A 221,429-nucleotide genomic window follows, 5' to 3' on the forward strand; every position below is an offset into this window, starting at 1 on the left:
AGCTGAGCGCCTCGCCGGAGAAGAGTTACGCGGTTTGGCCGAGTAACTCGCCAGCTGAGCGCCTTGCCGGAGCAGAGTTACGCGGAAAAGCCGAGTAACTTGCCAGCTGAGCGCCCGCCGGAGCAGAGTTACACGGTTTGGCCGAGTAACTCGCCAACTGAGCGCCTTGCCGGAGCAGAGTTACGCGGTTTGACCGAGTAACTCGCCAACTGAGCGCCCGCCGGAGCAGAGTTACGCGGTTTGACCGAGTAACTCGCCAGCTGAGCGCCTAGCCGGAGCAGAGTTACACGGTTTGGCCGAGTAACTCGCCAGCTGAGCGCCCGCCGGAGCAGAGTTACGCGGTTTGGCAGAGTAACTCGCCAGCTGAGCGCCTTGCCGGAGCAGAGTTACACGGTTTGGCCGAGTAACTCGCCAGCTGAGCGCCTCGCCGGAGCAGAGTTACGCGGTTTGGCCGAGTAACTCGCCAGCTGAGCGCCTTGCTGGAGCAGAGTTACACGGGTTGGCCGAGTAACTCGCCAACTGAGCGCCGCTGGAGCAGAGTTACGCGGCCTCGGCTGTTAACGTCACTATGGGCAGCAAGAGTCTCACCAAGGAGGTGAAGCGTCTAGCCCAACATAACAGCGCGTCCTTTGTCCGAGATGGCAAATTCAAAGCATCTGTGCTCACCCCCACCGATTCGAACCAGCAGACCTTTGGCTACTAAGCTTCTGGCCGCTCTGCTACTGGCTTCCTTACTCATCCGGAGCCAGTCCGACAGTTCAACTAGTTGAAAAGACTTCAGTCGCAAAGCGGCAAAACGCAGTGCCTCGCGCTCAACAACAGGCAGTTCCAATAACCCGGCTCCCGTTCCGCTCAGCTTCATGCTTATCAGCGCTTGAAGATCTCTTCGGCAAGACTCCGGTTGCTGCTCCAGCTCGTCCCGTGAGTACGGATAATAAGCATAGCCTAATGCGGTAACCGATCGTGTGCGAGCCCGTTCGAAGCTGAATCGCTTGCGAGTGATCTGCTCCGCATGGGTGATGTAGTTCTCCTCCTCGAGCACTGTCCCAGACGAACGAAGGAAGGCGTCTCCATAGATCCGTATTCCGGATAAAGCGATCATTTCGTATTCCAGCACAACATCGTCAAGTGACCGGATCACGGGGTAGAGTACCTCCAACATTGTCCTCGTATTGGACAGATCTCTCTCCAGCATCTCCCGCCGCTGCCCGCGAGATTCCGCCAATTGCCGTTGATGAAGCGACTTAAACTCATCCTCGAATTGTTGCATGCGCTCAAACATGTCATCACTCCTCATCCAAAAATAAAAAACACGCCGCAGCCCGTTGACGGAGCATGCGACGTGTTCTTCACGTGCATTTATTAGCATTATCTTATCAAAAATGGGGGAGAATGGCGAGTCCTGAGCAACTCGGCTTAATAGCCGCCTAGCGCGGCTGCGAATAGAGCGGCTATCCGAATTGGTGCAGTTAAGCTCGCCAGATCCAATGGATTGCCAGCGGAACGTGACCCAAGTTCCTCCAGCCCCGGCTTGCACTGAGCAGGTAGGCATGATACAACAAGGGATATCGAAAAGTTCGTTCAGGGGAAAGGAAGAGGCTTGTGTCGAAGGAACGGTCCATCCGCGAGGAGGAAGAGAAGCGGCTAACCGAAGTGCTCGGCATCGTGGAGCGCCGGCTGCTGAAGGAGCTGTCGGTGCTCGGCGAGCGGCGCGGGGATGTCGTCGGCATCCGGCAGGAATTCTGGGACGACGTAAGCTTCAACTTCTCGGACGAGACGGAGCTTGGCGAGACTTGGAGCAGCATCGTGCAGCAAGCGGAGATTCTGGCCGAACGCGAACGGAGCCACAAGGTCGCTTCGACCGCGGCATCGAGATTGGCGCTGCAGCGCGATAACCCATACTTCGCGCGAATTAACTTCAAGGAAGCGGGAGACGGCTTCAAGGAGAGCATCTACATCGGCAGAGGCACGATCGTCGGCGACGACGGTGAGACGTTCTACGTCTACGATTGGCGAGCGCCGGTGTCCAGCTTGTTCTACGATCACGAGCCGGGGCCGGCTTCGTATGAGACGCCGAGCGGAACCATTGAGGGAGAGCTGACGCTGAAGCGGCAGTTCGTCATTCGCCGCGGCGTCTTGAAGCATGTGTTCGACACGGATGAGACGATTGGCGACGAGATTCTTCAAGCGGTGCTATCCGAACGGTCGGATACATCGATGAAAAGCATTGTAGCGACGATTCAGAAGGAACAGAATCGCATCATCCGCGACGAGAAGCACAAGCTTCTCGTCGTGCAGGGAGCCGCGGGCAGCGGCAAGACGTCTGCCGCGCTGCAGAGAATCGCGTATTTGCTCTACCGGTATCGGGATACGCTGACGCCGGATCAGATCGTTCTTTTCTCCCCGAACCCTGTGTTTAAAGGCTATGTCTCGCGGGTGCTGCCGGACCTCGGCGAAGCGAACATGCGTCAGATGACGTTCCAAGAATTGATTGAATCCCGGCTCGGCCGGCGTTACGAGGTCGAGGATTTATTCTCTCAGACAGAGGCGCTCAGCGCTGCTGAAGGAACGCCGGAGGGCGATGCTCGCGAGACGGCGGCCAGGTACAAAGGCTCGAAGCACTTCTTCGAGACGGTGAACCGCTACTTGAAGCGGCTTGAGAAGGAAGGCGTCAAATTCCGTCTGCTGCGGTTCCGCAAAGATACGATCGTGTCCGTGGAGCAGATGGAGGAGCATTTCTACGGCGTGCTCGGGCATGAACACTTCGGCGACCGGCTCGCGAAGCTTCGCCGCTGGCTGAACGTGCAGTTGGACCAGTGGGTAGACAGCCAGTTGAAAGAGCCGTGGGTGCAGGAAGCGGCGGAGCTGACCGACGACGAGGAGTATCAGCGCGCGTATGTCGAGCTGCGACGGCGCGGCGGTTACGGGGAGGAGACGTTCGACGACGAAGCCCAGATCTCCGAGCTGCTGATGAAGCGGGCTGCGGAGAATGCGATCGCTCCGCTGCGCAAAGCGGTGAAGGGCTTCCGCTTCTTAGACCCGCTCGCGACGTACCGCGAGCTGTTCCGCAGCCGCACGCTGTTCACCGCCTGCGCGCCGGACGGCCGTCTGCCGGCCGGCTATGAATGGATGGCGCAGCGCGCGGAAGAGACGATGGATCGCAAGGAGCTCGACCACGAAGATGCGACCCCGCTGCTCTATGTGTTGGAGGCGCTTGAGGGCTTCCGCAAAGTGGATGGCGAAGTGCGCCACTTATTCGTGGATGAAGCGCAGGACTATTCGCCGTTCCAAGCGGCGTTCCTGCGCCGGAGGTTCCCGCGGGCGCGCATGACGGTGCTGGGCGACTTCAACCAAGCCATCTACGCGCAGGCGGAGGAGAGCGGCGGCTTCGGCGGCTGGACGCGGCTCGTTCCGGCACAGGAGACCGAAGTATGGCGGCTGTCGACCAGCTATCGCTCGACCGAGCCGATCGTCAACTTCTCCAAGCGGATCCTGAAGCCGGAGGATGCCGAGGGCATCTCGCCGTTCCATCGCCAAGGAGAGGAGCCGCTGCTGGCGTCATGCGCCGACGGGGCGGAGCTTGCCGATCGCATCGCAGCGGATGCGAAGGCGCTGCTGGAGACTGGCTACGCGACGATTGGCGTCATCGCGAAGACGGCGCGCGAATGCGCCAACGCCAGCGCGCTGGTGAAGGAGAGGCTGGGCGATGACGTGCCGGTGACGCTCGTTACCGGCGGATCGGCGAACCTGCCGCGCGGTGTCTCGATTCTGCCGTCTTATCTGTCCAAAGGGATCGAGTTCGACGCGGTGCTCGTCTGGGACGCTTCGGACGCGCGCTACGGCAGAGAGCAGGATCGCAAGCTGCTGTACACCGTATGTACGCGGGCGCTCCATGTGCTGCATGTGTACTGCTTGGGAGCGCCGTCGCCGTTACTCGCGGCAAGCGGAGGCTCTGTACCCGCAACGGACTCATCGTCCGCACAGGCGTCAAACGAAGCGCCAACGGCTGCAGATGCTGCCCCTGCGGCAGCGGACGCAGCAGTGCCGACCAACTCTGGCGCTTTGCCAAGGGCAGCGAAAGTTCAATCCGCAACGGACGTCCCTTCGTCAGCGGAGGTGAACCGATGAGCGCGGCCGTTATGGAGCAGGCGCGGGATGCGCTAAGGCGTTACTTCGGTTACGATTCGTTCCGCAGCGGGCAGGAGCGCTTGGTGAGCGCCATACTCGACGGACGCGATGCGCTAGGCGTCATGCCTACCGGCGCGGGCAAGTCAATCTGCTACCAGCTCCCCGCCGTGCTGCTGGATGGCGTCAGTCTCGTCGTGTCGCCGCTCATCTCGCTCATGAAGGACCAGGTCGACGCGCTGACGGAGACGGGCATTCCGGCTACTTATATTAATAGCTCCTTGTCCGCTCAGGAGACGAACGAGCGGCTTCGCGGGATGCTGGAGGGCCGCTACAAGCTCGTCTACATCGCGCCGGAGCGGCTGGAATCGGAGCGCTTCGTCTCGATCGTGCGCCAAGTGCCGATCCCGCTCGTCGCGGTGGACGAAGCGCACTGCGTCTCCCAGTGGGGGCACGACTTCCGGCCGAGCTACATGGGCATCGCGCGCCTGCTCGCGCACATCGAGCCGCGCCCGGTCATGGCTGCCTTCACCGCCACGGCGACGGATGTGGTGAAGCAGGACATCGTGGATCGGCTCCGCTTGTCGCGTCCGGAAAGGGTGACGACCGGCTACGCGCGGGATAATCTGGCGCTGTCGGTCGTCCGCAATGCGGACAAGCGCGATTACTTGGAGCGCTACATCCGCGAGCGCCGCGGCCAGGCGGGCATCGTGTATGCCGCGACCCGGCGGGAAGTGGAGAGCGTCCACTCGCACCTGCGGTCGCTGGGCATCGCGGCGGGCATGTACCATGCGGGGCTAAGCGAAGAGGAGCGCGATGCGGCGCAGGACGCTTTTCTCCGGGATGATCTGCAGATTATCGTGGCGACGAATGCGTTCGGCATGGGCATCGATAAGTCCAACGTCCGCTTCGTCGTGCACTACAACATGCCGAAGAACCTCGAAGCCTACTACCAGGAAGCCGGCCGCGCAGGACGTGACGGCGATCCGGGCGAATGCGTGCTGCTGTTCTCGCCCGCGGACACGGTGACGCAGAAGTTCTTCATCGAGCGCAGCGAGGCGGATGAGGAGCGCAAGAAGAACGATTATCGGCTGCTGAACGATATGGTCGAGTACGCGAACACGTCGGACTGCCTGCAGCGAGCTATCGTGCGCTACTTCGGGGAAGCAGACGCGGAGCCGTGCGGACGCTGCGGCAACTGCACCGACGAGCGGGAGCTAGTCGACATGACGGAGGAAGCGCAGATGATCTTCTCCTGCGTCGCGCGGGTTCGCCAGCGGTTCGGCGTCACGATGATCGCGAAGATCCTTCGGGGCTCGAACGACGCGAAGATCCGCCAGTTCGGCTTCGATTCGCTCAGCGTCTACGGCAGGATGAGCGGCCGTCCGGAGAAGGAGATCGCGCAGCTCATCCATGCGTTGATCGCCGACGGCTATCTTCGGCTGACGGACAGCCAGTATCCGGTTGTGCAGCTAGCCGAGCCGGCGAGGGGCGTCATCGAAGGGCGTGAGCAAGTGTTCCGCCGGGTCGAGCCCGCTATTGTCCGAAGACGCGGCAGGGGCAGAAGCGGCGCTGGGGACGCGGGAGACCAAGATGTGTACGATTCCGAGCTGTTCGAGCAGCTTCGACAGCTGCGCAAGAAGATGGCTGACCGCGAAGGCGTGCCGCCATTCGTTATTTTCCATGATGCGACGCTTCGCGAGATGAGCCAGCTTATGCCGAGAACCGAGCAGGAGCTGCGCGGGATCAAAGGCATCGGCGACGCCAAGTTCGCCAAGTACGGGCGCGAATTCTTGGAGCTGCTTCAGACGGCTGTGAAGGAATAATCGGACGATCGATCGTTATCCCGCAATGATATAATCGCGTTATCAATAGCAGAAGGATGTGTGGTCATGAACAAAGTTTGGGCCTCCCGCAAGCAACGAGTGCTCGCGCACCTGAAGGAGAACGGAATCGACACGGCGCTGATTACCGCACCGAGCAATATTTATTATTTAACGGGATTCCTGTCGAATCCGCATGAGAGATTTCTAGCGCTGCTGCTAGACGCGCGCTCGGAGGAAGAGACGCTGTTCGTGCCGGCGTTGGATGCGGAAGCCGCTGCGCAGGCCGGCGTCACGGCGCGGATGGTCCCTCTGTCGGATACCGACGACGCTTATGCGCGGCTGCAGCAGGAAGCTTCGGGCCGGATCGCTTCGATCGGCGTCGAGAAGGGCTACATGACGCTGGACCGGGCGGAGCGGATCGCGGATGCGTTCCCCGGCGTTCGCACAGCCGATCTGACTTCCTTCATCGATTCTCTTAAAGTGAGGAAGACAGAGGAAGAGATTGCGAAGGTGAGGCTTGCGATCGATACGGTCGAGAAGGTAGTGGAGCACGCAGCGAGCCATGCGGTCGTCGGCATGACCGAGCTCGAGCTGACCGCCGAGCTAGAATATCAAATGAAGCGCTTCGGCGCTGACAAGCCCTCCTTCGAATCAATCGTCCTGACCGGACGCCGTTCGGCGCTGCCGCATGGCGTGCCGGAGGCGGTGCCGATCGCGGCAGGCGATTACCTGCTCATCGATATCGGCGTCAAAGTGCAGGGCTATTGCTCCGATATTACCCGGACGTTCTTAATGGGTGAGGGTACAGAGGAGCAGGAGCGTATCTATGAGACGGTGCTGGCCGCCAACCAGGCCGGCATCTCGGCGGCCAAGCTCGGTCATCCGATCGCGGCCGTCGACCGCGCGGCGCGGGAGGTTATCGCTTCGGCCGGCTACGGCGAATACTTCACGCACCGGGTCGGCCATGGCTTCGGCATGGACATTCACGAGTACCCGTCGCTGCACGGGAACAACGAGAACCCGCTGGAGCCGGGCATGCTGTTCACGATCGAGCCCGGCATCTACGTGCCCGAGATCGGCGGCGTGCGGATCGAAGACGACATCTACCTGCGCGAAGACGGAACGGCCGAGGTGCTGACCACGTACCCGAAGTGGCTTATCCGGCTCGGCGAATAAGGAGAAGCGCCTCCAGCCTATTCGGCGGAGGCGCTTTCTCTTAGTGCAGTGACGAGGGGGGGAGTGGTTATGCTATTGGACATTCCTCTACCTCCAAGAGTGCTTCACGACCATCCATAGATTGGCGGGCTTCTCCGCGAGCCGCCTGGTGAAGTACGGATACCACATGACGCCGTACGGCACGTAGCAGCGGACGCGGTACCCCTCGCTCGCCAGCTTCTCCTGATAACCCATACGCAGTCCGTAAAGCATCTGGAATTCGAACGCATCCTTGGCGATTCCATTAGACGCGGCGAAGTCTCTCACCCAATTGATGATTCGGTCATCGTGCGAGCCGATCGCGACATACGCGCTTTGGCTCATAAGCGAGCCTGCAATCTTACGCAGGTTGGCGATTACATCTGCCGATCGCTGATACGCGATGGACGCCGGCTCCTTGTAAGCGCCTTTGACGAGCCGCAGACGTATGTTCTCCTTCGTCAGCTCGGCAGCGTCCTGCTCCGAGCGATACAGATAGGCTTGCAGCACGGTCCCGACATTGGTCAGCCCTTCCGCATGAAGCCGCCGGACAATATCGATCGTGGCCTGCGTATAGGGCGAATCCTCCATGTCGATGCGCACGAAGCCGCGCGTCTTCCTTGCTTCGAGGACTACAGACCGGATATTGCCATAACAGGCTTTGGCATCAAGCACGAGGCCCATCTGGGTCGGCTTGAGGGAGACATTCCCGAGGACGCCGTTCTTCGCGATGCTCCGCACGAGCTCCACGTATTCGTCGCGATAGCTGCTGGCCTCCTCCAGCCGCCGAATGCCTTCGCCGAGATGGTCAAGCGTGACCAGGATGCCTCTCTTGTTCAGATCTGCGGCGACAGCCAGCGCTTCCTCGCGGCTGTCGCCTGCGATGAAGCGGGAAGCCAGCTTGCCGCCATACTTAGCGGCCAGCCGTTCGACCGTACGTCTGCCTGCAATGGACAACAGCATTCTTCTGTACATTCCCGTTCCGATGCCCATGCCGATCCCTCTCTTCCTGTTCTATAGGTATGCGGGAAGGGTTGGCAAGGATAGAATGAGGCCGCATCAGATTTTTCTGGGAGGAATGCAATTCGTCTCCTCTCCCTAAATATGTATTAGGGAGAAGGAGGCGAGGGCTATGAGCCGCAGAAGCTTCGATGCGCGCAAGGCGATCTGGCTCGCCGCCGCGTGCGTTCAAACCTACAAGCAATATGAGCATCCGGACGACGAATTCGTCGTGCCGGCAGGATATACGGTCGACTCCGGCTTTATCGCCCACTCGCTGAATCGGGTCTGGGAGCCTTTCGGCTTCATTCTGGAATCTTCGGAAGAGATTGTCGTGGCGTTCCGCGGCACGAGCTCGGCGTCCGATTGGCTGTCAGACGCGCTGGCGAGCCAAATCGAATATCCTTACGCTAAGAACGCCGGTAAGGCTCACCGCGGCTTCACGGAAATCTATCAGACGGCAAGGGATCAGATTCTGACCTCGCTGCGGGGGATGAGCAGCGGCAAAGCGCTGTACGTGACCGGCCACAGCTTAGGCGGGGCGCTCGCCGTGCTGTGCGCGCTGGATGTCGCGGGCAACACCGGATTTCGTTCGCCGATCCTGTATACGTACGGGGCTCCGCGCGTCGGCAGCCCTGCCTTCGTCACCGCGTTCTCCAGACGCCAGATCGCCGTTCAACGTGTCAGCAATCTGTATGATGCAGTTACTTATCTTCCACCGCCTACGGTTCGAATTCCGCGCACCGACCTGGTGTTCGAGTACCGGCACATCAAGCCCTTCGTCGCGCTTGAGTTCCGCGGCGGCAATGTCTCCTCCAATCATGTCATCGGCAGTTACTTCGCGGAGCTGTCGAAGCGGGATCCGGCCTATGCGAAGAAGCTGTGCGAGGAGAACCCGGGCTTCTGTCCCGCGCAGTGAATTTATTCCAGCGGATCGTGCCGCCGCATGCGGTCTCTGAACTGCTTCGGGGAACAGCCGTTCAAGCGGCGGAACATCTCGTAGAAGTGGCCGAGATTGGAGAATCCGGCCGCTTCCGCTATTTCCGAGATGCTGGCCTCGTCGTTGACGAGCAGCTGCTGTTCGGCTTTCTTGATCCGCCTATAGACGACGAAGTCGGTGAACGACATGCCAATGCTTCTCTTGAACATCTTGATAAAATGAGTGTAGCTCATGTTGACGAGTCCGCTGACCTCGGTTACGGACAGCTTGTCGCTCAGATGAGCTTCGACGTAATCGATAGCCGGCTGAAGCCGCTCGGCCAGCCGATCGTTATGGTTGTACTGAAGCCGCGACCGTACGTCATGGCGCAGCAGCAACAGAAGAATGCTCTTGATTCGTGAAGAGACGGCCAATTCATAGCCGATCTTCGCGTCGTTCATCTCCCGGTAGATCTCGCGGATCAGCGCCGCAGTTTGCAACCGGGCATCTTTGTTCTCCCGATAGATATAGTTAAGGGAGCTGAGCGGACGGAGCACTTCGGAGAAGTGCTGCATGCTGTTCAGCGTGCTGGGATCCCAATAATTGCGCAGGTTGATCTGAAGAACGATATAGCTAACGCTGCTGCTTCTGGTCTGCAGCGTTGTATGCGGTTCGGAGGAACCGAACACGGCGATATCCCCTTTGCGAAGCTGAAGCTGCTCTTCCTTGCAGAAGGCCGTCAGCTCGCCCTTAAGGATCAGCAGAAGCTCTACTTCCTCGTGATAATGCCAGCCGGAATAGCGAGATTGCCGCCAATCCTGTTCCGTTCGCCTTCGCGTCTCTTCAGAAGCGAGATTGTCGGAATCGATCTGCCAGATCCGCATCGCGAGGAACGGATTCTGGTAAATGACATGCTCATACAGAAGCTCCGGATACATGGGGATTAGCCTCCCATTGTGCGAGATGGTTGATCGAATGGTGTAATGTTATTCTACCATATTCAGTTCCTGAATAGATTTGGATGACAGAATACCGTAATAAATAGATTGAATGGGCCATCGAATGGAAGCCCTTTCTTCAATACAATGATGGAGTAGCCTAACCCTGGAAGGGAGATTGATAAGATGAGCGCACCGATTAATGTAACAGTATGGAACGAATATAGGCATGAGGTCACGAAGGAGGCTATCGCGGCTATCTACCCCCGCGGGATCCACGGGGCGATCGCCGAAGGGCTGGATACGACGGGCAAGATCCGTACGGCCACGTTGGTTGAGCCAGAGCATGGGTTAACAGAGGAAGTGCTGAACGACACCGACGTCCTAATCTGGTGGGGACATATGGCTCATGGCGACGTGCAGGACGATATCGTGGAACGGGTGCATCGGCGCGTGCTGCAAGGCATGGGGTTGATCGTGCTGCACTCTGGACACTTCTCGAAAATATTTAAGAAGCTGATGGGCACCTCCTGCGATCTGAAGTGGCGGGAAGCCGACGAGAAGGAGCGCATCTGGATCGTGAATCCGGCGCATCCGATCGCAGCCGGCCTCGGCGAATACTTCGAGCTGCCGCAGGAGGAGATGTACGGCGAGCACTTCGACATTCCGGCGCCGGACGAGCTGGTTATGGTCAGCTGGTTCGAAGGCGGCGAAGTGTTCCGAAGCGGCTGCTGCTATACGCGCGGCTCGGGCAAGATTTTCTACTTCCGTCCCGGACATGAGTCGTATCCGACTTACCATAATCCGAATGTGAAGAAGGTCATCAACAATGCGGTAAGATGGGCTGCGCCCGTGGATCGGGAATATCCGCGATACGGCCACTCCCAACCGCTCGAGACGATCAAGGGGAATGGATGAACATGTTGAGAATAGGAGTAGTCGGCACGGGCGGTATCTTCAAATGGGCGCATCTTCCCGGATGGCTCGCCTGCGAGGAAGTCGAGATCGTCGCGTTCTGCGACGCGTTCCGGGCGTCCGCCGAAGCGGCCGCCAAGGATTTCCCCCATGCTAAGGTTTATGACGATTACCGCGAGTTGATCGCCAATCCGCAGATCGATATCGTCGGCATCAGCACGCCGAATCTGTATCACTCGGAGATCGCTATCGCCGCTCTTCGCGCAGGCAAGCATGTCTTCTGCGAGAAGCCGGACGCGGTTAATCCGGTAGAAGCGCAGCGCATGGCGGACGCCGCGCGCGAATCCGGCAAGCTGCTCATGGCAATGCGCAACAACCGGTTCAGCGAAGAAGCGAAGTTCGCCAAGCGCATCATCGAGCAAGGGCAGATGGGCGAGATGTACATGGGCCGCTGCGGCTGGATTCGCCGACGGGGCATCCCCGGCCGAGGCGGCTGGTTCACGACGAAGGAGCTGTCCGGCGGCGGGCCGCTGATCGACCTTGGCGTGCATATGATTGATCTGGCGATGTGGCTGGCCGGAAATCCGAAGCCGGTGACGGTGTCGGGCTCGACGTACCGCCAATTCGCGGACCGTCCGGATGCTTCGGGCAAGGTGCCGGAGGGCACGTTCGACGTGGAGGACTTGGCGGCCGGCTTCATTCGCTTCGATAACGGCGCTTCGCTGCAGATCGAGTTCAGCTGGGCATCGAACATCGAAGAAGAGAAGAAGTTCCTCGAATGGAGAGGGACGGAAGGCGGCTTCAGTCTGGTGAACGACAAGCTGAAGCTGTTCACGGAGAGCGGCGGCGTGCTGATCGACCAGCAGCCGAAATTCACGGCAGCCCCGGTTCCGCAGCATACGGCCAACATTCGTCACTTCGTCGATTGCGTGCTTGGCCGCGAGCGGCCGATCATCACGCCGGACCAAGGCGTAGATATGATCAAGATCTTGTCCGCCATCTACGAATCGGCGGAGCTGGGAAGAGAAGTAAGACTGTAATTAAGCTGCAACAACAAGAACGGGATCCGGAAGCGGCGGATCCCGTTCTTTGCTTTCCCTCGAGATGACATGAGGATATTCAAGAAACTCATGAGGAAATTGTATTCTTCGGCGACGGACGCGGTGCTAAGATCAGGATGAAGTTGGCAGAAGCCGCTATAGAAAAGGAGAGGGTATACAGATGAGAAAGCTGTTGAAAACGATTCCGCTTCTGCTCGTCGTCCTGTTGCTGGCCGCGTTCGCGTCGGCATGCAGCAAGAACGGCAGCAGCAAGGTCGACGTCGGCATCGTGCTCCCGACGAAGGATGAAGAGAGATGGACGCAGGACGAGCAGCGCTTCAAGGATCTGCTCAAGGACACCGATTATTCGACAGAAGTTCTGTTCAGCCAAGGGTCCACCGCCAAGGAGAAAGAGAACGTCGAGTCGCTCATCTCCAAAGGCATTAAGGTGCTGATCATCTGCCCGCAAGACGGCGCTGCGGCAGGCGCTGCCGTTGAAGCCGCCAAGGATGAAGGCATCACGGTCATCGCTTACGACCGTCTGATCACGGACACCGACGCTGTCGACTACTTCGTTACGTTTGATAGTGTCGCCGTCGGTAGAGAACAGGCGCAATATTTGGTCGATCATGCGAAGGGCAACGGCCAGCCGCTGTACTTGTACGCAGGCTCGGCTACGGACAACAACGCGTTCGACTTCTTTACCGGTTCGTGGTCCGTCCTGCAACCGAAGATTGCAGACGGCACATTCAAGATCGCAAACTCCAGCGAAGCGGAAGCTTTGAAGGATAAAGCCGAATTGACGCGTGAGGAGATGGCCAAGATCATCGGCCAAGTCACGACGAACTGGAATGCTGGCGACGCCAAGAACTTGGCGCAGACGCACTTGACGGCTGCTTCAGCAGACATGAAGGGCGACGTCGTAATCCTGGCGCCGAACGACGACACAGCCCGTTCGATCGCTGACGCGTTCGCCTCGGATAGTGCGATCACTAGCTATGTGATCTCCGGCCAAGACGCCGCGCAAGCGTCGATCCAATATATCATCGACGGCAAGCAATCGATGACGGTGTTCAAGGACGTGCGCATTCTGTCCAAAGACGCCATCGATATGGCGGTAACGGTTCTCGAAGGTAAGACGCCGGAGACGAACGGCGTCAAGAATAACAATACAAAGGACGTTCCGGCGAAGCAAACGCCAATCACCGTCGTAGACAAAGAGAACGTTAAATCTGCAATTATTGACTCCGGCTACTATCAAGCAAGCGAGTTTGAAGGTCTGTAATCGTCAATAGGCCATAGGTCGGTGGGAATAGTGATAGAGTCGTCTATCACTATTCCCTATTCTGCGAGTGTATGGCTAAGGAGAGCAGGAGCATGAGCAAATACATTTTAGAGATGAACGATATCTCCAAGGAATTCACCGGCGTCAAAGCCCTCTCGAATGTCAGCTTCAAGGTGGAGAAGGGCGAGATCCATTGCCTGGTCGGCGAGAACGGCGCTGGCAAATCGACGCTCATGAAAGTGCTGAGCGGCGTCTATCCGCACGGCACGTATTCGGGCGACATCGTCTTCGAAGGCAAGATTCAGCGGTTCGGGAGCATAAGCGACAGCGTCGGCGCGGGCATCGTCATTATTTATCAGGAACTGGCGCTGTTCCCCGACTTGTCCGTCTACGAGAACATCTTTGCGGGTAACGAAGTGAAGCGCGGGGCGATCGTGGATTGGAATGAGACCATCGCGCGCGCCAAAGATATGCTGCGGGTGGTGAAGCTGGACGTCAATCCCGACATGCTGGTGAAGGATTTGGGCGTCGGCAAGCAGCAGCTCGTCGAGATCGCCAAAGCGTTAAGCAAGAACGTGAAGCTGCTTATACTGGACGAACCGACGGCGGCTCTGAACGAGAATGACAGCGAGAACCTGCTGAAGCTTCTGCAGGAGTTGAAGAAGCAGGGGATTACCTGCATTATGATCTCCCATAAGCTGAAGGAGGTCATCGCGATTGCGGATAAGGCGACGGTCTTGCGGGACGGGCACACGATCTGTACACTGGATGCGGCTAAGGGCGAGATTACAGAGAACGCCATTATCAAGAACATGGTCGGTCGAGAGATCGACGATATTTACCCGAAGCGCTCGAACAAGAATTTCGGCAGCAACGTATTGGAGATCCGCAATTGGACGGCATACGATCCTGCGCTTGGACGTGAAGTCGTGAAGGACGCCGGCATTCACGTCAGGCAAGGCGAGATCGTCGGCATCGCTGGACTGATGGGATCGGGAAGAACGGAGCTCGCGCAGAGCATCTTCGGCAACCCGAAGTCGTACCGGATTCAAGGCGAGCTGCTGATGAATGGCGAGAGCAGGAAATTCCGGGAGCCGAAGGACGCGATTGAAGCGGGCATCGCTTATGTGACGGAGGACCGCAAAGGAGACGGCTTATTCCTTATTCAGGACATTAAGCAGAATATTACGGCGGCCAATCTGCAGGCCATCGCTTCCCGCGGCGTCATTAACGACAACGAAGAAGTGAAGATCTCAAGCGAATACAAGGACTCCTTAAATATAAAAGCGCCGTCCGTAGAGCAATTGGTCGGCAATTTGAGCGGAGGCAACCAGCAGAAGGTCAGCTTGGGCAAGTGGCTGTTCGTCGGGCCGAAGCTGCTCATTCTCGACGAACCGACGCGAGGCATCGACGTCGGCGCGAAGTTCGAGATTTATACGATCATGAACAGACTGATTGCCGAAGGCATGAGCATCATTATGATCTCTTCGGAATTAGGCGAAGTGCTCGGCATGAGCGATCGCGTGTACGTAATGGCCGAAGGCCGCATTAAGGGCGAACTGCCCATCGAGGAAGCCGATCAGGAGAAAATCATGAAGCTGGCAACGCAATAGGGGGAAGACATATGAAACCGATCACCGGTAAGCCAACGCCTACCGCTCCATTAACGGAGAAATCCAATTTTGCCGCGGAAGCGAGAACGATGGCGAAGAAGAATATCCGCGAATACGGCATGTACATCGCGCTGTTCGTCATCGTCGTCGTCTTCTCGTTCTTGACGGACGGCCTGTTCATCTCGTCCCGGAACATCAGCAACCTGCTCGATCAGACGGGGTATATCGCGGTGCTGGCCGTCGGCATGACGCTGGTCATCGTCATTCGGCATATCGACTTGTCCGTCGGGTATGCCGCGGGTTTCATGGGAGCCATCGCCGCTATCCTCATGTCCGACGCGGGAATGTCAGTCTATCTGACGATTCCGATCATTCTGGTGATCGGCATCTTCCTGGGCCTGGTCAACGGCTTCTTGATCGCGAAGATCGGCATTCCATCGTTCGTCGCCTCACTGGCGCTGTATCTCGTATTCCGAGGGGCGTTGCTGCAGGTGACGGAGAGGACCGGCACGATTCTCGTGGAGGACGAGCGCTTCAACGCGCTCGGCACCGGATTCATTCCGGATATCGCCACGGTCGGCGGCCTGCACGTGCTGACCTTGATTCTCGGCGCCGTCTTTATTCTCTTCTTCATCTATAGTGACGTCTCCAAACGGCGGAATAAGCTGAAGTATCGCTTCGAAGTCATCTCGAACACGATGTTCACGATCAAGCTCGTCTTCGTCTCCGTAATCATCGCCTACATCACGTGGGTGCTGGCCGGGTACAAAGGGTTCTCCTGGACGATGATCATCATGCTGGCCGTCGTCGCCATCTATCACTTCCTGACGAGCTCCACCGTTATCGGGCGCCACATCTACGCGGTCGGCAGCAATCCTGAAGCGGCGAAGCTGAGCGGCATCAGCGTGAAGAAAATCACGTTCATCGTCTTCGGCTCCATGGGTCTGCTGTCGGCGCTGTCGGGCATTCTCTATACCGCCCGCCTGAATTCGGCTACGACGACCGCGGGCACGCTGTTCGAGCTTGACGCCATCGCCGCGGCGTATGTCGGCGGCGTATCGGCGGCCGGCGGCGTCGGCAAGGTGACGGGCTCGATCATCGGCGCGATCGTCATGATGTCGCTGACGAACGGCATGAACCTGATGGGCGTCGGCATCTCCTATCAGTACATGATCCGCGGCGCAGTGCTGGCAGCGGCCGTTATCTTCGACGTCATGACGCGCAGGAAGAGAGCTTAACATCCGGCGGGACCTCTCCGATCAATCATACGGGAACCTAAAGATAACACCAGGGAACGAAGCGCCTGGTGTTATCTGCATTTGATAAGACATCTCCGCCGTTCGTTAGAAGTTGGAGATCAATCCGTTCTCTCTGGAGACGATCACCGCCTTAAGCCGCGAGGATACGTTCAGCTTGTTCATGATATTGCTGATATGGTAGTGGACGGTTCGAGGACTAATGAACAGCTGCTTGGCGATCTCTGTCGTAGACAATCCGTCAGCTACCAATTGCAGAATCTCGCTCTCGCGGGAGGTCAATCGGTTCTCGTCGAATAGGCGGGCTTTGATCAATGCTTTCTTGGTCTGTTCGTTAGGTAGAACGAGATCTCCGGCCATTAGATCCGATATGCCTTGAATCAGCTGTTCCGGCGTGCATGTCTTCATCAAGAACCCGGTTAGATTCTGGCGGATCAACCGCATGATGCCATGGATCGAGGGCTCGTTCAGAAGCACCAGTATCCGAGGCGGTTGGGAAGCCTGCGCGAGTTGAGCGAGATGTCTGGTCAACCAAGCGGAGGTATAGTGCTGGTCCATAATGACGAGATCCGGATTGCCCTGCATAATTAGTTCTAACGGTTTATCCGCGAATGCAGGGGCTTTGACGACTTCGAAGCAATATTCTCCAAGCCGTAGACCGTGCAGGATCCGATAGATTCCGTCCATGAAGACAGGCAGCGGGTCGATGATCAGTGCTCGAACCTTAATCACTCATGATTCACCCCATTATCCGTCTCGATATCGAGTGGAAATTCAAAGCAATAGGAGGGATTTCTTGTCAGTTAGAGAATGGATAATTATGCGGAAATATCGAAGGAGGAGTGTTGATATCATTATGATAAACGAATAAAAAGTCATATTTGCACTTACTTTTGTCATGGTTAGTCATGTGAAAGGTGAGATCATGAGGACTGGGTACATCCTATTTCGATTATTAGGCTACTCCGCGATCGCACTCATGGTGATGAGCCGGAGAATGGACGTTCACTGGGCGGTATGGGCTTTGAGCGCATTTATAGCCGCCTGGTGTGTCGGAGACCAGGGGAAGAGACACGATTCTCCGTTGCGTACATTGCGTAAAGGAATTTATGCGGAGACGGTTCTGATTGTCGTATTGGCGGGATTGTACCGCCACGAAGAAATTCTCTACTTGTTGTTCTCTCCCATGCTTAGAAGCTGCGTTCATTTGCCATTGCGGGAGAGCTGCGGGCTTATCGTGTCCATGGAAGGCATTCTGTTGGCCTTTGACGAATGGTTCTCCGTACCGATCGAGAATTCGTGGGGGCAGATGGTGATTACGGCTCTCGTTGGCAGTTACGCGCTTTTCTTCAGTGAACTCTATAAGCACAAAGAAAGGCTAAGACGAATGGTGACCGTATCCGATTTTGAGAAAGAAGTATACGCAGCCGAACAGGAACGAATCCGGGTAGCCGGCGAATTGCACGATTTAACCGGCCAATTCTGGATAGCCGTCGTACGCGCGCTGGACGTGGCCTTGCACGTAGAAGAACCGCAAAGACAGGAATTTATATCCAAAGCCCGCAAAGCGGCTCTGGATGGATTGAACCAGATGAGAGAAAGCTTGTCGGTCTGGCATAACGGCCGCAAGACGCCGTCCCAATGGATGAATTTCTTGGAGGATTCCGTATCGCGATTTCGAGACATCATGAATATCGAAGTGGAATTGAAGCTGGCCAAGGTGAATTGGAGCCGATTGGGGATGGCGAGCGAAGTCGCCGAAGCTATTGCCCGTATCAGCATAGAATCGATGACGAATGCGGTTCGTCATGGGAAGTCGACCCGAATCAGCATCCTCTTGGACGTAGGGAATGACGCTTTACTTCTTAAGGTATCGGACAACGGAATAGGAACGATAAGCGATAGTCCTCAGCCTTCTTCGACAGCAGGGATCGGGACGAAGACGATGGAGAACGTCGTTCAACAATTTGGGGGTGAGATCAAGCGTACGAAGAGCCAGATGGGAGGAACGATGATTGAAGCCTTCATCCCGATGCGCTTCAATTCAACTCAACTGGAGTTCTGTTAACGGAAGGAGATGTTATCGTGACTGCGATTGGAATTGCGGAGGATCAGGCATTGATCCGGGAGAGCTTAGCGATCGTTCTCTCTATGCAGCCGGACATTCAAGTAACGTGGCAAGTCGCAAACGGAAAGGAGGCGGTCGATTGCGCGGCTCGGCAGCCGGTGGATGTGATCTTAATGGATCTTCGTCTGCCTGAGATAGACGGCGTGATGGCCACTCGCCAAATTCGGAGCCGGCATCAGGATACGCTCATCCTGATCTTAACGACTTTTCACCATGACGAGTGGCTTATTGATGCGCTAAACGCCGGCGCTTCAGCGTGCTTCTTAAAGGAAGTTCCTCCCGATCTGCTTCTGCAAGCAATCCGGGCGATCGTCAAGGGCAGATGGGATCCGGAGAAGTGGACGCCGCAATGGAGAATGTATGCGCCGGAGATTCAATTTGGTATGAAGATTAACTTGCCGAACAATGGGCTGTCCACGCTAACACCCAGAGAATATGATATGCTTCGGTTAATTTGTAAAGGTTCATCGAATGCTCAGATCGCCGCCGAGCTTTATCTGAGCGAAGGAACGGTGAAGAACTACATATCCTCTCTATATGGCAAGTTAGGCGTTCGCCATCGAGGCGAAGCGATTCAAACGGCTCGCAGCCTCGGTATCCATTAGCGGCTTCTGCGTGTCATGTTCTTGGCCGGATTGACAGAGTTGGAGAAGCTGGTGAACCGGCTTGATCGCGATCTGTTCGGGAAATTCATCATGAGCCGCACAGATCGAAACGGCGTAATTGGAATCGAACAGACGGAACTGGAAGCGGCAGTTGGCGTTCTGTTCCGTGTCCATTACGGAGAAGGAATGGAGAGGCATTGACAGACCGGCGCCAATCGCTTTGACATAGCTTTCTTTCTTAGTCCATACTTCGTAGAATCGGTGACGCCTCTCTGATATGCCAATCGCCGAGTTAAGATATCGCTGTTCGTCTGGCGCGAAGTATTCAAGAGCTATATCCCTGTCCGTGCTGGTGATTCTCTCGATATCGATGCCTACCGGCTGCGTGTCAACCGCGCATAATACCCAGTCTCCAGAATGCGATATATTATAATGGAAATTCGGCAAGCCGATTACGAATGGCTTCTGATGCGGATTGAAGCCGAACGCAATCTGTTCGTTGCCGATTCTAAAGCTGTTGATGGCAACATATCGAACTAACAGCTCGGACAGTAAGGTCTGGGCGACAGCGCGTCTTAGGATCAGCCGCTCGATTCGCCTGCGCCTTGAACATGAGACGTAAGGCAAGGCGAGGCGGACCATCTCATCGCTTGCCGAAGCGATATTTACCGCGAACAGCTGCAGGACACGATCCCTCCTTTGCGGGTTCTAAGTTAGACTGAATCCGCCGTCGACCACGATGACTTGTCCCCTGATCATGGCCGCGCGAGGACTGCACAGGAAGTGTACGACACCTGCGATATCATCTGTAGAGACGAGCCGGCCGGCCGGCGTTCGTTCCAGCGTTGCTTCATACAGCTTCTGCTGAGTTGGATAACGGTCAAGCGCGTGCGTCGCGATCGTTGTCGAGGAGACCGTGTTCACATTAATGTTGTCGCCTGCAAATTCCATCGCCATATAGCGGCCTAACGATTCCAAGGCGGCTTTGGCTGTGCCGATCGCCGCATAATTCGCCAGGTATCGCTGCGATCCCAGCGAAGAAATATGGATGATGGTCGCTCCGCCTGGAGCCTTACGAAGCTGCGGCTTCAATAGCACCGACAGATGCCATATCGATCGAACGCAAACATCATAGGTATAGTCCCAATGCTTCAACTTCAAATTCTCAAGATCCCGGAAGACGCCGGCAGCCGCGTTGTTGATCAACCGGCTGACATGCGGATAATGGGACGAGACGAAATCTGCGAATGTGCCGATATCTTCAGGATCGTTCATATTCACCTGACGGGCTGCGACAGAGGCGCATTTCGGCCTAAGCTGTTCAACGGCTGTCGCGGCGCTGTCCGAGTCTTGCAAGTAGGTAAGGATAAGATGGGCGGAAGGATGGCAGAACTGTTCGGCGATGGCACGTCCGATGCCTCGCGTTCCGCCTGTTATGACTACAATTTCAGCGTTGTCGTTCATCGAATCCTCCTTCTGGAGCGGGAGTGTCGGACTCCGTCTGCAGGGGGGCAGCCAATGCGGAAGCCGATTCCCGAATGGATTGAAGCATGCGAGCCGCAATATCGGCCCGGGTAGCGTCGCGCGGGTCGGTATCGCTCATCTCGAGGACTCTCTGATACCAATGCTGCGCTTCTTTATATTCTGTTCGATCCATGAGCGCCTGGGCCAAGTGCAGACCGCCGCGCCGCCAATTGGGATGCAGCGATACGGCAATCCGATGCGAATGGAGTCCGATAACGGCATTCCCCCCTAGGATAGAGGGCAGTCGCTCGTTCAGCACAGCCCATGCATGCCAGCCGATCGGATTGAACGGGTTCCGCTTCAGCCCGGACTGAATGAGCCTTCTGCCGCGCAAGGCTAAACGGATTTTGCTTAAAGGCTGCTGCTTGTAATCTGCCAATTTAGCATACGCTCGTCCCAAGTCGACTTGTGCATACGGGTTGCCGCGCAGCTCGCGAATGCTCAACCTCTTCACGCACCGAACGAGCAGTTCTTCTGCCCGCGCCGGAGAACTGCGGAAAGCTTCCTCCAGCCACAAGTTCGCTTCTTCCAGAAGCTCGCCGCGATTGGCAGTCGGATGAAGGTCACGAAGAGTCCTCTCCCTTGCTTCGATCTCATCTTCGGTTACCTCGCCCAAATGAGATGACCATTGTCCGCTCAAGTGTGCGGTCTGCCTAAGGATCTCCAGCGAGAATTTCTTCTGTTCGGCCCGATGATCTCCCGGCGGCGTGAGCGCCAGTCCCATATGCAGGAATACATGTCGCCGCATTCTCGGAATCCGCTTCCCGATCGGGAGAACCGCGTTCGATCCCAAGATACCGATCGGCACGACCGGTACTTGATATCGGGAAGCGAGAAGGGAGACGCCCGCGCGCGGAAACCCGATTCTGCCATCCTTCGAACGGGTGCCTTCCGGGTAGACGACCAGAACGCCGCCATGCTCGAGCACTTGGCCGGCCGCATCCACGGCCTCCGTATCGACGCTGCCGCGCTTGATGGGGATGCCGCCCGCCGTGCGATTGAACCATGCGGAGAACGGAGAATCGAACAGCTCTTGCTTCGTCAGGAACTTGGGATACGGAAGCCCTCGGCTAATGATGAGCCAGGACAATAGAAAGTGATCGAAGTAGCTGGTGTGGTTGGCAGCCACGATGAAGGGAGGCTTGGGGAACGGAGTCTCGAACACAGCGGCGATATGCCGGCGAATATACAGCTCTAATGTCCGCAGCAGAATCATAGACTTCCTCCCGCCGACGCTAGCTGCAGATCGGACTTACCGCTCATCTCCGTCCCCCGTTGCGATCTGGCCGCATGAATCTCCTCGATCGAGAGCAGAGGCATGTCCCAGCGTTTAGCGAGCTTGCGGAGATCCGGCAGCCTCGCCATGGTGCCGTCGCTCTTCATAATCTCGACGATGACGGCGGCAGGCCGCAAGCCGCACATCTTGCATAGATCGGTGGAAGCTTCGGTATGGCCGCGGCGGTCCATCACGCCGTTCGGCTTCGCGATAATCGGAAATAAATGGCCGGGCCTGCACATATCCTCTTTGCGGCTGGTCGGATCCAGGAGCACTTCGATCGTTTTGGATCGTTCGTACGCGGAGATGCCTGTCGTGATGCCGTGCTTCGGATGGGCGTCAATGGAGACCGTGAACGCCGTCCGATGACTCTCGCTGTTATCCCTCACCATCAGATCCAGATCGAAGCGCCGCGCCAGCTGCTCGTCAATCGCCACGCAAATTAATCCGCGGCCGTTCTTCGCCATGAAATTGATGATTTCCGGACTGGCGAACTCGGCGGCAATGACAATATCGCCTTCATTCTCCCGTGTGAAGTCGTCGATGATAATGACGGGGCGGCCCTTTTTAAAGTGCTCCATCCCGTTCAGGAGATTAAGGGTGATGTCGGAAGGCATTAGAAGTCGCTCCCTTCTTAGCTTTAAGGTTAGCGATAAGCAACCTTAGGCGGCAGATCGTTCGTGAATTCGTCTTCGTTAAACAGATCATGGGACGCTTGTCCGGCAATTTTGACCGAGATAAAATCGAGCAGCGTGTCGATGACGCGGTTTTGATATTTCGACTGCATATACAGGAAGTTAGGGTAGGCTTGCTCGAATTTCGCAGATGAAGATGTTGAATGCTCCAAGTGGCAATTAAGGGCTTCCGGGTTGTAGGTCATCATCCAGCCGGCTCTGTCCGCGCAGTAGCCGAAGTCTGTATCTTCGGCTCCCCAGCGGGTTCCGTAATGCTCGTCGAAGCCCCCTGCCCGGTCGAAGCCTTCGCGGGAGATGGCCAGGTTGCTGGTGCAAGACTGAAGCCATTTGAAGTAGTGGCCGGGACTGACGGTGAGAGCTGTCCGCGTCCAATTCTCGCCTACGGACAGTCTGGAGGCGGTCCACAGCTTCTCAAGACCTTCCGGTGCGGCAGGTTCTGACGCGAAAGTCTCGGCGACCTCGATGGGAACGGTCCACCGTTCGCCCCGGGAGACGAACCGGCCGTTGGAGGCGGCCGCAATATGGGCTTCGACGTATCGCGGAGAAGGGATCATATCGTCATCGTTGAAAATAAGGATGTCTCCGCGCGAGACGCTTACCGCTCGATTGCGGGCGGCGCCCGCTCCCTGATTGGCCGTGTTCGTGACCTTCAAGCTGTAGGGCAGGCCCCCGCCGGCGAACGCCTCCAACGCTTTAGCCGTCTCGTCTGTCGACCCGTCGTTGCACACCACGACCTCAAACGACCGCACTGTCTGGTAGCGGAAGGCCTCCAGAACCCGGCAGAGCCGGGAGGCTTTGTTGAAGGTAGGAATAATGACGGAGGCATCCATCAGGTAGACATCCCTCCATCGATAGGGATGATGGACCCGTTGAGATAATCAGCCGCGTCCGAAGCGAGAAACATGACCATATCCGCGATATGCTCCGGCTCGCCGAATCGCCTTTGAGGAATTTTCCTTATGTACCCGTCCTTGACCTTATCCGGCATATCCGCCAGCAGTTCGGTATTGATAAAGCCCGGCGCGATCGCGTTAATTCGGATGTTCATCCTGCCCAGTTCATTGGCGAATGAGCGAGTGAAGGCGGTGAGCGCGGCTTTAGAGGCACCGTAGACGCTCCTGCCGGGGGAATTCTCATGAGCGGCAATTGACGAGATGTTGACGATACGCCCGCGGGATTCCTCGACCATGTGCGAAGCGGCTTTCGTTAGCGTTACCCAAGAGGAGAATACGTTCACGCGAAATACCTCTTCCAGCTCTTCCAGCGTTGCGTGCAAGCAAAGATTGTCGCGGCTGATGCCGGCATTATTGACGACAAAATCGACAGGGCCGGATTCCTTCAGAAAGGCATCCAACTGCTCTCCCCACGACTGGGGGTTCGTCAAATCCGCTTGAATTAAGATCGCTTCGGCGCCCTGTTCCCGGATCTGGTCCGCGACTTCGCTTGCTTGTCTCTCCGAATGCCGGTACGTGATGGCGACGCGCCTGCTAACCGAAGCCAGCTTAACGGCGCAAGCAGCCCCGATTCCTCGGGAACCGCCTGTTACGAGCGCGCAATTCGGGCTTCCATAGGCGGGAAAAGACATATCACCGTGAGCCCCCTATGCCTGATTCTCTTGTAAGCTGCGATTGCAATATTCACAAAGCGTCCCGATCGTCCTGAACGCCTCTACATTGCGCTGGGTGATCGAAATACCGAAGATCTTCTGCAGCCGGGAAGCGATCTCCAGCAGATCGATCGAATCGAGCCCAAGTCCTTCATCCGCCAATTCGATATCGTCCGTCAAATCCTCAACCTCCATATCGAGGTTCATCCTGTCTATAATCATCTGCTTCAACGCATCGTCCGAATACTCCAGCTGATTCTTGCTAACAATTGTCATTTCGATTGATCCTCCTTCACCTTATTCTGACGAATAACCCAGATAAACGGGCGGTAATCGTTCCATTTAGGACTATATCACTCCGAATACGCTCCGTGACCTAGTAGAAGTACCAGTCTTAAAACCAGACATTATACTAGGGTCCCAGTCGCTTGGATTATGCTAATGTTGGAATTGGTGGAAGGATAGCGGCGAAACTTGGCTGTTAGTTCGGATAAATGGAGGAGGCAGGTATGAGTACAGCTGTTCACGACCTCATGGACAACGAGACACGCATCAAGCCCGAAGCATTGCCGGAGGATAGACCGGCCGTACTGCAGCTTCGGGGCTTGCGCAAGAAGTTCGGCGGCCATTCGGTTATTAACGGGATCGATCTGGACGTACGCGAAGGAGAATTCTTCGGACTTCTCGGCCCTAATGGAGCAGGTAAGACAACGACTATATCCATCGTATCCGGACTGCTGGAGCCGTCCGAAGGCTCCGTGGATATCTTCGGCGACAAGATGTCCCGCCATAACAGCAAGCTGAAGAAGAAGATTGCGGTCGTCCAACAGGACTTAAGCATCTATCCCCAGCTTACTTGCATGGAGAACCTGCTATTTTTCGGCGGAATGTACGGCCTTGGCGGGCGTAAGCTGAAGGCTAAGGCGATGGAGGCGCTGGAGATCGTCGGGTTATCCGACCGGGCGAATAAGCCGAGAGCAGGCAAGTTGTCCGGCGGACAGAAGCGCCGACTTAACATCGCTGCCGCCCTCATGCACGATCCGAAGCTATTGATCCTCGATGAGCCGACCGTCGGCGTCGACCCGCAATCGCGCAATTATATTTTCGAGACGCTGCAGAAGCTGAACCGGGACGGCATGACCCTTATATATACCAGCCATTACATGGAGGAAGTCGAGCAGCTGTGCGGACGCGTAGGCATCATGGACCATGGGGAGATCATCGAGTGCAATCCCGTCCCGACACTGCTGGATCAACACGGCCAGGCCGTTGTTCGACTGAAGATTCAGGCTGCCGACGCCGCGCGCATCCTCGAAGCAGAACCGGAGCTATCGGATTCAGTCTCTCTGGCTTTGGATACCGAAGCGAACCTGGTCACTTGCGTCGCGCCTAAGCTCGTTCAAGCGTTGAACCGGATCAACCGGCTGATCGGCGACTATCGGATTGAACCGGTCAATTGCGAGGTGCTGCCCCCTTCGCTAGAGACCGTGTTCTTAAAGCTGACGGGCAAAAGCCTGCGTGATTAACGGATGGTATAGAGGAGGATCGAATCATGAGAGCTTTGCGAATATTCTGGAAGGACACGTTAATCATGCTGCGGGACCGCGGGACGATTATCAATCTGTTTGTCTTGCCCTTGATGTTCAGTTCGGTGCTAACTTTGGCATTGGGCGGGGTGTTCGGCGGCGGGAACGACGGCGGTTCTTCCACGATCCATATTCCGATCATTGCTAACGGTGAGAAGAGCCGCATGGTCATGGAGACCATCAAGCAGGTCGAAGGCGTCGACTGGAGCGAATCGACGCTGGCGGAAGCCAAGCAGAAGGTGGAAGACGGCGAGATACTCGGCGCCATCTCCTTGGAAGACAATCCCGAAGGCCAAGTGGAAGCCGTCTATTATGCGAATCCGGCCCAACTGGCGAATTCGCGTCTTGTCTACGGTCAGATTCAGGCTGCATTCTCCGCGATGAACGACGAGCAGAAGAACGCCGCAATGACCGCTACCATTCAATCGCAGCCGGATTTGAATCTAGACGATATCTACAGTCAAGCGGGAGTAGGAGAGGCGATCGGGGTTCAAGAGGAGGTGGTGGGAGGAGGTGCGAACGATGTCGAGCCAAGCTCGGCACAACAGTACTTCCCGGGCTTCACGGTCTCGTTCGTATTCTTTATCGCGGCTACAATCGCCCAATACGTCTTCATGGAGAAGGATATCGGAACGATGAAGAGACTATTGACCAGTCCGACCAAGTCGTACGCCATTATGCTGGGCAAGCTGCTCCCGCATTTCGTCGTCGGATTCATCCAAGTGCTGGTCATCTTCTCGACGGGCTTCTTCCTATTCGGGCTAAGACTGCCGAACTTCGGGTCGATTCTGCTCGTAACCGCTGCGACGGTAACGGCGGCGGTCGGGTTTGGGCTCATGATCACGTCGCTGTCCAAGACGCAGGCGCAGGCGAGCGGCGTCGCCACTCTATTTACGTTCACGCTTGCTACTGTAGGAGGCTGCTACGTTCCGCTGTTTATGATGCCTTCCTTCATGCAGACGCTCGCCAAAGCGACGCCGCAAGGCTGGGCCATGACGGCTTATCAGGATATCTTGCTGAAGGGCTACGGCATCCTTGACGTCTTGCCGTTGATCGGCGTGCTGCTCGGATTTGGATTGGTCTTCTACTTGATTGGACTGATCCGGTTCCAATTCGTATCGGAAGGAGCCCATTAAATGAGCGGGATACTGCACGACAGAGAGCTGGATGTGACCAAGCTGGATGTCACGGCCTATTTGCCCCATCGTTATCCCTTCTTGTTGATTGACCGCGTATTGGAGATCGGGGAAGGCAGGGTGAGAGGGCTGAAGAATATAACGAACTCCGACCCCGTCTTCCTCGGCCACTTTCCGGGCTACGCAATTATGCCTGGCGTTCTGCTGCTCGAGGCGATGGCGCAGATCGGGCGTTTTCTGATCCCGCTAGAGCGGAAGGTCGAGCATCCCCGGCTTGCGAGAATTACGGACGTCCATTTCCTTCGCGAGGTGGTTCCGGGGGATCAGGTCATCCTGGAGGCAGTGCTGGAAGGAGAGTTCGGCAGTTTGATCAAATACCGAACGGAGGCCGCCGTCCAAGGCCAAGCCGTCGCCCGAGCGGAATTCATAGTGAACAACGATTCGTAGATTCGTCAGTGGAAGGAGGCGCCATATGGACAAAGTATGTGTCACGGGAATCGGGATCGTATCTTCCTTAGGCATCGGATATCAAGAAGCGATCGACGGCTTGAGCAAGAAGCCGTCCGACCCGGTTCAACTGGAGCAAGGAGCATGGGGATACCCGGTAACCCGAACGGACTATAAAGCCTACATTCCGAGAGCGATGGTTCGCAAGATGGACCGGATCAGCCAAATGACGACCGCCGCCGTCCGGATGGCCATGGACCACGCCGAATCGGTCGGTCGCCCCTTTGACCAATTGGACGATGTCGGCCTTATTCTCGATACGGGGATGGGTTCCGCCTCATGCGTCAGCGCCATCTTGGAGGAAGCTTTAGGCAGCGATCCGACCATCTCTCCGCTGTTGTTCCCGAACGTGGTAGCGAACGCCGCTTCCGGACAAGCCTGCATCGCTCTCGGCTTGAAGGGATTGAGCTCCACGCTTGGCGGCGCGGGTTCCCTGATGTACGCATTCGACCTGCTGCAGACCGGACGGGCCGAACGGATTATCGTCGGCGGTTCCGATGAATTGAATCCTCTGTACACCAGAGGCTATGTTAAGCATAACGTCATTGACCGGAATATCCCGATAGGCGAAGGGGCTGTAGCCCTAGTTCTCGAGACAGAGCGAGCGGCGGTTGACCGGGGAGGAGCGGCCATCGCTTATGTGGACCATATAAGCGTTGCGACAGACCCAGGGTTCCGAACGACGGGACCGCGGACATTCAGAGGCGGCGGCTTGCATCGAACCGTCTCGGAGGCATTAAGCGCTGAACGAGCATCGTCGATTACCGCGGTCATCGGATGCGCCAACGGTTCCAGCTTGCTAGATAGGAGGGAGCGCAGCGCGGTCGGCATCGGCCTCTTGAACCGGGCGGAGCTGGTGCTGCCGAAGAAGTGGACGGGGGAAGTGTTCGGCTCTGGCTCCATATTGGGCGTTGCGGTTGCTTCGATGAGGCTGCTGCGTTCAAGCGTATACGAGCCGGCGGAGCTGGAAGTGGCGGCAGCCTCGGCCGCGGTTGCATCGGCGTCATTAACGCATCGCGCAGAACCGATGGAGAAGTTGCTGATCAACGCTTATGACGCTACACGCGGACAAGCGATGACGACCGTCATCCATAAACCGTAGAAGGGAGGGATCGGCCGGCCATAATGGTGAAGAAGGATGCCCATGAGAGAGTTGTCGTTACCGGATTGGGTGCGGTAACGCCGATTAGCTCATCGATTGACGAGTTGACGAGAGGATTGCTCCAAGGGACCAAGGGATTCGGCCCAGTCGCTCGATTCGATGCGAGCCAGTATGCCATCGACTGCGCCGCCGAGATTCGAGAGCCGGAAGGAGCGAAGTCGTTGGAGGGCTCGCGGCCTTCCCGCTTAATCCAATACGCGGCGGACGAAGCCATCGAAGACAGCGGATTAAGCGGCAGCCTATTAAGGAAGCGCACGGGAATGGTCCTCGGTACGGGGTTGGGCAGCGACGAGATTAATACCGCCATGTGGCAGGAGAGCACGGGGAGGGAGCAGGATCTCGCCGCAGTGATCGGCTCGATGGCTAGCTGCGGGGGGCGCGCCGTTGTCGATCGTTACCGCCTGACGGGACCTTCGCTCACGGTCGTAACGGCATGCGCGGCGGGAACGAACGCGGCCGGACTCGGCTTCGATCTAATTGTTCGAGGCAGAGCCGACCGAGTCATCGTCGGAGGACTGGACACGTTAACGCAACTAACGTACGGCGGATTCTCGAGCATCGGAGCGTTAGCTGAACAATGCCTGCCGTTCTCAACCGAGCGGAGCGGAACTGTATTGGGAGAGAACGCCGCGGTGCTTGTGCTGGAGCGAATGGATCTCGCCATGCAGCGCAACGCCCGCATTTATGCCGAGGTTCTCGGCTACGGGTTATCCAACGACGCCTATCATATGACGGCTCCGCGATCGGATGGCCAAGGAGCCAAGCTATCGATGCTTCGATGCTTGGCGCACGCCAATCTCGCCCCCGAGCAAGTCGATTATATCAATGCCCATGGAACCGGCACGGTATTGAATGACGAGATGGAGCTGCTGGCCCTGCAGGAGGTGTTCGGCGATCATTTTCCCCGTCTGTACATCAGCTCGACGAAGTCTCAGATCGGGCACGGATTGTCCAGTGCGGGAGGGATTGAGTTGATCGCCTCGGTGCTCGGTCTCTATCATGGCTTTCTGCCGCCTACCGCGCACGACCGGGAGACGATGCGGGCGAATCCCCGCCAATTCGTTCAAGGACAAGCTCTGCTTGCGCAAGCGGAAGTGGCGGTATCGAATTCGTTCGCATTCGGCGGACACTGCGCGTCGATTGCCATTAAGCGGTGGGAACGTGACTAGCCTGGACGCCGGATCGAACCTGACCGTTGCAGCCGATAGAGGGAACGACCGTATCTCCTTGCCTGTCATGCAGCCGGAAGTGTTGGGTTATTCGCACCATGCCTATCTATTCACGATCGGTTCGCCCAATCCGTCTTATGACAACTGGCTGGGCCATCATTACGTGCAATTGTGGTGCCCGGCCGACTTTGCCGAGAATCGGGATACGCACTTCGATTTTTACTGGGACACGCATTATAAAGGCTATTATTGGCTCAAGACGTTGAAGCTGAGCCGGGAAGCGATCGCGAAATTCCCCGGTATCCTCGAGTTTCTGCTGCACCGGTTGCTGCAGGGCTGGTACGTGATCCTTTATGTTGATGAATACTACATCCCTGACCGTCCCTTCACTCTCCGAACGCACTTCTATCATGAGATAATGATATATGGCTTTGACCGCTCCACTCGGACTTTCGATACGGCTGGATTTAACGCTCGAGGCATCTACGGGTATCAGACCGTCAGCTTCGACGAGCTTGTTGTCGCCTATCAAGAGGTGCCGATCGTGCCGGACGCCGAGTTCGCGAACGCTTATCTTATTCAGGCCAAGCCGGATGCCGGTTACCCGGCGGATCTCGACGAGACGATTGAGATGATGAAGGACTATCTATTCTCGCGGAACACGTTCGAGCGGCGCAACGGGCACTTGCTGTCGTTAATGGATAGCGGCGGCGCATCATCGGGCCCCTACGAATACCATTACCGGTCGTTCCAATCGAAGCGCTCGTACGTGTTTGGCCTTCGGGCGTACCAGGAATTAATCCGTTACCTGGCGCTTCTCGAGCACAAGATGACAAGCGCCGACATTCGCCCGTTCCATATTCTGCGCGAGCACAAGCAATGCCAGCTTCGGAGAATTCGTTACTTTGAGGCGCAATACGGTATTGGACGGGAAGAAGGCTGGCCCGAACAGGCCCTCGGCTTGTGGAACCTATCGGATCTGGTCTGCAAATATATGCTGAAATATCAATTGACTAACGATAAACGCATCCTATCCAAGTGCGAACAGAAACTGATCGAGCTGCTGAACGCAGAATCCGCATTGCTTCTGAAGGTGCTAGAACGATTGACCGCAGTCTACCTGGAGGGGAGCCGGAACTCATGAATCTCATGGAGAACGTTCGCCAGTTAATCGTAGAGGCGTCCGAGGGGGCCGTATCGCCGGATCAAGTACTGCGGGCGGGGGACCGCCTCACGGATCTAGGGTTGGATTCGCTGGCAGTGATTAAGCTGATCGTGTTAATCGAAGAGAATTACGGCATTGAACTGGACATTGAAGAAGCAGAGAATCGGCAGCTGCTTCATTCCTTGTCTCGTCTCTGCGAGTACCTTCATATGGAGGCGGGCCTTCCGCAGCCTTAAAGGAGCGATATCGATGCAAGATCAGGAGGTTGTCAAAGAGGACGTTATCAAGCAGGACGTCCTTGCCGACATGACTTATGCTTCTAAGATTCTCTATTTGGAGGGCCATAACGACATTAACAACGGCCAAATCTCCTATCGGTCCGGCGCAGAGGAGATTTGGATCCGCAAAGCCTTCCTCGGATGGGAAGAGACGACGGAAGACGATTATATTCTGATTGACCGGGATGGGAGCAGGCTTCAGCGCGACGGAATCATTCCGGCGGAATGGCCTTTGCATACGGAGATCTACAAGCGGCGTCAGGACGTGCGCTGCATTATCCACTCTCACCCGCCGTATGCCATGGTGTTCGGAGCTACGGACTTAACGCTGCGGCCGATTACGCATGACGCCGTGCCTATTATGAATACGGCTCGGTTTGACTTGACGACCAATACCGTCACTCATCCGAAGATCGGAACGGAAGTAGCCGAAGCGTTGGGAACGTGCAATACGTTGTTGCTGAAGAACCATGGCATCGTGTCTGTCGGCCGGACGGTGCCCGAAGCCGTGTGCTGGGCGCTCGCGCTGGAGAACGCGTGCAAGCTTCAGCTGTTAGCTGAATCGACAGGTGTCCCATATTCCTGGACGAATGATACCGAAGCCAAGCTGAAGAAGAAGATTATCTTCGGAGCCGCGGCTGTGCGCGAATATTGGGCGTATTGGTGTCGGAAAGCCGATCGTCATTTTGGAACGGGGTTGAGGAGCCGTGCTTGAAGCCGTACAGCCCGTGTCCGGGCTTCAATCGGATGATCCCATAGCTGACTTCCTAGAATTGACCCGGAACGTGCAAGGGAGAGAATACGCTGGCTCGAATTACCTTCTTCTCCCCAGGCCGGAACGGACGAAGAGGTATGACGGGGCTTATATCCGGTTCAAGTCGTCCTTGCCTGGGGCCCGCGATTCAAGCGGAGAGGCGAGGTTTAATGCCGATTTGCTGGAGAGGATCTTGCTGACCGCTTACCGGCTGACATCCGTCAAATTTTACGGCTATCAGTCCGAGATGGTCTGGTCCGTTCCTTCCGCGGGCGGATGCTACCCCTTCGAGGTCTATGCCGTCGTCCGGTCGTTGGAAGGGATCGAGCCCGGCGTCTACGCTTACTCCCCATTGCATGCAGCTCTCTATCGCGTGTCGGACCTCGAGCATCGTTTTCTGCTGGAGGAATCGCTGCTGGAAGAGGATCGGGGTTCCGCGTTCCACATCGTCCTATCGGTCGTGCCGTGGCGCAGTTGCTGGAAGTATTCCTATCGCGGCTATCGGTACAGTCTGCTCGATTCGGGACATCTGCTTGCCAACTTCCAATTTGTTCTTCAGTCGCTGAACCTGACCTTCACCTCCTATGCCCATGTTCGTACGCCTTATATCAAGACACTGTTAAGGCTGGACAAGCTGGAGGAGCCGGTCAGTCTGATTAGCGTTCATGACCCGATGGGAGAGGCGACAGTCTCCTCATCTGAGCCCGGATACGACGGCCAAGAAGCCAACTATAGCCGGCCGATCACAACGGACACCGGACACCAGCAGTTCGACTGGACTCCTCTGCTGCGATATCAAGAGGCCGTTCGGCGGACAACGAAGGAGCCGCAGCGGGAATGGCTGGCCTCATGTCCGAGAACGACGTTAGGACAAGACATCGGCCGGTTATCCGAGCTTATCGTGCAGCGCAGATCCTGCTCCGCGTTCCTGCCGGTGCCGCTCCCGGAGGAGGATTGGGGCCGGCTGCTCTCCTTCCTCAGCGATCTGCCATATCCGTATCAGCTATTCGTCATCCTTCACAAGTCTTCGAGTACGGCGCCAGGGCTTTATCAGGTTGACCTAGGTAGGCTGATCCCCATAGGCGAAGGCGATTACCGTGAGCAGTCGGGCCGCATCTGCTTCAATCAAGAATTCGTTTGCGAAGCGTCTGCGGTCTACTTCATGGCATTCGACACGAGCAAGCTGTCGGGCCAACCGGCTTGGTCTCTGCAGAGAACGCTGATCGAGGCGGGATGCTTGGGGCAAGCTATGTATTTGAAGTGCCGGGAGATGGGAATCGGCTATTCCTCGATCGGGGGTTATTACGAAGACGGCGTCCGGCAGCTGTTCGGCCTGCCTCCGGAGATGGAAATCTTCTATGCCGGCGTCCTTGGCAAAGAAGACCCGAATTCCGAATTCAAGATTAAGAAGGACCGCTACGAGCTGAATAAACCTAGTCAGCCGGGCAGAACGAAATTTGAATACGGGAGCCGAACGATGATTGTGGACCGTCTTTATCAAAGCGTGCAGCAGCATGCCGGACGTACGGCCGTCATCTATGGAGAGGACGTGTATACCTACGATCAGCTGTGGCAGCGCATCCGGCAGATGGCCGAGCAGCTAAAGCGACGGATACCGAATGGGTACCCGGTAGGCATCTGCATGAGGAACTCGCCGGACTATTTGTTTGTCTACTACGGTTTATTGATGAACGGACACATTCCCATGCTAATCGATCATACGCTTACTAATGTTGAAATTGCCGGATTGTGCCGGGATTATCATATCGGCACGGTCATTACCCTAGAAGATGGCCGGGTACACATTCAAGAGATGGCTGAGAAGTATCCGGACTATGATGCCGATCAATTCGTGAACGTGGCAACTTGCCGGTTCTCTTCCGGGACGACGGGCAAGCCTAAATGCCTCATGTTCACGCATGATGCGATTTGCAGCGCGGCCGAGAATTGGTCCGATGCCGCCTCCATCTTGAAGTCCGATCTTGTGCTGTGCACGGCGCTGTTCCACAACGGATTAGCTTTTAATACCGCGCTGCTGTCCGTCTTCTTGAAGGGAGCGGCCCTCATCCTACCGCGGCAGATCACGCCCAAGACGCTGTGGCAGGAAGTGCTTCGGCGGCAAGCAACGATTCTAGTGGCATTCCCGGTCGTGTACGACATGCTATCCAAATCGAAATATGTCGATATCGGCCATTCGATCCGCTTGTGTATATCCTCCGCCGCTCCGCTGCACGAGAATGTCAAGCGTGCTTTCCTAGACAAGTCGGGGCTTGCAATTTGCGATTATTACGGCATCGTCGAGGCGGGTCCGGCAACCTTTAATGACGGCCGGCGCGACGCTTCCGTAGGCTATCCGATTCCGGGCGTTCAATTGCGCATCGTCGATGAGAGGGGCAAGGAGTGCGCAGAGGGGACCGTCGGCACGCTTCAGATTAAATCGGCTTCGATGGCGAAAGGTTATTATAAAGTGCCTGGATCGTTCCATGAATTGATTACCCCGGACGGTTATTATCATTCCAGCGATCGGGCCTACATGAGAGACGGGCATCTGTATGTCGTCGGCCGCAAGAACGATTTGATCAACGTGGCCGGCAAGAAAGTGGATCCCGCGGAATTGGAGAACGTATTGCTGCAATATCCGTCTATCCGCGATGCTGCCGTTGCGGGCATGCTGAACGCGAGCAAGACTTCTGAGTACCCGGTTGCCTTCGTTGTTGCCGATGGAGAGCTTGATGAGCCTTCCGTCGTTCAACATTGCCGGGAGAGATTAGCTCCGTTCAAATTGCCGCAGAAGTATATCGTCGTCGATCAGATCCCGCGAAGCGGCGTCGGCAAAATTAAGCGTCAGGAGTTGATCAACAATGCTGCCTTCGAAGAATCCCATGACTGACGGAGCGTTAACGATCGGCATTGTCGGAGGTACCGGCAAGATGGGCAGGGCGATCTTCCATGAGTCCTTAAATCGGGAAGATATGAGCACATCCCTCATACTCGCTCGGCGGGCGGATCTCTTGGAGGCTGATCGGTCGTTCACGGCGGCGGATCAGGAAGCTCGTTCGCCAATTCAATTTCTCACAACAGTTGATAAGCCTTCGTGCCGGGTCATGATTGACTTCTCTCATCCCTCGATGATGGAGAGATATGTTCCGGCCCTGCTTCGTTCTCCAACTCCCTTGGTGATTGGAACGAGCGGAGTTCGTGATCACCCCGGCTTCGCGGGAATCGAACAATTGAGCCGTTATGCTCCGGTATTGGCTGCTACGAATGTTAGCTTGGGAATGAGCATCTTGTTCCATATGGTCAAAGAGATCTCCAAGCTTATGCCAATATCTTATCATGCGGAGGTTCTGGACATTCATCAGAGAACGAAGAGAGAAGCGCCGGGGGACACGGCCAAGAAGCTGGCGCAGACGCTAGCGGAATGTCGCGGGAAGGCGCATCAAGCGGAGTTCCCGATCGTCATGAACGGCGAGAGTCGAGGCGAAGGGGACCTCTCGATCGGGGTTCAAGCTCTGCGCTTAGGTTACGGCGTAGGCGAACATACCGTTTACTTCGCCGGTCCAGGCGAAAGGCTGGAATTAACGCATCGGGTATTCGATCGAAGCATTCTGGCCAAGACCGTCTTATCGGCCGCCGAATGGATCGTCGATCAGGCTCCCGGTTTATATGATATGAATGACTTCTATGGAATAATATAGTTGAAGAATGATCATTCACTAGTTAGGCGATATGGGGGAGAGTATTTGTTCAAACACACGGTCTTGGCGTTGATGCTCGCGGGCTTAATCGTCAGCGGTTGTTCCTGCTCGTTGCTCGAAGAGAATACAGTGGCGCAAACGATGGACTCCGATGCGCATGTCGAGAGCATCAACATTACAAGCGCGGCTTTGGAGAGGAAGATGAAGGCGCGAGTCTTCCTGCCGCCGGGTTATTCGGCGAGCGTCCATTATCCCGTCCTCTATCTGCTGCATGGCAAAGGCGGCAACGAGAAGACGTGGAACAAGGACATGGATGTATCGGATAAAGCGGAGAGCTTGATCGAGGCTCAGCTGATAAGTCCTTTAATTATCGTTATGCCCGATTACGATAACAGCTACGGCACGAATTATTCCGATCAGCCCTATACGAAGAGCGGAAGACAATACGGCCGCTATGAAGATTACTTGACGAAGGAAATGATTCCGTATATCGACGAGCACTATAGCACGATCGCGAGCAGCGGCGGCCGGTTTATCGGCGGCGTCTCAATGGGCGGCTTCACCGCCTTGTTTCTCGCGTTTACCCACCAAGATTTATTTAGCAAAGCGGGAGGACACAGCCCGGCCATGTACCTCGATGGCACCGAACAGCTCAAGTGGCTGTATCGGGACGAAGAGATGCGCCAGCGGACGGATCCGTTGATGCTTGCCGATACGCTTGATTTATCGAAGTTGTCCGTTTATTTAGATTACGGCGATCATGACATGGAGCATGTGATCGATTCCACGAACGCCTTATACGACAAACTGAAGACGGCAGGCGTCGATGTACGCCTTCATACTTCACCGGGCGGTCACGATAAGCACTATTGGAAGGCGAACACGGAAGACTATTTGTTGTTCTATGCCGGTCTGTAGCACCTGAATAGAAGCGCAGACCTATGCGATCAATCCAAATTATAAGCCCTTCTTCTTCACGGAGGAAGGGCCTTATTTGTGTTAGCGGTGACCACTCTCTCGTATCCCAAGATAAATATTCTATAAATTATGGTTTATTTCCAAACTTTGAATGATATACAATAATGTTGTCTGGCAGAATTGAAGTCGTCGATACGGGAAGTGATGGTGCTGTTATGCTGAACACAAGAATAGGGACGGTATCGACGTCGATCCTCGCGCTATTAATCCTATTGGGAGGAATGTGGATGGGAGGACGTTGGATTAATCAAGACAAGCCGCAAGGAACTCCGTTCGTGAATCCGGTCTTCGACCATGATGCGCCGGATCCGTCCGGCGCGCTGAAGGGGGACGACGGCTATTACTATATCGTCACGACCCAAGCGAACTACGAGAACGGCATGGAGAAGCTGCCGATCCTGCGGTCCCAAGATCTCGTGCATTGGGAGCATGCCGGACAGGTGTTCGATACGCTGCCTGACTGGCTGGACAAGGTAGAGATAAATGTCTGGGCGCCGGACTTCGTCCGGCATGACGGGAAGTACTACGTCTACTATGCAGGCCAATCCGCGCCGAATGACGATGGGTACAAGATGGGGATCGGCGTTGCTGTCGCGGACGATCCATTAGGTCCTTATGTCGACAAGGGCGAACCGATCGCGATCGGTCCGTCCTTCGGAACGATCGATCCGTTCATCTTCACGGACGACGACGGCTCCAGCTACATGTACTGGGGATCGGACGCTAGGCCGATCCGGGTGCAGAAGCTGTCGGAAGACGGCCTGTCGCTGGTTGGCGAGAGCGAGGAAGTGCTGCACGTAAGCCCGGTCAAGAAGTACGAGAGGCTGCTCGAAGGACCATGGGTCGTCAAACGCGGCGGCTATTATTATTTGTTCGTCTCCGGAGATAACTGCTGCGGGGCCGGCGCGAATTATGCGGTCATGGTCGCCCGATCCGAGTCGCCGCTCGGGCCATTCGAGAAGTACAGCTCGGTCCCCGGCGGCGGGCCGATCCTGGAAGCGAACGATCGATTCGACGCGCCGGGCCACAATTCGATCGTCACCGATGATGCGGGACAGGATTGGATACTGTATCACGCTTTCGACCGGAACGCTCGATTCAAGGGGCGAATTCTGCTCATGGACAAGATTGATTGGAAGGATGGATGGCCGGTCATCAATGACGGCAAGGGTCCTTCCTTCACGGAACAGAAGAGCGGGCCTGTGATAAGGAAGGAATGAAGCCTTGCAATTGCGAACGCTTGCGCATCGCAAGCCAATTACGCCGTCGCGGGTCTCACCCGTCGACGGACGAAATGCCCCGTCCGCGCGGCCAATCGCCGCGGAACGAGGCATTCCTCTTATCACCCAACAGCCTCACGCTTGCGGAAGAACGTCTTGAGCGCGTTGTAGATCTCGGTCTTCTCCTTGATCACATAGTAGAGGAACTGCTGATGGTCCAGATTCTTGTAGGCCGACATGAGCGTGCTGCTGCGATTGTATTGGTTCACTTCGCCGTAGCCGAAAATATTCGAAACATTCAGAATTTCTTTGATAAGCCTCACGCATCGTTCGTTGTCGCTCGTCAGATTGTCGCCGTCGGAGAAGTGGAACGGATAGATGTTGTAAAGCGAAGGCGGATAACGGCTGTCGATGATCTCCAATGCTTTGATATAGGCCGAAGAGCAGATCGTGCCGCCGCTCTCGCCTCGCGTGAAGAACTCTTCCTCGGTCACTTCTTTGGCTTCTGTATGGTGGGCGATGAAGACGATCTCGACCTTCTCATACTGTCGCCTTAGGAACCGCGTCATCCAGAAGAAGAAGGAGCGCGCGCAATATTTCTCGAAGCTGCCCATGGAACCCGAAGTGTCCATCATGGCGAGGATCACGGCGTTGTTCTGGGGCTTCACGATCTCTTCCCACGTCTTGAAGCGAAGATCGTCCGGCGAGATGCCGGCAATGCCGGGATGGCCTTGGCGCGAGTTGCGCCGCAGGTTCTCTAGAATGGTCCGCTTCTTGTCGATGTTGGACATGATGCCTTTGCGCCTGACGTCGGTGAAGCGGACGTCCGTCACTTCGATCTGTTCTTTCTCTTTGCGCTTCAGATAGGGAAGCTCCATCTCCTCGAACAAGAGATTCTCCAGCTCGGCGATCGAGATCTCGGCCTCGACCACATCGTCGCCCGGTTGATCCCCTGCGCCTTCGCCTTTGCCCGGACCTTCCGCCGGATCGGTGCCGAGAACATCTCCGACTTGGCTGTCGCCGTCTCCCTGTCCGACGTGCTTGCGTTTGTTGTGATTATAGATAAACCGGTACTCCTCCAGGCTGCGAATGGGGATCTTAATAATTTGTTTGCCGTCCGAGAGAATGATGTTCTCTTCCGACAGCAGATCGGGAAGATTCGATTTGATGGCTTCGCGAACCTTCTGCTGATGCCGCGACTGATCCTGATATCCCTTGCGGTGCAAAGACCAGTCTTCGCGTGACAATATGAATGCCGGCTCAGTCATGGCGAGACACCACCTTGTCTGTCATAGATTAATGATGTGTTAATCAATATATTCTTTCTTCGCCAAACGATGTGTGTGAATTTTCCCGATGTGCGTGTCTAACCGAATAATTAGAGCGAGATATTGGGCAATTGTGCCTTTTCGTACATGGTTTCTATCGTCCAAACAGAGTAAGATGGAAGCAGCACTGTTCAAGGATCAAGGAGGATACCTTCATGTTGAAACGTTACACCGCCGCGGGAGCGATCCTGGCGCTGCTCGCCGTCGCGTTCGGAGCCTTCGGCGCCCATACACTCAAAGGCCATCTGTCCGAGGACGATCTGGAAGTGTTCGAGACAGGCGTGCGCTATCAGATGTACCACGGCCTCGGCCTGCTAATCGTCGCGCTGCTGTCGGACCGACTCGGGGAGACCAAACTGATCCGGTGGTCGGCAAGATTGCTGCTGATCGGCGTCATTCTGTTCTCCGGCAGCCTGTATGCTCTATCTCTGACGGGACTTAGCGCCTTCGGACCGATTACGCCGCTGGGCGGCGTTGCTTTCCTCGCTGGCTGGCTCTGTCTGGCACTGTCGATCCGCCGATCAGCCAAATCCTGACGGTGGAAGATAAAGCGTCAATATAGAATGATAAATAGCCCAATGGGAGGAAGGACGTCGACCTGTGAACGGATGGCCTGATGCATCTACCTATACGCTCGAACTGCTGCAATCGATATACGAGAGTCCGGTTACGATTGTTGTCCTTAACAGCGACGGTCAAATTGTGGATATCAATCGCGATCCCTCCGTCTTGTTCGGATCGGCGAGAGAGGACATAATGGGACAGCCCTTCACCGCTTGGCTGGACGAGTCCTCCCGCGAAGATGCCGTCTCAACGTTCGGGCGAACGCTCGCGGGAGAGACGGGGACGCAGCCGATTCGCTTCGTAAGCGGAGACGGCCGATATTCGGACTTTAACGTTCATGCGGCTCCGCTTCGGCACAAGAAGAAGATCGTGGGCGTCGTTATGTGCATGTACGATATCGGCGATCACAAGCGGTCGCTGGACCGCATTCACTACATGGCCTATTACGACGACATGACGGGCTTGCCGAATCGGCGCCATTTGACGAATCGGCTCGAAGAAGCGCTGAAGAATGCGGGACAAAGGGGTAACAGCTTCGCGGTCTGTTATCTGGACGTGGACCGGTTCAAGCTCGTGAATGCTTCCTTCGGGAGAGATTCAGGCGATATGCTGCTGCTGCAAATTGCGGAGCGGCTGACGCGCTTTTTCCCGCAAGGCTGCCTGTCTCGGATGGAAGGCGACGAATTCGCCGGCTTGCTTCCCGATGTGCGGGATGCGGCCCATGTATCGGATCGGCTCTCGGAGCTGATCCGGATGTTCGAGGAGCCGTTCGAGCTGAGCGGCGTTCCGCTGCATATCACCATGAGCGTCGGCGTATCGATCGCGGACGGAATGGAGGAAGACGGCGCGGCGCTGCTGAAGAAGGCTGATGCCGCTTTGAACCGGGCCAAGGAGAACGGACGCAACGATTTCCAGTTGTATACCGCAGACTTTGAATATCAAGCGATCCACAAGCTTACGTTGCACCATGAGCTGCTGGAAGGCTTGCAGAAGCGCGAATTTATCCTTCATTACCAGCCTCAGTACGATCTGGCTTCAGGCCGGATCGTCGGATTTGAGGCGCTCGTCAGATGGCGGCATCCCATACGCGGACTCGTGCCGCCGGGAGAATTCATTCCTGCAGCGGAAGAGAGCGGGATTATCGTGCCGCTGGGGGAATGGGTGCTGCGAGAGGCATGCCGGCAGAATAAGGAATGGCAGGACGCGGGCATGCCTCCGCTTCCGATGTCGGTTAATCTGTCCGTCAGGCAATTCTCCCGGCGGGATTTGATCGAGAAGATTGCGGAAGCGCTCCGGGAGACGAAGCTTGACCCCAAATATTTGAAGCTGGAGATCACGGAGAGCATGACGATGGACGTGCAGCGGGCGCTGTCACTCTTGAAGGAGTTAAAGGAGCTTGGGGTTGACATTAGCATCGACGACTTCGGCACCGGCTACAGTTCCTTTAACTACCTGCGCCATTTTCCGATCGGCAGCCTGAAGATCGACCGCTCGTTCGTCTGGGATATCGCCGACAATCCGAGCAATGCCGCTATCGTGGCATCCATTATAGCCATGGCGCATAATCTTGAGCTGCAAGTTATAGCGGAAGGCGTCGAGACGATTGAACAGGTGCGGCTTCTCAGGGAGCATGGCTGCGACGAGATGCAAGGCTATTACGGCAGCCCGCCTCTGCCCGGCTCCGGCATAGAGGAGCTGCTTGGCCAGGAGGGTGGAGGCACCCTCATTCCTACATAACGATTGGCATGACGAACGCCGCAAGCTCAAGAGAGCCAGCGGCGTTTGGTATATCGACAGATCGTATGAAGATTTATCTCATCCATCCACGAAGTCGTCGACCTCGTTCAGATTGACCGTGTAGACCTTCTTCTCGTCCACATGATACAGCGTCAGAAGCTCGAGGGCCGGATCGAAATTGACGACCCGGCACGGCCAGCTGAGCTTTACGCCTTTCCCTTTGTTGATCGTGATGCGGATAAGTTGATTGGACTGAATATAGCCGCGAATGCGCGAATCCAAGGCATCGGTTAACAGTTGGGACGCTTCGGCAGCTTCGGACAGCTCTTTCTCAATCTGATGGCCGAGCTGTATGCCGGATTGGATCCGATAGTCGGCGAATGAACCTTGGTTCAAGTCATGCAGCAGCTGTTCCATCGCGGCGCCGTTCGTCGGAGCATGCACCAGGATCTCAACTTGGAAGAGGTAGGAACCGTCCGCCAACTTTCTTGTATTCTTCATAATCAAGTGAAGCCTCCGTAATAACTAAGCAGTACCAGATGTATATCGTTAAAGATACTATACCATTTTGTACGCTTATAGAAATAGTACTTTTGGTCATTTACCTATCGATTCGAATGGGACGAATGGGGAGGTTGATCGCATAGATTAAAGTACGGGCAGACCTAATTAAGCAGCCTGCCGTCATCGGTGTTCCCGGAGGTGATAAAGATGATGAGGCTTGTTCCGATCGATATAGAAGGACAAACAGCGTTGGGCGCTGAGGTGTTGCTGCCGGGCACAACGCTGCTTGCGATCACGATTGGCGGCGGATACATTATGTGCGGAGCGCTTGACGTCGCGCTCTTGAACGAAAGGCTCGGGGAGCGCCGGATCATAGCGGGAAGAGCGGTTGGCGTTCGCACCTTCGATCAGCTGCTGGATGCTCCGCTCGAATCCGTGACCGATACGGCCCGCAGCCTTGGCATCGTGCCGGGCATGAGCGGCCGCGATGCGCTTGCCGCGATGGCCGATGCGAGCTCGTGAGCCGCGCCTGATATTTGTTGGTTGGACGCCATCTGGCTAAGCCTCTGATTCGGCGGCTCCATCTTATTGCTCGAACAACTGGCGAAGTCCGGTGTCATAAGGCGCTCTGACGATGCCCTTCTCCGTAATAATGGCCGTAACCAGTTCATGCGGCGTCACATCAAATGCCGGATTATATACTGCGACGCCTTCCGGAGCGGTGCGGCGCCCGAAGCCTTGGGTAACCTCGTCCGGATGGCGTTCTTCGATGGGAATGTCGGCGCCGGTCGGCGTCGACAAATCGATTGTCGACATCGGACAAGCCACGTAGAACGGGATGTTGTGAGCCTTGGCCAGCACGGCCACGCTGTAGGTTCCGATCTTGTTGGCGACATCCCCGTTAGCCGCTACGCGGTCCGTGCCGACGATGACAGCCTGCACCCAGCCCTTGGACATGACGTGTCCCGCCATATTGTCGGTAATGAGCGTAACATCGACCCCCGCCTGGTGCAGCTCGAACGCGGTCAGGCGAGCGCCTTGAAGCACCGGCCGGGTCTCGTCGGCGTATACCTTCAGATGAATGCCGCGCTCAAGCGCAAGGTAGAACGGCGCCAATGCGGTGCCGTACTTGGAGGTGGCCAAGCCCCCGGCGTTGCAATGCGTCAGCACGCCCATGCCATCCTGGAACAGCGTCAGCGCGTTCTCGCCGATGAGGCGGTTCGTCTCTTCGTCTTCTGCCTGAATCCGCTGGGCTTCTTCAAGCAGCGAATCGTAAATAGCGGCTCCGGCAACGCCTGAGCCAGCCAAGCGGCGAGCTGTGGCTTTCATGCGGTCCAGCGCCCAGAATAGATTGACGGCCGTCGGCCGGGAAGTCGCCAAGTATTCCGCATGGCGCACCGCCTCGGCGGCTGCTGCCTCCGAATCGCCTTCGAAGCCTTGTATGCCCAGCACGACGCCATAAGCGGCGGCGATCCCGATCGCGGGAGCTCCGCGAACCTTCAACTCGCGGATGGCTTCCCAGACATCCTGAGGCGTCCGCAGCTTCAAATAGACGATTCGCTCCGGAAGAAGGCGCTGGTCTAACAAATCCAGCGCATTGCCCGCCCAGCGGACGGATTGCAGCACTTGTGAAGCTGCGGATGCAGGTTGCTCGTTCATGTTCCTATTCTCCTTTAACATCAGGTCCGGGATGGTGAGAGCGTCAGTCGCCGGACGCTTGCTTAGCGATGCGGATGACATCCTCGATCGACTCCGCTTGCCGGTTGCGCATGATGAGGCCGGTGCCGATCGCCAGCGCCATGCGCTGCGCGCGTTCGCGCGCGGCGGCATCCGGAATGGTGTCGATGTCGGCGACATGCGCCAAGCCGTAGACCCGGCGCACGGTCTTCGCACCTGCGAAGCCGATCGTATCCTGCAGCAGACGCCGCATATAATCGTCCTGATAGCCGGCTGCGCGCGACACGCGATCGACGCCGTGCTCATTCCACAGTCGGCGGAACTTCTCCTCGAATTGGGTCCAGATGTCGCGGATCGTGTTCAGCAGATAAACTCTGCGGTCGCGCCTAGATGCATCTTCGCCGCTCCAATGCTCCTGCGAAGCGTAATTCAGCAGCAGGTTGGCGATGACCGCGCCGACGTCGAAGCCGATCGGGCCGAAGTAAGCGAACTCGGGGTCGATGACTTTGGTCGATTCCGGCGTGATGAAGATGCTTCCCGTGTGCAGGTCACCATGCAGAAGCGCTTGCGCGCGCGTCAAGAACTTCTCGCGAAGATAGGCGACCTCGAGCAGGAGCGCCTCATTCTGCCAGATGGCTTCCGCCGCATCGCGAATCGGATCTTCGATGCTGTTCGTGTCAGCGTCGAAATAAGGATCCTCGAAGATTAAGTCCTCCGTGATCTTGCACAGATCCGGGTTAATGAACGATTGCACGAGCCGCTTCTTCTCCTGTTGGTTCAATCCCAAGTCGGACGTGAAGAACAGCGTGCGCGCCATGAATTCGGAGATATGCTCGGCGAACAGCGGGTAGACGCCGCCATCGATCAGGCCGCGGCGCATGATCACGTGATCGCTTAAATCCTCCATGACGGTCAGCGCGAGCTCTGTGTCCGTCTTATATACGCGCGGCGTAAGCCCTGGCGCAAGCTCGCCTTGCTTGACGAGCGCTTCGCTCTCGATGCGCGCGCGGTCGAGAGACAGCGGCCAGGATTCGCCTACGACTTTGGCATAAGGCAGCGCTTGCTTGATGATCAAGCTGCGTCCGGTGGCAGGCTGGGTAATATGGAAGACCAGATTGAGATTGCCGTCGCCGATCTCACGGCAGACAAGCTCTTCGCCTGTCGGGAAAACTTCTTGAATGGAGCGCGCGGTCTCGATCGCTTCCGCTTCGGTCAAGGGATGATATTGACTCATATGTAGTCCACCTCGCAAGAGATTGATCATGCTCGTCCGGCCTTCCGCGGGAAGGCTTTGCCTTAAGACAGTATATAGCAATTGAGCCGCTGTTAAAAGCGGAATGTCTGTATAGCGATAGGCGTACTCAGGTTACGTTCGCGGAAACGCGTTGTGTTATAATTGGAATATAGAGAGAACCTAGGGAGCGATGACTTCAGATGGATCGCAAGATAGCGCTCAGGGAGTGGGCCGTTGCCGTGAAGGCGTTGGAAGAAGGCAAGCAGATCGTTGCGCTTCGCAAGGGCGGCATCGCCGAGGAGACGAAGGAATTTCGGCTGGAGAGCCCGAGCTTCTATCTTTTTTCCTCCTATGAGCATCAGCAGCCGGAGCTGGTGAAGCCCGAATTCAGGGACGTCGTGGCTCTAACCCGCAAGGAATGGGAGTCTCGGCCGGATCGGGTGATGATCACGTCTTACGCGGAGGCTGCTGAGGATTTGGAGGTGACGGATGCCGACACGCTCAGCCGGATCGACTCGCTTCATATATGGACCGAGAACTATGCAGAAGAGCGATTGCGCTGGAAGCGGACGAAGCCGCTGCATGTATTGCTGCTCCGCGTGTTTATGCTAGAGGAGCCGATTGTTGTGCCGATGCGGGAGCAATACGGCGGCTGCAAGTCGTGGCTGAGGCTCGAGGAGACGCTGCCGGAACGGGCGAAGAAGCCGGCGCTGGACGATGAAGATTTCCGCTCGATGAGCGAAGCCGTTAAGCGAGCGTTGGCGACAAAGACCATTTCCTGAATTGGCGAAGTTTGCGTTTTTCAGGCTGTTTTCATAAAATGAAGGTTGAGAATCACTGAGAATCACTTTAAAATAATTATAAATAAGGATGCGTCTCCGTCCTCTGGGTGTCTTCATTCAGCGTAACGGCTGCTGCACAATCCTTACTAATTCTGGAGGGATAACACAATGTCCAGCTTGTTCGAAATCCGTGGCCTTAAGGCGGCCATTGAAGGTAAAGAAATATTGAAAGGCTTCGACTTGACGATGGGCGCAGGCGAAGTGCATGCCATTATGGGACCGAACGGAACGGGTAAAAGTACGCTCGCTTCTTCGATCATGGGACATCCGAAATACGAAGTGACGGAAGGTTCGATTCACATCAACGGCGAAGACGTGCTGGAGATGGGTGTAGACGAGCGCGCGCTCGCCGGCTTGTTCCTCGCGATGCAATACCCGAGCGAGATTACCGGCGTCACCAACGCCGACTTCCTTCGCAGCGCCATTAACGCGCGCCGCGGCGAAGGCAATGAGATCTCCCTCATCAAGTTCGTTCGCCTCATGGAGACGAAGATGAAGGAACTCGAGATGGATCCGGAATTCATGCATCGTTACTTGAATGAAGGCTTCTCCGGCGGCGAGAAGAAGCGCAATGAGATTCTGCAGATGATGATGCTGGAGCCGAAGCTGGTCATTCTTGACGAGATCGACTCGGGTCTCGATATCGACGCGCTGAAGATAGTCGCTGCTGGCGTCAATGCGATGCGCTCGAATGATCGCAGCTTCCTGATTATTACCCACTATCAGCGCTTGCTGAACTATATCAAACCGGACTATGTTCACGTCATGATGCAAGGGCGCATCGTGAAGTCCGGCGGACCGGAGCTGGCTGAGCGCCTTGAAGCGGAAGGCTACGATTGGGTCAAAGAAGAGCTGGGCATCGTCGACGAGACGGTTGGCCAGGCTTAATAAGGAGGCTAGCGATCATGAGTACACCGACCACCTCCTTCGGCCGTGAGGCCGCCGCCGCGATCGCGCGCAGCAAGAATGAGCCGGCATGGCTCATCGCGAAGCGCGAAGAAGCGGGCGAATTGGCCGCGGCGCTGGAGCTTCCCAAGCCGGAGAAGACGCCGCTTGCCCGTTGGAACCTGAATGTTCAAGGGGCGCATCGCCCCGGCAAATCTGCCGCATCTCCTGCTGAGCTGCCGATCGCCGTGGCTTCTCAATTGAACGCGCAAGACACCGGAGCGCTTATCGTTCAGCACAACTCCTCCGTCGTGTTCACGAGGCTGCCGGAAGAATTGAAGGCGCAAGGCGTCGTTCTCACCAGCCTCGAAGAAGCGGCGCGCACGCATGAAGACCTGCTGCGCGCGCATCTGATGACGGCTTATGAGCCGGGCGAGCACAAGCTGTCCGCCATGCATGCCGCGCTGTGGAACGGCGGCGTGTTCCTATACGTGCCGCGCAATGTGCAGATTGAAGCGCCTGTGCAAGCGATTCTGTTCGCGGACGATGCCGAAGCGACGTTCGTACCGCACGTGCTCGTCATCGCAGAAGCGAATAGCCGCGTCTCTGTCGTCGAGAACCTGATGACGGATCTGGGCGACAGCAGCGCGACGCTGCTTCATAACGGAGCGGTTGAAGTATTCGCCAAGCCGGGCGCGCATGTTCAATATGCAGCCGTGCACCATATGGACAATTCGGCCATCGATGTCTCTTACCGCCGGGCCCTTCTGGAGAAGGACGCGCGCATCGAGTGGATCGTCGGCGAGATGCACGAAGGCAACACGCTAACCGACACGAAGTCGATTCTGAAGGGCAACGGCTCTTCGTCCGACGCCAAGTTCATCTCCGTGGGGACGGGCTCGCAGCGGATGAGCCTGACGACCGGCGCGGTGCATTTCGGTCTCTCAACCGAGAGCGATATGGTTACCCGCGCGGTCATGACGGAAGCCGCGACCGCCATCATTAACGGGGTGACGAAGATCGAGAAGGGCGCTACGAAGGCGAACGGCCAGCAGACAGAGCGCGTGCTCATGCTGAGCCCGAAAGCCCGCGGCGATGCCAACCCGATTCTGCTGATCGACGAAGACGACGTCAAAGCCGGCCACGCAGCCAGCGTAGGCCAGGTCAATGCGGAGCAGGTATACTACCTAATGTCTCGCGGCATCTCCCGCGCGGAAGCAGAGCGGCTGATCATCTATGGTTTCCTCGATCCGGTCGTATCCGAGATTCCGCTGGAGGAGCTGCGCGAGAAGCTGCAGCGCATTCTAGAAAGGAAGCTGGGGTAAATGGATCCGATCGCGCTCAAAGCCGAGTTCCCGATTCTGAATCAGGAGATCAACGGCCATCCGCTGATCTACCTGGACAATGCCGCAACCTCGCAGAAGCCGCGAAGCGTCATCGAAGCAGTGAAGCGGTATTACGAATGGGATAACGCGAATGTCCACCGCGGCGTTCACACACTTGGATCGCGGGCGACCGATGCCTACGAAGGAGCGCGCGAGAAGGCGGCGCGGTTCCTGAACGCGGCTCAGGCGCGAGAGATTGTCTTCACCCGCGGCACGACGACAGCCTTAAATCTGGTCGCAACCGGTTATGCACGCCATATGCTGAAGCCTGGCGACGAGATCGTCCTCACGCCGGCCGAGCATCATAGCAATCTGATTCCTTGGCAGCAAGCGGCGAAGGCGACCGGCGCGACTTTGAAATATCTTCCGCTGCAGCCGGACGGTACTGTCAGCCTGGCAGACGTGGAGAACACGGTGACGGCGAACACGAAGATCGTCGCCATCGCGTACGTCTCCAACGTGCTCGGCACGGTGCACCCGATTGCGAAGATCGCGGAGATCGCTCACAAGAACGGCGCGATTATCGTGGTAGACGGAGCGCAGAGCACACCTCACTTGTCGGTGGATGTGCGCGCGCTGGACGTTGACTTCTACGCTTTCTCAGGTCACAAGATGTGCGGACCGACAGGGATCGGCGCGCTCTACGGCAAGGCGAAGCTGCTGGAGCACATGGAGCCGATCGAATACGGCGGCGAGATGATCGACTTCGTAGACCTGTACGAGTCTTCATGGAAGGAGATCCCGTGGAAGTTCGAAGGCGGGACGCCGATCATCGCCGGAGCGGTCGGGCTCGGGGCGGCCATTGATTTTCTGACCGGCATTGGTCTGGACGAGATCGATCGGCATGAGAAGAAGCTGGCCGCTTACGCCATGGAACGGTTGTCCGCCATTGAGGGCATCAGCATCTATGGCCCGAAGACGGATCGCACCGGCCTTGTGACGTTTAACCTTGGCGACGTGCACCCGCACGATGTGGCTACGGTACTCGATACCGAAGGCATCGCCATTCGGGCAGGACATCATTGCTGCCAGCCGCTGATGCGCTGGCTGAACGTCAGCGCGACGGCGAGAGCCAGCTTTTATTTATACAATACCGAGCAGGACGTCGACCGTCTCGCCGACGCGCTGGTCAAGACAAAGGAGTTTTTCGGTTATGAGCCAGCTCGATGATCTGTATCGGCGCGTGATTATGGATCATTATAAGAATCCGCGCAATCGCGGGACGCTGGACGAAGGTTCGGTGACCGTCAATCTGAACAACCCGACATGCGGCGATCGGATCAGCCTGCAGATGCAGGTCGAAGACGGGGTCGTGAAGAATGCCAAGTTCACCGGCGAAGGCTGCTCCATCAGCATGTCTTCGGCTTCGATGATGACCGATGCGGTTAAGGGGAGAACGACGGAGCAGGCGCTTGCGCTGGCAGACAAGTTCTCTTCCTTGATGAAGGGCGAAGCGGTTGATTTCGAAGAAGAATACGAAGACATCGACGCGCTGGCTGGCGTGGGTAAGTTCCCTGCTCGTATCAAATGCGCGACGCTCGCCTGGAACGCCTTGCGCAAAGGAATTGAGAGCGGCCAAGGAAACCACGAGGGCATCGAGGAATAATCAAGATTATCCGACCGTTGTCGTTAGCTTATAACACTTACCAAGGAGGTTGATCGTCATGGCTAAACAAATGCCCGAGATGGAAGAGTACAAGTACGGGTTCCGCGACGAGCACAAGGCGATATTCCAATCGGGCAAAGGCCTGACTCCCGAGATCGTCCGTACGATCTCGGAGATGAAGGGCGAGCCGGAATGGATGCTGAATTTCCGCTTGAAGTCGCTTGAGCAATTCAATAAGATGCCGCTGCCGCGTTGGGGCGGGGATCTCGATGAGCTGGACTTCAACGATATCCAGTACTACGTCAAGCCTTCCGAGAAGCAAGGCAAGACGTGGGAAGAAGTGCCGGAAGAGATCAAGGCCACGTTCGACAAGCTGGGCATTCCGGAAGCGGAGCAGAAGTTCCTGGCCGGCGTATCCGCGCAGTACGAGTCGGAGGTCGTCTACCACAACATGCAGGAAGACCTCGAGAAGCAAGGCGTCATCTTCATGGACACCGACTCTGCGCTCAGAGAGCATCCAGAGCTGTTCAAGGAATACTTCGGCACGGTCGTTCCGCCTGCGGACAACAAGTTCGCTGCGCTGAACAGCGCCGTCTGGTCCGGCGGCAGCTTCATCTACGTCCCGAAGGGCGTCAAATGCGAAATTCCGCTGCAAGCGTACTTCCGCATTAACTCCGAGAACATGGGCCAGTTCGAGCGCACGCTCATCATTGCCGATGAAGGCAGCTTCGTGCACTACGTCGAGGGCTGCACGGCGCCGATCTACAGCACGAACTCGCTGCACAGCGCCGTCGTCGAGATTATCGTGAAGAAGGACGCTCGCGTCCGCTACACGACGATCCAGAACTGGGCGCCGAACATCTATAACCTCGTCACGAAGCGCGCCGTCGCGGAAGAGAATGCGACGATGGAGTGGGTCGACGGCAACATCGGCTCCAAGCTGACGATGAAGTATCCGGCGGTTATTCTGAAAGGCCGCGGCGCGAAGGGTATGGTGCTCTCCATCGCCGTCGCCGGCAAAGGCCAGCATCAGGATGCTGGCGCGAAGATGCTTCATCTGGCGCCGGACACCACGTCGACGATCGTGTCGAAGTCGATCTCCAAGCACGGGGGCAAGGTTACCTACCGCGGCCTCGCTTCCTTCGGCCGCAACGCCGAAGGCGCGAAAGCGAACATCAAGTGCGACACGCTTATCCTCGACAATCAGTCGACGAGCGATACGATCCCGTACAACGAGATCATGAACGATAACATTACGCTGGAGCATGAGGCGACCGTCTCCAAGGTGTCAGAGGATCAGCTGTTCTATCTGATGAGCCGCGGAATGTCGGAAGCCGAAGCGACGCAGATGATCGTCATGGGCTTCATCGAGCCGTTCACGAAGGAGCTGCCGATGGAGTACGCGGTCGAGATGAACCGTCTCATCAAGTTCGAGATGGAAGGAAGCATAGGGTAAGCCCTTATTTCAAGGGCTCTCCCAGTTTTGAAAACCTCTCTTGCCCACAACTTGCCCACGGACTAAATGTACTTTGAGTACAGGTCGAGAGCGTCGTCCTCGATCTTCCGTGTAACATGTAGATACGTGTCCGCTGTGATTTTGACACTCGTGTGTCCAAGTCGCTCGGACACGTATTTTATATTTGCGCCGGCTTCGAGCAGGTGAACGGCGTGTGTATGCCTTAGAGCGTGAGGAGATAGGACAGGCAACCCTTCGCGTTTGCATACCTCTTTGAAATATTCACGAACAACATTAGTTCGCAGCCAGCGACCGTCATGCTGGTGAAACATCAGCCCGGTCTTCGACGCCTGGTAATTCTCATAACGGAGAATTACCTCTTTTTGATTTAACTTGTGCTTTTTGAGTACCTTGACTGTATGCTCGTCCAGTTTAATTGTCCGGCCACTCGTCTTTGTCTTAGGAGTGGAAATGTATGGTTGCGAGTTGAGCGGATAGACGAGCGTCTTGTTGATGGTCAGCATATTACCGTCAAGATCGTCCCAGCGGAGAGCCAACGCTTCGCCGATCCGAAGTCCGGTACGAGCGATTAGGGTGAAAAATGCATGATATTGCCGCGAGTGTTGATACTTGGCGTTTTTCTGCGGGACGAGCAACGCTTGCAGGAATTTGTTGAGCTGATCTACGGTGAAACATTTGACAGTCTCAGATTTGTCTACTTGCTTCGGTACTTTGATGCGCTTGATCGGATTTTCGCGGAGGATTTGGAACTCGTGGATGGCATCGTTGATTGCGCTGTTGAATATGCTATGGATTCGACGGACTGTCCCTTCGCTGTAATGTTCACGGAGTTCATTTATCCATTTCTGATATTCCGTGCGGGATAAGTCCTTGAGTCTATATTTGCCCCAGCGCGGGATGATGTTTAGCCGGGCATTACGCTCCTGAAGAGTATACGTGATCGGTTTAACGTTTGGCTTCTTATATACCTCTAACCACGAATCAAAGTATTTCTCGACAGTCTCATCTCCGTTCTCGGCGAAACCGAATTGGTTGATTTTCAGTTCCTCGTCAGCCGCCGCGAGCTGCGCCTCTTTCTTAGTACGAAACCCGCCCTTCGTTTTTTCCTTGTACTTCCCTGATTGCCGGTCGGGATATCTGATTCTGTACTCCCATGAATCGCCACGTTTGCGGAATGATGCCACGACTTACACCTCCACGACAATTTTCTTTAAGCGACCTATGATCTTTGCTTCAGCGGGTGGGCAGAATATCGGCGGGTAGTTTGGGTTTTCGGACTGGAGGATTAATGTTTCACCGTTGCGATAAACTCTCTTAAGATATGCTTCGTCCCCGATCAACACAGCCGCGATTTCTCCGTTCTCCACTTCGCCCTGCTTGCGGATCAGTAACAAGTCCCCTTCGAATATCCGCGCTCCCGTCATGCTGTCCCCTTTCGCTCTCAAATAAAAGTGATCTCCTCCGTGTAGCCACTCCTTCGGCGTAGATTCGTAACCCTCGATTTCCTCATAAGCGATTGATCCATTGCCGCAACTGATCCGGCCGACGACCGGAAGATTGATCATTTCTTTAAATGTGGAATAAGGCACGCCTCTTTCAATCAGCAGCTCGTGCTGTGGCACGTTGAACAAAACTGATATCTTCTGGAGTGCGCCTGCTCGCGGCATTTTGTTACCCTTCTCCCAATCGGATACGATTGAGCTGGATACTCCAAGCGCGTCGGCCACGTCCTTCTGCTCCATTTTCTTTTCGACTCTAAGTCTTTTAAAGTTAGCTGAAAAAATAGCCTTAACATCGGTTTCCGTCATTATGGTTTCCCTCCTAGATGCTATTATATCGTTTTTAGTGGACATGTAAACACATTTGCAAAATTTAAATCCTCAAAAAGCGAATTACTCGTTGACAATCCACTTTTAGCGAATTATCATGGGGATACATCAAACGACAGGGGGTGACACAGTACGATGATCGTTGCAGAACTCCCCATTGATCGCTACGACACACTTCGATCTGTCCGGGTGAAACTTGGGATGTCCCAGCAGGAAGCTGCGGAACAGATCGGCATTGCGGAGGGGACACTCCGTTCGTGGGAAAGGGATTCCTCAAAAATCGGTTTCGACTACATCCAGAAGATTGAACGCGTTTACGGAGTCGAGCATCGGTTTATTTTTTTCGGCAAGGAATCCACTTTTAGCGAATTGATGAGGAAGAAGAATACCGCCTGACGCTTGTCGGGCGGTAGGGAGGAGAATGAGACATGCCGGAAATTATCACAGCCCAGCATATTGCGGATTATCTCCAAATCAGCCGCAAGCGCGTTTATGAACTATTCCAACTCAAACCTGAAAGAGGCGGTATTCCGAATTATGCAATTGGCAAGACGCGTCGGGTGAAGCGCACCGACTTTGAAGCGTGGTTGGAAAAGCAAAAGGCCAGCTGATCTTGATGGACAAGCCTAGCGGAAGGAGGTGACCAAGAACAGTGACCCAATCCACTAACCGCCACACCAAGCGCAACGACATCGCCAGCAAAGCTCTCGCCCATGCCTACAACGAAGTCATGCTCGCGGCCAGCTGCCTGTTGCTCAACGGAGACAGCCGCCACAGCGAGTTGATGGCAATCGCCGATCGGCTCAGCGAGATTGAGGATTCCTTGGAAGGAGGTGAACAGGAACATGTTGACTGACATTATCGCCGCGCCGGTCCAGCAGCCTGCTGGCATGATCGTCGCTCTTGAGGGCGAAGCGGTCACCAAGTACAGCCGGCGATTATTCCGCGAGACGCTGCTTGTGCCATACACTGAGCCGGTGCTGCGCCGCTACGAGCGCAAGCTGCCGCTGAAGCTCGCCGGCGCCGAGCACATGATCGCCGTTCCGACGGACCATGCCTGACCTCGCATGGGGCATCTTGATCGGCGCGCCGTGCTGGATCTTGATCGGCATGGTCATCATGTCGGTGATCCAGACAGCTCGGCAACTGGCCAAGCCCGACGAGGACAGTCGGCAACTGGCCGATCCGGAGCACCGGCACATCGATGAGCGAGTATAGCGGCGAAGGCCGCGAGAGGAGGTGAGAAGCGATATGGGGGAAGCAAGACGCCGTAAGCTGGCCGGCAACACCGCGCCGGACAAGCAGTGGCACGCCGACAAGGCAGCTCGAAAGCACACCAAGAAGGTTATGCGCGAGATGAATGCCGTGGCTAATCTCGACCCGCTGACGACGGCAGCCGGTCTGATGCTGAAATGAAAAACGACCTGATCTCGGGGTAGGAGCCGAGTCAGGCCGCGCACGAAATGACTTATCACCGCAATTGTATCATCGCTAACACATTATGTAAATCTGGAGGGTTTCATTCACATGCCTGTACTCATTCAAATTAACGGCGAAACCGCCGACGAAGCAATCCGCGAATTGTCCACCCTGGCATCCGGCATCACCGGACAAGCCGGTACGACGGCACCCGCAGCGGCCGAAGCGCCGAAACAGCCCCGTACCCGCAAGACCGAATCGGTGAAGGAAACTCCGGCCGCTGCTGCGGAACCGGAAGAAGATCCGAAGAACGCAGAGCCGGAACAGGAAGACGAGTCGACCGGTGGCGCAGAACCGGATGAGGATTCCGGCAGTGACGAGCCGATCCCGACCGACGTCGATCTGCGCGCCGTAGCGTCCGCAGTTGGAGTGAAGGGAGCCGACGCCAAGAAAGCGATCAAGGCGCTGCTGGACAAGTATGGCGTGCCGAACATTACGGCCGTGCCGCAGGACAAGCGGATCGCGTTCAAGGCAGAGCTGGAGGCGATCTAATGACGGCGGTCGCTGTGAAGGGACAAGCCCGCGACCTCGAAGCCGACCTCGCGATCTGCGAGGCGGCGACGCCGGGGCCGTGGAACAAAGAAGGGTCAGAGGTATGGCGAAGAGGAACGGGATATACCGACTCTGAAGATGGGCACAAGTGGATATGCGACGCATTTAAAGCAGAAAATGCCCAGTTAATCGCTGCCGCCCGCGAAGGCTGGCCGTACGCCATCCGCCGTGCGATGGAAGCCGAAGCGGAAGTCGACCGGCTCCGGAACGAGCTGCAGATGGCGTACGAACGGATCTCTTATCTAAGGGGGCTATACGATTGACCCAAGCACACGCTGAGCGTGCTCACGCCCTGCTGGGCGCGTCCAAGGCATCCCAGTGGATCAACTGCCCGCCGAGCGCCCGACTGCAGGAGCACATGCCGGACAAACGGAGCGAGTACGCCGATGAGGGGACGCTGGCGCATGAGCTGGCCGAGATCAAGCTGCGGCGCCGGCTGACGCCTTGCAACTCCAAGGAGCGCAAGCGGCTCGAGGACGCGCTGAAGAAGGTTCAGGCCGACCCGCGGTACGGCCCGGAGATGGAAAACGCGGTCCAGGAATACTGCGATCGGGTGGAGGAACGCTTCATGGCCGCCAAGGCCCGCAGCTCCGACGCCGTCATCATCTTCGAGGACTGGTTGGATTTCTCGGAATGGACAGCCCCTGGGCAGGGCGGGATCGGCGATGTCAGTATCATCTCCGATGGCATTCTCGATGTGATCGACCTTAAATACGGCAAGGGAGTTCCGGTCTCCGCGATCGGCAACCCGCAGATCCGGCTGTATGGCCTCGGCGCTTGGGCCAATTACAACTACCTGTACGACATTCGTGAGCTGCACATGACCATCGACCAGCCTCGGCTCGATAGCGTGACAACGGAAGTTATGTCAGTGGACGAGCTGCTTACCTGGGCAGAGACAGTCGTCCGTCCGGCCGCTGCGCTGGCCTACGAAGGCAAGGGTGAGCACAAGCCAGGAGATCACTGCCGGTGGTGCAAGGTCAAGGCGACCTGCCGCGCCCGCGCTGACGCCAATATGGCGATGCTCGCCTACGAGTTCCGCGACCCTGCGCTGATGACGCTGGATGAGATCGGCCCGATACTCTCGATCGCGGAGCAGCTGGCCGCGTGGGCGAAAGACGTTGCCGATTACGCATTCGAAGCAGCCAAGTCCGGCAAGCGGATCCCGGGCTGGAAGTTGGTAAGAGGAAGAAGCAATCGGACGATCACGGATAAGGACGCGGCGCGCTCAGCACTGGCCGCCGCCGATCTGGAGCAAGACAAATACCTAAAGCCGCAGGATCTACTCGGAATCGGCGATCTGGAGAAGAAGATCGGCAAAAAGGAATTGGCCGCGCTGATTGGCGGGTTAATTGTTAAGCCGGAAGGAAAACCAGTTCTCGTCGTTGAGACAGACCCGAGGCCGGAACTGAACAGCGTTGACGCGGATTTTGCCGGTGAAGACTTCGACCCGGAGTAGTGAAGATAGTCCCTCTCACCAAAGGCAAGTACGCCATCGTGGATGCCGAGGACTTTGAGCGGATTACAAAGTTAAGTTGGTTCTTCGACCGTGGGTACGCTCGACGCCGGTATCAACGAGTCGGAGTGCAACATTGCATGCACATGCACCGAGAGGTTCTGAATGCGCCGGATGGATTTGAGGTCGATCACATCAACGGCAATACGCTTGATAACAGAAAATCAAATCTGAGAATCGTCACGCATCAGCGAAATATGCACAACGTGTCGTCCCACGGAGACTCTTCTTCACAATATCGAGGGGTTTTCTGGAATAAGCAAAAGCTTAAATGGACCGCCCAGATATGCCTAGACGGGAAGCGCAGACATATCGGCCATTTTGTAAACGAATTAGATGCTGCCAGGGCGTACAACCAGGAAGCGATTAGGCTATTCGGGCAATACGCTCGGCTAAACCAACTTTAAAGGAGAACTGATCAATATGGCAATCGACAATCAAGCAACTAAAGTTATCACCGGAACGGTACGTCTCTCTTACTGCCACATCTTCGAGCCGCAAGCTATCGACGGCGGCGATGAGAAGTACAGCACGGCCATCCTGATCCCGAAGTCCGATAAGGAGACGTTGCGTAAGATCAAGGCGGCAGTTGAAGCGGCCAAGGAGCTCGGCAAGAGCAAGTGGGGCGGTAAGATCCCGGCCAACTGCAAGACGCCGCTGCGTGACGGCGACGAGGAGCGTCCGGACGACGAAGCGTACGCTGGCCATTACTTCCTCAACGCAACCAGCAAGAACAAGCCGGGGATCGCGAAGCCGATCGGCAAAGACGCGAACGGCAAGACGAAGTTCGCCGAGATCACCGACACGACGGAAGTCTACTCCGGCTGCTACGCCAAGGTATCGCTGAACTTCTATCCGTTCGATGCGAAGGGTAACCGCGGCGTCGCTGCCGGTCTGAACAACGTGGTCAAGGTGCAGGACGGCGACTTCCTCGGCGGCCGCTCGAGCGTAAACGACGACTTCGCGGGCGAAGACTTCGACGATGTCGTCGGAGACGAAGACGACTGGATGAACTAAGCAGGGCAGAAGGGGATTCGACAGCGGGTCCCCTTTCTCTATCAACAATTTGGAGGATCTACCTATGACAAGACACGATCAAGCCCGCCGGGATGCGCTTGTTAAGACGCTCGTCAAAGCCAAGGAACAGGCGGAGACGGCAGCGCTGTACCTAACCGCTAACGACCGCGATCCGGAGGATATCATGACGACGGCCGTTGTTATCGAGCATATCGACATTGCGCTAGAGCAGCTCGGCGCGCTAGTACCGCAATGACCACTCTCCGAATTGACGTCGAGACGTTCAGCTCGATTGACCTAAAGACGTGCGGCATGCACCGATACATCGAATCACCGGACTTCGAGATCCTGCTGTTCGCCTACGCTTACGACGACGAGCCGGTTCGAGTGATCGACCTCACGGCGTTCGAGGACCTGCCGGAGCGCGTGCTGTACGATCTGACGGACCCGCTGGTCATAAAGACGGCGTTCAACGCGGCGTTCGAACGCGGGACGATCCGGCGACACTTCGGCATCGTATGTGATCCGCACCAGTGGCGCTGCACGGCTGTTCACGCGCTCACGCTGGGCCTGCCCGGCTATCTGGAAGGCGTGGCCGAGGTGTTGAAGCTGGACGCGCAGAAGGACGCACGCGGCAAGGCGCTGATCAAGTATTTCTCCGTTCCCTGCAAGCCGACTAAGGCCAACGGCGGCCGGACGCGGAACTATCCGCACCACGACCCGGAGAAGTGGGAGCAGTACAAGGCCTACAACGTGCAAGACGTCGTCGTAGAGCGGGAGATTGCTCGGGCGTTAGAGCGCTTCCCGGTGCCGGCGCATGAGTGGCGGCTGTGGGCTCTGGACCAGCGAATCAATGACCGCGGCGTCCGGCTCGACCCGGTGCTGGCCGCTCAGGCGATCGCCTGCGACGAGCAGTACGAGGCCCGGCTGGTAGCTGAGGCGCGGGAGATCACCGGGCTGGACAACCCGAACAGTCTGCCGCAGCTTAAAGGCTGGCTCGCGGAGCGCGGGTTGGAGACTCCGGACGGACTCAGTAAAGAGTACATGCCAGCTCTCCTCGATGCGGCGCCGGACGACGATACGCGGCGGGTGCTGGAGATCCGGCGTGAGATGGGCAAGACGAGCGTGGACAAGTTCAACGCCATGCAGCGGTCCATCTGTTCCGATGATCGGGCGCGAGGGCTGCTGCAGTTTTGCGGCGCGAACCGGACATGGCGCTGGGCCGGGCGGCTGATTCAAGTACAGAACCTTCCGCAGAACAAGATCAAAGACTTGGAGCTAGCACGTGAGACGCTACGGAGCGGCGACTTCGACATGCTGGAGATGATGTACGGCGCGCCGCCGTTCGTCCTCTCTCAACTCATCCGGACCGCGTTCGTTCCGTCACCCGGCTGCCGGTTCATCGTCTCGGACTTCTCGGCGATCGAGGCGCGCGTCATCGCGTGGCTGGCTGACGAGCAGTGGGTTCTGGACGTTTTCAATGACCACGGCAATATCTACGAGGCGACAGCGTCCAGCATGTTTGGTGTTCCGCTTGAGACGATCGTGAAGGGACACAAGAATTACGAGCTCCGGGCGCGCGGTAAGGTCGCGGTGCTCGCCTGCGGTTACCAGGGAGGTCCAAACGCGATGGAGGCCATGGACACGAAGAAGGAGATCGACCCGTCGGAGTATCCGCGACTGGTCCAGCAATGGCGCGAGGCTAACCCGAACATTAAGAGACTTTGGTATAGAGCCGAAGATGCTGCCGTTACAGCGGTGCGCGAAAAGACGACCGTCAAGCTGGCGCACGGCGTCCGTTACCGCTATGAGGCGGGCATGTTGTTCGCCGATCTGCCGAGTGGACGCAGCCTCTGCTACGTTAACCCGAGCGTCAAGGTCGAGAAGATTCGTCCGAAGGATCCGGACAAGGAGCCATTCGAGAAGGAGTGCCTCAGCTTCTGGGGCATGGACCAGGTCAAGAAGAAGTGGGAGAAGCAGCGGACGTATGGCGGCCGGCTGGTGGAGAACCTCGTCCAGGCGATCGCGCGGGACTGCCTGGCGGAAAGCATGACGCGCTTGGACAACGCAGGCTTCGACATCGTAATGCACGTCCACGACGAGGTGGTTATCGACCATCCGATAGACTCAACGACAGTCGATATGGTGACGGAGATCATGGGCCGGCCGATCGACTGGGCGCCAGGACTGCCACTCAAAGCGGCGGGGTTCGAGTGCGACTTCTATCAGAAGGATTAGGAGGGTACTTATGGCCAGAAATAAATTAGGCGATTTGCAAAATCACCTGTTCGAGCAACTTGAACGGCTTAATGACGAGAACCTGACGGGAGAACAGCTTGAAACAGAGTTGAAACGAGCTAAGGCGGTCTCGTCGGTCGCTTCGCAGATCATCGCTAACGGGCATCTGGTTCTAAAGGCGGTTCAGCTCAAAGACAATGCTATAAGCGCCGATGTTCAAGTTCCGAAGATGCTAGAGGCAGGTGATGATTAATGGCTGGTCTTGCACCAGAAGTGAAAGATTTCATTCGCGCCAACCATCTAGGAACGCCATTCCCGGAACTGGTCAGACTTGTTCAAGATCGCTTTGGTGAATCATCAGCATACAATCAGATCCGCGCCTTCGTACACAACAACAAATTATGGAATGGGTTGGATACAAGAATTAAGCCAGGGAACGTACCATTCAACAAGGGAAAGCCAAGAACGTGGGCTGGAGGTGAAGAGACGCGCTTCAAAAAAGGGCATCGCCCCAAGAATTACATGCCCGTGGGTTCCGAAAGGATCAACACAGATGGCTATATCGATGTGAAGATCGCTGACCCGAATAAATGGACACAGGTACATTTGCTAATTTGGGAAGCAGTCAACGGACCGATCCCGAAAGGGCATGTCGTAATCTTCGCGGATGCAAACAAATTTAACGTGCATCCAGATAACCTCGTTCTTGTATCGCGCAGCCAACTCGCACGACTTAATCAGAATCATCTTATTAAAGGTTCAGCGGAGTTGACGAAAGTTGGTATCGTAATCGCAGACCTTAAGCAAAAAATCAGCGATAGAAGGGTAAAGGGTAAAAAAGGGCCTATGCCGGAGTGAACATTCTATCAAATTATCGGAGGGCTAATAGATGAGCAAATGCGTGATCTGCGGTTGCACTCAAGGTGATCAAGACGTTTGGCCGGATCTGGTCAAGTTCAATGCCGATATGTGTACCGCGTGCTATAGCGAAATCATTCGAAATGCCATTAAGGAGAAAGGCGGTGCAGGAAAAGATGACCAAATCTGAAATCCTCAGCAAGTTCGGCAAGCTGTTCGCAGCTGCCGGCGGAACGGCCGGCATTCTGCAAGGCATCCACTACGCGGCAGACGGCTCCGCCGTTGTGACAAATCGCCATTATCTTCTTCGCATACAAGGCGCCCACAGCTTCAGCCATCCTATTACGTTACACGCAAAGACAGGGCAGCCGCTCGAAGGCACTTATCCAGATACAAGCAAGATCTTCCCAACGAGCTGCGCGAGCGAGATTCGAATCCCGCGTAAATCCCTAGCTGACGCCTTACTCGCTGCCCAATGCGTTGAGGCCGTTGCGACTAGACTTAACAAACGTGTTCCATTAGCTCGGCTAGTAGTCGACGGAGGATCAGCGTATCTAGATATCGAGTGCGAGCTTCCTTTCCCTATCGGTGTATCAACCAGGATCTCGAAAGAGGCGCCTAATAGCGATTCCCGGCGGTCGCTCAACGCCGGATACATGGCGACGGCGCTGGCGGTGTTCACCGCGGCTGAGACTGACGTAACGATCAAGATGAATAAGCCAATCGAGCCGATCGTCATCTCAAATGACAGCGGTATCGATGTGCTGATCCTTCCTTACCGGGTTCCGGAACAGGGAGAAAGCGCATGAGGGTGCAGCGGTTAACGGACAAGCAGATCCTGCAATTCGTCTGCCGGAATGTGGGCTTCAGCGTAACCTGGCGATGGAGAGATGATGGACTCCGCGCGCAGTGCGAGCGGCTGGCCCGCTGGGGATGGATCAAACGGGTTTATTCTCGCGGACGGGACGATTACGAGATTACGGATAAAGGTAGAGAGCAACTGGCGGCTCTGAGGTTAGACGGCAGTAAATCGGGGTGACGACATGGATCACGAGCTTGATATATCGTTCGGCAAGCACCGCGCCGACACGAACTGGAAACCTGAATACCTGACATGGGACGAGTTCGCCGAGCGGCTGCGGAAGGTCCGGCGGACGGCGGAGACGATGGCGCAGTACGACGCCATGTCTGTCCCGAATAAGGGGAAGGCCAAGGACGGCCCGGCATTCGTCGGCGGGCTCGTCCGCGGCGGCCGGCGGAAGAAGGAGAACGTCGACACGCGCAGCCTGATCACGCTCGACGCCGACTTCGCGGACAACGACTTCCTCTTCACCGTCGAGCTCGTCCTCGGCGGCACGGCGTACGCTGTCTACTCGACACACAGCCATAGACCGGCGCGGCCGAAGTACCGGCTTATCGTCCCCGCGGATCGCGCCATGAGCCCGGACGAGTATGCGGCAACAGCGCGGAAGCTCGCCGAGCAGATCGGTCTGCACTACTTCGACCGAACCACGTTCGACGTCCATCGGCTGATGTATCTGCCGAGCTGCTCGAAGGACGCGGAGCCGGTGCTGGAGATCGCCGAGGGCGCACCGCTGTCCGTCGACGATGTGCTGGAGGTGTACGAGGACTGGCGGGACGTATCCGCCTGGCCGCGGCATCCGGAGGAAGCGAAGGTCATCGCGGCCGCCGGCAAGCGCGCGCAGGATCCGCGGGAGAAGCAGGGCACGATTGGCTTGTTCTGCCGGGCGTTCACGATCGAGGAGGGAATCGATACGTTCCTCTCCGGCATCTACGTCACCGGCACAATGCCGAACCGCTACACATACGTCGCTGGCTCGTCGGCCAACGGGCTCGAGATTTACCCGGATCAGGAGCTCGCGTTCTCGCACCAGGACAGCGACCCGGTCGCCGACGGCCGAACGTACAACCTGTTCGACCTCGTGCGGGTTCACAAGTTCGGCCATCTGGACGACAACGTCAAGGAGCACACGCCGGATGCCAAGAAGCCGAGTCACATGGCGATGGAGCACTTCGCCGCGGCGCGGCCGGAGGTCAAGCGTCTCGCGCTGGCGGAGCGGCAGGCGGACTTTGCAGAGATGGCGGATGAGTTCGACGACGATACGGTGGAGGAAGAGGCGGACGACGACGGCTGGGAGGAGAAGCTGGACCTCCATCATAAGACTGGACTCCCGCTGCCGACGGCGAGCAATGTCGAGATCATCCTGACGCACGGGTCGTGGCGCGGTGTACTGGCCTATGACGCGTTCGGGAATACGGAAGTCGTCCGCAGGGCGCTGCCATGGCGAGAGCCGGAGCGCCCGGGACGGTTATATGAGCCGTGGCTGGCCGCCGATGACAAACGTTTGCAGCACTGGTTCAGCAAGGTCCATTCGATCAATTCGGCAAAGACGATCCAGAACGCATTCACAGAGGTCGTCCATGCCAACACGTTTCATCCTATTAAGGCGTACGTCGAGAGCACATCGTGGGATGGCGTGCCGCGCGCGGAGCGGTTGTTCCCGGTCTACCTCGGCGCTGCCGACACCCATTACGTCCGGCAGGTGACGCGGAAGATGCTGCTCGCGGCCGTGACACGGCTGTATCGCCCGGGGTGCAAGTTCGACCAGATGCTGGTTCTGGTGGGACCGCAGGGCGCCGGTAAGAGCTCGCTTCTCGCGAAGCTGGGCCGCGAGTGGTTCAGTGATTCGCTACGGACGTTCGAGAACAAGGAAGCTGGCGAGCATCTGCAGAGCGGCTGGATCTTCGAGATCGGCGAGCTGTCGGCCATGAAGCGAACGGAAGTCGAAGAGGTCAAGGCGTTCTTGTCCAAGACAGAGGACCGTTATCGGGTGGCCTATGATCGGCAGGTGTCGGAGTTCCCGCGGAAATGCGTGTTCTTCGGAACGACCAATACGCGGGACTTCCTTCGAGACGCTACCGGCAATCGGCGGTTTTGGCCGGTGGAAGTGGTGCCGGAGCGCGCGGAGAGGTCGCACTGGGACGATCTCGGCGATGATGAGGTCCGGCAGATCTGGGCGGAGGTATTGCAGTGGTTCAAGGCGGGGGAATCCTTGGAGCTGGACAGCGAGTCCCGCATGGAGGCGGAGCGGCAGCAAGCGGCACATATGGAGAGCGATCCGCGGGAGGGGCTTATTCAAGAGTGGCTGGAGTCCGAGGAGCTAGACGAGATGGATAGGCCGACCGGACAAGCCCGCCAACGCGTGTGTGCGGCTCAGATATGGGTGGAGTGTCTCGGCCGGAAGAAGGGTGAAATGAAGGCGTGGGAAGCAAAGGAGATTTGCGATATGGTCCGCCGCATTCCTGGTTGGAAAGAGCGAAAAGGCCGTGTTCGATTTTCCGGTTACGGCTTGCAAACCGCGTTCGAACGGGCCGAATGATGTATCAGTAAGCCGTATCAGCGCACTGATCTTTACTGATACACTGATACACCTTCTGTATCAGCAATATCAGAGAGATAACAGTAAAAACAGAATTACTGATACGGCTTCGTCCCAATAAAATCAAGGCTTCCGCCGTTTTGTATCAGTTGTAACAGTAAATTCCCCTATTTTAGTAAAAAGGTAAATTAACTATATATAGCGACCACGGATATATAGTTAAACGCGAAAATACGCAGTACGCGCGAATGAGTGTTACTGCTGATCGGAGGTCAACATGCGAGAGTCAGCACTGGAACGAAAGGCGCGGCTGGCGGTGGAGAGCATCGGCGGAGAAATGCCGAAGTGGGTGTCGCCGGGGAACCGCGGCGTACCTGATCGAATCGTCATTCTACCTCGTGGGCGGACTGTGTTCGTCGAGATGAAGGCACCAGGCGAGCCTCTTGAGCCGCTGCAAAGGAAGTGGCGAAAAACACTTCTAGGACTGGGGCACCGTCACTACAAAATCGACTCGGTAGAGGATATTGAAAGGTTCATTGCAGAGGTGAGCGACGGATGAAATATAATCCGCACCGATACCAGGAGTATGCAACGGCTCGCATCCTGGACACGCCTTTCATCGCCTTGCTTCTCGAAATGGGTCTTGGCAAAACAGTCTCCACGCTGACGGCGATCGATCTGCTGCTGAACGACTACTACGAGGCCGGCCGCGTGTTGGTTATAGCCCCATTGCGGGTCGCAGACGACACCTGGGCACGTGAGACAGCCAAGTGGGATCATCTCCGGCATTTGCGGATCGCGAAGGTTCTGGGGAGCGCGGAGCAGCGGCGCCGGGCGCTTCGGTCAGATGCCGACATCTGGGTGATCAACCGTGAGAATGTCGAGTGGCTAGTTGGCGAGTACGGCAGCAAGTGGCCTTTCGATACGGTTGTCATCGATGAGTCCAGTAGCTTCAAAAATCCGCAGGCGAAACGGTTCAAGGCTCTCCGGCGCGTCCGGCCGTTTATCAAGCGCTTGGTAGAGCTGACCGGCACGCCGGCGCCGAACAGCCTGATGGACCTCTGGCCGCAGATTTACCTGTTGGACCAGGGTGAGCGGCTGGGCAAGACGATCACCGGATTCCGCGATCGCTACTTCACGCCAGGCGCCAGAAGCGGCCACGTCGTCTATGACTGGAAGCAGAAGCAGGAGGCGGAGCAGCGGATCTACGAGGCGATCGGCGATGTCGTTGTCTCGATGAAGGCGGCGGACTGGCTGCAGCTTCCGGAGCGAATCGACCGAACGGTGCCGGTCAAGATGTCGGAGTCGGCAGCGGTGCTGTACAAGAAGCTGGAGCGAGACCTATTGCTGGAATACGTTGACGCCGACGTTGTCGCCCAGACGGCCGCGGTGCTATCGAACAAGCTGTTGCAGATGGCATCCGGCGCCGTGTACGACGAGGAGAGAGGCGTTAAGGAGATCCACGATGCCAAGTTGGACGCGCTGGAGGACATCATCGAGGCGGCGCAGGGCAAGCCCGTCATGGTGTTCTACAACTTCCAGCATAGCCTGAGCCGGATCAAGGCGCGGTTCCCGCAAGCCCAGACGTTGCGGAAAGGACGCGACGGAAACGAGGATATTCGCGCCTGGAACAACGACGAGATCCCGCTGTTGCTGCTGCATCCGAAGAGTGCCGGTCACGGCCTGAACCTTCAGGAGTCGAGCTGCCAGACGGTCGTCTGGTACGACCAGATCTGGAGCCTGGAGGAGGATCAGCAGGCGAACGCCCGTGTCCACCGGCAAGGGCAGACCCGGCGAATAGTCGTCATGCGGCTGGTGGCCGAAGGGACGATGGACGAAGAGGCTGTCGCCGCGCTGGAACGCAAGGCCGCCGGGCAGGAAGAGCTGATGCAGGCGGTCAAAGCTAGGATCGAGAGGGTGAGAGGGTCATGAGCTGGCCAGCTAGCAAGTACAGTCACATAACACCGGACAAGCTGCGAGAGTTGCGGAGCAGCGGCAAGACGATCGATGAGATCGCCCAGCATTTCAACGCACCGCAAGGCACGATCGGCTGGATGCTGCGAAAGTATGGTATCGTCGAAGGCCTCGGGAAGGGCAAGTACAAACGAAAGCCGAAGGCTATGCACTCGACGCCGACCGGCCGGGAGCCGGGAACCGAGCCGATGCGTGTCGAGATCACGCCGGAGCAGGAGGCGACGATTCGGGCGCTATACCGTAAGGTGCCGCGGCGGGAGATAGCGAAGCAGCTGGGCATCGGCAAAGTGTTGTTGAATCAGATGATCTTACAACTGGGGGTGGGCAAGTGATCGAAGCCTACAAGGACTTATTGCTTGAGATTGACATACTGACAGCCTTGCATGCGGATCTCGTTCGACAGCTTGAGCAACAGCACCGCGTTGTGTGGACCGGCATGGCACCGTCCGCGCCGATGCCTGTGCATGTGCCGCTGGACAAGTCCATGAGCCAGTACAACAACCTGATCGAGCGGCTGACTGCGATCGAGGGAGAGCTGAAGATCAAGCGAGACCTGCGCGCGGAGATCGATAACAAGCTGGAGCAGATGGATGGCCTGAATCATACGATCGCCTATAAGCGATTCGTAGAGGGGAAGAGCCTGAAGGAGATCGCGGTCGAGACAGGGTACGCGTACAGCACGATTCGGAAGAAGAGCATGGCAGGAACAAAGTCGGAACACACGTATTGACTTAAGCATGTTATGCTTGGATCGTGCAGCAATGGGCAACTGGCAATCCACTACGTGGGTTTGGCGGTTGCCCATTTTGCTAGCCAGCCCATTCGGGCATTAAAGGGATCGGGGTTAGCCCGGTCGAGATGTCATGCGGAACTAGGGTCGTTCCGTGCATGACGCAAATAAGCCATCGTCCTAAGCGGCTGGACGGTGGCTTTTTCATTCGCTTATTCTCATTTTTCGGCCGCGTCGCGAGGTGGCGGGAACAGAGCCGTCATCTTCCTCCTGTCGCGCATGGGCGATGCGACGCGGTCCCATACAAATCATGATGCGGTGGCGGAATAGGTAGACGCTTATAACACTAAGGCAGACGGCGGTGGTTAATCCACCGTGGTGCGGATGCTGCCATGCAGGGTGCAAGTCCTTGCCCACATCGCCATTAAATGCAAAACACCGCCGGATGCTTTCCGAGCGGTGCCTCTTTATTTTAACGCACATGGAAGTGATTGGCAATGGGGTTCTACAAGACACGCAAGTGGATCAACAAGCGAGAGAAGGTTCTGAGGCGTGACGAATACATGTGCCGAGAGTGCAGGCGATACGGCAAGACGTCAGCGGCCACGACCGTTCACCACATCAACCAACTGCGAGATCATCCGGAGTTGGCGCTGGCGGAGTGGAACCTGATTAGCCTATGCGGACGATGCCACGACAAGATGCACGACCGCACGACGGACGCACTGACCGCGTTGGGGCAGGCGTGGGTCGAGAGGATGCGGCCGACGCTCGAAATACTTTAGTGCAGTGAAGTGCGACAGCACCCCCCACCCTTCGCTTTAGTCAAATAAAGCGTTAGGGACCGGCGAGTGGCCCCCTTTCCAATAGCGCGAATCTCCAAAAACTTTTTTTCGGGAGGTGATGAGGCATGGCGAAGGCGCCATCGAAGGAGACAATCAAGCGAGCGACGATCGCGGATATGAAGGCGATCGGCACCCACAAACCGCAGTACAATCGGCTTATCGACATATACGCGGAACTGGTTCACCAGTATTCGAGACTGACCATTGAGTTTGAAGAGAGTGGCTATCAATACGAGGTAGCGACCGATCAAGGCGGTGCAAAAAAGAGCCCGATTCTTGCATCTCTGGAGACGCTGCGGAAGGACATTTTGGCATACTCCGACCGGCTATGCCTCAATCCGAAGTCACTGGAGACGGTGACGATCGAAGCCGGGAAGAAGTCGAAGCTGGCTGACGCTTTGTCTAGGCTTGAATGACGACGAATCACAAAAGCATGGACGCGGTGCTCGAGTATGCCCGCAGCATCGCCGAGGGGCGCAAGATCGCAAGTCGGGAGCTTGTCCAGGCGTGCCAGAGGTTTCTTACCGACCTGGACAACCCCAAGTATGACTTTGACCCGAAAGACGCCGAGTTCGTCATCGGGATCATCGAGAAGACATTCGTTCACGACCAAGGCGAGATGCTCGACGGGACACCGTTGCGCGGAACGCCTTTTTTGTTGGAGCCGTGGCAGAAGTTCATCGTCTACAACCTTCTCGGTTTTTACCTGAAGGGGACGAATCTGCGGAGATACAAAGAGGCGTTCATCTACATCCCACGGAAAAACGGGAAGACGCGATTCGTCGCCGCGATCTCGTGGGCGCTGTCGTTGTTGAATCGCCGGTCCGGCTCGAAGATATACATCGTTGGCGCCGCGCTCGAGCAATCGCTGCAGAGCTTCCGGTTCATCCTGTTTAACCTCGATCAGCTCGGCGAGAAAGAGAACTTCCGCGTACTGGACAACAACCAGGAGCACAGCATCAGTGGCGACCTCGGGGACGGCTCGATCTACATCAAGGCGCTCGCGGCAAACCCGGATTCGCAGGACTCGCTGAACTGTAACATCGGCATCGCGGATGAGATCCACGCCTACAAGACGCCGAAGCAATACAACATCATCAAAGAGGCAATGAAGGCGTACAGCAACAAACTCATGATCGGCATCACGACCGCCGGCGACAATATGACGTCGTTTTGTTACCAGCGGCTCCAATATTGCAAGAAGATTCTCGACGGAACAGTAACGGACGAGGCGTACTTCGTGTTCATCTGCAAAGCCGACGAGGACGAGAATGGCGAAGTCGAATACACTGATCCGGTTCAGCACGAGAAAGCCAACCCGAACTACGGCGTGACGATCCGGCCGGAGGACATCCTGAACGACGCGCTTCAGGCGCAGAATGATCCCCAGCAGCGGAAAGACTTCTTCGCCAAGTCACTCAACGTCTACACGGCGGCGATGCGAGCGTACTTCAACCTCGACGAGTTCAAGCGGTCGGACAAGAAGTACAAGTGGACGCTCGCGGATCTCGCGAAGCTGCCGATCGACTGGTACGGTGGCGCAGACTTGTCGAAGCTGCACGACCTGACGGCGGCAGCGCTCTATGGTCACTATGAAGGCGTGGACATCGCGATCACGCATGCGTGGTTTCCGATCGTCGCCGCGACGGCCAAGGCCGAGGAAGACAACATCCCGCTATTTGGCTGGAAAGATGACGGCTGGCTAGATATGTGTAATACGCCGATCGTCAATCATGCCGACATCGTGAACTGGTTCAAGAAGATGAAGGCGCTCGGATTTAAGATAAAGCAAGTTGGATTCGACCGGAAGTTCGGCCGCGAATTCTTCCTCGGCATGAAGAAGGCTGGCTTCAAGATCGTGGATCAGCCGCAGTATTTCTACAAGAAGTCGGAGGGCTTCCGGCGTATCGAAGCTAAGGCGAAGGAAGGGAAGTTCTACTACCTCCACAGCCAAGCGTTCGAGTACTGCGTCCAGAACGTCCGGGCGATCGAGAAGACGGACGACATGATCCAATATGAGAAGGTCACGCCGGAGCAGCGCATCGACTTGTTCGACGCATCCGTATTCGGTGCCGTTCGCATGCTCGAAAACATGGAAACAACATCCGCTGCCGAGCAGTGGCTTAAGGGAGGTTGATCTGATTGAGCAGAAAGCAGAAGCGCCGTTCCGCTAACCAGACGCGGGCCGATCCACAACAATCGATGATCGGCCTGTTCATGGCCGGCGAAGACACATCTATTCTCGTCTCTGGATACACGCGCTTGTCGGACAACCCCGAGGTGCGCATGGCGGTCCATAAGATCGCCGAGCTCATCTCGTCCATGACCATCCACCTGATGCAGAACACCGACGACGGGGACGTTCGCGTGAAGAATGAACTGGCGCGGAAGCTCGATGTCAACCCGTACAGCCTTATGACGCGAAAGGCTTGGGTGTACAACCTCGTCTATACGCTGCTGCTCGACGGTAGCGGGAACAGCGTCGTATATCCGCGGCTCCGCGACGGACTCATCGATGAGCTCATTCCGCTTAAGCCGTCGAGCGTTAGCTTCATGGACACGCCAGACGCCTATAACGTTCTGTATCAGGGGCAGACATATCGTCACGACGAGGTGCTACACTTCATCATTAACCCGGACCCCGAAAGACCGTGGGTCGGGCGCGGATTCCGAGTAGTGCTGAAGGACATCGTCGATAACCTCAAGCAGGCCACCGCGACGAAGAAGAGCTTCATGTCGGACAAGTGGAAACCAAGCGTGATCGTCTCGGTTGATGCGATGACGGACGAACTCGCTAGCCCAGAAGGGCGAGACAAGGTGCTGAACAAGTACATCACCGAGACAAGCGGCGGCAAGCCGTGGATCGTCCCGGCTGATCTCATCAAGGTCGATCAAGTCAAGCCGCTAACGCTCAAAGACTTGGCGATTAACGATGCTGTACAACTCGATAAGCGAACGGTGGCGGGCATCTTCGGTGTGCCAGCCTTTTTTGTTGGTGTCGGTGACTTCAAGAAGGACGAGTACAACGCCTTCATCAACTCGACGCTGCTGCCGATCGCCAAGAGCATCGAGCAGGAGATGACTCGGAAGCTCTTGTACGCGCCGGACTTGTACATCAAGTTCAACCCTCGCTCGCTCTATGCCTACGACATCAAAGAGCTCGCCGAAGTCGGGATGAACATGTACATTCGCGGGCTAATGCCAGGTAACGAGGTTCGGGACTTGACCGGATTCTCTCCGCTTAAGGGGCTGTCCGAACTGGTCATTCTCGAGAACTTCATCCCGGTAGGCATGATCGGCGAGCAGAAGAAACTCAATGGGGGAGGTGATGGAAGTGGGTAGAGAGACGAGGCAGACGCGCAGCCTCAAAACCGAGCTCAAGACGAGAGGCGAAGGCGACGGAAGCGACCTGATTATCGAGGGCTATTTTGTCGTATTCGGACGCGAGACGGAGCTGTGGAAGGGCGCTTACGAAGAAATCGCTCCAGGTGCGTGCGATGCCACGCTGACGAACGATATCAGGGCGCTAATCAATCACGAGACGCGTCTGGTGATCGGCCGGAATAAATCCGGCACACTCTCTCTTCGCGCCGACAATTACGGCCTTTGGGGCAGCGTCAAGATCAACCCGAACGATACGGATGCCATGAACCTGTATGAGCGCGTGAAGCGCGGGGACGTGGATCAGTGCTCGTTCGGGTTTAATGTTGTCCGCGAAGAAACCGACTGGCGCGACGACGGAACAGTCAAGTGGACCGTAATGGAGCTCGATCTGCATGAGGTTTCCGTCGTGACGTTCCCGGCCTACGAGGACACCGGCGTACAGGCGCGTCAAGCGGAAGTTGCCCAGCACCGCGCGCGGCAGATGGAGCAACGTAAACAAAATCTGAAAGCGAGGTTGAAAAAGTAATGGCTCTGAGACAACTCATGCTGAGTAAGAAGATTGAGCAGCGCAAGGCAGCCCTTGCCGAACTGCTCGAGCAGGAAAACGGGCTGAATACCAGATCCGCAGAACTGGAAGCGGCGATCGACGAGGCGAAGGACGACGAGGAAATCGCCGCAGTTGAGGAAGCGGTCAGTAAACTTGATGCCGATAAGACCGAGCTCGCCGAGAAGAAAGGAACCCTCGAGGGCGAGATCGCGGCGCTCGAAGGCGAGCTCGAGCAGTTGAATAGCGCGGCTCCGAGCAATCAATCGCGTTCTACCAAAAATCACGATAACGAAAGAGAGGCTAACGCTATGAACAGACTGCAAGTCCGCGAGCTGCTGAAGAGCGGCGAGTACTACAAGCGCAGCGAGGTTACCGAGTTCTACGAGCAGTTCAAGAACCTTCGCTCGGTGGCCGGTGGCGAGCTGACCATCCCGGAGATCGTCGTCAACCGCATCATGGACATCATGGGCGACTTCACGACGCTATACCCGCTCGTCGACAAGATCCAAGTCAAGGGCACGACCCGCATCCTCGTTGACTCGGACACGACGGCCGCGACGTGGATCGAACAATCCGGTGCGATTCCGCAGGGCGATGTCGGCACGATCACGAACGTCGACTTCGACGGCTTCAAGGTCGGCAAGGTCACGTTCGTCGACAACTATCTGCTGCAGGACAGCATTATCAACCTTGACGCATACGTGACCAAGAAGATCGCTCGCGCCATCGCAAAGGCACTCGACAAGGCGATCGTTAGCGGTACGGGTGCGGCCAACAAGCAGCCGGCCGGCGTCGTTCCGGCGATCCCGGCGGGTAACCAGGTCAACATCGAAGCGGATGCGGATCTGCTGAAGAATCTGGTCAAGCAAATTGGCCTGATCGACACGGGCGAGGACAGTGTTGGTGAGATCGTCGCGGTCATGAAGCGGCAGACGTACTACAACCGTCTAGTTGAGTACAGCATCCAAGTCGATTCCAACGGTAACGTCGTTGGTAAGCTTCCGAACCTGAAGAACCCGGATCTGCTCGGCCTGCGCGTCGTGTTCAACAACAACCTGCCGGCCGACCAAGTGCTCTTCGGAGACTTCCAGCAGTACACGCTGGTCGAGCGCGAGAGCATCACGATCGACAGCTCCACGCACGTCAAGTTTAGCGAGGACCAAACGGCATTCCGCGGCAAGGGTCGGTTCGACGGCAAGCCGGTTAAGCCGGCTGCGTTCGCGCTCGTAACGATCACGCCGGAAGTATAATCTATCGCGCTAAAAGCCGGGGTTAATCCCGGCTAAGCGCATGAGGAGGGTCAATATGGCTGTTGTTTTGAAAGACTTCAAGTGCAAGGTGACGAAGAAGCTGTTCCGTTCCGGTGACGCCTATGAAGGAGATCGTGCCGAGGAGTTGGCAGCGCTCGGCTACGTTGCCGAAGGCGGTGGCAATTCTGATCTCGTCGATACGTGGCCCAAGCATATTGGCGGCGGCGAATACGAGCTATCTAACGGCGAGAAGGTCAAAGGCAAGAAGGCCGCGCTCGCGGCTCAAGCAGAGATCGACGAAGCTGACGACGAGTAAAGGAGCTGAAGTCTCGTGGACACAACGACCATCGTTAGCCTTGTGAAAGCGAGCCTCGGCTTTACGTCGTCCGTCCGGGACACCTACCTGACCACTATCGCTGAGGGGGTCGTCCGGGAGTTGCAGGAAGAGAAGGGGTTAGCGCTTGACGGCACTAACCCTTATCACCTCCAGTTTGTCGTCGACTATGCGGCGTGGCGGTACAAAAGCCGGGATGAGCCAGGCGGCATGCCGCGGCATCTGCAATATCGCCTGCATAACCTCATGGTCCACTCGGGAGGTGCGGCGACATGAGCAAGCAGAAGCGATTGTGGAACGAGGCTGTGCAGCTCATTAAGGTCACGACCGGCGAAGACGCGGGCGGATACCCGATTGATCCGGTAGAGTCGAGTCGCGAGGTGCTCGCCAACGAGCTCAGCGTCAAACGCTCCGAGTTCTACGCGGCCAACCAGAGCGGCATGCGCGCCGATGTGGTGTTCGAGATCCACGCGATTGAGTACGAGGACGAGAAGCTGCTGGAGCATGCGGGTAAACGATACGAGGTAATCCGGACGTACAGTTCGGAGCCGGAGTATATCGAGCTCACCTGTTCCGACATCTCTCAAAGGGCGTGACGCTATGGCGGGGTTCGAGCTGCAAGGCGTGGACGAGTGGCTAGATGCGCTGCGGCGGAAGCTCGGCGAGGCATCTGCTCGCGTCGAGAACCGAGGCTTGCGTGCAGCAGGCGAGATTATGGCCGGGGCGATGCGCGACAAAGCGCCAGTTAGCGAGAAGGCAAGCGGCACTCACATCCGTGACGACATCAAGGTATCCGGCGTTCGCCGCAAGGACGGTGTCAAGTACGTGCTTGTGGGGCCGAGTAAGAAGACCAGCTGGCGTGCTCACTTCCCCGAATTCGGGACGCAGAAGATGACCGCGCGGTCGTTTATCTACCCGGCATTTCATGAGAAGAAAGACGCGGCGCTGGCGGCACTCGCCGACGAATTCCGAGAGGGGTTAGAAAACGGATGATCGACATGAAGCCGGAAGTCTTGGCCGCGCTGCGCGGAGACTCGACACTCGCCGCATTGATCGGCAAAGACGCGAACGGGAACGTGAAGGTGTATCCGGAGGTCGCCCCTGACGGAACGGCGGAGCCATACATCACCTTCTTCGAGGTGACCAACTTCGAAGCGACGAACGCCGACGACGAAGAGGTTGAGAGCGAGATCCATATGCAAGTTGACATCTGGACGAAGGGTAACACCGGACCGGCGGCGCTAGCCGCTGCCGAAGCGATGAAGGGTCTTGGCTTCATCCGGACAGCGGCGGTCGATCAGTACGAGAGCGACACCAAGACGTATCACAAGATTTTGAGATTTCAAACCACTACGGAGGTGCAATGACTGTGGCAGATGCTGCGAAGAAGATTCTCAAGGGCCTGAAGAAGATTCAGATTTTCCCGATCACCGCAAACACGGCGACGGCTTACACGGCTAGCGCAGGGATGCTCGTTCCCGGCGCTCAATCCCTCACGCTCGATCCGGATGTGTCGGAGTGGACCGTCAACGCGGATGACGAGGTGTATGACGCTGGTGCAGACTGGAACGGAATGAAACTGACATTCCAGGTTGCCGAACTTTCGCTGGAATTGAAAAGTCATCTCGAAGGTGGTACGTGGGACGAGACGGCCAAGGAATATGATTACTCGTCTAATACCGTCGCTCCAGAGATCGGCCTTTCCTTCGCCGCGCGGACTTCCGACGGGGAATACCGAATGGTGAAGCTGTGGGTCTTGAAGGTAACAAAGATCAAAGGCGAGTACAAGACCAAAGGCGGTAGTGGAGACAGTTCTTCTCCGGTGTCCGTCGAGGCCACGGTCATGAGCCGGACGATCGACGGCAAGGTTAAGCGCGAGAAGGATTCGGTCGGCGGCGATCTGGCGTGGCTTAACGACTTGAACGATACGCCGGAAGTGTAATCCAATCGATTACAGAAAGAGCTTAGCTTAAGTGCTAGGCTCTTTCTCTATTTCAGGGAGGGAACAAAGTGGCAAACGAAGTCAGCGTGAAGAAGATTCCGATCACCCTTGACCGGGAGCGGAACCTCATCGTCGACCTGAATACCTTCTGCTCGCTCGAGGATATTTACGGCAGCCACAAAGCCGCCATCGATGCGCTCAAGTCCGGCTCGTTCAAGGCAATCCGCACGTTCCTGTGGCTTACACTCGTGCACGAAGATGAGACGCTCACCGAGCACAAGGTCGGCCAGTTGCTGGGCGCTGCTAATATGAGCGCGATCGCGGACGTGATCCTCGAATCGATTCCCGGGGCTGATGTGCCGGGAAAGTCTTAGAAGCCATCGCCGTTAGCCTCCGGGACGTCAAAAATAGCGAGACGTCCGGATCGGTCAACGGTCAATCCGCAGGTTGGGATTGGACGTGGCTTTATTATATGGGAACAAACCTTCTCGGCATGAGCGAGAGGGATTTTTGGCGTTGCCAGCCTCGCCGGCTATTTGCGCTGTGGGACATCCACAAACGGGTGAACGGTTTGGACAAGCAAGACGGGCATGCAGCAGCAGAGGAAGTATTTATCGATCAACTCGGGTGGTGAGGAATCGTGCCAAGTGAAATCGAAGTAGGCAACTTAGTCGCGAAGATCGGCATAGAAGACAGTGGCGTCACGAAGAAGATGTCAGACCTAAGCCGAGTGGCGAAAGTCGTCCAATCCGACTTTGAGAAGACGTCAGCAGAAATCGGCGACTACGGGAAGAGTACGGACGGCCTGCGCGCCAAGGCCGATCTCCTCACCAAACAACTTATCATCCAACAGCAGCGTGTAGCTGTACTGCGGGATGAGTTTGAGAAGTCAGCCCGCGAGAAGGGCGAAGATGCGAAGCAGACACAGAACTACGAAGTCCGCCTGAACAAGGCGACCGCAGAACTAGCGAAGCTGCAGAGCGAATTGAAGGAAACGAACACTGACCTTGAAAAACAGACCGCGACGTGGAACAAGGTAGGATCCGCGCTCGATGGATTTGCGAATAAAATGGAGTCCGCTGGCCGGAAGATGTCCAACGCTGGCATGGGTTTGACGGTAGCCTTTACCGCGCCGATCGCGGCGACCGGAGTGCTCGCGTCCAAGGCAGCGATTGACTTTGAATCTGCCTTCGCTGGTGTGAGAAAGACGGTCAACGCGACTGACGCAGAACTTGATAAGATGTCTCAGGGCATCCGTGACATGTCGAAGGATATCCCGGTAGCAGCGACAGAGATAGCCGGCGTCGCTGAAGCAGCTGGACAGCTCGGTATTAAGACGGATGCCATCATGGGCTTTACGCGTACAATGGTCGATCTAGGCGTGGCGACAAACCTCTCCGGCGAACAAGCCGCGACGACGCTTGCACGTCTCGCCAACATCACGCAGATGTCGCAGAGCGACTTTGATAGACTCGGCAGCACGATTGTTGCACTCGGAAATAGTCTGGCTACGACTGAAGCTGAAATCTCGGACATGGCCCTCCGACTAGCCGGTGCCGGTAATCAAATCGGGTTGACCGAGGCACAAATCCTTTCTATTGCCGGCACACTTTCTTCAGTCGGCATCGAGGCTGAAGCGGGCGGCACGGCGTTTAGCACGATCATGATCAACATGGCTCAAGCGGCCGCGACAGGTGGCGAGCAACTCGAGAACTTCGCCGCCGTCGCCGGGATGACGTCGAGCCAGTTTAAGCAGGCATTCCAGCAAGACGCGGCCGGTGCACTCGTTACTTTTATCGAAGGGCTTGGCAAACTGTCTGCAGCCGGCGAGAACACGTTCGCCGCGCTTGAAGAACTCGGCATGTCCGACATCCGCGTGCGGGACGCGCTGCTCCGCGCCTCCGGCGCCGGCGATCTCTTCCGCCAGAGTTTGGAGCTCGGCACGAAGGCGTGGCAGGACAACAACGCGCTGACGAAAGAAGCTGAGCAGCGTTACGCCACGACGGCGAGCCAGTTGCAGATCGCGAAGAACAAAATGAACGACACGGCCATCACTGCCGGCGACGCGCTTGCCCCCGCAATCATCGCTGCGCTCGATGCGGCGGAGCCTCTTATTGACGCGGTCGGTCGCATGGCGGAAGGATTCGCGGCACTTGATGCAGGTCAGCAGAAGACGATCATCACCATCGCGGCAGTTACCGCAACGGCTGGGCCGCTGCTAATCGTCGCTGGCAAACTGGTAACCGCTATTGGATCGATAACAGTGGCAGTTAAGGGCTTGGGGACGGCACTCGTATTCTTGACGACAAACCCGATAGGCCTCGCGCTCACGGCTATCGCAGGCGTAACCGCACTAGTCACGACCAGTATGGTTAACGCGAAGCGGGCGACGGAGGAGCTGCGACAGGCGCAGGAAGATTATCAGAGGGTTCAGCAAAATGGCATCGATAGGTCGGAACTCGAGACTTATGAGGAAAAAATCCAGAAGCTCACTGATCTGAAGGAGAAGTACCTTGAACTGACCGAGGCTGCGAAAGAATCTGACTCGGCCCAGATGGGCAACAACGTTCTCGCCCTTGACACTGCTGCTGACGATCTCGGGATTAAGCTGAAGGATCTCGGAAAGGATGCTCGTTCATTCGGGCTCGAGTTGGAATTTGTCGATGAGCAAGGGAAAATATCAGCCGTAACGCTAGACGAATTGAACGAAGTCCTGGATACCTACACGAAGGCTGTTAAGAAGGCGAGCCAAGAGACGGCAACAGAGATCAGCGAGAAAGCCCGTCAGATCGCCACGCAGAACCAAGAAATTGCAACGGTTGAAAACTTGCTAAAGACATACAACTCGGCGAAGCAGGGATCGGACGAATGGAAGCAAGCCACATCTGAGCTCTCGCGTATGTTCCCGCAGTTTACGAGCGCGGTGGGCGTTAACGCCGAAGCGATCGAAGGCTTGATGATTGTCAAGCAGCAGGAGGTCGCCGCGTCGTGGGCGGCGCTGCAGGTCAAGGCGAACGAGATCGTTATGGAGAAGAAGCGCGAGCTGGCTGTCCGCGAAGCAGCGATCGCCGCCGTTGAAGCCGGCGCGAATTGGCTGTTTGGGATGGAAACGGCCACATTGGCGACAGCGAAGGCCCGCCAAGAGGTCGAGAAGCTGAAAGGCGAGATATCATCGCTTGAAGCCTTGGCGTCAACGGACCCGTCGAAACTCGCCGCCCCAGTGATCCCTACTGCACCGGTGGTCCCCACTGGGGGCGGAACGAAGACACCTGCGGCATATCAAAACACAGCCCTCGACGATGCCTACCGGCTGCTGGAGCACAAAAAGAAGCTCAACCAACTGACGTTAGAGGACGAGCTGAGGACGCTCGAGCAGATCAAAGCGAAGAACGTCAAGACGGCAGATGAGCGGATGGAGATCGAAGAGCGGATGTACGATGTCCGCACACAGATCGCGGAGAGGAGCAAAGACCGGGAGGCGGAACTGCTCGATCAAGCCATGCAGAAATATCGGGCGTCCGTTGAAGACCGTATTGCTAGAGAGGACTTATCAGCGGAGCAGCAGTTTGCCATCCAAAAGCAGATGTACGACAACATTGTCCGCGACAACGAGGCGTATCTGAAGCGCGTCCTCGCGGATGACAAGTACACAGCCGAGGAGAAGGCGGACATCCAGAGGCAGATCACCGATGTGATCCGGCAGAACATCAACGAGCGGCTCCAGCTTGAGAAGGACTACTACGCCGAGCTGGAGCAGCAGGAAATAGACTCGATCAACAAGCTGTCCGATGGCATCCAGTCAGCGTTGAAAGAGCGGTATGCGGCGGAGCAGGAAGCCGCCGAGGATGCCATCCAGAAGCAGATCGACGCGAATGAGAAGTGGCGAGACAACACGATCGACAGCGTGAAGTCCGTTTATGACTACCGCGTCAAAGCGGCCGAGGATGCTGCGAACGCCGAGATCGCCGCGCTCGAGGGGACCTACAACGCGCAGATCAAGGCGGTGCAGGATGAGCTGGCCGCGCTTGAAGAAGCGGAGCAGCTGAAGTCCCGCGCCGAGCTCGACGCCGCGGATAACCAAAAGGCCGATCGGCTGCGCGCACAGATCGAATACGAACATGACGAGTTTAACAAGGCTCAGCTGCAGAAGGAGCTGAACAAGCTACTCGCAGATCAAGAAGCGCGTCATCAGGATGAGCAGCTAGCCGACAAGAAGGATGCGCTCAAGACTGAGGAACAGACGCTCAGGGATCAGCTCAGAGAGCAGACAGATGCCCTCAAGGAGCAGCTAGCCGAGAAGAAGGAGATGCTTGAGACGGAGCGAGAAGAGGAAATCGCCCGAATCAACAACATCGCAGAAGCGCAGGCTGCCGCGCTGAACCAGCAGCTAGAGGCGGTCAAAGCACATTATGCCGCGCTGCTAACCGAGCGAAGCCTCCAAGCGGAGGCCGAGAAGCTGATTATCGATAACCAGCAGCAAGAGATCCTAAAGCTCCTTGAGGACTACGGCGAGGACTACGAGATCACCGGCCAGTCGCTTGGCGAGAAAATGTATCAAGGCTTCAAGCAGAAGGTCGACCAGATCAGCTCGTTGATCGATACGATTAATGCCCGGATCGATGCCGCACGGAACGCGGCCATCTCAGCGCTCAATTCGGTACAGGCTTCGACAAGCGCGTCGCCGGCAACGAAGTCTGCGGGCTCCGGTGGTACGCAGGTGTCGGTGGTCAATAACTTTAACACGCCAGTCACATCGCCATCCGACGTGTCCAAGGCGACGCAGAAGACAGCGCAGCGATTGGTAACTGGATAAGGAGGCGGGGTCATGCAGCGACTAACCTATATCAATCCAAACGGCGAGAGCGTTGTCCTGGGCAATTCCCGCCCCTACATCCTCGCGCACATCGACGGGACAGGTGGCGTGCAGGCCGACATACGCTCGACCCAGTCGCCGTATCAGGACGGCTCGTCGGTCGTCGCGGTGCAGATGCCTAACCGCTTGGTCACGCTCACCGGAACGGTCATGGCCGGCAGCCGTGAAGAGATGTACGAGCTGCGCCGTCGGCTGTCTCGTGTGCTGAATCCCAAACTAGGCGCGGGCCGGCTCGTATACGAGAACGACTACCGCTCCTATGCAGCTGATGCCATACCAGACGAGGCGCCGGTGTTCACCAATCGATTCTCCAACCATCACGGGTTCACCGCCTCCTTCACATGCCCGGATCCGTTCTGGCGCGACGTTGAGGAAGCGACGAAGGACCTCAAGTCATTAACTGGCGGCCTGACGTTTCCGCTTAAGCTCGGTACGCGCTTCGCTCTGATCGGCTACCGCGGCGTGTTTGAAAATGAGGGTGACGTCGAGACGCCGATACGCATCCGCTACACGGGGCCTGCGGTGAATCCGGTGGTAGAGAATGAGACGACGGGCGAGTACATCAAGATCAACACAACGCTGGCCGCGACTGACGTGCTCGAAATCACAACGGCTTTCGGTCGGAAGCGGGTCGAGGTTGTGGCCGCCGACGGCAGCCGTACGAACGTATTCCACTGGATCGACCTTGGCAGCACCTTCTTCGGGCTCCAACCTGGCGAGAACATCCTCAAATATAGTAGTGACAACGCCGAGGACGACATCTCGACAGTCACCGTGTACTGGAATAACCGCTATGGAGGTGCGTGATGGCGAAACCATTCCTTCGCATCCTCGACACCGACTTTAACCTGCATGGCGAAATCGACGACTATGAGAGCCTCCAGTTCACGCGACGGTTCTTCCGGCCCGGCGAATTCGAGATCCACATTGCGCTGAGCAAGCAGCACACCGGAGAGCTGATGAAGGACCGGGTCATTTACATTAACAACGAGCCTAACAAGGCGGGTTACATCCAGTACCGCGGGATCGAAGAGGAGAATGGAATCGAGACGCTCGTTGTCAAAGGGCCGACTCTCGGCGGCGTGCTCGATCGACGGATTACTGTGACGGATTCCTACGATCGCGTGTCTGGAGCCGCGGAGACGGTGCTGAAGCATTACGTCAATCGACACATTGTTGACGGCCTGTATCCCGGTCGGGCGATCCCGTTTGTTGCGTCCGCGCCAGATCTACTCCGCGGGAAGTCGACGCCATGGCAGTCCCGCTACGAGAACCTCCTGGATGTCGCGCAGCAGATCGCGGAATGGTGCGATATTGGCTGGGGCGTGAACCTCGACTTCGCTGCGCGGAAGTGGGTGTTTGATGTCATTGAAGGCCGGAACGTCAGCGCGAGTCAATCAGCGCTGCCGCCGGTCATCTTCGCGCATGAGTTTGACAACGTAGAGAGCGAGTCGTTTATTGACTCGGACGCCAATTACAAAAATGTCGGTTATGCCGGCGGACCGGGGGAAGACGAGGACCGGCTTATCCAGGTCGTCGGAGAGGCGACCGGCTTCGACCGCCGCGAGGTGTTCCTCGACGCCTCCCAAGCCGAGGACGCCGCCGAACTGGTGACGCTCGGCCAACAGCAACTCGCGCAGCAGAAGCAGATTCTCACGTTCGACGGCAAGGTGCTTGATACGCAGACATTCCGGTACGGCGTCGATTGGGATCTGGGCGACATCGTGACGCTGCGCAATAAGCGATGGGGCGTGACAATGGACCCGCGGGTGACGGAGGTCAAGGAGATTTACGAGAAGACGTCTTCCCTCGAAGTGAAATTCGGGACAGACATTCCGGACATCACGCGCGAGATGAAGGCACTGAAAAACAAGGTTAAGAGGAGTGGTTAAGGATGCCTCAGAAGTCTAGTTTCTTCGATTCGACGGCCACCGATCCGAGAGAATATTCCGCCACTGAATTCGCTGAATACTTCTCTCGACTCGTCGGCAATGGAGTGTTCGCCGGCGGCACAAACCTAGCGGTGACTGCGAACGGTGGCGAGACGTTCGTCTCTGTATCGCTCGGCTTCGGCTGGATTAACGGCTACCTGTACAGCGTATACGGCGTACCGGTTGACCTACCGATCGCGCCGAACACAGCCGCCCAAGACCGCATTGATCGCGTTGTCCTGAGGCTCGATACGAGCGCGCCAGTCCGGTCAATAACGGCCGCGGTGGTCGAGGGTACGCCAGCTGCCAACCCCGCGCCGCCGCCGCTGACTCGCGAGGGGAATATCTACGAATTGAGCCTCGCGCAGGTGCGCTTAATCGCGAATACGGCGACCGTTAACCCCGCGCTGATTACAGACGAACGCCTGAATAACGCCGTCTGCGGTCTAGTGACGGGATTGATTGACCAGGCTGATACGACGGACATCTTTAATCAGTTTCAGGCGTGGCTTACGGCCAAGCAGGCGGAATGGCAACAGGAGTGGAACGACTTCATGGGGACGATCCAAGATGGCGGATTCGCCACGACCACCTATGTGGATTCGATCGCAAATGAGCTTTTTCAATCTGTCGGTAATGGGAAGACGCAAGTCGCCGCCGCTATTACCGACAAGGGAATCCCTACGTCAGCGAATGATGCGTTCGCGACGATGGCGGCGAACATTGAAGCGATACAGGTCGGAGTCGACACTTCAGATGCTAACCTCGACCCAGCTAAGTTAGTCCGTGGCTACAGCGGGTACGATGACGGCGTGTTGAAACAGGGGACAATGGACGCGCACGGCGGATATACCGATCCGCAGGGGTACTATGCGGATGGTAACGGATATCTGTACAGCTGGATTCCGTATGGAGCGTATCTCACCGACAGCGGAAGCGGCAGCGGGACTCCGGGGATACGAAATTATGACGCTAACTTTAAACCGGAGAATATCATCGGGAGCATCTTTGGATTGCAGGGATCTGCCCAGCCGAAGAGAGTGGCAAGCGGGACGGGTCAATCCCCTAGTGCCACTAGACCATTTATTCGATATGATGGCGCGACGATCACTAACCGTTATCCGATAACGGTTAATGGACTGTCGTTCACTCCGAAAACCGTTTTTATTCTGGCGTCGAACTACGTATCGATTTATACGGCGGCTACAACCGAAGCCGGTCAGTATAACGGATATTATATATTCGTTAACGACGGAATTCAGTTCAGACTTGACGGTACACAAGCCTATATAAATAACGGCGGATTCTGCCTACCACACAACATAGTCAACAATCCCATTACTTGGGTAGCCATCGGATAAGGAGGGTAAAATATGCAAGTTGGAATGAAAATCTATTATGACTTGCTTACAGGCGAAGTCATCCAACCAATTGGGCAGCGGCAAGGTTACGTCGTCGAGACGACACGCGAACAGGACTTTGCAACATACGCCGCCCTTGCCGAGCGAGTGCCGGAGGCGGTGGGCATGGTCCAACTCGAATATGGTCAGTACGAGCAAGACTTCGCGGAGTGCGGCGGAAACTTCCGCGTAGACATCAGCGATCCGAGCGAGCCGAAGCTCGTATTCAGTTACCCTGATCCCGTCGACCCCGATGCACCGCCAGTGTACCATCCGCCGTTATCGGTGCAGGTCGCCCAACAGCAGCAGACGATTGATGACTTGACGGCAGCCATCGCCGATCTGATGGCTGCTCAATTATCAGTATAAGCGGTTCCCGCGCGGGGCCGCTTTTCTTCTACCCACGAAAGGGGGTGAGACGACATGATCATTACCGACTATATGGCACGCGTCTTCGCGCGCGCAATCGCGATCCGCTACAAGGCCGGCGAAACGGATGTCAACGCGCTGCTCGACGGCTACAACCTGCAAGGCGACAACCGGACGCTGGTGCTGGCTCAGCTCGCGGCGCTGTACCCGGAGATTCCGCACGGCGGGGAGCAGGCAACGGCATAATCGCAAACGCTTGGTAATTTGAGGTCGGGCAGCTGCTCGGCCTCTTTATATTGAGAGGATGTGTCTCTATGACCAACAGAGTAGCCGATGAGTTAGGGGTTAAAGAATTTTGGGAGCACGGGCTTGACGGATCAAGCGTAGTAGTCGCGGTCATCGACAGCGGGTTTGCGCTTGAACATCCGGAGCTGTCTGGGAGAGTAATAGGTACATTCCGCGCAACGTTTACCGGTGATCCGGACGACATGAGTGATGTCACAGGCCATGGAACCGCTGTGGCGAGCATCATCGCCGGCGCGACGGTCGGGATCGCACCTAGCGTCAAGCTATTGCTCATCAAAGTGGCGGGCGACGACGGCTCGCAAGGCGCCGGCTCCATAGCAAACGGCATCAAGTACGCGGTAGGCTGGCGCGGACCGAACGGGGAACGCGTGAGCGCCATCAACATGTCGCTGGGCGGGCCAGCGAGCTGGGTGGACATGCACGACCAGATCAAGCGTGCAGTAGCGGCCAACATCCTTGTCGTCTGTTCTGGTGGAAACTCCGGAGATGGTAATGCGACGACCGATGAATGGGATTATCCTGCCGGATTTGCAGAGGTCGTGTCCGTGGGGGCATACGACACTAGCTTCAAAGTGGCACACTTCAGCAACTCGAACGCGGAGATCGACCTGATCGGTCCCGGTGCCATGGTCGATGCTGCTTGTCATACTGGTGGGCTTCGAACCTTCTCCGGCACGTCGAGCGCGGCTCCCTGCGTCAGTGCTGCATCTGCGCTGCTCATCCAGCAATTCCGCCGCGACATGGGCCGCGACCCGACCGAGCCGGAGTTGTACGCATTGCTCGTCAAGCACACGACGACGCAGGGCATCGTCGGCTCCACTGATCGCCGTTTGATCGGTAACGGGCGTCTGCGCCTGACGTACGCGGATGCGCCGCCGAAACCGTACACCGTCGATGACATCTCGTTCGAGGACGCGCTTCGCGGTTTCATGGCTACGCCGATTGACGGCCGGACCGGTGGCGCGCCGACGATTGACAGCCCCGATCTATGGCTTAAGCTATCTGCTAAGCAGCAGCGAGGCGAGGCGATCACACCGCAGGAATTCCGGTTCTTCGAATTGCTCGTTCGTAAAACGTTTACGGCTTTGAAAAATAGCCGGGCGTAATGCTCGGCAGAGGGGGCGGGGAAGTGAATCAGGCAAAAGAGATGTTGGCAAATGTGTGGACGGCAGCGTTATCTAAAAGTGGCAATGAGGCAGTAGTAGGGGGATGGGCTGCGGCAGTCGGGGTGTTTATCTCGGCCGCGCTCGGCGGGTGGGACAAGGCTCTCCAAGTGCTGCTTACGCTCATGGTAGTCGACTACCTGACCGGCGTCGCTGGCGCATTTCGGAACAAGACAGTTAACTCTGACACGATGTTCTGGGGCGGCATCCGCAAGATCACGGTGCTTGTTGTCGTGATGCTGGCGGCGATGGCCGATAGCTGGGTGCAGCCGGACGCGCCGATTTTCCGCACAGCCGCGATCTATTTTTACGTTGGACGTGAAGGGCTGAGCGTGGTCGAAAATCTCGGTACGCTCGGCGTTCCGCTGCCGGGCAAATTGCGGGATTGGCTCGAACAGCTTAATAAGCAGGAGGAAAAGACCAATGCAAGCGGCAAGTAAAGGCATCGACTGTTCGGCTCCACTGACGGCCGCCAAGGCGCAACAGATCGCAGCGGCCGGTTATCAATTCGTGGCGCGCTATCTCGTGCCGCGGGATTACGCCTGGAAGCGGCTCACCCGCACGGAGGCTGAGGCGATCACATTCGCAGGCATGCAGATCGTCTCCGTCTTTGAGACATCGGCCAACCGTCCTGTTGGCGGAGCAGCCAACGGTAAGGAAGATGGAGTCGCAGCCTTGAAAGAAGCGCAAGCGATCGGACAGCCTGCCGGGTCGGCGATCTACTTCGCTGTCGACTACGACGCGCAGCCGAAGGACTACGACGCAATCGAGGCGTACCTGCGTGCAGCCGCTGCGGAGATCCCGGGATATGAGGCGGGCGTGTACGGCTCGTATGCCGTGGTCGAGGAAATGGCGAAACGAATACCGGGCATCAAATGCTGGCAGACGTACGCCTGGAGCCGCGGAAAGCAGAGCACGCACGCGAACATCTACCAGTACCAGAACGATACTCGCGTAGCCGGTGCCGCGGTTGACCTTAACAAGTCGTTCGGCAGCGAGGGATGGTGGGATACGAAGGGAGGAGCGGAAAGTATGAGTAAAGAAGACGCGGAAAAGATTATCCGGTTTTTGTCGGCCGCCTGGTACGCCGCAACGGATTCGGAGTCTAAGGCTGAGTTTCAACGGCTCGCCAACGAGGTGCGCAAGACAGCCGGCATTCCGGTACAATGACGATCAGCCCGGGGGCTTCGGCTCTCGGGCTGTTTTTGTTTATTCCTCGAGTTCGGCCAGCAGTTGCTTGACTGCGGCCCGCGCCGCTTCGTCGGATATATACGGAAGTGCCGCGGATAGCACTCGCTCCATCTTCTCCAGTTTTGCGATTAGCCATTGCGTGTCCTCTTCGGCCTGCGCGCCGAGGTATTCGAGCCGATACTCGATCGCGTCGATTCGCTTCATCTTACCACTCCAGCTTTATACCGTCCTTGATAATATTCTTGGCATTTGCGGCAATACTTCGGACCCTTTTTATGTAGCGTCTCCGGCTCGTCCCACTCGCCTCCGCATTGAGGACATTTACCATCATCGGATCGCGCTTCCCGTTTAATACGCGCCGCGGCGCGGTAGCGGCAGCGGTCTGAGCAATAACGAGAGTGCTCTCGTTTAGGAGCGTAAGGCTTGCCGCATTCGTCGCAATCGCGCATTGTTAACGCTGGCATAGTCATCATCCTTTCGTTTCAATCCACGCATAATCCTATTTTATTGTCAAAAGAGCATATATGTAAAGGGGAGCGTGCGCTGCTCCCTCGTGGCGGGTTCCCGCGACGCCCCGGAGGGCGTTTCGGCCGGTTCCCATCCGGCCATCGTCAGGCGGGGTTAGTTGCCCATGTGTCCTTTTGCAGCGATCGCCAACTCTCTGCGATATTCCGAGTGGAGCAAGTTGCGGTTGTCGATCCACCATTTCGCGCTTGCCGTATTGATCTTCTCGGTCACTTGCTCGATCATCCACGCAATCGCCTTAGCAGCCTGTTCGTCTTTTGGCGTTCCCTTCGTCAGCTCCTTGCGGATTGGCTCAAAGATCTCGTCGATCATCTTGCTGCGGATTGTTGTTGCCCAAGCGATCTGCTTCTCGCTACCTTCAAGCGCCGGCAGACCTTGCTCGGCCGCCTTCGCTTCTGCTTTCGCTTGCTGCTGTGCCCGGTAGCAATCGGTGCACACGCCCTGCTCCATTTGCTTCAGCTTCCATTCACGATCTTTGCCCTTGCCGACTAGATCAACCGTAACCGTATGCCCGCATGTGTGAGTTACCGTGTACTTTGCCATCCTTAATCAGCTCCCTTGTCCTTTATGTCTTTATTATATACTTGCACACGTATATGGTCAAGCGTTTTTTATACTTGTTCAAGTATATATTTTCTGGTACGATGATATCGAAAGGAGTTGGTACGATGGCCGGATCAGCAGCAACGCGCGCCAAGAACAAATACCAGGCCGCGAATTACGATCGGATCAGCATCGTTGTGCCTAAAGGCGAGAAAGAAGCTATTCGGGCAGCGGCCGAAGCGGCCGGCGCAGCAAGCGTGAATGAGTTCGTGGTTCGCGCGATCGAAGAAAAGATGGAGCGGGAGGGTCTAAAGTGAGCAAGCCGCTTAGAGCCAGTATGCTGGATTACGCTGCGGGAGTCGATACGCGACCGTATCCAGGCGAGCTACCGGACGAACTGAAGAAGTACCATTACTATGTCGGCGACGCCGGACATGCCATAATGTGCGTCCTGGAGATGCACTGGCCGACCGATGAGCCGTACATGTATGAGATCCCGGTGCCGGTCAAGTACGTGCTTGAGCAGGGGTATCGGATCGACAACGACTTCGTCATCGTCGAGGCTCCGTACAACATGCGTTTCGGGCTGGACGTAGACGACAAATACTTCGAGTTCTAAAGCGAGACGCGAAAAGAGCAGGAGGGATAACCTCGCTGCTCTTTTTTAGTCGGTTATATTTTGAACCCCTTCAGCTTGTCCATGCTGGCTTTTGACGATCCGAGGCTCGGCGCCGGCTGTGACGGCGTTTCGTGGCTACTAGAAATAATTCGGAGACTATAGGACATGTCCTGTAGATGATCAACGACGACCCCAAAAGCATACACAAGTATGCCGGTTACGACCCCACTCACCCACCAAGTGAATGCAAGTCCCCATCTAAATGGCACGTCATAGTAATCACCTAATAGTTCAATCGACTGGTTAGCCTGCACAATTCCGACGATGATGGCAAGCACAATGGTTATGACGGATAACCCCTTTAAGACCTGGCCCATATAATTACCTCCATATTTTCAATGTCGACATTATTCTACTACAAAATGGAGAATTGTGGGAGCTACTATTGAATACGAACACATATTCGCATTATAATAGTACCATACAACTAATGGGGAGGCGGACCGCATGATTGGAGACAGCGAGCTGCAGCTGATCCAGCGTCATATCGTGCTGCAGGAGATGGTCAGGCTGACCGAGGACGAGATCCGGCGCATCCGGGAATCACGCATGCCGTTGCGCGGCGCAGCAGAACGTCTTGCGAAGACGACACTGGCCGGTGTGCTGCTGGAGCTGGGGGCATCACGCGAGCAACTGCGTGCAAACCGCATATGGGTAGCTGACAAGGGTATGCCGCAGGGTGAGGATATGCTGGTGTATCGGTACTCCCATCAAGGCCGGCAGGGCACATATCCAATTACGACAAAAGGTCTGCGTGAAGAGGTTGAGCGGCAGGGCGAGCTGCTGGCGGATAGGTGGACGCAGATATGCGATGCGGCGATGAGGGGATAGGAGTTACCAGCCCGCAACCAGAAATTACAGGGATATATTTCTTGTTCTTTCAGTGGGTAGCGGTTACATGTTTCGACAGCTTTCGACATGAAGTTAGGAGTAAATTTACAGAAACGAGAAATCACATTTCCCAATCTGTCCAAAGGAGGTGCGGAAGTTAATCCGCTGGTTTACTCTTTTTGAATCCTTCGTACAGATCTCGAAATGTGCAATCTAGAAGCTCCTCGGCGATGTAAATGTCCTCAGGTGTCATTGGAGTTTTCCCGGCGCATATGTAAGAGATCATACGCTTGGATCGACCTGACCGGCGAGCGTACTCGGCTTTTGTCCAACCTTTAGCTTCGATCAGTTCTCCGAGTAAACACCTCCCGCGGGAGATGTCCATTGTCTACTCCTATTCAATTGATAGTGCAGGAACATTATACCATCAAAGGAGTGTAAAATCATGCAGGTTGTAATGGCAGCATCGAATGCGGTTGGTCGAATACTGGAAGGCGATCTATTGGTCGTCGATCTGAATGCTGTTGCAGCCGAAGGAGAGATAGTAATCTGTTCTCCGGATGACAGGTTACATATTTATGAGGATTCGCTTGCTGGGGACGTGGTGGGTAAAGTAATTCGGGTTTACGCTGATCCTCCGAAGAGATGTAATGTAGACGCATCACTTCCAGAGTTTCCGGCCAGTCTCTCAACATAGTGGGCAAAGAAATAAGGGCGGTCCTTGCTGTGCGGGATCTCCCATATTTCTTTGCCCACATTTTGCCCACGGACTTTCGGGAAACAGCCAGATTGGGGTTATTGATGTTACAGCAGATAAAAGCTTGAAAGCCTTGATCTTATGCGGTTTTCTAGACTGCCGGGAATCAACTTCCCAAATGTTACAGTCTCAAAAATAATCAAGTTCGAGATGGAAGGCTCGATCGGTTAAGGGGAGCTGCTGCTTCCAGAGCAGAAGAGTCCGCCATTTGGCGGGCTCTTTTTTGACCTTATAAGACAGGATCAGTCTTTGTTGGACGGACTGCTGCAGCCTACATAAAAGCGATCGGCAAGCAGCATTATAACCGGGGACAGACTTCAGCAACGGAGGGGAACATCTCCCGATGGTCAAATATCGATACGAGAAGTGGATCGGCGGCATGTCGGCAGCGCTAGTCCTATCGGCTGCGTTATCCGGCTGTCTAAGCAATCCTGGAGATACTCAAGGGGAGCTAAAGAATTATTCAGGTCCCGTCAAAGTGAAGACGCTGGAACAGACGCGAGCGGAAGAACGAAGCGCGCAAAGCGTGGTGCCGATTACTCAAATTCATAACCAGGGCTATGTTCCGATAGACGCTGTTGCCAAGGCCATCGGATTCCACGGCGAATGGCTCAAGGACGGCAAATACGGGGTCGGAGACAGGGATGCCGCCTTGTTGTTCCGTCCCGGAGAGAGCACCGTCGATAACGGAGAGGGTTCCACTCGCATGGTCGGACCGGCGGTGAAGCAGAATGGCAAGCTGTATGTACCGGTCGAGTCGCTGCAAGCCTTGTTCGGGGATGCAGCAAGCTTCCGCTCAGACGATCATCAGCTATCTTTTTACCCGCGGCTTGAAGGTAGCGATTCGGGAGCCGATGACCTCGCGCTGCCGTTCAAGGATGGTCAGTCGACTGCGCAGGGCGGTTTGAATGCTCAGAGTGCGGGGCGCGGCCGACAGCCGGGTTCCGATGCGGGGAACTTCCGGTCGCTGGCTAGCAGTTCAACGGGGGATCAAATTATACGGGAAGCCAAGAGATATATGGGTGTAAAATACGATTTTGGCGCGGAGAACTATTCCGAATCGGGAACGTTTGATTGCTCCTCCTATACGAGGTATATATTCGCCAAGTTCGGCGTGTCGCTTCCGCGCACGGCGAGAGCGCAAGGCAAGCTGGGCCGATCGGTATCCAGAGACGAGCTGCAGAAGGGCGACCTGGTGTTCTTCTCGGTTCCGGGGAGATTCAAGAGCGACTCCACCGTCGGCCATGTCGGCATCTATATGGGCAACGGCGAGATGATCAACGCCAACACGGAGCCCGAAGACGGCGTGCAAATCACCGATATCAACAAGCCCTACTGGCAGGAGACATTCCTATTCGCGAAGAGGGTGTTGTAAAGCCACGCAACGCAAAACGGCATTTTCCAGACGCAGCGGTCTTGAAAATGCCGTTCTTGTGTTTGCCTATACCATTAGAGATACACGAGTTGGATCTCATTCTGCGGGTGGATGGAAGTGTCAATGAATTGTTCTCCCACTTGGACAAGCGGATTAAACAGCAAAGTGGGATGATTCATAATAATCGTTCCGGTCTCGCCGCTTCGCATCGTGACACGCTTGCCGATGAAGTTCGGCAGCATATGGCGAATGAAGGTGAGCGTCATATGCGGATCCAGCTCCTTGAAGCTTAAGCGATAAAGCTCCTTCAGAACGGTCAGCATATTGACCTTCTCACGATATGGCCGAGAAGTGATCATCGCGCTGTACACATCTGCAACCGACACGACGCGGGACATGGGACGAATGCTGTCGGCCGGCAATTGATTCGGATAGCCGGTACCGTCCATTCGCTCGTGGTGCTGCAGGGCGGCTTCGGCGATGATGGGATCCCCGAATGAAGCCAGAAGAATCTCATAGCCGTACTCGGGGTGCCGTCGAATCTCACGCATTTCTTCTTCTGTAAGGGCCGCGGGCTTCGTCAGGATCGATTCGGGGACACGAGTCTTGCCGATATCATGAAGGAATCCAGCCTTGCCAGCGTGATTCGCTTCTTCATCGCTCCATCCGAGCCAATGAGCAAGGAAGAAGCTGAGCATGCCGACCTGTACGGAATGCTGGTATGTATATTCGTCTTGGTTGTTTAATAGCAATAGAAGAGAGATGACGTCTCTCTCCTTCTGAATATTGTCAACCAACGGCCCGAAGCTTGCTTCGACTTCGCTGTCCAGCACTCGGCCTATTTCTAGCGCTTTCTTAAATATGGCTTCGTAGCCCGTGACAGCGTTATCATAATAAGGCCGTATCCGAGATTGCTGAGAAGGGATTGCGCCTTGGCTTGCCTGAGCTTCCAGCGCTGCCCCAGAGCGCCGCTGTATCTCCACTTCTTGGACGTGGAGCTGTCGAAGTCGCGCTAGATCCTTCTCCTGAAGGAACGTTCCCTTAGACAGTACATGAAGTCCTTGATTGGTGAAAATATCTTCGGCCAAGCAGTCTCCCGGCTGCAGGTCTGACAAGCTTACTCTCATGGCGCACACCTCGGACAATGATCGATTGTTAGTCGAAACGAGTCGTAATAAATCGAATTACTTCATTGTACCTATGCTACCAACAATTAGGGGGGGTTGCAATAGAATTATTTCTACCTTTAGTCATAAACGTACATTTATTGTTAGTTTGGAAGAAGCGGGTTCCAAGGTCCTTGCTGATGCCCCTTCCATTCCGATCCGTCCTCGTAAACTTCCTTCTTCCATATCGGTACAGTCTGCTTCAATCGCTCGATCGCGTAACGGCTTGCTTCATATCCTTGCTGCCGATGGGCCGAGGACACGGCGATCACGACGCTGGCCTCGCCAATGTCGACGGTTCCGATGCGGTGATGAATCGCGCATAAGGTGCCGGGCCATCTCTCGGCGATCTCTTCGCCTATTGCTCTCAGGCTTGCCATGGCCATCGGCTCATACGCCTCATACTCCAGCTTCACGGTCCGCTGCCCGTTCGTCCATTCCCGCGTCGTGCCGATGAACAGCAGTATAGCTCCGTGATCCGGGTGAGCGACCAGCCGGCTGACCTTCTCCGCAACTAGCGGGGAGTGTGTGACAGCATACCGCTGATCTGAGGGGGAGGAGCCATCCGCATGAGCGGGATCGTCGCCGGATCCGCCTGATACCGGCGGCAGAAGAGCGAGCTCGTCATGGCGGGAGACGACGCTCTCGTCATCGGCGAAGGTCTGGTTGCGCGCCATGAACGACACTTGAATCAGCTGCGCTTGTTCCGGATGCTCGGCCATCAGCCGGCGCTTAATCTCTTTGATCGGAAGCTCGGATTCCTCGTATTCCAAGAATAGCGCTCGCGTTCGCAGTTGGTCGGCGAGGCCTGCGAACAGGGCGATTCGCCATGCGGGTTCGTTGGGCATGTCCATATTCCTTCCATTGCGTGTTCAATCTCTACTGGCTAAAGCATACCATAACGATGTTTAAAATGTTATTCTAGTATCAATGAATGCGCGATGAACCGCATGGAGCGAGGAGGGACCGACGATGCCGGAGATGGTGGATCGATTCGGCCGGAAGCACACCTATTTGCGTATATCGGTCACAGACCGTTGCAACTTGCGCTGCTTATATTGCATGCCGGGAGAAGGCATGAAGTTCATGGATCAAGACCGCCTTCTCTCCTACGGCGAGATTGCCGAAGTCGCAGAGGCGGCAGCGGAGAGAGGCATCCGCAAGCTCCGCATTACGGGCGGGGAACCGCTCGTGCGCCCCGATCTCGATCAATTGATCGCGCGACTCGCAGCTATCAAGGGGATCGAGGAGATCGCGCTGACGACGAACGGCCTGCTCCTGGCTGCGCAAGCGCAGAAGCTGAAGGACGCCGGACTGAATCGAGTGAACATCAGCTTGGATACGCTGGATCAGACGAGGTTCAAGTTCATCGCGCGGCGGGGCAATCTGGACAAGGTGCTGGAAGGCATTCGGGCGGCGTCGGAAGCCGGCCTCCAACCGATTAAGCTGAACTGTGTCCTGCTGAAGGGGATTAACGAAGACGAGATTGCCGCCTTCCTTCGCATGTCCGTCGAGCATCCGCTGCATATCCGCTTCATTGAATATATGCCGATCGGTCATGACGACGAAGGCTGGCGCAATCATTATTTGCCGTTAAACCGCGTGCTGGAGACGGCGAGAGAAGCCGGCTTTGAGCTTGAAGCGGGCTCGGCGGCGCCGGAAGGCAGCGGTCCGTCGGAGAACTGGCGCATACGCGGCGCGGCTGGCACCTTCGGCTTGATTCATCCCGTCAGCGAGCACTTCTGCAAGAGCTGCAACCGGCTGAGGCTGACGGCTGACGGCCATATTAAGCCTTGTCTCTATTGGATGGATGAATTGAATGTACGTCCCGCGCTCGGTTCGAAGGAAGCCCTTCACACACTGTTCGACCGGGCTATGGACATTAAGCCCGAGAATCATGAGATGGCCGCGCTGCTCGCAGGAGAGGCGCAGTCGCATAGGCCGACCGAACGAAGAATGTCCCAAATCGGCGGTTAAGCTTCGCAGGAGGTCAAGATGGAGGAAAGCACCGGGAAGCTGACGTTGCTGCATACGAATGACATACACAGCCATTTGGAAGAGGCGGCGCGAATCGCCGGATGTGTCCGCAAGCTTCGGCAGGATGTCCCCGAGCGGGACTTGCTCCTCGTCGACTGCGGCGACTTCCTGGATCGCGTCCGTTTAGAGACGGAGGGCACGCAGGGGAAGGCGAATATCAGGCTGCTGGCGGAGCTGGCGTACGACGCCGTTGCAATGGGCAATAATGAAGGGCTCTCCTATACGCGCCCCGAGCTTGACGAGTTATTCGCCCGTGTGCCATTTCCGGTCCTGTGCGCCAATCTGACAGTCGCCTCTGACGGATCCCGGCCGGGCTGGCTGTCTCCGGCTGCAGTGATCGAGAAGGCGGGCTTAAGAATAGCTCTTCTCGGATTGACGGCGCCGTTCCGGGAATTCTACGAGCTGCTTGGCTGGCAGGTGGAAGACCCGCTGCAGACGGCGAAGCGATGGGTGCGCAAGCTGCGTGAAGAGGCAGACGTCGTTATTCTTCTCTCGCATCTCGGCCTGAGACAGGATGAACGTCTGGCGTCGGCGATCGAGGGCATCGACGTCATCCTAGGCGCTCATACGCACCACTTGCTGGAGACTCCGCTTCGGATCGGCTCTACCGTCGTTTGCGCGGCGGGCAAGTTCGGACGGCACCTCGGCGTGGTCCGGATCGAGAAGCAGCCGGATGGCTCGCTGGCGGTTGAAGGCTGCTGCGTTCCTACCGCAGATATACAGCCTGACGCGAAGACGGAAGCGCTGCTCGAAGAATGCCGCCAAGAAGCGCTTGCCGCTATGGACATTCCGATTGCGAGGCTGACGCATTCGCTCGCCTCCGAGACGGACCGCGAATCGCCGCTTGGCACGCTTCTGGCGTCCGCGATCCGCAGGGCGACCGGTGCGGAGATCGGCTTGACGAACGCCGGGCAGCTGCTCTCGGGATTGCCGGCCGGTACGGCTACGAGAAGAGACATCCATGCCATCTGTCCTTCTCCGATCAATCCATGCCTGATAAGGCTGAAGGGGAAATTCCTGCGCCGTTCATTGGAAGAGAGCTTGCTGCCGGAATTTATCGGCCTTGAATTTCAAGGGTACGGATTCCGCGGCCGCTGGCTCGGTACGCTGTGCACGGACGGATTGGAATGGACGGTTGACGACTCCCGCCCTCCGTACGAGAAAGTGATCGAGGCGTCCGTAGGCGGCGCGCCGTTGGATGACGAACGGGAGTATACGGTCGGGACGCTGGATATGTTCACATTCGGCATCGGCTACTTGGGCCTGAAGGAAGGGACGGTCGTCCGGTATCTGCTGCCGGAGTTCATCCGGGATGTACTGGCGGAAGCGCTGAACGACCAAGAGGCCATTGCCGATTGCAGCCGCCCGCGCAGATATGCGGCAGGGCATACTGCCTGACGATTGACGAGCAGAGGAGTGAAGCGCCATGCTGCATTGGTTGGACAGCGTTATTCTAGGAATCGTGGAAGGGCTGACCGAGTTCCTTCCGGTATCCTCGTCGGGACACATGATTCTGACGAACAAGCTGCTAGGCTATGGGGAAGCGCCCGACATTCTCAAGACGTTCGAGGTTATCATTCAATTCGCGGCGATTCTGGCGATTGCGCTGGTCTATCGGCAGAAGATCTTGCAGGTATTCGGCATCGGCCATATGGAGAGCGTCAAAGGCCTAAGTGTGGACAAGCTGTCTGCGCGGCCGCGGTTAAATCTCCTTCATGTCGCGATCGCTATCGTCCCGGCGCTCGGGCTGGCCTTTATCTTGCGACACCCGATCAAGGAGCTGGGCTTCTCGCAGTATCCGGTGCTGCTCTCTCTGATCGTCGGCGGCATCTACATGTGGGTATCGGAGGCGCTCTATGACAAGGGGCAAATCAAGCGGACGGCTGAGACGATGGACGATATCTCTTACAAGCAGGCGTTGGTGATCGGATTGCTGCAATGCCTGTCGCTGTGGCCGGGCTTCTCTCGTTCCGGATCGACCATCGCTGCGGGGATGCTGTCAGGCCTCAGCTATCGAGCAGCCGCTGACTTCTCGTTCTTCATCGCCATTCCGGTCATGACGGTGGCGACGGGCTATGAACTGCTCGACAATCTGGGCAACTTCCGTTCGGAGGATATCGGCTTCTTCGTCACCGGCTTCCTCGTATCGTTCGCCGTAGCCTGGATCGTCATTGTCGGCTTCCTGCGAGTGATGCAGAAGGTAAAGCTTAAATATTTCGCCTGGTATCGCTTTGCCCTGGCGATTCTGTTCTATCTTTTCATAATGAGATAGCAAGCAAGGAGACGGTGACACCGTCTCTTTTTTATGAAAATGCTGGCGAATTTTGTCGGATTTTTTGCAGATTTGCTTGCCCTTATCTTCCAAATCTCTTAAATTTAATATTAGAGTATTCTCATTTACTCATATAACTTCTACATGTAGGAGAGGGGGACCTGTGAAGAATGCGCATGATGCCCATTTCTATGTGCCGCCCGGGGATGAGATTGGGCAAGAAGATCTACTCGGAAGAAGGCATCGTGCTGTTGGCGGAAGGCTATGAATTGACGGATTCGATGATCCAGAGGCTGCAGGATAAAGGCATCGGGTATTTGCACATCAACGATCCGCGCACGGAAGGTATTCAAATCCCGGAGATTCTGTCGGAAGAGACGCAGAAGCAGTCACTCTCCACCCTTCGCACCGTATTTCGCGAATTGGTCGATCAGCCGGGCAAGCGGCATACCGGCGCCTATCCGTATGTGGGCCGATCCCTTCGCCAAGTCATGCACCTCGTGATGGACGACCTTCAGCGCAACCGCGATGCGATCATTATGCTGCTTAACTTGAACACCTTGGACCATTATTTGTACATGCACTCGCTGAATGTCTGCGTCTACACGCTGCTGCTCGGAATGGGGCACGGCTACAGCAATGATCAATTGAATACGCTCGGACTCGGCGCGCTTCTTCACGACGTCGGCAAGATGAAGATCTCGCAGCAGCTGTTGAACAAGCCCGGAGCGTTAACCGCGGAAGAGTACGAAGAGATGAAGCGGCACGCGGAGTTCGGCTACCTGATGCTCAAGGATGAACCGAATATTCCGCTCCTCACCGCCCACTGCGCGTTCCAGCACCACGAGAGGCTTAACGGATCGGGGTATCCGCGCGCCTTGAAGGGCGATGAGATCCACGAGTATGCCAAGTGGATCGGCATTGTCGATTCGTATGACGCGATGACAGGACACCGGGTATACCGCGAAGCGATGCTGCCTCACCAAGCGGTGGAGACGCTGTACGCGGGGAGCGATACCCTGTACGATACGGCGATGTTGAAGGTGTTCCGGGACAAGGTTGCCATCTATCCGGTCGGGATCACGGTAAGACTAACTACAGGGGAGTCGGCTGTCGTTGTCGACATCAACGCCGCCAGCATGCATCGGCCGATCGTTCGGGTCATCACGAACGAGGCGGGGGAGGACTTGGCTGCGCCATACGACATCGATCTCTCCAAGCAATTGTCGGTCATGATCGCCAAAGTAGAGATCGGGCCTTCCGAGCGATAAGCCGCCATTCGATTCGATCGGATGATCGGTATAGGCCGAACAACCTGCTAGATGGCTGGCTGGAAGGCCGGAAGGCTGAGCGAACAAGCTCCCGCATAAGGCCAATCGGGGGCTTTTGTTTGCATTCCGATAATCGGGCAAGTACAATTATCCTTATTAATGAAGTTTACGACAGGAGTACTTGCCATGCACGGCCTTACCGCTCAAGCGGAGTCTTACCGTTTCGCCCCGCCAACCCATTTGAGGCCATTATCGCCCGAATACGACCCTTGGGATCCGATTCGCTCCTTGAAGCAATTCGGACGGCATACGCTGACAAGCGTGGAATTTACCGTAACCAACCTATGCAATATGCGCTGCGAGCATTGCGCCGTCGGCGACAGCTTGTCCATGACCGAAGCGCCTCACTTGCCGATTGATCTCATCCTTCGCAAACTGGACGAAGTCGAGCATCTCGAGACCATCAGCTTAACCGGAGGAGAGCCGACGTTCCGCGAAGAGACGATCGACCGCATCATGCTGCCGCTGCTGAAGTACGCTCGCTCCAGAGGAATTCGGTCCCAGCTTAATTCGAATGTGACGCTGGATTACAGCCGCTATGAGCGTATCGCTCCTTATCTGGACGTCATGCATATCTCCTTCAATTATACGGAAGCGAACGACTTCCATACGGTCGGCTTCGCTCATACAGCCCGGCCTGTCGGCAGAGCGGCAGCCGAACGGCTGTACGAACGCATGATGGACAATACGCGCAGGCTCTCTTCGGAAGGTTTGTTCGTATCGGCTGAGTCCATGATCAACTTCCGCACGTATAACAAGATTAGCGAAATACATAGGCTTATCGTAGAGATGGGCTGCAAGCGCCATGAAGTGCATCCGATGTATCCGAGCTCATTCGCTTCGGAGCTGCCGGTGCTGTCGCGGAATCAGATGAGGGAAGCGATCGAAGACCTGCTCGACCATCGCGACCCAAGCGTCTGGATGCTGTTCGGCACGCTGCCGTTCTTCGCCTGCGGAGAAGATCCGAAGGAGCGGGAGCTGTTCCTTCGGCTGTTGAACGAGCGGAACGTCACCGTCCGCAACGACCCGGATGGCCGCAACCGCGTGAACGTCAACTTGTTCAGCGGCGATGTGTACGTGACGGACTTCGCTTCCATTCCGCCGTTCGGCAATGTGAAGAAGGAGAAGCTGGACGACGTCTTCGCCAAGTGGCAGGCTCACCCAATGCAGGGCCGAGTGAATTGCCACTGCCCGTCCGCAAGCTGCTGCGGCCCCAATCTGCTCGTGTCCGACATGTATTTCAAAGACGTGGATTTCACCCGGCGGCAAGCCTTGATTTAAGGTTAAGGACAGCCATTCGATGCCGCGCCGCGGATATTCACGATATGAAGGGGTGCCTGCACTACATTGCATACAGACTTGTTATGGGGCTCAATCTTGTGGAATTTAGTCGTTGTACTTATTCTGGTCTTCTTAAACGGATTCTTCGTCGCAGCCGAGTTCGCTTTGGTCAAAGTGCGCCAGAGCCGGCTCACCCAGCTTGTCAATGAAGGCAACGCCAGGGCCAAATATGCGCTGAAGGTGAACCGCAAGCTGGATGTCTACCTGTCGGCCACGCAGCTCGGCATTACGCTCGCATCGCTGGGCCTTGGCTGGACAGGCGAGCCGGCGATCGCCGACTTGATCGTAGAGCCGCTGCTGTACCGATTCGACGTGACGGACGAGACCGTTGTGCATACGATATCGGCGATCATCGCCTTTATCGTCATTACGTTCATGCATATCGTGCTGGGCGAGCTCGCGCCTAAGTCGCTTGCGATTCAGCGGTCGGAAGGCGTGTCCCTCTGGTTGTCTTGGCCTCTCTTGATGTTCTACCGCGTCTTCCTCCCGGCGATCTGGCTTCTGAACGGCTCCGCCAACCTGCTGCTGCGAACGATCGGCGTCAGGCCGGCAAGCGAGCACGATGCGGCGCATACGGAAGAGGAAATTCGAATTCTGATGAACGAGAGCGCGAAGAGCGGCATTATCGACAAGGAAGAGATGACGCTGTTCGACAACGTGTTCGAATTCTCGGACCGCGTCGCTCGGGAAGTGATGCTTCCGCGTACGGACATGGATTGCATGTTCACGAACGCGCCGTTCCGCGAGAATATGAAGATGGTGTACGAGACGAGGCACACGAGATATCCGGTCGCGGTAGAGGACAAGGATCAGATCATCGGGTTCGTGCACATCACCGATCTGCTTACTGCCGATCCGGACGAGGAGCATGATCTTCGCGAATTCCTGCGCCCGATCTTAAGCGTGCCGGAATCGATGGAGATCAGCAAAGTACTGAAGCTTATGCAGAAGCGCAAGTCGCAGCTGGCGATCGTCATTGACGAATACGGCGGCACGGCGGGGATGCTGACGGCGGAGACGATTCTCGAGGAGATCGTCGGCGAGATTCACGATGAATTCGACGACGAGCTGCCGAGCGTCGTGACCAAAGGAGAGATCACTTCCGTCGAAGGGCGGATGCTGATCGAAGACATCAATGACATGTTCGGCCTCGATATTGACGACGAAGAGGTCGATTCGATCGGCGGCTGGCTGTTCCGCAATCTAGAAGGCAACATCGAGAAGGGGCGCAAATGGCTCCACCAAGGCTATGTCTTCGAGATCGCGCAGACCGAACGGCTGCGAGTGCTGCGAGTGCACATTTATCGCAACAAGAATACGAATAAGACGGAAGCGGGAGGATTAGACAAATCGGCGGACGCGCCATCCGGATCGGCGCCAACGAACGCAACGAATGATTGACCCGCGAAGCGCGTGATCGCCGCCATTGTCCGCCGGATAACGGGATTCAAACGGCGGTGCTTAACGCCATGCGCCATACGCAGAGCTCACCTTAGGGCATTAGTCCCCTAGGGTGAGCTTTTTTTAGTATAGCTAAGCCTGTCTTGAAATGGCCGTTCGAATACAGCAAAGTCAATTTTTGGCTTGGCCTCAAGTCATTCGCCTACTTCCCCCACATACAATTAGGAGAGAATGCTCACTTCGGTGCCAAGAAGGAGGTAAGACCTTGTACGACGACCAATGGAGAGTGTGGAAGCCGTACGTGAGTCCGTGGGATCCCTGTCCGCCGATTCTGGAGAAAGCGTATGTCGTGCCGCCCCAACTGTTCTTGGGCTTCCAACCGATGAATATGCCGCAATTCTCGCTTGACGAAGCGCTATACAGAGGGACGCTGTGGCCGGCGCTCTACAGTCCGTATCCGTCGCGCCGCAGCGCCGACGTCAAAGGGGGGTGAGCCGGGATGGCGGAACGCCAAGAGGGCCAAGAGGGCCAAGGGAACGAGGAGGTTCAGCAGGAAGCGGATCGTCATGGGACGTCCGTACCAGGAGATGCCAAGTACGTCGCCGAGCTGGAGCAGCTTCAGAAGGTGGACTTCGCGCTGGTGGAGCTGACGCTCTATCTGGATACCCATCCGTACGACATGCAAGCCCTTCAGCAGTTCAATCAGCTGACCCAGCAGCGCATGCAGATGGCTCATGCGTTCGAGATCAAGTACGGTCCGTTGCTGCAGTTCGGCCATAGCTTCAGCCGATTTCCCTGGCAATGGTCGCAGTCGCCGTGGCCATGGCAAGTATGAGGAGGGGCGCGAATGTGGATTTATGAGAAAAAGCTGCAGTATCCCGTCAGAGTCAGCAAATGCGATCCTCGGATGGCGCGGTACCTGATCGAGCAATATGGAGGAGCAGATGGCGAGCTGTCCGCAGCTCTTCGGTATTTGAACCAGCGTTATACGATCCCGGACCGAGTCGTCGGCTTGCTTAATGACATTGGCACGGAAGAATTCGCGCACCTCGAGATGATTGCGACGATGGTCTATAAGCTGACGAAGGATGCGACGCCTGAGCAGCTTGAAGCTGCCGGATTGGGCCCGCATTTCGTCAACCATGACAAAGCGCTGTTCTATCAAGACGCTTCGGGCAATCCGTGGACGGCGACTTACATTCAAGCCAAGGGAGATCCGATTGCCGACTTGTATGAAGACATCGCGGCGGAGGAGAAAGCGCGGGCGACGTATCAGTGGCTGATCGACTATACGGATGATGTCGATATCCAAGACGCGCTGAAGTTCCTCAGGGAGCGCGAGGTCGTTCACTCGCAGCGCTTCCGGGAAGCGGTGGAGATTCTGAAGGCGGACCGGGAGCAGAAGAAGATTTTCTGACAGGGAGGCTGGTGCTTAACGGGGAATAGAGAAGGCTGCCCGAACCGGTGATGCCGGTCTTAGGCAGCCTTTGCTGTTGAAGTAGATAGGATAGCCATTACTTAAAGAATAAGAAGTTCGTCGCGAGCGGCCGCAGCTGTCCGTCGGAAGGATGATTCACGATCCGATCTTTGAAAATCAAGGTGCTGGAACCGCCGCCGTCGAGGTTATAGCCGTCAACTGTGCCGTAGCGGGCGAGCAGCAGCTGTATCTCCTCCAGCGTCGCGCCGGAGCTGCCGTTCTCGTCCCGGCCATCGATGACTAGGAACAAGATTTGATTGTCCTTGTAGCTCGCGATAACGGTACGCGGCGCGCGATTCGGGCTTGTCTGCCACTTGGATGGAATCGCTAGATTGACGCCGTTCTTGCGGAGCATGGGCACGAATGAAGCGCCGAACGTCGGGTTCAGCTTGTCCAATTGGGCTTGGCTGGAGAACCGGCCGCCGATCAGCTTCAACTGATCGTTCAAGCCGACGAAGAACAGGTCGTTATAGGACGCTTCGAAGCCGTTCACGTATTTGCCGTTCACGACCGTCGTGCTGAGCGGATACCGCTTGCCCCGCGCATCGGCGAAGCCGCCGGCGTTGACGCCTGCGATCGCTCCGGTTCGGCGCACAGCCTCGAGCGTCGTCTCCGATCCGCCGAACTTGTCCTTGCCGAGGGCGAGCTTCATCCCTTCGGCGCTCTTCAACTGAACCTTGAGCGCATAGCCGCTGAAGCGCTGAGCCTGTATGGCGAACAGCTGAGCTCGCAGATTGCTTGACTGCACCGAATCGATCTGCTTGCCGAGCTTGCTTGTGATGCGAGTGTCATAGATCTGTGCGGGACGGTTCACTTGCGCGGCAGCAGTCTTCATGATCGCGTCCATCGACTCGTTCGTCTTGACATACAGCTCGGACACTTGCTTGATCGATTGCGAGATCTGCCCGGCGATGACCGCCGCATCGTTCAGGCCGTTCGATGTGCCGCTCGAATATTGGGAGAGACGAGGCGCGTCCGGAAGAGACGCCTGGCTTGCTCCGCTGTCAACCAACGTAATGCTGAAGTTCGTAATTGATAACCATATCATCAATCCGATGAACGGAGCGCAGGCGAGCAGGACGGTCCGGTTCAACCGTTGGATAGGTGACAAGGTCATTTCAACACGTCCAGATTTTTCTTTAATTGATCCAGTTGCTGCTTGAGCTCGCTGATTTGGGTATACAGCTTGTTGCTGCTGTCGGTCTTATCGGATGCGTTATCCTTGTTGAACGTCAGCAATTCGTTGAGTGACTGGACTTTGGACTCGAGCTCCGCCATCTCGCTCTCGTAGCTGGCGCGCATCTCTTGCAATTGCTTCGTATAGTCGGCTTGCACGGCTTCGATCTGGCGGGCAGTCTGGGCGCTGAGATCGGCGGACAATTGCTGCTTCACGTGATCGGTGTACCATATGGCTCCTGCGATGCCGGCTCCGATGAGCACGACCCACAGCGCGATGTACGGGAGGATGGACGGTCTGGTTCGGGGGCGCGTTCGCCGCTCTTCGGTGCTGGCGATCACTGGCATGTTCGTACTCATAATAGTAACTGCTTCACCTCTAATTCCTTGCTGCTAGTCATTGTTGAGACCCTATTGTAGCATAAGCTTTGATAGAATCACCGCAATAATTGACGTTATTTGTCGGTAAAGGTTGCTTGTCCAAACAGGAATTCGTTATGATGGGAAAAAGTACTTCATCATCCCCAAGGAGCTGGACATGACGAACGCTGGATTGCCGGAAGCGGTACTATTTGACTTGGACGGAACGCTCTTCCGCACCGAGACATTGCTGGAGACGGTACACCGCAGAGTATTTGAGACGCTGCGCGAGGAAGGGTTATATACGTCGGAGGAGCCGCCGGTGGAACGGCTGCTGGGCTCGCTCGGCATGCTGCTCGAGCATATCTGGCAGCGGGTCATGCCGGACGGTTCCCCGGAAGCGCACGAGAGAGCTAATGAGCTATTGCTGCGCTATGAGATTGAGGAGCTGGAGAAGGGGATCGGCGAATTGTACCCAGGCGTTCCCGAGACGCTGCGCAAGCTGCGGGAGCGGGGCATTCGGTTGTTCGTGGCGAGCAATGGCCTCGAGCAATATGTGAAGGAAGTGCCGAGGCTTAGAGGCATCGCGGATCTGTTCGAGGGCTTCTACAGCGCTGGCGAATACGCCACGCAGACGAAGGCGGAGCTGGTACGCATTCTACTGGAGAAGCATGGGGTCCGGTCGGCTTGGATGGTCGGCGACCGTTCATCTGACGTGGAGGCGGGCAAGCAGAACGGCCTCTTCGTCGTCGGCTGCGATTACGCGGGCTTCCGCCGCGAAGGCGAGCTTGACGGCGCGGACGCGCTCATCGGAAGCTTCGCAGATCTGGAGCAGCTGATCGCGCAGCGCGCGTGAGCGAGCAGATCAGCGACAGCGGCGCAGAAGCGCGAGGTCGCCGGGATGGATACGCTAGCAAGCCGGCGAAGCCGGGATAGGGAGCGACGGAAGGCGCGTGAACGAGCTGTAAGCCGGCGAAGCCGGGTTAGGATCGGCGAGCGCTGCCGCTATACCTGCAAGCGAACAAATGGGTTGCCCTCAAGGGCAACCCATTTGTTCGAATACTGCCGCTTGCGTTCCTTACGGTCACCATAGCCGCTATTTGCGCCAAAGCGGTGCGTAAAATGTTCTAACGGAACTTACGGCCGTTAGCAAGGCGGTTATGGCCCGCATTCTACCGAGACGAGGCAATTAGCGTCCCTCGCTTCCGTTAGAATTCGAAAGGAGCAAAAATCCGCGGAATAACGGCACGGGCAGCCGTTAGAGGCTATAGCTTTCGAGAATAGAGATTCGGCTGCACGCGCGGCCGCCCCCATTAGTCCGGCAACGGCGTACCCCGGTGCTCCTGCAGCAGAGCGGGAGGCAGCAGCATGCCGGAACGCCCCGACTCCGCCCCCTGCCCCTGTGTCCCTTGCGTCCGCTGAACCCCTTGCGTCCCCTGCGTCCCTTGCGCGCCTTGGGTGCGTTGGTCGGCCAGCCCGCTTCGTCCGCTTCGCTTCGCGCGGTACAGCCACATAGCATACTCGAGCGGCCTCGTCAGCGCCTTCCGGTACACGTCCCGCTCCCCCGCGCGGATGAACACCTCGCGGGCGGGCTTCGGGTTCACCTCGAGCAGCCAGACGCGGCCGCTTCGGTCGATCGCCAAATCCAGCGCGAGCTCGCACAATGCGCCGATGTTCGCCTCCAGATGCTTCGCGACCGCAATGCCGAGCCTCTCGGCCGTCTGGCGAATCTGCGCGATCTTGCTCTCGCTGCCGACCCATTGCCGCAGCAGCGAGTTCATCGGAGCCGCTGTTCCGCCGCCGTGCAGATTGGACGTGATGCTCCGCGGCGGCCCGACGCGTCCCGCGCATCCGGTCACTTCCCATTCGCCGAGGCCGTTCTTCTGAACGAGCAGCCGATAATCGTGCACGCGTCCGTTCGGCAGCCGAATATGAAGCCCCTGCTGCACGATGTAGCGATCTCCTCTCATGTCCCAAGACCGCAGCTCGCCGGACAGATGCTCTCGATAGATACGCTTCGGTTGGACGATCCGACGCGAATGATTGCGTCCCTGCAGCAGCAGCGTGCCGTTCTTCAGCTTCTCGATGCGGAGAATGCCGCGGCCCCCCGTTCCGTTGATCGGCTTCAGATAGAGCAGCGAGTACCGCGACAGCATCGATTGAACGTCCTCCGGACCGCTATATAAGCGAGTGGCGGGGAGATGCGCGCGGAAGGAAGAGACTTTGCCCAGCGTGCGGTAGATCGTCCACTTGTTCCGAAGCGGCCGGTTCAGGAACAACAAGTGCGCGTACTTCTTGCGGAATTCGAGCAGTTGCTCGAACCGCTTGCTACGCTGGATGCGGCAGCGGTCGTAGATCATTTGGGGCAGCCGCACTTTCCTGCGATACCAGGCACGGGATTTCGTCCGGTAGAAAAGCGCGTTGACGCGTCCGTTATCATCGACGTCGGCCGGCGTGAAGACGAATATGCTGAGCCCCATCCGGGCGCCGGCGGCGATCATCTTCTCATAGACGCTTTTCTCTTCGAGCACTTTGTTGTCGTTCAGATAGAGAGTGAGAATGCCAAGCTCAGGCTGTGCCAAACGGACTCACCCCCGAGCGGCAGCCGCCGAACCTGCGGCTGCTTCAGCCTTGACGCCGCTGACGCCGCTGACGCCGCTAACGCTGCCGGCGCTCCTAACGCTGCTGAGGCTCTGCCCGAATTCAAGGCGCAGCGCCGGCTTGCCTGCCGGCAAGCTCTCGAGGCCGACGGCGACGAAGCCGGCCGCGAAGCACGCGGCGAGGCTCGCGGTCTGGCCGAGGGGGACGCGGCAGCTCAGCCGCCCCCACTCCATGCCCAGCCGCGCCAGCAGGCTGCGGCAGATGCCGCGTCCCCGCAGCGCGGGATGGACGACGGCAAGACACGCCTCTTCCCCGCAGCCTGCCGCGAATGCGACGCCAGCCGGCTGGCCGCCTGCCGTGAACATGACGGCAATCGCCGTTCCGGGCAGGTTCAGTTCAGCCGCTTGCAGCCGCACAAGCCGAAGCCAGGCGGCAGAGCCGATTCCCCGGTCTCCATGCGTGCGGACGAATCGGAGCAGCGGGAGCCGCTTGCGTTCCCACTCCTCCGCTGTCAACAATTCGACATTCATTGGGCAGAGCCCCCTTTGGTTTGAAGGGACGTTTGGTACAAGTACTGGCTGTAATGATAGATTTGCTCCAGCGACTTCTGGCGGATATGCGGTTCGTCGAACTTCATCGGCTTCGAATTGGCCTCGAAGAACCAAATCTCGCCGGATTCGTCTATGCCAAGATCCATCGACATCTCGCCCAACCGCCCTTTGGACGATCGCTCGATCTGGCGCGCGAGCAGCAGTGTCGTGGACTTCACCTTCATCATGACGCGCCGCGCTTTGTCCTGGCCGAAGACCGAGATGAGCACCTTCTCGGGATCCTCGATATAGCCGCCTCTCGGCACATGCGTGGTGATGCTCTTGCTGCCGGCGACTCTCGCGCCGATGCCGGTCAGCTCCCAACGGCCCGCGCCGTTCTTCTGGACCAGCGCGCGCAGGTCGAAGGGACGGTCGTTATGCGACGCGAGGGCGATGCCTTGCTGAGCGATATACGGTTCCCCGATCGCCTTCGATTGCTTGTCGACGCGCTCCCACAGCCGATGCAGGGTGGAGCATCGATATGTCCGGCTTCCTTTCTCCTCCTGAATCTGAAGCTTGTAAGGCAAATTACGTTCCGGCTGCACCTTAACCGACATGATGCCGACGCCGGCTTTGCCCCTTATTGGCTTCAAATACAGGAGCGAGTGCCGCTTCAATAGGCTGGTCAGAACGGGCTGTGCGGTCAGCTTCCGGGTCTCCGGAACGAAGCCGCGCGTTGCCTTCGACTGCTTCAGCCATTGAAACAGCGACCATTTGTTGAAGAAGCGGCGATTAAACAGCAGAGTGTCCGGCCGCTTGGCGATCGCCTTGAGTTTGCTTCGCACCCGAGGGAGCCGTTCGTCCTCGCGGAGCGGAATCCGGTTGTAGATGACATGCGGCCGAGGGAAGTAGGCTTTGACCCAGCTGTCGCTCTTCGCCTGATACGTGTACCCGACCACATGCCGGCGGTTCAGGTTCAAGTGCTTAACGGTCACGACGTAAGAGAGGAATCCGAGCTTCTCTCCGGTCGAGATCAGATCCGCGAAGTTGAGGCGATTGCCTCGGAAGATTTGAATATCGTCGTCAATCGTCAGGATCGCCAGAACGGGCTTGTTGTCGGGAGCATCTTCGATTCGGATCTGCGGTTCCATGAGACTCATACCCGGCATCATGACGTTTCTTCCTTCCTGCGGAATTTGCTCAAGTACAGGCAATGGTCAAGAATGTACTCCATCGAAGCGCGTCCTTGCGCCTTAAGGGCGGGATGCTTGAAGATCGACCGCCCGGGCTTCGCGTTGGCCTCGAACATCCAAATGTTGGCATCCCGGTCGATGCCGATGTCCAGCCCCAGTTCTCCTAACGTATGCGTGTAATTGCGCTCGATCGCCTCCGACAGCCGGACGGCGACCTGCTTCGCGTTCCCGAGTATCTCCTGCGCCTTGTCGCCGAATGTTCGGCTGAGCGCCTGCTCGGGCGTCATCAGCGACCCGCCGTTCTTGATATGCGTCGTCACGCTTCCGCGTCCGGCTTTCTTAGCGCCGATGCCGGCGACGACCCAGTTGTTGCTGCCGTCCTTATGCATGTGGAAGCGGAAGTCGATCGGGCAATTGTCAATCTCCACCAGCCGGATGCCCTGCTGCACGACGTAGCGAGAGAGAGTGCTGCCGTGGCGCGCACGCAGCATTCGGACCAGGCTGGAGAACTGATTGAACCGCAGCAGCACGTTGGAGCCGTTCCGCCGATATCTGGCGTAATAGCCTCTGCGCGGATGATAGGTGAGCCTGTAGATGCCGTTGCCGAGACTGCCGCCTGTCGGCTTGAAATACAGGAAATGGTGCTTCTCCAGCATTTCTTTGATCTTGGCCGGCGACGGATTGTTAATCGATTCCGGAAGATGGCTGAGCGCTTCGGGTTCGTTGCTCAGCAGATTATACACATCCGACTTGTTGAAGAAGCTCCAGTTGAAGAAGGGGATCTTCTTCCGAACGAATCGCTCGCGCAACGTGACGATCTCCGATCCTGTCTCGGCCCTGCGGCTTGGCAGCCGATTGTAGACGACATCCGGCAGCGGAACCACTTTGCGCGTCCAGCCGCCGCTGCCGTCAAGGAACCAGCCGTGCACCGTCTCTTGCTGCCAGTTGATGTCCCGAGGCGTGAAGGCGAAGAAGTAGGCTTTCTTCCGGCCTAGGGTCAGCAGCTGCTTGATAAAGGTCGTCCGGGGGCCGAATGGAGCCTCCGAAGAGCGGTAGGAGCTGTCTGTCAAAATGCCGATTAACGGTCCGAGCTTTATTTCTGTGTCGCTGTCCCCCAAGAGATAGACGTTGCCGGAATTGGGGATGCGGACCGAACGGCGCAGCCCGGACGATAGGTACACATGGTGGCCTTTGCGGTTGATCGTGCGAACCGACGCCGGCACGGTATCCCGGCCGAGCTTGACGTTGATCGATTTACGTCCGTTCAGCTTCAGAAGCTTCGCAAGCGGGCTGGATAACCAGACGACTCTCTCCGGCCGCTGGGTGAAGTGGACGTTACATAAGGTCAAACTCATGAAATACCCTCCCAAGGTGATCGAAGCAGGATATGACGGGCATAAGCAAGCGGCCGCTCGGCGGCTTCCGCAGCCGCGGCTTCGCCGGCGCACGCCATCGAGGCGCGCCCGGGTTTGGAATTTGCCTCCAAGAACCAACACTGGCCCGTGCGGTCGATCCCGAAGTCAAGACCGAGCTCCGCGAATGGGCCGAACGACTCTTCGATCCGAATCAGGACAGCATCAGCGGCGTCCTGAAGCTCTGCCAGAAGGGAATCGGCTTCTCGTTCGCCGAACAGGTCCGTCAAATATTGCTGCGCGTTGCGAGCTTCGCCGCCGCCGTGAAGATTGGTCGTGACGGCCCCGGATCGGCCGCGGCGAGCCGCGAGTCCCGTTCTCGCCCATCGGCCTTCGCCGTCCCGCTGCATCAAGATGCGCAAGTCGAACGGCTCGCCGTCTAGCCCCTGCAATTCAAGCGCCGGCTGCATCAGATAAGTGCGATTCCCGATCCATCGATGGATGCGGGCGATCGCTTCCGATTCGGGCTGTCCGATTAATCGATAAGAACGGTTGGAGCTCGTTCTGCCGCGGACAGTCACGATGCCGGACATCCCGCTGTCCCGGGATAGGACGATAACCCTTCGGCCTTGCGAGCCGCTAGAAGGCTTCAAGAATGCGGCTCCTCCGCAGCGATCAAGCCATGCCGTTAGCGAGGCTTCTCCGCGGTAGAGCGCGGTTGGCGGCAGCCATCGGCGCAGCTCCGGAGCGCGCAGCAAGGCTCGGAGCACAGCGGCTTTGCCGGGCAGCTTGCTGTTTAGCAGCCTCAAGCGTCCGGACGCTCTCATGCGGTTCATAGACGTCCGGTGCCGTTCGTAGGCGGCTCCGTCTCTGGGCCATGCGCGATCGTAGGCGAGCGAAGGGGCCGGCCGCGCCTCCCGAATCCAGCCGCCGCGCCAGGTCCAGGCGAGAACGCTGTCCTGCGCTTCGTCCCATGTGGACGGGGAGAAGGCGAAGACATCAAGCCCCAGCTTAGCGCCGTCTCGAATGAGGCGGCGAATGAACGAAGCTTCAGCGAAGGGCGGCGAGCCGGAACGCTCGCATACCACGATGCCTAGCACGGGCGATTCGGTCGCCCGGCGAATCAACTTTGTTCCCGAAGCCGTGACGACAGGTACAACCAGCGGTTTAGAAGCCGGACAGATAACGGGCATATTGTATCATCATCCGCACCGAGGGGCGGATCTTCCCTTCGTTTAATGGGGTGTTATCGTTCTTGGATGGCTTGGAATTAACCTCCAGAAGCCATACTCTTCCTCCAGTATCCAATGCCAGATCGATGCCAAGTTCTCCGAAGTGCGCCGGGATTCGGGTATCGACCCCTTTGGCGATATCTAATGCGGCCCGCTTCAGTCGGGCGTAGGCGCTTCCGCGGAACATCTGGGGCAGATTAGACTTTGCGACCGAATCTCGGACGCCGGCGAGCGTGCCGCCGCGCGCCAGATTCGAGACATAATGCTGGCTTCCCGCCGTCCGCCCGACGATAGATGTCACGACCCATGCGCCGGATCCGTTCTTCTGGGCAAGCGCCCGGAAGTCGACGGGGCGGCCCGAAGATTCGATTAGCGTCAAGCCTTGCTGGACCAGGTAACGAACCGTCTTCATCTTCCCGGAGATCGCAGAGAAGAACTTGAGTAGATTCGGATACGTCGCCCTCCGGGTTCCCCCGACAGTCGTGAACGATGCCAGCCAGCCCTCCGTTCCTTGTCTCGACAGCCGAATAATGCCTTTGCCCAAGGAGCCTCTGACCGGCTTCAGGAAGACGACAGGGTAACGGGCGCACATGCTTTTGAGCATCGTGTAATTGCGAAGCGTATGCGATTCGGGCAAATATCGCTGCAGCGAGGTATCGCCGGCGAGCGCTTCGAACACTTCCGATTTGTCCAGGAACTTCTCGTTGAATACGACCGCGCCGTATCGCTGCTTGATCTCGCGGAAAAATTGCTGCACGATCGGGCGGTTCTCCAGCTTGCGCGACGTTAGGCGGTTGTTGACGACATCCGGCGCGGGCAGCGTCGTTCGATACCAGCTGCCGCCGCCCCATACCCATCCTTCAACAGATCTCAGATCGCTGTGAATAGCGGACGGCGTGAAGAAATACACATAAGCTCCCTGACTGCGGCAAGTATCCGTCAGCTCCCGGCAGAACATCGTTATGCTGCCGAACGGCTTGTCGGGTTGGTCGATATAGTCGCGGCTGACGAGAACGCCGATCAGAGGGCCGAGTGCGAGCGTGCGCGAACCGGACCGGTATTGGAGCCTCAGCCTGGCGCCGGAATGCAGGCCCCATTTTCCAGCCAACGACTGACTGATGCGCATGCCGTCGTAACGTGAGACGGAGACGATCGATACGGTCTGCCGAGCAGATCCGAACTGCAGCGACAGCGGCTGCTGGACCGGGATTTTGGCTTGCTTGATCACGGATTCCCCCAGCGCGAGGACGTCTTCGGGCAAGATGCCGGAGCTGATGACCTGGACGTCGATTTTCGGGGTCGCCATGCTTTGTTCTCCTTCCACCGTGTCGAATTTCTTGGATGTAGACCGGATAAGGCTACTCTCCCGGGGGCATGCGAGAATACTCCATCATATGAGGACATCTATCCATCGGTGATTGGCCACATCAGGGGAAAACCGCTATACTAAAACCGATTGCGGATCAGGACGGATATGGACCGATTGGACGAGCGAATGGGAGCTAGCAGAAGGGGATTGCCATGAGAGAGATGGAGAGCGTTACGCAACATGCCAATGGATGGATTCAACTGAAGGTGCCTTTGCCGTTCTCGCTGCGATGGGTGAACGCTTACTTGCTTCCCGAATCGGAGGGAGGCTGGACGGTTATCGACCCGGGCTTGCGATCGAAGGAGACGGAGGCATTCTGGGAGGAACGGCTCGCCGAGCTCGGCATGGACTGGGCGGATTGCCGGAAGATCGTCGTGACGCATTATCATCCGGATCACTACGGCTTGGCCGGATGGTTCCAGCAGCGAACGGGAGCGCCGGTCTATCTGTCGAAAATAACGCAGGATTGCGCGGTCCGGCTGTGGAGCGAAGGCGAGACGTATTCCGCGCAGCTGCTCGCCGCGTTCCAAGCGCACGGCTTGCCGGACGAACAGACGGACGGCATGAACGCTCATATGAGCGGAGTGTTCGCGCAGGTGCTGCCGCATCCGAAGGATGTCCGGTTCCTTCCCGAGCCAGGCGAGAGATTCGCGATGGCCGGCGCCGAGTGGTTATTGGTCGGCGGCTCGGGACATGCGCTCGGGCATATCTCCTTCTATGATCCGGAGCGGGAGGTCATCCTGTGCGGCGATCAGGTGCTGCCGCAGATTACGCCGAATATCGGCTGGATGCCCGGGTCGGATCCGGATCCGCTCGGCTCCTATCTATCGAGCCTGCGGGCGATGCTGCCTCTCGGCGAGGCGTATGCGTACCCGGGGCATCGCGATCCGTTCGCCGGTTTGGCGACGCGGATCGGCGAGATTCTGGCGCACCATGAGCGCAGGCTGCGGAGGATGGAGGAGCTGCTCGCGGAAGCGGGGGCGATGACAGCTTATCAGATGTGCGAGAAGCTGTTCGGCACGAAGGTGCAGGGGAATCCCCACAATATGCGGTTCGCGATGGCGGAGACGATCGCACACTTGGTGCGAATGGAGCTGGAGGGGACGGCGAGCAGGCGCGCGGCGCAGCCGTCGTCGCCTATCGGCGGGCGCGAGCTTATTTATTTTGTGGCGGTTGGCGGCTAGGCTGCTTGACATGTCGAGGTTACGCAACGGCATGATAGATTGATAGAATAGAAGCGAATAGATGGACGAGGGATCAGGGGGGCAGCCGCATGAGCGTATTATCCATTCTGGCGAAGGCGAACGGACCGCTTGAACGTGTCATGCCGCTGCTGACGCCGACCGCGATCATCGTCGGCGCGATCTGCGGTTCGCGCCTGGCCTCTCTCGAAGGCTTGGTGCCTTGGGTGTTCGCGGTGATGACCTTCATCGGCAGCTTGAAGATCAGCTTCCTCGATATGCTGCGCGTGCTTCGCCGGCCGGAGAAGCTGGTCTGGCTAATGGTCATTCTCCATGTGCTGATGCCGGTGGTTGGGTGGACGGCTGGACGGCTGTTCTTCCCGGACGATCCGTATCTGGTGACCGGCTACGTGCTGCTGTTCGTCATACCGACCGGCGTCGTCAGCGTCGTCTGGGTGACGATCTACGGCGGCAATCTGGCGCTGACGCTCGCCTTGATTCTGGTCGATACGCTGCTGTCTCCGCTCGTCGTGCCGGCCAGCCTGTATGTGCTAATGGGTTCGACCGTCGATATTCAAGCCCGGGAGATGATGAAGGGACTGCTCTGGATGGTTGTCATTCCTTCTGTCATCGGCATGCTCTTGAATCAAGGCACTCGCGGGGAAGTGAACCGGAAGTGGGGACCGCCGCTCGCGCCGCTGGTGAAGGTGGGACTGTTCGTCGTCGTCGCGATCAACGGCTCCACGATCGCCCACGACCTGCGGCATGCGGACGCGCGGATGGCGCTGCTGGTCGTCGTGACGTTCGGGACGGTCATTCTCGGTTATCTCGTCGGATGGGGCGTGCCCGCGCTGTTCCGCTGGAACCACCAGGATGCCGTGGCGGTACAATTCAATTCGGGCATGCGCAACCTGAGCGCCGGGGCGGTCATCGCCGTGCAGTATTTCCCGCCGGCGGTGTCGCTGCCCGTCATCAGCGGCATGCTGTTCCAGCAGCTGCTGGCGGCCGCCTTCGGCTATCGAGTAGGCCGAAGCGAGCGGAAGCGAAGCGGCGCCTCCGCCGCGGCATAGAGCGATAGCGCTTCACTAGAATAAAAGAACCTCCGATCCACTCGGTTGTGGATTTGGAGGTTCCTTCTGCATCACTCCTCGCCAGATCCGTCGCCTGGCAGCACCGCCTCTTCCTTCTCCTCGCGCTCCGCCTGCTTGCGGTGCGCGATACGGCTGGATGCGGCTGCGGCAATGGCGCCGACGATGTCGTCAAGGAACGTGTGCACGTCCTTGCCGTTCTTCTCATTCAGCTTCTTGAGCACGCCGGGTTTGAACTTGTCGATGAAGCCGAAGTTGGTGAACCCGATGCTCCCGTACACGTTCACGATGCTGAGCGCCAGCACCTCGTCGCAGCCGTACAGCCCTTCGTCATTCTCGATCATGTTCTGCAGCGGCGGCAGCAGCTTGCGTTCTTCCGCCAGCATATCCAATTGAATGCCAGTCAGGACGGCATTTTGCACTTCGCGTTTAGACAGCACCGCTTCCACGTTGGCGATGCATTCATCGAGCGTCAACTCAGGGAAATAATCTTTCTGCAGCAGCATGACCAATTGGCCGATCTGGCCTTTGGATACGCCTCTTCTCGTCATCCATTCCTCTGTAGCTCTAGCTACTTCCTTGCTGTTCAGCCGATATGCGTTCGATTCGGACAACGAAGACACCTCTTTCGGTTCGAATTGCGGTTGTCCGCCGCAAGGCGGGACAAACCGTTCATACATTCCCCTCAGGGCTCGTATACATATTACTACAATCCAGAGCGCCGTAAAAATGACGGCGATATTATCCTATTCAGGAGGAATGAGCATGAAGCCAACCGCCGGACGCAAATTCGTTCGCAAGCTATTCCCGGCTCTGCTGTTGCTGCCGCTTGCCGCGGGCTGCGCGCAATCCGGACCTACCGCCAATACCGCTGCCGAACCGATCGACCCTCCGCCGGCCGAGTACGAGCAGGCTATGCTGCAGGAGACGGAGTCGATGCTCCACTCGACTTCAGCCCAGAACCCAGATGGCGCAGCGTCCGCCTCGACCCAGAACCTGGATGATGCAGCCTCTACCGAACTCCAGTCGGATCAAGCAGTCCAAGCGCAAACCCAGCCGGACGCCGATACGCAGCAGGACTCGTCGGATAAGGATGAATTGACCGTCTACTTGCAAGACCGCAACGGATATATCGCTCCGATGACGCTTCGGGTCGGTTCAGAGGACAGTGCCGATCGTACTCCCGAGGAGACGGCAGTAACCTGGATGACCAGCAATTCCGAATCGGCAGACCAGTTGCCGCCGGGATTCTCGCCGCTTCTGCCGGAGACGACGAAGGTGACGTCGATTCAATCCGAAGATGGAACGGTCACGATCGACTTCGCCTCGCCATTCCCGTCCGTCCCGGCCAATCAAGAACGGAAAATGATTGAAGCGCTCGTCTGGACGATGACGGAGCTTCCAGGGGTAGAGAATGTGAAGATCACCGTTGACGGACAAGCGCTTCGCGAACTGCCGGCTTCCGGACTGCCGCTGCCGGAGACGCTGTCACGCAATATGGGCATCAATCTGGAGCAGGCAAGCGGACTTACCGTGAGCCAATCGATGGCAGTCACCCTGTACTTCTCGGCGCGATCCGAGCAGGGAGAAGGCTACTTCGTTCCCGTTACCCGTCTGGTCAATCGGCAGCCGGACCGCAACCAAGCCGCATTGCAGGAATTGATCAAGGGTCCGCTTGACGAGAAGAAGCTGCAGCCGGTGCTGACCGAAGGCGTTACGGTGGAGAATATCACGACGAAGGAAGACACCGTGGTCGCTTCTCTGCTGGATCCGGGCTGGGAACCGGAGATGGAGATTCCGAGCGAGACGATGCAGGCTCTCGTACTGACGCTGACGGAAGCCTCGGGCGATCCCAAAGCGAGCATAACATTTAACGGCACCGCCGAATTCACGGATACGGATAACCGTTCCTATGACGAGCCGGTCGACCGCCCGACGTACATTAACGCCTTGTCACGCTGACCAATGGCGCCTAGTCCGCGTTGTTCCGCCGACGAATGACGCCTAGGCTGCCATGCCGCATTAGCGAACGACGCCCGGGCCAGTGATTTTCACATGAGTCACGACTTTGAAGCGAACTTCGGGATACACGGACTTCCAATGAGCGAAATCCTGCTTGTTCCCGAATGTGGTTGCCAGATAATGCAGCCCAAAGCCATATGGATCGACCCCGGCGTCGCGGATCTTGTAGAGCAAATCCTCGACCTCGGAGGAGAATCGCTTGCCCAGCTGGCGTTCGATGCCGTTCCAATCGTTCTCCAGCGCTTCCGGAGGACTCTCTTCCAGAATGCCGGACATATAGACCTTCAGCGTCACTAGCGGCACTTCCCCTATGGCGATGTCCGTATGGGTCCGTATTTGATTCACGGTCAGCACGATCCGGCCATCCCGATACGGCATCTTCACCTCGGACTTGCCCGCCTCGTTCGCCGTCATATTATATAATTGCGTCTCGTCCGGATTCAGGATGAGGCGCATTCTTGCTTTGTCCATCAACAGAACGCGGTCAATCTGGTAGGTCTTGTCCAGGCTTCGGATCACGGGGAGCACCGGATCCATTCCTTCTTCGAAATGCCTTCTAGTCAGATCGAATAGATAAGTCGTCACCGTATAAGAAGACTCGGTGCCCTCGTTGCCGAACGTCAAGAACAGCGCGTTGCCGGGGAAGCGTTCGGATTCCGGGGTGACCTTGAGCACCGACAAGGCGTCCGGCTCCCCGACGCCGACGAAGGCTACCTTCTGTATATCTCGGCGTCTCGCGAACCAGCTCATGGCATCCGGATTGCCGTTCGCCACCAGATCCTTGCCCAAGATAAAGACGCGGCAGTGGCCGAAATCCAGCTCTTTGTCGACGAATGCCTTCAAGTGGCGCACGGCCTCGGCGATGGAAGGCGCCTCGACGGTTTGGATTTGTGTTCGGGACGATCCGCTCTCGACTTTGTTAGACGTGATGGCGAGCCTAAGAGATACCCGGAACGGCTTCTCCGGGTTGCCGGTCCAGTCGACTCCCGTCGTAACGACGTAGAACCGCTTGTCGATATCCTTCATTCCGCAGCCTGCGAGGAGCGAGCAGATCAGCAGCACAACGAACGCCTTGAACAAGCCGAACACCTCCCCTATTTGCCATAATTGGCGGTACCCCCTCTCGGCGCGCGGACCTTGGTTTTTTTTCTCGCAAGATAAACAATAATCAGGGTGATGCATGTCGCGAATATTTCTACGCAGAATCGCCCTATCAGCCACCATTCGGTAGCCCATTGGTTCTTCTGATCGTTCGACCAGGAAGCGTAGGCGAAGGACAAGGCTCCGAAGATGGCGCATATTATCCAGTTGGACTTGGGAACGGGCGACTCTTCAGCCTTTGCTTGATATTGGATCCAACACGCTTTGAACATCTCCATCGCGCAATGGTACGTGTTCATGACGAACATGAGCGACAGAATGGAGAACACCAAGAGGAACAAATAAACCACCCGCTGGACGAAGCCGTACTTCAGAACCATGGAATCCGCCGTAACGCTCCAGAGATACATGTATTGGTCGACTCCGATCGTCCCATGGAAGCCGATTGGAATGAAGAAGGTGAAGAAGGCGAAGCTCGCGCCAAGCAGCGGGATGAGCCAGCGGTGCTTCAGCCTGAAGCCGGGCGGGTTTAACCGATTGAAAATCTGCATGTTGAGATATCCGCTGAACAGAAAGGTGGCGGCCGCAACCGATCGGAACGAAGGAGGGTGCCTTACGTATCCTGCAATGACCCTCATCGCATCCCAACTCACCAGCCTGTCGGTCGTGGTCTTGAACAGAATGAACAGACCGAGCGGTGCGCACAGCAGCAGAAGGACTTCAAGCGCGAACTGAACGGAACGGGAGGACCTGGAGCCGGCGAATAGGCAGGCCATGACCATGATGAACAGAAATAGGTATTCGTTCATCTCCGGGTTAAAGAAGATGCCCATCGTTCGCGTGAAGCTGTAAACGACAAAGATGCCGCCGCTCATCCAGGTCAAGGCGGTGAACGCGATCAGCGGCAGAGAGAGCACCTTCGGGAGATGCTGGTCCAGAATCTCCGGCAGACCCATCTGCGGGAATTGCTGGAAGCACCACGCGTTGACGATGGCGATGAGCGAACCGATCGCAATGGCCGCCAGGAGGCTCATCACTGCGCCGTCAAACCGATCTTTGACTAGAATGTGCGGCACGAACAGCATGATGTTCATGAACCCGACATAGATGAAGTGGTAGTAGAAATAACGGTTCAGACGCCATCACTCCGTTCTTCGGCTAGGCTGTTTGTCATTCGGAAGGAACAGCGCGAGATAGGGCTGGCCGAAGCTTCGCAGATTGCACAAGTAGACAACCGTTATGAATGACATAACGATAATGCCGACCATGCCGTAGAAGATCGAAGTCACGACGAAGACGTATTTCAACGCCCGAATGGAATAGCTGAACGAGCTGTTCGGAATGACGAAGTTGGAGATCGCGACGACGGATGTCACGATGATCATAATGCTGCTCACTAATCCGGCTTGCTGAGCGGCTTGGCCGAGAATAAGCCCTCCCACGGTCGCGGCGGTTGACCCGACGAACCGCGGGAGCCGGATGCTGGCTTCAATCAGCGCTTCGATCATGAAGAGCATGATGAATACCTCAATGAAAGCCGGATAAGGAACGGCGGCGCGGCTTCCGTCGATGGAGAACGCCAGCTGCACCCGGAAGAACTCCGGATTATACATGGAGACGGCAATATAGAGGGAGGGAAGCGTCATGGAGAGCATCATGCCGATGTATCGGAACAGGATAATGACTCTACCCATCCAGAACGGCTCGTAATCGTCGTCCATCGCGTGCATGAAGTCGAAGAACCGGACGGGCAGCATGATGGCGAACCGGCTGCCGTCCACTAATAAGCCGATCTTGCCTCTGTTAAGGAATTGAGCGACGCGGTCCGGGCGTTCCGTCTGCAGCGTGACGGGGAATATGGTGTATCGGTTATTGCCGAGTAGCATGGCAAGCTGGCCGGAGGCTTGGAGAAGCTTCGTCTTGACTTTGTCGAGGCGCTTCTCAAGCTCCTCGAGCGATTGCCGGTTGACCTTGTCCCGATCGTAGATAATATTGATGCGAGTTCTGGAGATCTCTCCCTTCTGCAGCTTGCGGATCACGAGAGTCGGCGAATTGTAGCGAAGCCGGATCAGGTAGGTGTTCATGTCCAGATCCTCGGTCATCGCCGATTGCGGACCTTGCAGGGAAGCTTCGACCTCGGTGTCTTCCGGCTGGGTTTGAAGCTTGCGGATGGCATCGAAGCAATAGACCTTGCCTTCATACTGAAGGAGCACGCAGCCTTGAAGAAGCAAGTCGATCCATTCGTCTTGGTTCGGCGCGTAAGTGAAGTCCAGATCGCTGCGAAGCATTCTTCGGAATTCATCGGGATCGAACCGATAGGAGAATGGGATCAGAATGCCGTCTTTGACTTGATGGCTGTCGCACATGCTGGGGAAGAAGCAAAGCTCCATTGTCGTATAGCCGTTATCCATGATCTCAGTCGTCAGGTCGGCGGGATTGCCGAGCTTGGCTTTGACCTCCTCAATCACGCTCTTCCTCCTTCCCTATAGCCGTCCTGTCCCAACTAGATTGCCCGCTCCATAGGAAAGTTATCCCGGATATGGCTTGTCTTGCCTTGGGGAGACAGTGTGCTTTTCCGGTGCGTCTCTGGTAAAATAGGATGGATTTATCGAGAACCGACAGTTCAGGAGGAAATACCATGAGATCCGACGGAAGGCAAGCCCGCGAGCTGCGGACATTTGCCGTTACGCTTCAGCCGAATAAATACGCGGAAGGCTCTGTGCTCATCGAGATGGGCGATACGAAGGTGATGTGCACCGCGACGGTGGACGAGAAGGTTCCGCCGTTCCTGAAGGGACAGGGGAAGGGCTGGATTACGGCGGAATATTCGATGCTGCCGCGCGCAACGCAGACGCGCAACCAGCGCGAATCGATCAAGGGGAAGCTCGGCGGCCGCACGATGGAGATTCAGCGGTTGATCGGCCGCGCGCTGCGCTCCATCGTTGATCTGCAGGCGCTCGGAGAGCGGACGATCACGCTCGATTGCGACGTGCTGCAGGCGGACGGAGGCACTCGGACGACATCCATCACGGGGTCGTTCATTGCGCTTGCCCTCGCGATACATAAGCTCTCCCAGACGGTGAAGTTCGCCAAGTACCCGCTGACCGATTATCTTGCTTCGATCAGCGTCGGCGTTCTGCAAGGCAATGCGCTGCTGGATTTGAACTACGAGGAAGACTCGAAGGCGAAGGTGGACATGAACGTCGTCATGACCGGCGCGGGCGCGTTCGTCGAAGTGCAAGGGACCGGAGAAGAATCTCCGTTCTCGCGAGCTGAACTCAGCGAGATGCTGGAGCTCGCGGAGGAAGGCATCGGCCGTCTGATCGCGCTGCAGCGTGATGCGCTGGGAGAGGCCGGCAAGCGAATCGGGGTCTTCCAAGCATGATCGCACCGGGAGATACGCTGCTCATTGCTACTCGGAACGCAGGCAAGACGAAGGAGTTCCGCGAAGCGTTCGCCGCTATTGGCGTTCAAGTGAAGGATCTGAACGAGGTTAGCGGCGTGCCCGAGATCGAGGAGACCGGAACGACGTTCGCGGAGAACGCGTTCATCAAAGCGAAGGCTGCGTCGGAGGCGGCCGGCTTGCCGGCGCTCGCCGACGACTCCGGCTTGTGCGTCGACGCGCTGGGCGGCGCGCCGGGCGTCTATTCGGCCCGCTACGCCGGCGAAGGCGCAGGAGACGCGGCGAACAATGCGAAGCTGCTCGCGTCTTTAGCGGCACTAGAAGCCGTGCCGGCGGGTATGCCGGAAGCTTCGGGGAGCGCGAAGCTGCTTAGTCCGGCGAAGTTCGTATGCTCGCTCGTCCTATACGATCCGCGGACAGGCGAGAGGGTTGAAGCCGAGGGCGCAATCCACGGCTTCGTTGCCGATCGGGCAAGCGGCAGCGGCGGCTTCGGCTACGATCCGCTGTTCTACCTGCCGAAGCATGGCAAGACGATGGCTGAGATCTCGATCGAGGAGAAGAACGCGATCAGCCACCGCGGGCAAGCGCTCCGGGAGCTGCTGGCGAAGCTGAAGCGGGAGTAGACGGCGCGGCAGCGGATAGCTCGTCGATAAGAACCCCAAAATCCACTTGAAGTGGATTCTGGGGTTCTTGCGTATCGCGGGGGGGACGCCGACACGCGCCCAAAGGGAGCGCTGCGCCGCGCGTTGCTGCGGTCAAACGATGCTGACCTTGTACTTGCGCAGCCAGAAGTCGAACTGGAGCAAGTAAGCGAACAGCTGCGGAGCGCTCATGAGCTGCCCGAACCACGGCAAGTGCGAATGCGGATCGGCCTTCTGGGCGAGCTCCCGCACTTGGCTCACATCGATCAGCGGCAGCAGCGGAGACGAGGTGTCATCCAGCCGCTCAAGCAGCAGGGAACGTACGGCGTTCAGGTAGCCGGGGTTGTGCGTCTTCGGATACGGGCTCTTCTTGCGGTACAGCACCTCATAAGGAAGATAGCCTTCCAGCGCCTTGCGCAGAATACCTTTCTCCCGTCCGCCGGCCATCTTAAGCTCCCACGGAATGTTGAACACGTACTCGACCAGCCGATGATCGCAGAACGGCACTCGGACTTCGAGGCCGACTGCCATGCTCATCCGGTCTTTGCGGTCGAGCAGCGTTGGCATGAATCTCGTGATGTTCAGGTACGACATCCGCCGCATGCGCTTGGCGCTCTCATCCTCGCCAGGCAGCTCCGGCACTTCAGCCAGCGCCTGCGAATAGCGATCGGCTAAGTATTCACGGGCGCGTGTCGCGGAGCGAACCTCGGCGGAGACGACGCTCTCCCGCAGCTCGGGCGCAAGCGACCAAGGGAACGTATTCGCCTCCAGCGCTTCCCTCCGGTGGAACCATGGATATCCGCCGAACACTTCGTCCGCGGCTTCTCCGGAGAGGGCGACCGTCACGCCCTTCTTAATCTCGCGGCTGAACAAGTAGAGCGATCCGTCGATATCCGCCATGCCCGGCGAATCCTTCGCGGTCACCGCCGCTTCGAGCGATTCGATCAGCTCCGGCGTATCGAACTTGATCGGGTGGTGCTCGGTATCCAGATGCTCCACCATCCGCTGAATCCAAGGCGCGTCCGGATTCGGCTGGAAGTCGTGCGCCGTGAAATATTTGTCGTTGTCGACGTAGTCCACGGAGAACGTGTTCACCCGCCCTTGCCCCGTTCTCTCATAGTAGCGGACGGCCAGAGATGTGAGCGCGCTCGAGTCGAGGCCGCCGGACAGCAGCGTGCCGATCGGCACGTCGGAGACGAGCTGCCGCTCGACCGTATCCGCCAGCAGCTCGCGAACCTTCTCGGCCGTCGTCTGCTCATCGTCCTCGTGCGGCTTGCTCTCCAGCTTCCAGTAAGCCGACAGCCGCATGCCGTCGCGGTCGTATGTCAGGCAATGGCCGGGCTTGAGCTCCGACATGCCGCGCCAGACGCCATGCCCGGGCGTGCGCGCCGGGCCGATGATGAACAGCTCGGCGAGCCCTTCCGAATCGATCTCCGCCGGCACGTCCGGGTGCGCGAGGATCGCCTTCGGTTCGGAGCCGAAGAACAGCCGACCTTCCTCCCGCCGGTAGAATAGCGGCTTGACGCCTAACCGGTCGCGGGCCATGAACAGCCGCTCATGCTCCGTCTCCCAGATCGCGAATGCGAAGATGCCGTTGAATTTGTCTACGCAGGCCGGCCCCCACTCTACGTAAGCGAGCAGAAGCACCTCGGTATCGCAAGTGGTGCGGAACGTATGCCCGAGCTTCTCCAGCTCTATTCTGAGCTCCTGCGCGTTGTAGAGCTCGCCGTTATAGACAACGACGCAATCCTTGTCTTCAGCATATTTGGCGGGCCGCACCATGGGCTGCGCGCCGTTCAAGGGATCGATGACGCTAAGGCGCCGGTGGCCGAATGCGCAATGCCGCGACAGCCAAGTGCCGGAGGCGTCGGGCCCCCGGAGCGCCAGCGTCTCTGTCATTTTCTCCAATAGATTCGCTTGCGTCGTCAAGTCCTGCTGCCAATCTACCCATCCTGTAATTCCGCACATCGTCTATTCCTCCTTACGGGCACCGGGATAGATGCCCCGAATTCACCATATTCGGCTCGAGTCTGTTTTGACTCTCCCGGACGGGTGTCAATTGCGACGGCGCGATCCGAATTCGACATAAGATACGGAATCACTGGAGAATATATGGCGGGACGGGCGCTGAACCGGAGACCGGCAAAGGAGGGAACTGCGATCGGGGACGAGCGCAAGACATACTATGTGGCCGTTGGAGCGGGTCAGGTGCTGGAGGACAAAGAAGCCGCTCCGTTCGAATTCGCCATAAGGGCCAACGATGAGGAATTGAACAAGCTGCAGGAGAAATTCGAAGAGCTGTCCAGCGTAGACGAAGCATCGATGGTTCACTTCACGAACAGCCATATCCACGCGAACCTCGAACGAGCGAACGAGGATTATGAATCGCAGCTGAAGAATATCTACGCCTACCTGTATGAATTGGGGACGGACGAGACCAAACGGCATATCGAAGCCAATCATATTCTCGATTAATGGGGCGTGGAGCGGCATGATGACCATTCGCCAGGCGTCGTTCCGCCAAGTGCTGGAGAGAGGCGGCCGCCGTTATGCCGAAGTGGAAGTGGAGACGGACCGGCGTTCCGAGCCTCGGCTGCTCGCCTACTTCCGGCGGGAAGGCAACGGGCATTATCAGCTCGTTCGAGTCATCGCGGAAGAGCAAGCGGAGCCGGAGGCTGGGAGCGGCGTGCTGTATGCGGCTGCGGGAGAAGACCTCGCAGCGCAGATATTCTCCGGTCCGAGCCATGGAGGCGAGGATGACCGGGCGCAATTCGGACGCCGGATCGTCGAATTTGGCGATATTCGCGAGCAGTTGGACCATCATCTGTAGAGGAGGAAATGAGAGATGGGCGAGAAGTTCAAGAAGAACAAAGGCAACATGTATGCCAAACGCGGAGAGGAATTCGCGGAGCAGACGATCAAGACAAGCGAGAGCGAGCCGCATCCTGCGCAGAACGCGCCGGCTACGCCTCATAACCGGTAAACCTGGCTATATAGAGACAGCGCAAGCCCCGCAAGGAGCCGACCGGCTCTTGGCGGGGCTTTATTTGCGACGAGCGACGAAGGCGTTCAATTCCCCGCCGATCAGCACGATCATGGAGCTGATATACAGCCAGATCAGCAGAATGATGATGCCGCCCAGACTGCCGTAGGTGCGGGAGTAATGCCCGAAGTTGTTGACGTAGAAGGCGAACAGAAGGGAGCTGGCAATCCAGGCGACGGTTGCGAAGACGGAGCCCGGAACGACGGAACGCCAGCGGATCCTGCGGTTAGGCGCGATCCGGTACAGCAGCAGGAACACGAAGAACAGCGCGAGCAGCGGAACGATCCATTGCAGCATGTCCCACATGGAAGACCACGGATCCGTAATGCCGAGCAGGGGGAACAGGCGGCTTTGGATCGTTTGCCCGAACACAAGCAGAGCCATCGACAGCATAATGACGAGCGCCAGCACGAGCATGGCCGCGATCGAGATGAGCCGTCGAATCCAGAACCGGCGCGTCTCCGATTCCTCGTAAGCTTTGTTCAGCCCTTTGATCATGGCGTTGATGCCGCCGGAAGCGGTCCAGACGGAGCCGATGAGGCCGAAGGACAGCAGGGCGCCGCTGGGGCTTGACGTGACTTCGCGCACGATCGACCGGACCGCCTTCGCCGCATCCATCGGCAGCAGGAGAACGATGCGGTCCATGAGGTCCTCCTCGGACAGCTTGACGAAGCCAAGCAGGCTGAACATGAAGATGAGGAACGGGAAGAACGCCAGCAGCAGATAGTAGGACAATTGGGCGGCCAGCGATGGCAAGTCGTCCTCTCTCAAGCGAATGACTAAGGAGCGGATCAAGGCAATCGGCTTTCGAAAAAAAAGCTTGAGAAGCAGCATAGAATTCCTCCGGCTTCTATTTGAGCGCGGCGAGGACGGCTCCAACGGCAATAAGGCCGACGCCGATGCCGTTCTTCAGGGAGATCTTCTCGCCGAGGAACAAGAACGCGAGCAGGACGGCAATGACGACGCTCAGCTTGTCGATCGGGCCGACTTGCGCGACTTTGCCGCATTTCAGCGCGAGGAAGTAGAAGAGCCAAGACATCGCGCCGGCAATGCCGCTTAGCGCGATGAAAGCCAGCGCCTTGCGGTGCGCCATAATCTCGCCGAGCTGGCTAAGCTTCCCTTGAACGGCAACGACGATGATCAGGAATACAGCCATAATGACGGACCGGAGCGCCGTCGCCGAGTTGGCGTCGATGCCTTTCAGGCCGATCTTGCCGAAGACGGCGACAAGGGCGGCCGTTACGGCTGATAAGAGTGCGTAGATTAGCCACATGATGAGTCATCTCTCCCTATGGATGGATACGGTTATCCTTTACAGATTGCCTAAATGGAATCCATCCATGGCCATGCGAGGAACTCCGTTTTCGTAATAGTATGGATAGGATTGGTATTTACAGCTTGATTATAACAGGGAACTAGGCAGCGGAAGCGCATTATAGGCATCTTCACAATATAGAAAAAGGCGGGGCTGCGCCCCGCCGTCTTGCGAATTGCTATGTTGCGTCTGCTAAAGGATCAATTGTTGTCTTCCAAGTAGCTTCTGGTGTAAGGTCCGGGACTTGCGTCCGGGGGATCGATTTGGACCGGCTTTCTCGTGACTCTTGTCCGATGTTGGTCGGTTATGCCTGTTTGCTCGGTTTTCAGCTCCTGCAGCACTTTGCTCTTCTGTTCCATGGTTAGGACTCCTTCGGATTTTAGCCTTAGATTGCGTGAATCGTCCGGAAATATGCGATGGATTCGAACGTTGGTTTTTCCCAAATTTGTACTTGAGACGAACGTGTCGAATGTGTTAATATAATCAGGCTGCGTCCCAATAGCTCAGCTGGATAGAGCACACGCCTTCTAAGCGTGCGGTCGGGGGTTCGAATCCCTCTTGGGACGCCATTACAACTCCAATCAGACCTCTTAAGATACGGCAGATAATCCCCGAAGTCCTTGAAGATCAAGGCTTTCGGGGATTTTAATATAAGCGGCAGCGCGAAGAAGCCTCCCGGACGGAGGCTCCTTGCGGTTAACGCTTCTTATACGCCGGTTCGATGCGGTCCGGGGCCGCCCGAACCGGGGCCATGCCCGCTAAGGCCTGGTCCGTGGGTGCCCGGACCGGTACTTTGACCGCCGAAGCCAGGCCCGCCTGGGCCAGGTCCATGAAAGCCCGGTCCGCCGCCGGGGCCGTGGAATCCCGGTCCTTGACCAGGATAAGGGCCAGGGAATCCGGAACCGGGATAGCCGGGATAGAAGGTGCCGGGAGGATAGTACGGGTAAGGTCCGGCAGGGTACGAAGGGTAATAAGGATATGCCGGATACGGCGAATATGGGTACGTCGAGTAAGGCTGCAGCACGCTGTTCACGATCGGGCCGAGCGGTCCGAATGGGCCGATTGCCATCAGAATTCCCCCTTCAGTTGATGGTTCAGCCTATGCCTAGACGAGCGAGTTTGACACACGGCGGCCTGCAGGTCACTGGGTGGCCTCATGCGGCGGCCGACATACTAGGCTTGTCACGTTAGCCGCGATTCATTATAATGAGAACAAATGTTTGGTTATGGGAGGCGATGTTCGTGACCATCCGGAGATCGATTCGCAAATGGCCTGTCGAGATTGTATATCAAGACAGCAACGGACTTACTACGCGGACAGTAGTGACGGTCTATTCAGTGCGCAACGGCAAGGCGAGAGTGCTTGACTGGAGGAGCAAGTCCTTGCGGACGCTCGCGGTAGAACGGATCGTGACGGCGGTACCCTTCATCGTCCGCGCATCTTAATGCTTCACTTGGCAATCCATCGTACGTCGAACACAATGCATCAAAAAAACCCTTGCGCCGCAAGGGTTTTTACTATATTCAATATGGAGCGGGTGAAGGGAATCGAACCCTCGCCTCAAGCTTGGGAAGCTGGCGTTCTACCATTGAACTACACCCGCAAGATTAGAAGTGAAGCAATAAGAAATATACCATAATCCGTCCGGGAAAATCAACTTAAACGGCCGCCGGCTGGGCAATTCAGGCTCCATTTTCCATTCGCATTCACGTTCGTGATATAATGCGGGTGAATCGGCAACCGAGGCCGCCTCGCTGACAGGAAGGGGTTCACCTAGTGACAGATTCGACGAAAGATAACGCGAGAGATAATTTGGTCTTGTTCCCGAAGACGCTGGATTATTATCAAATTCAATTGACGAGAATGTTGGAGACAGAGCGCTACGGCGAAGCCAAGTCGCTGCTGAGATTTCTCCTGCAGTGCGGCGGCGAGGCCGAGAAGCATCATGTCGAGTGGGAGACGCTTCTCGGGTGGCTGGAGGCCGCTTTTCCTTACGCGCAGGACGCCGATTTCTCCGATGGCGGCATGGACGAGGAAGAGGAGGAAGACGCCGAAGAGACGCTTCAACGCAAATTAAGCGACCGTTCCGTCCAGGATGCGGACTACATACCGAGACTGCTGTCCAAGCTCAGGGAAGGCGAGGATCCAGAACAGCAAATGCTGTCGCTCGGGCAGCTGTTCTATTTGGAGCATCCCGAGATTGAGCCGAAGATCCGCGCTTGGCTCGAGGAGAGCGAGCATCATCCGTCCGTGCAATTCCGCGCGCTTCAATTGCTGAATAAGCTCGGCGCAGAAGGGCCTGTGCTGCTCCTGAGGGAAGGCGAGACGTTAAGCATAGACGCCGAAGCGACGCCGATGAAGTTCGAGGACTTCCCGCCATCCATACAGAATGTGCTGATCAGGGTCCGTCAAGCTTCGGAAGTATCCGATCCTACGCTGGCTTATTTCGCCGAAGAGATGTGGAAGGAATGCGTGCAAGCTGCCTACGGGACTTCTATATACCAACAAATGGCAGAAGACGACGAGAGCTCGACGGATCTGTGGTCGGCGGCGCTGCACCAATTTTTGATGGAGAAATTGCATGGACTGGGCGGCGATGAGTCGATCCGCGATCAGTACGGCATTACGGATGCGATGCGCTTCCGCTATGAACAAGCTCTTCGCTGGCTTCGCCAGTATGCGGGAGACCTGCAGCCAGGCTCTTGAGAGGGCTGTCTGATTCGCACTTGAATTGGCACCTAGGGTTGATTATAATGGAATGGTTTATGTTAAGCTGCCGAGCAAGAGACGGCAAGCGGTTTCGGAGGGGAATGGCTAATCATGAAGGCAAATTGGGAAAAGATAGAGAAGAATGTCGGTCTTCTCGAGGTTGAGATCGACGAGCAGCAAGTGACGGAAGCGCTCGACAAGGCGTTCCGCAAAGTAGCAGCTAAAGTGAACGTTCCAGGATTCCGCAAAGGCAAAGTGCCTCGCAAGATTTTCGAAGCGCGCTTCGGCGTCGAGAGCCTGTACCAAGACGCAATCGATATTCTGCTCCCGGACGCATACACCAATGCAGTCGAACAAGCTGGCATTACGCCGGTTGATCGTCCGGAAGTGGACGTCGAGCAATTCGCCAAGGGCCAGACGTTCAAGTTCAAGGCGAAGGTAACGGTGAAGCCTGAAGTGAAGCTTGGCGAGTACAAAGGCCTGGCCGTTCCGGCTGCGGAAGCGGAAGTGACGGAAGAAGAGATCAACCAAGAGCTGGAGCGTCTTCAGCAACGCCATGCCGAGCTTGTTGTCGTTGATGAAGGCCCTGCGCAAATGGGCGACATCACGATCATCGACTTCGAAGGCTTCGAGAGCGGCGTTCCGTTCGAAGGCGGCAAGGGCGAGCGTTATCAGCTCGAGCTTGGCTCCGGATCATTCATCCCGGGCTTCGAAGAGCAAGTCGTGGGCCTGAACATCGCCGAAGAGAAGGACATCGAGGTTACCTTCCCGGAGAACTACCATGCGGAGAACCTGGCCGGCAAGCCGGTTGTGTTCAAAGTGAAGCTGCACGAGATCAAGCGCAAGAATCTGCCGGCGCTTGACGATGAGTTCGCGAAGGATGTCAGCGAATTCGATACGCTGGATGAATACAAACAAGATTTGGCGAGCAAGCTGAAGGAGCGCAAAGCTAAAGAAGCGGAAGCCGCTCGCGAGAACGCCGTCATCGATCAAGCGGCTGCGAACGCCGAAGTGGAGATCCCGGAAGTGATGATCGACAATGAAGTCGAGAACATGCTGAAGGATTTCGAGAGCCGCATTCGTATGCAAGGCATGACGCTTGAGCTGTACTACCAGTTCAGCGGCCAAGACGAAGCAGCGTTGAAGGGCCAGATGAAGGCAGACGCCGAGAAGCGCGTTCGGAACAATCTGGTTCTCGAAGCGATTGCCGATGCCGAGAAGATGGAAGTCTCCGAGGCGGATGTCGAAGAAGAGCTGGCCAACCTGTCTCAGATGTACAACCGTCCGGCAGAAGAGCTTCGTTCCATTTTCTCCGCTAACGGTTACCTGAGCACGCTGACCGCCGATCTGAAGGTCCGCAAAGCCGTTAAGTTCCTGGTGGAGCAGAGCAAAGCCGCTTAATTGACTTAGCACCTTAGAATGGCTGCAAACTTATAATATCAAGGCACGCATGCTGCGTGCCTTGTTTTTCACTCTACATAATCGGGGGATAAGCGCGCGCGCAAGCCGGATATCCGCCAACATGACATTGAGGTTTGAACGTGTTAGAATATTACCGATGCTCGAAAGTCCATTAAAGAAAAGAGGTTGGTCACATGAACTTGGTACCTATCGTCGTTGAACAGACGAACCGGGGAGAACGCTCGTACGACATCTACTCCCGGTTGTTGAAAGACCGCATTATCTTTCTAGGCAGCGCTATTGATGACGATGTGGCCAATTCGATCATCGCTCAACTGCTTTTCTTGGCTGCGGATGATCCTGAGAAAGACATCAGTTTGTATATTAATTCGCCCGGCGGTTCAGTTACGGCCGGAATGGGGATATATGATACCATGCAGTTCATTAAGCCGGACGTCAGCACGATCTGTGTCGGCATGGCGGCGAGCATGGGTTCGCTGCTGTTGACTGCAGGCGCTAAGGGCAAACGCTTCGCGCTGCCGAACAGCGAGATCATGATCCACCAGCCTCTTGGCGGGGTTCGCGGGCAAGCGACCGATATCAAGATTCATGCCGACTGGATTATCAAGACCAAAGAGAAGCTCAACAAGATTTACGTGGAGCGTACTGGACAGTCTTACGAGAAGATCGAGCGCGATACGGACCGCGACAATTTCATGAGCGCGGAAGAAGCTTGCGCTTACGGTCTCGTCGACAAGGTCATCGCTTCTCCCATTAACGGATAAGGAGTGATCCCATGGGGTTCAAATTTAATGATGAGAAAGGGCAATTGAAGTGCTCTTTCTGCGGCAAGTCCCAAGATCAAGTGCGGAAACTCGTCGCCGGTCCCGGCGTTTATATTTGCGATGAATGCATTGAGTTGTGCACCGAGATCGTGGAGGAGGAGCTGGGCCACGAGGAAGAGCTGGATCTGAAGGATATTCCGAAGCCCAGAGACATCCGCAACATTCTGGATCAATACGTGATCGGCCAGGAGCAAGCGAAGAAGTCGCTGTCCGTCGCCGTTTACAACCACTACAAGCGAATCAACTCGCAGAACAAGATCGAGGACGTGGAGCTTCAGAAGAGCAACATCATGCTAGTTGGCCCAACGGGCTCCGGCAAGACGCTGCTGGCGCAGACGATGGCCAAGATTCTGAACGTTCCGTTCGCGATTGCGGATGCGACATCTTTGACGGAAGCCGGCTATGTCGGCGAAGACGTCGAGAATATCCTGCTCAAGCTCATTCAAGCGGCTGATTCTGACGTGGAGAAGGCCGAGCGCGGCATCATCTACATCGATGAGATCGATAAGGTGGCCCGCAAATCCGAGAACCCATCCATCACGCGCGACGTATCGGGCGAAGGCGTTCAGCAGGCGCTGCTGAAGATTCTGGAAGGCACGGTTGCCTCCGTTCCTCCGCAAGGCGGCCGCAAGCATCCGCATCAGGAGTTCATTCAGATCGATACGACGAACATCCTGTTCATCTGCGGCGGCGCGTTCGACGGCTTGGAGCAGCTCATCAAGCGCCGGATCGGCAAGAAAGTGATCGGCTTCAACGCCGCGCTGGAAGGCCAGAAGGAACTGAAGCCGGGCGAATACCTGTCGATGGTTCAACCGGAAGACTTGCTGAAGTTCGGCCTCATTCCGGAGTTCGTCGGCCGTCTGCCGGTCATCTCCGCGCTTGAACCGCTCGACGAGCCGGCTCTCGTACGGATTCTGGCGGAGCCGAAGAATGCGCTCGTCAAGCAATACCAGAAGATGCTGGAGATGGACAACGTCAAGCTCGAGTTCGAGCCTGGCGCGCTGGAAGAGATCGCTCGCGAAGCGATCAAGCGCAATACGGGCGCACGCGGTCTTCGCGCGATCATCGAGAGCATCATGCTGGACGTCATGTACGAAGTGCCTTCGCGCGACGACGTGACCAGCTGCGTCATTACCGAGAAGGTAGTCAAGGAGAAGGTCGCTCCTGAACTGACCACCAAGAAGGGCAAGAAAAAAGAAGAAAGCGCGTAAGCACGGACTGGGCGTTCATCCGATAGTCGATGGCTTGCCGCTTAAGAAGCAGCCGGTTCCACCCTGTTCCCGCCTCAGCGGAAGCAGGGTGGACTTGGCGTATACGGGGAGATTGGGAGATATGTATTTGCGCACCGATACCGTTCCCGTTCGTGTGGGGAATCTGACGATCGGCGGGAACAATCAGGTCATTCTGCAGAGCATGTGCACGACCAAGACGGCGGACGTCGCGGCAACCGTAGCCGAGATCAAGCGGCTCGAAGAAGCCGGCTGCCAGCTAGTCCGCGTCACGGTTAACAACAAGGAAGCGGCTGAAGCGATCAAGGAGATCAAGAAGCAGATCTCCATTCCGCTGGTGGCCGATATCCACTTCGACTACCGCCTCGCTTTGTTAGCGATCGAGAACGGCATTGACAAGGTCCGGATTAACCCGGGGAACATCGGCCGCCGCGAGAAGGTGGAAGCGGTCGTGAAGGCGTGCAAGGAGAAGGGCATTCCGATCCGGATCGGCGTCAACGCCGGATCCTTGGAGAATCATCTGCTCGAGAAGTACGGCTATCCGACGCCGGAAGCGATGGTTGAGAGCGCGCTGTTCCATATCGGCATTCTTGAAGAGCTCGATTTTCACGATATCATCGTCTCTCTGAAAGCTTCGGACGTTCCGATGGCGATCGCCGCCTATACGAAGGCTGCGGAGGTCATAAAATATCCGCTGCACTTGGGCATTACCGAAGCCGGCACGTTGTTCTCCGGCACGGTGAAGAGCGCCGCGGGCCTTGGCGTCCTGCTGAACGCCGGCATCGGCAACACGATGCGGATCTCGCTTAGCGCCGACCCGGTTGAGGAGATCAAGGTCGCTCGCGAGCTGCTCAAGACGTTCGGGCTGATCACCGACGCGCCGACGCTCGTCTCTTGCCCGACTTGCGGCCGTCTCGACATCGACCTGTTCGCGGTCGCGAACGAAGTCGAAGAGTATCTGTCCAAGCTGAAGGTGCCGATGAAGGTGTCCGTGCTCGGCTGCGCCGTGAACGGACCTGGCGAAGCGCGGGAGGCCGATATCGGCATCGCCGGCGCGCGCGGCGAAGGCATGCTGTTCCGTTACGGCGAGATGGTTCGCAAAGTGCCGGAGGCGGAATTGGTGAGCGAGCTGAAGAGAGAGATCGATCACATCGTGGCCGTCTATAACGAGACCGGCGTCATTCCGGGCCGCAAGCAGCATGCGTAGGAGGAGTCTCCGATGAGGAAGAAGCTATTCTGGCTGCTGTCCGGGCTCGCTCTTATCCTTGTTCTCGCTGCCTGCGGGAAGGCTTCTGACAATGAGAACGAGACAGCCTCCGCCATTCAGATGCAGCCGAACGGCGACCTCCAGGAGAAGACCGCATCGACGTCGGTTATGCCGGCGTTCCTGAGCGAAGAGTCTGAGACTGTACGGCTCGCATACACCGCTGCGGCCAAACTGATGGACACGCTGCAGTTCATTCCTTGCTATTGCGGCTGCGGACTATCCGCGGGTCACAGGAGCAATCTGGACTGCTTCATCGCAGGCGTTCGGGAGGACGGCGCCGTCATCTGGGACGATCATGGCACGGGCTGCGGCGTCTGCCAGCAGATTGCGCTGCAAGCGGCCAAGCTGAAGCAAGAAGGCCGTTCCGACTTGGAGATTCGCCAATTCGTCGACGAGACGTACGGCGAAGGCTACGCGGCACCGACGGACACCCCGATGCCGAACGCTTAAGAAAAAGATCCATCATGACTATATCCTTCGCTAACCGGGCAATACTAACTAGTATAAGCCCGGCTTTTTTATGCCGATTTGCGTTGTACGGTTACGAGGGTACGGAAAGGATGGATCCAATGACTCTGAGCACTTTGTTGATGTTCGTGCAAGTATTTTTTGCCGTGGTAATCGGCGTTTATTTCTGGAACCTACTGCGCAATCAGAAGAGCAACCGTACCGCCGTCGACCGGGAATCGCGCAAGGAGATGGACAAACTCAGGAAGCTTCGCTCAATCTCGCTGACGAAGCCGCTCGCCGAGAAGACCCGGCCGGCTTCGATGTCTGACATTGTGGGTCAGAAGGAAGGCTTGCGCGCGCTTAAAGCCGCGCTCTGCAGCAGCAATCCGCAGCACGTCATCGTCTACGGCCCTCCCGGCGTCGGCAAGACGGCAGCTGCCCGCGTCATTCTGGAAGAAGCGAAGCGCAATCCGGCATCGCCGTTCCGCCTGGACGCCAAGTTCACGGAGATCGACGCCACGACGGCGCGCTTCGACGAACGGGGCATCGCGGATCCCCTCATCGGATCGGTTCACGATCCGATCTATCAGGGCGCAGGCGCGATGGGCGTGGCGGGCATTCCGCAGCCGAAGCCCGGCGCGGTGACGAAGGCGCATGGCGGCATTCTGTTCATCGACGAGATCGGCGAGCTTCATCCGATCCAACTGAATAAGCTGCTGAAGGTGCTCGAGGACCGCAAGGTATTCCTCGAGAGCGCCTATTATCACGCGGAAGATCCGAACATTCCCATGTATATACACGATATATTCCAGAATGGCTTGCCAGCCGACTTCCGGCTCGTCGGCGCGACGACACGGTCGCCGAACGATCTGCCGCCCGCTCTTCGAAGCCGATGCATGGAAGTATATTTCCGGCCGCTGCTGCCCGACGAGATCGGGCAGATCGCCGAGAACGCGATCGCGAAGATCGGCTTCCAGCCGCAGCCGGAAGCGGTTGAAGTCGTCAAGCGTTACGCGACGAACGGCCGTGAAGCGGTCAACATGGTGCAGTTGGCGGCAGGCCTCGCACTGTCTGAGAATCGGCAGCATCTAAGCGCCGCCGACGTCGAATGGGTGGCGAACAGCAGCCAGCTGCCGCCGCGTCCGGACCGCAAGGTGCCGGCGGAGCCGAAGGTTGGCTTAGTCAACGGCCTCGCCGTCTATGGCCCGAGCATGGGCGCGCTGCTCGAGATCGAAGTGACCGCTATTCCGGCAGCGCAAGGCAAAGGCACCTTCACCATCACCGGCGTTGTAGAAGAGGAAGAGCTTGGCGGAGGCCAGCGGACGCTGCGCCGCAAGAGCATGGCGAAGGGCTCGGTCGAGAACGTCGCGACGGTGCTGCGCCGATACGGCCTGCATCCGGAGAACTTCGATCTGCACATCAACTTTCCGGGCGGTTCGCCGGTTGACGGACCTTCCGCCGGCGTGGCGATGGCCGTCGCCATCGCATCGGCCATCACAGGCCGTCCGGTGGACAACAAGCTGGCGATGACCGGCGAGATCAGCATCCATGGCAAAGTGAAGCCGGTCGGCGGTGTCGTCGCCAAAGTCGAAGCGGCTTTCCAGGCAGGAGCGGATACGGTCATTATTCCGAAGGAGAACTGGCAGGCGATCTTCGAAGGGCTGGAAGGCGTCTCGGTGGTCGCCGTCGAGAGCATCGAGGAAGTGTTCGCCCGAATCTTCGGCGAACAGCTGACCGAACAGAGCGAAGTCGATGCGGCGGAACGGCCGATCGCCGCGGATGCGTTCGCCGCCGCTCCGGTGGCCGTGCTTCACGCCGGCAGCATGGGGATAGAGCCGCCTCCGCAGCAGCAGACGCAGCCGAAGGCTCACTACCCGCAGACCGGCCACGGCGCTGGCGGCACCGGCGCTCCGGTGCCGGGTTAATGCCGGCGGCGGCAACCGGACACCCTGGGCGCTTCCCTTCGGGGCGGCGCTCTTTTTGTGTCCATTTTGCGGCAGGGAACAACATTTGATACAATGACTGGAGTACCTGTTAGACGACTTAAGACATCCTTGGAGGTGCCGGATCATGGGATCGAACAAATCGAAAAGCCGCTCTCTGCCTCTATTGCCCTTGAGAGGGCTCCTGGTGTACCCGAGCATGGTGCTCCATCTGGACGTTGGCCGGGAGAAGTCGGTCAAGGCGCTCGAACAGTGCATGATCGACGATCACATGATCCTGCTGTGCTCGCAATCGGAAGTGAACATCGAAGAGCCGACGCAAGATGATATTTACCGGGTCGGAACGATTGCGAAAGTCCGTCAAATGCTGAAGCTGCCCAATGGAACGATTCGCGTGCTGGTCGAAGGGGTCGTCCGCGCGGAGATCGATCAATATTTGCCTAACGATAATTACTACGAGGTCGTCGCGCGCGAGCTTCCGGAGCGGTTAGACGGGGATTCGGAGCTGGATGCGCTCATGCGAGCCGTCCTTAGCCAATTCGAGCATTACATCAACCTGTCCAAGAAGGTGACCCCCGAGACGTTAGCAGCCGTATCGGACATCGAAGAGCCGGGGCGCCTCGCCGACGTCATCACGAGCCATCTGTCGCTGAAGATCAAAGACAAGCAGGAGATACTCGAGACGCTGGACGTTCGCGAGAGGCTGGAGAAGCTGCTCGACTTCTTGAACAACGAACGCGAAGTGCTGGAGCTGGAACGCAAGATCAGCCAGCGGGTCAAGAAGCAGATGGAGAAGACGCAGAAGGAGTATTATCTTCGCGAGCAGATGAAGGCGATTCAGAAGGAGCTCGGCGACAAGGAAGGCCGGGCCGGCGAAGCCGAAGAGCTGCGCAATCAGCTCGCGGAAGCGAAGCTGCCGGAGAAGGTGGAGGCGAAGGTCGAGAAGGAGATCGACCGGCTGGAGAAGATGCCTGCCTCTTCTGCAGAGGGCGCAGTTATCCGAACGTACGTGGAATGGCTGCTTGCGCTGCCGTGGAACAAGGCGACGGAGGATCACTTGGATATCGCCAAAGCAGAGGAACTGCTCAATGAAGAGCACTTCGGCCTGGAGAAGCCGAAGGAGCGCGTGCTTGAATATTTAGCCGTGCAGCAGCTCGTTCAGAAGCTCAAGGGGCCGATCCTGTGCCTCGCCGGACCTCCCGGCGTCGGCAAGACGTCGCTTGGCCGCTCGATCGCCAAGTCGCTCGGCCGCGAGTTCGTGCGCGTCTCGCTAGGCGGCGTGCGCGATGAGGCGGAGATTCGCGGCCATCGCAGGACGTATGTCGGCGCGATGCCGGGACGCATTATCCAAGGCATGCGCAATGCGGGGACATCGAATCCGGTCTTCCTGCTCGACGAGATCGACAAGATGGCGATGGACTTCCGCGGCGATCCGGCATCGGCTATGTTGGAGGTGCTCGATCCGGAGCAGAACGCGACGTTCAGCGACCACTATATCGAGATGCCGTTCGATCTGTCCAAAGTGATGTTCATCACGACGGCGAACGCCGTTCACCAGATTCCGCGGCCGCTGCTGGACCGGATGGAAGTGCTGTACATCCCGGGCTACACCGAGCTGGAGAAGCTGGAGATCGCGCGCAAGCATCTGCTGCCGAAGCAGAAGCGCGACCATGGCTTGGCCGACGAGCAATTGGCCATCAAGGATGAGATATTGCTGCAGCTGATTCGCGATTACACGCGCGAATCCGGCGTCCGCAACCTGGAGCAGCAGTTGGCGGCGATTAGCCGCAAGGCGGCGAAGCTCATCGTCGCCAATCCCGAAGCGGCGCCGATCGTTGTAGACAGCGCGAAGCTGAAGGAATTCCTCGGCCCGGCCAAGTTCCGGTACGGGATGGCGGAGCTCGAAGACCAGATCGGCGCCGTTACCGGCCTAGCCTGGACGGAGGTCGGCGGCGATACGCTGGTCATCGAGGTGAGCGTCATGCCGGGCAGCGGCAAGCTGACGCTGACGGGCAAGCTGGGCGATGTCATGAAGGAATCCGCCCAAGCCGCGTTCAGCTACATTCGCAGCCGCGCGAAGGAATGGGGCATCGACCCGGCTTTCCACGAGAAGAACGACATTCATATTCATATCCCCGAAGGGGCAATTCCGAAGGACGGTCCTTCTGCCGGCATTACGATGGCGACGGCGCTCGTCTCTGCGCTCGCCGGGCTGCGCGTCAACCGCGAGGTGGCGATGACCGGAGAGATCACGCTGCGCGGCCGCGTGCTGCCGATCGGCGGGCTGAAGGAGAAGTCGCTTGCGGCTCACCGGGCCGGCATTAAGAAGGTGCTCATCCCGAAGGATAACGAGCGAGATCTGCGAGACATTCCGGATAGCGTGAAGGCGGATATGACGTTCGTGCCCGTCTCTCATCTAGACGAAGTGCTTCAGCATGCGCTGTCCGACCCGCTGCCGGAGCGCAGCGGCCGGGATGAGGACGAACCGGCGTTCGCCGAAGGCAACGCCGCTATTCCGCCGGCGGTAGAGAGCGATGGCAAAGACGCTCCGCCGCTCGGCACACATTGACAGGAGCAGAATATACCTTATGAAGATCAAAACCAGCGAATTTGTCATTAGCGCCGTCGGCCCCAAGCAATACCCCGAGGACGGCTTTCCCGAGGTAGCGCTTGCGGGCCGGTCGAACGTCGGCAAATCCTCGCTGATCAACCGCTTGTTGCTGCGCAAGAATCTTGCCCGAACCAGTTCACAGCCGGGCAAGACGCAGCAGCTGAACTATTACCGCATTAACGACGAGCTGTTCTTCGTCGACGTTCCCGGCTACGGTTACGCCCGGGTATCGAAGACCGAGCGCGAAGCGTGGGGCAAGATGATCGAGAACTACCTGCGCAATCGCGAGCCGCTGCGGCTCGTCATTCTGCTGGTCGATCTGCGCCATCCGCCGACCGCCTTGGACGTCTCGATGTACGAGTGGCTGTCCCATTACGATATTCCGATCTGCGTGGTCGGCACGAAGGCCGATAAGCTGAGCAAGAACCAGCTTCCGAAGCATGCGAAGCAGGTTCGCGAGACGCTGGGCATGCCCAAGGGACAGCCGCTTGTCCTCTTCTCCTCGGAGACCGGGATGGGAAGGGACGAATTATGGAGCATTATCGAGCAAGCGGCCGAATTGACCGCAAACTCCCCCCAGGAACCGCAGAATGACCCGCAGGAAAGCGAGGATACTGAGTAAAAGCTTGAGAAGATTCCGGCAGGAATCGTTTTTTTCCGGTTTATCCTTGAATATCGCGATTGGCTCGCAAGAAATCATCCTCGGAGTTATCGTATAATGAAGAAGAAGCTAAGCAGTCACCTTCGCAACAAAATGGAATTGAGGAGATTTCTATGGCTCAAAGAGTAGCCACGGAGTATGTCAATGCGAGTATCCAAGTGACGGAAGCCGAAATGCCTATTCTCATGTCTCTGTGCGAAGCCCAGCAGCTGCGTCTGCAAGTGTTCGTGCTCGATAACGGTAATCATGAGGTTGTACTTCAAGACGAGGCCGGCGGGGAAGCGATCCGCCTCACCTTCGAACGGATTCACGGCCATTATGTATGCGTTCTGTCCTGCCGCGTCGAACAGCTGAAGCTGACGAACGTTCTTCGCAAGCTGATCTCCGCGTTTAAGGGAGATGCAGTCGTCAACCGAATCTACCAAGGCTTCACGATGGTGTATCACTATCTGGAGGGCAAGGTTATCCGGATCGTCGAAGTGAAGGGTGACCAGCACAAGACGGTCTTCGAGCATCGCGATACGATCGGAAGGATGGAAGCCCAGTTCAGGCGCCAGACGGTGGAGGAAGAGATCGGCATCCTGCGCCGCGCGGTGAACGAACTGCTCGATCTGCGCAACCAAACGTCGGCCGCCGCGGAGATCGCGGATATTGACGAGAGATTGCAGCACCACAGCCGCTTGCTGTTCGCTTTGGAAGCTTAATGACGCAACAATATATATCCTCCTTCATTATGAAGAGTCTGTCGGCAATTATAGCCGGCAGGCTCTTTTTATTTTTCGCCTCCTTCGACTAAATATGACTGAAAATGGCAACTAACTCTCTCCTATCGGCGTTTTCTTATTTGTAGATGGTTCAGAGAGAAAGAGGGGGTGCGAAGGTGGGCAAATGGTTCGTGATTGCGGCTGCAACGGCGATAACGGCAATGGCGGTGACCGGCTGTCAAGATGCAACTAAACCGGGCGAACTGAAGCCGCTGGGCAAGAATGACAAAGCGGCGATCAAGGTCATGTTCTCCGGCGAGAACTATTTCTACCAAGAATACGGCCGCCTCTTTATGGGGCGATACCCGAATATCGACGTCGAAGTCGCCGATACGCAATCGCTTCATCAGCCGGTTGGAGGCGTCTTCAGCTTGAAGGGATACGATGAAGCGGTTCGAACATTCATCGACGAGCAACAGCCCGATGTTCTGGAATTGTCGGCCGATCAGTATGCGCAATTCACGGCGGAGGGCAGACTGCTCAATCTTGAACCTGTCATTAAGCAGGACCAATTCGATACGGAGAGCATTCATCCTGCAGTCCTGCAGCTGCTCCGGGACAAAGGCAACGGCGCTTTGTACGGCTTAAGTCCCCAATTCCGCAGTCAGGCACTGTTCTACAACGCGGATCTGTTCCGCCAATACGGCGTGGAGCCGCCAAGCGATTCGATGAGCTGGAGCGAACTGCTGCTTTTAGCCGAGCGGTTTCCGACGGAGAATGAAAAGGGCAAGCGGCTTTACGGATTTACGTTCGAAGGATCCTCCACCCTGATCACGATCGTCTATCAGATAGCCATGACGGAGAATCTGCTCGCCGTGTCTCCTGACGGCAAGACAGCGACGGTGACGAGCGGCGCGTGGAAGCGGGTGTTCGAGATAGCAATCGGCGCTTTCCGTTCGCGAGCGGTGAATTTGGCTGACGAACCGCAGCCGGACGCTGGAACGCCTGCAACGGCGGATAATCTCTCGAACGAGAATGCGTTCGCGGCGGGACGGTCGGCGATGACGCTGGACAGTTCCAATTTGATTCAAATCATCGCTCAATCCCAAGAAGTCTTAACCACGGACAAGCCGTTCGATTGGCATCTCGTCACCGAACCGGTCGGATCGAACGATCGCACGACCGGAGACTCCTTCAGCGTCGATACGGTGTTCGCCGTGAATGCTCATTCGGCGAATCCCCGCGCAGCTTGGGAATTCATCAAGTACGTGAGCGGGGAAGATTATGCTCGAGCCAAGTCGCACGCGCTCACGGCAGGTCAATTATTATCCCGCACCGACGCGATCCGGGATTCGGAAGGAAGAGGCTACGAGGCGTTCTACAAGCTCCAGTCGGGACCGGAGAAGACCCTTGGTCTGAACAAGGCGCCAATCGAATTTAACAGCTCATTATTCAGCTTGCTTAACGACGAGTTAAGTCAGGTCGCCAGCGGCGCTATATCTCTGGATGAGGCGATGAACGCCATTCAGAGCGGTGCGCAAGCGACGTTGGACGAAGCCTGGGAGCGAGATAAACTAAGCAAAGCCGAATCAAGCAACTCGCCCGCAGCTTCCGACTGATTCATGCGGGCGTGAGTCGATTAGAGGAGGAGAACCAGTTGAAGCGAGGATTGACGATATCCATTGTCGGATGGTTCATCTTATGCTTGCTGACAGCTTGTGCCGGGGGCGGGAACGGCAAGGACAAGCTGGAGAAGCTCGATCCGGAAGAGCAGGTGACCTTGAAGGTCATGGCTCCGGACGAGAACTATTTTTTCCAAACATACGGCAGTCTGTTCATCAGTCAGTTCCCGAACGTCGACGTGGAGGTCGCGAACATGCAGCCTTTGTTCAGCCAGGGATCTACTCAAGAGTCGCTCCAGCAATTCGTCGAAGACAACGAACCCGACGTTCTGTTGCTGAATGCGGATCAATACGAGCAGATGGCCCAGACCGGCAAGCTATTCGCGCTCGATTCGGTGATTGTTCAGGACAAGTATGATCTGCAAGGCATTCAGCCCTCGATCTTGAATCTTCTCCGAACCAAAGGTAACGGTAATCTATATGGCCTAAGTCCGACATTCCAGAGCGAAGCGCTATTTTATAATATAGATCTGTTTCAAAAATACGGCGTGGAGCCGCCCCGTGACGCGATGACCTGGGAGGAGATTCTCGCGCTGGCCGAAAGGTTCCCGGCAGAGGGAGACAAAGACAACCGCGTGTACGGCATCAGCTTCTCGTTCTATACTCCTCCGGTTCAACTGGCGTTGTCCATTGCTAGAACGGAAGGGCTGCGGTTCGTTGATGCTGATGCGACCCAAGTGACCCTGACAGGCGACGGATGGAAGCGGGCGTTCCAGTCTGCGGCGGATGCGATCCGCTCGGAAGCGATTCTCATTCCAGATCCGAGCGCTCAGGCAGGGGCCGTGTTCCTTCAGGACTACTACAATCAGGATCCCTTCCTCTCAGGCAAGGCGGCCATGATGATCGATAATACGTATGAAGTCCAGGATATATTGGGCTCCAAGAGATACACCGCCAACAAACAGCCCTTCAACTGGGGGATCACGACGGCGCCGGTAAGCGCCAGCGCTCGGAATGAGAGCGTGTACGTCACCGTGAACGATATCTTCGCCGTCAATGCACAATCGCCTCACATAAGAGCGGCATGGGAATTCATAAAGTATATAACTGGTGACGATTATGCCAGAGTCAACGCCAAATCTTCGCCTTCCGGAGAACTTCTGGCGAGAACGGCGTATATTCGGGATTCGGACGGCGTCAGCCTGGAGCCGTTCTACAAGCTGGCGCCGGCCGATCCAGCGTCAACCGGACTAGAGAACACGCCGGATAGCTTTCAAATGCAGCTCGTCGAGCTGTTGTCGGATGAGATGGACAAGCTAATCGCCGGTGACGAGAGTGTCGACGAAGCGCTGCGGTCGTTGCAAGACAAAGCGCAGGCGGCGCTCGATCAGGCGACTTTGGAGAAGCAAGCAGAAGAGTCGGCCCCGCCTAAATCAAATGAATAAGAAACCATGTCAAATCCAACATTATCCTGCTTTTTCAAGTGGAAAAAAACTGTTGCATTTCAGGCGGATAGATGTTATTTTTATTTTCGTTGACAACACAATAGGAACCAGGATTCACTCAGGAACGGATTGCGAAGAGAGTGCAAATTCCCTCGAGAAGTGAATGACGTAGGTCCTAGCGGATGAAATCAGTTTTCACAATTTTATTCCTAGGAAGGGGGAACCGAAAGGTGGAATACTCTACTTTCGGACGACACGTTGCGGTTGATGTTTGGGGTGTCGATTTCGATGTTCTGAACAACTCGGAGCTTCTCCAATCGCACATGGTGGAAGCAGCCGAAGCTTGCGGCGCGACCGTTCTCTCGGTTCAAGCCAAACAATTCGAACCGCAAGGAGCAACTGTTCTTGTGATGTTGTCGGAGAGCCATCTCTCGATTCACACGTATCCTGAGAGAGGATTCGCCGCGATCGATTGCTACACGTGCGGCGAGACGGTTGACCCTCAGCTCGCGATCGACTACATGGTTAACGTGCTCAAGCCGGAGCGCTTCTATGCGAAGAAGCTCGTACGCGGCATGGGCGAACTGAAGGTCGAAGAGCCGGTCATGAAGCAAGCCGAACTGGTTTAATACCGGTTGAAGGATTGCCTAACTGGAAATGAATCGTTATCAAGCCATGGGCGGCCCCATGGCTTTTTCAATGCGCATTCGGCGCGATCGGAATAGGAGTCTGGCATTCCGACCACAATAAGGTAATAATGGGGCGGAATTTGCCCTTGTTCGCACAATTTTCAAGAATTCGATTCCGAATGCTTTGGCCAACTGTGCTATAATTAATCGTAAATTGCTGGCGAGCCTATTATTCATACGGAGAGGCAGGTGAAGGCTCATGCATCTGATCGTTGTCGGATTGAATTACCGGACGGCGCCCGTCGAAGTGCGGGAGCGGTTTGCGCTGTCGGATCAGGAGCTTCCGCTCGCGCTGCAGGCGCTGAAGAACACGACAGGCATACTAGAAGGCGTCGTTGTAGCGACCTGCAACCGTACGGAAATATATGCGGTTGTCGACCGGCCTACCTTGTGCGGGCACTTTATTCGTTCTTTCATGGAGCAATGGTTCAAGATTCCGCGTATTGAATTTAATCCTTATCTCTATATGCATGAGGACAATCGAGCCATCGAGCATCTGTTCCGTGTCGCATGCGGATTGGATTCGATGGTCATCGGCGAGACGCAGATCTTGGGGCAGGTGCGGGACGCGTTCCTGCTCTCGCAGAAGCTTGGCGTGACCGGCACGTTGTTCAACAAGCTGTTCAAACAAGCCATTACGGTGGCGAAGCGGGCGCACAGCGAGACTTCGATCGGCGAGAGCGCCGTCTCGGTCAGCTATGCGGCTGTTGAGCTGGGCAAGCGTATTTTCGGACGGTTCGATCACAAGAAGATCATGATTCTCGGCGCAGGCAAGATGAGCGAGCTGACCGCGAAGCACCTGAACGCCAACGGGGCCAAGGAAGTGCTGGTCGTCAACCGCACCGTGTCGAGAGCCGAAGAGCTGGCGAAGAAGTTCGACGGCGTCGCGCTGTCGATGGATGAGGCGATGAACCGCCTTCATGAAGCGGACATTATCATTAGCAGCACGGGCGCCAACGGATTCGTGCTGACGCGCGATAAGCTGGAAGCCGCGCTGGCCCGCCGCAAGCAACGGCCGATGTTCCTGATCGACATCGCGGTGCCGCGGGACATCGATCCCATATGCGCGAGCCTGAGCAACGTCTATCTCTATGATATTGACGATCTGGAAGGCATCGTGGAGACCAATATGGAGAATCGCCGCAAGGAGGCGGTTCTGATCGAGAAGATGATCGCCGACGAGCGCGAAGCTTATCTGGAGTGGTACAAGACGTTAGGCGTCGCTCCGCTTATTCGCGGGCTGCAAGAGAAGGCTGCTTCCGTTCATGAGCAGACGATGGAGAGCTTGCTGCGCAAGCTGCCGGATCTGGACGAGCGCGAGATCAAGGTCATTCGCAAGCTGACGAAGAGCATGATGAATCAGATCGTTCACGATCCGATTCTGCGCATCAAGGAGCTGTCCGCCGAGAAGCGCGGCGAAGCGGCTTTAGGGCTGTTCGTGGAGCTGTTCGCGCTTCAGGATGACGTAGAGCGCATTCAAGCGGAGATGAACGCCGAGGAGAGCGCTCGGGCGGCGGCGCTGGCGGCTGAGAGCAGACCGGCCGAGAGCAGACCAGCTGAGAAACCGTCGAACGCTTCCGCGATTCTCTCCCAATTGGCCGGCGCGTTTCGCTGATCGCCGCGCGCGAACGTCCCGCGAGGGATTTCGGGAGGGGGCGCTCTTATGTTAACGAACGATTGGCTGAGCGATGCCGTATTGTATATTTATGCCCTGAGCCTGCTGTTTTTCGTATCCGACGCCGCGTACGGCAAGCGGAACGGGAAGCGCATAGGAACAGGGCTGCTTGTTTTCGTATGGATTCTTCAGACCGGATTTCTCCTGGATCTGCTGCTCACCCGGTTCTTCATTCCCCAGGTGACGCTTCAGGACTACATATTCTTCATCGCATGGGTATTCGTCAGCTTCTCGCTTGTTCTTAATCTGTTCGTTCGGGCGGAGCTGCTTGTCTTGCTTGTTAATGTGGTCGGATTCGCGATTCTAAGCGTCACGCTGATGGAGCGCCCGAAGCAGCATCTTCCGCTTGCGCCGGGCGAAGCAGCCCACCGGCTGCTGATCGCGCATATCGCGCTCATTACGGTTGCATTTGTCTTGTTGACGGTGGCTGGTCTGCTGTGCGCCATGCTTCTCTTCTTGAACGATAGGCTCAAGCGGAAGAAGTGGGGCTCGATCATGAGCCGAATGCCGAGTCTTACGTCGATTGACCGCTATGCGTACTTCTCCGCCGTCATTGGGGCGCCGCTGTTGCTGCTCTCCTTGTCTACGGGCACGGCGGCGTTGATCATCGAAGGCAATTACGCCGATCTGGCCGACGAGAAGGTGCTGCTGGCTTTCGCGTCGGCTGCCGTTTATCTGTTCTTCTTGCTGAGAAGAATGGCGAACAAGGGGGACATCCCGCAGCTCTCTCGCTGGCATCTGGCCGCCTACATTCTGCTGGTTATCGACTTCTTCGCCAATTGGTTCTCTTCCTTTCACCGCTGGGTGTAGAAAACTCCCCTAGAAGTGAAGTGATCCTTCGGTGCATAGTCCGATTACTTTTGGGGGAGCCCCCGGAAACCACGGAATACGAGGAGGGGATTGGTGATGAACGGTTATCCGATCATGCTCGATTTGAAGGATAAGCCGGTGCTGATCGCCGGCGGAGGAGCTGTCGCGGAGCGGAAGGCAGCCGCGCTGCTGGAGGCCGGGGGCGACGTGACCGTCGTCGCCCCGAGCGTGTCGCCGCGGCTGCGCGAATGGGCGGATCGCGGGCGGATTCGCTTGGCCGAGCGGGAAGCGCGCGAGGAGGATCTGGCAGGCGCCGCTCTCTTCTTCGCGGCGACGGACGATGCGGAGGCGAATCGCAGGCTGGCGGAAGCGGCGCGGGCGCGAGGCGTCTGGACGAACGTAGGGACAGACGGCGAAGCAGGCGATTTCGTGACGCCGGCCGTCGTGCGGCGCGGCGATCTGGTCTTGGCCGTCAGCGCGTCGGCCGCAGGTCCTGCGCTGGCGGCCAGGGTGGCGCGCGAGCTGGGGCAGAGGTACGGCCCGGACTATGCGCATGCGGCCGCGGTGCTGCGGGCGGTTCGCCGCGCAGCCAAGGCCTGCGTAGGAGACGCCGCGGAGCGTCGACGGCTGCTTGCGGCGTCGGCGACGGACGAAGCGCTCGCCATGTGGCGGGAGGCGAGTCCGGATGAGCCGCCGGAGCGGCTGGTAGAGCGGCTGCGGCAGCTGCCGGGGCATGCCGAAGGGTAGAAATGGTATAATCGATAGGACATCACATCAGCTACAAGCTGCATACGGGAGGACGCCATGCGCACCATTATTGTCGGAAGCCGCCAGAGCGCGCTTGCCATGACGCAGACGGGACAGACGATCGATCTGCTGAAGTCCATCTGCGCCGAAGCCGGATTATCTCTTGCATTCGAAGTGAAGACGATCGTGACCCGCGGGGATCGCATACTGGACGTTACGCTGTCCAAGGTCGGCGGCAAGGGCTTGTTCGTGAAGGAGATCGAGCAAGCGCTGTTGGACGGGGAGATCGACTTCGCCGTCCATAGCATGAAGGACATGCCGTTCGACTTGCCGGAAGGGCTCGTTATCGGCGCCGTTCCGAAGCGCGAGGATCCGCGCGACGTGTTGATCAGCTTGAACGGATACGACCTGGCGAGCCTGCCGCCGAACGCCAAGGTAGGTACGAGCAGCCTGCGCCGCGCCGCGCAGCTGAAGGCGCAGCGTCCCGACCTGCAGATCGAATCGGTGCGGGGCAACATCGACACGCGCCTGAAGAAGCTAGAGACGGAAGGCTTCGATGCCATTCTGCTCGCAGCTGCAGGCATGCGGCGTATGGGCTGGGCGGACAAAATCACGAATTATCTCGAGCCGCAGGAATGTCTGCCGGCTGTCGGCCAAGGCGCTCTTGCGATTGAGTGCCGCGAGGACGACACGGAAGTGCTCGATCTGCTCGCGCGGCTGAACGATGCGAAGACGGAGCGGGCCGTACGGGCGGAACGCCGGTTCCTCGGCATGCTGAACGGAGGATGCCAAGTGCCGATCGGCGCTTATGCCGAGACGGATTCCGGAGATGATCACGCGCCGATTCGGCTGACGGCGATGGTGGCGAAGCCGGACGGGAGCGTCTTCCTTCGCGCGGATTCGAGCGGCACCGATCCGGTGCAGGTCGGGACGGCGGCAGCCGAGGAGCTGCTGGCACGGGGAGCGAAGCAAATCCTGGACGAAACGAGGGAGTAATCGATGTCCAAGGGGAAGGTGTATCTGGTTGGCGCGGGACCGGGAGATCCGAAGCTGATCACGGTTCGCGGCTTGGAGGCGCTCAAGAAGTCGGATGCGGTCGTATTCGACCGGCTGGCCGGACCGCAGCTGCTCGGCGAGATCTCGCCTGCGGCGGAGCGAATCTATGTCGGCAAGCGGCCGGACCGCCACACGATGAAGCAGGAAGAGATCAATCAACTGCTTGTGGATCTGGCGCTGCAAGGCAAGACAGTCTGCCGCTTGAAGGGCGGCGACCCGACCGTATTCGGCCGCGTCGGGGAAGAGGCGGAGCTGCTGAAGAAGAACGGCGTCCCTTATGAGATCGTGCCGGGCATTACTTCCGCGATCTCCGTGCCGGCTTATGCCGGCATCCCGGTAACCCATCGCGACCTGGCCTCCTCCTTCTCCGTTATTACTGGACACGAGAGCCCGGACAAGCTCGACCGTTCGATCCAATGGGATAAAGTGACGAACGCGACCGGTACGCTCGTCTTCCTGATGGGGGTCTCCAAGATCGGCTATATCAGCGACCAGCTGATGAAGCACGGCCGTCCGCCGTCTACGCCGGTTGCGCTCGTCCGCTGGGGCACCCGCGCCGAGCAGGATACGCTCGTCGGCACGTTGGCGGACATTGAGGCGAAGGTGCTGGAAGCGGACTTCCAGCCGCCGGCGGTCATTGTCGTCGGCGAGGTCGTGAACCAGCGCGATGCGCTGCGCTGGGTAGAGGACAAGCCGCTGTTCGGCCGGCGCATTCTCGTGACTCGCGCCCGATCGCAGGCGAGCGAGCTGTCAGCGCGCATCGATGAGCTGGGCGGCGAGCCGTACGAATATCCGGTCATCGAGACGAGGATGACGGACGCTCCGGCTGCTGTTGGTGCTATCAGGAACGCGCTGGCGGAGCCGGAATCGTATGACTGGGTCATGTTAACCAGCGTGAACGGAGTCGACTTCTTCTTCCGCTGGCTGGAGGAATTCGGCGTCGATATCCGCAGGCTGCATAAGGCGGAATTCGCAGCCGTTGGTCCTGCGACAGCCGCCGTGCTCAAAGCACGCGGCATCTTGGCAAGCCAACTGCCGGAGACATTCCAAGCCGAAGGGCTCATGGACAGCCTGGCTTCGCGACTCCAGCCTGGACAGCGTGCTCTCTTGCCGAGAGGCGATCTAGCCCGCCGCTGGCTGCCTGAGGAGCTTCGCAAGCTCGGCGTTGAGGCCGTCGAGCTCGACGTCTACGAGACGATCGCGGCTGCGCCGCAGGATCGCATGTTGATGGAGATGCTGTTAGAGGGCGGAATCCATGCCGTAACGTTCACGAGCTCGTCAACGGTGACGAATCTGCTCGAGGCGCTGCGCAAGATGGGGGCGGAGCGGCCGCAAGACCTGCTGCATGGCGTCGATATCGTCTGCATCGGGCCGATCACGGCCAAGACGGCCGGGGAGAACGGTTTGCGCGTAACCGCGACGGCGCAGAACGCCACCATTGAAGGTCTCATCCAAACCTTACTCGATATTCAATCGCAAGCATAAGCGTTGACTCAACCATATTTGACCCAACTATAGAGGGGGAGAATCACCATGGCTTATCCCATTACGAGACATCGTCGGCTTCGCCGGACGTCTGCGCTGCGCAGCATGATCCGCGAGACTCGGCTGCACGCGGACGATCTGATCGCGCCCATCTACATCATCTACGGCCAGAATGTCAAAGCTGAGATCTCGACGATGCCGGGCGTATACCAGTATTCGGTCGACCGGCTGCACGAAGAGGTAGCGGAGCTTCAGGAGGCAGGCGTTAACGCTGTGCTGCTGTTCGGCATTCCGGAGCATAAGGACAGCGTCGGCACCGGCGCCTTCATTGACGACGGCATCGTGCAGCAGGCGACGCGCCGCATCAAGGAGCTCGCGCCGAATATGCTCGTCGTCGCCGACACTTGCCTGTGCGAGTATACCGATCACGGCCATTGCGGCGTCGTGCATCGGCAGGGCGACGAGGCGATCGTGGACAATGACGAATCGTTGGATCTGCTCGTGAAGACGGCTGTCTCTCAAGCCAAAGCGGGCGCAGACATCATCGCGCCGTCCAATATGATGGACGGGTTCGTGGCGGCGATCCGCCAAGGACTCGACGAGGCGGGCTTCGAGGACATTCCGATCATGTCGTACTCGGTCAAATACGCTTCGGCTTATTACGGGCCATTCCGCGTTGCCGCGCAATCCGCGCCTCAGTTCGGAGACCGCAAGACGTACCAGATGGATCCGGCGAATGGCCGCGAGGCGCTGCGGGAAGCGCAGACCGACGTAGAGGAAGGCGCAGATATGCTGATGGTGAAGCCGGGCCTTGCTTATCTGGACCTGGTCCGCCAAATCCGCGACCGCTTCGACCTTCCGGTTGTCGTCTATAACGTCAGCGCGGAGTATGCGATGGTGAAGGCGGCGGCGATGCAAGGCTGGATCGACGAGCGCGCGATCGTCATGGAGACGCTCATCGGCATGAAGCGAGCCGGCGCGGACGTTATTATTACGTATCATGCCAAAGACGCCGCTCGCTGGCTGAAGGAACAATAATTTTTTTGAAGCTGACAAAAGGATGTGCTGATCATGACGGATATTCGCGGCAAACGTACGGATTCCAGATCCAAAGCCGCTTTTGAAAGGGCGAAGCGCTCGATCCCAGGCGGCGTGAACAGCCCGGTACGCGCCTTCAAATCGGTCGGCCTGACCCCGCTCGTCATCGAGCGCGCGGCCGGCAGCCGAATTACCGACATCGACGGTCAAACCTATATTGATTATGTGCTGTCTTGGGGCCCTCTCATTGCGGGACATGCGCATCCGGAGGTCGTTGAGGCGATCAAGCGCGCAGCGGAGAGAGGAACGAGCTTCGGCGCGCCGACCGAACTGGAGACGGAGATGGCCGAGCTCGTCTGCGAGCGCATGCCTTCCGTGGAAGTGGTGCGGATGGTTAACTCCGGCACCGAAGCGACGATGAGCGCGCTGCGTCTTGCCCGCGGGTTCACCGGACGCAGCAAGATTCTGAAGTTCGAAGGCTCGTACCATGGCCATGCGGACAGCCTGCTCATCAAGGCGGGCTCAGGCGTCGCTACCCTCGGCCTGCCGGACAGCCCGGGCATACCGGAGAGCGTCGCCACGCATACGATCGCCGTTCCTTACAACGATATCGAGTCCGTCAAGCTGGCGTTCGAGAAGTTCGGCGAAGAGATCGCCGCCGTTATCGTCGAGCCGGTCGCCGGCAACATGGGCGTCGTGCCGCCGCTGCCGGGATTCCTGCAAGGCTTGCGCGACGTGACGGCGAAGTATGGCGCTTTGCTTATTTTCGACGAGGTGATGACGGGCTTCCGCGTTGGCTACTACAGCGCTCAAGGACTGTATAAGGTGACGCCGGACCTGACGTGCATGGGCAAAGTCATCGGCGGCGGCCTTCCGGTCGGCGCTTACGGCGGACGCCGGGACATCATGGACAAAGTCGCGCCTGTCGGTCCGATCTACCAAGCGGGAACGCTCTCGGGCAATCCGCTGGCTATGACCGCCGGACTGACGACACTGAAGCTGATGACCGAATCGCAATATGCGATGCTTGAACGGCTGGCGGTGCGCCTGCAAGCCGGGCTGGAGCGCAGCGCGTCCGAATTCGGCGTCGAGCTGACAGTGAACCGCGTAGGCTCCATGGTGTGCCCGTTCCTGACGGATAAGCAGGTTATTAACTTCGAGACCGCGCGCAGCTCCAATGTGGAGCGGTTCAAGACGATTTTCACCCGGATGCTCGATGCCGGCGTCAACCTTCCGCCTTCGCAGTTCGAAGGCTGGTTCCTGTCGACGGCTCACACCGAAGCGGATATCGACGCATCCATCGAAGGGTTCCGCACGGCATTGTCCAAGCTGTAAGTTGGAAAAGGTTAAACGGCAACATCGGCGGCGTCGATGCTGCCATACCCAAACGGCCTTAACCGCTTGTGAAGCGTGCTTCACGGAGCGGTTAAGGCCGTTTGTTCGTGTTCAGGGAATATTGGCTGTCAGGTCAGCAACACACTGATCAGCACGAGCAGCAGCGGAACCGCAATCACGCCGCTGAGGATGACCCAGGCCATCGGGCGCGCCATGTTGAACGTCCATCCGACGCCAAATTGCTTGTGGACGAACAATGCCGCGTCATCGGGATTGTAATAGAATAATCCCCCCGCTCTCCAGTGGCGCTCATCCGGCGGCGTGTTGGGTTGCGGGTCCAGCCCCTTTCTGGACAAATAAACGACTAGAACAAGGATGGAGCCGATCAGCACGATAAGAAACGCAACGAGGACGATGTTCATCGCTTGCTGCGGCCACTCGTAGATCATAAACCCTTGCAGGACGCCGAAGAATAGGATGAGCAAGAGCGAGAAGCCCATCAGAAAAGCGGAGTTCACTTTGCGGAAGCGGCGCTGCTTCTCCAGCGACCTGTTCGGCTGTCTCGGGTCGAGCTGCAGCTTGCTTGCTCGAATCGAGTACTGGACGAACCAGAACAGGCCGATGAGGAAGAGCTGGAAGAAATTCATCAAGAACACAGTGCCGATCGACTTATTCGAGATACGATCCGGTTCCCCGTTGATGCCATAATGCGTAGCTAGCGAATCGGGAATTCGATCCCAGAATACGATTGCGCACACGACACAGGCTGCGACAACAACGCCGTGAACAGCAAACCACTTGTCGCTGACCGTTAAGTTCCCCAAGCGGGAATGAAGGCCGGCCACCCTCTTGCCCGAAGCTTCAACGCCCCATCCTCGCTCGGCCTTGAGCCGCAAAGCCTCTCGCCTGCTGCTAAAGAACAAGGCGCCGCAAACCGCGATTTGGAGCAGAGCCGCAAGCGGCGTGTAGAGGGCCGCTTCGTCGTTCACAGCCAGAATCCACGCGGCGCCGGCGGCGAAGATGACCGCGGCGGCAATCCAGACGCGAAGCTGATATCGCCTGCGAAGCGCCGCAATCGACGGGAGCTGCCGTTCTTCCTCAGGCACATAGACGCCGAAGAGAAGAGCTCTCAAGCCATAATTAGCCGTCAAGCTGAAGACGAGAGCCGATAGCAGGAGCGTCAGTCCAAATATCGTAAGCGTCGTCCAACTCCAATCTTGAATGGTCATAGCGATTCGCCTCCCCCTGTTATAGCCGAGCGATACGCGCCTGCGCACTTCTCGGCGAATGCCTCCGCAGACAAGCCGCGCACCGCGGCTTCAGCCGCCAGCGTCTTGAGCTGGGCGTCGAGCTTCCGCTCGAACGCTTCCGTAACGCCCGGCATGCCTTCGGCATTCACGACAACCCCCTGCTTGCGGTGAACCTGAAGGAATCCTTCCTGCTTCAATAGCGTGTAAGCTTTGTTCACCGTATGCAGATTGATGCCCAGATCGGCAGCGAGGCTGCGGACTGAAGGCAGAGGGTCTCCCGGATGCAATGCGCCGGAAGCGATGCCTTCGATCAATTGATCGACCAGCTGCGCATATAGCGGCACCTCCGATTGCAAATCCATCTCGATGAACATTCGAATCCCTCCTTGCGGTTGAATGTAGAGATAGCCTGTAGGCTTTTGCTTAATGGTCTGTGATCAAACTGTTATATATTATATATAACAGTTATTACAAGAGATCGCAATAACTAAGCTGCAACTCAAGGCATTGGCCTCCTCGGCGGCGCTTTAGACAAGCTTCCGCTAGCGCGGTTAGTAGGCATGCCTGACCCGCCTCGGCATATAGATAGGTAGTAGGCTGTACCTGCCCTTCGCGCATCAAGGGCATCCAACTGAAAGGAGGACAATAAACTTGACAGAATCGGTGAACGGATTGCGATTCGATATTTATGAGAGGGTCCATCTGCCGGAGGATGCGTCCGCCATTGAAGAATTGGAAGAGATTGAGCTCATTCCGCATATTCAGGCGATACCCAGCGGCGGCCAAGTGCTGCTGAAGGGGCATCTGCTGCTGACCGGTTCATACCGATCGGCGGACGAACGGTCGGAAGCCCCCAGCCGGATGGAGCACTGGATACCGGTTGAGATCTCGCTGCCGCCGAGCCGCGTAGAGAAGCTGGAGAATCTATCGGTCGAGATCGATAACTTCGACGTGGATCTGCTCTCGTCCCGGTCGCTTAACGTGACGGGCGTGCTCGGCTTGCGAGGGGTTCAGATGACGGCGACACAGGCGTCTGCGCCGATTTGGCAAGAGGACGGCTTCACGGTCGTACACCAAGCTCAGAACAGCTTCCCGGCATCGCCGGAGCTGGATGAAGGAGCCGAGCCGGCGGCGATTGACGGGCTGGCGCAGGCTCAGCCCGAACAAGAACAGGCTGAAGGAGAAGCGGCCTATCGCCATACCGAATCGCAGGAGGAGCCGGAGTACGAGGTTCGTCTGAACAACGAGGCTTCGGAGGCTGCTTCGCAAGAGCCTGTTCGGGATCAGACGGTTCAGGTGTCGTATCAGCCTGCCGAACCGGAGGAGGAACAGCCGGCACAGCAGGCGATTCCGGAATTCAATCTGCTGAACGCCGATTACGCCGATACCTCCTGGGGCGACGTGACGATCGATCGGCTGGACGCTTCCAGAGAGCTTCCGCCTGCGCAGGAGCCGTCTCCGCAACCGCCGGACAAGACGGAAGTGAAGGTCGGCTTCGCCCCAAGGCAAGCTTCCGAGCCGCCGGCATCCTCCCCCGCCTTCGGCGTCGGGCTCCTGTCGCAGCTTGGCGAGCGAGGCGGAAGGAGAGAAGCGGAGTTGCAGGCGGCTGAAGAGGCGCTGACTGAAGCCGAAGCGGAGCAGGAAGCGCAGGGCGCTCTATCCAGAGAGACGTCAGGCGACGAGATCGAATGGGCGCGGCTGTTCTTGTCCCAAGAGACGGAGGGCCAATCGTTCCGCAAGGTTAAGCTGTGCATCGTCCAGCGGGAGGACACGCTTGAAGCCATTGCGATTAGATACAACGTCCAGCCAAGAGAGCTTCAGCTGTATAATCGCATGAGCGAACCGCATGTATCGGAAGGCCAGATCATCTACATCCCCTAATACCGCGGCGAATAGTTCGTTGCGGCTGCATGCGGCAGGGCCGCCCTAGGAGGAGCATCAAGCTTCGGGGGCGGCTCTTTGCCGTCCATATTGACTGTAACAAGCGAGAAGGGTATCATAGGGAAATAAGACGAAGATAGGGAAGAGTACGCAATTCGCGCCCCTTCAGAGAGCGAGACCGCTGCCCGTCCGGCAGCGCTGGAAGGTCCCGCAGGATGGCCGTTGCCGAAGTCGCCCTGGAGTTTCCCGTTTGAACGCAACTCGCTTGTAGAATGGGACGGCGGCAGCCGTTAACATGCGTCAAGAGTGCCGAACTATTCTCACGATCGCGTGTGCGACGGAGCCGTTCGGAACGAAGGTGGTACCACGGAAGCGAACCTTTCGTCCTTTGCGACGGGAGGTTTTTATATTTTTTGTCCCCTAAATGGAGGTTGTTGCTTACATGAGCGATACACGTGCAACGAATACCGTCGAAATGCCGACGACCTATGATCCGACAAGCGCTGAGCAGAAATGGTACGACGCTTGGATTCAAGGCGGCTACTTCAAGGCGGGACAGCGTCCGGACGCGCCGAAATACACGATTGTCATTCCGCCGCCGAACGTCACAGGCATGCTGCACATCGGCCATGCGCTGGACTTCACGCTGCAGGATATCCTCATTCGCTTCAAGCGGATGCAGGGCTTCGACGCACTCTGGTTGCCGGGCACGGACCATGCGGGCATCGCCACGCAGACGAAGGTCGAGCAGAAGCTGCGCGAGGAAGGCAAGAGCCGGTACGATCTGGGCCGCGAAGCGTTCCTGGAGAAGGTATGGGAATGGAAAGAGACGTATGCGAATACGATCCGCAGCCAGTGGTCGAAGCTGGGCCTTAGCCTGGACTATTCCCGCGAGCGGTTCACGCTGGACGAAGGGCTGTCCCGCGCGGTTCGCGAAGTGTTCGTCCGCCTGTACGAGAAGGGGCTGATCTACCGCGGCAAGCGGATCATTAACTGGGACCCTGCGGCACGCACGGCGCTGTCCGATATCGAGGTTGAATACAAGGAAGTTAACGGCCATCTGTATCATCTGCAATATCCGCTGGCGGACGGAAGCGGAACGATCACGGTGGCGACGACCCGTCCGGAGACGATGCTGGGCGATACGGCCGTTGCGGTTCATCCGAAGGATGAGCGTTACAAGCATTTGATTGGGAAAATGTTGAAGCTGCCGATCGTCGGCCGCGAGATTCCGATCGTCGGAGACGAATACGTCGACCGCGAGTTCGGCAGCGGCGCGGTCAAGATCACGCCCGCGCACGACCCGAACGACTTCGAGGTCGGCAGCCGCCACGATCTGCCGCAGATCATCGTCATGGACGAGAGCGGCACGATGAACGAGAACGCAGGCCCTTACCAAGGCATGGACCGCGCGGAATGCCGCAAGGCGATCGTGAAGGATCTGCAGGAGCAAGGCGTCTGCATGAAGATCGAGGACCACGTGCATCAAGTCGGCCACAGCGAGCGCTCCGGCGCTGTCGTCGAGCCTTATCTGTCGACGCAATGGTTCGTCTCGATGAAGCCGCTGGCGGAGAGAGCGATTGAATCGCAGAAGTGCGGCAAGGGCGTTAACTTCGTGCCGGAACGCTTCGAGAAGGTGTACCTGCAATGGATCGAGAACGTTCGAGACTGGTGCATCTCCCGACAGCTGTGGTGGGGACATCGCATTCCCGCGTGGTACCATGAGCAGACCGGCGAGATTTATGTCGGCATGGAAGCGCCGGAAGGCGCAGATGCGGAAGGCACGCCATGGCGGCAGGACGAGGACGTGCTGGACACGTGGTTCAGCTCCGCGCTCTGGCCGTTCTCGACGCTCGGCTGGCCGGATCTCGAGAGCGAGGACCTGAAGCGCTACTATCCGACGGATGCGCTGGTTACCGGCTACGACATTATTTACTTCTGGGTAGCCCGAATGATCTTCACCGCGCTCGAGTTTACGGATCAGGTTCCGTTTAAGGATGTGCTCATCCACGGTCTCGTCCGCGACGCCGAAGGGCGCAAGATGTCCAAGTCGCTCGGCAACGGCGTCGATCCGCTCGAGGTGATCGAGAAGTACGGCGCGGACGCGCTGCGCTACATGATCTCGACCGGCAGCACGCCGGGCCAAGACCTTCGCTTCCGCATCGAGAAGGTCGAGCAGGCGCGCAACTTCGCGAACAAGATCTGGAATGCTTCACGCTTCACGCTGATGAATCTGGACGGCTTCAAGGCCGAGGATATCGACCTGACCGGCAGCTTGTCGACGGCGGACCGCTGGATTCTGCACCGCTTGGGCGAGACCGCGCGAGACATTACGCGCATGATGGAGTCGTACGACTTCGGAGAGACGGGACGGTTGCTCTACAACTTCATCTGGGACGACTTGTGCGACTGGTATATCGAATTCGCCAAGCTGTCGCTGTACGGCGCGGACGCCGAGGAGAAGCGCAGTACCCAATCGGTTCTGGCCTATGTGCTGGACCGCACGCTGCGGCTGCTTCACCCGTTCATGCCGTTCCTGTCCGAAGAGATCTGGCAGCACCTGCCGCATGAACCTGGCGAGACGATTACGCTGGCTTCGTGGCCGGTCTACGACGCCAAGTTCGAAGCGCCGGAAGCGGTAAGCGAGATGTCGCTGCTGATGGACGCGATCCGCGCGGTGCGCAACGTTCGCGCCGAAGTGGGCGTCACGCCGGGCAAGAAGGTCGAGCTGATCGTCAAGCCGACGAGCGCGGAGACGGGCGATATTCTGCGCCGCAACGAGGAGTATCTCCGCCGGTTCTGCAATACGTCCGAGCTGACGCTGGACGAAGGGCTGACGCCGCCGGACAAGGCGATGACGGCGATCGTGACTGGCGCCGAGCTGTACTTGCCGCTCGCCGGCCTAATCGACATCGCGCAGGAGATCGCGCGTCTTGAGAAGGAACTCGCTACCTTGAACGCGGAAGTCGAGCGGGTGGAGAAGAAGCTGGCGAACGAAGGCTATATCGCGAAGGCCCCTGCTCATGTAGTCGAGCAAGAGCGGGCCAAAGGCGAGGATTACCGCGACAAGCGAGACAAGGTGCTGGCGCGCATCGCCGAGCTTCGCGGCTAACGGAGGCGTAACAACATGGCAGAGGAAGCTGTACAAGGGGAATTGCAAACAGCGGCTGAGGCAGTCGCCTGGATTACGGGTCTGATGCCGACCGTCGGCATCCGGCCCGGACTCGAGCGGATGAACCTGCTCATGGAGAAGCTGAATCATCCCCATCGCAGATTGAAGTTCATACACGTGGCCGGCACGAACGGCAAAGGCTCGGTCTGCGCATACCTGACGACCGTGCTGCGGGACGCCGGCTACGACGTGGGGACGTTCACGTCCCCCTATATTACTTCTTATTCGAACCGGTTCCAGTATAACGGAGAGGATATCGCGGATGCTGATCTGGTGAAGCTGGCCAATCGGCTCAAGCCGTTATGCGAAGAGATGGCTGCAACCGAGTGGGGGCCGCTCACGATGTTCGAGGTGACGACGGCGCTCGCGATTCTCTATTACGGCACCGTAACGTTCCCGGATTACGTCGTATGGGAGACTGGGCTGGGCGGCAGGCTGGATGTGACGAATGTCGTTATCCCGATCGTCAGCGTCATCACGAACATCGGACACGACCATATGGATCTGCTCGGCCCGACGATCGCGGATATCGCGTCGGAGAAGGCAGGCATTATCAAATCGGGCGTCCCCGTCGTGACGGGCGCTTCCCAACCGGAAGCCGTCGAAGTGATCGAGCGAACGGCCAAGGAGAAGAAGGCGTCCCTTTATCGCCTCGGAGACAGCTTCCGCTATGAGATACTGTCGATCTCCGAACGAGAGTCTGCCTTTTCTTGGGCCGGACCGCACCGATCCTTGGAGTCCTTGCCCGTGACGCTCAGCGGCGCGCATCAGATCGAGAACGCCGCCGTAGCTGTCATGACGATTGAAGTGCTTCGGCAATACTACGCGCTTATCGTGGACGACGACGTTCTTGCCGAGGGGCTAAGGAGGACGGCATGGCCCGGACGGCTGGAGATGGTGTCTGAGCAGCCGCGTATCTTGATCGATGGCGCGCATAACCCGGAAGGCATGCAGGCGCTGGCGTCGGCACTTCGCGATATCTACTCCTACGATTCGCTGAATATCATGATGGCAATGATGCCGAATAAGAATCACGAAGAAGCGCTCCGGCATATACTACCAATGGTGAACTCGCTTATCGTGACAGAACCGGATTTCCATAAGAGAATGAACGCCGAAGATTTGGCTGCTGTCGTGAGGCGGCTCCAGGATCAAGTCGGCGGTCCCCGGAGCATCATCGTCGAACCGGATTGGCGGCGTGCCCTGGAACGATTGCAGGGGATGGCCGGGGATGGATCCGAGCGGACGCTGTCTGTCGTCACCGGGACCTTGTACCTCATCGCCGATGTACGGTCGTGGCTGCTCCATCATACGAATTCAGAAAAAGGCTGGTGAAACTTCGTTGCGAACGGCAGAGCGCGTACATTTTATAGGCATCGGCGGTTACGGCATGAGCGCGATCGCCCGTGTCATGTTGGAGATGGGATACGAGGTTACAGGTTCGGATGTCGCTCGGCAGGAGCTGACGGAGAAGCTTGCGGCTAAGGGTGCCCGCATCTATATCGGCCATGAGCCGGAGCATGTCAGGGGAGCCAATCTGGTTGTCTATTCGACCGCGTTGCCGAAGGACAACGTAGAACGCAAGGAAGCAGAGCTGTTAAACATACCGACGCTGCACCGGGCCCAGATGCTGGCTCGGCTGTTGAACGACCGCAAGGGCGTAGCCGTCGCCGGTGCGCACGGCAAGACGACGACATCTTCCATGATCGCACTTGTCATGGAGACATGCGGGGAGGACCCGACTTATATTATCGGCGGGGAGATCGTTAACGTCGGCACGAACGCCAAGGCCGGCAAAGGGGATTACGTCGTCGCCGAGGCGGATGAGAGCGACGGCTCCTTCCTGCAGTACCATCCCGCGGTCGCCGTCGTGACCAATATCGAACCCGACCATCTCGAGAATTACGAGGGAGACTTCAATAAGCTCAAAGAGGCTTATGTGAAGTTTCTGGGCAACGTGCGGACAGGCGGCTGCGCGGTCGTCTGCGCGGACGACGAGAATGTTCGCGCCATTCTGCCGCAAGCGGCTCAGACGCGGGCCATTACTTATGGAATTGAGCAAGAGGCGGATTATACGGCTGCGAACGTGGAGCTTGGTGACCGCTATGCGTCCTTCGACGTACGCCAAGATGGACAAACGCTAGGCACAGTTCGCCTATCCGTTCCCGGGCTGCACAATGTCTATAATGCGCTGGCGACCGTCGTCGTCTGTCTGGAAGCGGGTATCGCATTCGAGAAGGTCGCCGCAGCGATCTTGGAGTTCCGAGGCGCTAAACGCCGGTTCCAAGTGCTGGGCGAAGTGAAGGACATGCTGGTCGTGGACGACTATGCGCATCATCCGACCGAGATCGAAGCGACGATTCAGGCAGCGAAGGCGACGCACAAGCGTATCATCGCGGTATTCCAGCCGCAGCGGTATACGCGCACGTTCTTCCTGCTCGACGCGTTCAGCCGGGCGTTCAAGGACGCAGATGAGGTCATCATCACCGATATCTATTCGCCTGCAGGCGAGCAGCGGATCGAAGGCGTGACGTCCCAGCGGCTCGTTGAGCTCATCGCGGAGAACAGCAATCCGAACGTCGCCTACATTCCGACGAAGGAAGAGGTTCTCGATCTGCTGGCTGCGAAGGTAACTCCCGGCGATTTGGTGCTGACGATGGGCGCGGGAGACATCTGGAAGACGGCTGACAGCCTCGCCCGATTGCTGCGCGATCGCGAGGAAGGCTCCGCCTAATGTGTAACGATTAACCTTAACCGATAGATAGAAGCTAAAGCCGTTTCTTTAGGCGCTTGACGGCGCCTGAGAAGCGGCTTTGCCATGTAGCGGGGATATGATCATCGGAGCTATTCTTACTAGGCGTCGAAGGTTTTGTTCGGTCTCTATCATATTTGGATTCTTCGGGCCATAGACTTTAATAGATTATGGACAAGGAGAGACCATCTCATGCAGCCAACCAAAGCGAGAATGACGTTCCGATTCGACGGGACAGTTCCCGGCAAGGCGATAACCGATACGAAGCAGCCAATTCCAGCTCCTGTGCCGGAGGTCAGCGCGGGAAGCGCAGACACCGGAGCCAGCGAAGCATGGGCGAGTTCCTATCAAGAAGATATACAAGCGCTTGAAGAGATGATTCGAGGATCGGATCGCGCGGCGATCTCGGGCTTTAGCAAGAAGGTTGAGAGAGCTGAAGAGAAGCGGCGTACGCCTGCGGATACGATAGCTCCCCTGCCGGTTCGGACGCAGCCTTCAGAGACAGCGCCGCAGCCGCCGGCTAAGCTGCCGACGTCGAGAACGCAGACGATCCCGTTCCCCGGAACGAATCGCCGCAGCGACCGAGAAGAGGAGTTATTCCCCAACCTCCCATATGGCCGTGAGGAGAAGCCGTATCGGCGGGAGGCGGAGCCTCTCTCTCCAGAATTGCCGGATGAGGCTGGCTTGCATGACTTGCCGGACGAGCTGGAGCATAGCTGGATCTCGAACGATCGTTACAGCCGAAGAGACGGCCCGTCGTGGCTTCGCGTGTTCGTGACCGTCATCGGAGCGATCGCCACCGGCGGGTTGTTCGGTTACTTGCTGCTAACCCTGTTCACAGGCGAGCCGATGTTCCCGAGGATTGGCTCTGCCCAAGGGGACGCGCTTCCGGCTGCAGGCGTCCCCTACGAAGATGCGAATGGCGCGAGCCCGTCCTCCGAGTCAAGCGGAACAGTCACTGCGTTCGAGAACGGATCGGCTCCCAACGGCCAAGCGACGCAAGGGCAGCAAGCCGCATCCGGCCAAGCGATCGCCGTGCCCGAACTCGCGTTCTATGTGCTTCAGTACGGCGTGTTCCAGACGGAAGCCGGCATGAACGAAGCTGCTCAGCAGCTGCGCGACAGAGGAATCGCCGCGGCGACCGACCAAGGGGCCGAGGGTTACCGAGTGTATGCCGGCATAACGCCGTCCAAATCGGAAGCCGATACGCTCGCCTCCAGCCTTGCCGGCACACAAGTTTACGTTAAGGCGCTGGACAGCGGAGAGGTTCAACTGGCAAGCTCCGACCTCTCAGCAGCATTCGCAGATTATTTGCAATCAAGCGCAGCGCTCATCGGCAAGATCGCGGGCTTCACGGCGGCATCGCTCTCCGGCGAATCGCCTTCTGCCGGAGAAGACATCCAATCGATCCGAACGGCGCACCAGCTGTGGCTCGAGCAGTCGAAGGCGGCTGACAGCTGGGAGGGAGCGGCTAAGCAAGCGGCGCAAGCCGAGATTGAACAGCTGAACGCCGCGATCAACGCGCTGAACGAATACAGCGACGAGCCGTCGAGCTCGGAACTGTGGAGCGCGCAGTCGGCGGCGATGAGTGCGGCGCTCGCGGATCTGCAGCTTCGTGAAGCTGTGCAGACTGGCAATTAACCGATCGGGCAGGCGTTGCGGATCCATCTCGCCGTCAGCTTCGTTCGACTCTCTAAGAGCTTGACCGGACCATCCGGTCGGCTCTTTTGTTCTTGTCGCGGGCGGTCTGCCGGGCAGACTGCCAAGGGGGCCGCGTTCGGGCGGCTGCGAATCGATCTCCTTTTCCCAATCCTGCCCATTCCGTCCGAAATATGCGTTGGCAGGTTAGCCAAGGGGGCGTATAATGAACACACAAGTGTCAAAAAATGGTGGGAGACGTTGAAACGTGAAGAAAAACGGATGGATTCTGCTGCTGCTCGTCATTATCGGCCTTCTGGCCGGCGCTATGGTCTCTAACTGGCTGGCGAAGGTTCCGGGATTAGACTTCTTGACCGACGCCTACAAGATCGATTGGTCGCCTTCCTTCGATCTAATGGTCATCAACTTCAGCCTTCATCTCGGCTTGAGCGTGAGCTTGCTGAGCATCGTCGGAGCCGCCATCGCCATTTGGGTTTATCGAAAAATGTAATTTTTCTAATGAAAAAAATGTTGAAACGCGAGGAACTTGAACGATGGCTGCGACGTCTAACTCGTTATCCCCGATTACGCTGGTGTTAGCCTCCTCCTCTCCGCGGAGACGGGAGCTGATCGCCACGCTCGGATTACCGGTACATATCAAGCCCAGCGACGCAGACGAGTCCACCCCGCCCGATTGGACTCCGGCGCTGGTCGTCGAGCAATTGTCGCTGCGCAAAGCCCAGGCGGTCGCGGCGGCGCTTGAGCCCGCCGAAGGCAAGCGGCGGATCGTGATCGGAAGCGACACGATCGTGGCGCTGGCAGGCGAGATCATGGGCAAGCCCAAGGATGCCGAAGACGCGAAGCGCATGCTGCGCCTTCTGTCCGGCCGCACCCATGAAGTGTATACGGGCGTGACGTGCATGGAAGCGGGCTCCGGCGGCCGAACAGCGACATCCCACCGGGTGACGCGAGTCCAGTTCAGGTCGCTGACGGAAGCGCAGATCGATCGCTATGTCGCCACTGGGGAGCCCATGGACAAAGCCGGCGCTTACGGCATTCAGGACAAAGGCGCGCTGCTCGTGGAAGCGATCGAAGGGTGCTTCTTCACCGTCGTCGGTCTCCCGCTCTCGCTGCTCGCGCAGATGCTGGAGCCGTTCGGCGTCGAATTGCCCTGACCTGTCTCCGCCCGCTCACCCGATGACCCCAGCCGATACCCGCGGCCGACGCGGAATAGATGGAAGAGGGATCATGATGGAACAACGCGCTTACATGCTGCGCGAGCTGCCCGCGGACGAGCGTCCGCGGGAGCGGATGCAGCGGCACGGCGCCAGCGCGCTCAGCCACGCGGAGCTGCTGGCGATTCTGCTGAGAACAGGCACCCGCAATGAATCGGCCATTCGGCTGGCGGAACGGATTCTGACCGATTGCGGAGGGCTGAAGCGGCTCGCCGAGCGCAGCTGGGACGAGCTGACGCATATCCGCGGCATTGGCCCGGCGAAGGCGCTCCAGCTCCAGGCGTCGATCGAGCTGGGCAGGCGGGTCGCGCGCTCGCGGCTGCCGGAGACGGTTCGCATCGCAAGGCCGCAGGACGCTGCCGACCTGCTCATGGAGGAGCTGCGGCATCTGCGCGAGGAGCACTTCGTCTGCCTGTTCCTGAACACGAAGAATCAGGTCATCGGCCGGCAGACGCTCTCGATCGGCAGCTTGAACGCTTCCGTCGTTCACCCTCGCGAGGTGTTCCGTGCCGCCATCAGACGAAGCAGCGCATCGATTCTATGCGCCCATAATCATCCAAGCGGCGATCCGACGCCGAGCAAGGAAGATATCGCGCTGACGCGCCGTCTGGCGGAGGCCGGGGAATTGATCGGGATCGAGCTGCTCGACCACCTGGTAATCGGTGACAATCGCTATATTAGTTTGAAGGAAAGTGGATGTCTGTAATATAATAAGAAGGATTGTCCCAACAGGAGGTAGCAGCATATGTTTGGTGGATTCACGCGTGATTTAGGAATTGATTTAGGAACAGCGAATACGCTTGTTTATGTCAAAGGCAAAGGAATCGCCGTAAGGGAGCCTTCCGTGGTTGCCCTGCGTACCGATACGAAGAAAATCGAAGCCGTTGGCGAGGCCGCCAAGAAGATGATCGGCCGCACGCCGGGCAACATCCGGGCGATTCGCCCGATGAAGGACGGCGTCATCGCCGACTTTGACACGACGGCCACGATGATTAAGTATTTCATCCGCCGGGCGCAGAAGGAGCGTTCGTTCCCGCCGCGCCATCCGAATGTGATGGTGTGCGTGCCGTCTGGCATTACCGCCGTCGAGAAGCGCGCTGTCGAAGATGCCACCAAGCAAGCTGGCGCACGCGAAGCGTACACGATCGAAGAGCCGTTCGCGGCTGCGATCGGCGCTGATCTCCCGGTATGGGAACCGACCGGATCGATGGTCGTCGACATCGGCGGCGGCACGACGGAAGTGGCTGTTATCTCGCTCGGAGGCATCGTGACGAGCCGCTCGATCCGCGTGGCCGGCGACGAGATGGACGAGGCGATCATTCAGTACATCAAGCGCTTGTACAACTTGATGATCGGCGAGCGCACGGCGGAGCAGCTCAAGATGGAGATCGGCTCGGCGACGCCGCTGGACAAGGTCGAATCGATCGAGATCCGCGGCCGCGATCTCGTCTCGGGACTTCCGAAGACGCTCGCGATCACGTCTGATGAGATTACCGAAGCGCTCTCCGATACGGTGAACGCGATCGTGGAAGCCGTGAAGGTAACGCTGGAGAAGTGCCCTCCGGAGCTGTCCGCCGACATTATGGACCGCGGCATCGTGCTGACCGGCGGCGGCGCTCTGCTTCGCAACCTGGACAAGATGCTGGCCCGCGAGACGGGCATGCCGGTGCTCGTCGCGGAGAACCCGCTTGACTGCGTGGCGATCGGAACGGGCCGCGCGCTGGAGAACATCCATTTGTTCAAGTCTTCGAAGAGCTCCGGTTCCCGCAAAGGCTAAGCCGGAACAGAAGATGGAGGCCCGGTGGGGAAGGAAGCAGGTGATCGGATATTTTTAAGATGATGCGCAACAAACGTCTGTTCATTCTCATGATCGGGCTGATCCTGGTCATCGCTACGCTGGGCTTCACGTCGGGACGCACCGGTCTCAGTTGGCCCGAACGCTTCGTGAACGATGCGTTCGGCGCCGTGCAAGGAGCATTGTACCGGCCGGTCGGGGCTGTGTCGGAATTCTTCCGCGACCTCGGCCGGCTTTCCGACGTATACGAGGAGAACGAACAGCTCAGGCAGACGGTAGCTAGGTACACGCAAGACAAGATTCGCTATAATATGATTGAGAATGAGAATAAGAGACTGCAGGAAGACCTTAATTTTACGAAACGCCAGAAGCAATTATACGATTATCAGTATTTGATCGCTCAAGTCGTGGCGGGAGGCTCCAATCCGTATGACAAGACGATTAAGATCAATCTGGGAGCCCATGACGGCATTAAGCCGAGGATGGCGGTCACGACGGTCGATGGACTGGTTGGGCTTGTCAGCAAAGTATCGGAATTCACTTCGACGGTCACGCCGATTACGGAGCTGGACCCGACCGACAGCGATCAGATCTCGATCTCTGCGACTGTGCTCGGCCGCGAGGATCAGGCATTCGGAATCGTAGATTTCGACAAAGAGAACAACATGCTGCAGATGAGCAAGATTGATGAGAGCGCCACGATTGAGGAAGGCGATCTAATCATCACGTCCGGCCTCGGCAATGTGCTTCCGAAGGGACTCATCATCGGCACTGTCGTCACAAGTCAGGTAGGGGATTTCGGTCTGACGCACACGGCTACTATTAAGCCATCGGCCAAATTCGATCATTTGACCGAAGTGTTCGTCGTGGTGGCGCCGGATGTGGATACGCCGTGAAGATGCTCATGAACCGCACGATTCTGCTGACGATTCTGCTCCTGATCGTTCAGACGTCGCTGATCCCTTGGCTTGTGCCGGACGCATGGAGCGACAGGCTGCTGCCGAATCTGCCTTTCGTGATCACGGTGTATGTCGCCTTGTTCGCCGGCCGGCACCGGGGCTTCCTGTTTGGACTAGGCTTCGGACTGCTGGAGGACGTGTTGTTCTACGGCCATCTCATGGGGGCTTACGGGTTCGGCATGGCGCTGATAGGCTATATGATTGGACTTGTTAGCGACAGAAGACCGCGCACGCTGGCGGATACGGCGGTTGCCACGGTCATCGGAAGCGGGATTCTGAACTCTATCATCTACTTCGTCTACAAGATGTTCCAACTGACGGATCTGACGTACGGATTCGCGGCGTATTGGCAGATCGTGCCTACCCTGCTTCTTGAGCTGATGATTACGCTGCTCATCTATGTTCCGGTTCGGCGTTGGCTGATGAAGAATGCTCCTGCTGCCGGCGATGAGAACGCTGCTTAACACGATCCGCAATGCGCTAGGGATGTTGCCGGCAGGAAAATAGGCTCGCCTGGCAGAATTGTAGTTATCGTAGGGAGGAGCGACATGGTGAGCGTCAAATCGGCTATTACGATCAAAGGAACCAAGGATGGCCTCGTCTTCCTGCTTGATGACCAGTGCGACTTCACGTCGCTTCTGGATGAGCTTCACGAGAAGCTGGACAAGCACGAACAGCAGCTGTCCGGCCCGCTCGTCCACGTCTTCGTGAAGCTGGGCTCGCGTCGGTTGAACGAGGAGGACAAGGAACGGCTTCGGTACATCATCCGCAAGCAAGGCAACTTCCTTATCCAGAGCATGGAGAGCGACAAGACGCCCGAAGAGCTGGAGGCGGAGAAGAACGCCGTCAAGACGATCGCAGGCATTGTCCGTTCAGGACAGACCGTCCATCATCAGGGACATTTGCTGCTGCTGGGCGATGTGAATCCCGGCGGCACCGTCATCTGTTCCGGTGATATTTATATTATGGGCGCGCTGCGGGGAACCGCTCATGCAGGCTGCGACGGCAACGAGGAGGCGGTCATCGCCGCTTCGCTCATGACGCCGACTCAACTGAGAATCGCCGAAGTGATCAGCCGGCCGCCGGAGGAATGGACGTCCGCCGAACCGGTCATGGAATTCGCTTATTTGCGGGACGGGGTCATGGAGATCGATAAACTGACTCACTTGCATCATCGCCGCAGTGAACACATGCCATTCAAAGGAGTGTAGATCGATGGGAGAAGCGATTGTCATTACGTCCGGCAAAGGCGGAGTGGGGAAGACGACAACCTCCGCAAACTTGGGAACGGCGCTTGCACTGCTGGGCCGTAAGGTATGTATGGTCGATACCGACATCGGGCTGCGCAATCTGGATGTCGTCATGGGTCTCGAGAATCGGATTATCTACGATTTGATCGACGTAGCGGATGGCCGCTGCCGATTGAATCAGGCGCTCATTAAGGACAAGCGGTTCGATGAGCTGTACATGCTGCCGGCTGCACAGACGAAGGACAAGCATGATATCAAGCCGGAACAAGTCCGCAAGATCGTAGAGGAATTGAAAGCTGAATACGATTATGTCATCATCGACTGTCCGGCCGGCATTGAGCAGGGCTTCGACAATGCGGTAGCCGGCGCGGATCAAGCGATCGTTGTGACGACGCCGGAGAATGCGGCCGTCCGCGACGCCGACCGGGTCATCGGCATCTTGGAGCAGCGCGGCTTCAAGTCGCCGAAGCTCGTGATCAATCGGATTCGTCCGAATATGCTTCGCAGCGGCGACATGCTTGAGATCGACGACATCTGCCAAGTGCTCTCGATCGATCTGATCGGCATCGTTCCGGATGACGAGATTGTCATCAAAGCCGCCAACCAGGGAGAGCCGACCGTGCTCAATCCTTCCTCCCGAGCCGCTATCGCCTATCGCAACGTTGCCCGCCGCATACTCGGCGAGACCGTTCCGCTTATGAATCTGGAAGAGAGAAGCGGAATGTTCGGCCGAATGAAGAAGTTTCTCGGAATGGGATGATTCGGCTTGCTTAACCGATTTAAGAAGATAGATTGGATCATGATGCTGATCCTGGGGCTGCTCATGGTTGCCAGCGCGCTTGTCGTGCGAAGCGCGACCCACAACGACTCCGGGTATCACAATTATGATATTAAGACGATTGAGTTCTACGCTGCCGGCTTCGTCGTGATCTTGCTGTGCGTCATGTTCGACTACCGGCTGCTGCTCAAGACGTGGTACGTCTGGTACATCATCGGCATTGGCTCGCTGGTTGCCGTGCTGCTGTTCGCGCCGAAGATCAACGGAGCGCGCAGCTGGTTCCCGATCGCGGGGGGGCTGAATATCCAGCCGGCGGAAGTCATGAAGCTGTTCCTCATTATTGCCGTGGCGGCCGTTCTCGGCCGAAGGCAAGGGGATCCGCTGCGGATGCGCACCGATGTCTTGGCCATTGCGGTCGTCTCGTTCGTGCCGTTCATTCTGTGCATGATCCAGCCGGACCTTGGCAACGCCATGATCTATGTGTTCATCGTGCTCGGCATGCTGTGGATCGGGAACATTCGATACACCTATGTCACGATAGGCTTGGCGGTTGTGGTCGGCGGCCTCGTGCTGTTCGTCACGCTGTTCAACGCATACAATGCGGAGATCAAGCAGTTCATGGAGGACGACCTTCATAAGCCGCACTGGTATCAACGGATTAACACGTACATTCACCCCGAAGAAGCGACCATGGACGAACGGCGGCAAGCGGAATACGCGAAGATCGCCATCGGCTCCGGCGGCTTGGCCGGAGACGGCTACATGCAAGGGGAGTCCAAGAACCGCAAGTTCATTCCGTATCCGTATTCGGACTCGATCTTCGTCGTCATCGGCGAGGAGTTCGGCTTCCAAGGAGCGGCGGTGCTCCTTCTGATCTACTTTATTTTCATCTATCGGATGATCTTGATCGCCTACCAGTGCTACGACTTGCGAGGGTCGTTCATCATTATAGGAATCGCGGCGATGCTGGTGTTCCAGATCTTCCAGAACATCGGCATGATGATCGGTCTGATGCCCATCACCGGCATCACGCTGCCGTTCATCAGCTACGGAGGCACCTCGCTGCTGCTCAACATGCTGTGTATCGGCATTGTGTTCAGCATCCGGGCGCATCAAGAGAAGTACACGATGGATACGTAGAAAGGGTAATTGAACGTCAGCAGCGGCCGAGAGGCCGCTTTTTTTGACTGAAGTTCCGAATGCGAATGCAATCTGCATCCTTCGTGACTCCGGCACGCTAGCCCTCCCATTACAGGCATGACCCTCTTCCACACCGCCATCTGGTCTAAACCGGGACAGCTTGCCATATCGTGATACAAAGCGCGGACAAGGGGGGAGCGGCCATGGAAGTGCGGAACAATGTCCGCCAGCGGCGGCGGGAGAGGATACAGCAGTTGACAGGCGCCCGTTCGGCGGGCTGGGAGAATAACGAGCGGGAGAGACGTTGGCTAGAAGAGGACGAGACGGGCATACCGCTGGGGCGAGAACAAGTTCAGGGCATAGCAAGCGATGAGGACGTCTGGGAGCATGTGCCGCCTGAGGAGTCCCTGGATTCGTATCCGCCGTCGCGGGAGGACCGTCAGGCAGCTTCGCCGGAGCCGGCCGTGCCTACGGCGTCTTCATTCGCCGCATCGGATTACAGTTTGTTCGAGCCCCCTCAAGGAGAGCCGGATCCGGAACGGTGGTGGAAGGAGAAGCAGCGGCAAGAACGAGGCGGCTTCGGCGGACGCAAGCAGGAGCCGCATCCGGGATCGCCTGGACTCGGTCCGAACAACAGCGCGAGGCCAACTGGACTCGGCCCGAACGGAAGCGCCAGACCGACCGGTTCGGGCTCGATCGGCTCCTTGTCCGGCCTCAGCCCCTATGGAGGATTGTCCGGCCGGCCGGGATGGGACAATACGCCGCCTTACCCCGAGGAAGGCAGCGTCTTGGGCCGGTTCGTCAAAGGCTTCATCGCCCGGGCAGCTGTTGCCGCAGCCCTGTTCGGCACGGTATGGGCGTGGACGATCTATGAGCTTCCGGGGAGCAATGAAGTCCAAGGCTGGACGATTCGGACGGTTACTGAAGATATGAACTTCGCGGCAGTCGAAGCTTGGTATGAGCGGACGTTCGGCGGGACGCCTTCCTTCCTGCCGATCTTCGAGGATGAGGACGGAACGCAGGCGGTCTCCGCCGGCTGGAACAGTGCAGAGACCGCTCCGCCGCTGTCCGGACGAATTCTGCAATCCTTCGCGCAGAGCGGCGAAGGAGTACAACTGGCTGCTTTGGACGGAACGCCGGTTCAAGCGGTTCATACCGGCCGGGTGGCGCAAGTGGCGATCGACGATCAAGGTCTGGCAACGATCAAGATTCAGCACGAGAACAACGTCGTCTCCATCTACAGCCGCGTCGCGAAGCCGGCTGTTAAGACGAATGATTGGGTGGAAGCCGGCCGTCCGATTGGCGTGGTGTCCTCAATTGAAGGCGATGGCGGCGAGGGAATGCTTGAATTCGCCGTACAGCAGAATGGCAAGCCAATCGATCCGTCGGAAGTGGTGCCGCTTGATTAAATGGCGGGGCACGAGGATCAAGCTTCATCCGTTATTCGTCCTGCTCATGCTGCTGTCCATCGCGGCCGGACAGATCGCGCAGATCGCGACGCTGTTCGGCATCGTGCTGTTGCATGAATTGGGACACCTGGCGATGGCGCTGCGCTTCGGCTGGACGGTGCGGGAGATCAAGCTTCTCCCGTTCGGAGGCGTCCTCGAGGTGGAGGATGCGGGGGGCGTGCCCGCACGCGAAGAGGCGCTGGTTGCCATTGCGGGACCGCTGCAGAACGTCATTCTGGCCGCATTCGCCTGGCTGGCGACTGCGTTCGGATGGGTGGATTCGCGCTGGGCGGACGGATTCGTTCAAGCTAATGCGATCATCGCGCTTTTCAACCTGTTGCCGGTTATGCCGCTCGACGGAGGCAAGCTGATGCAGACGTGGATGAGCCTCCGCATTCCTTATCATCGCACGCTGCTCTGGAGCATGCGGATCAGCCTGCTGTTCAGCTTCGCAGCTGTCGCCGCTTCGCTCTATCCGCTGCTTCGGGGCGGGCATGTGCACTTGAACCTGCTCATGACCGGCTTGTTCCTGGCGGCGTCCAACTGGACGTATCGCCGCAACGTACCATTCGTATTCCTCCGATTCCTCGTCCATCGGTCGAGAAGAGCTGACCATCGCGTCGATGGGGGGACGCTGGCGCAGCCGATCGTCATCTCGGAGAACCGGACGCCTGCGTCCGTCGTGAAGCTGCTCATGAGGGAACGCTACCATCTGGTCTATGTGATGAGGCAAGGGAAGATTAGAAGAGTGGTGCCTGAAGGCCAGATGATTGACGGGTTCCTCGCTTCCTTGACCGGAGGGAATGCGGACTTGCGATTTTTCATGTAAGATGGAGATAAAGAGGTAGTAGTCGGAGGTAGCCATGAAGCAGCTGTTCATCCATTGCTCGCCCAAAGATACACAATCGGCACTCCTGGAGAACGGACGATTGACGGAATTCAGCGTGGAACGCTCGGAAGGCTCAACGCTCGTCGGCAATATTTACAAAGGGCGGGTCGTGAACGTGCTGCCCGGCATGCAGGCCGCTTTCGTCGACATCGGCCTGTCCAAGAACGCTTTTCTATACGTGGACGATGTGCTTCACCCGCATCTGGACAAACAGCCGAAGGACAAGCCGCAGATCGCCGAGCTGCTGAAGCCCGGGGACGAGCTGGTCGTGCAGATGATGAAGGAGCCGCTCGGCGGCAAGGGAGCGCGGGTGACGACCCATTACTCCTTGCCGGGCCGGTGGCTGGTCTATATGCCTAATGCGGATTATATCGGCATCTCGAAGAAGATTGAGCTGGAGCAGGAACGGACCCGCCTTCGGCTCCTGGCCGAGGAGCTGAGACGACCGGGAGAGGGCGTTATTCTGCGTACGAACGCTGAAGGCGAAGGACCGGAATCGCTGGCGGAGGATCTGTCCTCGCTTCGGGCGACATGGACCGGTGTCCAAGCGAGAGGGAGGCACGCGGCTGCGCCTGCGGAGCTTCATCGCGATATCGGCCTCGTGCAGCGGATGATCCGCGACGTATTCACGCCGGATACGGAAGAGCTTGTCGTGGACGACGAGAATGCTTGCCGGGAAGCGGCAGCCTATTTGCGCCAGACCGCGCCGGCGCTTGAGAGCCGGCTTCGGCTGTACAAGGAGCAGACGCCGTTGTATGACAAATACGGGATCAGCGAGCAGCTCGACAAGGCATTCCAGCCGCGCATCTGGCTGGCCAGCGGTGGCTACCTCGTATGGGACCGGACGGAAGCGCTGACGGTGATCGACGTGAACACCGGCAAATATACGGGGACGGTCGGCCTCGAGGAGACGGTGTTCCGGACGAACATGGAAGCTGCCGAGGAGATTGCCCGCCTGCTCCGGCTGAGGGACGTGGGCGGCATTGTCATCGTCGACTTCATTGATATGGAGAGCGAGGAGCACCGGCATCGGGTCGTTCAGCAGCTGGAAGCCACGATGAAGATGGACCGAACGAAGAGTCAGGTGCTTGGCTGGACGCGGCTCGGACTGCTGGAGATAACCCGCAAGAAGGCGCGCGCGAACGTCGAGAGTTACTTCTATGAGAATTGCGCGTCCTGCAAGGGACGAGGCAAAATTTATACCCGAATATGATCGGAATTATGAGGTTGTGCTCGCCGCTTCTCTGTGATAGAATACTATGGTGCGTGCAAAGTGTTCATTCAGCGCTGCATGCTACAACCGCACTTTCACGGGTATGGAAGACCTTTGCTGCCTAAGCTTCAAGCGCAGGCGCTCGGCACCCGACGAGGCGAGTCTTAGACATAAGGAGGTGCACACACATGTACGCAATTATCGAGACTGGCGGCAAGCAGTACAAAGTTCAAGCGGGCGACGTTCTGTTCATCGAGAAGCTCTCCGCTAACGTTGGCGACAGCGTCACGTTCGACAAGGTCCTGGCGGTATCTTCCGACAAGGGCTTCGTAACGGGAGCTCCGCTCGTAGCCGGCGCATCCGTAACGGCAAAGGTCGAGAAGCACGTTAAAGGCGAGAAGGTCATCGTCTTCAAGTATAAGCCGAAGAAGAACGAGCGCAAGAAGCAAGGCCACCGTCAACCGTACACGAAGGTGACGATCGAGAGCATCAAGGCATAAGAGGTCTGCCGAGATGGTTACGATAACGATCATTCGTGGACTAGACGGGAGGATCCGGCGATTCGCCGTTTCCGGACATGCGAGGTACGCCGATCCCGGCAAGGACATCGTCTGCGCCGGCGTCTCGGCCGTCACGATAGGCGCCGTGAACGCCATTGAGAAGCTGACGGGACTTGTTCCCGAAGCCAAGATGGAATCCGGCTGGCTGTCGGCTATCGCGCCGGAGACCGAAGATCCGGCAAGAGACGGTCAAGTGCAGCTTCTGCTGGAAGGCATGATCGCCGCTCTTGAATCCATCGTGGATGAATACGGCAAGTTCGTGAGAATAAAGGAACGCATCAACTAAAGAAGGAGGTTGGCATCCATGTTGAAATTAAATCTTCAGTTGTTCGCTTCGAAGAAGGGCGTAGGCTCCACGAAGAACGGACGCGACAGCCATTCGAAGCGCCTCGGCGCGAAGCGCGCTGACGGCCAAGCCGTACGCGGCGGCACGATCCTCGTTCGTCAACGCGGCACGAAGATCCATCCGGGCACGAACGTCGGCATCGGCAAAGACGATACGCTGTTCGCGCTGACGGAAGGCGTCGTGAAGTTCGAGCGTTGGGGACGCGATCGCAAGAAAGTGAGCGTGTATCCGGCTGCGCAAGCGCCTGTAGCGGCGACTGTCGAAGGCTAATACGACGACACACCCCAGAACCCCGGCCATCACGTGAGGCCGGGGTTTTTTGCTTGACTAATTGATAGGCTAATCATGTGTGTGGAGGAACTTATTTCCTGGTTATCGGACGATTGGGTTAACAGGTCGTTCGATATCCATGCTATACTTAACCAATAAGAGATTAAGCGTCCGGGATGCGTTTGAGAGCATACTGCATGCAGATTCAACTGCCAATCGGTCCCAGAAGGAAACGGAGAAGTCATCATTATGTCGAGAAAATCGATGGTATGGGCTGTCTCGGCGGCGGTATCGCTCTTGATTCCGGCGGCGGGGATATTCGTCTGGCGCGAGCAGTGGTGGCCGCTGGCATTGTTCGTCTTGTGGACGGCAATAGGAGCAGCGTCCGTCATGTTGGCGGAACGCCGGTACGAGCGGCAGTATCACAACCGAATGATCGACCAGATGCATGTATCCGCTCTGGAGACACTCAGCCAGCATCGGCACGACTGGATGAATGAGATGCAGATATTGTATGGATACCTAAGGCTCGGCAAACCCGATAAAGCGATCGCCGTTGTGGAAAGAATAAGAGCGAAGATGGAGCAGGACAGCCGGATCTCCCGACTGGGCGTGCCGCGGCTGGCTGCTTACTTGCTCTCATTCTCCGCGGCTAAAGACGCCATGCGTCTGGAGATCGAAGTGGAGGAAGGGTTCGGCGTTCGAAGCGATGGACCTTACGCAGAACGGTTGACGGCGGCCGTCATCGGATTGGTGAATGCAGTGCGCATTCGCGCGGCTTCCCCTGCGGAGGAGGAGAACGTGCTTCGGCTGAACTTCCGTTCCGATGAGCGGAAGGTGTTGCTGTCCATGACATACGAAGGCAAGCTGACGGCGATGGGCGGGCTCAGAGCCGATATCGAGCGGCTGCTAAGCGGCTTCGGGCAACTGTCCGAGACGGAGCAGACAGCAGAATTGGCGGCGGAGCACCGCCGGCTCGTCGTCGCCTTTCCACGTGAAGAGAGAGCCGTGTAACGGCTGAACGGAGTGAACTCATCATGTTTGTAGACAAAGCGAAAATTTACGTGAAGGGCGGCGACGGCGGCGATGGCCTGGTTGCGTTCCGGCGGGAGCTGTATGTCCCCGAAGGCGGTCCCGCCGGCGGCGACGGCGGCAAAGGCGGAGACGTGATCTTCCGCGTCGACGAAGGGCTTCGGACGCTGATGGACTTCCGCTACCAGAAGCACTTCAAGGCGCCGCGCGGCGAGAAGGGGCGCAACAAGACGCAGCATGGGGCCAATGCGGAGGACATGATCGTTCGCGTGCCGCCGGGCACCATCGTCTATGACGACGATACCGGCGAGATGCTGGCCGATTTGACCCGCCACGGCCAAGAGGTGGTCATCGCGAAGGGCGGGCGCGGCGGCCGCGGCAATACGCGGTTCAAGAGCCCGGCGAACACGGCTCCGGCCATCGCCGAGAACGGCGAAGAAGGCCAGGAACGCTGGGTGACGCTGGAGCTGAAGGTGATGGCGGACGTCGGCCTCGTTGGCTTCCCAAGCGTCGGCAAGTCGACGCTGCTGTCCGTCGTGTCGGCGGCGCAGCCGAAGATAGGCGCGTACCACTTCACGACGATCACGCCGAACCTGGGCGTCGTGAAGGTGGACGAAGAGCGCAGCTTCGTCATGGCAGACTTGCCGGGCCTTATCGAAGGCGCGCATACCGGCGTCGGCCTCGGGCATGAATTCCTTCGCCACGTGGAGCGCACGCGGGTTATCGTCCATGTCGTGGACATGTCCGGCATGGAAGGACGCGACCCGTTCGACGATTGGGAGAAGATCAACGACGAGCTGCGGCTCTACAACGTCAAGCTGGCGGAGCGGCCGCAGATCGTCGCGGCGAACAAGATGGATATGCCGGAATCGGAGGAGAATCTGGCCAGCTTCCGCGAGAAGATCGCAGCATTGCGTCCGGATATCGAGATTATGGCGATCTCCTCGCTGACCCGGCAAGGCATCTCGGAGCTTCTCTTCCGCGTGGCGGATGTGCTCGATTCGCTGCCGGATCCTTCGGAGGTTCCGGAAGAGGAAGCGCAAGAAGAAGAGCATGTCGTCTATCGGATGGAGGAACGTCCGTCCGATAACGACTTCCGGATTACTCGCGACAATGAGGTGTACGTCGTCGAGGGCGAGTCCATTGAGAAGCTGCTAAGACGCACGCAGTTCGCTTCGCACGAAGCGGTGCTGCGGTTCGGCCGCATCCTGCGCAATATCGGCGTCGATGCCGAGCTGCGCAAGCGCGGCGCCAGAGACGGCGATACGATCCGCATCGGGGACTTCGAATTCGAATTCTTCGAAGGCGGGGCGGACGATTACTTGTTCGACGACCGCTGAGTACCGCTGAGCGCCGCTGAACATGTCGTTGAGCCGCATGACGAAGAGAGAACCAACCGTTCGAGCGCGGTTGGTTCTTTTGTTTGCGGTAATTTATATGCGGGAATAAGCCGAAAGACGTCATTTTCACGCGTCAAACCTATTGCCGCCGGCTTATCAATCCGATATAATGTCCACTATATACAAACATTCGTCTATCTTGGGAGGACGGAAGATGGTTGAACGCTACTACGTCGTCCGAGAGGATCTGCTGCCGGAAGGCATTCTCAAGACCGAGCTGGCCAAAGAGCTGCTCCGGAGGGGAGAAGCTTCTACGGTTCACGAGGCGGCAGAGCGGGTCGGGCTTAGCCGCAGCGCTTTTTACAAGTACAAGGATGGCGTCTATCCATTGGAGCAGATGACGCGAGAGCGGATCGCGACGTTGTCCATGGATCTGGAGCATCGCTCCGGCGTGTTGTCGCAAGTGCTCGGAACGCTGGCGCAGAGCGGCGGCAACGTGCTCACCATGTCTCAGTCGATCCCGCTGCAAGGAATGGCTAACGTCGTCGTTACTTTGGATATTGCCGGATTAACCGGATCGCTGACCGAGCTGGTCGACCAATTGAAAGCGATGGACGGCGTCAAGAGAACGACTGTCGTCGGGCGGAGCTAATGGGGGAGGAATTGTACAGATGAAGCCGGTGAAAGTAGGATTGTTCGGTCTCGGAACCGTCGGAACAGGCGTCGTCCGGATCGTCGAAGGGCACCAAGAGGATCTGCAGAGCCAGGTCGGCTCCCCGATCGCGATCTCCAAGATTCTCGTGAAGGATCGCAGCAAGGCGCGCAGCATCCACATCGATTCATCCAAGCTGACGGAGGATCCATGGGAGATCGTGCGCGATCCGGAGATCGACGTCATCGTCGAAGTGATGGGCGGCATTGGGAATACGAAGGAGTATATTCTGGAGGCGCTGGAGCGGGGCAAGCATATCGTCACCGCCAACAAGGATCTGATGGCGCTGCACGGACAGGAGATACTGGCCAAGGCAAGCGAGAAGGGCTGCGATGTCTTCTACGAAGCGAGCGTCGCCGGCGGCATCCCGATCATCCGGACGCTCATTGAAGGCTTCTCCTCCGATCGGATTACCAAGATCATGGGGATCGTCAACGGCACGACAAACTATATCCTGACGAAAATGAGCCAGGAAGGCGCCGCCTACGAGGACGTCTTGAAGGAAGCGCAGGCGCTTGGCTACGCCGAAGCGGATCCGACGTCGGACGTCGAGGGGCTTGACGCCGCGCGCAAGATGACGATTCTGGCGACGCTCGGCTTCCGCGCCAAGGTTGCGCTGGAGGACGTCGACGTCAAGGGTATCAGCTCCGTCAGCCAACAGGACATCCGCTACGCGCAGCAGCTCGGGTATGAAGTGAAGCTGCTTGGCATCGCGGAACGGCAAGACGACTGTATCAGCATCAGCGTGCAGCCGACGATGGTGAAGAAGAGCCACCCGATCGCTGCGGTATCCGGCGTATTCAACGCTGTGTATGTTTACGGCGAAGCGGTGGGAGAGACGATGTTCTACGGCCCGGGCGCAGGCGAGATGCCGACGGCGACGTCCGTCGTCTCGGACCTCGTCGCGGTCGTCAAGAATTCGAAGCTCGGCGTGAACGGCCGCCAGGCGTCGCTCTCTTACAAGGAGAAGAGGCTGAAGACCGACGAGCAGATCGCGTCGCGATTCTTCCTGCTGCTGCACGTGGAGGACCGCTCCGGCGTGCTCGCGCAGATCGCGCAAGTCTTCTCCCGTCATGAGATGAGCATCGAATCGGTCATGCAGCCGGCGATGCCGGATCAGAACGTCGTGGAGCTGCTTATTACGACCCATATGGCGAGCAAAGCCACTCTGAACCGGGCGCTAGCGGAATTCGAAGGACTGCCGGCAATCCGCCGTATCAAGAGCGTCTACCGGTTAGAAAGCTGAGGAGCAGAGCACATGAAGACGGAGACAGACATGTTGCTTAAGAAGCCGGCCGTTCTGCGGGACCGGGTGGTTGCGCGGACACCGGCGAGCACTGCCAACCTGGGGCCGGGCTTCGATTCGCTCGGCATGGCGCTGCCGCTGTTCGGATGGGTCGATCTCAAGCCGTCCACGCCGGAAGAGGGGACGACAGTCACCTTGCTGGGCGATTCCTTGGACGGCCTGCCGACGGATAAGTCCAATCTCGTGTACGAGGTGGCGCAGATGGTGTTCGCGCGCGCAGGCGTCGAGTTGCCGGAGCTGCATATCGCGATTCGAAGCGACATTCCGCTGACGCGGGGGCTTGGCAGCAGTGCGTCCGCTATCGTCGGCGCACTGGTTGCCGCTAACGCGCTTATCGGCGAGCCGTTAACGCGAGACGAGCTGTTCCAGCTGGCAAGCGAGCTGGAGAATCATCCCGACAACGTCGGCGCCTCGATCTTCGGCGGCATCGTCGCCGCCGCCTGGGACGGCGAGCGGGCGGAGGCGGTGCGGCTTGATCCGCCGGCGGGCTTGACGGCGCTCGTCGTCGTTCCGGCGTTCGAGCTGGCGACGAAGAAGGCGCGCGGCGTGCTGCCGGCAAGCGTCTCGATGGCGGACGCGGTGTTCAACGTCAGCCACAGCTCGCTGCTCACCGCCGCTCTGGCGGCGGGTCAATTCGGCGTGCTGCGCCGGGCGATGCGCGATCGGCTGCACCAGCCTTACCGGGCGCCGCTGATCCCCGGCATGGAGACGATTCTGCGCGAAGCGGGCGACCACGGCGCGCTTGGCGCCGTGCTGTCCGGCGCGGGGCCGACGCTGCTGCTTCTGGCGGAGGAGAGCTGCGACCGGGAGCGGGTGGAACGCTTCGTCGCCAGCGTAATGGCGGCCGAAGGCATCGACGTAACGACGCGCTGGATGAAGCCGTGGTCTGTCGGAGCGGAAGCAGTCGCAATAGCCGCTGGCCAGCCGGACTTTGCCCTCGAGCCCGACTTGGTGCTTGCGGCGCAGGCAGGGGAGGTGGGCGCGTGAGCAAGCTGCCGACAGCGGCTGTACTGCCGAGAGGGACGTTCTCGGACGAGGCGGCGCACTATTTTTTCCAAGGCGTACCGGTTGAACTGAAGTATCAGAAGATGATTGCCGACGTGTTCAAGTCGACAGACCGCGGCGACACGGACTGGAGCGTCGTGCCGATCGAGAATACGATCGACGGCTCTGTCAGCCTGCACATGGATTGGCTCGTGCATGAGGTCGACCTGCCGATCCGCGCGGAATGGGTGTTCCCGGCGGTGCAGAATTTGGTCGGGCGCAGATCCGAGCTTGCCGGCCCCGATAGCGCGAGCGATGCCGGGGGCTGGGATCCGCAGAAGATTACGAAGGTGCTCAGCCATCCAGTCGCCATGGCGCAGTGCTATGAGTTCCTCCGCGCCCGTCTGCCGCACGCCGAGCTGGAGACGTTGGGAAGCACCGCGGAGGCGATCCGTTCGGTGCACGAGAACCCGGGACGCGGCTGGGTCGCGATCGGGACGCGGACGGCGGCGATGAACTTCGGGCTCGACGTGCTTGAGGAGAGCGTGACCGACCACGACAACAACTACACGAGGTTCCTGCTCGTCGGCAGCAAGCCGTTCGACAAGCCGGGAGCGGCGACGCACAAGACAAGCATTCTGATCACGCCGCCGGAGGACTATCCGGGCGCGCTGCATCAAGTGCTGTCGGCCTTCTCGTGGAGACGGATCAACCTGTCGAAGATCGAATCGCGTCCAACGAAGAAGAAGCTCGGGACGTACTACTTCTTTATCGATATCGAGATGTCGCTTGACACGGTGCTGCTTCCTGCGGCTATCGCGGAGATCGAAGCGATCGGCTGCCAGGTTCGCATATTGGGTTCATACCCGAGCTATCCTTATGTAGGGTAAATTGCAGGAGGTGCCAGCAGAATGGCGGAGCAATGGATTTATCTGAATGGCGAATACGTCACGAAGGAAAATGCAAAAATCTCCGTATACGATCACGGGTTCTTGTACGGAGACGGAATCTTCGAAGGGATTCGGATCTATGACGGGAACATCTTCCGATGCAAGGAGCACTTGGACCGGCTGTACGATTCCGCCAAGTCCATCATGCTGGACATCCCGCTCTCGTACGAAGAGATGCAGGCGGCTCTCGTCGAGACACTTCGCAAGAACGGGCTTCGCAGCGGTTATATCCGCCTCGTCGTCTCGCGCGGCCCGGGCAATTTGGGCCTCGATCCGACGCGCTGCCCGGCGGCGTTCGTCATCATCATCGTCGAAGAGCTGGCGATCTATCCGGAGGAGGCATACCGCGAGGGACTGCGCTCTGTGTCGGTCAGCCCGCGCCGCAACTTGCCGGACGCGCTTAATCCGAAGATCAAATCGCTGAACTATCTGAACAACATTCTGGTTAAGATCCAGTCCAATCTCGCGGGCGTCGGCGAAGCGATCATGCTGAACTCGCAGGGCTACGTGGCGGAGGGGTCGAGCGACAACATTTTTATCGTCAAAAAGGGTGTTGTCTTCACGCCTCCATGCTACATCGGCGCTCTGGAGGGCATTACGCGCGGCGCGATCATGGACTTGTGCGATCGGCTCGGCTACAAGCTGAAGGAAGAGCCTTTCACGCTGCATGACGTATATACGGCGGATGAAGTGTTCTTCACCGGCACCGCCGCCGAGGTTATCGCTGTCCGCGAGGTGGATGGGCGCGTCATCGGATCGGGCAAGGCGGGACCTGTCACGACGCATCTGCTGCAGGAGTTCCGCAAGATCGTCACGGTCGAGGGCGTGCGGGTATTCGAGCCTTAAGGGCGGGCCCTCAGACCGTCGAGAACTTTTCGACAGCATAACGGAACGTGATTCCGTTATTGGCGAGCTGCAGTGCGATCTCCACGAAGTAACGGAACAGCGTTCCGTTATTTCCGCGTTTCAGGGGGGCTGCTCGAACGAATGCCGAGAATAAAGGAACAGCGTTCCTCTATTGCATTTACGAGCAAGTATTTGCGGCCAGATAGCGGAACCAGCTTCCGTTATGGCATGAAACTGCATGGGCTTTAGGCGTTGTCTCTTCGGAGACGGCGCCTTTTTTGGCGTTTGCAGCGGAGTTGCCGAGGGAAGGGGTGGATTTTTTGACTTACGGATGTCATTTGCCTACCTCCTGCATAGGATGTAATTGATTGTGTGAGGGCATTCGCCCGCACGTGAACATGAGCGATCAGGAGGGAATGGCTTGAAGATCCATGTGGTCAAGAAGGGAGATTCGTTGTATGCGATCGCCCAGAAGTACAGCATCTCCCTGGAGGAATTGCTTCAGGCGAATCCGGAAATCACCAATCCGGACGTCATCGACGTAGGGATGAAGGTCAAGATTCCGATGCCCGCTATGCCGGCTTACGAAGTCATGCATCAACATAAGGTGCAGCAAGGCGATACGTTGTGGAAGCTGTCGAAGGCGTGGGGAATCCCGTTGGAGACGATGATCAAGGCCAATCCCCAGTTGAAAAATCCGAACGCGCTGCTGACGGGAGAGATGGTCAATATCCCGAAGCTGGCGTCTGCCGGCGCGACGGAAGGACCTTCGGCTGCGGCGATCCATGGGCAAGTGATCGAAGGCGTGGGCGGTTGGACGCCGCCGGCCGGCAAGGCGAACACGGCTGTCATGCCGGGAATGGGCGAGACGCCGGTCGCGATGCCCGAGATGGGCAAAGGTACTGGCGTGAAGCCGGGTACGGAAGTGAAGCCGATGCCGCTGCCTGCTCCGGTGCCGGAAGCGCCAGTGGTGCCTGAGATTCCGGCGCCAGCGCCTGAGGTTCACTTGCCCCCGATCAATATTCATTATGAGCATATCGATCTGTTCAAGCAGTATCCGGTGCCGGCTGTTGAAGCCGCAGCTCCGATTCAGGAGCAACATGTGGTTCACCATCATCATGGCTATGGTCACTACGGGCATCATGGGCATGGGTATGGACATGAAGGCTACGGTCATGGATATGGACACGGGTACGGATACGGTCAATCCCCGGCGGCGGTTGGCGGACTCGAAGGCGCATTCCCGACCGAAGAGTTGGCGCAGAGCTATGTGACGCCTGACGGTGGCACCGGCTGGACCTATTCGGAGCCGGCTGGCGAAGCGGTGAGCCCTGCGGCTGACGCGGGTTATGGACACGGGTACGGCAAGAAGCTGACAGCCCCGTTCGCAGCTCCGGCTCCGACGATGGCGTCGCCGGCAGCGATGGGGCCAGCCCCGGTGACTCCGGCGCAGGTATGGCCAGCATATACGAGCGGCTGTCATACCTGCACCGGGACGCCGATGTGGCATAACCCTTGGACGGCGGCTCCGGCGCCGGCATGGCCCGGGTCTATGGTATCCCCTGCGGCAGACGATCCCGATCCCGCGCCGGGAGTCGCTGGCTATGAGGGCTACGGTTATCCTGGAATGAATGCCGGCTCTGTGCCCTATACGGGAATGCCCGGATATCCGGGATCGTTCGCCCCGACGATGACATCTCCGGGTCCGTTCACGGCGTCTTCGGTTAGCCCGACCGGGTTCCCGCTGCAGGGCATGCCGGGAATCGGATCGGGAACAGGTCTCGGCACGGGGCTTGGAAGCGGCACTGGCCTCGGAACGGGTCTCGGCTCTGGCTTAGGCACAGGTCTTGGCGGTGGGCTTGGCGCCGGACTTCCGATGACTGGCGGATTCCCAACGACGGGCGGCTTCCCTGCAACGGGCGGTTTCCCTGCAACTGGCGGTTTCCCTGCAATTGGCGGTTTCCCGACAACTGGCGGCTTCCCCACGACTGGCGGCTTCCCAGCCACTGGCGGATTTCCAGGATTAACGGGCGGCACGACCGGTAATGTAGGCACGACACTCCCTAGCACAATGGGTTATCCGTACGCATCGCTCGGCACGAATCCGAACATGCCGGGCTTCGGACCTCTCGGGCCGATGGGTTCCATGCTGGATGGCACTCGCGAAGCGTCGGATGAAGGAGAGGACTCAGCTCCGGAAGCCGGCATTGCGGCTGCTCCATCCTCGGCCGCTGCTCCGAAGAAGTCCGCTTCCAAAGCGAAAGCCAAGATCAAATCGCGAGCGCCTTCCCGCCCGTCTAAACCAAGACGCAAGCAAAGCCTTCCTTGGGTGAAATGGTAACAAGTACGCATAACGCTGGAATCCCCGGGCAACAATAGAAAAAAAGCAGAGAAGGGGATTCCGGTGTTCGGTTTACGCATCAAGGATATCAAGAAACGGATCAAGCGCAGCCGCAAGCCGGTCTGGTCATTGGGCATGTGGGCGGCTTTACTCGCGGGAGCCGTGCTCTCGGGTACGCTTGTCTCCCATTATTATGTGGACCGTTGGTTCAAGACCGCCCCTCTTAGGGGCGATTCTTTGCCCGTATGGTCGGACAGCCTCCCGGTCTCGTACGATCCCGATACGTCGGAACGGGGGGAGACGCTAGCGGCGATCTCCCGCTGGCAAGGCGAGGTGGAGATTACGCTGCATCGCGCTTATCTGTGCGGAGATGAGACGCGAAGGCTTGGCAAACATACGACGACGGAAGCGATGGACCTGATCAAAGCTCATCGGGAATGGAGCGCGACGTTCGACAAGGACGGGCAAGTCATGATTGAGGAGAGCGTCGACGACCTCTCTCCTGAATGCCGCAAGTCCGCCTATATGGCGATCGACCCGGTCGGCTACTTATCGATCTTTGACGGTCCGCCGCAGAAGAAGAGAGTCATCCGCACCTTTTTCCAACTGGATGTCAAATCACTGGAGAGCAGCTTCTCCAAGGAGCGGCTGAAGGAGATGGCGAATGGCATTCGGGTTAGCGACAAGGATGAGTTCAACAGCGTGCTGTCTACCTTCAGCGAATTCGCGCTGCCAAGGGCGACTGGTGTTCTGAAGCAGGAGAATGCGGGATAGAAGCTTGATTTTTTTCGACAACAGTTGACGAGAATTGGAAAAACCTTTTATAATAAATTATCCAAAAACAGGATATTGAACATCGATGGCGAGGAAGCACCCGCAGACGAAGGATTGGCGTCGCGCGTGCTTCTTTTTTTGTCGGCAATTGAGGCGGAGAGAGGATGAGTTGACGAGAGAACGGGGTCGTGCGCGGCCTGACAGTAGAGATCTGGTATGAGTATAAGGACTTATCTATTTCAAATAACGGGGAGAGATCTGGAATGTTGAAAAGATGGACGAGCCTATTTGTTGTACTTATCTTAGCTATTGTCACCTTTGCTTCGGTGCGAGCCGAAGCTGTTCAAGCCAAGGATTTGAGCGACATCGCGAAGCATTGGGCGAAGTCGGCTATTGAGCAAGCGGTTGCCAAGGGCTATGTCACAGGCTATCCAGACGAAACGTTTAAGCCGAACAATACGGTGTCCCGTGCGGAGTTTATTAAGATGCTGGTCGACTCGCTCGGATACCCGCATCAAGACGTACCAGGCGGCAAGTGGTGGAGAGGATATGTGGATGCGGCGGTGTCGATGAACATTCATGATGAGACCGACTTCAAGGATGGTTACGACCAGCCGATCACGCGGCTGGAAGTGATGCGTCTGACGGCGAGGGCGTTGGCGGGGGCAAATCCCTCGTACAACGATGGTCTGACTGCTTTTGATGGTCTTTATAACGGGGACATTCCGTATACGGACTTCCGCAGCCTGACGCAGAAGGACGTTCCGCTTGTCGCGTTGACGATGGGTAGTGGCATTGTGGAAGGTTATGAAGACTTGTCGGCTGGATTTGATATGACAGCAACTAGAGCCGAAGCTGTGACGATGATCGAACGGATGCTGGCGATGAAGGAGAAGGATGCAGACGATACATTCGCGCTAAGGGAACTAAAAGATGTGGCAGAAACGGGTACGAATGCAGATTTGTTTGGTTGGGACGTACTTACGACGATCAATGATGGGCACGTAAAGGTATCGTATCCGAGCCGAACGCTAGTGATGAAGCGTCTTTATGTGCTCCCGATTAAGGGTGGTCAGCACAGCTTGTTTGAGCAGAAATTCATCGATAAAGACATGCTGAACTATTTGTATTCTTATGAATACTTATCCGATGGTGATCAAGGAATTATCGTCGGAGTAGCAGGTCTCACATCATCCATCGATCTCAAATACGCTAGAGACTGGTCAGCAAACTCTTACTTTAACCCTGAAATACGCCCATTTTATAGTAATATGGCAGACAAGTTTGGATATTCTACAGCTGAAAGCCTACCTCTAAACGAGTCAATCAAGAAAAATGTTAAGACGGAAGTCTCTATGTGGTCGAGCTATAACGACAATACTAAGACAATTTCATTTCAAAATAATTATGTAAACGAAGGCGATGTATACCCACTTATATTACAGAAGGGGGTAACCAAGAGTGAATAAGAACGTGAAACTCATGGGGGCGCTCGTCGCCCTTATTTCTCTAACTTGGAATTTATTCGTACTTCCGCCAACACAAATAGCATCAGCTGCGAATAGTATTACAGTTTATGCGAAACAGGATTTTCACCCCGGTTATTATTGGTGTCAGCAGGATGATGGCAGGTGGGCATCCGTCAGTTATTTAACCAGTGGGTCTACTGAAACGATTATTTCAGACGATAAGAATGGCTGGCCTGATTTAACTTACGTAAAAACTGCGCTGTCATTGGCAACACCATCAACGTACTATATCGATCCTGATAATCAATCATCTCAAAGTTTCAGTCTATCCCAATTGGACGGTGGAACAGCAACTCCAATTTTGCCTATAACACCAATTAGGCCAATGAGTACAAATAAACACGGTCAACCATCGTTTGATGTATCTAATGGAAAAGTTGAAGTCTCGGTTTGGGTAGGACAAGGCACATATGAAGCAAAAAAGATAATAGGTGGATGCAAAGGTAAAGATCAGGTTATGTACCCAATGGACGTAAATGTTACCTTTAAAGGGACCATCACGCAGACATCCCATACTAATCCCCTACTTTCTCTTCGAATAGATCCAACTAGCAAGACGCTAAACGTCGGCGAGCAGCAGCAATTCACCGTTTACGGCAAGTACAGTTCGGGAGAGAAAGTTATTCCGAATAGCAATCTCATTTGGTCAAGCGATCAGAACAGTAATGCGCCAGTAAGCAGCGGCGGACTCGTCATCGGCACCAAAGTTACAACCACGGACGCACATATTACAGCGACCTATAAGCCAGATCCAACTAAAAAGGTTACTGCAACAGTGAAGGTAGTCGAAAATCAACCGCCTTACGCAGAAATTAATTGGATCGATCCAGATACAGGAGATCCCGTCTCCCAAGTACAATTGGGCAAGACGCTAAACCTGAAAGCCTATCCGGTATCCGATCCGGACAGTGATCCGGTGCATATTGTCGGATGGGATTTTAGCAGCTCAGACTTTTTGTCTAGCTGGCGCGCAGCTCATCCGTCAAATGGTTATAACCTAAACGGTATTGAAATGACAGAGGAAGGGACGTTCGACGTCTCTCTTACAGTCGCAGATAACAAAGGCTCTGAATATACGGCTTGGGCGTCTGTTGACGTTATATCCGCTGATCCAGTTGCCAAGATCTCAGGTCCGACCCGTATTAAAGAAGGGCGCCCGATGCCATCGCCAATCGATGGCAGCAGAAGCTATAGCCCTATTGGTGCGGAGATCGTAACTTATGAATGGACCGGAAAGCAGGACAGCTATCCAACCCCAGGCGAATACACTATTACATTACGTGTACAAGACAGTGCGGGCAGATGGTCGAACACCGCAGAGCATCACTTGACGGTTGTTCCCGATGAGGCACCGATAGGGATGTTGTTCGTCCCGCCAGAAGAAACTCGTCTCGGTACGGTTCATGTGCAAAGTGCGGCCTATAGTCTTGACGGTGACACCATCGTAAGCCATCAACTCGAACGCAAATATGATGCTGCCAATGACGGCTTCTCCAATGACGCTTGGACAGTATTGCAAACAGGGAACAGCGCATCGTATGACTTTACACCGGACAAGGTGGGCAAGTACCTGTTCCGTGAGACGGTCTGTGAGGACTATGGCAAATGCGGCAATAGCGATGGTCAGCCTGAATCGGAGCGCACGGTGAATGTAATTAACCTCGCGCCGAGCATCGACGTTCAGACGAGCTCCACTGTGCAAGAACCGCCGGAAGAGACGATCCTCAGCATGAGTGATCTGTACAATAATGGCCGTTTTTATAATCTCAGTTCTGGCAGCGTTGGTGAAAAATCTAGTTGGGAGCTGGTTGGCGGCGTATTAAAGTCAAAGGTTAAACAGCAATTGTATAACAACACTAACACCATCACTAAAAGCAATATATTATCTATCTATTGGTACAATATGTCGGGCTTTGGTTTATCCAATATTTTGAATACGCCATTTTTGAGTCCGCAGGGCAGCCTAACAGCAAGCTCTTATTCTGACTCCATCGGGAGTTTGCTAAGTTATAACGCCAACAAGTCCAGATGGGTGGCGGATGAAACTTACACCTATGTAACAGATAGATCAGGTACGCTTCTGGCAATAGATCACTCAAACAATAGTACGAAATGGAGTTTTGCTCCGCCCAATGGCGTTGTTACTAGTAGTTCAAGCAGCAACAGCAATCCTTATGATGAGATCATTTTGACACATGGGGATTATATTTACCTATTAGCCGAGCGAAGTGATATATCCGGACTTGATATTTACAAATTAGAACGTTCCACTGGAAGATCTATAAAGCAAGTGTATATACCACATACAAGGTACGGTTCTGATGGTCTCGATGGACGGTTGTGGGAATTCCCGCAAGGCTTCTATTTCTTAACATCAGACTGGATTGATACTACGCCAAATAGCAGCACTTTAACTGCTGAAAGCAGTTATGCCTCATATCTGTACGACTGGGATTTGAATCAGTTAGCTTTTTGGGAATCGGGCTATGGCAGAGATACGCCAATGGAGGCCCGCTACATGTTCTTTGGTTTTGATGATACAACGAGTACTGACTTTTCTGTGACTTCTACTTCTAATGGACAGATCTGTATTTGGGATATGCAATCAAGGACACAGACAAAATGCGCATATTTGCCGATTAGCAATAACAGCAGGGATAAAATGGGGTACTATCAATTTTTGGGTACCGATCATGAGGGTAATCTCATCTTCTACGATAAGGATCTTGCCGCGATAAATCAGGTAAACCTGACCCAGAGCGTTGACAGCGTTAAGGATCAGGCACTTGCTAAACTCTCGCCAGATGGCACTGTAACAAGGGCATCGAAAATGGGAGCCATAGTACCTTTATCATCACTCATTAATTCATGGTCAATATTTAGATCAGGCGCGTATCCTGGGGGAGGTTTATACAGTTATGCCGCCATGAAGGTGTTGGGGATGGACAGCAATGATCATATTTGGGTTCAAGCAACCGATAGGAATGACGCGGCGAAGAACGCTATCGCAGTAGAAGATACTAATGGGAATGTGCTATCGACCTTCTATCCATTTGCCAATGCTCAAGTACCTTATAGCAATGTAGAATCTTTTGTGATTGTTTCGGATGGATTAGTTACGCTATTTGGGATTGACAGCACTACGGATAGCACGAAGCCTCGAATATATTATAGCGTGATCAATCCAAAGGATTTCAGTATAGTAACTTCTGGCGAGATAAGCGGAATTTTGGATAGGTACCAAGTTGGGACATCTTATTTTACTTTTGATAATACTAACAGCAGCGGGTTTGTGCCATTCGGAGACCAAACCTATCTTTTTAGAGCGGCCTTTAGATACAAGAATCCTTCTACTGCCAAAATAACCTATCAGAACAAATCTTATATTCTAAAATCTACTGCCACTCCGACTAATCAGCGTCTTATTGAGATTGGAAGCGATACTCCTGATCTGATTACGGGAACAACTTCGATCTCTTCCAGTCAAGAACTGAGAGTTAGTCTGAAAGCATCCGCTCCTGACCCTGAGAAGGGAACAGGCGTTGCTTTCCGAATACAAGATGATCGGAATTACTACAGCTTGGAATGGGAGAACAACGAGCTGCGGTTGAAGAAAACCGTAAACGGATCGGCATCGGTCGTACAGAGCAAGTCGTATCCGATGAATACGAATCAGACGTACGCGGTAGAGATCAAGCCTGTAAGCGGAGGCTTCAGTGTCTATGTGAACAAGATTCTGCAGTTCACAGCATCGGAATCTGGTTGGACAAGCGGAAAGTACGGAATCATTAATCGCGGCCAGCAAGGGGTATCGTTCCTCGGCGCATCTACCGTTGCGAGTTCAGGCGAACCAGGTGGAGTGATCTCCGGTGTCGCGCTTGTTGGCGAACCGATCACCTACGATATCACGTTCGACGATCCGGAGAGCGACCCACGCCTGACGCAATTCGAGGCATGGGACTACTCGCACAACCCAAACGTCTTCCTGCAGCCGCAAGGGCTTTGGAATGGCACGGGAACAGGGCATACACCAACGCCGGTGACGAGCTTCGATAAGCCCGGCGAGTACACGTTCAAGTTCCGATCGAAGGACGATCCGAATCCGGCGAATCGGTACCCGAGCAGCGTCTTCGACAGCTATCGGCAGCTGTCCAATGAAGTGACCGGCACGATCCGCGTTCATCGCAAGCCGGTAGCGCAATTTAACCTGACGCTTAACACCGATCATTCGGTGACGATATCCGACACGTCCTACGACCCGGACCGCTACAACCCGTCGAACGGCTCATTCTCAACCGAAGCGACCGGCATCGACTACCGGGCAACGCGCGGCATTGTGGAGCGCAAATGGCGTTATATGCTCTTAGGGAGCAGCGGCTTCGTAGATGGCCGGCCCAACCAACTGTTGGCTAGCGGGACATACACGATTGAGCTGGCGGTCAGGGACGAATATGGTGCATGGAGCGACTGGGCGACGCAGACCGTCGACGTGCAAGGAATCACGGGGCAGCCGCCGATTCCGGGCTTCGCGCTCTCGCCGAATCCCAGCTACCGCTTCGTTCCCGTGACGATCAACTCGACGGCGAGCGATTCGCAAGATGGCGGCCGCGAGAATTTGACTCACGCGTACTATATTAAGAATCTGACCAATGGAGGAGCAGAGTCGCTGCAATCGAGCGCTCGAACGAGCTGGGACAAGCTGTTTAGCTCGCTCGGTCTCTTCAATGTGCGCCAAGTGGTGACGAACAGCTACGGCCTCTCTGCGGAGGCGAACAAGACAATTAATATCGTGAACCGGAAGCCAACCGCGGATATTACCGTTCCGAACAGCGCGGACCAGAACAATCCGTTGCTGGTACGGGAGCTGCGTCCGGAATTCAATTGGACGTACACCGATCCAGACGGCGATCCGCAGAGCCAGTGGCAGCTTCAAATTCACAAGTACGACGGTACGGTTCGAAGCGACAGCGGCGCTAAGAGCGGATTCAATCTCACCTGGACGCCGACAGCCAATCTGGACGACAATACAAGCTATTATGCGCAGATCCGCGTCTATGACGGCTATGATTGGAGCGACTGGAGCCCGCCGAAGTACTTCCGGATCGAGACGAATAAACCGCCGGCCGCGAACTTCCAGTGGTCGCCGAATCTCGTTTATGAAGGAGATACCGTTCAGTTCATTCCCGCTGTCCATGATCCCGACCGAGACACACTGCAGCTCACGTATGAGATAACTTCACCCTCCGGCGCGAAGCGTTCCTACCAAGATACGAAGCCATATCCTTATTCCGCCTCCGGACCGTCGATAGCCATGCCGGAACCCGGCGTGTGGACGGTCACGCTCAAAGTGAGCGACGGCAAGGCGCCGACGGTGGCCGTCAGCAAGTCGCTCAACATCCTGCCGCTCAGCATCTCCGGACAGGTTCGCCATACGGACGATTGGGAGGCGAAGCGGCTTCACTATAATGACAAGCATCCCGACGATCAGCGGCCGGCGGATTGGTTCTGGGCCGGCGAAGCGTTCGTGCTGGACGCGCAGACGACGGATACCGGCGCCTCAACCACCAAGGCGTTGAAGGTCGTCGCTGATGCGGGCGGCGGGCTTCGCAAGCAGCTTGCCGCGGCGAACGCGCCGGCATCCAACCTATGGTCCGGCACGCTTGGCAGTACGGATGCGGGCTTCCAATTGGTGACGCTGCCAGAAGGAGACTATATTTTCACCTTTACCGTGACGTATAGCAATGGGACCGTCAAAACTTCGCAAGCGACCATTCATGTGGCGGATACGGTCGACAATTACTTGCAGGTTCACCGCATTCAATAGACTTAGAGACTCTACGTCTCATACCAAGAGCTCCTCGCTGAGGGGCTCTTCTACTTGTTCGGCTATTTGTTCTCATATGCCCGAACATTTGCTATAATCTACTCTGTAACTTCATGAGAGAGCGGGGACGACACATGCGGGTTCTTGGAATCGACCCCGGGATTGCGATTATGGGATTCGGGTTCGTCGACAAGATCGGCCACCGAATCACTCCCGTTCAATACGGCAGCATCCAGACAGAGGCGAACACGCCGACGGAGCAGCGTTTGGTTCAAATCTATGAAGCTTCCTGCGAGCTTCTGGATCGATATAAGCCGGATACGATAGGCGTAGAGAAGCTGTTCTTTAACAAGAACGTCACGAACGCGTTCAGTGTAGGGCAAGCGAGAGGCGTCTTCATCTTGGCTGCGGCGCAGCGGGGCATTCCGATCGGCGAATATACCCCGATGCAGGTGAAGCAATCGGTTGTCGGCTACGGCGGCGCCGAGAAGAAGCAGGTGCAAGAGATGGTGAAGCGGCTGCTCAAGCTGACCGCCGTGCCGAAGCCCGACGATGTGGCGGACGCGCTCGCGGTGGCGATCTGTCACGCCCATTCGGCTGCCCTGAACGATAGAATGAACGGAGTGACGCCATCTTGATCGATTTTCTTAGAGGACAAGTGGTTCATATCGAGACCGAATATGTCGTGCTCGACGTGAGGGACGTAGGGTACCGGGTGTTCACCTCCAACCCGTACGCGCTCGCGCGCAGCGAAGAACCGATTGTGCTGTACATACACCACCATGTGCGCGAAGACGCGATTCAATTGTTCGGCTTCCCGACCCGCGAGGAGCAATCGATGTTCCGGCGTCTGCTTGACGTGTCCGGCATCGGTCCCAAAGTGGCGCTGGCCGCATTGGCAGGCGGAAGGCCGGAAGTGATCGCTTCTGCGATTCAGTCTGAGAATGTTGCCTTCTTGACGAAGCTGCCCGGCATCGGCAAGAAGACGGCGCAGCGCATGATCCTCGATCTGAAGGATAAGCTCGGCGCCGTAGACGAGCGATGGGCTGCGGCTTCTTCGGTACAGCTGGCGATGGAGGCGGCTCCGGCCGCAGACGCCGGCGAATCCAACTGGGCGGCTGCCCGCGAGGCGCTGGCTGGGCTCGGCTATCGCGATGCTGAGCTCGACAAGGCTTGGCATGCCATGAAGGGCAAAGTGACCGGCGACGAATCGCCGGATGTGCTGATGAAGCAGGCGCTGCAGCAATTGTTCCAAGGATGAATAGAAGGTTGATATACAAGATTGACTCTAGCAGAGCAGCGGAGAGGAGGACTCGCATATGGAAGAGAGAATCGTCACCGCTCATCTGATGATGGAGGACCAGACGGCTGAACTCAGCCTGCGTCCCCGATACCTGGCGGAATATATCGGCCAGGCGCAAGTGAAGGACAATTTGAAGATCTATATCGAAGCGGCGAAGCAGCGGATGGAAGCGCTCGACCACGTTCTGCTATACGGCCCTCCGGGTCTCGGCAAGACGACGCTATCGAACATTATTGCCAACGAGCTCGGCGTCAACATCCGCACGACGAGCGGACCTGCGATCGAGCGGCCGGGAGATCTCGCGGCGATCTTGACGAATCTGCAAGAGAACGACGTCCTCTTCATCGACGAGATTCATAGACTTCACCGTACCGTCGAGGAAGTCTTGTATCCGGCGATGGAGGATTATGCGCTCGACTTCATCATCGGCAAAGGCCCAAGCGCCCGGTCGGTGCGCCTTGACCTGCCGAAGTTCACGCTGATCGGGGCGACGACGCGCGCCGGCCTCTTGTCCGCGCCGCTGCGCGACCGCTTCGGCGTGGTCAGCCGTCTGGAGTTCTATACGGAAGAGGAGCTCGCCTACATCGTCTCCCGTACCTCGGATCTGCTCGGTGTCGGGATCATTGGCGAAGCGTCGAGCGAGATCGCGCGCAGATCCCGCGGCACGCCGCGGATCGCGAATCGCCTGCTGAAGCGGGTGCGCGATTACGCGCAAGTGCGCGGCGACGGCATCATTACCGAAGATATCGCGCATGAAGCGCTGGAACGCATCCAAGTCGACCCGATGGGCCTCGACGCGGTCGACCACAAGATGCTGCAGGCGATGATCGCGAACTATCGCGGCGGACCGGTCGGCGTCGATACGATCGCGGCGTCCATCGGCGAAGAGAGCCAGACGATCGAAGACGTCTACGAGCCGTACCTGCTGCAGATCGGCTTCTTGCAGCGAACGCCGCGCGGGCGCGTCGTGACGCCGGCGGCATACAGGCACCTCGGGCTGCCTGTTCCGGACAAGTCCTAATGCACCGCGACCACAACCGCCCGACAGGAGGAATGAATGATGAAGGCAAGCGCTACTCTAACGATCGGTAGAAAAACGATGATTGGCACGCTGCTCGGAGCAGTCTCGCTTGGCATGATCGGAAGCACAGCCCATGCTGTGTCGGTTCCCGATCACATCCGGGTTGCGCTGTTCTTGGATCTGAGCAGCAAATATCAAGCGCTGACACCCGCCGTGACATTAAGCTCGGCCGGCGGCATGAAGCTGACCTGGAATGGCGCCGCGATCGCAACGGTGAACGCAGGCAAGAGTGTCCGCTTCGCCGTGGACGGATACCGTGCGATTATATTAGAGACCGATGACTTAGCTGCGGCAACGTCCGTTCTGAAGACCGTACAGAGATCGACTAATGCGGCGCTGCTAATCCGGCTGTCGAAGAACGGCAAGACCGTCTATCAAGTGACGGAGGGCAATTACGCGAACGCCGCTGCGGCTGCCGCAGCTGTCGCCAAGTGGACGAACGCGGGTGTCGCGGCGGGCGTGAAGTCGCTCAGCGCGCCGGTTGTGGCTGGACCTTGGGCGGTGGAAGCCGGCCCTTACGCGAATGAAGCCGCTGCAGCAGCAGCCGTCGCTTCATTCGGCGCGCTCGGTCTGGATGCCTTCGTCTCGCAGAAGCTCACCGGAAGCACGCCGTCGTATTACGTGCGGATCGGACAAGCGTCCGATGCGTCGGCGCTGGCCGAGCTGAAGAACAAGGCCGCTTCTGTCGGCGTGCCGATTCTCATTCCGGATGCCAGCGCTGCCTATGTCGTCCTGCGCAATGATCTGACCGCAAGCGGCACACCGGACGCCGCTGTCCCGTTGTATGCGCTGTCCGCAAGCGCCAAGCTATTAGCTGCGCCTGTGAACGCTGGCAATGGCATTCTGGTGACGGAACGGAGCAAACGTACATACCGCGGCAACATGGAGCTGAGCGTGCTGAACGGCGATTTGGCGCTCGTCAACGATGTGCCGCTTGAGCAATATCTGTACTCCGTCGTCGGCTCCGAGGTGCCGGGCAGCTGGCCGCTGGAGACGCAGAAGGCGCAGGCGGTCGCCGCGCGTTCCTACGCGGTCTTCTCCGGCACCGGGTTCCAGATTGCCGATGTGGTGGATACGACGCTAAGCCAGACGTACAACGGCATAGGCGCCGAGAACGCGAATTCGGTCGCCGGCGTCAATGCGACGGCCGGCGAAGTGTTGACCTACGAGGGCAAAGTGATCGACGCTGTGTTCTCTTCGAACGCAGGCGGCGTGACGGCGGACAATGCGACCGAGATCTGGGGCAGCAGCACGCCTTACCTCGCCAGCGCAGCGCAAAGTCCGGACGCAGGTCCGCAGGAAGGCAAGCTGGAGTGGTACAAGGTGGCCTTGTCTGATGGCGAGATCGGCTACGTGCGCAGCGATTACCTGGTTTATAGCGGTGCGAAGAACGAAGCCGGCATTCCATTATATGCTTCAACGGGCGACGGCGTATCGGTGCGGCCAAGTCCGCAGACCGCAGGCGCCGGTGCTAATCCCATCGCTAAGCTGTATAAGAACGATCAGGTTGTCGTGCTGGACAAGGTTCTGGAGTACACGAATTATAATTGGGTTGAGACGTTCACGGCCGATCAACTGGCGAACTCTATCAACAAGCGGGCTAAGTCGAAGATCGGCAGCCTGCAGACGCTCGAAGTGTCGCAGCGGGGGCTGTCCGGCCGCGTCAGCGAGATCAAGGCGAACGGAGTGCCCGTCGACGTCGGCGTGCCGGACAATCTTCGCGGCGCGCTCGGCAGCTTGAAGAGCACGCTGTTCGACATCGAGGAGACCGGCCGCTTCTCCGTCGTTGGGGCGAACGGCGCGCAGAAGAACTTCCCGACGGAAGGCAGCGCATCGTCCCTGCAGATTCAAGGCGCAAGCGGCGCTGCCGTAACGGCTGGAAGCTCCAATCTGTTCGTGCTGAATGGCGACGGCGAGCTTCGAGCGGCGACGACGGATCCGGAATTCGTCATCACCGGCAAGGGCTTCGGCCACGGCCTCGGCATGTCCCAATGGGGCGCCAAAGGGCTGGCAGATCAAGGGTATGACTATCAATCGATCCTGCAATACTACTACAAGAACGTAAAGATTGAGAAGGATGGCGGAGAATGAACGTAAGCGATTTTGATTTTGATTTGCCAGAACGGCTAATCGCCCAGACTCCGCTGGCGGAACGGACTGCTTCCAGGCTGCTCGTCCTGCACAAGGAGACGGGCGGGACCGAGCATAAGACCTTTACCGATCTGAAAATGTACTTGAGGCCGGGAGACACTCTGGTGCTGAACGACACCAGGGTGCTCCCCGCCCGTCTTTACGGCGTCAAAGCGGATACGGGAGCCAAGGCGGAGCTTCTGCTGCTGAAGCGGCTGGAAGGCGACGCTTGGGAAGCTCTCGTTCGCCCGGGCAAGAAGATTCGCGCCGGCACGGTGCTTCATTTCGGCGCGGAGGCGGAAGATTCGGCGAAACCACTGCTAACCGCCGTCGTAGAAGAAGAAGGGGAGATGGGCGCAAGACGCGTTCGCTTTGAGTACGAGGGGATATTTAATGAGCTGCTAGATCGCCTTGGCCAGATGCCGCTGCCTCCTTATATTAAGGAGAGACTTGACGATCGGGAACGCTACCAGACCGTCTATTCGAAGCATGAAGGCTCGGCGGCGGCGCCGACGGCAGGGCTGCATTTTACCGAGTCGTATCTCGAGGAACTTCAGCAGATGGGCGTCCGGCTGTGCTGGATTACGCTTCATGTCGGGCTAGGAACGTTCCGGCCGGTGTCGGTGGACAATGTAGACGAGCACGATATGCATTCGGAGTGGTACTCGGTCAGCGAGGAGTCGGCAGAGCTGCTGAACCGAACGCGCGCCGAAGGCGGCAAGATCGTAGCGGTCGGCACCACGTCCGCTCGTACGCTGGAGACGGTAGGCATGCGGTTCGAGGGCTCGAAGGTAGAGGCTTGCAGCGGGTGGACCGATATCTTCATCTATCCCGGGTATCGCTTCCGCTTGGTGGATTCGCTGCTGACGAACTTCCACCTGCCGAAGTCTACGCTCGTGATGCTCGTCAGCGCGCTGGCGGGCCGGGAGAACGTCCTTAACGCTTACGAGGAAGCGGTCGAGCGCGAATATCGGTTCTTCAGCTTCGGCGACGCCATGTTTATTACTTGAGATACCGGCCGCTTCAACTAACTAGACTGCCAGGAGGCAAGCTACTCTTATGTCAGCTATTCGCTATGAACTAATCAAGACATGCGCCCAGACCGGAGCCCGGCTTGGCCGCGTCCATACCCCCCACGGCGTGATCGACACGCCGACGTTCATGCCTGTCGGCACGCTCGCGTCGGTGAAGGGGGTCAGCCCGGAAGAGCTGAAGGAGCTGAACGCGCAGATCATCCTCAGCAATACGTATCACCTGTTCCTGCGACCCGGACATGAGCTAGTGCGCGAAGCAGGCGGCTTGCACAAGTTCATGAATTGGGACCGCGCGATTCTAACCGACAGCGGCGGGTTCCAGGTGTTCTCGCTGAGCGAGATGCGCAAGATCCGGGAAGAGGGCGTTGAGTTCCGCTCCCATCTGAACGGCGACAAGCTGTTCCTCTCGCCCGAGATTGCGACGCAAGTGCAGAACGCGCTCGGAGCGGACATCTTCATGGCGTTCGACGAGTGCCCTCCGTTCCCGGCGGAGTACGATTACGTCAAGCAGTCGACCGAACGGACGTCTCGCTGGGCGGAGCGCTGCCTGAAGGCGCACGAGCGTCCGCACGACCAAGGGCTGTTCGGCATCGTGCAGGGCGGCATGTTCAAAGATCTTCGCCAGCAGAGCGCGCGGGAATTGACTTCCCTTGATTTTCCGGGGTATGCTATTGGTGGACTAAGTGTGGGCGAACCGAAGCATCTCATGTATGAGATGCTGGAAGAGACGGTCCCGCTGCTTCCGGCAGGGAAGCCTCGTTACTTGATGGGTGTCGGTTCTCCGGATGCCTTGGTGGAAGGCAGCATACGCGGTATCGACATGTTCGACTGCGTTCTGCCGACGCGTATCGCGCGCAACGGCACGGCCATGACGAGCCAAGGCCGCCTGGTGGTCAAGAACGCCAAGTATACGAGCGACTTCGGTCCGCTCGATCCGGAATGCTCCTGCTACGCGTGCCGCAACTATTCCCGGGCTTACATACGCCATCTGATTAGGGCGGATGAGATGTTCGGTCTTCGCCTGACTTCGATTCATAACCTGCACTTCCTGACTCATCTGATGGAGAAGGTGCGGGAAGCGATCCGGGAAGATCGGCTGCGCGATTTCAGGGACGAATTCTTTGAGCAATACGGTATGGCGAACAACGAAAGCGGATTTTAACACACAGGAGGGACAAGCTATTTATGTTACTTGAAGGAGGAAATAGCAATATGCTGGCAACCTTACTGCCATTCGTGCTTATGTTTGTTATCTTTTACTTCTTGCTGATTCGCCCGCAACAGCGGAAGTCGAAGGAGCGCAATTCAATGCTCCGCTCCCTGAAGAAGGGGGATAAGGTGACGACGATCGGCGGCCTTCACGGCACGATCCATGAGATCACAGACGACACCGTCGTGCTGAAGGTGAACGACGTGACGAAGCTGACGTTCGAACGTTCCGCGATCAACAACGCAACGGCTCGTGCGGAATCCAAGTCCGACAGCAAGCCGGAATCCAAGTCGGAAGCGAAGTCCGATGAGAAGACCGAAGCGAAGGCGGAGGGCGAAGCTTAATTCGCTGCGCCAAAGCAATCCGATCCTGCCCAAAGCCCTTTCCTCCAGCGAAATCCGCTGAGGGAAAGGGCTTTTATTGGGTTGTTCGGCACCGCGCTCCTGCCCCAGCCTCCGATAGACTAGCTCAGCCCTTCTCCAACGCATTCGCGCGCGAGGCTGCCCGCAGAAGCTTGCGCGAGCGCTTGCTCTGGTCAGCCCCAAGGCTGGCTTGCCGGCGATCTGCCCAATCGCCAACCTTCAGGCCGACAGCGGCTGACACCGAAGCCAAGCACAAGCCGGCGATCATATCGGTGAACCAGTGGATGCCGAGATAGAAGATCGAGAACAGAATCACGGCGGCGTTAATGCCGGCGAACACCGCCCAACGCCGGTTCCCGGACCTGGCGGCTAGCAGCGCCATCGTGACCGAGATGGAGGTATGCAAGCTCGGGAAGCAGTTGTCGAGGCCGGACAGGTGCCGATATTGCGTCTCGAAGCTTGGGAACGCATCGAGCATCAAGAACTGAATATGCGGCGAGACGAACCAGGCTTCATCGACGGGCACGAACAAGAAGAACGGCACCGCAATCAAGTAGTTCAGCAGCAAGGCCACGCAGAAGGCGTAGTAGAGCTTGAAATTCTTCTCAAACGTATAAATCCCGACAGAAGCGATCATCACAGCCTGGAACATCACCAAATAGAAGAACGCGCAGAATAGCGTAAGCGCGTCCGAATGAAGCAAGCTCTGCAGCCGGCCCTGCCAGCTTCCCTCCCACCCGCTAAGCGCGGAAGTCAAGTTGTAGCGGACGGGGAAGAACGCTTCCAGCTTCAGCTCGTATTTGTTCAACAGAAGAATAGCGAGCATGGCGGCGAAGAACGCGAGATACTTCGGCGATGTCGCCAGCGACTTCACGAAAGCGTAAACTGCGGCTAACGGCTGTCTGCCGGTTCCGTACCACAGTAGTCCCATGACGGCGATTAGCGTGCAGCACAAGATGGACGCCATGGAATGAAAAACGGCCAAACCTTCTCCTCCTCAATCAACTGCAATCAGATACACCGATATAGTATATCAAATTTGAGCGGAGAAAACGCGCAGCTAATATCGGTTAACGCATCGTTCGGTTAACGCATCGGCCTTCTCGAAGCTCCCGTATTGACGCCGAACATGCCCCCGATGGCGCCGAATAGAGCGGCGAGGACGATCAGCATCGGAATCCGCACCGTCCAGTCGACATCGTTCGCGAGGAAGCTGGTGAGCAGGACGGCTACCGCATAGAACAGCCCTGTCGTCATGCCGACGGACCATCCTTTGCGGCCGGATTTACGTGCGGAGACGAATCCGCCGCATAGGGACGCGAACCCGTGAATGCCGAATACCCAGGGCACAACCTCTTGCTCGCTAATGGCGGTTCCATACAGCAGCAACGAGAGCAGCAGCGTTCCCGCCGCCAGCCAGATGATGGACCAGACGACTCCGGACAGCAGAGGAGAAGCGATTCGGAAACCGGATACTCGTGGAATGGGCTTCATCATACACGCTCCTTACTTCCAAATGGTTTAGTATCAGCCTATGGCGTCTGACAGGATGCTAGTACCACTTCGTTGCTTTGGCGCGAGGAATGCCAATTATCCACTGGAGTCGGGCTGAATGAGCTTCCATGGACAGGGTGACACTAACAGGCGCTCTAGCTACGACACAACGATTCCGTGGGGGGACAGGAACATGGAACTGACGGTCATCTTGTTGCGGACGGTGTTCATGTATCTCTTCGTGTTTCTGGTCATTCGGCTAATGGGCAAGAGGGAGATCGGCAAGCTGTCCGTCTTCGATATGGTGATCTCCATTATGATCGCGGAGATTGCGGTCATCTCGATCGAGAGCACCGAACGTTCCATGTGGGCAACTGTCGGTCCCATTGTCGTGCTCGTAGCCATTCAGCTCGCCATCTCCTATATCACGCTGCGCAATCGCAAGATCCGCCTGTGGTTCGACGGCCACCCGAGTGTACTCATTCGCGAAGGACAGCTGAATTGGCGGGAGATGCGCAGGCAGCGCTACAACCTCGACGATCTCCTGACGCAGCTCCGGGAGAATAAGATATCGAATGTGAAGGATATAGAACTGGCGGTGCTGGAGTCGAACGGCAAGCTGTCGGTCATTCCGAAGGCAGGAGACAGGGCCGAATCGCAATCGGAGGGCGAGCGTCCAGCCAAGCAAGAAGCTGCTCCGAGGTTCCGGTACGAGATATTGCCCGTCGCGCTCGTCATGGACGGCAAGGTGCAGGATGACGGTCTGGAGCAGATCGGCAAGAATCGCTTCTGGCTGATGAGCGAGCTTCGCGAGCGCGGCATCCGCAGCTTCGACCAAGTATTCTACTGCAGCATGGATCACAAGGGACAATTGTACATCGATCGGAAAAGCTAACGGATCACCGGAACCATCGTCCGATGATAGGGATGCGTTCGACGTCGAAGCGGTCGATCAGCTTCATCCAGATGAGCAGCAGCAGGTAGATCATAATGCCTGCGCCTGAGGAGGCAATCAATCTGATGGTGCTTCCGCTCAGCGAGACGGTATTCCAGATCCACAGCGCGATGGCGCCGGTGACGATCACGGCGGACATTACCCTCAGAAAGTCGATCGGCAGCAAGCGGAAGCCGGTTAGCCGCGAGACGCTGATCCAATGAAGCAAGGTGACGAGTCCCATGTTGACGGCAATGGCGGCAATCGCTCCGGAGATGCCCCAGTCGGGCCGCGAAGCCAATTCGACGATCAGGATCAGCTTGACGACGGCGCCGATGAAGGTGTTGGTGAGCGCCGTCCCCGGCCGGTTAAGCGCTTGGAGGGCGGCCTGCAATGGCGCTTGCATGTACAGGAAGACGGCCATCGGGGCGAGCCAGCGCAGCATGCCGGCCATGGAATCGTCGCCATACAGCAGCAGGCAGAGAGGCTGCGCGAACAAGCCGAGCAGCGCGACGAATGGAGCCCCGCTGACGATGGCGATCCGCATGGACTGGTGAAGGCGCTTCTGAATGCCTTGCCAATCGCCGCGGGCGGCTGCATCCGACAACGCCGGAACAAGGGATACGGCAAGCGAATACGTGAGCGCTCCAGGCAGCGTAAGGAGCGGAATGACCATTCCCTGCAGCGCGCCGTATTGGGCGGTAGCCACGCCGACGGCAAGCCCTGCCGCGACGAGGCTCTTCGTCGTTAGAATCGACTCGAACAAGTAAGAGAGCGATCCGATGAGCCGGCTTCCGGTCACAGGCAGCGCGATGCCGAGCATTCCCCGGGACAGCGAACGGGTCGAAGCGCTGCCGGGATACCCCTTCGCGGTAGCCGGGTTGTCTCCCTTCTCCTCATCGCGCCCCGAGCTGCGAGAATCCCTGCGCACCTGCGCCCACAGGACAAGCAGGCCGGCTAATTCGCCAAGCGCCATTCCGCCCATTGCGCCGGCCGCTGCCGCTTCCAGCCCGAGCGGAATGAGCAGCGTCGTCAACGCCAGCGTCAGCACGATGCGCACGATCGATTCGGTCGTCGAAGAGAAGGCGGTCGGAAGCATGTTCTGCTTGCCTTGGAAGTATCCTCTCCACACCGAAGAGACGGCGACCATCGGCAGGACCGGTATCATGACGAGGAAGGCGGTATGCACCCGCGGATCCGTCATGACGGCGCCGGAGATCCACTCGGCCATCGCCAGGCAGGCTGCTGAAGCCGCTAAGCTGGCAGATACCACTAGAGACATGGCGAGCCGCACGATTCGCTTCGTTCGTGCGGTATCTCCGCGGGAATCGGCCTCGGCGACCATCTTGGCTACCGCGAGCGGCAGTCCGCCGGTGATGATGGTCAGAATGACGATCATGAACGGATAAACCAGCTGGACGAGGCCAACGCCCTCCGCGCCGATAATTCGGGGCAGCACGATCCGGGGAACGAAGCCGAGCAGCCGATTCAGCAGTCCGGCGGCCAGCAGAATCATGGCTCCTTGAATGAATGTCTGCTTGCGCAGGGACATAGGCACACCTTCTTCGATTATCCCGATCTTTAGTACATGCTTATGCGGCAGCCGTATCGCTTCATGACATGGACCTGTCCGAATCGAAATCTCCTTCGGTTGCAGCCGTCAAGAAGGAATTCGGAGAAGCGGCGGAGAAGTCATTAAGAACGGACGATTACGTAGATAAGCCGATGAAGAAGGAGGACGCCCGCATGTCGGAACACGATTCGGCCCCCGGTCCGGAGCTTGGGGAAGCGGAAATGAACCTCATGATCGAGCAGCTATGCGAGAGCAAGGCGGAGGAATTCAGGATGCTCGGCTACGAGCAGGTGCAAGGCGCGGATGTATGGGAATGCGTCAGCGACAAATATTACAAGAAGGGAACGCCGCCTCTTCATGAGATGGTAAATGATATTTTGTCGCTCAAAGTCAATCAGTATATGAACTACATTACGCTAAGTCTCTATCGCGGCGAGAAGCGCTAAATCCGCTTCCGCAGCTTGAATTAGGCAGCCTATCGGGGATCCGAGAAGGCTGCCTTCGTCATTCGCCCAATCAGCCGCAGTTGCCGCCAGGGCGGGGATAGCGGCCTGTGAACGGCTGGTGCGGATGCGATTTCCGGTTTTTTCCGGGAGCATTCGACAAATTGACTTCCATTTTAACGCGTAGGTATAATAGGAACATTGAGAATCGAAAGGGGACCGCAATTCACAATGAAACGTTTGCTCGCATTCGCGCTCGTCGTTGTGGTAGCGTTCGGGCTTATCGCATGGACCAGCCCCGGACTGCTGAACAACACGAAGCTCGGGCTAGACCTTAAAGGCGGTTTCGAGATCCTATACGAAGCGCAGCCGCTTACCGGCAGCGGTCCGGTGGACAAGCAGTCGCTGAAGAAGACTGCCGAGAGTTTGAAGGAGCGCGCCGATGCGCAAGGCGTCGCAGAACCGGAAGTTACGACGGAGGGCAAGAACCGGATTCGCGTCAAGATCGCCGGCGTGGCGAACGAAGCCGAAGTTCGGGAGATGCTCAAGAAGCCCGCCGAGCTGCAATTCCGCAGCGCGGACGGCTGCACGGACCCAACCGATTATTGCAAAGTGGAGATGGTAGGCAGCGACTTCACCGAAGGCGCAGCCAAAGTGGAATACACGTCGCTGAACACGCCAATCGTAACGATCAAGGTGAAGGACAAGAGCAAGCTGGCGGATGTGTCTAAGCGTCTCATCGGCAAGCCATTGGCTATCTACCTGAATGACGAGCTGATCAGCGACCCAGTCGTTCAATCGGAGCTTACCGAGGGCTCGGCGCAAATTACCGGCCAGGGATCGATCGAAGAAGCGCAGAACCTGGCTGACGTCATCAATCTAGGCGCGCTGCCGTTGAAGCTGACGGAGAAGTATACCCAGAGCGTAGGCGCGACGCTAGGCCAGAAGTCGCTCGAAGAGACGGCTCTGGCGGGGGCCATCGCTTCGGTCGTCATTCTTCTGTTCATGCTGATCTTCTACCGCCTGCCCGGCGTTGTGGCCAGCGTCTGCCTTATTATTTTCGTATGGATATTGCTTGTCGCATTCTGGCTTATGCATGTCACGGTGACGCTGCCCGGCATTGCCGCATTCATATTGGGCATCGGCATCGCGGTCGATACGAACATCATTACCGCCGAGCGGATCAAGGACGAGCTGCGCAACGGCAAGAGCATCACTTCCGCGTTCCGTTCCGGCAACAAGAACAGCTTCCGTACCGTCATTGACGCGCATATTACGAATATTATCGCCGCAGCGGTCCTCTACTTCATCGGCCAAGGCTCCGTTAAAGGCTTCGCTGTCGTGCAATTGGCGAGCATTATCATCAACATCCTGACTAACCTCTTCCTGACGCGCTACTTGCTGCATCTGATCGTGAAGAGCGGTCGGTTTAACAAACCGTCTTATTATGGCGTAAAGGAGAGTGAGATCCGTGCGCTATAGTTTCAGGAATTTCGACTTCGTTAAAGCAAGCAAAGGCTTCTTTATCTTCTCGATCGTGCTGACGCTGCTCGGCATCGCTTCGTTGTCCATCTTCGGCTTGAACTACGGCATCGACTTCCAATCGGGCTCCTCGGTCGACATCACGACGAGCAAGCACGTAGACAAGACGCAGGCGGAAGACTTCTTCAAAGGGGAGAGCTTGGGCGAATTTACGTTCACGACGGGAGACGACCGCTTCTCCGTCCGCTTCAAAGACGCGCTTGACGAATCACAGCAATTGAAGCTGGAGAACGACTTCAAATCCAAGTTCGACGATAAGGCTTCGTTCGAGATCAACATCGTCGACGTCGATATTGCCAAGGAGCAGGAGCGCAACGCGCTGTACGGCATGCTCATCGCTTGTATCGGCATCGTCATCTACGTCGCGATTCGCTTCGAATGGCGGTTCGCCGTCTCGTCCGTTATCGCGCTTGCGCATGACGCGTTCCTCGTCATTACGATGTTCTCGCTGTTCCGGCTGGAAGTTAACCTGCCGTTCATTCTCGCGATTCTGACGATCATCGGTTACTCCATCAACGATACCGTCGTTATCTTTGACCGGATCCGCGAGAACCTTCGCTTCGCGAAGATCAAAGGTCCGGATGATCTCAAAGAGCTGGTGAACACCAGTGTCCGCCAGACGCTGACCCGTTCGATCAACACGGTCGCGACCGTCTTGTTCGCGTCGTTGTGTCTGTTCGCATTCGGAAGCATCTCGATCAAGATGTTCTCGCTGGCGATGCTGTTCGGCTTGTTCTTCGGAGCGTATTCTTCTATCTTCATCGCCAGCCCGCTGTGGCTGATGCTTCGCAAGAGAGCGAAGCCGAAGAAGGCCGTCAAGGTGCAGAGCGCTCCGTAAGGACTATAGCTTCGGAGGGAGGCAATCGATATGACGGTATTACGCTCCCGCAAGGCTGAGCACGGAGCGAGAGTATCCGCGCTCGGGCTGCTCGGCTTGACAATCGTCAAAGGAACGGCTGGCTGGTTAACCGGAAGCAAAGCGCTGATCGCGGACGCTTGCCACTCGGCAGCCGATTTTGCGAGCGTGACGACGTCGTATTTGTCAGTCAAGAAAGCCGGCTGCGGCTCTCGGGAGAGCTCACGCGCGGAGCGCATGGCGACGGATACGATCGCCTGCGTTATTCTATCGGCGCTGCTGCTCGTCGCAGGGCTCGAGATTGGCCTGAGCTCGATCAAGAAGATGGTGGGGGGCGTGGACGAATCGCCAGGCTGGGTCGCCGCGGCCGTCATCGTCTTCGGCATCGCGGTGCGGGAAGCGCTCGTCCGTTACCGGAGGAGCCAAGTCTCGAAGCTGGGCATTCGTACGGACGCGCTCCGAACGGAGAGCCGGTCCGATATATTCGCTTCTCTGACCGCGCTAGTCGGCACGGTTGGGGCTATGGCCGGCGATATGTTCGAGATGCCCGTTCTCTACGTGCTCGACCCGGCGGCAGGCGTCGTCATCGGCGTCTTCGTCATTCGTTCGGGCTGCCTGCTGGTATTGAATCTCGCTCGCAGCGCTGACCACGAAGCGTTGAACGAAGTGGATGTACAGGCTCTGCTTGAAGCGGTGCAGCGGGTCGACGGCGTCGTAGCCGTGGATGGGCTGACAGCGAAGGAGCATGGTCACTATGTCGTCGTTGACATGATCATTCGGGTCAATCCGCGGATCTCGGTATCCGAAGGGCACGACATCGCTCTTCGAGTGAGACGCCATCTGACGAAGCGATTCCTTCATGTTACCGAGGCGAACGTTCACGTACAGCCTTATGATCCTGGGTATCCTTATAAGTCCAATCATCAAGATGAAGAGATGACCTCTCTCCTTCAGTAATGCATAACTGCTAGAACTACCGCTCCGCCGAGAAGCCGGCGATGCGCCCCCAGCCGCTATTGAAGCGTCCGGGCGAAGCGCCTGGCTCGGCGGAGTTGTCTTTTGTGCCGCTATAGGCGGCGAGGAAAGGAGATCCCCATCTCATGAAACGCAAGTATCGCTGGGAACTACGCGAAGCGGATGAACGGGAAACCGCAGCGCTTGCGAGCGCTTTAAAGGTGCCGCCGCTGATCGCTCGGCTGCTCGTCTCGAGAGGACGGCGGACGCCGGAAGAGGCTCTCGCGTTCCTCTACGCGGATGAGACAAGCTTCCACGACCCTTATCTCATGAAGGGCATGGCGGGGGCGGCAGAACGAATCCGCAGAGCGATTCGCGATGGCGAGCGCATTCGCGTCTACGGAGACTACGACGCTGACGGCGTCACGTCAACCGCTCTGATGATTCGCTTGCTGGGGCGTCTTGGCGGTGATTATGATACCTATATTCCCCATCGCAGCAGGGAAGGCTACGGCCTGAACATTCCTGCGATCGACAAGGCGATCGAAGCGGGAGTCCGCCTCATCGTGACTGTCGACAACGGCATCAGCGCGGTGGAGCCGATCGCATACGCAAGGGAACGCGGGCTGGATGTCGTCGTGACGGACCATCACGAGCCGCCGGCGATTCTCCCGGAAGCGAACGTGCTGGTGAATCCGAAGCAGGAGGATTGCGGCTATCCGTTCAAAGGACTGTCTGGCGCCGGAGTCGCCTTTAAGCTCGCGCAAGCGATGCTGGGGAGACCGGATCTAACGCTCGCCGATGTGGCAGCCATAGGAACGGTCGCCGATCTGATGCCGCTCGAAGACGAGAATCGGGCGCTCGTTCGCCTAGGTCTCGAGCAGATGGCCAAGCAGCCGTCGCCTGGCATCCGCGCATTGGCCGCCGTCTGCGGGGCGGAGCCGGACAAGCTGTCGAGCGGCCGGATCGGCTTCGGTCTCGCGCCGCGGCTGAACGCGGGCGGGCGGCTCGAGTCGGCGGATCCGGCGGTGCGCCTGCTCGTGACCGACAGCGGCGAAGAAGCGGAGGAGCTGGCTGCGCGGCTTGATTCGCTCAATCGCGAGCGGCAGCAATTAGTGGACGATACGCTGCTGGAGGCCGAGGCGATGTGGCAGCGCAAGCTGGAGGCGAACGGCGGCCGGATGCCGGAGGCGATCGTCCTCGCGGGTGAAGGCTGGAACGCCGGCATCGCCGGGCTTGTCGCCTCCAAGCTCGTGGAGCGCTACTATCGTCCGGCGTTCGTCCTCGCCTACGATGCGGGCTCCGAGAAGTGCAAAGGCTCCGCCCGTTCAATCGACGGCTTCGATCTGCATGCGGCGCTAACGGATTGCGCGGAGTTGATGGAGCACTTCGGCGGCCATCAGGCGGCGGCGGGACTTACCATTCGGCTTGACCGGCTGCCTGAGCTGGAAGCGAGGCTGTGCCGGCTAGCGGCGGAGCGAATCGCGCCAGCCGATTGGATTCCGAAGCGGAAGGCGGATCTGATCGTTCCGGTCTCCGAGCTGACGCTGGAGACGGCGGATCTGCTCAAGCAGCTTGAACCATTCGGCAATGGCAATCCGACGCCCAAATTCGCGCTCAGAGGCGTTGCCGTCGGCGATAAGCGGCTCATGGGCAAGGACAACCGGCACCTGCGACTGGTCGCCGAGGAACGGCGCCTTCGCATCGAGGCCGTCGGCTTCGGCATGGCGGAGGATGCGGCAGCGCTCGAGAAGGGTGCGGTTGTTGACCTGCTCGGCGAGCTTGCCGTGAACGAGTGGAACGGCAGCCGCAGAGTCCAGTTCATGCTGCTGGATTGGCGGCATCATTCAATCCCCGTGTACGATCGTCGAGGCGAGAAGCGCTGGCTGCAAGCGATCGAGAGCTTGGCGGCTGCGGAACGCGAAGTCCGTTGGCTGGTGCTTTGCGGTTCGCACGCCGTCTGGAGCGAGGCTCAGGCTTCGGAGAAGTTAGCGGCCTGCGGCGCCTTAGCGGCGAGATTCGGCGATTGGGAGCAGATCCCGACGGCGTTGCGACCGTCCGCGGCAGGCGAGATCGCGGCTGGAGCTGCCGCGGAGCTGGCGGGTGTGCAGCTGCAGCCGATGACGCTTGCGCTGGCGGAGCTGCCGGAGCAGCCGGAAGCCGCACAAGCGGTGGGGCGCTTGCTTGCCTCCGGCTATCCGTTCGAGGCGGTGTACCTATTCGATGCGAGCGGTGCAGGCGACATTCCAGGCGCCGGCCGCCGAAGCGGATTCCCGGATCGCGAACAATTCGGCCGCGTGTACTCGTTGTTCCGCAGGCAAGGCTCATGGATCGATACGCCGGACGGCTTCCTAAGGCAGGTGTCGGGTGATTCCGGGTGGCCGCTCTCAGTCGTGCGGATGATGCAGGAAGTGTTCGAGGAGCTCGGCTTCCTGACAGTGGATCGATCGAACGTGAAGGTCGTCAGCGCACCGCCGCGCCGGGAGTTGGAGCATTCGGCGCGCTTCCGCAAGGCGAAGGAGCACGCGGAGTTGCTGTCCCTTCGCACGATGGACGGGCAGGAGCTGCGGCGGTGGATTGAGCGGCAGCTTCCGAGGCAAATATAGCAACAAGAAGGAATGACGTTGTATAATGCATAACGTACAGCCATATGGAGAGGGGCCGATAACGGCATGAGTTACAATTTCAAGGATTATATCCGGGTTATTCCCGATTTCCCGCAACCGGGCATTCGATTTAAGGACATCACGACGCTATTGAAGGACGGCCCAGCTTACAAAGCCGCCATCGAAGCGCTTAAGGAGTCGGTCGCTGATCTGAAGATTGACGTCGTCGCCGGCCCTGAAGCCCGCGGCTTCGTGATCGGCGCTCCGCTGGCGCTCGCGCTTGGCGTCGGCTTCGTGCCGATTCGCAAGAGCGGCAAGCTGCCGGGCGAGACGATCGAGGCTTCGTACGATCTCGAGTATGGTAAAGACAAGCTGGCCTTGCACAAGGATTCGATCCAGCCGGGCCAGCGCGTGCTGATCGCTGACGATCTGCTCGCTACCGGCGGCACGATCGCGACCACGACGCAGTTGATTCGTCAGCTTGGCGGCGAGATCGTCGGCGCGGCATTCTTGATCGAGCTGGGCTATCTGGATGGACGCCAGAAGCTGCAAGGCATGAATATCCGCTCGCTCGTTACTTACTAAGCGACAGTATGATTGGGAGCTGCCCCGCAGAGGTTCTGACTCTGTGAGGCAGCTTCTTTTGTTATGCAGATGTCTCCTTGTAAATTAAGCGGCACGGATTGGCCGATGATCTCTCTTCGTTTTCATCTGGGATTAAGGACACGTTCATCTTCTGTTCATTTAGGAATGCTAGTATCCAAATAAGATCGGGTACATAGAATCGGGAGGTTTACGGGGAATGAAGAAGAGACGTTTGAAGAAGCTCATCACCTGGGCCGTGGTCGTCTGCGTCGTTGCGGCGGGCGGCGGCACTGGTTACTGGTGGTATAACAAGGACACGATCGCGGCGGCCGCTCCGGCTTACATGGAGGCAAGGGTAACGCAGGGCACAATCACGCAGAGCGTGTCAGGTTCGGGGACGGTCGCCGTCAGCGAGACGGAAGATGCGATCGTGTCTGAAGCCGGAACGATCGCATCGGTGAAGGTCAAAGAAGGAGACGAGGTTAAGCAAGGGCAGGTATTGGCCACTTTCGAAGGCGCTGACGTCTCGCTTAGCCTGAATAAAGCGAAGCTGACGCTGGAGCAGCAGCAGATGCAATTGGAGCAGGCGCAGGATAAGTGGAAGAGCCTGCAGGTGTCCGGCGCCGAACAGTCCGAGCTGGACTCGGCTGAGATGAGCATCAAGTCCGCTCAGTTGAACATCGAGCAGACGAGGCTGGAGATTCAAGATTACGAGGAGAAAGCCCAAGCGCCGGACCCTATCGTAGCTCCGATCGACGGTACAGTGACGGCTATGGATGTCAAAGCGGGGGACGAGGTGCAGGCCCGGCTGGCGGCTTTCACAATCGTGAATTATAACAAGCTGGAGGTGTCCATCTCCGCGGATGAACTGGACATTACGAAGATCAGCGTCGGCCAGTCGGCGAATGTCTCGATCGAAGCGCTAAGCGGCCAGAGGATTACTGGCAAGGTGGCGGAGATCTCGAAGGACGGATCAGCGTCCAATGGCGTCTCGACGTTCCCGGTCGTCGTCACGCTGGACCAGACAGAGAACGTGCTTCCGGGCATGTCGGCGGATGTCGAGATCCTGATTCAGCAGAAGGAGGATGCGCTGATCGTGCCGGTTGACGCGGTCGAGAGCGTTGGCGGCAAGTACTTTGTCCGCGTGCCGAAGGGCGAAGGCGCATCGGCGGAGTCGGCCAATGAGGCATCCGGCAGCAATGCGGATAGCGTTCAGGCTTCAGGCGATCAAGCCTCAGGCGGGCAGACAGGCAGCCGGCAGGCTCCGGATGCTGGCACAGCAGCTAACGGCGGTTTAGGAGGCGCAGATTCAAGCGGTACCGTGCAAGACGGAGCCGTGCAGGGCGCTGACGCTTCGCCAAATGCCAGCGCGCCGGCAAGGCGGCGGCCAGGCGGCGCAACGGGCAATGGTGCGGCAATGGGCAATGAGGCGGCAATGAGAGGCGAGGCAGGGGCTGAGGCGGCAGCGGCAGGCAATGGCGCTGACGGCCAAGGAGCGGCTGCGAACGGTACGCTTGGCTCCGGCACTGACGCTAATGGCGCGCCAAGCGCCGGCACTGCCGGCAGCGGAGCGACCGCGAGCGGTGCACCGAACGCCGGAGCGACAGGCGCCGCGCCAGAAGCAGGCACAGCGCCGCAAGCAGGCAGTGCAGCGCGCAGCGGCGCTGGACGCGGCCAAGGCATGAATATGCTGAATCAAGCGAACAGCGACTTCACGATGCAGGAGATTACAGTTGGCATCACGACCGATTCCCAGGTCGAAGTGCTGTCCGGTCTAAGCGCCGGCCAAACCGTCTTAATCCCGGTCGTCGTCTCTAGCGGTACGAACCAGAACCAAATGCAGATGGGCGGCATGGGAGGTATCGGCGGCATGGGAGGCGCTGGCGTCTCATTCGGCGGCGGAGGCGGATTCGTACGCTCGGGAGGCGGCGGAGGCGGCTTCGCCGGCGGTGCGGGAGGCGGCCGCGGATGAGCAAACGCGAACAGACCCCTCTGATTCGGCTGGAGAACATCTACAAGAAATATACGCTGGCCGGCGAGACGTTTAATGCACTGGATAACGTATCGTTAACCGTCAACAAAGGCGACTTCATGGCGATCATCGGACCTTCCGGCTCGGGCAAATCGACGCTGATGAACGTGCTGGGCTGCCTCGATCAGCCCAGCAGCGGCAAATACTTTCTCGACGGCGAGGAAGTGGAGGAATTAAGCGAGAACAAGCTGGCTGTCATCCGCAATACGAAGATCGGATTCATCTTCCAGAGCTTCCATCTGCTGCCTAAGCTTAAAGCCATCGACAACGTGGAGCTGCCGCTCATCTATCGTGGAATGTCCTCCAGCGAGCGCCGCCAGCAGGCGAAGGAAGCGCTGGAGAAGGTCGGCCTCGGCGATAAGCTGCACCACGTACCGAATCAATTGTCCGGCGGCCAGCAGCAGCGCGTGGCGATTGCAAGAGCGCTCGCTGGAATTCCTCCGCTGCTGCTGGCGGACGAACCGACCGGCGCGCTGGACAGCAAGACGAGCCGCGACGTCATGGGGCTGCTACAGGATCTTAACGAGGAAGGGAACACGATTGTTCTGATCACCCACGATCCCAATGTTGCCGCGCAAGCGAAGAGAGTCGTTCGCATCCAGGATGGCAAGTTGACGGAAGAAAGGGTGGAAGCTTCGTGAAGCTGTCGCAAGGAATCCGCATGGCTTGGCATAGCGTCAGTAAGCAGAAGATGCGCACGCTGCTGACCGTTCTCGGCATCATGATCGGCATCGCATCTGTCACCATTATGGTTGCGATCGGCAACGGGACGGCTGAGCAGGTCAAGAGCCAGATGCAGGGACTCGGCACGAATATGCTGACCGCCAACGTCGTCGGGCGCGGTTCCGTCACGAGCATCACGCTGGACGACGCGCAGCAGTTGACCGATATTGAGGGAGTAGAAGCCTATGCACCGAATATTACCGGCAACGTAACGGCCAAATACAAGACGTCTACCTACAATGCATCCGTTCAAGCGACGACGCCTTCTTTCGCAGATATCCGCGAATATACCGTGGCGGAAGGCCGCTTCATCAAGGACATCGACGGCGCTTTCTCTCAGAAGGTGGCCGTCGTCGGATCCGAGATCGTCTCGGAGCTGAACATGAGCGATCCGGTCGGTCAGAAGATTAGTCTGAACGGCGCTTCGTATAAGATTATCGGCGTGCTGGAGTCCAAAGGAAGCTCTTCGGCCGGCTCGAACGACAACGTCGTCATCATTCCGATCCAGACGGCGAGGGTTGCGCTCAAGACCGACGCGATCCGAACGATCTACGTCCAGGTGGAGGACAGCGACAAGGTTGATTACGTCCAGCAGATGCTCGAGTTTAATCTGCAGCGGTTCTTCCGCAACGACGAGAATGCCTACACCGTATTCAATCAGGACGATCTGCTCGAGACGATCACATCCGTCTCGACCTCAATGTCGACGATGCTCACCTATGTTGCGGCCATCTCGCTTCTCGTCGGCGGCATCGGCATTATGAACATGATGCTGACATCGGTGACGGAGCGCACCAAGGAGATCGGCATCCGCAAGTCGCTTGGCGCCAAGCAGCGTGACATCTTGTTCCAATTCCTCGTAGAGGCGGCGATGATCGGAGGACTCGGAGGCTTAGTCGGGGTCATCGTCGGATCTGCCGGCTCGAAGTTCGCGGGACGATTGATGGACTCGCCGGCGGCCCCTTCAGTTGACATTATGGCGCTAGCTTTGATCTTCTCCATGGGAGTCGGCGTTCTGTTCGGCTTCTTGCCGGCTCGCAGAGCGTCGAAGCTGAACCCGGTCGACGCCTTGCGCCAATAACTAACCCCATCATCTGTAGTAGAAGGAGGTCAGCCGAAGTGGGCGTTGCGAACATCTTGGTTATTGAAGACGACCCTTATATCAGCGACCTGATCGGCCTGTACCTGAAGCGGGAGGGCTTCCAATACACGGCGGCAAGCGACGGGGAGGATGGCATCGGCCGGTTCCTCTCCGAGCCGCCGGACTTGGTTGTGCTGGACTTGATGCTGCCGGGCTTTGACGGCTGGACCGTGTGCAAGCGGATCCGAGCCGAGCGCTCGACGCCAATTGTTATCTTGACGGGCAAGGGCGAGAGCTACGATATTCTGAGAGGCTTTGAGCTTGGAGCGGATGATTATCTCGTCAAACCATTCGATCCCAAAGAGCTGATGGCGAGGATCAAGGCGGTGTTGCGGCGGACGAAGCCCGGGTTCTTACGGGAGCCGGTGCGTCTGCCCAATCTCGTCATCGATCTGGATCGGTATATTGTCCAGTGCGGCGATACGGAGCTGACATTGCCGCCCAAGGAGATGGAGCTGCTTCACGCGCTGGCTTCCATGCCGAACCGGGTGCAGACGCGCGAGCAGCTGCTGGATCGGGTGTGGGGCTTTGACTTTGAAGGGGATCCAAGAACGGTGGACGTGCATATCAAGCGCATTCGGGAGAAAATCGGTTCGTCCGAGCATTACAGCATCGAGACGATCCGCGGGGTGGGCTACAAATTCGAGGTGGGCGGAGCATGATACGGTGGAATGGAATCACCGTTAAGCTGCTGCTCGCCTTTTTCGCCGTATTGCTGATCTCGTTCGCCGTCACTTCGGCCGTCTCTATCTGGTTGGTCCGCTCTGCGCTGGATACCCGCAATAGCCGATTCGAAGGGGAACAGCTGAACGTGGCGGCCGCGCTGGTTCGAAGCTCGTACCGCGAGCTATGGGACGAGAAGATGCTGGCTTCCGCGCTTCAGATCGCATCCGGTCCGATGAGCCGGACGATCTATGTTCTCGGAGCGGATGGCAGCATCCTGATGCATACGGGCGGCCCGAATCCGATTCCGCTGCCTCCGGTCGAGGAGGAACCGCTGAGCAGCGCCGTGAAGGCGGGCAAGACAGTCGTGGCCGAAGCCGTATCCGAGAGCGGTTCGCCGACGCTGTCGGCTGCTCCGGTAGGGGGGGATCTGCAGGCGAAGACTGTCGTCATCCTCTCGCGCGAGAATAGACGGGACTTCATTCTATTCACCGGCATATTCCGGAACATCCTCATCTCTACGCTTGTGACCGCCTGTATCATCGTCTTCCTCGTGAGCGGCCGGATGACCTCCCGTCTCCGGCGAATGAAGGATGCGGCGCAGCTGATCGCGAAGGGACGGTTCGATGTGCGGCTGAGCGTCCGTCCCAAGGACGAGATTGGCGAGCTTGCCGAATCGCTGAACCTCATGTCCGAGGAGCTTGGCGGGCTTGACCGGATGCGGCGGGAATTTCTCGCCAATGTATCGCACGACCTGCGCTCGCCGCTCACTTCCATCGGCGGCTACGTTGAAGCAATGATTGACGGAGCTGTGCCTGAGGACAAGCAGGGCAAGTATTTGCAGTTGATTCGGGAACAGACGCAGCGGATGAACCGGCTCGTCAGCGACTTGCTCGACATGGCGCGCATGGAAGCCGGGCAGGTCGCAATCTCCCCGGCTCCGTACAATCTAACGGAATGGGTGCGCCGGCTGCTAGCGGGGCTCGATCCCGAATTCAGGAAGCGGTCGCTGCGCTTTGAGTTAACCGGAGATCCGGACGACATCTGGGTGATGGCCGACCCGCACCGGATCGATCAAGTATTGTCCAACTTGCTGCTGAACGCCATCCAATTCTCGCCGAACGGCAAGAAAGTGGAGGTGTTCATTGAACGCCAGGGCAATCACGCGCTGATTAGCGTCCGTGACGAAGGCGTCGGCATCTCGAAGGACAACCTGGAGCGTATCTGGCAACGATTCTACAAGTCGGACAAAGCCCGCTCCGCGCATGCGGGAAGCGGGCTCGGCCTGTCGATCGTGAAGCATGTGCTGGATATGCATGGCTCTTCCGTCCAAGTGGAGAGCCGGCAAGGCGAAGGCTCACGCTTCTCGTTCGAACTGCCTATCGCCGAACCTCCCGTGACAGGCAGATCCAAGCTTCTGAAGACTCCCCCTTCGCCGTAACCTGCAGATCGATCTTCTCCCAATCGTTCAAGCCGCCGAGCCAGCGAAGAGGAGAGTCGCCCCCAAGCGCATGCGCCTTATCCGCTGAACGAGAACGGAGCGGTTCCGCGGACTCCTGCCTTCACGCGGAACAGTCCTCCGGCATGGGGCTGATCGGCCGCCTGTTCGGGAGCGACATCTATGCTCGCCGTCGTAATATACAGCTCGTCAAGCCTTTCTCCGCCGAAGGCGACGGAGGTGACGCGCTCGACGGGTACTGGAATCTCGCCTAGCTTCGTCCCTGTGGACGGATCCCATCGGGTCACCTTCCAGCCCCTCCAATGCGCCAGCCAGAGCATGCCCTCTGCGTCGATCGTCATGCCGTCCGGAGTGCTGTCTTCCGCGGGAATCGCCGCGGCGGCGCGCCGGCCGCTGATCTGCCCGGATGACGCATCATAATCGAAGGCCGATATCTCAGGCCGGCTGGAATCCACATAGTACATCGTCTTGCCATCGGCTGACCAGGCCAGCCCGTTCGAGCACCCGACGGCGCCTAGCAGCTTATTCACCGTTCCATCGCTGCCGAGCGAATAGAGGCTGCCGCGGGCGGGCTCGTCCGTTCGGGACATCGTTCCGGCAATGTACCGGCCAGACGGGTCGCACTTGCCGTCGTTGAACCGGTTGCCCGACAGGTCGGCTTCGACCGAGGCGATTGGCACGAGCGTGCGCGCTTCCGGATCATAACCGTAGAAGCCGTCCTCCAGCGTCACGGCGAACCCGCCGGAAGCTCTGGGCACGATCGAGCTGACGAACGGGCCGGCTTCGATCGTCTCGTATCGACCTGGCTGCCGGGGATCGAAGCTATGTATTTTGTGACCGTAAATATCAACCCAATATAGCCTCCCATAGCGGCGGTCCCATAGCGGGCCCTCTCCCAGGCTCGAATGCGAGTCGCATACGAGCTCTACCTGCGCGTTCATCCATTGATTGGACATTTGGTTCCCTCTCTTCTTTTTCATTTGGCGTTATGTAGAATAAGCATAGATCAGAATGGGCTGGAAAGGAATATTCTTTCCTATACCTTGAAAAAAAGACCAGCGTCCCCCCATTGGTTGACGATTCCCGTCGCCTAGTAGCATAATGGAAGGAATACTTCATGGGATGTCGGCGGCGCCTACCGCCACGGGAAAGGAACTTGGCATGGGCATGGAGCAACTGCTCGAGAAAGCTTCCGGTTATATGAAAGAGCAGGATTTGGCGCGCATCCGCGAGGCTTACGAGTACGCGGAAGAGGCACATCGCGGACAGCTGCGCAAATCCGGTGAACCTTATATTCTGCACCCTCTCGCTGTTGCCGAAATATTGGTGAACATGCAGATGGATGTCGTCACTGTCATGGCGGCGCTTCTTCATGATGTGGTAGAAGACACGAACGTCACAGTGGATGATGTGCGCGAGAAGTTCGGCGAGACGATCGCCGGCCTCGTTGACGGCTTGACCAAATTGGAGAAGATCCACTTTCGATCCAAGGAGGAACAGCAGAACGAGAACTACCGCAAGATGTTCCTCGCGATGGCAAACGACATCCGCGTCATCCTGATCAAGCTCTCCGACCGTCTGCATAACATGCGGACGCTGAAGTTCCAATCGGAGGAGAGCCAGCGCCGCATCGCCCACGAGACGCTGGAGATCTACTGCCCGATCGCGCACCGGCTCGGCATTAGCGCGATTAAGTGGGAGATGGAGGATATCGCGCTTCGCTTCCTCAATCCGCAGCAATATTACCGTATCGCCAATCTAATGAAGAAGAAGCGGACGGAGCGGGAGGAATATATCTCCGAGCTGATCGACCGCATCCGCGAGAAGCTGGAAGAGATGGGCATACAGGGGGATATCTCCGGGCGGCCCAAGCACATTTTCAGCGTATATAAGAAGATGACGACCCGGAACAAGCAGTTCAACGAGATCTACGACCTGCTGGCGATCCGGATTCTTGTCGACAACGTCAAGGACTGCTACGCGACGCTCGGCATCATCCATACGCTATGGAAGCCGATGCCGGGGCGGTTCAAGGATTATATCGCGATGCCGAAGGCGAACATGTACCAGTCGCTGCACACGACAGTCGTGGGACCTACTGGCGAGCCGACCGAGATTCAGATCCGAACCTGGGAGATGCATCGGACGAGCGAGTTCGGAATCGCGGCCCACTGGGCATACAAGGAAGGCAAGGAGACCGGCGTCGTTCAAGGCTCGTTCGGCGACAAGATGAGCTGGTTCCGCGAGATCATCGAGCTGCAGCAGGAGACGAGGGACGCGGCGGAGTTCATGGAATCGGTCAAAATGGACTTCTTCACCGACCTCGTATTCGTGTTCACGCCGAAGGGCGAAGTGTTCGAGCTGCCTGCCGGCTCCGTGCCGCTAGACTTCGCTTACCGCGTCCATACGGAAGTCGGCAACCGGACGATCGGCGCGAAGGTCAACGGCCGCATCGTGCCGCTCGACCATAAGCTGAAGACCGGCGACATCGTCGAGATTCTGACCTCCAAGCATTCCTATGGACCGAGCCAAGACTGGTTGAAGATCGCACAATCCTCCCATGCCAGAAGCAAGATTCGGCAATGGTTCAAGAAGGAGAAGCGCGAGGAGAACGTCCAGAAGGGCTGGGACGCGCTGGAGCGGGAGCTGCGGCGCATCGGACTCGAGCCGTCGGAATGGATGACGGACGACAAGCTGATCGAAGTGGCGCGCAAGTTCACGTTTAACGATTCGGAAGATATGATGTCCGCGATCGGCTTCGGCGGCATCACCGCGGCGCAGATCTGCACGAGGCTGACGGAGAAGCTGCGCAAGGAACTCGAAGAAGCGCAGCAGATTCAGCTAAGCAGCGAAGTGCAAGTGCACAAGGAAGCCAAAGCTCCGCCGCAGGAGAAGAAGAGCCGGCCGTCGCACGGCGTGATGGTCAAAGGCGTCGACAATCTGCTCGTGCGCTTCGCGCGCTGCTGCAATCCGGTGCCGGGAGACGACATTGTCGGCTACATTACCCGCGGACGCGGCGTCTCCGTTCACCGGACCGACTGTCCGAATCTCCCGCAGGCATCCGAGGGAGAAGAGGCAGCGCGCGTCATCGAGGTCGAATGGGAAGCTTCGAACGAGACGAGCAACTACAGCGTCGAGATCGAGATTCTCGGCCACGACCGCAGAGGGCTGCTGAACGAGGTGCTGCAGACGGTGTCGGAGAGCAAGACGAATATCGCCGCCGTGTCCGGCCGTTCGGACCGCAACAAGGTAGCGATCATGCACATGACGCTGCTGATCCGCAACAAGGACCATTTGCAGTCTGTCGTAGAGAAGATCAAGCGCGTGAAGGATATCTTCTCCGTGCAGCGAATGATCCAATAGCTAGGTTGGAGGTATACCATCAGTGAGAGTAGTGCTGCAGCGAGTGTCGGAAGCGAGCGTCCGCGTGGACGAAGCGGTTGTCGGAGAGATCGGCCATGGGCTGATGCTGCTCGTCGGCATCAAGCAGGAGGATGCGGAGGCGGATCTGGCCTGGATGGCGGACAAGCTCGCGGGGCTTCGAATCTTCGAGGACGACGATGGGAAACTGAATCTATCGCTCGCCGACGTCGGCGGCGCGATTCTATCGGTGTCGCAGTTCACGCTCTACGGCGACTGCCGCAAAGGCCGCAGGCCTAACTTCATGGCCGCGGCAAGGCCGGAGATAGCGTCGGAGCTGTATGACCGCTTCAACGACATGCTCCGCTCGAAGGGCTTCCGGGTCGAGACGGGCGTCTTCGGCGCGATGATGGACGTCTCGCTCGTGAACGACGGTCCGGTCACGCTTATCCTCGACAGCCCGGAGTAAGCAGCTGGCCCGCGAGGAAGCGCAGGCCGCCCGTATCGTGCGCGGATGAGCGAAGCAAGGATTGGCAACACTGTTAGTCGTTCACTATTACGGCGATATAGCGCCCAAAAGGGTATAATCGTTCTAGAGCAACGGAGTGGCCGCCTTTTGTCACCGGATTCCTCCATCTTAAGAAGTTCCCAATTGAAGGAATCCGGGGACAAAGCGGATGCTTCCGAAGCAGCTTTCCGTTGGAAAGTTTGGAGAGCGGAAGAATGATCCTACCCTCCCCGCGCGATCATATCGCCCTCATTAATGAGGTGTCGACTATATATGAGGCAATCCGGCAAAGAAGCGAAGCTGCAGCGAATGCAGCTCGAAGGCCAATCGCCCGACCGCCGCGAGGCTCTTGCGCTGCAAGCGAACGCCGAGTTCGCGGATGAGCTCGGGCATGACGCGCGCATCGGCGGGGGCTTTGCCCGCAGGCATCCGCCGGCAGGCAGAGGTTAGCAACTTAAAGGGGAATTAGCGATGCATATTCATCTACAGGCGACCGACGTCTCATGGGAACGGTCGCTTTGTCACATTGTGCCTTTATTCTACGAAGAGCCGCACGTCACCTTCGCTGAAGGCGACCGTTCGGAAGCGGACATCCGGGTTCGGCTCGAGCTCGCGGAGGAAGCGGACCGCGCCGTCGTGCGCGCATCGCTGAGCGCTCGTTCCGCTGAGCTGGCCGATGCGGCGGGATCGGAAGGCTTCGCGCACAGCGAGCCTTCGAACGAACGTCATGCAGAGCATGCCGGCGCCATCCCGGCTGGGGTCTCGGACGAGGAGCGCCGGCGGGTGCTCCGGCAGACGGCCAGCCGCGCGCTGGTTGACGTGCTGCAGCAGGAGACCGGCATCGTGCAGCCGTGGGGCGTGCTGACCGGCGTCCGCCCGTCCAAGCTCATGCACGAAGGGCTCCGCAGCGGCCGGCCGCGCGAGGAAGTGCGGCAAGCGCTAAGGGAGCAATATCTCGTCACCGAAGAGAAGATTGCGCTGATGGAGCAGATCGTCGACCGGCAGCTGCAGGCGATGCCGGACCTGTACGATCTGCGCAACGAAGTCAGCGTCTATATCGGCATCCCCTTCTGCCCGACCAAATGCGCTTATTGCACCTTCCCGGCGTATGATATCAACGGCCGCCAAGGCTCCGTGAACGGATTCCTATTCGGCCTCCACGAAGAGATCCGCGTCATCGGCAAGTGGCTGCGCGACAACGGCGTGCGGGTAACGACCATCTACTATGGCGGCGGAACGCCGACCAGTATTACCGCCGAAGAGATGGACGAGCTGTACGGCATCATGGCCGATTCGTTCCCGGATCTAAGCCAGGTGCGCGAGATTACGGTCGAAGCGGGACGCCCGGATACGATTACGCCGGAGAAGCTGGCCGTTCTGCGCAAGTGGAATATCGATCGGATCAGCATTAATCCGCAATCCTACAAGCAGGAGACGCTTGACATTATCGGCCGGCATCATACGGTTACCGAGACGATTGACAAGTTCAAGCTCGCGCGCGAAGGCGGCATGAACAATATCAACATGGACCTGATCATCGGGTTGCCTGGCGAAGATCCGGACGACTTCCGCCGCTCGCTGGAGGAGACTGGCAAGCTGATGCCCGAGTCGCTGACTGTCCATACGCTGTCGTTCAAGCGGGCTTCGGAGATGACGAAGCATCGCGGCGATGCGAAGTACAAAGTAGCGACGCGCCATGAGATCGGCGAGATGATGGACGACGCGGTGCGCTGGACGGAGGCGAATGGCTACGCTCCTTATTACCTGTACAGACAGAAGAACATTCTCGGCAACCTGGAGAACGTCGGCTATTCGCTGCCCGGCCAAGAGAGCCTGTACAACATCCTCATCATCGAGGAGATGCAGACGATCGTCGGACTCGGCTGCGGCGCGACGAGCAAGTGGGTCGATCCCGTCACAGGCGCGATGACCCGGCTTGCCAATCCGAAGGAGCCGAGAGCTTATATCGAGACGTACAAGAAGTCGATCGATGCGAAGCTGGAAGCATTGGAGCAGTGGAACAAGTCGCGGCTTGAAGCGCTTTCGCAATTGTAATCAAACCGTAATCTGTTCAACATGATTCCTTAAAGAGAAGTCCCTAATATAAAGAGCGACCCCCTTTTTTCAATATAGAACGATCTTGAACCTGTCGGATCTCCGGCAGGTTATTTTCTTGTGCGCCACGCATGGCG

220 protein-coding genes, 2 tRNA genes and 2 other annotated features are annotated in these 221,429 nt (G+C 57.5%); of the genes, 176 read left to right on the forward strand and 46 right to left on the reverse strand.

Annotated elements, in window-relative coordinates:
- Window positions 1-604: 604 nt before the first annotated feature.
- The gene (locus H4Q31_RS08905; RefSeq protein WP_185178722.1) at window positions 605-1,282 is read right to left on the reverse strand and encodes a hypothetical protein; all 678 of its coding nucleotides are present in this window, start codon (window positions 1,280-1,282) and stop codon (window positions 605-607) included.
- A 320-nt stretch (window positions 1,283-1,602) separates the two neighbouring features.
- Between H4Q31_RS08905 and helD the strand changes: the two genes are divergently transcribed.
- From helD to H4Q31_RS08920, 3 genes are all read left to right on the forward strand, one after another.
- Window positions 1,603-4,128 carry an RNA polymerase recycling motor HelD gene (gene helD / locus H4Q31_RS08910; RefSeq protein ID WP_185178723.1) on the forward strand — a complete coding sequence of 842 codons (2,526 nt, stop codon included), beginning with the start codon at window positions 1,603-1,605 and terminating at the stop codon, window positions 4,126-4,128.
- On the forward strand, window positions 4,125-5,951 hold the full coding sequence (recQ, locus tag H4Q31_RS08915; protein WP_185178724.1) for a DNA helicase RecQ: 1,827 nt from the start codon (window positions 4,125-4,127) through the stop codon (window positions 5,949-5,951). Before helD ends, recQ begins: the two co-directional genes overlap by 4 nt.
- Before the next feature lie 66 nt (window positions 5,952-6,017).
- Window positions 6,018-7,127: a M24 family metallopeptidase gene (locus tag H4Q31_RS08920; RefSeq protein WP_185178725.1), complete on the forward strand. Its 1,110-nt coding sequence runs from the start codon at window positions 6,018-6,020 to the stop codon at window positions 7,125-7,127.
- Between the two features lie 87 nt (window positions 7,128-7,214).
- On the opposite strand, the gene H4Q31_RS08925 is transcribed toward H4Q31_RS08920, so the two are convergent.
- A complete protein-coding gene (locus H4Q31_RS08925; protein ID WP_185178726.1) occupies window positions 7,215-8,138 on the reverse strand; it encodes a proline dehydrogenase family protein in 924 nt (307 codons plus the stop codon).
- Window positions 8,139-8,277: 139 nt separating this feature from the next.
- Here H4Q31_RS08925 and H4Q31_RS08930 point away from each other — a divergent pair, with 139 nt between their 5' ends.
- Entirely contained in the window at window positions 8,278-9,063 is a 786-nt protein-coding gene (locus H4Q31_RS08930) for a lipase family protein (RefSeq protein WP_185178727.1), read from the forward strand.
- Between the two features lie 2 nt (window positions 9,064-9,065).
- Here H4Q31_RS08930 and H4Q31_RS08935 read toward each other — a convergent pair whose 3' ends face one another.
- Window positions 9,066-10,001: an AraC family transcriptional regulator gene (locus H4Q31_RS08935; protein ID WP_185178728.1), complete on the reverse strand. Its 936-nt coding sequence runs from the start codon at window positions 9,999-10,001 to the stop codon at window positions 9,066-9,068.
- Window positions 10,002-10,187: 186 nt separating this feature from the next.
- On the opposite strand from H4Q31_RS08935, the gene H4Q31_RS08940 reads away from it, so the two are divergent.
- The 5 genes from H4Q31_RS08940 (at window position 10,188) to H4Q31_RS08960 (ending at window position 16,092) form a co-directional block, all read left to right on the forward strand.
- Window positions 10,188-10,919 carry a ThuA domain-containing protein gene (locus H4Q31_RS08940; protein WP_185178729.1) on the forward strand — a complete coding sequence of 244 codons (732 nt, stop codon included), beginning with the start codon at window positions 10,188-10,190 and terminating at the stop codon, window positions 10,917-10,919.
- A gap of 2 nt (window positions 10,920-10,921) precedes the next feature.
- Window positions 10,922-11,956 carry a Gfo/Idh/MocA family protein gene (locus tag H4Q31_RS08945; protein WP_245347151.1) on the forward strand — a complete coding sequence of 345 codons (1,035 nt, stop codon included), beginning with the start codon at window positions 10,922-10,924 and terminating at the stop codon, window positions 11,954-11,956.
- A gap of 181 nt (window positions 11,957-12,137) precedes the next feature.
- Window positions 12,138-13,241 (forward strand): sugar ABC transporter substrate-binding protein, encoded by a 1,104-nt coding sequence (locus H4Q31_RS08950; RefSeq protein ID WP_185178731.1) that lies wholly within the window; start codon window positions 12,138-12,140, stop codon window positions 13,239-13,241.
- Window positions 13,242-13,333: 92 nt separating this feature from the next.
- Window positions 13,334-14,854 carry an ATP-binding cassette domain-containing protein gene (locus H4Q31_RS08955; RefSeq protein ID WP_185178732.1) on the forward strand — a complete coding sequence of 507 codons (1,521 nt, stop codon included), beginning with the start codon at window positions 13,334-13,336 and terminating at the stop codon, window positions 14,852-14,854.
- 89 nt (window positions 14,855-14,943) lie between these two features.
- Entirely contained in the window at window positions 14,944-16,092 is a 1,149-nt protein-coding gene (locus H4Q31_RS08960; protein WP_245347169.1) for a sugar ABC transporter permease, read from the forward strand.
- A 105-nt stretch (window positions 16,093-16,197) separates the two neighbouring features.
- Here H4Q31_RS08960 and H4Q31_RS21770 read toward each other — a convergent pair whose 3' ends face one another.
- A complete protein-coding gene (locus H4Q31_RS21770; RefSeq protein WP_311771705.1) occupies window positions 16,198-16,842 on the reverse strand; it encodes a LuxR C-terminal-related transcriptional regulator in 645 nt (214 codons plus the stop codon).
- A 352-nt stretch (window positions 16,843-17,194) separates the two neighbouring features.
- Between H4Q31_RS21770 and H4Q31_RS08970 the strand changes: the two genes are divergently transcribed.
- Complete coding sequence (locus H4Q31_RS08970; protein WP_185178734.1) at window positions 17,195-18,178, forward strand: sensor histidine kinase; 984 nt, start codon at window positions 17,195-17,197, stop codon at window positions 18,176-18,178.
- Window positions 18,179-18,195: 17 nt separating this feature from the next.
- Window positions 18,196-18,843 carry a response regulator transcription factor gene (locus tag H4Q31_RS08975; protein ID WP_185178735.1) on the forward strand — a complete coding sequence of 216 codons (648 nt, stop codon included), beginning with the start codon at window positions 18,196-18,198 and terminating at the stop codon, window positions 18,841-18,843.
- Here H4Q31_RS08975 and H4Q31_RS21960 read toward each other — a convergent pair.
- The 7 genes from H4Q31_RS21960 to H4Q31_RS09010 all read right to left on the reverse strand — a co-directional run bounded on the left by H4Q31_RS21960 (window position 18,784) and on the right by H4Q31_RS09010 (window position 24,220).
- The gene (locus H4Q31_RS21960; RefSeq protein WP_185178736.1) at window positions 18,784-19,485 is read right to left on the reverse strand and encodes a 4'-phosphopantetheinyl transferase family protein; all 702 of its coding nucleotides are present in this window, start codon (window positions 19,483-19,485) and stop codon (window positions 18,784-18,786) included. The genes H4Q31_RS08975 and H4Q31_RS21960 overlap by 60 nt on opposite strands.
- 66 nt (window positions 19,486-19,551) lie before the next feature.
- Complete coding sequence (locus H4Q31_RS08985) at window positions 19,552-20,307, reverse strand: SDR family oxidoreductase (RefSeq protein WP_185178737.1); 756 nt, start codon at window positions 20,305-20,307, stop codon at window positions 19,552-19,554.
- Window positions 20,291-21,583: a lysophospholipid acyltransferase family protein gene (locus tag H4Q31_RS08990; protein ID WP_185178738.1), complete on the reverse strand. Its 1,293-nt coding sequence runs from the start codon at window positions 21,581-21,583 to the stop codon at window positions 20,291-20,293. Before H4Q31_RS08990 ends, H4Q31_RS08985 begins: the two co-directional genes overlap by 17 nt.
- Entirely contained in the window at window positions 21,580-22,260 is a 681-nt protein-coding gene (gene ribB, locus H4Q31_RS08995; RefSeq protein WP_185178739.1) for a 3,4-dihydroxy-2-butanone-4-phosphate synthase, read from the reverse strand. The genes H4Q31_RS08990 and ribB overlap by 4 nt, the downstream gene beginning before the upstream one ends.
- A gap of 29 nt (window positions 22,261-22,289) precedes the next feature.
- A complete protein-coding gene (locus tag H4Q31_RS09000; RefSeq protein ID WP_185178740.1) occupies window positions 22,290-23,168 on the reverse strand; it encodes a glycosyltransferase family 2 protein in 879 nt (292 codons plus the stop codon).
- Window positions 23,168-23,923 (reverse strand): SDR family NAD(P)-dependent oxidoreductase, encoded by a 756-nt coding sequence (locus tag H4Q31_RS09005; RefSeq protein WP_185178741.1) that lies wholly within the window; start codon window positions 23,921-23,923, stop codon window positions 23,168-23,170. The genes H4Q31_RS09000 and H4Q31_RS09005 overlap by 1 nt, the downstream gene beginning before the upstream one ends.
- 15 nt (window positions 23,924-23,938) lie before the next feature.
- Window positions 23,939-24,220, reverse strand: a complete 282-nt coding sequence (locus tag H4Q31_RS09010) for an acyl carrier protein (protein ID WP_185178742.1) — start codon at window positions 24,218-24,220, stop codon at window positions 23,939-23,941.
- A gap of 233 nt (window positions 24,221-24,453) precedes the next feature.
- On the opposite strand from H4Q31_RS09010, the gene H4Q31_RS09015 reads away from it, so the two are divergent.
- The 12 genes from H4Q31_RS09015 (at window position 24,454) to H4Q31_RS09070 (ending at window position 37,597) form a co-directional block, all read left to right on the forward strand.
- On the forward strand, window positions 24,454-25,470 hold the full coding sequence (locus H4Q31_RS09015) for an ABC transporter ATP-binding protein (RefSeq protein ID WP_185178743.1): 1,017 nt from the start codon (window positions 24,454-24,456) through the stop codon (window positions 25,468-25,470).
- 26 nt (window positions 25,471-25,496) lie between these two features.
- Window positions 25,497-26,666, forward strand: coding sequence for an ABC transporter permease (locus H4Q31_RS09020; protein WP_185178744.1), 1,170 nt, complete (start codon window positions 25,497-25,499; stop codon window positions 26,664-26,666).
- Window positions 26,667-27,113, forward strand: a complete 447-nt coding sequence (fabZ, locus tag H4Q31_RS09025) for a 3-hydroxyacyl-ACP dehydratase FabZ (RefSeq protein WP_185178745.1) — start codon at window positions 26,667-26,669, stop codon at window positions 27,111-27,113.
- 25 nt (window positions 27,114-27,138) lie between these two features.
- Entirely contained in the window at window positions 27,139-28,275 is a 1,137-nt protein-coding gene (locus H4Q31_RS09030; RefSeq protein WP_185178746.1) for a beta-ketoacyl synthase N-terminal-like domain-containing protein, read from the forward strand.
- A 23-nt stretch (window positions 28,276-28,298) separates the two neighbouring features.
- A complete protein-coding gene (locus H4Q31_RS09035) occupies window positions 28,299-29,504 on the forward strand; it encodes a beta-ketoacyl-[acyl-carrier-protein] synthase family protein (RefSeq protein WP_185178747.1) in 1,206 nt (401 codons plus the stop codon).
- Window positions 29,497-30,648, forward strand: coding sequence for a hypothetical protein (locus H4Q31_RS09040; RefSeq protein ID WP_185178748.1), 1,152 nt, complete (start codon window positions 29,497-29,499; stop codon window positions 30,646-30,648). The genes H4Q31_RS09035 and H4Q31_RS09040 overlap by 8 nt, the downstream gene beginning before the upstream one ends.
- Window positions 30,645-30,905 carry an acyl carrier protein gene (locus H4Q31_RS09045; protein ID WP_185178749.1) on the forward strand — a complete coding sequence of 87 codons (261 nt, stop codon included), beginning with the start codon at window positions 30,645-30,647 and terminating at the stop codon, window positions 30,903-30,905. Before H4Q31_RS09040 ends, H4Q31_RS09045 begins: the two co-directional genes overlap by 4 nt.
- A gap of 13 nt (window positions 30,906-30,918) precedes the next feature.
- On the forward strand, window positions 30,919-31,662 hold the full coding sequence (locus tag H4Q31_RS09050) for a class II aldolase/adducin family protein (RefSeq protein WP_185178750.1): 744 nt from the start codon (window positions 30,919-30,921) through the stop codon (window positions 31,660-31,662).
- Window positions 31,655-34,591 carry an AMP-binding protein gene (locus tag H4Q31_RS09055; RefSeq protein ID WP_311771706.1) on the forward strand — a complete coding sequence of 979 codons (2,937 nt, stop codon included), beginning with the start codon at window positions 31,655-31,657 and terminating at the stop codon, window positions 34,589-34,591. Before H4Q31_RS09050 ends, H4Q31_RS09055 begins: the two co-directional genes overlap by 8 nt.
- Complete coding sequence (gene dapB, locus H4Q31_RS09060) at window positions 34,563-35,399, forward strand: 4-hydroxy-tetrahydrodipicolinate reductase (protein ID WP_185178751.1); 837 nt, start codon at window positions 34,563-34,565, stop codon at window positions 35,397-35,399. The genes H4Q31_RS09055 and dapB overlap by 29 nt, the downstream gene beginning before the upstream one ends.
- Window positions 35,400-35,444: 45 nt before the next feature.
- Window positions 35,445-36,317: an alpha/beta hydrolase gene (locus H4Q31_RS09065; RefSeq protein WP_245347149.1), complete on the forward strand. Its 873-nt coding sequence runs from the start codon at window positions 35,445-35,447 to the stop codon at window positions 36,315-36,317.
- 287 nt (window positions 36,318-36,604) lie between these two features.
- A complete protein-coding gene (locus H4Q31_RS09070; protein WP_185178752.1) occupies window positions 36,605-37,597 on the forward strand; it encodes a glycoside hydrolase family 43 protein in 993 nt (330 codons plus the stop codon).
- A gap of 122 nt (window positions 37,598-37,719) precedes the next feature.
- Here the strand turns inward: H4Q31_RS09070 and yhbH are convergent, their stop codons facing one another.
- Window positions 37,720-38,865: a sporulation protein YhbH gene (gene yhbH / locus H4Q31_RS09075; RefSeq protein WP_185178753.1), complete on the reverse strand. Its 1,146-nt coding sequence runs from the start codon at window positions 38,863-38,865 to the stop codon at window positions 37,720-37,722.
- Between the two features lie 215 nt (window positions 38,866-39,080).
- Here yhbH and H4Q31_RS09080 point away from each other — a divergent pair, with 215 nt between their 5' ends.
- Complete coding sequence (locus tag H4Q31_RS09080) at window positions 39,081-39,461, forward strand: DUF423 domain-containing protein (protein ID WP_185178754.1); 381 nt, start codon at window positions 39,081-39,083, stop codon at window positions 39,459-39,461.
- A 64-nt stretch (window positions 39,462-39,525) separates the two neighbouring features.
- Window positions 39,526-41,226, forward strand: a complete 1,701-nt coding sequence (locus H4Q31_RS09085) for a putative bifunctional diguanylate cyclase/phosphodiesterase (RefSeq protein WP_185178755.1) — start codon at window positions 39,526-39,528, stop codon at window positions 41,224-41,226.
- A gap of 78 nt (window positions 41,227-41,304) precedes the next feature.
- Here H4Q31_RS09085 and H4Q31_RS09090 read toward each other — a convergent pair whose 3' ends face one another.
- On the reverse strand, window positions 41,305-41,727 hold the full coding sequence (locus H4Q31_RS09090; protein WP_185178756.1) for a hypothetical protein: 423 nt from the start codon (window positions 41,725-41,727) through the stop codon (window positions 41,305-41,307).
- 210 nt (window positions 41,728-41,937) lie between these two features.
- Here H4Q31_RS09090 and H4Q31_RS09095 point away from each other — a divergent pair, with 210 nt between their 5' ends.
- On the forward strand, window positions 41,938-42,252 hold the full coding sequence (locus tag H4Q31_RS09095) for a YunC family protein (protein WP_185178757.1): 315 nt from the start codon (window positions 41,938-41,940) through the stop codon (window positions 42,250-42,252).
- A gap of 63 nt (window positions 42,253-42,315) precedes the next feature.
- Here the strand turns inward: H4Q31_RS09095 and mtnA are convergent, their stop codons facing one another.
- Entirely contained in the window at window positions 42,316-43,389 is a 1,074-nt protein-coding gene (gene mtnA / locus H4Q31_RS09100) for an S-methyl-5-thioribose-1-phosphate isomerase (protein ID WP_185178758.1), read from the reverse strand.
- 43 nt (window positions 43,390-43,432) lie between these two features.
- On the reverse strand, window positions 43,433-44,641 hold the full coding sequence (mtnK, locus tag H4Q31_RS09105) for an S-methyl-5-thioribose kinase (RefSeq protein WP_185178759.1): 1,209 nt from the start codon (window positions 44,639-44,641) through the stop codon (window positions 43,433-43,435).
- 200 nt (window positions 44,642-44,841) lie between these two features.
- Here mtnK and H4Q31_RS09110 point away from each other — a divergent pair, with 200 nt between their 5' ends.
- The 6 genes from H4Q31_RS09110 to sufB all read left to right on the forward strand — a co-directional run bounded on the left by H4Q31_RS09110 (window position 44,842) and on the right by sufB (window position 50,815).
- The gene (locus H4Q31_RS09110) at window positions 44,842-45,423 is read left to right on the forward strand and encodes a DUF1802 family protein (protein ID WP_185178760.1); all 582 of its coding nucleotides are present in this window, start codon (window positions 44,842-44,844) and stop codon (window positions 45,421-45,423) included.
- 168 nt (window positions 45,424-45,591) lie between these two features.
- The gene (gene sufC / locus H4Q31_RS09115; protein WP_185178761.1) at window positions 45,592-46,371 is read left to right on the forward strand and encodes a Fe-S cluster assembly ATPase SufC; all 780 of its coding nucleotides are present in this window, start codon (window positions 45,592-45,594) and stop codon (window positions 46,369-46,371) included.
- Window positions 46,372-46,388: 17 nt separating this feature from the next.
- A complete protein-coding gene (gene sufD, locus H4Q31_RS09120; protein WP_185178762.1) occupies window positions 46,389-47,693 on the forward strand; it encodes a Fe-S cluster assembly protein SufD in 1,305 nt (434 codons plus the stop codon).
- The gene (locus H4Q31_RS09125) at window positions 47,694-48,923 is read left to right on the forward strand and encodes a cysteine desulfurase (RefSeq protein WP_185178763.1); all 1,230 of its coding nucleotides are present in this window, start codon (window positions 47,694-47,696) and stop codon (window positions 48,921-48,923) included. It abuts the gene before it with no gap.
- Window positions 48,907-49,359, forward strand: a complete 453-nt coding sequence (gene sufU / locus H4Q31_RS09130; protein WP_185178764.1) for a Fe-S cluster assembly sulfur transfer protein SufU — start codon at window positions 48,907-48,909, stop codon at window positions 49,357-49,359. Before H4Q31_RS09125 ends, sufU begins: the two co-directional genes overlap by 17 nt.
- A gap of 58 nt (window positions 49,360-49,417) precedes the next feature.
- Window positions 49,418-50,815 (forward strand): Fe-S cluster assembly protein SufB, encoded by a 1,398-nt coding sequence (sufB, locus tag H4Q31_RS09135; RefSeq protein WP_185178765.1) that lies wholly within the window; start codon window positions 49,418-49,420, stop codon window positions 50,813-50,815.
- Window positions 50,816-50,877: 62 nt separating this feature from the next.
- On the opposite strand, the gene H4Q31_RS09140 is transcribed toward sufB, so the two are convergent.
- Both H4Q31_RS09140 and H4Q31_RS09145 read right to left on the reverse strand, forming a co-directional pair.
- Window positions 50,878-52,020 (reverse strand): site-specific integrase, encoded by a 1,143-nt coding sequence (locus H4Q31_RS09140; protein ID WP_185178766.1) that lies wholly within the window; start codon window positions 52,018-52,020, stop codon window positions 50,878-50,880.
- Between the two features lie 3 nt (window positions 52,021-52,023).
- Window positions 52,024-52,644 carry a LexA family protein gene (locus H4Q31_RS09145; protein ID WP_185178767.1) on the reverse strand — a complete coding sequence of 207 codons (621 nt, stop codon included), beginning with the start codon at window positions 52,642-52,644 and terminating at the stop codon, window positions 52,024-52,026.
- Window positions 52,645-52,800: 156 nt separating this feature from the next.
- Here H4Q31_RS09145 and H4Q31_RS09150 point away from each other — a divergent pair, with 156 nt between their 5' ends.
- The 45 genes from H4Q31_RS09150 to H4Q31_RS09370 all read left to right on the forward strand — a co-directional run bounded on the left by H4Q31_RS09150 (window position 52,801) and on the right by H4Q31_RS09370 (window position 85,944).
- Window positions 52,801-53,061: a helix-turn-helix domain-containing protein gene (locus H4Q31_RS09150; protein WP_185178768.1), complete on the forward strand. Its 261-nt coding sequence runs from the start codon at window positions 52,801-52,803 to the stop codon at window positions 53,059-53,061.
- A gap of 32 nt (window positions 53,062-53,093) precedes the next feature.
- On the forward strand, window positions 53,094-53,276 hold the full coding sequence (locus H4Q31_RS09155) for a helix-turn-helix domain-containing protein (RefSeq protein ID WP_185178769.1): 183 nt from the start codon (window positions 53,094-53,096) through the stop codon (window positions 53,274-53,276).
- Window positions 53,277-53,317: 41 nt separating this feature from the next.
- Window positions 53,318-53,521: a hypothetical protein gene (locus H4Q31_RS09160; protein ID WP_185178770.1), complete on the forward strand. Its 204-nt coding sequence runs from the start codon at window positions 53,318-53,320 to the stop codon at window positions 53,519-53,521.
- Window positions 53,511-53,726 (forward strand): hypothetical protein, encoded by a 216-nt coding sequence (locus H4Q31_RS09165; protein ID WP_185178771.1) that lies wholly within the window; start codon window positions 53,511-53,513, stop codon window positions 53,724-53,726. The genes H4Q31_RS09160 and H4Q31_RS09165 overlap by 11 nt, the downstream gene beginning before the upstream one ends.
- A complete protein-coding gene (locus tag H4Q31_RS09170; protein ID WP_185178772.1) occupies window positions 53,719-53,883 on the forward strand; it encodes a hypothetical protein in 165 nt (54 codons plus the stop codon). The genes H4Q31_RS09165 and H4Q31_RS09170 overlap by 8 nt, the downstream gene beginning before the upstream one ends.
- A gap of 33 nt (window positions 53,884-53,916) precedes the next feature.
- Entirely contained in the window at window positions 53,917-54,081 is a 165-nt protein-coding gene (locus H4Q31_RS09175; RefSeq protein WP_185178773.1) for a hypothetical protein, read from the forward strand.
- A gap of 111 nt (window positions 54,082-54,192) precedes the next feature.
- On the forward strand, window positions 54,193-54,636 hold the full coding sequence (locus H4Q31_RS09180; protein ID WP_185178774.1) for a hypothetical protein: 444 nt from the start codon (window positions 54,193-54,195) through the stop codon (window positions 54,634-54,636).
- The gene (locus H4Q31_RS09185; protein ID WP_185178775.1) at window positions 54,636-54,959 is read left to right on the forward strand and encodes a hypothetical protein; all 324 of its coding nucleotides are present in this window, start codon (window positions 54,636-54,638) and stop codon (window positions 54,957-54,959) included. Before H4Q31_RS09180 ends, H4Q31_RS09185 begins: the two co-directional genes overlap by 1 nt.
- Window positions 54,956-56,155: a DUF2800 domain-containing protein gene (locus tag H4Q31_RS09190; RefSeq protein ID WP_185178776.1), complete on the forward strand. Its 1,200-nt coding sequence runs from the start codon at window positions 54,956-54,958 to the stop codon at window positions 56,153-56,155. The genes H4Q31_RS09185 and H4Q31_RS09190 overlap by 4 nt, the downstream gene beginning before the upstream one ends.
- A 143-nt stretch (window positions 56,156-56,298) precedes the next feature.
- Window positions 56,299-56,619, forward strand: a complete 321-nt coding sequence (locus tag H4Q31_RS21965; protein WP_376698232.1) for an HNH endonuclease — start codon at window positions 56,299-56,301, stop codon at window positions 56,617-56,619.
- Between the two features lie 16 nt (window positions 56,620-56,635).
- Window positions 56,636-57,229 (forward strand): DUF2815 family protein, encoded by a 594-nt coding sequence (locus H4Q31_RS09200; protein WP_185178778.1) that lies wholly within the window; start codon window positions 56,636-56,638, stop codon window positions 57,227-57,229.
- 64 nt (window positions 57,230-57,293) lie between these two features.
- The gene (locus H4Q31_RS09205; RefSeq protein ID WP_185178779.1) at window positions 57,294-57,485 is read left to right on the forward strand and encodes a hypothetical protein; all 192 of its coding nucleotides are present in this window, start codon (window positions 57,294-57,296) and stop codon (window positions 57,483-57,485) included.
- Window positions 57,482-59,467 (forward strand): DNA polymerase, encoded by a 1,986-nt coding sequence (locus H4Q31_RS09210; protein WP_185178780.1) that lies wholly within the window; start codon window positions 57,482-57,484, stop codon window positions 59,465-59,467. The genes H4Q31_RS09205 and H4Q31_RS09210 overlap by 4 nt, the downstream gene beginning before the upstream one ends.
- 10 nt (window positions 59,468-59,477) lie before the next feature.
- Complete coding sequence (locus H4Q31_RS09215) at window positions 59,478-59,720, forward strand: hypothetical protein (RefSeq protein ID WP_185178781.1); 243 nt, start codon at window positions 59,478-59,480, stop codon at window positions 59,718-59,720.
- Window positions 59,720-60,325: an HNH endonuclease signature motif containing protein gene (locus H4Q31_RS09220; RefSeq protein ID WP_185178782.1), complete on the forward strand. Its 606-nt coding sequence runs from the start codon at window positions 59,720-59,722 to the stop codon at window positions 60,323-60,325. The genes H4Q31_RS09215 and H4Q31_RS09220 overlap by 1 nt, the downstream gene beginning before the upstream one ends.
- A gap of 31 nt (window positions 60,326-60,356) precedes the next feature.
- Window positions 60,357-60,515, forward strand: a complete 159-nt coding sequence (locus H4Q31_RS09225; protein WP_185178783.1) for a hypothetical protein — start codon at window positions 60,357-60,359, stop codon at window positions 60,513-60,515.
- Window positions 60,490-61,134, forward strand: a complete 645-nt coding sequence (locus tag H4Q31_RS09230) for a beta clamp domain-containing protein (RefSeq protein WP_185178784.1) — start codon at window positions 60,490-60,492, stop codon at window positions 61,132-61,134. Before H4Q31_RS09225 ends, H4Q31_RS09230 begins: the two co-directional genes overlap by 26 nt.
- Window positions 61,131-61,364, forward strand: coding sequence for a hypothetical protein (locus H4Q31_RS09235; RefSeq protein WP_185178785.1), 234 nt, complete (start codon window positions 61,131-61,133; stop codon window positions 61,362-61,364). Before H4Q31_RS09230 ends, H4Q31_RS09235 begins: the two co-directional genes overlap by 4 nt.
- A gap of 4 nt (window positions 61,365-61,368) precedes the next feature.
- On the forward strand, window positions 61,369-63,726 hold the full coding sequence (locus H4Q31_RS09240) for a virulence-associated E family protein (RefSeq protein WP_185178786.1): 2,358 nt from the start codon (window positions 61,369-61,371) through the stop codon (window positions 63,724-63,726).
- Between the two features lie 277 nt (window positions 63,727-64,003).
- Complete coding sequence (locus H4Q31_RS09245; RefSeq protein ID WP_185178787.1) at window positions 64,004-64,285, forward strand: VRR-NUC domain-containing protein; 282 nt, start codon at window positions 64,004-64,006, stop codon at window positions 64,283-64,285.
- Window positions 64,282-65,658: a DEAD/DEAH box helicase family protein gene (locus H4Q31_RS09250; protein WP_185178788.1), complete on the forward strand. Its 1,377-nt coding sequence runs from the start codon at window positions 64,282-64,284 to the stop codon at window positions 65,656-65,658. Before H4Q31_RS09245 ends, H4Q31_RS09250 begins: the two co-directional genes overlap by 4 nt.
- A complete protein-coding gene (locus tag H4Q31_RS09255) occupies window positions 65,655-66,032 on the forward strand; it encodes a hypothetical protein (protein ID WP_185178789.1) in 378 nt (125 codons plus the stop codon). The genes H4Q31_RS09250 and H4Q31_RS09255 overlap by 4 nt, the downstream gene beginning before the upstream one ends.
- Window positions 66,029-66,430, forward strand: a complete 402-nt coding sequence (locus H4Q31_RS09260; protein ID WP_185178790.1) for a hypothetical protein — start codon at window positions 66,029-66,031, stop codon at window positions 66,428-66,430. The genes H4Q31_RS09255 and H4Q31_RS09260 overlap by 4 nt, the downstream gene beginning before the upstream one ends.
- Window positions 66,431-66,927: 497 nt before the next feature.
- Window positions 66,928-67,215 (forward strand): HNH endonuclease, encoded by a 288-nt coding sequence (locus tag H4Q31_RS09265; RefSeq protein ID WP_185178791.1) that lies wholly within the window; start codon window positions 66,928-66,930, stop codon window positions 67,213-67,215.
- Between the two features lie 125 nt (window positions 67,216-67,340).
- Window positions 67,341-67,691 (forward strand): P27 family phage terminase small subunit, encoded by a 351-nt coding sequence (locus tag H4Q31_RS09270; protein WP_185178792.1) that lies wholly within the window; start codon window positions 67,341-67,343, stop codon window positions 67,689-67,691.
- A 17-nt stretch (window positions 67,692-67,708) separates the two neighbouring features.
- Window positions 67,709-69,412: a terminase large subunit gene (locus H4Q31_RS09275; RefSeq protein ID WP_376698230.1), complete on the forward strand. Its 1,704-nt coding sequence runs from the start codon at window positions 67,709-67,711 to the stop codon at window positions 69,410-69,412.
- A gap of 5 nt (window positions 69,413-69,417) precedes the next feature.
- Window positions 69,418-70,617 carry a phage portal protein gene (locus tag H4Q31_RS09280; RefSeq protein ID WP_245347148.1) on the forward strand — a complete coding sequence of 400 codons (1,200 nt, stop codon included), beginning with the start codon at window positions 69,418-69,420 and terminating at the stop codon, window positions 70,615-70,617.
- Window positions 70,604-71,185, forward strand: coding sequence for an HK97 family phage prohead protease (locus H4Q31_RS09285; RefSeq protein ID WP_185178794.1), 582 nt, complete (start codon window positions 70,604-70,606; stop codon window positions 71,183-71,185). Before H4Q31_RS09280 ends, H4Q31_RS09285 begins: the two co-directional genes overlap by 14 nt.
- Complete coding sequence (locus H4Q31_RS09290) at window positions 71,185-72,456, forward strand: phage major capsid protein (protein ID WP_185178795.1); 1,272 nt, start codon at window positions 71,185-71,187, stop codon at window positions 72,454-72,456. The genes H4Q31_RS09285 and H4Q31_RS09290 overlap by 1 nt, the downstream gene beginning before the upstream one ends.
- Before the next feature lie 55 nt (window positions 72,457-72,511).
- The gene (locus H4Q31_RS09295) at window positions 72,512-72,772 is read left to right on the forward strand and encodes a hypothetical protein (protein ID WP_185178796.1); all 261 of its coding nucleotides are present in this window, start codon (window positions 72,512-72,514) and stop codon (window positions 72,770-72,772) included.
- Between the two features lie 15 nt (window positions 72,773-72,787).
- Window positions 72,788-73,066 carry an NUDIX hydrolase gene (locus H4Q31_RS09300; RefSeq protein WP_185178797.1) on the forward strand — a complete coding sequence of 93 codons (279 nt, stop codon included), beginning with the start codon at window positions 72,788-72,790 and terminating at the stop codon, window positions 73,064-73,066.
- Window positions 73,063-73,386: a phage head closure protein gene (locus tag H4Q31_RS09305; RefSeq protein WP_185178798.1), complete on the forward strand. Its 324-nt coding sequence runs from the start codon at window positions 73,063-73,065 to the stop codon at window positions 73,384-73,386. Before H4Q31_RS09300 ends, H4Q31_RS09305 begins: the two co-directional genes overlap by 4 nt.
- 4 nt (window positions 73,387-73,390) lie before the next feature.
- Window positions 73,391-73,783 carry an HK97-gp10 family putative phage morphogenesis protein gene (locus tag H4Q31_RS09310; protein ID WP_185178799.1) on the forward strand — a complete coding sequence of 131 codons (393 nt, stop codon included), beginning with the start codon at window positions 73,391-73,393 and terminating at the stop codon, window positions 73,781-73,783.
- Window positions 73,780-74,157 carry a DUF3168 domain-containing protein gene (locus tag H4Q31_RS09315; RefSeq protein ID WP_185178800.1) on the forward strand — a complete coding sequence of 126 codons (378 nt, stop codon included), beginning with the start codon at window positions 73,780-73,782 and terminating at the stop codon, window positions 74,155-74,157. Before H4Q31_RS09310 ends, H4Q31_RS09315 begins: the two co-directional genes overlap by 4 nt.
- A 2-nt stretch (window positions 74,158-74,159) precedes the next feature.
- The gene (locus tag H4Q31_RS09320; protein ID WP_185178801.1) at window positions 74,160-74,732 is read left to right on the forward strand and encodes a major tail protein; all 573 of its coding nucleotides are present in this window, start codon (window positions 74,160-74,162) and stop codon (window positions 74,730-74,732) included.
- Window positions 74,733-74,800: 68 nt separating this feature from the next.
- Complete coding sequence (locus H4Q31_RS09325) at window positions 74,801-75,106, forward strand: hypothetical protein (protein WP_185178802.1); 306 nt, start codon at window positions 74,801-74,803, stop codon at window positions 75,104-75,106.
- A gap of 266 nt (window positions 75,107-75,372) precedes the next feature.
- Window positions 75,373-79,545 carry a phage tail tape measure protein gene (locus H4Q31_RS09330; protein ID WP_185178803.1) on the forward strand — a complete coding sequence of 1,391 codons (4,173 nt, stop codon included), beginning with the start codon at window positions 75,373-75,375 and terminating at the stop codon, window positions 79,543-79,545.
- Between the two features lie 12 nt (window positions 79,546-79,557).
- Entirely contained in the window at window positions 79,558-80,412 is an 855-nt protein-coding gene (locus H4Q31_RS09335; RefSeq protein WP_185178804.1) for a phage tail family protein, read from the forward strand.
- Window positions 80,412-81,497, forward strand: a complete 1,086-nt coding sequence (locus tag H4Q31_RS09340) for a siphovirus ReqiPepy6 Gp37-like family protein (protein ID WP_185178805.1) — start codon at window positions 80,412-80,414, stop codon at window positions 81,495-81,497. Before H4Q31_RS09335 ends, H4Q31_RS09340 begins: the two co-directional genes overlap by 1 nt.
- Window positions 81,498-81,499: 2 nt before the next feature.
- A complete protein-coding gene (locus H4Q31_RS09345) occupies window positions 81,500-82,897 on the forward strand; it encodes a hypothetical protein (protein WP_185178806.1) in 1,398 nt (465 codons plus the stop codon).
- A 12-nt stretch (window positions 82,898-82,909) separates the two neighbouring features.
- Window positions 82,910-83,305: a hypothetical protein gene (locus tag H4Q31_RS09350; protein WP_185178807.1), complete on the forward strand. Its 396-nt coding sequence runs from the start codon at window positions 82,910-82,912 to the stop codon at window positions 83,303-83,305.
- A gap of 54 nt (window positions 83,306-83,359) precedes the next feature.
- Window positions 83,360-83,551, forward strand: coding sequence for a hypothetical protein (locus H4Q31_RS09355; protein WP_185178808.1), 192 nt, complete (start codon window positions 83,360-83,362; stop codon window positions 83,549-83,551).
- Between the two features lie 68 nt (window positions 83,552-83,619).
- Window positions 83,620-84,717: a S8 family serine peptidase gene (locus H4Q31_RS09360; RefSeq protein ID WP_185178809.1), complete on the forward strand. Its 1,098-nt coding sequence runs from the start codon at window positions 83,620-83,622 to the stop codon at window positions 84,715-84,717.
- Window positions 84,718-84,740: 23 nt separating this feature from the next.
- The gene (locus tag H4Q31_RS09365; RefSeq protein WP_311771707.1) at window positions 84,741-85,214 is read left to right on the forward strand and encodes a phage holin family protein; all 474 of its coding nucleotides are present in this window, start codon (window positions 84,741-84,743) and stop codon (window positions 85,212-85,214) included.
- Window positions 85,198-85,944 carry a DUF1906 domain-containing protein gene (locus H4Q31_RS09370; RefSeq protein WP_185178811.1) on the forward strand — a complete coding sequence of 249 codons (747 nt, stop codon included), beginning with the start codon at window positions 85,198-85,200 and terminating at the stop codon, window positions 85,942-85,944. The genes H4Q31_RS09365 and H4Q31_RS09370 overlap by 17 nt, the downstream gene beginning before the upstream one ends.
- Window positions 85,945-85,983: 39 nt before the next feature.
- On the opposite strand, the gene H4Q31_RS09375 is transcribed toward H4Q31_RS09370, so the two are convergent.
- Window positions 85,984-86,169, reverse strand: coding sequence for a hypothetical protein (locus H4Q31_RS09375; protein ID WP_185178812.1), 186 nt, complete (start codon window positions 86,167-86,169; stop codon window positions 85,984-85,986).
- Between the two features lie 417 nt (window positions 86,170-86,586).
- Complete coding sequence (locus H4Q31_RS09380) at window positions 86,587-87,033, reverse strand: hypothetical protein (protein ID WP_185178813.1); 447 nt, start codon at window positions 87,031-87,033, stop codon at window positions 86,587-86,589.
- Window positions 87,034-87,158: 125 nt separating this feature from the next.
- Between H4Q31_RS09380 and H4Q31_RS09385 the strand changes: the two genes are divergently transcribed.
- Together H4Q31_RS09385 and H4Q31_RS09390 are read left to right on the forward strand one after the other, a co-directional pair.
- The gene (locus tag H4Q31_RS09385; RefSeq protein WP_185178814.1) at window positions 87,159-87,350 is read left to right on the forward strand and encodes a type II toxin -antitoxin system TacA 1-like antitoxin; all 192 of its coding nucleotides are present in this window, start codon (window positions 87,159-87,161) and stop codon (window positions 87,348-87,350) included.
- Window positions 87,347-87,652, forward strand: a complete 306-nt coding sequence (locus tag H4Q31_RS09390) for a hypothetical protein (RefSeq protein WP_185178815.1) — start codon at window positions 87,347-87,349, stop codon at window positions 87,650-87,652. The genes H4Q31_RS09385 and H4Q31_RS09390 overlap by 4 nt, the downstream gene beginning before the upstream one ends.
- 53 nt (window positions 87,653-87,705) lie before the next feature.
- Here the strand turns inward: H4Q31_RS09390 and H4Q31_RS09395 are convergent, their stop codons facing one another.
- Window positions 87,706-88,029 (reverse strand): hypothetical protein, encoded by a 324-nt coding sequence (locus H4Q31_RS09395; protein ID WP_185178816.1) that lies wholly within the window; start codon window positions 88,027-88,029, stop codon window positions 87,706-87,708.
- A gap of 130 nt (window positions 88,030-88,159) precedes the next feature.
- Between H4Q31_RS09395 and H4Q31_RS09400 the strand changes: the two genes are divergently transcribed.
- Window positions 88,160-88,543, forward strand: coding sequence for a YhjD family protein (locus tag H4Q31_RS09400; RefSeq protein WP_185178817.1), 384 nt, complete (start codon window positions 88,160-88,162; stop codon window positions 88,541-88,543).
- Between the two features lie 157 nt (window positions 88,544-88,700).
- On the opposite strand, the gene H4Q31_RS21970 is transcribed toward H4Q31_RS09400, so the two are convergent.
- A complete protein-coding gene (locus H4Q31_RS21970) occupies window positions 88,701-88,928 on the reverse strand; it encodes a helix-turn-helix domain-containing protein (protein ID WP_185178818.1) in 228 nt (75 codons plus the stop codon).
- Window positions 88,929-88,988: 60 nt separating this feature from the next.
- Between H4Q31_RS21970 and H4Q31_RS09410 the strand changes: the two genes are divergently transcribed.
- Window positions 88,989-89,240 carry a hypothetical protein gene (locus H4Q31_RS09410; protein WP_185178819.1) on the forward strand — a complete coding sequence of 84 codons (252 nt, stop codon included), beginning with the start codon at window positions 88,989-88,991 and terminating at the stop codon, window positions 89,238-89,240.
- A gap of 403 nt (window positions 89,241-89,643) precedes the next feature.
- Window positions 89,644-90,675 carry a C40 family peptidase gene (locus H4Q31_RS09415; RefSeq protein WP_185178820.1) on the forward strand — a complete coding sequence of 344 codons (1,032 nt, stop codon included), beginning with the start codon at window positions 89,644-89,646 and terminating at the stop codon, window positions 90,673-90,675.
- 74 nt (window positions 90,676-90,749) lie between these two features.
- Here the strand turns inward: H4Q31_RS09415 and H4Q31_RS09420 are convergent, their stop codons facing one another.
- Complete coding sequence (locus H4Q31_RS09420) at window positions 90,750-91,802, reverse strand: HD-GYP domain-containing protein (RefSeq protein ID WP_185178821.1); 1,053 nt, start codon at window positions 91,800-91,802, stop codon at window positions 90,750-90,752.
- Window positions 91,803-91,945: 143 nt separating this feature from the next.
- Window positions 91,946-92,689, reverse strand: a complete 744-nt coding sequence (locus H4Q31_RS09425) for a molybdenum cofactor biosynthesis protein (protein ID WP_311771708.1) — start codon at window positions 92,687-92,689, stop codon at window positions 91,946-91,948.
- Between the two features lie 124 nt (window positions 92,690-92,813).
- Between H4Q31_RS09425 and moaA the strand changes: the two genes are divergently transcribed.
- From moaA to H4Q31_RS09470, 9 genes are all read left to right on the forward strand, one after another.
- Window positions 92,814-93,818 (forward strand): GTP 3',8-cyclase MoaA, encoded by a 1,005-nt coding sequence (gene moaA, locus H4Q31_RS09430; RefSeq protein ID WP_185178823.1) that lies wholly within the window; start codon window positions 92,814-92,816, stop codon window positions 93,816-93,818.
- Window positions 93,819-93,836: 18 nt separating this feature from the next.
- Window positions 93,837-95,276: a bifunctional metallophosphatase/5'-nucleotidase gene (locus tag H4Q31_RS09435; RefSeq protein WP_185178824.1), complete on the forward strand. Its 1,440-nt coding sequence runs from the start codon at window positions 93,837-93,839 to the stop codon at window positions 95,274-95,276.
- A 28-nt stretch (window positions 95,277-95,304) separates the two neighbouring features.
- On the forward strand, window positions 95,305-96,150 hold the full coding sequence (locus H4Q31_RS09440; RefSeq protein ID WP_185178825.1) for an undecaprenyl-diphosphate phosphatase: 846 nt from the start codon (window positions 95,305-95,307) through the stop codon (window positions 96,148-96,150).
- Between the two features lie 170 nt (window positions 96,151-96,320).
- A complete protein-coding gene (locus H4Q31_RS09445) occupies window positions 96,321-97,421 on the forward strand; it encodes an HD-GYP domain-containing protein (protein ID WP_185178826.1) in 1,101 nt (366 codons plus the stop codon).
- 186 nt (window positions 97,422-97,607) lie between these two features.
- Complete coding sequence (gene yfkAB, locus H4Q31_RS09450; RefSeq protein WP_185178827.1) at window positions 97,608-98,762, forward strand: radical SAM/CxCxxxxC motif protein YfkAB; 1,155 nt, start codon at window positions 97,608-97,610, stop codon at window positions 98,760-98,762.
- Between the two features lie 96 nt (window positions 98,763-98,858).
- Window positions 98,859-100,223 carry a hemolysin family protein gene (locus tag H4Q31_RS09455; RefSeq protein ID WP_245347146.1) on the forward strand — a complete coding sequence of 455 codons (1,365 nt, stop codon included), beginning with the start codon at window positions 98,859-98,861 and terminating at the stop codon, window positions 100,221-100,223.
- A 265-nt stretch (window positions 100,224-100,488) separates the two neighbouring features.
- Window positions 100,489-100,716, forward strand: a complete 228-nt coding sequence (locus H4Q31_RS09460) for a spore coat associated protein CotJA (RefSeq protein WP_245347145.1) — start codon at window positions 100,489-100,491, stop codon at window positions 100,714-100,716.
- A 6-nt stretch (window positions 100,717-100,722) separates the two neighbouring features.
- Window positions 100,723-101,058 (forward strand): spore coat protein CotJB, encoded by a 336-nt coding sequence (locus H4Q31_RS09465; protein ID WP_185178830.1) that lies wholly within the window; start codon window positions 100,723-100,725, stop codon window positions 101,056-101,058.
- A 12-nt stretch (window positions 101,059-101,070) separates the two neighbouring features.
- The gene (locus H4Q31_RS09470) at window positions 101,071-101,640 is read left to right on the forward strand and encodes a manganese catalase family protein (RefSeq protein WP_185178831.1); all 570 of its coding nucleotides are present in this window, start codon (window positions 101,071-101,073) and stop codon (window positions 101,638-101,640) included.
- Between the two features lie 97 nt (window positions 101,641-101,737).
- Here H4Q31_RS09470 and H4Q31_RS09475 read toward each other — a convergent pair whose 3' ends face one another.
- Window positions 101,738-102,817, reverse strand: a complete 1,080-nt coding sequence (locus H4Q31_RS09475) for a phosphodiester glycosidase family protein (protein ID WP_185178832.1) — start codon at window positions 102,815-102,817, stop codon at window positions 101,738-101,740.
- Window positions 102,814-103,236, reverse strand: coding sequence for a hypothetical protein (locus H4Q31_RS09480; protein WP_185178833.1), 423 nt, complete (start codon window positions 103,234-103,236; stop codon window positions 102,814-102,816). Before H4Q31_RS09480 ends, H4Q31_RS09475 begins: the two co-directional genes overlap by 4 nt.
- Before the next feature lie 178 nt (window positions 103,237-103,414).
- Between H4Q31_RS09480 and H4Q31_RS09485 the strand changes: the two genes are divergently transcribed.
- A complete protein-coding gene (locus H4Q31_RS09485) occupies window positions 103,415-104,092 on the forward strand; it encodes an HAD family hydrolase (RefSeq protein WP_185178834.1) in 678 nt (225 codons plus the stop codon).
- Window positions 104,093-104,549: 457 nt separating this feature from the next.
- Here H4Q31_RS09485 and H4Q31_RS09490 read toward each other — a convergent pair whose 3' ends face one another.
- Genes H4Q31_RS09490 through H4Q31_RS09515 form a run of 6 tightly spaced genes read right to left on the reverse strand, consistent with a single transcriptional unit; the run spans window position 104,550 to window position 111,450 of the window.
- Window positions 104,550-105,818: a YheC/YheD family endospore coat-associated protein gene (locus H4Q31_RS09490; protein WP_185178835.1), complete on the reverse strand. Its 1,269-nt coding sequence runs from the start codon at window positions 105,816-105,818 to the stop codon at window positions 104,550-104,552.
- A 6-nt stretch (window positions 105,819-105,824) separates the two neighbouring features.
- Window positions 105,825-106,367, reverse strand: coding sequence for a GNAT family protein (locus H4Q31_RS09495; RefSeq protein WP_185178836.1), 543 nt, complete (start codon window positions 106,365-106,367; stop codon window positions 105,825-105,827).
- The gene (locus H4Q31_RS09500) at window positions 106,364-107,536 is read right to left on the reverse strand and encodes a YheC/YheD family endospore coat-associated protein (protein WP_245347163.1); all 1,173 of its coding nucleotides are present in this window, start codon (window positions 107,534-107,536) and stop codon (window positions 106,364-106,366) included. Before H4Q31_RS09500 ends, H4Q31_RS09495 begins: the two co-directional genes overlap by 4 nt.
- A complete protein-coding gene (locus H4Q31_RS09505) occupies window positions 107,536-108,915 on the reverse strand; it encodes a YheC/YheD family protein (protein ID WP_185178837.1) in 1,380 nt (459 codons plus the stop codon). The genes H4Q31_RS09500 and H4Q31_RS09505 overlap by 1 nt, the downstream gene beginning before the upstream one ends.
- Window positions 108,912-110,105 (reverse strand): YheC/YheD family endospore coat-associated protein, encoded by a 1,194-nt coding sequence (locus tag H4Q31_RS09510; RefSeq protein ID WP_185178838.1) that lies wholly within the window; start codon window positions 110,103-110,105, stop codon window positions 108,912-108,914. The genes H4Q31_RS09505 and H4Q31_RS09510 overlap by 4 nt, the downstream gene beginning before the upstream one ends.
- The gene (locus H4Q31_RS09515; RefSeq protein WP_185178839.1) at window positions 110,080-111,450 is read right to left on the reverse strand and encodes a YheC/YheD family endospore coat-associated protein; all 1,371 of its coding nucleotides are present in this window, start codon (window positions 111,448-111,450) and stop codon (window positions 110,080-110,082) included. Before H4Q31_RS09515 ends, H4Q31_RS09510 begins: the two co-directional genes overlap by 26 nt.
- 215 nt (window positions 111,451-111,665) lie before the next feature.
- On the opposite strand from H4Q31_RS09515, the gene H4Q31_RS09520 reads away from it, so the two are divergent.
- Window positions 111,666-112,697 (forward strand): MBL fold metallo-hydrolase, encoded by a 1,032-nt coding sequence (locus H4Q31_RS09520; protein ID WP_185178840.1) that lies wholly within the window; start codon window positions 111,666-111,668, stop codon window positions 112,695-112,697.
- 89 nt (window positions 112,698-112,786) lie between these two features.
- Complete coding sequence (locus tag H4Q31_RS09525) at window positions 112,787-113,764, forward strand: bile acid:sodium symporter family protein (protein WP_185178841.1); 978 nt, start codon at window positions 112,787-112,789, stop codon at window positions 113,762-113,764.
- Window positions 113,765-113,835: 71 nt separating this feature from the next.
- Here H4Q31_RS09525 and H4Q31_RS09530 read toward each other — a convergent pair whose 3' ends face one another.
- A complete protein-coding gene (locus H4Q31_RS09530; protein ID WP_245347144.1) occupies window positions 113,836-114,396 on the reverse strand; it encodes a phosphatidylglycerophosphatase A family protein in 561 nt (186 codons plus the stop codon).
- 151 nt (window positions 114,397-114,547) lie between these two features.
- Between H4Q31_RS09530 and H4Q31_RS09535 the strand changes: the two genes are divergently transcribed.
- A complete protein-coding gene (locus H4Q31_RS09535) occupies window positions 114,548-115,744 on the forward strand; it encodes a GerMN domain-containing protein (RefSeq protein WP_185178843.1) in 1,197 nt (398 codons plus the stop codon).
- A gap of 60 nt (window positions 115,745-115,804) precedes the next feature.
- Here the strand turns inward: H4Q31_RS09535 and H4Q31_RS09540 are convergent, their stop codons facing one another.
- From H4Q31_RS09540 to H4Q31_RS09550, 3 genes are read right to left on the reverse strand one after another with little or no spacing between them, the layout of a single operon-like run.
- Window positions 115,805-116,884 carry a Ger(x)C family spore germination protein gene (locus H4Q31_RS09540; RefSeq protein WP_185178844.1) on the reverse strand — a complete coding sequence of 360 codons (1,080 nt, stop codon included), beginning with the start codon at window positions 116,882-116,884 and terminating at the stop codon, window positions 115,805-115,807.
- A gap of 14 nt (window positions 116,885-116,898) precedes the next feature.
- Window positions 116,899-117,999 carry a hypothetical protein gene (locus tag H4Q31_RS09545; protein ID WP_185178845.1) on the reverse strand — a complete coding sequence of 367 codons (1,101 nt, stop codon included), beginning with the start codon at window positions 117,997-117,999 and terminating at the stop codon, window positions 116,899-116,901.
- Window positions 118,000-118,047: 48 nt separating this feature from the next.
- Window positions 118,048-119,373, reverse strand: a complete 1,326-nt coding sequence (locus H4Q31_RS09550) for a spore germination protein (protein ID WP_185178846.1) — start codon at window positions 119,371-119,373, stop codon at window positions 118,048-118,050.
- 170 nt (window positions 119,374-119,543) lie between these two features.
- Between H4Q31_RS09550 and rph the strand changes: the two genes are divergently transcribed.
- Together rph and rdgB are read left to right on the forward strand one after the other, a co-directional pair.
- Entirely contained in the window at window positions 119,544-120,290 is a 747-nt protein-coding gene (gene rph, locus H4Q31_RS09555; protein WP_185178847.1) for a ribonuclease PH, read from the forward strand.
- On the forward strand, window positions 120,287-120,931 hold the full coding sequence (gene rdgB, locus H4Q31_RS09560; protein WP_185178848.1) for an RdgB/HAM1 family non-canonical purine NTP pyrophosphatase: 645 nt from the start codon (window positions 120,287-120,289) through the stop codon (window positions 120,929-120,931). Before rph ends, rdgB begins: the two co-directional genes overlap by 4 nt.
- Window positions 120,932-121,063: 132 nt before the next feature.
- Here the strand turns inward: rdgB and asnB are convergent, their stop codons facing one another.
- Complete coding sequence (gene asnB, locus H4Q31_RS09565; protein ID WP_185178849.1) at window positions 121,064-122,917, reverse strand: asparagine synthase (glutamine-hydrolyzing); 1,854 nt, start codon at window positions 122,915-122,917, stop codon at window positions 121,064-121,066.
- Between the two features lie 144 nt (window positions 122,918-123,061).
- On the opposite strand from asnB, the gene H4Q31_RS09570 reads away from it, so the two are divergent.
- The 3 genes from H4Q31_RS09570 to H4Q31_RS09580 are packed head-to-tail and all read left to right on the forward strand — an operon-like array spanning window position 123,062 to window position 123,932.
- Window positions 123,062-123,424 carry a hypothetical protein gene (locus H4Q31_RS09570; protein ID WP_185178850.1) on the forward strand — a complete coding sequence of 121 codons (363 nt, stop codon included), beginning with the start codon at window positions 123,062-123,064 and terminating at the stop codon, window positions 123,422-123,424.
- A 16-nt stretch (window positions 123,425-123,440) separates the two neighbouring features.
- Entirely contained in the window at window positions 123,441-123,779 is a 339-nt protein-coding gene (locus tag H4Q31_RS09575) for a hypothetical protein (RefSeq protein WP_185178851.1), read from the forward strand.
- Between the two features lie 15 nt (window positions 123,780-123,794).
- On the forward strand, window positions 123,795-123,932 hold the full coding sequence (locus tag H4Q31_RS09580) for a hypothetical protein (protein WP_185178852.1): 138 nt from the start codon (window positions 123,795-123,797) through the stop codon (window positions 123,930-123,932).
- Between the two features lie 60 nt (window positions 123,933-123,992).
- Here the strand turns inward: H4Q31_RS09580 and H4Q31_RS09585 are convergent, their stop codons facing one another.
- On the reverse strand, window positions 123,993-124,826 hold the full coding sequence (locus H4Q31_RS09585; protein ID WP_185178853.1) for a YihY/virulence factor BrkB family protein: 834 nt from the start codon (window positions 124,824-124,826) through the stop codon (window positions 123,993-123,995).
- Between the two features lie 16 nt (window positions 124,827-124,842).
- On the reverse strand, window positions 124,843-125,265 hold the full coding sequence (locus H4Q31_RS09590) for an EamA family transporter (RefSeq protein ID WP_185178854.1): 423 nt from the start codon (window positions 125,263-125,265) through the stop codon (window positions 124,843-124,845).
- Window positions 125,266-125,799: 534 nt separating this feature from the next.
- Here H4Q31_RS09590 and H4Q31_RS09595 point away from each other — a divergent pair.
- Window positions 125,800-125,876, forward strand: a tRNA-Arg gene (locus tag H4Q31_RS09595).
- A gap of 137 nt (window positions 125,877-126,013) precedes the next feature.
- Here the strand turns inward: H4Q31_RS09595 and H4Q31_RS09600 are convergent.
- The gene (locus H4Q31_RS09600) at window positions 126,014-126,376 is read right to left on the reverse strand and encodes a hypothetical protein (protein ID WP_185178855.1); all 363 of its coding nucleotides are present in this window, start codon (window positions 126,374-126,376) and stop codon (window positions 126,014-126,016) included.
- A 173-nt stretch (window positions 126,377-126,549) separates the two neighbouring features.
- Here H4Q31_RS09600 and H4Q31_RS09605 point away from each other — a divergent pair, with 173 nt between their 5' ends.
- The gene (locus H4Q31_RS09605; RefSeq protein WP_185178856.1) at window positions 126,550-126,753 is read left to right on the forward strand and encodes a hypothetical protein; all 204 of its coding nucleotides are present in this window, start codon (window positions 126,550-126,552) and stop codon (window positions 126,751-126,753) included.
- 84 nt (window positions 126,754-126,837) lie between these two features.
- Here H4Q31_RS09605 and H4Q31_RS09610 read toward each other — a convergent pair.
- Window positions 126,838-126,911: transfer RNA gene (locus H4Q31_RS09610), tRNA-Gly, on the reverse strand.
- A gap of 173 nt (window positions 126,912-127,084) precedes the next feature.
- Here H4Q31_RS09610 and H4Q31_RS09615 point away from each other — a divergent pair.
- The 20 genes from H4Q31_RS09615 to hemL all read left to right on the forward strand — a co-directional run bounded on the left by H4Q31_RS09615 (window position 127,085) and on the right by hemL (window position 151,030).
- Complete coding sequence (locus tag H4Q31_RS09615) at window positions 127,085-128,014, forward strand: HEAT repeat domain-containing protein (protein WP_185178857.1); 930 nt, start codon at window positions 127,085-127,087, stop codon at window positions 128,012-128,014.
- A gap of 114 nt (window positions 128,015-128,128) precedes the next feature.
- Window positions 128,129-129,418 (forward strand): trigger factor, encoded by a 1,290-nt coding sequence (tig, locus tag H4Q31_RS09620; RefSeq protein WP_185178858.1) that lies wholly within the window; start codon window positions 128,129-128,131, stop codon window positions 129,416-129,418.
- A 194-nt stretch (window positions 129,419-129,612) separates the two neighbouring features.
- Window positions 129,613-130,203 (forward strand): ATP-dependent Clp endopeptidase proteolytic subunit ClpP, encoded by a 591-nt coding sequence (clpP, locus tag H4Q31_RS09625; protein ID WP_185178859.1) that lies wholly within the window; start codon window positions 129,613-129,615, stop codon window positions 130,201-130,203.
- A gap of 11 nt (window positions 130,204-130,214) precedes the next feature.
- The gene (clpX, locus tag H4Q31_RS09630) at window positions 130,215-131,474 is read left to right on the forward strand and encodes an ATP-dependent protease ATP-binding subunit ClpX (protein WP_185178860.1); all 1,260 of its coding nucleotides are present in this window, start codon (window positions 130,215-130,217) and stop codon (window positions 131,472-131,474) included.
- Between the two features lie 121 nt (window positions 131,475-131,595).
- The gene (ispG, locus tag H4Q31_RS09635; RefSeq protein ID WP_185178861.1) at window positions 131,596-132,699 is read left to right on the forward strand and encodes a flavodoxin-dependent (E)-4-hydroxy-3-methylbut-2-enyl-diphosphate synthase; all 1,104 of its coding nucleotides are present in this window, start codon (window positions 131,596-131,598) and stop codon (window positions 132,697-132,699) included.
- Window positions 132,700-132,711: 12 nt separating this feature from the next.
- Window positions 132,712-133,209 carry a PCYCGC motif-containing (lipo)protein gene (locus H4Q31_RS09640; RefSeq protein ID WP_185178862.1) on the forward strand — a complete coding sequence of 166 codons (498 nt, stop codon included), beginning with the start codon at window positions 132,712-132,714 and terminating at the stop codon, window positions 133,207-133,209.
- A 119-nt stretch (window positions 133,210-133,328) separates the two neighbouring features.
- Complete coding sequence (gene lonB, locus H4Q31_RS09645; protein ID WP_185178863.1) at window positions 133,329-135,134, forward strand: ATP-dependent protease LonB; 1,806 nt, start codon at window positions 133,329-133,331, stop codon at window positions 135,132-135,134.
- Between the two features lie 145 nt (window positions 135,135-135,279).
- Window positions 135,280-137,721: an endopeptidase La gene (gene lon, locus H4Q31_RS09650; RefSeq protein WP_185178864.1), complete on the forward strand. Its 2,442-nt coding sequence runs from the start codon at window positions 135,280-135,282 to the stop codon at window positions 137,719-137,721.
- A gap of 19 nt (window positions 137,722-137,740) precedes the next feature.
- A complete protein-coding gene (gene yihA, locus H4Q31_RS09655; RefSeq protein WP_185178865.1) occupies window positions 137,741-138,385 on the forward strand; it encodes a ribosome biogenesis GTP-binding protein YihA/YsxC in 645 nt (214 codons plus the stop codon).
- A 152-nt stretch (window positions 138,386-138,537) separates the two neighbouring features.
- A complete protein-coding gene (locus tag H4Q31_RS09660; RefSeq protein ID WP_185178866.1) occupies window positions 138,538-139,128 on the forward strand; it encodes a non-ribosomal peptide synthetase module in 591 nt (196 codons plus the stop codon).
- A gap of 176 nt (window positions 139,129-139,304) precedes the next feature.
- On the forward strand, window positions 139,305-140,747 hold the full coding sequence (locus H4Q31_RS09665) for an extracellular solute-binding protein (RefSeq protein ID WP_185178867.1): 1,443 nt from the start codon (window positions 139,305-139,307) through the stop codon (window positions 140,745-140,747).
- Between the two features lie 38 nt (window positions 140,748-140,785).
- Window positions 140,786-142,195 (forward strand): ABC transporter substrate-binding protein, encoded by a 1,410-nt coding sequence (locus H4Q31_RS09670; protein ID WP_185178868.1) that lies wholly within the window; start codon window positions 140,786-140,788, stop codon window positions 142,193-142,195.
- Window positions 142,196-142,425: 230 nt separating this feature from the next.
- Window positions 142,426-142,824, forward strand: coding sequence for an adenosylmethionine decarboxylase (gene speD / locus H4Q31_RS09675; protein ID WP_185178869.1), 399 nt, complete (start codon window positions 142,426-142,428; stop codon window positions 142,822-142,824).
- Window positions 142,825-143,083: 259 nt separating this feature from the next.
- Window positions 143,084-144,499 (forward strand): glutamyl-tRNA reductase, encoded by a 1,416-nt coding sequence (gene hemA / locus H4Q31_RS09680; protein WP_185178870.1) that lies wholly within the window; start codon window positions 143,084-143,086, stop codon window positions 144,497-144,499.
- A gap of 48 nt (window positions 144,500-144,547) precedes the next feature.
- Window positions 144,548-145,369, forward strand: coding sequence for a cytochrome c biogenesis protein CcsA (ccsA, locus tag H4Q31_RS09685; RefSeq protein WP_185178871.1), 822 nt, complete (start codon window positions 144,548-144,550; stop codon window positions 145,367-145,369).
- Window positions 145,370-145,465: 96 nt separating this feature from the next.
- Window positions 145,466-146,116 (forward strand): precorrin-2 dehydrogenase/sirohydrochlorin ferrochelatase family protein, encoded by a 651-nt coding sequence (locus H4Q31_RS09690; RefSeq protein WP_185178872.1) that lies wholly within the window; start codon window positions 145,466-145,468, stop codon window positions 146,114-146,116.
- Window positions 146,117-146,173: 57 nt separating this feature from the next.
- Window positions 146,174-147,112 (forward strand): hydroxymethylbilane synthase, encoded by a 939-nt coding sequence (hemC, locus tag H4Q31_RS09695; RefSeq protein WP_185178873.1) that lies wholly within the window; start codon window positions 146,174-146,176, stop codon window positions 147,110-147,112.
- Window positions 147,113-147,115: 3 nt separating this feature from the next.
- The gene (gene cobA / locus H4Q31_RS09700) at window positions 147,116-148,657 is read left to right on the forward strand and encodes a uroporphyrinogen-III C-methyltransferase (protein ID WP_185178874.1); all 1,542 of its coding nucleotides are present in this window, start codon (window positions 147,116-147,118) and stop codon (window positions 148,655-148,657) included.
- A 48-nt stretch (window positions 148,658-148,705) separates the two neighbouring features.
- Complete coding sequence (hemB, locus tag H4Q31_RS09705) at window positions 148,706-149,695, forward strand: porphobilinogen synthase (protein ID WP_185178875.1); 990 nt, start codon at window positions 148,706-148,708, stop codon at window positions 149,693-149,695.
- A 33-nt stretch (window positions 149,696-149,728) separates the two neighbouring features.
- Window positions 149,729-151,030: a glutamate-1-semialdehyde 2,1-aminomutase gene (gene hemL / locus H4Q31_RS09710; protein ID WP_185178876.1), complete on the forward strand. Its 1,302-nt coding sequence runs from the start codon at window positions 149,729-149,731 to the stop codon at window positions 151,028-151,030.
- Between the two features lie 128 nt (window positions 151,031-151,158).
- On the opposite strand, the gene H4Q31_RS09715 is transcribed toward hemL, so the two are convergent.
- Together H4Q31_RS09715 and H4Q31_RS09720 are read right to left on the reverse strand one after the other, a co-directional pair.
- Entirely contained in the window at window positions 151,159-152,259 is a 1,101-nt protein-coding gene (locus H4Q31_RS09715; protein WP_185178877.1) for a DUF1648 domain-containing protein, read from the reverse strand.
- Window positions 152,256-152,654 (reverse strand): GntR family transcriptional regulator, encoded by a 399-nt coding sequence (locus H4Q31_RS09720; protein ID WP_185178878.1) that lies wholly within the window; start codon window positions 152,652-152,654, stop codon window positions 152,256-152,258. The genes H4Q31_RS09715 and H4Q31_RS09720 overlap by 4 nt, the downstream gene beginning before the upstream one ends.
- Window positions 152,655-152,931: 277 nt before the next feature.
- Here H4Q31_RS09720 and H4Q31_RS09725 point away from each other — a divergent pair, with 277 nt between their 5' ends.
- The 38 genes from H4Q31_RS09725 to yajC all read left to right on the forward strand — a co-directional run bounded on the left by H4Q31_RS09725 (window position 152,932) and on the right by yajC (window position 198,346).
- Entirely contained in the window at window positions 152,932-154,161 is a 1,230-nt protein-coding gene (locus H4Q31_RS09725; protein ID WP_185178879.1) for a LysM peptidoglycan-binding domain-containing protein, read from the forward strand.
- Between the two features lie 124 nt (window positions 154,162-154,285).
- Window positions 154,286-154,553: a binding site (T-box leader), on the forward strand.
- A 50-nt stretch (window positions 154,554-154,603) separates the two neighbouring features.
- Window positions 154,604-157,273, forward strand: coding sequence for a valine--tRNA ligase (locus H4Q31_RS09730; RefSeq protein ID WP_185178880.1), 2,670 nt, complete (start codon window positions 154,604-154,606; stop codon window positions 157,271-157,273).
- 15 nt (window positions 157,274-157,288) lie between these two features.
- A complete protein-coding gene (locus tag H4Q31_RS09735; RefSeq protein WP_185178881.1) occupies window positions 157,289-158,668 on the forward strand; it encodes a bifunctional folylpolyglutamate synthase/dihydrofolate synthase in 1,380 nt (459 codons plus the stop codon).
- A gap of 7 nt (window positions 158,669-158,675) precedes the next feature.
- Entirely contained in the window at window positions 158,676-160,067 is a 1,392-nt protein-coding gene (gene murC, locus H4Q31_RS09740) for a UDP-N-acetylmuramate--L-alanine ligase (RefSeq protein ID WP_185178882.1), read from the forward strand.
- Between the two features lie 210 nt (window positions 160,068-160,277).
- Complete coding sequence (locus H4Q31_RS09745; RefSeq protein WP_185178883.1) at window positions 160,278-161,726, forward strand: SPOR domain-containing protein; 1,449 nt, start codon at window positions 160,278-160,280, stop codon at window positions 161,724-161,726.
- A gap of 265 nt (window positions 161,727-161,991) precedes the next feature.
- Complete coding sequence (locus H4Q31_RS09750) at window positions 161,992-162,234, forward strand: DUF4321 domain-containing protein (protein WP_185178884.1); 243 nt, start codon at window positions 161,992-161,994, stop codon at window positions 162,232-162,234.
- 43 nt (window positions 162,235-162,277) lie between these two features.
- Entirely contained in the window at window positions 162,278-162,898 is a 621-nt protein-coding gene (locus H4Q31_RS09755) for a Maf family protein (protein ID WP_185178885.1), read from the forward strand.
- A 76-nt stretch (window positions 162,899-162,974) separates the two neighbouring features.
- Complete coding sequence (gene radC / locus H4Q31_RS09760) at window positions 162,975-163,664, forward strand: RadC family protein (protein WP_185178934.1); 690 nt, start codon at window positions 162,975-162,977, stop codon at window positions 163,662-163,664.
- A 39-nt stretch (window positions 163,665-163,703) separates the two neighbouring features.
- A complete protein-coding gene (locus H4Q31_RS09765; RefSeq protein ID WP_185178886.1) occupies window positions 163,704-164,735 on the forward strand; it encodes a rod shape-determining protein in 1,032 nt (343 codons plus the stop codon).
- A gap of 59 nt (window positions 164,736-164,794) precedes the next feature.
- On the forward strand, window positions 164,795-165,649 hold the full coding sequence (gene mreC / locus H4Q31_RS09770) for a rod shape-determining protein MreC (RefSeq protein ID WP_245347143.1): 855 nt from the start codon (window positions 164,795-164,797) through the stop codon (window positions 165,647-165,649).
- A 2-nt stretch (window positions 165,650-165,651) separates the two neighbouring features.
- Window positions 165,652-166,176, forward strand: a complete 525-nt coding sequence (gene mreD, locus H4Q31_RS09775) for a rod shape-determining protein MreD (protein ID WP_245347160.1) — start codon at window positions 165,652-165,654, stop codon at window positions 166,174-166,176.
- A gap of 87 nt (window positions 166,177-166,263) precedes the next feature.
- Window positions 166,264-166,923, forward strand: a complete 660-nt coding sequence (gene minC, locus H4Q31_RS09780) for a septum site-determining protein MinC (RefSeq protein ID WP_185178936.1) — start codon at window positions 166,264-166,266, stop codon at window positions 166,921-166,923.
- Between the two features lie 4 nt (window positions 166,924-166,927).
- Complete coding sequence (gene minD / locus H4Q31_RS09785; protein WP_185178888.1) at window positions 166,928-167,722, forward strand: septum site-determining protein MinD; 795 nt, start codon at window positions 166,928-166,930, stop codon at window positions 167,720-167,722.
- A gap of 6 nt (window positions 167,723-167,728) precedes the next feature.
- Window positions 167,729-168,880, forward strand: a complete 1,152-nt coding sequence (locus H4Q31_RS09790; protein ID WP_185178889.1) for an FtsW/RodA/SpoVE family cell cycle protein — start codon at window positions 167,729-167,731, stop codon at window positions 168,878-168,880.
- A gap of 203 nt (window positions 168,881-169,083) precedes the next feature.
- Window positions 169,084-170,289: a M23 family metallopeptidase gene (locus H4Q31_RS09795; protein ID WP_185178890.1), complete on the forward strand. Its 1,206-nt coding sequence runs from the start codon at window positions 169,084-169,086 to the stop codon at window positions 170,287-170,289.
- Entirely contained in the window at window positions 170,282-171,157 is an 876-nt protein-coding gene (locus H4Q31_RS09800) for a M50 family metallopeptidase (RefSeq protein WP_245347142.1), read from the forward strand. The genes H4Q31_RS09795 and H4Q31_RS09800 overlap by 8 nt, the downstream gene beginning before the upstream one ends.
- A gap of 34 nt (window positions 171,158-171,191) precedes the next feature.
- Window positions 171,192-172,430 carry an Rne/Rng family ribonuclease gene (locus H4Q31_RS09805; RefSeq protein WP_185178892.1) on the forward strand — a complete coding sequence of 413 codons (1,239 nt, stop codon included), beginning with the start codon at window positions 171,192-171,194 and terminating at the stop codon, window positions 172,428-172,430.
- 75 nt (window positions 172,431-172,505) lie between these two features.
- Window positions 172,506-172,605, forward strand: a sequence feature (ribosomal protein L21 leader region).
- A 13-nt stretch (window positions 172,606-172,618) separates the two neighbouring features.
- Window positions 172,619-172,930: a 50S ribosomal protein L21 gene (gene rplU / locus H4Q31_RS09810; protein WP_185178893.1), complete on the forward strand. Its 312-nt coding sequence runs from the start codon at window positions 172,619-172,621 to the stop codon at window positions 172,928-172,930.
- 13 nt (window positions 172,931-172,943) lie between these two features.
- Entirely contained in the window at window positions 172,944-173,276 is a 333-nt protein-coding gene (locus H4Q31_RS09815; RefSeq protein ID WP_185178894.1) for a ribosomal-processing cysteine protease Prp, read from the forward strand.
- A gap of 18 nt (window positions 173,277-173,294) precedes the next feature.
- Complete coding sequence (rpmA, locus tag H4Q31_RS09820; protein WP_185178895.1) at window positions 173,295-173,606, forward strand: 50S ribosomal protein L27; 312 nt, start codon at window positions 173,295-173,297, stop codon at window positions 173,604-173,606.
- 249 nt (window positions 173,607-173,855) lie between these two features.
- Window positions 173,856-174,620, forward strand: coding sequence for a Spo0B domain-containing protein (locus tag H4Q31_RS09825; protein WP_185178896.1), 765 nt, complete (start codon window positions 173,856-173,858; stop codon window positions 174,618-174,620).
- A gap of 23 nt (window positions 174,621-174,643) precedes the next feature.
- Entirely contained in the window at window positions 174,644-175,978 is a 1,335-nt protein-coding gene (obgE, locus tag H4Q31_RS09830; protein ID WP_185178897.1) for a GTPase ObgE, read from the forward strand.
- 214 nt (window positions 175,979-176,192) lie between these two features.
- On the forward strand, window positions 176,193-176,630 hold the full coding sequence (locus H4Q31_RS09835) for an ACT domain-containing protein (protein WP_185178898.1): 438 nt from the start codon (window positions 176,193-176,195) through the stop codon (window positions 176,628-176,630).
- Window positions 176,631-176,649: 19 nt separating this feature from the next.
- A complete protein-coding gene (locus tag H4Q31_RS09840) occupies window positions 176,650-177,936 on the forward strand; it encodes a homoserine dehydrogenase (RefSeq protein WP_185178899.1) in 1,287 nt (428 codons plus the stop codon).
- 12 nt (window positions 177,937-177,948) lie between these two features.
- A complete protein-coding gene (gene thrB, locus H4Q31_RS09845; protein ID WP_245347141.1) occupies window positions 177,949-178,983 on the forward strand; it encodes a homoserine kinase in 1,035 nt (344 codons plus the stop codon).
- Between the two features lie 5 nt (window positions 178,984-178,988).
- Window positions 178,989-179,870 carry a prephenate dehydratase gene (gene pheA, locus H4Q31_RS09850; protein ID WP_185178938.1) on the forward strand — a complete coding sequence of 294 codons (882 nt, stop codon included), beginning with the start codon at window positions 178,989-178,991 and terminating at the stop codon, window positions 179,868-179,870.
- A 21-nt stretch (window positions 179,871-179,891) separates the two neighbouring features.
- Entirely contained in the window at window positions 179,892-180,776 is an 885-nt protein-coding gene (ilvE, locus tag H4Q31_RS09855; RefSeq protein WP_185178900.1) for a branched-chain-amino-acid transaminase, read from the forward strand.
- A gap of 421 nt (window positions 180,777-181,197) precedes the next feature.
- A complete protein-coding gene (locus H4Q31_RS21615) occupies window positions 181,198-183,117 on the forward strand; it encodes a LysM peptidoglycan-binding domain-containing protein (protein ID WP_245347140.1) in 1,920 nt (639 codons plus the stop codon).
- 63 nt (window positions 183,118-183,180) lie between these two features.
- A complete protein-coding gene (locus H4Q31_RS21775; RefSeq protein ID WP_185178901.1) occupies window positions 183,181-183,891 on the forward strand; it encodes a BofC C-terminal domain-containing protein in 711 nt (236 codons plus the stop codon).
- A gap of 263 nt (window positions 183,892-184,154) precedes the next feature.
- A complete protein-coding gene (locus H4Q31_RS09870; protein WP_185178902.1) occupies window positions 184,155-185,360 on the forward strand; it encodes an S-layer homology domain-containing protein in 1,206 nt (401 codons plus the stop codon).
- Window positions 185,353-191,244: a glycoside hydrolase family 78 protein gene (locus H4Q31_RS09875; protein WP_185178903.1), complete on the forward strand. Its 5,892-nt coding sequence runs from the start codon at window positions 185,353-185,355 to the stop codon at window positions 191,242-191,244. Before H4Q31_RS09870 ends, H4Q31_RS09875 begins: the two co-directional genes overlap by 8 nt.
- Window positions 191,245-191,378: 134 nt before the next feature.
- Complete coding sequence (gene ruvC / locus H4Q31_RS09880) at window positions 191,379-191,882, forward strand: crossover junction endodeoxyribonuclease RuvC (protein WP_185178904.1); 504 nt, start codon at window positions 191,379-191,381, stop codon at window positions 191,880-191,882.
- Complete coding sequence (gene ruvA / locus H4Q31_RS09885) at window positions 191,879-192,505, forward strand: Holliday junction branch migration protein RuvA (protein WP_185178905.1); 627 nt, start codon at window positions 191,879-191,881, stop codon at window positions 192,503-192,505. The genes ruvC and ruvA overlap by 4 nt, the downstream gene beginning before the upstream one ends.
- Window positions 192,506-192,563: 58 nt before the next feature.
- Window positions 192,564-193,568 (forward strand): Holliday junction branch migration DNA helicase RuvB, encoded by a 1,005-nt coding sequence (ruvB, locus tag H4Q31_RS09890; protein WP_185178906.1) that lies wholly within the window; start codon window positions 192,564-192,566, stop codon window positions 193,566-193,568.
- Between the two features lie 36 nt (window positions 193,569-193,604).
- The gene (locus H4Q31_RS09895) at window positions 193,605-195,719 is read left to right on the forward strand and encodes a SpoIID/LytB domain-containing protein (RefSeq protein ID WP_185178907.1); all 2,115 of its coding nucleotides are present in this window, start codon (window positions 193,605-193,607) and stop codon (window positions 195,717-195,719) included.
- Window positions 195,716-196,768 (forward strand): tRNA preQ1(34) S-adenosylmethionine ribosyltransferase-isomerase QueA, encoded by a 1,053-nt coding sequence (gene queA, locus H4Q31_RS09900; RefSeq protein WP_185178908.1) that lies wholly within the window; start codon window positions 195,716-195,718, stop codon window positions 196,766-196,768. Before H4Q31_RS09895 ends, queA begins: the two co-directional genes overlap by 4 nt.
- Before the next feature lie 49 nt (window positions 196,769-196,817).
- Window positions 196,818-197,954: a tRNA guanosine(34) transglycosylase Tgt gene (tgt, locus tag H4Q31_RS09905; RefSeq protein ID WP_185178909.1), complete on the forward strand. Its 1,137-nt coding sequence runs from the start codon at window positions 196,818-196,820 to the stop codon at window positions 197,952-197,954.
- Between the two features lie 23 nt (window positions 197,955-197,977).
- A complete protein-coding gene (yajC, locus tag H4Q31_RS09910; protein WP_185178910.1) occupies window positions 197,978-198,346 on the forward strand; it encodes a preprotein translocase subunit YajC in 369 nt (122 codons plus the stop codon).
- A gap of 124 nt (window positions 198,347-198,470) precedes the next feature.
- Here the strand turns inward: yajC and H4Q31_RS09915 are convergent, their stop codons facing one another.
- Both H4Q31_RS09915 and H4Q31_RS09920 read right to left on the reverse strand, forming a co-directional pair.
- Window positions 198,471-199,349 (reverse strand): phosphatase PAP2 family protein, encoded by an 879-nt coding sequence (locus H4Q31_RS09915; RefSeq protein WP_185178911.1) that lies wholly within the window; start codon window positions 199,347-199,349, stop codon window positions 198,471-198,473.
- Window positions 199,350-199,450: 101 nt separating this feature from the next.
- Complete coding sequence (locus H4Q31_RS09920; protein ID WP_185178912.1) at window positions 199,451-199,858, reverse strand: TIGR04086 family membrane protein; 408 nt, start codon at window positions 199,856-199,858, stop codon at window positions 199,451-199,453.
- A gap of 193 nt (window positions 199,859-200,051) precedes the next feature.
- Here H4Q31_RS09920 and H4Q31_RS09925 point away from each other — a divergent pair, with 193 nt between their 5' ends.
- Window positions 200,052-200,753, forward strand: a complete 702-nt coding sequence (locus H4Q31_RS09925; protein ID WP_185178913.1) for a DUF421 domain-containing protein — start codon at window positions 200,052-200,054, stop codon at window positions 200,751-200,753.
- 4 nt (window positions 200,754-200,757) lie between these two features.
- Here H4Q31_RS09925 and spoVB read toward each other — a convergent pair whose 3' ends face one another.
- On the reverse strand, window positions 200,758-202,344 hold the full coding sequence (gene spoVB / locus H4Q31_RS09930) for a stage V sporulation protein B (RefSeq protein ID WP_185178914.1): 1,587 nt from the start codon (window positions 202,342-202,344) through the stop codon (window positions 200,758-200,760).
- 194 nt (window positions 202,345-202,538) lie between these two features.
- On the opposite strand from spoVB, the gene H4Q31_RS09935 reads away from it, so the two are divergent.
- The 11 genes from H4Q31_RS09935 to H4Q31_RS09985 all read left to right on the forward strand — a co-directional run bounded on the left by H4Q31_RS09935 (window position 202,539) and on the right by H4Q31_RS09985 (window position 215,351).
- The gene (locus H4Q31_RS09935) at window positions 202,539-202,811 is read left to right on the forward strand and encodes a post-transcriptional regulator (RefSeq protein ID WP_185178915.1); all 273 of its coding nucleotides are present in this window, start codon (window positions 202,539-202,541) and stop codon (window positions 202,809-202,811) included.
- Window positions 202,812-203,039: 228 nt separating this feature from the next.
- On the forward strand, window positions 203,040-204,290 hold the full coding sequence (gene secD / locus H4Q31_RS09940) for a protein translocase subunit SecD (RefSeq protein ID WP_185178916.1): 1,251 nt from the start codon (window positions 203,040-203,042) through the stop codon (window positions 204,288-204,290).
- Window positions 204,280-205,188 carry a protein translocase subunit SecF gene (gene secF, locus H4Q31_RS09945; protein WP_185178917.1) on the forward strand — a complete coding sequence of 303 codons (909 nt, stop codon included), beginning with the start codon at window positions 204,280-204,282 and terminating at the stop codon, window positions 205,186-205,188. The genes secD and secF overlap by 11 nt, the downstream gene beginning before the upstream one ends.
- A gap of 30 nt (window positions 205,189-205,218) precedes the next feature.
- A complete protein-coding gene (locus tag H4Q31_RS09950) occupies window positions 205,219-206,163 on the forward strand; it encodes a cation diffusion facilitator family transporter (RefSeq protein ID WP_185178918.1) in 945 nt (314 codons plus the stop codon).
- Window positions 206,164-206,306: 143 nt separating this feature from the next.
- Window positions 206,307-208,766, forward strand: a complete 2,460-nt coding sequence (gene recJ, locus H4Q31_RS09955; protein ID WP_185178919.1) for a single-stranded-DNA-specific exonuclease RecJ — start codon at window positions 206,307-206,309, stop codon at window positions 208,764-208,766.
- A gap of 66 nt (window positions 208,767-208,832) precedes the next feature.
- Entirely contained in the window at window positions 208,833-209,351 is a 519-nt protein-coding gene (locus tag H4Q31_RS09960; protein WP_185178920.1) for an adenine phosphoribosyltransferase, read from the forward strand.
- A 217-nt stretch (window positions 209,352-209,568) separates the two neighbouring features.
- On the forward strand, window positions 209,569-211,323 hold the full coding sequence (locus H4Q31_RS09965) for an efflux RND transporter periplasmic adaptor subunit (protein WP_185178921.1): 1,755 nt from the start codon (window positions 209,569-209,571) through the stop codon (window positions 211,321-211,323).
- On the forward strand, window positions 211,320-212,024 hold the full coding sequence (locus H4Q31_RS09970) for an ABC transporter ATP-binding protein (protein WP_281064862.1): 705 nt from the start codon (window positions 211,320-211,322) through the stop codon (window positions 212,022-212,024). Before H4Q31_RS09965 ends, H4Q31_RS09970 begins: the two co-directional genes overlap by 4 nt.
- A complete protein-coding gene (locus H4Q31_RS09975; protein WP_185178922.1) occupies window positions 212,021-213,187 on the forward strand; it encodes an ABC transporter permease in 1,167 nt (388 codons plus the stop codon). The genes H4Q31_RS09970 and H4Q31_RS09975 overlap by 4 nt, the downstream gene beginning before the upstream one ends.
- A 38-nt stretch (window positions 213,188-213,225) precedes the next feature.
- Complete coding sequence (locus tag H4Q31_RS09980; RefSeq protein WP_185178923.1) at window positions 213,226-213,909, forward strand: response regulator transcription factor; 684 nt, start codon at window positions 213,226-213,228, stop codon at window positions 213,907-213,909.
- Window positions 213,906-215,351 carry a sensor histidine kinase gene (locus H4Q31_RS09985; protein WP_185178924.1) on the forward strand — a complete coding sequence of 482 codons (1,446 nt, stop codon included), beginning with the start codon at window positions 213,906-213,908 and terminating at the stop codon, window positions 215,349-215,351. Before H4Q31_RS09980 ends, H4Q31_RS09985 begins: the two co-directional genes overlap by 4 nt.
- Before the next feature lie 77 nt (window positions 215,352-215,428).
- Here the strand turns inward: H4Q31_RS09985 and H4Q31_RS09990 are convergent, their stop codons facing one another.
- Window positions 215,429-216,325 (reverse strand): SMP-30/gluconolactonase/LRE family protein, encoded by an 897-nt coding sequence (locus tag H4Q31_RS09990; protein WP_245347139.1) that lies wholly within the window; start codon window positions 216,323-216,325, stop codon window positions 215,429-215,431.
- 205 nt (window positions 216,326-216,530) lie between these two features.
- On the opposite strand from H4Q31_RS09990, the gene H4Q31_RS09995 reads away from it, so the two are divergent.
- The 4 genes from H4Q31_RS09995 to H4Q31_RS10010 all read left to right on the forward strand — a co-directional run bounded on the left by H4Q31_RS09995 (window position 216,531) and on the right by H4Q31_RS10010 (window position 221,292).
- Window positions 216,531-218,732: a RelA/SpoT family protein gene (locus H4Q31_RS09995; protein WP_185178925.1), complete on the forward strand. Its 2,202-nt coding sequence runs from the start codon at window positions 216,531-216,533 to the stop codon at window positions 218,730-218,732.
- 22 nt (window positions 218,733-218,754) lie between these two features.
- Window positions 218,755-219,198 carry a D-aminoacyl-tRNA deacylase gene (gene dtd / locus H4Q31_RS10000; RefSeq protein WP_185178926.1) on the forward strand — a complete coding sequence of 148 codons (444 nt, stop codon included), beginning with the start codon at window positions 218,755-218,757 and terminating at the stop codon, window positions 219,196-219,198.
- A 312-nt stretch (window positions 219,199-219,510) separates the two neighbouring features.
- Window positions 219,511-219,687, forward strand: coding sequence for a hypothetical protein (locus tag H4Q31_RS10005; RefSeq protein ID WP_185178927.1), 177 nt, complete (start codon window positions 219,511-219,513; stop codon window positions 219,685-219,687).
- A 21-nt stretch (window positions 219,688-219,708) separates the two neighbouring features.
- Window positions 219,709-221,292, forward strand: coding sequence for a coproporphyrinogen III oxidase (locus H4Q31_RS10010; protein WP_185178928.1), 1,584 nt, complete (start codon window positions 219,709-219,711; stop codon window positions 221,290-221,292).
- Window positions 221,293-221,429: the final 137 nt, after the last annotated feature.

The organism is Cohnella lubricantis, from assembly GCF_014212015.1.
In the GTDB taxonomy this organism is placed as follows: domain Bacteria; phylum Bacillota; class Bacilli; order Paenibacillales; family Paenibacillaceae; genus Cohnella; species Cohnella lubricantis.

Bases quoted from the DNA above. Each gene is read 5' to 3' on its own strand.
- H4Q31_RS09125 (WP_185178763.1), top strand. From the start codon at position 47,694: ATGGATCCGATCGCGCTCAAAGCCGAGTTCCCGATTCTGAATCAGGAG.
- mtnK (WP_185178759.1), bottom strand. From the start codon at position 44,641: ATGAGTCAATATCATCCCTTGACCGAAGCGGAAGCGATCGAGACCGCG.
- H4Q31_RS09225 (WP_185178783.1), top strand. From the start codon at position 60,357: ATGAGCAAATGCGTGATCTGCGGTTGCACTCAAGGTGATCAAGACGTT.
- sufU (WP_185178764.1), top strand. From the start codon at position 48,907: ATGAGCCAGCTCGATGATCTGTATCGGCGCGTGATTATGGATCATTAT.
- H4Q31_RS09045 (WP_185178749.1), top strand. From the start codon at position 30,645: ATGAATCTCATGGAGAACGTTCGCCAGTTAATCGTAGAGGCGTCCGAG.
- H4Q31_RS09090 (WP_185178756.1), bottom strand. From the start codon at position 41,727: ATGAAGAATACAAGAAAGTTGGCGGACGGTTCCTACCTCTTCCAAGTT.
- H4Q31_RS09895 (WP_185178907.1), top strand. From the start codon at position 193,605: ATGATGAAGGCAAGCGCTACTCTAACGATCGGTAGAAAAACGATGATT.
- H4Q31_RS09950 (WP_185178918.1), top strand. From the start codon at position 205,219: ATGACGGTATTACGCTCCCGCAAGGCTGAGCACGGAGCGAGAGTATCC.
- H4Q31_RS09575 (WP_185178851.1), top strand. From the start codon at position 123,441: ATGATGACCATTCGCCAGGCGTCGTTCCGCCAAGTGCTGGAGAGAGGC.
- H4Q31_RS09470 (WP_185178831.1), top strand. From the start codon at position 101,071: ATGTGGATTTATGAGAAAAAGCTGCAGTATCCCGTCAGAGTCAGCAAA.
- ruvB (WP_185178906.1), top strand. From the start codon at position 192,564: ATGGAAGAGAGAATCGTCACCGCTCATCTGATGATGGAGGACCAGACG.
- H4Q31_RS09050 (WP_185178750.1), top strand. From the start codon at position 30,919: ATGCAAGATCAGGAGGTTGTCAAAGAGGACGTTATCAAGCAGGACGTC.
- H4Q31_RS09220 (WP_185178782.1), top strand. From the start codon at position 59,720: ATGGCTGGTCTTGCACCAGAAGTGAAAGATTTCATTCGCGCCAACCAT.
- ilvE (WP_185178900.1), top strand. From the start codon at position 179,892: ATGGCGGAGCAATGGATTTATCTGAATGGCGAATACGTCACGAAGGAA.
- mreD (WP_245347160.1), top strand. From the start codon at position 165,652: ATGCTCATGAACCGCACGATTCTGCTGACGATTCTGCTCCTGATCGTT.
- H4Q31_RS09290 (WP_185178795.1), top strand. From the start codon at position 71,185: ATGGCTCTGAGACAACTCATGCTGAGTAAGAAGATTGAGCAGCGCAAG.
- H4Q31_RS09165 (WP_185178771.1), top strand. From the start codon at position 53,511: ATGTTGACTGACATTATCGCCGCGCCGGTCCAGCAGCCTGCTGGCATG.
- H4Q31_RS09985 (WP_185178924.1), top strand. From the start codon at position 213,906: ATGATACGGTGGAATGGAATCACCGTTAAGCTGCTGCTCGCCTTTTTC.
- H4Q31_RS09215 (WP_185178781.1), top strand. From the start codon at position 59,478: ATGGCCAGAAATAAATTAGGCGATTTGCAAAATCACCTGTTCGAGCAA.
- H4Q31_RS09920 (WP_185178912.1), bottom strand. From the start codon at position 199,858: ATGAAGCCCATTCCACGAGTATCCGGTTTCCGAATCGCTTCTCCTCTG.
- H4Q31_RS09275 (WP_376698230.1), top strand. From the start codon at position 67,709: ATGGACGCGGTGCTCGAGTATGCCCGCAGCATCGCCGAGGGGCGCAAG.
- H4Q31_RS09285 (WP_185178794.1), top strand. From the start codon at position 70,604: ATGGAAGTGGGTAGAGAGACGAGGCAGACGCGCAGCCTCAAAACCGAG.
- H4Q31_RS09600 (WP_185178855.1), bottom strand. From the start codon at position 126,376: ATGGCAATCGGCCCATTCGGACCGCTCGGCCCGATCGTGAACAGCGTG.
- H4Q31_RS09080 (WP_185178754.1), top strand. From the start codon at position 39,081: ATGTTGAAACGTTACACCGCCGCGGGAGCGATCCTGGCGCTGCTCGCC.
- sufB (WP_185178765.1), top strand. From the start codon at position 49,418: ATGGCTAAACAAATGCCCGAGATGGAAGAGTACAAGTACGGGTTCCGC.
- H4Q31_RS09185 (WP_185178775.1), top strand. From the start codon at position 54,636: ATGACGGCGGTCGCTGTGAAGGGACAAGCCCGCGACCTCGAAGCCGAC.
- H4Q31_RS09925 (WP_185178913.1), top strand. From the start codon at position 200,052: ATGGAACTGACGGTCATCTTGTTGCGGACGGTGTTCATGTATCTCTTC.
- H4Q31_RS09720 (WP_185178878.1), bottom strand. From the start codon at position 152,654: ATGTTCATCGAGATGGATTTGCAATCGGAGGTGCCGCTATATGCGCAG.
- H4Q31_RS09570 (WP_185178850.1), top strand. From the start codon at position 123,062: ATGGCGGGACGGGCGCTGAACCGGAGACCGGCAAAGGAGGGAACTGCG.
- H4Q31_RS09995 (WP_185178925.1), top strand. From the start codon at position 216,531: ATGGGCATGGAGCAACTGCTCGAGAAAGCTTCCGGTTATATGAAAGAG.
- H4Q31_RS08940 (WP_185178729.1), top strand. From the start codon at position 10,188: ATGAGCGCACCGATTAATGTAACAGTATGGAACGAATATAGGCATGAG.
- radC (WP_185178934.1), top strand. From the start codon at position 162,975: ATGGAACAACGCGCTTACATGCTGCGCGAGCTGCCCGCGGACGAGCGT.
- H4Q31_RS09435 (WP_185178824.1), top strand. From the start codon at position 93,837: ATGGAGGAAAGCACCGGGAAGCTGACGTTGCTGCATACGAATGACATA.
- sufC (WP_185178761.1), top strand. From the start codon at position 45,592: ATGTCCAGCTTGTTCGAAATCCGTGGCCTTAAGGCGGCCATTGAAGGT.
- H4Q31_RS09970 (WP_281064862.1), top strand. From the start codon at position 211,320: ATGAGCAAACGCGAACAGACCCCTCTGATTCGGCTGGAGAACATCTAC.
- H4Q31_RS09580 (WP_185178852.1), top strand. From the start codon at position 123,795: ATGGGCGAGAAGTTCAAGAAGAACAAAGGCAACATGTATGCCAAACGC.
- H4Q31_RS09520 (WP_185178840.1), top strand. From the start codon at position 111,666: ATGAGAGAGATGGAGAGCGTTACGCAACATGCCAATGGATGGATTCAA.
- H4Q31_RS09200 (WP_185178778.1), top strand. From the start codon at position 56,636: ATGGCAATCGACAATCAAGCAACTAAAGTTATCACCGGAACGGTACGT.
- H4Q31_RS09305 (WP_185178798.1), top strand. From the start codon at position 73,063: ATGAGCAAGCAGAAGCGATTGTGGAACGAGGCTGTGCAGCTCATTAAG.
- yfkAB (WP_185178827.1), top strand. From the start codon at position 97,608: ATGCACGGCCTTACCGCTCAAGCGGAGTCTTACCGTTTCGCCCCGCCA.
- H4Q31_RS09210 (WP_185178780.1), top strand. From the start codon at position 57,482: ATGACCACTCTCCGAATTGACGTCGAGACGTTCAGCTCGATTGACCTA.
- H4Q31_RS09400 (WP_185178817.1), top strand. From the start codon at position 88,160: ATGATTGGAGACAGCGAGCTGCAGCTGATCCAGCGTCATATCGTGCTG.
- H4Q31_RS09395 (WP_185178816.1), bottom strand. From the start codon at position 88,029: ATGGGCCAGGTCTTAAAGGGGTTATCCGTCATAACCATTGTGCTTGCC.
- H4Q31_RS09835 (WP_185178898.1), top strand. From the start codon at position 176,193: ATGGTTGAACGCTACTACGTCGTCCGAGAGGATCTGCTGCCGGAAGGC.
- mreC (WP_245347143.1), top strand. From the start codon at position 164,795: ATGATGCGCAACAAACGTCTGTTCATTCTCATGATCGGGCTGATCCTG.
- H4Q31_RS09345 (WP_185178806.1), top strand. From the start codon at position 81,500: ATGCCTCAGAAGTCTAGTTTCTTCGATTCGACGGCCACCGATCCGAGA.
- H4Q31_RS09070 (WP_185178752.1), top strand. From the start codon at position 36,605: ATGGGAGGACGTTGGATTAATCAAGACAAGCCGCAAGGAACTCCGTTC.
- H4Q31_RS09545 (WP_185178845.1), bottom strand. From the start codon at position 117,999: ATGAACATCATGCTGTTCGTGCCGCACATTCTAGTCAAAGATCGGTTT.
- H4Q31_RS09270 (WP_185178792.1), top strand. From the start codon at position 67,341: ATGGCGAAGGCGCCATCGAAGGAGACAATCAAGCGAGCGACGATCGCG.
- H4Q31_RS09825 (WP_185178896.1), top strand. From the start codon at position 173,856: ATGTCGAGAAAATCGATGGTATGGGCTGTCTCGGCGGCGGTATCGCTC.
- ribB (WP_185178739.1), bottom strand. From the start codon at position 22,260: ATGCCTTCCGACATCACCCTTAATCTCCTGAACGGGATGGAGCACTTT.
- H4Q31_RS09425 (WP_311771708.1), bottom strand. From the start codon at position 92,689: ATGCCCAACGAACCCGCATGGCGAATCGCCCTGTTCGCAGGCCTCGCC.
- tgt (WP_185178909.1), top strand. From the start codon at position 196,818: ATGTCAGCTATTCGCTATGAACTAATCAAGACATGCGCCCAGACCGGA.
- H4Q31_RS09735 (WP_185178881.1), top strand. From the start codon at position 157,289: ATGGCAGAGGAAGCTGTACAAGGGGAATTGCAAACAGCGGCTGAGGCA.
- H4Q31_RS09585 (WP_185178853.1), bottom strand. From the start codon at position 124,826: ATGCTGCTTCTCAAGCTTTTTTTTCGAAAGCCGATTGCCTTGATCCGC.
- hemA (WP_185178870.1), top strand. From the start codon at position 143,084: ATGCATCTGATCGTTGTCGGATTGAATTACCGGACGGCGCCCGTCGAA.
- H4Q31_RS09510 (WP_185178838.1), bottom strand. From the start codon at position 110,105: ATGCCCGTTATCTGTCCGGCTTCTAAACCGCTGGTTGTACCTGTCGTC.
- H4Q31_RS09310 (WP_185178799.1), top strand. From the start codon at position 73,391: ATGGCGGGGTTCGAGCTGCAAGGCGTGGACGAGTGGCTAGATGCGCTG.
- secD (WP_185178916.1), top strand. From the start codon at position 203,040: ATGAAACGTTTGCTCGCATTCGCGCTCGTCGTTGTGGTAGCGTTCGGG.
- H4Q31_RS09505 (WP_185178837.1), bottom strand. From the start codon at position 108,915: ATGAGTTTGACCTTATGTAACGTCCACTTCACCCAGCGGCCGGAGAGA.
- clpX (WP_185178860.1), top strand. From the start codon at position 130,215: ATGGGGTTCAAATTTAATGATGAGAAAGGGCAATTGAAGTGCTCTTTC.
- rdgB (WP_185178848.1), top strand. From the start codon at position 120,287: ATGATCGCACCGGGAGATACGCTGCTCATTGCTACTCGGAACGCAGGC.
- queA (WP_185178908.1), top strand. From the start codon at position 195,716: ATGAACGTAAGCGATTTTGATTTTGATTTGCCAGAACGGCTAATCGCC.
- hemB (WP_185178875.1), top strand. From the start codon at position 148,706: ATGGCTTATCCCATTACGAGACATCGTCGGCTTCGCCGGACGTCTGCG.
- H4Q31_RS09335 (WP_185178804.1), top strand. From the start codon at position 79,558: ATGCAGCGACTAACCTATATCAATCCAAACGGCGAGAGCGTTGTCCTG.
- H4Q31_RS09715 (WP_185178877.1), bottom strand. From the start codon at position 152,259: ATGACCATTCAAGATTGGAGTTGGACGACGCTTACGATATTTGGACTG.
- H4Q31_RS09660 (WP_185178866.1), top strand. From the start codon at position 138,538: ATGGCTCAAAGAGTAGCCACGGAGTATGTCAATGCGAGTATCCAAGTG.
- rph (WP_185178847.1), top strand. From the start codon at position 119,544: ATGAGATCCGACGGAAGGCAAGCCCGCGAGCTGCGGACATTTGCCGTT.
- recJ (WP_185178919.1), top strand. From the start codon at position 206,307: ATGAAACGCAAGTATCGCTGGGAACTACGCGAAGCGGATGAACGGGAA.
- H4Q31_RS08985 (WP_185178737.1), bottom strand. From the start codon at position 20,307: ATGAACGACAACGCTGAAATTGTAGTCATAACAGGCGGAACGCGAGGC.
- H4Q31_RS09145 (WP_185178767.1), bottom strand. From the start codon at position 52,644: ATGACGGAAACCGATGTTAAGGCTATTTTTTCAGCTAACTTTAAAAGA.
- H4Q31_RS09840 (WP_185178899.1), top strand. From the start codon at position 176,650: ATGAAGCCGGTGAAAGTAGGATTGTTCGGTCTCGGAACCGTCGGAACA.
- asnB (WP_185178849.1), bottom strand. From the start codon at position 122,917: ATGTGCGGAATTACAGGATGGGTAGATTGGCAGCAGGACTTGACGACG.
- lonB (WP_185178863.1), top strand. From the start codon at position 133,329: ATGACTCTGAGCACTTTGTTGATGTTCGTGCAAGTATTTTTTGCCGTG.
- H4Q31_RS09350 (WP_185178807.1), top strand. From the start codon at position 82,910: ATGCAAGTTGGAATGAAAATCTATTATGACTTGCTTACAGGCGAAGTC.
- ruvC (WP_185178904.1), top strand. From the start codon at position 191,379: ATGCGGGTTCTTGGAATCGACCCCGGGATTGCGATTATGGGATTCGGG.
- H4Q31_RS08905 (WP_185178722.1), bottom strand. From the start codon at position 1,282: ATGTTTGAGCGCATGCAACAATTCGAGGATGAGTTTAAGTCGCTTCAT.
- H4Q31_RS09990 (WP_245347139.1), bottom strand. From the start codon at position 216,325: ATGTCCAATCAATGGATGAACGCGCAGGTAGAGCTCGTATGCGACTCG.
- H4Q31_RS09960 (WP_185178920.1), top strand. From the start codon at position 208,833: ATGAGTTACAATTTCAAGGATTATATCCGGGTTATTCCCGATTTCCCG.
- H4Q31_RS09340 (WP_185178805.1), top strand. From the start codon at position 80,412: ATGGCGAAACCATTCCTTCGCATCCTCGACACCGACTTTAACCTGCAT.
- H4Q31_RS08945 (WP_245347151.1), top strand. From the start codon at position 10,922: ATGTTGAGAATAGGAGTAGTCGGCACGGGCGGTATCTTCAAATGGGCG.
- rplU (WP_185178893.1), top strand. From the start codon at position 172,619: ATGTACGCAATTATCGAGACTGGCGGCAAGCAGTACAAAGTTCAAGCG.
- H4Q31_RS09465 (WP_185178830.1), top strand. From the start codon at position 100,723: ATGGCGGAACGCCAAGAGGGCCAAGAGGGCCAAGGGAACGAGGAGGTT.
- mtnA (WP_185178758.1), bottom strand. From the start codon at position 43,389: ATGAACGAGCAACCTGCATCCGCAGCTTCACAAGTGCTGCAATCCGTC.
- H4Q31_RS09360 (WP_185178809.1), top strand. From the start codon at position 83,620: ATGACCAACAGAGTAGCCGATGAGTTAGGGGTTAAAGAATTTTGGGAG.
- H4Q31_RS09870 (WP_185178902.1), top strand. From the start codon at position 184,155: ATGTTGAAAAGATGGACGAGCCTATTTGTTGTACTTATCTTAGCTATT.
- H4Q31_RS21970 (WP_185178818.1), bottom strand. From the start codon at position 88,928: ATGGACATCTCCCGCGGGAGGTGTTTACTCGGAGAACTGATCGAAGCT.
- H4Q31_RS09010 (WP_185178742.1), bottom strand. From the start codon at position 24,220: ATGACAATTGTTAGCAAGAATCAGCTGGAGTATTCGGACGATGCGTTG.
- H4Q31_RS09180 (WP_185178774.1), top strand. From the start codon at position 54,193: ATGCCTGTACTCATTCAAATTAACGGCGAAACCGCCGACGAAGCAATC.
- H4Q31_RS08930 (WP_185178727.1), top strand. From the start codon at position 8,278: ATGAGCCGCAGAAGCTTCGATGCGCGCAAGGCGATCTGGCTCGCCGCC.
- H4Q31_RS09170 (WP_185178772.1), top strand. From the start codon at position 53,719: ATGCCTGACCTCGCATGGGGCATCTTGATCGGCGCGCCGTGCTGGATC.
- H4Q31_RS09315 (WP_185178800.1), top strand. From the start codon at position 73,780: ATGATCGACATGAAGCCGGAAGTCTTGGCCGCGCTGCGCGGAGACTCG.
- H4Q31_RS09805 (WP_185178892.1), top strand. From the start codon at position 171,192: ATGAAGCAGCTGTTCATCCATTGCTCGCCCAAAGATACACAATCGGCA.
- H4Q31_RS09175 (WP_185178773.1), top strand. From the start codon at position 53,917: ATGGGGGAAGCAAGACGCCGTAAGCTGGCCGGCAACACCGCGCCGGAC.
- H4Q31_RS09355 (WP_185178808.1), top strand. From the start codon at position 83,360: ATGATCATTACCGACTATATGGCACGCGTCTTCGCGCGCGCAATCGCG.
- H4Q31_RS09815 (WP_185178894.1), top strand. From the start codon at position 172,944: ATGGTTACGATAACGATCATTCGTGGACTAGACGGGAGGATCCGGCGA.
- H4Q31_RS09590 (WP_185178854.1), bottom strand. From the start codon at position 125,265: ATGTGGCTAATCTACGCACTCTTATCAGCCGTAACGGCCGCCCTTGTC.
- H4Q31_RS09035 (WP_185178747.1), top strand. From the start codon at position 28,299: ATGGTGAAGAAGGATGCCCATGAGAGAGTTGTCGTTACCGGATTGGGT.
- hemL (WP_185178876.1), top strand. From the start codon at position 149,729: ATGACGGATATTCGCGGCAAACGTACGGATTCCAGATCCAAAGCCGCT.
- H4Q31_RS09375 (WP_185178812.1), bottom strand. From the start codon at position 86,169: ATGAAGCGAATCGACGCGATCGAGTATCGGCTCGAATACCTCGGCGCG.
- H4Q31_RS08925 (WP_185178726.1), bottom strand. From the start codon at position 8,138: ATGGGCATCGGAACGGGAATGTACAGAAGAATGCTGTTGTCCATTGCA.
- H4Q31_RS08990 (WP_185178738.1), bottom strand. From the start codon at position 21,583: ATGATTCTGCTGCGGACATTAGAGCTGTATATTCGCCGGCATATCGCC.
- H4Q31_RS09110 (WP_185178760.1), top strand. From the start codon at position 44,842: ATGGATCGCAAGATAGCGCTCAGGGAGTGGGCCGTTGCCGTGAAGGCG.
- dapB (WP_185178751.1), top strand. From the start codon at position 34,563: ATGCTGCCTTCGAAGAATCCCATGACTGACGGAGCGTTAACGATCGGC.
- thrB (WP_245347141.1), top strand. From the start codon at position 177,949: ATGAAGACGGAGACAGACATGTTGCTTAAGAAGCCGGCCGTTCTGCGG.
- obgE (WP_185178897.1), top strand. From the start codon at position 174,644: ATGTTTGTAGACAAAGCGAAAATTTACGTGAAGGGCGGCGACGGCGGC.
- H4Q31_RS09730 (WP_185178880.1), top strand. From the start codon at position 154,604: ATGAGCGATACACGTGCAACGAATACCGTCGAAATGCCGACGACCTAT.
- cobA (WP_185178874.1), top strand. From the start codon at position 147,116: ATGTCCAAGGGGAAGGTGTATCTGGTTGGCGCGGGACCGGGAGATCCG.
- H4Q31_RS09205 (WP_185178779.1), top strand. From the start codon at position 57,294: ATGACAAGACACGATCAAGCCCGCCGGGATGCGCTTGTTAAGACGCTC.
- H4Q31_RS09440 (WP_185178825.1), top strand. From the start codon at position 95,305: ATGCTGCATTGGTTGGACAGCGTTATTCTAGGAATCGTGGAAGGGCTG.
- H4Q31_RS09475 (WP_185178832.1), bottom strand. From the start codon at position 102,817: ATGACCTTGTCACCTATCCAACGGTTGAACCGGACCGTCCTGCTCGCC.
- H4Q31_RS08960 (WP_245347169.1), top strand. From the start codon at position 14,944: ATGGCGAAGAAGAATATCCGCGAATACGGCATGTACATCGCGCTGTTC.
- H4Q31_RS09095 (WP_185178757.1), top strand. From the start codon at position 41,938: ATGATGAGGCTTGTTCCGATCGATATAGAAGGACAAACAGCGTTGGGC.
- hemC (WP_185178873.1), top strand. From the start codon at position 146,174: ATGCGCACCATTATTGTCGGAAGCCGCCAGAGCGCGCTTGCCATGACG.
- recQ (WP_185178724.1), top strand. From the start codon at position 4,125: ATGAGCGCGGCCGTTATGGAGCAGGCGCGGGATGCGCTAAGGCGTTAC.
- sufD (WP_185178762.1), top strand. From the start codon at position 46,389: ATGAGTACACCGACCACCTCCTTCGGCCGTGAGGCCGCCGCCGCGATC.
- H4Q31_RS08950 (WP_185178731.1), top strand. From the start codon at position 12,138: ATGAGAAAGCTGTTGAAAACGATTCCGCTTCTGCTCGTCGTCCTGTTG.
- rpmA (WP_185178895.1), top strand. From the start codon at position 173,295: ATGTTGAAATTAAATCTTCAGTTGTTCGCTTCGAAGAAGGGCGTAGGC.
- H4Q31_RS09500 (WP_245347163.1), bottom strand. From the start codon at position 107,536: ATGCCGGGTATGAGTCTCATGGAACCGCAGATCCGAATCGAAGATGCT.
- H4Q31_RS08920 (WP_185178725.1), top strand. From the start codon at position 6,018: ATGAACAAAGTTTGGGCCTCCCGCAAGCAACGAGTGCTCGCGCACCTG.
- H4Q31_RS08935 (WP_185178728.1), bottom strand. From the start codon at position 10,001: ATGTATCCGGAGCTTCTGTATGAGCATGTCATTTACCAGAATCCGTTC.
- H4Q31_RS09445 (WP_185178826.1), top strand. From the start codon at position 96,321: ATGCGCATGATGCCCATTTCTATGTGCCGCCCGGGGATGAGATTGGGC.
- H4Q31_RS09250 (WP_185178788.1), top strand. From the start codon at position 64,282: ATGAAATATAATCCGCACCGATACCAGGAGTATGCAACGGCTCGCATC.
- H4Q31_RS09265 (WP_185178791.1), top strand. From the start codon at position 66,928: ATGGGGTTCTACAAGACACGCAAGTGGATCAACAAGCGAGAGAAGGTT.
- H4Q31_RS10010 (WP_185178928.1), top strand. From the start codon at position 219,709: ATGCATATTCATCTACAGGCGACCGACGTCTCATGGGAACGGTCGCTT.
- H4Q31_RS21960 (WP_185178736.1), bottom strand. From the start codon at position 19,485: ATGGTCCGCCTCGCCTTGCCTTACGTCTCATGTTCAAGGCGCAGGCGA.
- H4Q31_RS09935 (WP_185178915.1), top strand. From the start codon at position 202,539: ATGTCGGAACACGATTCGGCCCCCGGTCCGGAGCTTGGGGAAGCGGAA.
- H4Q31_RS09765 (WP_185178886.1), top strand. From the start codon at position 163,704: ATGTTTGGTGGATTCACGCGTGATTTAGGAATTGATTTAGGAACAGCG.
- H4Q31_RS09640 (WP_185178862.1), top strand. From the start codon at position 132,712: ATGAGGAAGAAGCTATTCTGGCTGCTGTCCGGGCTCGCTCTTATCCTT.
- H4Q31_RS09295 (WP_185178796.1), top strand. From the start codon at position 72,512: ATGGCTGTTGTTTTGAAAGACTTCAAGTGCAAGGTGACGAAGAAGCTG.
- H4Q31_RS09485 (WP_185178834.1), top strand. From the start codon at position 103,415: ATGACGAACGCTGGATTGCCGGAAGCGGTACTATTTGACTTGGACGGA.
- yihA (WP_185178865.1), top strand. From the start codon at position 137,741: ATGAAGATCAAAACCAGCGAATTTGTCATTAGCGCCGTCGGCCCCAAG.
- H4Q31_RS09030 (WP_185178746.1), top strand. From the start codon at position 27,139: ATGGACAAAGTATGTGTCACGGGAATCGGGATCGTATCTTCCTTAGGC.
- clpP (WP_185178859.1), top strand. From the start codon at position 129,613: ATGAACTTGGTACCTATCGTCGTTGAACAGACGAACCGGGGAGAACGC.
- H4Q31_RS09525 (WP_185178841.1), top strand. From the start codon at position 112,787: ATGAGCGTATTATCCATTCTGGCGAAGGCGAACGGACCGCTTGAACGT.
- yajC (WP_185178910.1), top strand. From the start codon at position 197,978: ATGTTACTTGAAGGAGGAAATAGCAATATGCTGGCAACCTTACTGCCA.
- spoVB (WP_185178914.1), bottom strand. From the start codon at position 202,344: ATGTCCCTGCGCAAGCAGACATTCATTCAAGGAGCCATGATTCTGCTG.
- H4Q31_RS09245 (WP_185178787.1), top strand. From the start codon at position 64,004: ATGCGAGAGTCAGCACTGGAACGAAAGGCGCGGCTGGCGGTGGAGAGC.
- H4Q31_RS09380 (WP_185178813.1), bottom strand. From the start codon at position 87,033: ATGGCAAAGTACACGGTAACTCACACATGCGGGCATACGGTTACGGTT.
- H4Q31_RS09795 (WP_185178890.1), top strand. From the start codon at position 169,084: ATGGAAGTGCGGAACAATGTCCGCCAGCGGCGGCGGGAGAGGATACAG.
- H4Q31_RS09370 (WP_185178811.1), top strand. From the start codon at position 85,198: ATGCAAGCGGCAAGTAAAGGCATCGACTGTTCGGCTCCACTGACGGCC.
- H4Q31_RS09415 (WP_185178820.1), top strand. From the start codon at position 89,644: ATGGTCAAATATCGATACGAGAAGTGGATCGGCGGCATGTCGGCAGCG.
- H4Q31_RS09965 (WP_185178921.1), top strand. From the start codon at position 209,569: ATGAAGAAGAGACGTTTGAAGAAGCTCATCACCTGGGCCGTGGTCGTC.
- minD (WP_185178888.1), top strand. From the start codon at position 166,928: ATGGGAGAAGCGATTGTCATTACGTCCGGCAAAGGCGGAGTGGGGAAG.
- H4Q31_RS09005 (WP_185178741.1), bottom strand. From the start codon at position 23,923: ATGTCTTTTCCCGCCTATGGAAGCCCGAATTGCGCGCTCGTAACAGGC.
- H4Q31_RS09690 (WP_185178872.1), top strand. From the start codon at position 145,466: ATGAACGGTTATCCGATCATGCTCGATTTGAAGGATAAGCCGGTGCTG.
- H4Q31_RS09495 (WP_185178836.1), bottom strand. From the start codon at position 106,367: ATGAATGTCGAATTGTTGACAGCGGAGGAGTGGGAACGCAAGCGGCTC.
- H4Q31_RS21965 (WP_376698232.1), top strand. From the start codon at position 56,299: ATGCACCGAGAGGTTCTGAATGCGCCGGATGGATTTGAGGTCGATCAC.
- H4Q31_RS09410 (WP_185178819.1), top strand. From the start codon at position 88,989: ATGCAGGTTGTAATGGCAGCATCGAATGCGGTTGGTCGAATACTGGAA.
- H4Q31_RS09255 (WP_185178789.1), top strand. From the start codon at position 65,655: ATGAGCTGGCCAGCTAGCAAGTACAGTCACATAACACCGGACAAGCTG.
- H4Q31_RS09020 (WP_185178744.1), top strand. From the start codon at position 25,497: ATGAGAGCTTTGCGAATATTCTGGAAGGACACGTTAATCATGCTGCGG.
- H4Q31_RS08955 (WP_185178732.1), top strand. From the start codon at position 13,334: ATGAGCAAATACATTTTAGAGATGAACGATATCTCCAAGGAATTCACC.
- ccsA (WP_185178871.1), top strand. From the start codon at position 144,548: ATGTTAACGAACGATTGGCTGAGCGATGCCGTATTGTATATTTATGCC.
- ispG (WP_185178861.1), top strand. From the start codon at position 131,596: ATGTATTTGCGCACCGATACCGTTCCCGTTCGTGTGGGGAATCTGACG.
- H4Q31_RS09385 (WP_185178814.1), top strand. From the start codon at position 87,159: ATGGCCGGATCAGCAGCAACGCGCGCCAAGAACAAATACCAGGCCGCG.
- H4Q31_RS10005 (WP_185178927.1), top strand. From the start codon at position 219,511: ATGAGGCAATCCGGCAAAGAAGCGAAGCTGCAGCGAATGCAGCTCGAA.
- H4Q31_RS09015 (WP_185178743.1), top strand. From the start codon at position 24,454: ATGAGTACAGCTGTTCACGACCTCATGGACAACGAGACACGCATCAAG.
- H4Q31_RS09000 (WP_185178740.1), bottom strand. From the start codon at position 23,168: ATGGATGCCTCCGTCATTATTCCTACCTTCAACAAAGCCTCCCGGCTC.
- H4Q31_RS09515 (WP_185178839.1), bottom strand. From the start codon at position 111,450: ATGGCGACCCCGAAAATCGACGTCCAGGTCATCAGCTCCGGCATCTTG.
- H4Q31_RS09150 (WP_185178768.1), top strand. From the start codon at position 52,801: ATGATCGTTGCAGAACTCCCCATTGATCGCTACGACACACTTCGATCT.
- H4Q31_RS09155 (WP_185178769.1), top strand. From the start codon at position 53,094: ATGCCGGAAATTATCACAGCCCAGCATATTGCGGATTATCTCCAAATC.
- yhbH (WP_185178753.1), bottom strand. From the start codon at position 38,865: ATGACTGAGCCGGCATTCATATTGTCACGCGAAGACTGGTCTTTGCAC.
- H4Q31_RS09745 (WP_185178883.1), top strand. From the start codon at position 160,278: ATGCAGCCAACCAAAGCGAGAATGACGTTCCGATTCGACGGGACAGTT.
- H4Q31_RS09420 (WP_185178821.1), bottom strand. From the start codon at position 91,802: ATGAGAGTAAGCTTGTCAGACCTGCAGCCGGGAGACTGCTTGGCCGAA.
- lon (WP_185178864.1), top strand. From the start codon at position 135,280: ATGGGATCGAACAAATCGAAAAGCCGCTCTCTGCCTCTATTGCCCTTG.
- tig (WP_185178858.1), top strand. From the start codon at position 128,129: ATGAAGGCAAATTGGGAAAAGATAGAGAAGAATGTCGGTCTTCTCGAG.
- moaA (WP_185178823.1), top strand. From the start codon at position 92,814: ATGCCGGAGATGGTGGATCGATTCGGCCGGAAGCACACCTATTTGCGT.
- H4Q31_RS09535 (WP_185178843.1), top strand. From the start codon at position 114,548: ATGAAGCCAACCGCCGGACGCAAATTCGTTCGCAAGCTATTCCCGGCT.
- H4Q31_RS09240 (WP_185178786.1), top strand. From the start codon at position 61,369: ATGGATCACGAGCTTGATATATCGTTCGGCAAGCACCGCGCCGACACG.
- H4Q31_RS09235 (WP_185178785.1), top strand. From the start codon at position 61,131: ATGAGGGTGCAGCGGTTAACGGACAAGCAGATCCTGCAATTCGTCTGC.
- fabZ (WP_185178745.1), top strand. From the start codon at position 26,667: ATGAGCGGGATACTGCACGACAGAGAGCTGGATGTGACCAAGCTGGAT.
- H4Q31_RS09755 (WP_185178885.1), top strand. From the start codon at position 162,278: ATGGCTGCGACGTCTAACTCGTTATCCCCGATTACGCTGGTGTTAGCC.
- H4Q31_RS09480 (WP_185178833.1), bottom strand. From the start codon at position 103,236: ATGAGTACGAACATGCCAGTGATCGCCAGCACCGAAGAGCGGCGAACG.